207 protein-coding genes, 1 tRNA gene and 2 riboswitches (2 of these 210 running past the window's edge) are annotated in these 229956 nt (G+C 71.4%); of the genes, 113 read left to right on the top strand and 95 right to left on the bottom strand.

The genetic code is table 11. The features are described from left to right. The 5 genes from OG521_12990 to OG521_12970 all read right to left on the bottom strand — a co-directional run. Positions 1-1756, bottom strand: partial view of a ribonucleoside-diphosphate reductase subunit alpha gene (locus OG521_12990; GenBank protein ID WUW21651.1) — the 5' portion only. The gene continues 623 nt to the left of window position 1, outside the view; only the first 1756 of its 2379 coding nucleotides appear in the window; its start codon is at positions 1754-1756; its stop codon lies off the left edge, out of view. Positions 1757-1896: 140 nt separating this feature from the next. Then, a riboswitch (cobalamin riboswitch) is annotated at positions 1897-2034 on the bottom strand. A 52-nt stretch (positions 2035-2086) separates the two neighbouring features. Continuing rightward, entirely contained in the window at positions 2087-2599 is a 513-nt protein-coding gene (locus OG521_12985) for a GNAT family N-acetyltransferase (protein ID WUW21650.1), read from the bottom strand. 122 nt (positions 2600-2721) lie between these two features. Beyond that, positions 2722-4356 (bottom strand): sodium:solute symporter family protein, encoded by a 1635-nt coding sequence (locus OG521_12980; GenBank protein WUW21649.1) that lies wholly within the window; start codon positions 4354-4356, stop codon positions 2722-2724. Next, a complete protein-coding gene (locus OG521_12975; GenBank protein WUW21648.1) occupies positions 4353-4607 on the bottom strand; it encodes a DUF3311 domain-containing protein in 255 nt (84 codons plus the stop codon). The genes OG521_12980 and OG521_12975 overlap by 4 nt, the downstream gene beginning before the upstream one ends. Positions 4608-4864: 257 nt before the next feature. Continuing rightward, positions 4865-5635: a GntR family transcriptional regulator gene (locus tag OG521_12970; GenBank protein WUW26667.1), complete on the bottom strand. Its 771-nt coding sequence runs from the start codon at positions 5633-5635 to the stop codon at positions 4865-4867. Positions 5636-5916: 281 nt separating this feature from the next. On the opposite strand from OG521_12970, the gene OG521_12965 reads away from it, so the two are divergent. The 4 genes from OG521_12965 (at position 5917) to OG521_12950 (ending at position 10662) form a co-directional block, all read left to right on the top strand. Beyond that, positions 5917-7200 (top strand): extracellular solute-binding protein, encoded by a 1284-nt coding sequence (locus tag OG521_12965; protein ID WUW21647.1) that lies wholly within the window; start codon positions 5917-5919, stop codon positions 7198-7200. 98 nt (positions 7201-7298) lie between these two features. Further along, complete coding sequence (locus tag OG521_12960) at positions 7299-8291, top strand: sugar ABC transporter permease (GenBank protein ID WUW21646.1); 993 nt, start codon at positions 7299-7301, stop codon at positions 8289-8291. Further along, on the top strand, positions 8288-9118 hold the full coding sequence (locus tag OG521_12955; GenBank protein ID WUW21645.1) for a carbohydrate ABC transporter permease: 831 nt from the start codon (positions 8288-8290) through the stop codon (positions 9116-9118). The genes OG521_12960 and OG521_12955 overlap by 4 nt, the downstream gene beginning before the upstream one ends. A gap of 8 nt (positions 9119-9126) precedes the next feature. Continuing rightward, on the top strand, positions 9127-10662 hold the full coding sequence (locus OG521_12950; GenBank protein WUW21644.1) for a glycoside hydrolase family 3 protein: 1536 nt from the start codon (positions 9127-9129) through the stop codon (positions 10660-10662). Positions 10663-10883: 221 nt separating this feature from the next. Here OG521_12950 and nagB read toward each other — a convergent pair whose 3' ends face one another. Further along, positions 10884-11669: a glucosamine-6-phosphate deaminase gene (gene nagB, locus OG521_12945; GenBank protein ID WUW26666.1), complete on the bottom strand. Its 786-nt coding sequence runs from the start codon at positions 11667-11669 to the stop codon at positions 10884-10886. 225 nt (positions 11670-11894) lie between these two features. Between nagB and OG521_12940 the strand changes: the two genes are divergently transcribed. Then, on the top strand, positions 11895-12965 hold the full coding sequence (locus tag OG521_12940) for an SIS domain-containing protein (protein WUW21643.1): 1071 nt from the start codon (positions 11895-11897) through the stop codon (positions 12963-12965). 361 nt (positions 12966-13326) lie between these two features. Continuing rightward, complete coding sequence (locus OG521_12935; GenBank protein ID WUW26665.1) at positions 13327-14793, top strand: PAS domain-containing sensor histidine kinase; 1467 nt, start codon at positions 13327-13329, stop codon at positions 14791-14793. A 179-nt stretch (positions 14794-14972) separates the two neighbouring features. Here the strand turns inward: OG521_12935 and OG521_12930 are convergent, their stop codons facing one another. Then, complete coding sequence (locus tag OG521_12930; protein ID WUW21642.1) at positions 14973-15230, bottom strand: WhiB family transcriptional regulator; 258 nt, start codon at positions 15228-15230, stop codon at positions 14973-14975. 320 nt (positions 15231-15550) lie between these two features. After that, a complete protein-coding gene (locus tag OG521_12925) occupies positions 15551-16519 on the bottom strand; it encodes a diacylglycerol kinase family protein (GenBank protein WUW21641.1) in 969 nt (322 codons plus the stop codon). Between the two features lie 234 nt (positions 16520-16753). Here OG521_12925 and OG521_12920 point away from each other — a divergent pair, with 234 nt between their 5' ends. Beyond that, the gene (locus tag OG521_12920; GenBank protein ID WUW26664.1) at positions 16754-17146 is read left to right on the top strand and encodes a hypothetical protein; all 393 of its coding nucleotides are present in this window, start codon (positions 16754-16756) and stop codon (positions 17144-17146) included. Positions 17147-17182: 36 nt separating this feature from the next. Here the strand turns inward: OG521_12920 and OG521_12915 are convergent, their stop codons facing one another. The 3 genes from OG521_12915 to OG521_12905 all read right to left on the bottom strand — a co-directional run bounded on the left by OG521_12915 (position 17183) and on the right by OG521_12905 (position 19067). Beyond that, positions 17183-18136 (bottom strand): RNA polymerase sigma factor SigF, encoded by a 954-nt coding sequence (locus OG521_12915; protein WUW26663.1) that lies wholly within the window; start codon positions 18134-18136, stop codon positions 17183-17185. 23 nt (positions 18137-18159) lie between these two features. Next, positions 18160-18573, bottom strand: a complete 414-nt coding sequence (locus OG521_12910; protein ID WUW21640.1) for an anti-sigma regulatory factor — start codon at positions 18571-18573, stop codon at positions 18160-18162. Positions 18574-18806: 233 nt separating this feature from the next. Next, positions 18807-19067, bottom strand: a complete 261-nt coding sequence (locus tag OG521_12905) for a UBP-type zinc finger domain-containing protein (GenBank protein ID WUW21639.1) — start codon at positions 19065-19067, stop codon at positions 18807-18809. A 35-nt stretch (positions 19068-19102) separates the two neighbouring features. Between OG521_12905 and OG521_12900 the strand changes: the two genes are divergently transcribed. Then, positions 19103-20701 (top strand): Na+/H+ antiporter, encoded by a 1599-nt coding sequence (locus tag OG521_12900; protein WUW21638.1) that lies wholly within the window; start codon positions 19103-19105, stop codon positions 20699-20701. On the opposite strand, the gene OG521_12895 is transcribed toward OG521_12900, so the two are convergent. Then, a complete protein-coding gene (locus tag OG521_12895; protein ID WUW21637.1) occupies positions 20680-21606 on the bottom strand; it encodes a pyridoxal-phosphate dependent enzyme in 927 nt (308 codons plus the stop codon). The two genes, OG521_12900 and OG521_12895, sit on opposite strands and share 22 nt — an antisense overlap. Positions 21607-21648: 42 nt before the next feature. Next, a complete protein-coding gene (locus tag OG521_12890; GenBank protein ID WUW21636.1) occupies positions 21649-22239 on the bottom strand; it encodes an N-acetylmuramoyl-L-alanine amidase in 591 nt (196 codons plus the stop codon). Between the two features lie 406 nt (positions 22240-22645). Between OG521_12890 and OG521_12885 the strand changes: the two genes are divergently transcribed. The 5 genes from OG521_12885 to OG521_12865 all read left to right on the top strand — a co-directional run bounded on the left by OG521_12885 (position 22646) and on the right by OG521_12865 (position 27972). Continuing rightward, positions 22646-24052, top strand: coding sequence for a family 2B encapsulin nanocompartment shell protein (locus OG521_12885; protein WUW21635.1), 1407 nt, complete (start codon positions 22646-22648; stop codon positions 24050-24052). Between the two features lie 137 nt (positions 24053-24189). Then, positions 24190-25236, top strand: coding sequence for a family 2 encapsulin nanocompartment cargo protein polyprenyl transferase (locus OG521_12880; protein WUW21634.1), 1047 nt, complete (start codon positions 24190-24192; stop codon positions 25234-25236). A 497-nt stretch (positions 25237-25733) separates the two neighbouring features. Further along, positions 25734-26402 (top strand): DUF6304 family protein, encoded by a 669-nt coding sequence (locus tag OG521_12875; GenBank protein WUW21633.1) that lies wholly within the window; start codon positions 25734-25736, stop codon positions 26400-26402. 209 nt (positions 26403-26611) lie between these two features. Beyond that, positions 26612-27610, top strand: coding sequence for a DUF1648 domain-containing protein (locus OG521_12870; GenBank protein ID WUW21632.1), 999 nt, complete (start codon positions 26612-26614; stop codon positions 27608-27610). A gap of 2 nt (positions 27611-27612) precedes the next feature. Continuing rightward, the gene (locus OG521_12865) at positions 27613-27972 is read left to right on the top strand and encodes a GntR family transcriptional regulator (GenBank protein ID WUW21631.1); all 360 of its coding nucleotides are present in this window, start codon (positions 27613-27615) and stop codon (positions 27970-27972) included. A 79-nt stretch (positions 27973-28051) separates the two neighbouring features. Here OG521_12865 and snpA read toward each other — a convergent pair whose 3' ends face one another. Next, on the bottom strand, positions 28052-28726 hold the full coding sequence (snpA, locus tag OG521_12860) for a snapalysin (GenBank protein ID WUW21630.1): 675 nt from the start codon (positions 28724-28726) through the stop codon (positions 28052-28054). A 258-nt stretch (positions 28727-28984) separates the two neighbouring features. On the opposite strand from snpA, the gene OG521_12855 reads away from it, so the two are divergent. The 6 genes from OG521_12855 to OG521_12830 all read left to right on the top strand — a co-directional run bounded on the left by OG521_12855 (position 28985) and on the right by OG521_12830 (position 34403). Then, positions 28985-29935, top strand: coding sequence for a LysR family transcriptional regulator (locus tag OG521_12855; GenBank protein ID WUW21629.1), 951 nt, complete (start codon positions 28985-28987; stop codon positions 29933-29935). Positions 29936-30025: 90 nt separating this feature from the next. Continuing rightward, positions 30026-31039, top strand: coding sequence for an NAD-dependent epimerase/dehydratase family protein (locus OG521_12850; GenBank protein WUW21628.1), 1014 nt, complete (start codon positions 30026-30028; stop codon positions 31037-31039). A 128-nt stretch (positions 31040-31167) separates the two neighbouring features. Continuing rightward, positions 31168-32487, top strand: a complete 1320-nt coding sequence (locus OG521_12845; protein WUW21627.1) for a choice-of-anchor A family protein — start codon at positions 31168-31170, stop codon at positions 32485-32487. A 9-nt stretch (positions 32488-32496) separates the two neighbouring features. Beyond that, the gene (locus OG521_12840; protein WUW21626.1) at positions 32497-32853 is read left to right on the top strand and encodes a DUF952 domain-containing protein; all 357 of its coding nucleotides are present in this window, start codon (positions 32497-32499) and stop codon (positions 32851-32853) included. Next, on the top strand, positions 32850-33782 hold the full coding sequence (locus OG521_12835; GenBank protein WUW21625.1) for an SDR family oxidoreductase: 933 nt from the start codon (positions 32850-32852) through the stop codon (positions 33780-33782). Before OG521_12840 ends, OG521_12835 begins: the two co-directional genes overlap by 4 nt. Positions 33783-33824: 42 nt before the next feature. Then, on the top strand, positions 33825-34403 hold the full coding sequence (locus tag OG521_12830; GenBank protein WUW21624.1) for an amino acid transporter: 579 nt from the start codon (positions 33825-33827) through the stop codon (positions 34401-34403). Between the two features lie 58 nt (positions 34404-34461). Here the strand turns inward: OG521_12830 and OG521_12825 are convergent, their stop codons facing one another. Then, the gene (locus tag OG521_12825) at positions 34462-35082 is read right to left on the bottom strand and encodes a TetR/AcrR family transcriptional regulator (GenBank protein WUW21623.1); all 621 of its coding nucleotides are present in this window, start codon (positions 35080-35082) and stop codon (positions 34462-34464) included. 101 nt (positions 35083-35183) lie between these two features. On the opposite strand from OG521_12825, the gene OG521_12820 reads away from it, so the two are divergent. Then, positions 35184-36653, top strand: coding sequence for an MFS transporter (locus OG521_12820; protein WUW21622.1), 1470 nt, complete (start codon positions 35184-35186; stop codon positions 36651-36653). A 77-nt stretch (positions 36654-36730) separates the two neighbouring features. Here OG521_12820 and OG521_12815 read toward each other — a convergent pair whose 3' ends face one another. Further along, complete coding sequence (locus tag OG521_12815) at positions 36731-37906, bottom strand: beta-lactamase family protein (GenBank protein ID WUW21621.1); 1176 nt, start codon at positions 37904-37906, stop codon at positions 36731-36733. A 265-nt stretch (positions 37907-38171) separates the two neighbouring features. Between OG521_12815 and OG521_12810 the strand changes: the two genes are divergently transcribed. Further along, on the top strand, positions 38172-38978 hold the full coding sequence (locus tag OG521_12810; protein ID WUW21620.1) for an alpha/beta hydrolase: 807 nt from the start codon (positions 38172-38174) through the stop codon (positions 38976-38978). Between the two features lie 58 nt (positions 38979-39036). Here OG521_12810 and OG521_12805 read toward each other — a convergent pair whose 3' ends face one another. Next, positions 39037-39531, bottom strand: coding sequence for an NUDIX domain-containing protein (locus tag OG521_12805; protein WUW21619.1), 495 nt, complete (start codon positions 39529-39531; stop codon positions 39037-39039). A gap of 328 nt (positions 39532-39859) precedes the next feature. Further along, on the bottom strand, positions 39860-40255 hold the full coding sequence (gene sodN / locus OG521_12800) for a superoxide dismutase, Ni (protein ID WUW21618.1): 396 nt from the start codon (positions 40253-40255) through the stop codon (positions 39860-39862). Between the two features lie 181 nt (positions 40256-40436). On the opposite strand from sodN, the gene sodX reads away from it, so the two are divergent. Further along, on the top strand, positions 40437-40895 hold the full coding sequence (gene sodX, locus OG521_12795; GenBank protein WUW21617.1) for a nickel-type superoxide dismutase maturation protease: 459 nt from the start codon (positions 40437-40439) through the stop codon (positions 40893-40895). Here sodX and OG521_12790 read toward each other — a convergent pair. Then, positions 40799-41428, bottom strand: a complete 630-nt coding sequence (locus OG521_12790) for a CGNR zinc finger domain-containing protein (protein ID WUW21616.1) — start codon at positions 41426-41428, stop codon at positions 40799-40801. The two genes, sodX and OG521_12790, sit on opposite strands and share 97 nt — an antisense overlap. Before the next feature lie 209 nt (positions 41429-41637). Between OG521_12790 and OG521_12785 the strand changes: the two genes are divergently transcribed. From OG521_12785 to OG521_12775, 3 genes are all read left to right on the top strand, one after another. Beyond that, positions 41638-42327, top strand: coding sequence for a class I SAM-dependent methyltransferase (locus OG521_12785; GenBank protein WUW26662.1), 690 nt, complete (start codon positions 41638-41640; stop codon positions 42325-42327). Between the two features lie 147 nt (positions 42328-42474). Then, on the top strand, positions 42475-42963 hold the full coding sequence (locus OG521_12780; GenBank protein ID WUW21615.1) for a SigE family RNA polymerase sigma factor: 489 nt from the start codon (positions 42475-42477) through the stop codon (positions 42961-42963). Further along, positions 42960-43736: a hypothetical protein gene (locus tag OG521_12775; GenBank protein WUW21614.1), complete on the top strand. Its 777-nt coding sequence runs from the start codon at positions 42960-42962 to the stop codon at positions 43734-43736. The genes OG521_12780 and OG521_12775 overlap by 4 nt, the downstream gene beginning before the upstream one ends. Positions 43737-43803: 67 nt before the next feature. On the opposite strand, the gene OG521_12770 is transcribed toward OG521_12775, so the two are convergent. Genes OG521_12770 through OG521_12760 form a run of 3 tightly spaced genes read right to left on the bottom strand, consistent with a single transcriptional unit; the run spans position 43804 to position 46509 of the window. Continuing rightward, on the bottom strand, positions 43804-44556 hold the full coding sequence (locus tag OG521_12770) for an amino acid ABC transporter ATP-binding protein (GenBank protein ID WUW26661.1): 753 nt from the start codon (positions 44554-44556) through the stop codon (positions 43804-43806). Between the two features lie 5 nt (positions 44557-44561). Continuing rightward, the gene (locus OG521_12765) at positions 44562-45512 is read right to left on the bottom strand and encodes an amino acid ABC transporter permease (protein ID WUW21613.1); all 951 of its coding nucleotides are present in this window, start codon (positions 45510-45512) and stop codon (positions 44562-44564) included. A gap of 28 nt (positions 45513-45540) precedes the next feature. Then, the gene (locus tag OG521_12760) at positions 45541-46509 is read right to left on the bottom strand and encodes an ABC transporter substrate-binding protein (protein WUW21612.1); all 969 of its coding nucleotides are present in this window, start codon (positions 46507-46509) and stop codon (positions 45541-45543) included. 523 nt (positions 46510-47032) lie between these two features. Here OG521_12760 and OG521_12755 point away from each other — a divergent pair. The 4 genes from OG521_12755 to OG521_12740 all read left to right on the top strand — a co-directional run bounded on the left by OG521_12755 (position 47033) and on the right by OG521_12740 (position 50195). Further along, positions 47033-48244, top strand: coding sequence for an NADP-dependent malic enzyme (locus tag OG521_12755; GenBank protein ID WUW21611.1), 1212 nt, complete (start codon positions 47033-47035; stop codon positions 48242-48244). A gap of 159 nt (positions 48245-48403) precedes the next feature. Continuing rightward, complete coding sequence (locus OG521_12750; GenBank protein ID WUW21610.1) at positions 48404-49369, top strand: zinc-binding dehydrogenase; 966 nt, start codon at positions 48404-48406, stop codon at positions 49367-49369. Between the two features lie 38 nt (positions 49370-49407). Then, positions 49408-49617 (top strand): helix-turn-helix domain-containing protein, encoded by a 210-nt coding sequence (locus tag OG521_12745; GenBank protein WUW21609.1) that lies wholly within the window; start codon positions 49408-49410, stop codon positions 49615-49617. Next, complete coding sequence (locus tag OG521_12740; GenBank protein WUW21608.1) at positions 49617-50195, top strand: peptidase; 579 nt, start codon at positions 49617-49619, stop codon at positions 50193-50195. The genes OG521_12745 and OG521_12740 overlap by 1 nt, the downstream gene beginning before the upstream one ends. A gap of 66 nt (positions 50196-50261) precedes the next feature. Here OG521_12740 and OG521_12735 read toward each other — a convergent pair whose 3' ends face one another. After that, positions 50262-51269, bottom strand: coding sequence for a helix-turn-helix transcriptional regulator (locus OG521_12735; protein ID WUW21607.1), 1008 nt, complete (start codon positions 51267-51269; stop codon positions 50262-50264). Position 51270: 1 nt separating this feature from the next. After that, positions 51271-52128 (bottom strand): DUF4097 family beta strand repeat-containing protein, encoded by an 858-nt coding sequence (locus OG521_12730; GenBank protein ID WUW21606.1) that lies wholly within the window; start codon positions 52126-52128, stop codon positions 51271-51273. 164 nt (positions 52129-52292) lie between these two features. Between OG521_12730 and OG521_12725 the strand changes: the two genes are divergently transcribed. Further along, positions 52293-53141, top strand: coding sequence for a hypothetical protein (locus OG521_12725; GenBank protein ID WUW21605.1), 849 nt, complete (start codon positions 52293-52295; stop codon positions 53139-53141). A 34-nt stretch (positions 53142-53175) separates the two neighbouring features. Here OG521_12725 and OG521_12720 read toward each other — a convergent pair whose 3' ends face one another. The 12 genes from OG521_12720 to OG521_12665 all read right to left on the bottom strand — a co-directional run bounded on the left by OG521_12720 (position 53176) and on the right by OG521_12665 (position 66219). Beyond that, the gene (locus OG521_12720; GenBank protein WUW21604.1) at positions 53176-53361 is read right to left on the bottom strand and encodes a DUF6104 family protein; all 186 of its coding nucleotides are present in this window, start codon (positions 53359-53361) and stop codon (positions 53176-53178) included. Positions 53362-53480: 119 nt separating this feature from the next. Continuing rightward, on the bottom strand, positions 53481-57290 hold the full coding sequence (locus OG521_12715; protein WUW21603.1) for a multifunctional oxoglutarate decarboxylase/oxoglutarate dehydrogenase thiamine pyrophosphate-binding subunit/dihydrolipoyllysine-residue succinyltransferase subunit: 3810 nt from the start codon (positions 57288-57290) through the stop codon (positions 53481-53483). Between the two features lie 257 nt (positions 57291-57547). Further along, entirely contained in the window at positions 57548-58624 is a 1077-nt protein-coding gene (locus OG521_12710; GenBank protein ID WUW21602.1) for a HAMP domain-containing histidine kinase, read from the bottom strand. Next, a complete protein-coding gene (locus OG521_12705) occupies positions 58621-59358 on the bottom strand; it encodes a response regulator transcription factor (GenBank protein ID WUW21601.1) in 738 nt (245 codons plus the stop codon). The genes OG521_12710 and OG521_12705 overlap by 4 nt, the downstream gene beginning before the upstream one ends. A gap of 234 nt (positions 59359-59592) precedes the next feature. Then, positions 59593-60285, bottom strand: coding sequence for a spermidine synthase (locus OG521_12700; protein WUW21600.1), 693 nt, complete (start codon positions 60283-60285; stop codon positions 59593-59595). 102 nt (positions 60286-60387) lie between these two features. Then, positions 60388-61020 (bottom strand): hypothetical protein, encoded by a 633-nt coding sequence (locus tag OG521_12695; GenBank protein ID WUW21599.1) that lies wholly within the window; start codon positions 61018-61020, stop codon positions 60388-60390. Beyond that, complete coding sequence (locus tag OG521_12690; protein ID WUW21598.1) at positions 61017-62351, bottom strand: hypothetical protein; 1335 nt, start codon at positions 62349-62351, stop codon at positions 61017-61019. The genes OG521_12695 and OG521_12690 overlap by 4 nt, the downstream gene beginning before the upstream one ends. Next, complete coding sequence (locus tag OG521_12685; GenBank protein WUW21597.1) at positions 62348-63124, bottom strand: ATP-binding cassette domain-containing protein; 777 nt, start codon at positions 63122-63124, stop codon at positions 62348-62350. Before OG521_12685 ends, OG521_12690 begins: the two co-directional genes overlap by 4 nt. A 10-nt stretch (positions 63125-63134) precedes the next feature. Continuing rightward, positions 63135-64052, bottom strand: a complete 918-nt coding sequence (locus OG521_12680; protein ID WUW21596.1) for a hypothetical protein — start codon at positions 64050-64052, stop codon at positions 63135-63137. Then, on the bottom strand, positions 64049-64651 hold the full coding sequence (locus tag OG521_12675; GenBank protein ID WUW21595.1) for an RNA polymerase sigma factor: 603 nt from the start codon (positions 64649-64651) through the stop codon (positions 64049-64051). The genes OG521_12680 and OG521_12675 overlap by 4 nt, the downstream gene beginning before the upstream one ends. Before the next feature lie 77 nt (positions 64652-64728). Beyond that, positions 64729-65478: a GNAT family N-acetyltransferase gene (locus tag OG521_12670; protein WUW26660.1), complete on the bottom strand. Its 750-nt coding sequence runs from the start codon at positions 65476-65478 to the stop codon at positions 64729-64731. 156 nt (positions 65479-65634) lie between these two features. Then, positions 65635-66219 carry a cysteine hydrolase gene (locus tag OG521_12665; protein WUW21594.1) on the bottom strand — a complete coding sequence of 195 codons (585 nt, stop codon included), beginning with the start codon at positions 66217-66219 and terminating at the stop codon, positions 65635-65637. A gap of 201 nt (positions 66220-66420) precedes the next feature. On the opposite strand from OG521_12665, the gene lon reads away from it, so the two are divergent. Beyond that, positions 66421-68847, top strand: a complete 2427-nt coding sequence (lon, locus tag OG521_12660; protein ID WUW21593.1) for an endopeptidase La — start codon at positions 66421-66423, stop codon at positions 68845-68847. Positions 68848-68945: 98 nt separating this feature from the next. Here the strand turns inward: lon and OG521_12655 are convergent, their stop codons facing one another. Continuing rightward, on the bottom strand, positions 68946-69626 hold the full coding sequence (locus OG521_12655) for a polysaccharide deacetylase family protein (GenBank protein WUW26659.1): 681 nt from the start codon (positions 69624-69626) through the stop codon (positions 68946-68948). Between the two features lie 277 nt (positions 69627-69903). After that, the gene (locus OG521_12650; protein ID WUW21592.1) at positions 69904-70743 is read right to left on the bottom strand and encodes a lysozyme; all 840 of its coding nucleotides are present in this window, start codon (positions 70741-70743) and stop codon (positions 69904-69906) included. 239 nt (positions 70744-70982) lie between these two features. Here OG521_12650 and OG521_12645 point away from each other — a divergent pair, with 239 nt between their 5' ends. Then, positions 70983-71465, top strand: a complete 483-nt coding sequence (locus OG521_12645; protein ID WUW21591.1) for a MarR family transcriptional regulator — start codon at positions 70983-70985, stop codon at positions 71463-71465. Positions 71466-71526: 61 nt separating this feature from the next. Here OG521_12645 and OG521_12640 read toward each other — a convergent pair whose 3' ends face one another. Then, on the bottom strand, positions 71527-72312 hold the full coding sequence (locus OG521_12640) for a protein phosphatase 2C domain-containing protein (GenBank protein WUW21590.1): 786 nt from the start codon (positions 72310-72312) through the stop codon (positions 71527-71529). Positions 72313-72676: 364 nt separating this feature from the next. Between OG521_12640 and OG521_12635 the strand changes: the two genes are divergently transcribed. The 5 genes from OG521_12635 to OG521_12615 are packed head-to-tail and all read left to right on the top strand — an operon-like array spanning position 72677 to position 78436. Then, a complete protein-coding gene (locus OG521_12635) occupies positions 72677-75652 on the top strand; it encodes a nitrate- and nitrite sensing domain-containing protein (GenBank protein ID WUW26658.1) in 2976 nt (991 codons plus the stop codon). Then, positions 75649-76128 (top strand): roadblock/LC7 domain-containing protein, encoded by a 480-nt coding sequence (locus OG521_12630; GenBank protein ID WUW21589.1) that lies wholly within the window; start codon positions 75649-75651, stop codon positions 76126-76128. The genes OG521_12635 and OG521_12630 overlap by 4 nt, the downstream gene beginning before the upstream one ends. Then, positions 76125-76541, top strand: a complete 417-nt coding sequence (locus OG521_12625) for a DUF742 domain-containing protein (protein ID WUW21588.1) — start codon at positions 76125-76127, stop codon at positions 76539-76541. Before OG521_12630 ends, OG521_12625 begins: the two co-directional genes overlap by 4 nt. Next, positions 76522-77172 (top strand): ATP/GTP-binding protein, encoded by a 651-nt coding sequence (locus OG521_12620; protein ID WUW21587.1) that lies wholly within the window; start codon positions 76522-76524, stop codon positions 77170-77172. Before OG521_12625 ends, OG521_12620 begins: the two co-directional genes overlap by 20 nt. A 22-nt stretch (positions 77173-77194) precedes the next feature. Continuing rightward, positions 77195-78436 carry an FAD-binding oxidoreductase gene (locus OG521_12615; GenBank protein ID WUW21586.1) on the top strand — a complete coding sequence of 414 codons (1242 nt, stop codon included), beginning with the start codon at positions 77195-77197 and terminating at the stop codon, positions 78434-78436. Between the two features lie 92 nt (positions 78437-78528). Here OG521_12615 and OG521_12610 read toward each other — a convergent pair whose 3' ends face one another. The 5 genes from OG521_12610 to OG521_12590 all read right to left on the bottom strand — a co-directional run bounded on the left by OG521_12610 (position 78529) and on the right by OG521_12590 (position 84704). Next, entirely contained in the window at positions 78529-79713 is a 1185-nt protein-coding gene (locus tag OG521_12610) for an NlpC/P60 family protein (GenBank protein WUW21585.1), read from the bottom strand. Between the two features lie 177 nt (positions 79714-79890). Next, on the bottom strand, positions 79891-82575 hold the full coding sequence (locus OG521_12605; protein WUW21584.1) for a PQQ-binding-like beta-propeller repeat protein: 2685 nt from the start codon (positions 82573-82575) through the stop codon (positions 79891-79893). Positions 82576-82661: 86 nt separating this feature from the next. Next, entirely contained in the window at positions 82662-82928 is a 267-nt protein-coding gene (locus OG521_12600) for a hypothetical protein (GenBank protein ID WUW21583.1), read from the bottom strand. Between the two features lie 61 nt (positions 82929-82989). Beyond that, a complete protein-coding gene (locus OG521_12595) occupies positions 82990-83742 on the bottom strand; it encodes a TetR/AcrR family transcriptional regulator (protein ID WUW21582.1) in 753 nt (250 codons plus the stop codon). A gap of 26 nt (positions 83743-83768) precedes the next feature. Next, entirely contained in the window at positions 83769-84704 is a 936-nt protein-coding gene (locus tag OG521_12590) for a diiron oxygenase (protein ID WUW21581.1), read from the bottom strand. Between the two features lie 179 nt (positions 84705-84883). Between OG521_12590 and OG521_12585 the strand changes: the two genes are divergently transcribed. Beyond that, positions 84884-85993, top strand: coding sequence for a ferritin-like domain-containing protein (locus tag OG521_12585; protein WUW21580.1), 1110 nt, complete (start codon positions 84884-84886; stop codon positions 85991-85993). A gap of 25 nt (positions 85994-86018) precedes the next feature. Here the strand turns inward: OG521_12585 and OG521_12580 are convergent, their stop codons facing one another. From OG521_12580 to OG521_12570, 3 genes are read right to left on the bottom strand one after another with little or no spacing between them, the layout of a single operon-like run. Beyond that, positions 86019-86567, bottom strand: coding sequence for a DinB family protein (locus OG521_12580; protein ID WUW21579.1), 549 nt, complete (start codon positions 86565-86567; stop codon positions 86019-86021). After that, on the bottom strand, positions 86564-86728 hold the full coding sequence (locus OG521_12575) for a hypothetical protein (protein WUW21578.1): 165 nt from the start codon (positions 86726-86728) through the stop codon (positions 86564-86566). Before OG521_12575 ends, OG521_12580 begins: the two co-directional genes overlap by 4 nt. Before the next feature lie 12 nt (positions 86729-86740). Beyond that, positions 86741-87298 (bottom strand): GNAT family N-acetyltransferase, encoded by a 558-nt coding sequence (locus tag OG521_12570; GenBank protein WUW21577.1) that lies wholly within the window; start codon positions 87296-87298, stop codon positions 86741-86743. 107 nt (positions 87299-87405) lie between these two features. Here OG521_12570 and OG521_12565 point away from each other — a divergent pair, with 107 nt between their 5' ends. Together OG521_12565 and OG521_12560 are read left to right on the top strand one after the other, a co-directional pair. Beyond that, positions 87406-88296, top strand: a complete 891-nt coding sequence (locus OG521_12565) for an ADP-ribosylglycohydrolase family protein (GenBank protein ID WUW21576.1) — start codon at positions 87406-87408, stop codon at positions 88294-88296. Positions 88297-88362: 66 nt separating this feature from the next. Continuing rightward, positions 88363-89256 carry a hypothetical protein gene (locus OG521_12560; protein ID WUW21575.1) on the top strand — a complete coding sequence of 298 codons (894 nt, stop codon included), beginning with the start codon at positions 88363-88365 and terminating at the stop codon, positions 89254-89256. A gap of 27 nt (positions 89257-89283) precedes the next feature. On the opposite strand, the gene OG521_12555 is transcribed toward OG521_12560, so the two are convergent. The 8 genes from OG521_12555 to ligD form a co-directional block, all read right to left on the bottom strand. Next, a complete protein-coding gene (locus OG521_12555) occupies positions 89284-90351 on the bottom strand; it encodes an amidase family protein (GenBank protein WUW21574.1) in 1068 nt (355 codons plus the stop codon). A gap of 4 nt (positions 90352-90355) precedes the next feature. After that, positions 90356-91813, bottom strand: coding sequence for a penicillin-binding transpeptidase domain-containing protein (locus OG521_12550; protein WUW21573.1), 1458 nt, complete (start codon positions 91811-91813; stop codon positions 90356-90358). 34 nt (positions 91814-91847) lie between these two features. Further along, the gene (locus tag OG521_12545; GenBank protein WUW21572.1) at positions 91848-93227 is read right to left on the bottom strand and encodes an FtsW/RodA/SpoVE family cell cycle protein; all 1380 of its coding nucleotides are present in this window, start codon (positions 93225-93227) and stop codon (positions 91848-91850) included. Positions 93228-93328: 101 nt separating this feature from the next. After that, entirely contained in the window at positions 93329-94654 is a 1326-nt protein-coding gene (locus tag OG521_12540; protein ID WUW21571.1) for a HAMP domain-containing histidine kinase, read from the bottom strand. Then, positions 94651-95469: a hypothetical protein gene (locus tag OG521_12535; protein ID WUW21570.1), complete on the bottom strand. Its 819-nt coding sequence runs from the start codon at positions 95467-95469 to the stop codon at positions 94651-94653. Before OG521_12535 ends, OG521_12540 begins: the two co-directional genes overlap by 4 nt. 139 nt (positions 95470-95608) lie before the next feature. Beyond that, entirely contained in the window at positions 95609-95938 is a 330-nt protein-coding gene (locus OG521_12530) for a zinc ribbon domain-containing protein (GenBank protein WUW21569.1), read from the bottom strand. Next, the gene (locus OG521_12525; protein WUW21568.1) at positions 95935-98127 is read right to left on the bottom strand and encodes a PBS lyase; all 2193 of its coding nucleotides are present in this window, start codon (positions 98125-98127) and stop codon (positions 95935-95937) included. The genes OG521_12530 and OG521_12525 overlap by 4 nt, the downstream gene beginning before the upstream one ends. Positions 98128-98286: 159 nt before the next feature. Beyond that, complete coding sequence (gene ligD / locus OG521_12520) at positions 98287-99183, bottom strand: non-homologous end-joining DNA ligase (GenBank protein WUW21567.1); 897 nt, start codon at positions 99181-99183, stop codon at positions 98287-98289. Positions 99184-99243: 60 nt separating this feature from the next. On the opposite strand from ligD, the gene OG521_12515 reads away from it, so the two are divergent. The 3 genes from OG521_12515 (at position 99244) to OG521_12505 (ending at position 102940) form a co-directional block, all read left to right on the top strand. Continuing rightward, complete coding sequence (locus OG521_12515; protein WUW21566.1) at positions 99244-100404, top strand: Ku protein; 1161 nt, start codon at positions 99244-99246, stop codon at positions 100402-100404. Between the two features lie 123 nt (positions 100405-100527). Then, positions 100528-102270, top strand: coding sequence for an MFS transporter (locus OG521_12510; protein ID WUW21565.1), 1743 nt, complete (start codon positions 100528-100530; stop codon positions 102268-102270). Next, positions 102218-102940: a TetR/AcrR family transcriptional regulator C-terminal domain-containing protein gene (locus OG521_12505; protein WUW21564.1), complete on the top strand. Its 723-nt coding sequence runs from the start codon at positions 102218-102220 to the stop codon at positions 102938-102940. Before OG521_12510 ends, OG521_12505 begins: the two co-directional genes overlap by 53 nt. A gap of 131 nt (positions 102941-103071) precedes the next feature. Here OG521_12505 and OG521_12500 read toward each other — a convergent pair whose 3' ends face one another. Further along, positions 103072-104982, bottom strand: a complete 1911-nt coding sequence (locus OG521_12500) for a S53 family peptidase (GenBank protein ID WUW21563.1) — start codon at positions 104980-104982, stop codon at positions 103072-103074. 253 nt (positions 104983-105235) lie between these two features. Further along, complete coding sequence (locus OG521_12495; GenBank protein ID WUW21562.1) at positions 105236-106762, bottom strand: hypothetical protein; 1527 nt, start codon at positions 106760-106762, stop codon at positions 105236-105238. A 452-nt stretch (positions 106763-107214) separates the two neighbouring features. Then, positions 107215-107342: riboswitch (ZMP/ZTP riboswitch) on the top strand. Between the two features lie 138 nt (positions 107343-107480). Here OG521_12495 and OG521_12490 point away from each other — a divergent pair. Then, entirely contained in the window at positions 107481-108725 is a 1245-nt protein-coding gene (locus OG521_12490) for a serine hydroxymethyltransferase (protein ID WUW26657.1), read from the top strand. Positions 108726-109164: 439 nt separating this feature from the next. Then, positions 109165-110682, top strand: coding sequence for an HNH endonuclease (locus OG521_12485; GenBank protein WUW21561.1), 1518 nt, complete (start codon positions 109165-109167; stop codon positions 110680-110682). Between the two features lie 152 nt (positions 110683-110834). Here the strand turns inward: OG521_12485 and OG521_12480 are convergent. Next, positions 110835-110906 (bottom strand) — tRNA-Arg (locus OG521_12480). Positions 110907-111134: 228 nt separating this feature from the next. Between OG521_12480 and OG521_12475 the strand changes: the two genes are divergently transcribed. The 27 genes from OG521_12475 to OG521_12345 all read left to right on the top strand — a co-directional run bounded on the left by OG521_12475 (position 111135) and on the right by OG521_12345 (position 138201). Then, positions 111135-111548, top strand: coding sequence for a response regulator (locus OG521_12475; GenBank protein WUW21560.1), 414 nt, complete (start codon positions 111135-111137; stop codon positions 111546-111548). Between the two features lie 55 nt (positions 111549-111603). After that, entirely contained in the window at positions 111604-112704 is a 1101-nt protein-coding gene (locus OG521_12470; GenBank protein ID WUW21559.1) for a DALR anticodon-binding domain-containing protein, read from the top strand. A gap of 26 nt (positions 112705-112730) precedes the next feature. Then, complete coding sequence (gene lysA, locus OG521_12465; GenBank protein WUW21558.1) at positions 112731-114122, top strand: diaminopimelate decarboxylase; 1392 nt, start codon at positions 112731-112733, stop codon at positions 114120-114122. A gap of 125 nt (positions 114123-114247) precedes the next feature. Next, complete coding sequence (locus tag OG521_12460; GenBank protein ID WUW21557.1) at positions 114248-115549, top strand: homoserine dehydrogenase; 1302 nt, start codon at positions 114248-114250, stop codon at positions 115547-115549. A 6-nt stretch (positions 115550-115555) separates the two neighbouring features. Continuing rightward, positions 115556-116626, top strand: coding sequence for a threonine synthase (gene thrC / locus OG521_12455; GenBank protein ID WUW21556.1), 1071 nt, complete (start codon positions 115556-115558; stop codon positions 116624-116626). A gap of 426 nt (positions 116627-117052) precedes the next feature. Further along, the gene (gene thrB / locus OG521_12450) at positions 117053-117970 is read left to right on the top strand and encodes a homoserine kinase (protein WUW21555.1); all 918 of its coding nucleotides are present in this window, start codon (positions 117053-117055) and stop codon (positions 117968-117970) included. Positions 117971-118357: 387 nt separating this feature from the next. Beyond that, positions 118358-120415 (top strand): transcription termination factor Rho, encoded by a 2058-nt coding sequence (gene rho, locus OG521_12445; GenBank protein WUW21554.1) that lies wholly within the window; start codon positions 118358-118360, stop codon positions 120413-120415. Between the two features lie 335 nt (positions 120416-120750). Beyond that, positions 120751-121851, top strand: coding sequence for an LCP family protein (locus OG521_12440; protein WUW21553.1), 1101 nt, complete (start codon positions 120751-120753; stop codon positions 121849-121851). 166 nt (positions 121852-122017) lie between these two features. Continuing rightward, positions 122018-122242: a 50S ribosomal protein L31 gene (gene rpmE / locus OG521_12435; protein ID WUW21552.1), complete on the top strand. Its 225-nt coding sequence runs from the start codon at positions 122018-122020 to the stop codon at positions 122240-122242. A 149-nt stretch (positions 122243-122391) separates the two neighbouring features. Beyond that, the gene (gene prfA, locus OG521_12430) at positions 122392-123468 is read left to right on the top strand and encodes a peptide chain release factor 1 (GenBank protein WUW21551.1); all 1077 of its coding nucleotides are present in this window, start codon (positions 122392-122394) and stop codon (positions 123466-123468) included. A gap of 51 nt (positions 123469-123519) precedes the next feature. Then, complete coding sequence (prmC, locus tag OG521_12425; GenBank protein WUW21550.1) at positions 123520-124365, top strand: peptide chain release factor N(5)-glutamine methyltransferase; 846 nt, start codon at positions 123520-123522, stop codon at positions 124363-124365. A gap of 46 nt (positions 124366-124411) precedes the next feature. Further along, positions 124412-125059 (top strand): L-threonylcarbamoyladenylate synthase, encoded by a 648-nt coding sequence (locus OG521_12420; GenBank protein ID WUW21549.1) that lies wholly within the window; start codon positions 124412-124414, stop codon positions 125057-125059. After that, positions 125056-125697, top strand: coding sequence for a protein-tyrosine-phosphatase (locus OG521_12415; protein WUW21548.1), 642 nt, complete (start codon positions 125056-125058; stop codon positions 125695-125697). The genes OG521_12420 and OG521_12415 overlap by 4 nt, the downstream gene beginning before the upstream one ends. A gap of 119 nt (positions 125698-125816) precedes the next feature. After that, a complete protein-coding gene (locus tag OG521_12410; protein ID WUW21547.1) occupies positions 125817-127082 on the top strand; it encodes a serine hydroxymethyltransferase in 1266 nt (421 codons plus the stop codon). A gap of 123 nt (positions 127083-127205) precedes the next feature. After that, entirely contained in the window at positions 127206-127574 is a 369-nt protein-coding gene (locus tag OG521_12405; protein WUW21546.1) for a hypothetical protein, read from the top strand. A 198-nt stretch (positions 127575-127772) separates the two neighbouring features. Further along, a complete protein-coding gene (locus OG521_12400) occupies positions 127773-128018 on the top strand; it encodes a LuxR C-terminal-related transcriptional regulator (GenBank protein WUW21545.1) in 246 nt (81 codons plus the stop codon). A gap of 189 nt (positions 128019-128207) precedes the next feature. After that, the gene (locus OG521_12395; protein ID WUW21544.1) at positions 128208-129599 is read left to right on the top strand and encodes an undecaprenyl/decaprenyl-phosphate alpha-N-acetylglucosaminyl 1-phosphate transferase; all 1392 of its coding nucleotides are present in this window, start codon (positions 128208-128210) and stop codon (positions 129597-129599) included. Between the two features lie 259 nt (positions 129600-129858). Continuing rightward, positions 129859-130296: a hypothetical protein gene (locus OG521_12390; protein ID WUW21543.1), complete on the top strand. Its 438-nt coding sequence runs from the start codon at positions 129859-129861 to the stop codon at positions 130294-130296. A 226-nt stretch (positions 130297-130522) separates the two neighbouring features. Further along, on the top strand, positions 130523-131344 hold the full coding sequence (atpB, locus tag OG521_12385) for a F0F1 ATP synthase subunit A (protein ID WUW21542.1): 822 nt from the start codon (positions 130523-130525) through the stop codon (positions 131342-131344). A gap of 67 nt (positions 131345-131411) precedes the next feature. Further along, positions 131412-131663: an ATP synthase F0 subunit C gene (gene atpE, locus OG521_12380; protein WUW21541.1), complete on the top strand. Its 252-nt coding sequence runs from the start codon at positions 131412-131414 to the stop codon at positions 131661-131663. A 37-nt stretch (positions 131664-131700) separates the two neighbouring features. Continuing rightward, a complete protein-coding gene (locus tag OG521_12375) occupies positions 131701-132246 on the top strand; it encodes a F0F1 ATP synthase subunit B (protein ID WUW21540.1) in 546 nt (181 codons plus the stop codon). Then, a complete protein-coding gene (locus tag OG521_12370; GenBank protein WUW21539.1) occupies positions 132243-133058 on the top strand; it encodes a F0F1 ATP synthase subunit delta in 816 nt (271 codons plus the stop codon). The genes OG521_12375 and OG521_12370 overlap by 4 nt, the downstream gene beginning before the upstream one ends. Positions 133059-133198: 140 nt before the next feature. Further along, on the top strand, positions 133199-134770 hold the full coding sequence (gene atpA / locus OG521_12365) for a F0F1 ATP synthase subunit alpha (protein WUW21538.1): 1572 nt from the start codon (positions 133199-133201) through the stop codon (positions 134768-134770). 3 nt (positions 134771-134773) lie between these two features. After that, positions 134774-135688, top strand: coding sequence for a F0F1 ATP synthase subunit gamma (locus OG521_12360; protein WUW21537.1), 915 nt, complete (start codon positions 134774-134776; stop codon positions 135686-135688). Continuing rightward, positions 135688-137130, top strand: coding sequence for a F0F1 ATP synthase subunit beta (gene atpD / locus OG521_12355; GenBank protein ID WUW21536.1), 1443 nt, complete (start codon positions 135688-135690; stop codon positions 137128-137130). Before OG521_12360 ends, atpD begins: the two co-directional genes overlap by 1 nt. Positions 137131-137239: 109 nt before the next feature. Next, positions 137240-137614 (top strand): F0F1 ATP synthase subunit epsilon, encoded by a 375-nt coding sequence (locus tag OG521_12350; protein WUW21535.1) that lies wholly within the window; start codon positions 137240-137242, stop codon positions 137612-137614. Between the two features lie 140 nt (positions 137615-137754). Continuing rightward, positions 137755-138201, top strand: coding sequence for a DUF2550 domain-containing protein (locus OG521_12345; protein WUW26656.1), 447 nt, complete (start codon positions 137755-137757; stop codon positions 138199-138201). Positions 138202-138303: 102 nt separating this feature from the next. Here OG521_12345 and OG521_12340 read toward each other — a convergent pair whose 3' ends face one another. The 3 genes from OG521_12340 to OG521_12330 all read right to left on the bottom strand — a co-directional run bounded on the left by OG521_12340 (position 138304) and on the right by OG521_12330 (position 142198). Further along, positions 138304-140175 (bottom strand): glycoside hydrolase family 18 chitinase, encoded by a 1872-nt coding sequence (locus tag OG521_12340; GenBank protein WUW21534.1) that lies wholly within the window; start codon positions 140173-140175, stop codon positions 138304-138306. Between the two features lie 179 nt (positions 140176-140354). Beyond that, positions 140355-141005: a response regulator transcription factor gene (locus tag OG521_12335; protein WUW21533.1), complete on the bottom strand. Its 651-nt coding sequence runs from the start codon at positions 141003-141005 to the stop codon at positions 140355-140357. After that, positions 141002-142198 (bottom strand): histidine kinase, encoded by a 1197-nt coding sequence (locus OG521_12330; GenBank protein WUW26655.1) that lies wholly within the window; start codon positions 142196-142198, stop codon positions 141002-141004. Before OG521_12330 ends, OG521_12335 begins: the two co-directional genes overlap by 4 nt. Positions 142199-142350: 152 nt before the next feature. On the opposite strand from OG521_12330, the gene OG521_12325 reads away from it, so the two are divergent. Then, on the top strand, positions 142351-142920 hold the full coding sequence (locus OG521_12325) for a hypothetical protein (GenBank protein WUW21532.1): 570 nt from the start codon (positions 142351-142353) through the stop codon (positions 142918-142920). Between the two features lie 31 nt (positions 142921-142951). Here OG521_12325 and OG521_12320 read toward each other — a convergent pair whose 3' ends face one another. Genes OG521_12320 through OG521_12310 form a run of 3 tightly spaced genes read right to left on the bottom strand, consistent with a single transcriptional unit; the run spans position 142952 to position 145082 of the window. After that, positions 142952-143524, bottom strand: coding sequence for a cob(I)yrinic acid a,c-diamide adenosyltransferase (locus tag OG521_12320; protein ID WUW21531.1), 573 nt, complete (start codon positions 143522-143524; stop codon positions 142952-142954). 13 nt (positions 143525-143537) lie between these two features. Next, entirely contained in the window at positions 143538-144287 is a 750-nt protein-coding gene (locus OG521_12315; GenBank protein ID WUW21530.1) for an ABC transporter permease, read from the bottom strand. 12 nt (positions 144288-144299) lie between these two features. Continuing rightward, the gene (locus OG521_12310; GenBank protein WUW21529.1) at positions 144300-145082 is read right to left on the bottom strand and encodes an ATP-binding cassette domain-containing protein; all 783 of its coding nucleotides are present in this window, start codon (positions 145080-145082) and stop codon (positions 144300-144302) included. Positions 145083-145164: 82 nt separating this feature from the next. Between OG521_12310 and OG521_12305 the strand changes: the two genes are divergently transcribed. The 4 genes from OG521_12305 to OG521_12290 all read left to right on the top strand — a co-directional run bounded on the left by OG521_12305 (position 145165) and on the right by OG521_12290 (position 150063). Next, entirely contained in the window at positions 145165-145806 is a 642-nt protein-coding gene (locus OG521_12305) for a TetR/AcrR family transcriptional regulator (GenBank protein ID WUW21528.1), read from the top strand. 132 nt (positions 145807-145938) lie between these two features. Beyond that, positions 145939-146787, top strand: coding sequence for a 3-hydroxyacyl-CoA dehydrogenase family protein (locus tag OG521_12300; GenBank protein WUW21527.1), 849 nt, complete (start codon positions 145939-145941; stop codon positions 146785-146787). Positions 146788-147026: 239 nt separating this feature from the next. After that, positions 147027-147350 (top strand): STAS domain-containing protein, encoded by a 324-nt coding sequence (locus tag OG521_12295; protein WUW21526.1) that lies wholly within the window; start codon positions 147027-147029, stop codon positions 147348-147350. 250 nt (positions 147351-147600) lie between these two features. Continuing rightward, a complete protein-coding gene (locus OG521_12290; protein WUW21525.1) occupies positions 147601-150063 on the top strand; it encodes an ATP-binding protein in 2463 nt (820 codons plus the stop codon). A gap of 259 nt (positions 150064-150322) precedes the next feature. Here OG521_12290 and nucS read toward each other — a convergent pair whose 3' ends face one another. Further along, positions 150323-150994 (bottom strand): endonuclease NucS, encoded by a 672-nt coding sequence (gene nucS, locus OG521_12285; GenBank protein ID WUW21524.1) that lies wholly within the window; start codon positions 150992-150994, stop codon positions 150323-150325. 263 nt (positions 150995-151257) lie between these two features. Between nucS and OG521_12280 the strand changes: the two genes are divergently transcribed. Next, positions 151258-151650, top strand: coding sequence for an SCO5389 family protein (locus tag OG521_12280; GenBank protein WUW21523.1), 393 nt, complete (start codon positions 151258-151260; stop codon positions 151648-151650). A 106-nt stretch (positions 151651-151756) separates the two neighbouring features. Here OG521_12280 and OG521_12275 read toward each other — a convergent pair whose 3' ends face one another. Then, positions 151757-152800: an LLM class flavin-dependent oxidoreductase gene (locus tag OG521_12275; protein ID WUW21522.1), complete on the bottom strand. Its 1044-nt coding sequence runs from the start codon at positions 152798-152800 to the stop codon at positions 151757-151759. Positions 152801-153010: 210 nt separating this feature from the next. On the opposite strand from OG521_12275, the gene OG521_12270 reads away from it, so the two are divergent. Then, positions 153011-153340, top strand: a complete 330-nt coding sequence (locus OG521_12270) for an ATP/GTP-binding protein (GenBank protein WUW21521.1) — start codon at positions 153011-153013, stop codon at positions 153338-153340. A gap of 24 nt (positions 153341-153364) precedes the next feature. Here the strand turns inward: OG521_12270 and OG521_12265 are convergent, their stop codons facing one another. The 7 genes from OG521_12265 to mce form a co-directional block, all read right to left on the bottom strand. Beyond that, positions 153365-154261: an ABC transporter permease gene (locus OG521_12265; protein WUW21520.1), complete on the bottom strand. Its 897-nt coding sequence runs from the start codon at positions 154259-154261 to the stop codon at positions 153365-153367. After that, a complete protein-coding gene (locus OG521_12260) occupies positions 154258-155457 on the bottom strand; it encodes an ABC transporter ATP-binding protein (GenBank protein WUW21519.1) in 1200 nt (399 codons plus the stop codon). Before OG521_12260 ends, OG521_12265 begins: the two co-directional genes overlap by 4 nt. Before the next feature lie 173 nt (positions 155458-155630). Then, positions 155631-156410, bottom strand: a complete 780-nt coding sequence (locus tag OG521_12255) for an ABC transporter permease (protein WUW21518.1) — start codon at positions 156408-156410, stop codon at positions 155631-155633. 5 nt (positions 156411-156415) lie between these two features. After that, positions 156416-157438, bottom strand: a complete 1023-nt coding sequence (locus tag OG521_12250) for an ABC transporter ATP-binding protein (protein ID WUW21517.1) — start codon at positions 157436-157438, stop codon at positions 156416-156418. Positions 157439-157526: 88 nt separating this feature from the next. Further along, the gene (locus OG521_12245) at positions 157527-158465 is read right to left on the bottom strand and encodes a cellulose-binding protein (protein ID WUW21516.1); all 939 of its coding nucleotides are present in this window, start codon (positions 158463-158465) and stop codon (positions 157527-157529) included. 185 nt (positions 158466-158650) lie between these two features. Next, a complete protein-coding gene (locus tag OG521_12240) occupies positions 158651-162448 on the bottom strand; it encodes a hypothetical protein (protein WUW21515.1) in 3798 nt (1265 codons plus the stop codon). A gap of 244 nt (positions 162449-162692) precedes the next feature. Beyond that, the gene (gene mce / locus OG521_12235; protein WUW21514.1) at positions 162693-163121 is read right to left on the bottom strand and encodes a methylmalonyl-CoA epimerase; all 429 of its coding nucleotides are present in this window, start codon (positions 163119-163121) and stop codon (positions 162693-162695) included. A gap of 134 nt (positions 163122-163255) precedes the next feature. Between mce and OG521_12230 the strand changes: the two genes are divergently transcribed. Together OG521_12230 and meaB are read left to right on the top strand one after the other, a co-directional pair. Next, complete coding sequence (locus OG521_12230) at positions 163256-164458, top strand: acetyl-CoA C-acetyltransferase (GenBank protein WUW21513.1); 1203 nt, start codon at positions 163256-163258, stop codon at positions 164456-164458. Between the two features lie 41 nt (positions 164459-164499). Next, positions 164500-165459, top strand: coding sequence for a methylmalonyl Co-A mutase-associated GTPase MeaB (gene meaB / locus OG521_12225; GenBank protein WUW21512.1), 960 nt, complete (start codon positions 164500-164502; stop codon positions 165457-165459). Positions 165460-165544: 85 nt separating this feature from the next. Here meaB and OG521_12220 read toward each other — a convergent pair whose 3' ends face one another. After that, positions 165545-166144: a PepSY domain-containing protein gene (locus OG521_12220; GenBank protein ID WUW21511.1), complete on the bottom strand. Its 600-nt coding sequence runs from the start codon at positions 166142-166144 to the stop codon at positions 165545-165547. Between the two features lie 121 nt (positions 166145-166265). Here OG521_12220 and OG521_12215 point away from each other — a divergent pair, with 121 nt between their 5' ends. Next, positions 166266-166925 (top strand): response regulator transcription factor, encoded by a 660-nt coding sequence (locus OG521_12215; protein WUW21510.1) that lies wholly within the window; start codon positions 166266-166268, stop codon positions 166923-166925. Next, positions 166922-168391 (top strand): HAMP domain-containing histidine kinase, encoded by a 1470-nt coding sequence (locus OG521_12210; GenBank protein ID WUW21509.1) that lies wholly within the window; start codon positions 166922-166924, stop codon positions 168389-168391. Before OG521_12215 ends, OG521_12210 begins: the two co-directional genes overlap by 4 nt. 12 nt (positions 168392-168403) lie before the next feature. Here OG521_12210 and OG521_12205 read toward each other — a convergent pair whose 3' ends face one another. Next, the gene (locus OG521_12205) at positions 168404-168880 is read right to left on the bottom strand and encodes a MarR family transcriptional regulator (GenBank protein ID WUW21508.1); all 477 of its coding nucleotides are present in this window, start codon (positions 168878-168880) and stop codon (positions 168404-168406) included. A gap of 201 nt (positions 168881-169081) precedes the next feature. Next, positions 169082-169240: a type II toxin-antitoxin system HicB family antitoxin gene (locus OG521_12200; protein WUW21507.1), complete on the bottom strand. Its 159-nt coding sequence runs from the start codon at positions 169238-169240 to the stop codon at positions 169082-169084. 50 nt (positions 169241-169290) lie between these two features. Here OG521_12200 and OG521_12195 point away from each other — a divergent pair, with 50 nt between their 5' ends. Further along, positions 169291-170514, top strand: a complete 1224-nt coding sequence (locus OG521_12195; GenBank protein WUW21506.1) for a transposase — start codon at positions 169291-169293, stop codon at positions 170512-170514. 35 nt (positions 170515-170549) lie between these two features. Here the strand turns inward: OG521_12195 and OG521_12190 are convergent, their stop codons facing one another. The 3 genes from OG521_12190 to OG521_12180 are packed head-to-tail and all read right to left on the bottom strand — an operon-like array spanning position 170550 to position 172590. After that, positions 170550-171311, bottom strand: a complete 762-nt coding sequence (locus tag OG521_12190) for an AIM24 family protein (GenBank protein ID WUW21505.1) — start codon at positions 171309-171311, stop codon at positions 170550-170552. Continuing rightward, positions 171308-171958, bottom strand: coding sequence for an AIM24 family protein (locus tag OG521_12185; protein WUW21504.1), 651 nt, complete (start codon positions 171956-171958; stop codon positions 171308-171310). Before OG521_12185 ends, OG521_12190 begins: the two co-directional genes overlap by 4 nt. Beyond that, positions 171958-172590 carry an AIM24 family protein gene (locus OG521_12180; GenBank protein ID WUW26654.1) on the bottom strand — a complete coding sequence of 211 codons (633 nt, stop codon included), beginning with the start codon at positions 172588-172590 and terminating at the stop codon, positions 171958-171960. Before OG521_12180 ends, OG521_12185 begins: the two co-directional genes overlap by 1 nt. A 245-nt stretch (positions 172591-172835) precedes the next feature. On the opposite strand from OG521_12180, the gene OG521_12175 reads away from it, so the two are divergent. The 10 genes from OG521_12175 to OG521_12130 all read left to right on the top strand — a co-directional run bounded on the left by OG521_12175 (position 172836) and on the right by OG521_12130 (position 183177). Beyond that, positions 172836-173186, top strand: coding sequence for a DUF3817 domain-containing protein (locus OG521_12175; GenBank protein ID WUW21503.1), 351 nt, complete (start codon positions 172836-172838; stop codon positions 173184-173186). Further along, a complete protein-coding gene (locus OG521_12170) occupies positions 173183-173476 on the top strand; it encodes an MTH1187 family thiamine-binding protein (protein ID WUW21502.1) in 294 nt (97 codons plus the stop codon). The genes OG521_12175 and OG521_12170 overlap by 4 nt, the downstream gene beginning before the upstream one ends. 70 nt (positions 173477-173546) lie before the next feature. Beyond that, positions 173547-174404, top strand: a complete 858-nt coding sequence (locus OG521_12165) for an AraC family transcriptional regulator (protein WUW21501.1) — start codon at positions 173547-173549, stop codon at positions 174402-174404. Positions 174405-174555: 151 nt separating this feature from the next. Then, entirely contained in the window at positions 174556-175644 is a 1089-nt protein-coding gene (locus OG521_12160; protein ID WUW21500.1) for an iron-siderophore ABC transporter substrate-binding protein, read from the top strand. Positions 175645-175691: 47 nt separating this feature from the next. Beyond that, a complete protein-coding gene (locus tag OG521_12155; protein WUW21499.1) occupies positions 175692-176774 on the top strand; it encodes an iron chelate uptake ABC transporter family permease subunit in 1083 nt (360 codons plus the stop codon). 134 nt (positions 176775-176908) lie between these two features. Further along, positions 176909-177907 carry an iron chelate uptake ABC transporter family permease subunit gene (locus OG521_12150; protein WUW26653.1) on the top strand — a complete coding sequence of 333 codons (999 nt, stop codon included), beginning with the start codon at positions 176909-176911 and terminating at the stop codon, positions 177905-177907. A gap of 56 nt (positions 177908-177963) precedes the next feature. Then, positions 177964-178791: an ABC transporter ATP-binding protein gene (locus OG521_12145; GenBank protein ID WUW21498.1), complete on the top strand. Its 828-nt coding sequence runs from the start codon at positions 177964-177966 to the stop codon at positions 178789-178791. Next, positions 178788-180446: an ABC transporter ATP-binding protein/permease gene (locus OG521_12140; GenBank protein ID WUW21497.1), complete on the top strand. Its 1659-nt coding sequence runs from the start codon at positions 178788-178790 to the stop codon at positions 180444-180446. Before OG521_12145 ends, OG521_12140 begins: the two co-directional genes overlap by 4 nt. Continuing rightward, a complete protein-coding gene (locus OG521_12135; GenBank protein ID WUW21496.1) occupies positions 180443-182287 on the top strand; it encodes an ABC transporter ATP-binding protein/permease in 1845 nt (614 codons plus the stop codon). The genes OG521_12140 and OG521_12135 overlap by 4 nt, the downstream gene beginning before the upstream one ends. Continuing rightward, the gene (locus OG521_12130; protein WUW21495.1) at positions 182284-183177 is read left to right on the top strand and encodes a siderophore-interacting protein; all 894 of its coding nucleotides are present in this window, start codon (positions 182284-182286) and stop codon (positions 183175-183177) included. Before OG521_12135 ends, OG521_12130 begins: the two co-directional genes overlap by 4 nt. Before the next feature lie 10 nt (positions 183178-183187). Here the strand turns inward: OG521_12130 and OG521_12125 are convergent, their stop codons facing one another. Further along, on the bottom strand, positions 183188-184177 hold the full coding sequence (locus OG521_12125; protein WUW21494.1) for a winged helix-turn-helix domain-containing protein: 990 nt from the start codon (positions 184175-184177) through the stop codon (positions 183188-183190). 73 nt (positions 184178-184250) lie between these two features. Here OG521_12125 and OG521_12120 point away from each other — a divergent pair, with 73 nt between their 5' ends. From OG521_12120 to OG521_12100, 5 genes are all read left to right on the top strand, one after another. Continuing rightward, entirely contained in the window at positions 184251-185720 is a 1470-nt protein-coding gene (locus OG521_12120) for an MFS transporter (protein ID WUW21493.1), read from the top strand. Between the two features lie 10 nt (positions 185721-185730). Further along, a complete protein-coding gene (locus tag OG521_12115; protein WUW21492.1) occupies positions 185731-186240 on the top strand; it encodes a MarR family transcriptional regulator in 510 nt (169 codons plus the stop codon). Positions 186241-186306: 66 nt separating this feature from the next. Beyond that, on the top strand, positions 186307-186642 hold the full coding sequence (locus OG521_12110) for a DUF3817 domain-containing protein (GenBank protein WUW21491.1): 336 nt from the start codon (positions 186307-186309) through the stop codon (positions 186640-186642). A gap of 80 nt (positions 186643-186722) precedes the next feature. Next, entirely contained in the window at positions 186723-188423 is a 1701-nt protein-coding gene (locus OG521_12105; protein WUW21490.1) for a methylmalonyl-CoA mutase family protein, read from the top strand. Between the two features lie 84 nt (positions 188424-188507). Continuing rightward, a complete protein-coding gene (locus OG521_12100; GenBank protein ID WUW21489.1) occupies positions 188508-189581 on the top strand; it encodes an alpha/beta hydrolase in 1074 nt (357 codons plus the stop codon). A gap of 8 nt (positions 189582-189589) precedes the next feature. Here the strand turns inward: OG521_12100 and OG521_12095 are convergent, their stop codons facing one another. After that, on the bottom strand, positions 189590-190219 hold the full coding sequence (locus OG521_12095) for a TetR/AcrR family transcriptional regulator (GenBank protein WUW21488.1): 630 nt from the start codon (positions 190217-190219) through the stop codon (positions 189590-189592). Positions 190220-190535: 316 nt separating this feature from the next. Here OG521_12095 and OG521_12090 point away from each other — a divergent pair, with 316 nt between their 5' ends. From OG521_12090 to OG521_12075, 4 genes are all read left to right on the top strand, one after another. Further along, complete coding sequence (locus OG521_12090) at positions 190536-191510, top strand: tetratricopeptide repeat protein (protein ID WUW21487.1); 975 nt, start codon at positions 190536-190538, stop codon at positions 191508-191510. A gap of 599 nt (positions 191511-192109) precedes the next feature. Beyond that, on the top strand, positions 192110-192754 hold the full coding sequence (locus OG521_12085) for a DUF6230 family protein (protein WUW21486.1): 645 nt from the start codon (positions 192110-192112) through the stop codon (positions 192752-192754). 98 nt (positions 192755-192852) lie between these two features. Beyond that, a complete protein-coding gene (locus OG521_12080) occupies positions 192853-193470 on the top strand; it encodes a DUF6114 domain-containing protein (protein WUW21485.1) in 618 nt (205 codons plus the stop codon). After that, entirely contained in the window at positions 193460-194752 is a 1293-nt protein-coding gene (locus tag OG521_12075; GenBank protein ID WUW21484.1) for a hypothetical protein, read from the top strand. The genes OG521_12080 and OG521_12075 overlap by 11 nt, the downstream gene beginning before the upstream one ends. A gap of 102 nt (positions 194753-194854) precedes the next feature. Here the strand turns inward: OG521_12075 and OG521_12070 are convergent, their stop codons facing one another. The 4 genes from OG521_12070 to pta all read right to left on the bottom strand — a co-directional run bounded on the left by OG521_12070 (position 194855) and on the right by pta (position 200043). Next, on the bottom strand, positions 194855-195031 hold the full coding sequence (locus OG521_12070; protein WUW21483.1) for a hypothetical protein: 177 nt from the start codon (positions 195029-195031) through the stop codon (positions 194855-194857). A gap of 181 nt (positions 195032-195212) precedes the next feature. Next, positions 195213-196649, bottom strand: coding sequence for a pyruvate kinase (gene pyk / locus OG521_12065; protein ID WUW21482.1), 1437 nt, complete (start codon positions 196647-196649; stop codon positions 195213-195215). A gap of 74 nt (positions 196650-196723) precedes the next feature. Then, the gene (locus OG521_12060; GenBank protein ID WUW21481.1) at positions 196724-197962 is read right to left on the bottom strand and encodes an acetate kinase; all 1239 of its coding nucleotides are present in this window, start codon (positions 197960-197962) and stop codon (positions 196724-196726) included. Between the two features lie 8 nt (positions 197963-197970). Then, positions 197971-200043 carry a phosphate acetyltransferase gene (gene pta, locus OG521_12055; protein ID WUW21480.1) on the bottom strand — a complete coding sequence of 691 codons (2073 nt, stop codon included), beginning with the start codon at positions 200041-200043 and terminating at the stop codon, positions 197971-197973. 286 nt (positions 200044-200329) lie between these two features. On the opposite strand from pta, the gene OG521_12050 reads away from it, so the two are divergent. Beyond that, positions 200330-201355 carry a 6-phosphofructokinase gene (locus OG521_12050; protein ID WUW21479.1) on the top strand — a complete coding sequence of 342 codons (1026 nt, stop codon included), beginning with the start codon at positions 200330-200332 and terminating at the stop codon, positions 201353-201355. A 123-nt stretch (positions 201356-201478) separates the two neighbouring features. Here the strand turns inward: OG521_12050 and OG521_12045 are convergent, their stop codons facing one another. From OG521_12045 to OG521_12035, 3 genes are all read right to left on the bottom strand, one after another. Then, positions 201479-202102, bottom strand: a complete 624-nt coding sequence (locus tag OG521_12045) for a helix-turn-helix transcriptional regulator (GenBank protein WUW26652.1) — start codon at positions 202100-202102, stop codon at positions 201479-201481. 174 nt (positions 202103-202276) lie between these two features. Then, positions 202277-202951, bottom strand: coding sequence for a response regulator (locus OG521_12040; GenBank protein ID WUW21478.1), 675 nt, complete (start codon positions 202949-202951; stop codon positions 202277-202279). After that, positions 202948-204624 (bottom strand): ATP-binding protein, encoded by a 1677-nt coding sequence (locus OG521_12035; protein WUW21477.1) that lies wholly within the window; start codon positions 204622-204624, stop codon positions 202948-202950. Before OG521_12035 ends, OG521_12040 begins: the two co-directional genes overlap by 4 nt. Positions 204625-204754: 130 nt before the next feature. Here OG521_12035 and OG521_12030 point away from each other — a divergent pair, with 130 nt between their 5' ends. From OG521_12030 to trxA, 3 genes are all read left to right on the top strand, one after another. Further along, entirely contained in the window at positions 204755-206116 is a 1362-nt protein-coding gene (locus tag OG521_12030; GenBank protein ID WUW21476.1) for a cation:dicarboxylase symporter family transporter, read from the top strand. Positions 206117-206217: 101 nt separating this feature from the next. Next, a complete protein-coding gene (locus tag OG521_12025) occupies positions 206218-206634 on the top strand; it encodes a MerR family transcriptional regulator (GenBank protein ID WUW21475.1) in 417 nt (138 codons plus the stop codon). Next, positions 206631-206975 carry a thioredoxin gene (trxA, locus tag OG521_12020; GenBank protein WUW21474.1) on the top strand — a complete coding sequence of 115 codons (345 nt, stop codon included), beginning with the start codon at positions 206631-206633 and terminating at the stop codon, positions 206973-206975. Before OG521_12025 ends, trxA begins: the two co-directional genes overlap by 4 nt. Before the next feature lie 51 nt (positions 206976-207026). Here trxA and glgB read toward each other — a convergent pair whose 3' ends face one another. The 4 genes from glgB to OG521_12000 all read right to left on the bottom strand — a co-directional run bounded on the left by glgB (position 207027) and on the right by OG521_12000 (position 214943). After that, the gene (glgB, locus tag OG521_12015; protein ID WUW21473.1) at positions 207027-209480 is read right to left on the bottom strand and encodes a 1,4-alpha-glucan branching enzyme; all 2454 of its coding nucleotides are present in this window, start codon (positions 209478-209480) and stop codon (positions 207027-207029) included. Positions 209481-209565: 85 nt separating this feature from the next. After that, positions 209566-210963 carry a phosphotransferase gene (locus OG521_12010; protein ID WUW21472.1) on the bottom strand — a complete coding sequence of 466 codons (1398 nt, stop codon included), beginning with the start codon at positions 210961-210963 and terminating at the stop codon, positions 209566-209568. Between the two features lie 240 nt (positions 210964-211203). After that, positions 211204-212910 (bottom strand): maltose alpha-D-glucosyltransferase, encoded by a 1707-nt coding sequence (gene treS, locus OG521_12005; protein WUW21471.1) that lies wholly within the window; start codon positions 212908-212910, stop codon positions 211204-211206. Further along, entirely contained in the window at positions 212907-214943 is a 2037-nt protein-coding gene (locus tag OG521_12000) for an alpha-1,4-glucan--maltose-1-phosphate maltosyltransferase (GenBank protein ID WUW21470.1), read from the bottom strand. Before OG521_12000 ends, treS begins: the two co-directional genes overlap by 4 nt. A gap of 775 nt (positions 214944-215718) precedes the next feature. Here OG521_12000 and glgP point away from each other — a divergent pair. Continuing rightward, positions 215719-218322: an alpha-glucan family phosphorylase gene (gene glgP / locus OG521_11995; protein WUW21469.1), complete on the top strand. Its 2604-nt coding sequence runs from the start codon at positions 215719-215721 to the stop codon at positions 218320-218322. Positions 218323-218546: 224 nt separating this feature from the next. Continuing rightward, positions 218547-219770: an alginate lyase family protein gene (locus OG521_11990; GenBank protein WUW21468.1), complete on the top strand. Its 1224-nt coding sequence runs from the start codon at positions 218547-218549 to the stop codon at positions 219768-219770. A 95-nt stretch (positions 219771-219865) separates the two neighbouring features. Here the strand turns inward: OG521_11990 and OG521_11985 are convergent, their stop codons facing one another. From OG521_11985 to OG521_11975, 3 genes are all read right to left on the bottom strand, one after another. Then, positions 219866-221899: a M4 family metallopeptidase gene (locus OG521_11985; GenBank protein WUW21467.1), complete on the bottom strand. Its 2034-nt coding sequence runs from the start codon at positions 221897-221899 to the stop codon at positions 219866-219868. A gap of 404 nt (positions 221900-222303) precedes the next feature. After that, positions 222304-224211: an ABC transporter ATP-binding protein/permease gene (locus OG521_11980; GenBank protein WUW21466.1), complete on the bottom strand. Its 1908-nt coding sequence runs from the start codon at positions 224209-224211 to the stop codon at positions 222304-222306. Then, positions 224208-226079, bottom strand: a complete 1872-nt coding sequence (locus tag OG521_11975) for an ABC transporter ATP-binding protein/permease (GenBank protein WUW21465.1) — start codon at positions 226077-226079, stop codon at positions 224208-224210. The genes OG521_11980 and OG521_11975 overlap by 4 nt, the downstream gene beginning before the upstream one ends. Before the next feature lie 164 nt (positions 226080-226243). Here OG521_11975 and OG521_11970 point away from each other — a divergent pair, with 164 nt between their 5' ends. The 4 genes in view from OG521_11970 to OG521_11955 are tightly spaced (at most 55 nt apart) and all read left to right on the top strand, a layout consistent with a single transcriptional unit that may run on beyond the window. After that, entirely contained in the window at positions 226244-227182 is a 939-nt protein-coding gene (locus OG521_11970; protein WUW21464.1) for an ABC transporter ATP-binding protein, read from the top strand. Position 227183: 1 nt separating this feature from the next. Further along, positions 227184-227966 carry an ABC transporter permease gene (locus OG521_11965; protein ID WUW21463.1) on the top strand — a complete coding sequence of 261 codons (783 nt, stop codon included), beginning with the start codon at positions 227184-227186 and terminating at the stop codon, positions 227964-227966. Between the two features lie 55 nt (positions 227967-228021). Then, positions 228022-229272, top strand: a complete 1251-nt coding sequence (locus OG521_11960; protein ID WUW21462.1) for a sensor histidine kinase — start codon at positions 228022-228024, stop codon at positions 229270-229272. 39 nt (positions 229273-229311) lie between these two features. After that, on the top strand, positions 229312-229956 hold the 5' portion of the coding sequence (locus OG521_11955) for a response regulator transcription factor (protein WUW21461.1). The gene runs 6 nt beyond the window's last position; 645 of the gene's 651 nt are visible here — the first part of the coding sequence; its start codon is at positions 229312-229314; its stop codon lies beyond the right edge, outside the window.

Below are 229956 nucleotides of genomic sequence, written 5' to 3'. Positions count from 1 at the left end.
GCTCGGTGTCGTAGTGGTCCGGGTGCAGCACACCGCGGGCGGCACGCGTCTCGGACCAGGCGGGAAGGGGACCCGAGCGCTCGGCGAGCTCGCAGGACGCCTCGTACGCCGCGAGCATGATGCGCTCGGAGATCTTCGTCGACAGGGCGCGGGCCCCGGGGGAGTCGAACGGCAGCCGCAGCTGGAAGAAGACGTCCTGGAGCCCCATCGCGCCCAGGCCCACCGGCCGCCAGCGGGCGTTGGACCGGCCGGCCTGCTCGGTCGGGTAGAAGTTGATGTCGACGACCCGGTCGAGGAAGGTCACGGCGGTACGCACGGTGGCGTCCAGCCGCTCCCAGTCGATGGTGCCGTCGGCGACGAACGCGCCGAGGTTGACCGAACCCAGGTTGCAGACGGCCGTCTCGCCGTCGTCGGTGACTTCGAGGATCTCGGTGCACAGGTTCGAGGAGTGCACGACCCGGCCCGGCTCGGCCGTCTGGTTCGCGGTCCGGTTGGAGGCGTCCTTGAACGTCATCCAGCCCTGGCCGGTCTGCGCCAGCGTGCGCATCATGCGGCCGTACAGCTCACGGGCCGGCATGGTCTTGCGGGCCAGGCCCTTGGCCTCGGCCGCCCGGTACGCGGCGTCGAACGCGTCGCCCCACAGGTCGACCAGCTCGGGCACGTCGGCCGGGGAGAACAGCGACCAGGCGGAGTCCGCGTCGACCCGGCGCATGAACTCGTCCGGGATCCAGTGCGCCAGGTTGAGGTTGTGCGTGCGCCGCTGGTCCTCGCCCGTGTTGTCGCGCAGCTCCAGGAACTCCTCGATGTCCGCGTGCCAGGTCTCCAGGTAGACGGCGGCGGCGCCCTTGCGCCGGCCGCCCTGGTTGACCGCGGCGACGGAGGCGTCGAGCGTCTTAAGGAACGGCACGATGCCGTTGGAGTGCCCGTTGGTGCCGCGGATCAGCGAACCGCGGGCGCGGATGCGGGAGTACGAGAGGCCGATGCCGCCCGCGTGCTTCGAGAGGCGCGCCACCTGGTGGTAGCGGTCGTAGATCGAGTCCAGCTCGTCCAGCGGCGAGTCCAGCAGGTAGCAGGAGGACATCTGCGGGTGGCGGGTGCCGGAGTTGAAGAGCGTGGGGGAGGACGGCAGGTAGTCCAGCCGGCTCATCAGCCCGTACAGCGCGGCGACCTCGCCGAGCGCGCGCTCGGAGGTGTCCTCGGCGAGCCCGGCGGCCACGCGCAGCATGAAGTGCTGCGGGGTCTCGACGACCTGGCGGGTGATCGGGTGGCGCAGCAGGTAGCGGCTGTGCAGGGTGCGAAGGCCGAAGTAGCCGAAGCGGTCGTCGGCGCCGTCGGCGAGGGACTGCTCCACCAGTGCGTCGAGCGCGGCCGCGTGGAGCGTCACGAACTCGGCGGTGCGGTCCGCGATCAGGCCCTCGCGGTGCCCGACGGCGACCGACGCGGAGAACGACGTCGCGCCCTGCCCGGCCGCCTCGTCCGCGATGGTGCGGGTGAGGAGACGGGCGGCGAGCCGGGAGTAGGCGGGGTCCTCGGAGATCAGACCCGCGGCGGCCTCGGTGGCCAGCGAGCGCAGCTCCGCCTCGTCCGACCGGGCGTTGCGGCCGCGCAGCGCGGCGGCGGCGACACGGCCGGGGTCGGTGTCGGGCAGATCGGCGGTGAGGTCGGTCAGGGTCCGCAGCAGTGCGGTCCCGGGCCCGTCGCTCGTGGTTCCCGTTGATTCGGCCGCTGTCACCGGATGGGCTGGCGCGATGGTCACCTGGTGCTCTCCCTCGCTCGGCTCGGGGCCGGCGGAGGGGCGGGGGCAGCCGGGCGGAGGGGCGCCCGGGCAGGGCAGCTCTCCGTGCGGCGTCCACCGGCCCATCCACGAGGCCCGGACGTCTGGGCATCCGGTTCGGTCGAGCCGGATGCGCTGTCGGCAGGTCCTCGGACTTGGGGGTGCGCAAAAGCACACCGAACACACCGTTGCGGGACAGTTCCGGATTCGCACCGGATTTCCCTGCGGCGACAGCGAGCACGAGCATACATGTGGGGGCCGCCGCTTGCGGCAGCCCCCACATGTTGTGTCGCGCGAGATATCGGTACGCCCTTACGCCCCGGGCCGGAGCTCCAGACGGTACGTCAGCAGCCTGAGGTCGCCGATGGGATTCCAGTCCCGCTCGGGGGTCCGCACGAAGCCGAGGCGCCCGTAGATCCGGTGGGCCCCGTGCATGGCCGGCTGGGTCGACAGGACGATCCCCGTGACCCCCGCGGTGGCCCGTGCGCGCTCGATACAGGCCCGCACGAGCGCCTCGCCCGCCCCGGCCCCACGAGCCTGACGGGAGACCGCCAGCATCCGGAACTCGGCCTCGTCGGCCGCCGCTATGTCGGCCCACGGATTACCCGGGGGCGCGTAGGTGACCCCGCCCAGGACGTGGCCCCGGGCGTCCGTCGCCACCAGCACCTCGGCCTCGGCGGCCCGGCGGGGGACGTCGCGCAGCTGCACCAGATAGGGGTCGTCGGCGCCGAAGTCCAGCAGTCCGTCGCCGAGGTAGGCCTCGGCGGTGATCTCGCCGAGCGCGGCGTACTCGGCGGGCTCGGCCGGCCGGATCGTCATGTCCATACCCGGCAGTCTGCCGCACGCGCGGGCCGTGGCCGCAAGGGGTTTTCCGCCGGACGCACGGACGGGCCGCCGCACCCTCCGGGGAGGATGCGGCGGCCCGTGCCCGGTGCCCGTGTCTGCGGTCAGTGGCCGCCCGGCGCCCCGGCCGTGGCCGGCGGGAGCTCCGTCTTGACGCCCGGGTCGCCCGCGTCCGCGGTGTAGTCGCCCGGAGCGGTCTCGTCGATCCCGGCGGGGGCCTTCACGGCGTTCAGGACGAAGGTCAGGACGATCGTGACCACGACGTTCAGCACGAAGGCCGTCAGACCGATGTAGCCGATCTCGCCGAGGCCGGGGATCTCCTTGGAGGACCCGCCGAAGTGCTTCTGCGTCGGGCTCGCGACCCCGTACGCGGCGAGCGTCCCGTAGAGCATGCCGACCGCCCAGCCGGCCAGCAGTGCCCAGCGGTGGAACCACCGGGTGAACAGACCGCCGACCAGGGCCGGCATCGTCTGGAGGATCCAGATCCCGCCGAGCAGCTGGAAGTTGATCGCGACCGTCTTGTCCATGGTGAGGACGAAGGCGAGCGCGCCGACCTTCACCAGCAGCGACACCAGCTTGGAGACCTTGGTCTCCTGCGCGGGCGTCGCGTCGGGCTTGATGAAGTCCTTGTAGATGTTGCGGGTGAACAGGTTGGCCGCGGCGATCGACATGATCGCGGCGGGCACCAGGGCGCCGATGCCGATGGCGGCGAACGCCACGCCCGCGAACCAGTCGGGGAACATGTTCTCGAACAGCTGCGGGATCGCCAGCTGGCCGTTGTCCACCTTGACGCCGGCGGCGATCGCCATGAAGCCGAGCAGTGCGAGCAGGCCCAGCATCAGCGAGTACAGCGGCAGGATCGTCGTGTTGCGGCGGATCACGTTGCGGCTGCGGCTGGAGAGCGTCGCCGTGATCGAGTGCGGGTACATGAAGAGCGCCAGCGCCGAGCCCAGGGCCAGGGTGGCGTAACCCCACTGTCCCGCCTCGCCTGGCGCGAGTCCTGCCACCGGTTTGCCGGCTGCCTCGTTCTTCGCGGAGAACGCCTCGCCAGCCTTGGCGAAGATGTCGTCGAAGCCGCCGAGCTTGATCGGGATGTAGATGATCGCCACGGCGATGACCAGGTAGATCAGGCCGTCCTTGACGAACGCGATCAGCGCGGGGGCGCGCAGGCCGGAGGAGTACGTGTAGGCGGCGAGCACCGCGAACGCGATCAGCAGCGGCAGGTCCTTGATGAACCAGTGGGTGTTCTCGCCGCCGCCGACGCCCATCACGTCCAGCACCGCCTGGATGCCGACGAGTTGGAGCGCGATGTACGGCATGGTGGCGAGGATGCCGGTGACGGCGACCGCCAGCGACAGCCCCTTCGAGCCGAAGCGGCCGCGGACGAAGTCCGAGGTGGTGACGTAGCCGTGCTTGTGCGACACCGACCACAGCCGCGGCAGGAAGGTGAAGATCAGCGGGTACACCAGGATGGTGTAGGGCACCGCGAAGAAGCCGGCCGCGCCGGCCGCGTAGATCGCCGCGGGTACGGCGACGAAGGTGTACGCGGTGTAGAGGTCGCCGCCGAGCAGGAACCAGGTCACCCAGGTGCCGAACGACCGTCCGCCCAGGCCCCATTCGTCGAGGCTGGCCTCGTTCTCGGCCTTGCGCCAGCGGGCGGCCATGAAGCCGATGACCGTGACGGCCAGGAAGAAGAAGATGAAGACGCCGAGTGCGACGCCGTTCACGCCGTCCTTCATGCCGACGCACCCCCCTTGCGGGCGCGCTGGTCACGCTGCCACAGCTTGTACGCGATCATCGTGAGCGCGGTGGAGATCAGCACCCAGAGCATCTGGTACCAGTAGAAGAACGGGATTCCGATGAAGGTCGGGTCGACCTTGGCGTACGAACTCACCCAGAGCATCGCCACGAACGGCGCGATGAGGCAGAGAGCGATGACCACGCGCATCGGTGTGACGATGGGTGGTTTTCCTTCTGGTTCTTCCGGCATGGCGGCGACTCCGTCCCCTCACTGATCACCTGGTGTAATGCGCAGGAAATCTAGGCGAGGGTTCCGCCCACCGTCACCCCCTGTCCGCATTGCGGTCCGGCAACGGTCCTGCGGGGTCGTACGTCTGGCCGAAATGGCAGCAAACGTCGGGCGATTGGTCCAGGCCAATGCCGGATTCCGGGTGCTCGGGACAGCGGACAGCCCCCGTGGGAAGGCTCCCACGGGGGCTGTCCGGGCGTCCGGCCGGCGTGGCCGGATCAGTCCAGCGGCCGCTTCAGGCGGGCCACGAACTTGTAGCGGTCGCCGCGGTAGACCGAGCGCACCCATTCGACCGGCTCGCCCTGTCCGTCCAGCGAGTGCCGGGACAGCATCAGCATCGGCAGGCCCACGTCCGTACCGAGCAGTCCGGCCTCGCGCGGGGTGGCGAGGGAGGTCTCGATGGTCTCCTCGGCCTCGGCCAGCCGCACGTCGTACACCTCGGCCAGGGCCGTGTAGAGGGAGGTGTACTTCACCAGGGACCGCCGCAGCGCGGGAAAGCGCTTGGCCGACAGGTGCGTGGTCTCGATCGCCATCGGCTCGCCGCTCGCCAGCCGCAGCCGCTCGATCCGCAGCACCCGCCCGCCCGCGCTGATGTCGAGCAGTCCGGCGAGCGTGTCATCGGCCGTCACATAGCCGATGTCCAGGAGCTGGGACGTCGGTTCCAGTCCCTGGGCGCGCATGTCCTCGGTGTACGAGGTGAGCTGCAGGGCCTGCGAGACCTTCGGCTTGGCGACGAAGGTGCCCTTGCCCTGGATGCGCTCCAACCGGCCCTCGACGACCAGCTCCTGGAGCGCCTGGCGCACAGTGGTGCGCGAGGTGTCGAACTCGGCGGCCAGGGTCCGTTCCGGGGGGACGGGGGTGCCGGGCGGCATCGTGTCCGTCATGTCGAGGAGATGTCGCTTCAGCCGGTAGTACTTCGGGACGCGCGCGGTGCGCGTGCCCGCGCCCGCGCCCGTCTCGTTCTCCGCACTGCCCCCGTCGGCACCCATGGCCCGCCTTCCCGACTGCTGCGTTGCTGCCGTCACCGGCTCCTCCGTCTGTCGCGGCTCACATGGTGGCACGGTCCGGTCACGGCTCGTCGCCCTCCCTCAGGTGTCGGTCCTATAACGGACGCGAGTGCACTTCTTATACACCCTTGACACCCCTAAAGGTCTAGGCCAAGCTCCCGGTACTGGTCTAAACCATTAAAGACCAGGTTCCAGCCCCAGCAGTACTCGTCGACGTTCTTCGCGCGGTGGGCGGGGGTTGCAGCATCCCTGAGGAGGGTGGCGTGAAGCGCAAGCTCATCGCGGCGATCGGCGTCGCGGGCATGGTTTTCGGCATGGCGGCCTGTGGTTCTGACGACGACAGCGGCGACGGCAAGAAGGCCGGTGCGGAAGGATACGCGGGCCAGACCCTGACGGTCTGGACGATGTCCGGCTCGAACCCGCCCGGTTGGACCAAGACGGTCACCGAGGAGTTCGAGAAGAAGACCAAGGCCAAGCTGAAGATCGAAGTCCAGGAATGGAACGGCATTCAGCAGAAGGTCACCACTGCCCTCTCCGAGTCCAACCCGCCCGACGTGCTGGAGATCGGTAACACCCAGACTCCGGCGTACGCCAAGACCGGCGGCCTCGCCGAGCTCGCGGACGTGAAGAAGGAGATCGGCGGCGCCTGGCCCGACTCGGTCAACGCCCCCTCCGTCTTCGAGGGCAAGCAGTACGCCCTGCCGTGGTACTTCGGCAACCGCGTCGTCATGTACAACAAGAAGGTCTTCAAGGACGCCGGTATCACCGAGACGCCGAAGACCCGCGCGGACCTCTTCAAGGCCTTCGACGCCATCAAGAAGAAGGGCGACGCCGAGCCGATCTACCTGCCCGGCCAGAACTGGTACTTCTTCGACGGTCTGCTCGTCGGCAAGGGTGTCGAGCCGGTCAAGAAGGAAGGCGACAAGTACGTCTCCAACCTGGCCGACCCGAAGGTCGCCGAGGCCATGGACGTCTACAAGCAGTACCAGTCCTACTCCAAGGCCCCCAAGGACAAGGACGAGGCCACCCCGCAGCAGGCCGAGGTCTTCGCCAAGGGCAAGACCGGCGCGATCATCGCGATGGGTTACGAGGCCGGCACGGCCATCAAGGCCAACCCGAAGCTGGAGAAGGACATCGGCTTCTTCACCATCCCCGGTGAGACCGCCGACAAGCCCGAGGGCGTCTTCCTCGGTGGCTCCAACTTCGCGGTCGCCGCGGGCAGCAAGAAGCAGGACCTCGCCAAGGAGTTCCTGCGGATCGCCCTCAGCGAGGCGAACGACGGCGCTCTCGTCAAGGAGGCCGGCTGGACCCCGAAGTCTGACGCCATGCAGAAGTTCGCGGTGGGCCAGCCCGCCGCCGAGGCCGCCGGTCCCGCCGCCGCCAAGTCCGGTGGCACGACGCCGCTGATCCCGGAATGGGCGCCCGTCGAGAACCCCCCGAACCCGATCAAGACCTACATGACACTGGTCCTGCAGGGTAAGTCGTCCGCAGACGCCGCCAAGCAGGTCGAGGGCGAGCTCAACAAGCGCCTCAGCCAGCAGCAGTAGTAGCAGCAGCGCGACACACTCCGGGGCGGCGGGCATCCACCCGCCGCCCCGGCTGTACGCACCGTTCCTGTAGGGCTCTGTTGGAAGTGATGACGAGCATGGCAGTAGAGACCAATCCGTCGGACGTGGCTAAGACAGCCGCAGGCCGGGGGCACGGCGGGCAGCCACCCGCCGGACCGCGCGCGGGGCGCAAGCGGAAGCCGGGCGCGGGGGCCGTGGCCTATCTGCTGCTCCTCCCCGCTCTCGCCGTGACGGCGATCCTCCTCGGCTATCCCCTGGTGAAGAACGGCATGCTGTCGTTCCAGAACCTCAACATGGGACAGCTGATCCAGCACGTCACCGAATGGAACGGGTTCAAGAACTACCAGGAGATCCTCGGCGGTGAGGACTTCTGGCGCGTCACCGTCCGCACCATCGTCTTCACCTGCGTCAACGTCGCGCTGATCATGCTGCTCGGCACGCTGATCGGACTGCTGCTCGCCCGCCTCGGCAAGAGGATGCGGCTCACGCTGCTGCTCGGCCTCGTGCTCGCCTGGGCCATGCCCGTCGTCGCCGCGTCCACCGTCTACCAGTGGCTCTTCGCCTCCCGGTTCGGCGTCGTGAACTACGTGCTCGACAAAATCGGCTTCCACTCCATGGCCGAGTACAACTGGACCGGCTCGCAGCTCTCCACCTTCTTCGTGGTCACCCTGCTGATCGTCTGGCAGTCGATCCCCTTCGTGGCGATCAACCTCTACGCCGCCACCACGACGATCCCCAAGGAACTGTACGAAGCCGCCTCGCTCGACGGGGCCGGCGTCTGGAAGAGCTTCACCCAGGTGACGTTCCCGTTCATGCGGCCCTTCCTCTACGCCACGACCTTCCTCGAGGTCATCTGGGTGTTCAAGGCGTTCCCGCAGCTCTTCACGATCAACGAGGGCGGCCCCAACCGCCTCACCGAGACCCTGCCGATCTACGCCTTCGTCGAAGGGGTCGGAAACCAGCACTACGGCATGGGCGCCGCCATCTCGCTGCTCACCATCCTGATCATGCTGGGGCTGACCTCGTACTACCTCCGCATCGTTCTCAAGCAAGAGGAGGACGAGCTGTGAAGCGCTCACTGCTCGGCCGCATCTGGCCCAACGCAACGGCGATCTTCCTCTTCGCCGCCTTCGTCTTCCCCGTCTACTGGATGTTCAGCACGGCGTTCAAGCCGACCGGTGACATCATCACCGAGACGCCGGTCTGGTTCCCGACCGACGTCACGTTCGAACACTTCAAGACGGCGTACCACGCGCCCGACTTCCTCACGCTGGTCAGGAACTCGCTGACCGTCACGATCCTCGCGGTCGTCTTCTCGCTGATCATCGCGCTCTTCGCGTCGTTCGCCCTGGCGCGCATGCGGTTCAAGGGCCGCAAGAGCATGATCCTGGTCTTCATGATCGCGCAGATGGCCCCGTGGGAAGTCATGGTCATCGCGATCTACATGCTGGTCCGCGACGCGGACATGCTCAACAGCCTGGTCCCGCTGACCCTCTTCTACATGGTCATGGTGCTGCCCTTCACCATCCTGACGCTGCGCGGCTACGTCGCCGCCGTGCCCAAGGAGCTGGAGGAGTCCGCCATGGTCGACGGATGCAGCCGCCCGCAGGCGTTCATCAAGGTGATCCTGCCGCTGCTCGCCCCCGGTCTGATGGCGACCTCGCTCTTCGGCTTCATCACCGCGTGGAACGAGTTCCCGCTCGTCCTCATCCTCAACAAGGACCCCGAGTCCAAGACGCTGCCGCTGTGGCTCTCCCAGTTCCAGAGCCAGTTCGGCGACGACTGGGGCGCCACCATGGCGGCGGCCTCGATCTTCGCGATCCCGATCCTGATCCTCTTCGTCTTCCTGCAGCGTAAGGCCGTCAGCGGTCTCACCGACGGCGCCGTGAAGGGATAACGCACCTCATGACCACCCTCGTATCCACCACGGACACCGTCACCCGCGACGCCCTCGCCGTCCTGCAGCCGGGGTTCACCGGCACCACCGCACCGGACTGGCTGCTGCGCCGGATCGGCGAAGGCCTCTCCTCCGTCGGCCTGTTCGGCCGCAACATCCAGACGCCCGGACAGCTCGCCGCGCTCACCGCCCAGCTCCGGGCCGAACGCGACGACGTGCTCGTCGCGATCGACGAGGAGGGCGGTGACGTCACCCGGCTGGAGGTGCGCCACGGCTCCTCCTTCCCCGGCAACCTGGCGCTCGGCTCCGTCGACGACACCGAGCTGACCCGCGACGTCGCCCAGGAGCTGGGCCGCCGGCTTGCCGCCTGCGGCGTCAACCTCAACTGGGCGCCCTCCGCGGACGTCAACTCCAACCCCGGCAACCCGGTCATCGGCGTACGGTCCTTCGGCGCCGACCCCCACCTGGTCGCCCGGCACACCGCCGCGTACATCGAGGGCCTCCAGGCCGCCGGCGTCGCCGCCTGCACCAAGCACTTCCCGGGCCACGGCGACACCGCGGTCGACTCGCACCACGCGCTGCCGCGCATCGACGTGGACCTGGAGACCCTGCACGCCCGTGAACTGGTGCCTTTCCGGGCGGCCATCGCAGCGGGTTCCAAATCAGTGATGAGCGCGCATATCCTGCTGCCCGCGCTCGATCCGCACCGCCCGGCCACCCTGAGCCCGCAGATCCTGACCGGTCTGCTGCGCGAGGAACTGGGTTACGACGGCCTGATCGTCACCGACGCCGTGGAGATGCAGGCCATCGCCTCGACGTACGGGATCGAGCGCGGCTCGGTCCTCGCGATCGCGGCGGGCGCCGACGCGCTCTGCGTCGGCGGCGGTCTCGACGACGACAGCACGGTCCTGCGACTGCGCGACGCGCTGGTCGCGGCGGTCCGGTCCGGCGAACTGCCCGAGGAGCGGCTCGCCGACGCCGCCGCCCGGGTACGGTCCCTCGCGTCCTGGACGCGGCGGGCCAGGGGGGCTGTCTCGGAGCCGGGCGCGGCAGTGCAGGAGGGGACCGCGCCCGGCACCGGACACAGCCAGGGCATCGGTGCCGACATCGGCCTGGTCGCCGCCCGCCGCGCGGTGAAGGTGACCGGCACGGCCGCGCCGCTCACCGGGCCCGCCTACGTCGCCGCGTTCACCCCGGTCGCGAACATCGCGGTCGGCGACGAGACCCCGTGGGGTGTCGCCGCCGAGCTGACCCGGCTGCTGCCGGGCACTGAGACCGGCACGTACAGCGGCGAGACCGAGGCGCCCGGGGCCGGCGTGCTGCGGGCCGCGGGGGAGCGGCGCATCGTCGCGGTCGTCCGCGACGCGCACCGCCACCCGTGGATGACCGAGGCCCTGGACGCGGTCCTGGCGGAGCGCCCGGACACGATCGTGGTCGAGATGGGCGTCCCCCAGGCCGCCCCCCGGGGCGACTTCCACATCGCCACGCACGGCGCGGCAAGAGTCTGCGGCCTGGCAGCGGCAGAAGTAATCACAGCGAACTGACGCACCGGCGCCACCAAGCCAAGCCCACCGGGGCAAACTCAATCCCGCCCAGGCACACTCAAGCCCGTCCGGCGATTGAGGACGGACCTTGCACCGGTGGGCGGCGCCCGCAAAATCAAGCCCGTCCGGCGATTGAGGACAAGGCGTCCAGCGGGACGCACCGCGCGCAAGAGGGCCGGGACACCACACGGTGCCCCGGCCCTCCCGCGTACGGACAGCGACTAAATACCCTGCCACAGCGGCTTCGCCGCATACGTGGCGCGGAAGTACTCCGCCAGCTTCAGCTTCGACGCCGCCGCCTCGTCGACCACGATCGTCGCGTGCGGGTGCAGCTGGAGCGCCGACGCGGGCACGATCGAGGCGACCGGGCCCTCCACCGTCTGCGCCACGGCGTCCGCCTTGCCCTCGCCCGTCGCGAGCAGGATCGGGTGGCGCGACTCCAGGATCGTGCCGATGCCCTGGGTGATGACGTGGTGCGGCACCTGCTCGATGTCGTCGTCGAAGAAGCGCGCGTTGTCGACCCGGGTCTGCTCGGTGAGCGTCTTGATCCGGGTGCGGGAGGCGAGCGAGGAGCACGGCTCGTTGAAGCCGATGTGCCCGTCGGTGCCGATGCCGAGCAGCTGGAGGTCCACCCCGCCGGCCTCGGCGAGCGCCTTGTCGTACGCCTCGCATGCGGCCTGGACGTCCTCGGCGGAGCCGTCGGGGCCCATGAAGGACGCCTCGGAGAGGCCGAGCGGTTCGACGACCTCGCGCAGCACCACGGAGCGGTACGACTCCGGGTGGCCCACCGGCAGCCCCACGTACTCGTCGAGCTGGCAGATGCGGGCGCGCGACGCGTCCACCGCGCCGGAGCGGACCTTCTCCGCCAGCGCCTGGTAGATGGGCAGCGGGGTCGAGCCGGTGGCAACGCCGAGAAGGGCGTCGGGCTTACGGCTGAGCAGGGCGCCGATGGCCCCCGCGATCAGTTCGCCGCCTGCCTTGGCGTCCGGGACGATGACAACTTCCACGCGGGGCCTGCCGATCTGGAGTGAAGACATGTGGTATAGACCAATCAAAGTCCTAATCTAGCAGACCGCACGCCCCCGGACACGGCTCCCCCGGCGCTGTCGGGCGAACAGCGGGGGGCCTTCCGGTGCGCCGCCGCGGCGGGCCGTCCGCTGGCGGGCCCGCGGTGCCCCGTGTTCGACTTGACCGACGCATCGCGACACCCCCCCCCCCGGGAGGCACCAGACATGTCCGCCACGTACCCGGCCGACGAGGGCGAGCAGCCGGGCCGGATCATGTCCGGCGAGATGGCCGAGCAGCCCGGGATGCTCCGCCGCATCCTGGACCGCGGCGCGCCCGCCATCCGGGCGGTGGCCGCCGAGATCGCGGCCAGGAAGCCCCGCTTCGTCCTGCTCACCGCCCGCGGCACCTCGGACAACGCCGCGCTCTACGCGAAGTACCTGCTGGAGATCACGCTGGGCATGCCCTGCGGCCTGGCGTCGATGTCCACGACCACCGCGTACGGCGCGAAGCCTGACCTGAGGGACGTCCTGGTCATCACCGTGAGCCAGTCCGGCGGCTCCCCCGACCTGGTGGCGTCGACGAAGGCGGCCCGGGAGGCCGGCGCCGTCACGCTGGCGGTGACCAACAGCCCGGACTCGCCGCTGGCCGCGGTCTCCGAGTACCACATCGACATCCTGGCGGGCCCGGAGAAGGCCCTGCCGGCCACCAAGACGTACACCGCCTCCCTGCTGTCCCTGTACCTCTTCGTGGAGGGCCTGCGCGGCGGCGACGGTGCGGCGGCGGCGATCCTGCCGGAACTCGCCGAGGCGATCCTGGCCCGCAAGGACGAGGTGAAGGCCCTGGCCTCGCGCTACCGCTTCGCCGAGCGCATGGTCATCACCTCGCGCGGCTACGGCTATCCGACCGCCAAGGAGGCCGCCCTGAAGCTCATGGAGACCAGCTACATCCCGGCTCTGTCCTACTCCGGCGCGGATCTGCTGCACGGCCCGCTCGCCATGGTCGACAACATCTCCCCGGTGATCGCCGTGGTCACCGACGGCCGGGGCGGCGAGGCCCTCCAGCCCGTGCTCGACCGGCTGCGCGGCCGGGGCGCCGACCTCTTCGTGGTCGGCCCGAAGGCCCAGGTGGAAGCGGCCTCCGCGGGCTTCGTGCTGCCGATGGCGGGGGTCGCCGAGGAGGTGCAGCCGATCCTGGAGATCCTGCCGCTGCAGATGCTGGCCTACGAGGTGACGATCGCCCGCGGTCAGGACCCGGACGCGCCGCGCGCGCTCGCGAAGGTCACCGAGACCCGCTGACCCGCCGGAACCGGGCCCGGGAACACCCGCGGGCCGCGGCGCCGGGCCGGGACCCTCAGCCCGACCAGCACCGCAGCCCGGAGTAGGACCGCCCCCGAAGGGCGATCGGCTCGGCCGGCGGTGTGCGGTGCCCCCGGCCGGGGAGAGGCACCTGCGCAGTCAGGGCAGAGAGCGCGGGTACCTCGTCCGCTCTCCTGTGCGGGGAGAGCGGAGGTTCTTCTCCTGCATTGTGGACTAGACCATTCGCCCCTGTCCATCCGTGGGACGCGGCTATTTCCGGCCCCTCTTCCAGCACGTACGGACGGGCCTTCCGGTTCGGAACCTGTGCACCTCCACAGGTACGCTCGCACACGTGCCCTCCATGAACGACCTCGTCCGCCAGCACACCGCCCTGAGTGACACCGACCTCGAGTGGCTCCATCTGCTGGTCTCGGAGTGGCAGCTGCTCTCCGACCTCTCCTTCGCCGACCTCGTGCTCTGGGTCCCCACCCGGGACGGCACCCGCTATGTGTCCGTCGCCCAGATGCGGCCCAACACCGGCCCCACCTCCTACCAGGACGACATGGTCGGCCACCTGGTCCCGCGCGGCCGCCGGCCGCTGCTGGACGCGGCGCTGGACGAGGGCCGGATCGTGCGCGAGGGCGACCCGGAGTGGCGCGAGGAGGTGCCCGTACGGGTCGAGTCGATCCCCGTACGCAGGGAGGGCCGCGTGCTGGGGGTGATCGCCCGCAACACCAACCTCCTCACCGTCCGCACCCCGTCCCGGCTGGAGCTGACCTACCTCCAGTCGGCCTCCGACCTGGCCCAGATGATCGCCGCCGGGTCCTTCCCGTTCCCCGGCCAGCAGGTCGACATGGACGCCTCGCCCCGGGTCGGCGACGGGCTGGTCCGGCTCGACGCGGACGGCGTCGTCCAGTACGCCAGCCCCAACGGCCTCTCCGCGTACCACCGCCTCGGCCTCGCGTCCGACCTGGTCGGACAGCACCTCGGCGGGATCACCGCGGAACTGGCGCCCTCCCGCGGCCCGGTGGACGAGGCACTCGTCAAACTCGCCAGCGGCTACGCCCCCCGTGAGTTCGAGGTGGAGTGCGCGGGCGGGGTGATCCAGCTCCGGGCGATCCCGCTGAAGCCCAAGGGCGTCCGCATCGGCTCGCTGGTCCTGCTGCGTGACGTCACGGAACTGCGCCGCCGGGAGCGCGAGTTGATCACCAAGGACGCCACCATCCGGGAGATCCACCACCGGGTGAAGAACAACCTTCAGACGGTGGCAGCCCTGTTGCGCCTCCAGGCCCGCCGGATGGACTCCCCGCAGGGCCGCGAGGCGCTCAACGAGGCGGTGCGGCGCGTCGGTTCGATCGCCATCGTCCATGAGACGCTGTCCCAGAATCTGGACGAGCGGGTGGAGTTCGACGAGATCGCCGACCGGGTGATCGCGATGGTCGCCGAGATCTCACCGGGCAAGGTCACCTGCCGCCGGACGGGGCGCTTCGGCATCCTCGACGCCGAGGTGGCCACCCCGCTGGCGATGGTCCTCACCGAGGTCCTGCAGAACGCCCTGGAACACGCCTTCTCGGTCGCCGAGTCCGGCACGGTCGAGGTCTCCGCGGTGCGGGGCGGCTCGCCCACCGAGGGCCGGCTGCTGATCACCGTTCAGGACGACGGCTGCGGTCTGCCCGAGGGATTCGACCCGCAGCGCGCCGGCAATCTGGGGCTCCAGATCGTGCGGACGCTGGTGGAGGGCGAGTTGAGCGGGACGTTCGGCATGGTGCCCGCACCCGAGCGCGGTACGCAGGTCGTCCTCGACATCCCGGTCAGCGCCGACAAGTAGAACGAGGGCGCCGCCAAGTAGCACGTGCGCACAGCAGAGAGCCCGGACCGTGGGTGAACGGTCCGGGCTCTCTGGTCAAGCATGCGCTTCGGGGGTACTGCGCGCTGCGACTCGGGGGGCGGGGTGATGCGTACGCTCTGTACGCGCCGCCTGGCTGAGGTTCGTAGCGGTGGCGTCGGTCAGGCGCTGGCGTTACGCGCCCGGTTGCGAGCGGCGCGGCGCTTCATTGCGCGGCGCTCGTCCTCGCTGAGGCCACCCCAGACGCCGGAGTCCTGGCCGGACTCGAGCGCCCACTGCAGGCACTGCTCCATGACGGGGCAGCGACGGCAGACGGCCTTGGCTTCCTCGATCTGCAGCAGCGCAGGACCGGTGTTGCCGATGGGGAAGAACAGCTCCGGGTCTTCCTCACGACAAACGGCGTTGTGACGCCAGTCCATGGCTGCTACCTCTCCTTGGTATTACGTACCTGTTGCTTGTGAATGTGAACGCTTTCACGAATCCCCCCGTACGAGTCGGGCCGACGCCCAGATGAACTGGTTGTGGTCCTGTGCGGTGAGGAGGGGTTCTGGCTTTCAGTGGAGGCCGTTGTTGCGGGCCGTCCCGATCGCCATGTAGAGATTCGCAAACCTCGGCGACGGATACAACCCCTTCCGGAAAGTTTTTTTTGATTCCTCGGTGTCGGCTAGGTCACAGCCGTACTTCTAGAGGGTGGAAGCCAGTCCAAACGTTCGAGTTAAAGGACTTTGGTCCCTTCCGCTCACACAATCACACGCAGTGCACGGCGTACGCCTGTGAACGTCACACTCGTACGCAGCCCCAGGTGGTCACCGTCCATCTGGAAGGGCAGTGGAGCCTTTGAATGCAAGGTGAAGTCCGTGAGGTCATGCAGTGAAACCGCGTGCTTGCCGTGTGGACCCTTTTCCGGGCTCGAAGTGAGCAGCTGGGTGGCATACCGGGTGACGGCCGCGGTCGACAGTCGTTGCAGGCCGAGGACGTCCAGGGCGGTGTCGAACGACGCCTTCGGGGAGGCGTACATCGGACGGTTCCCCAGATAGGTCCAGGGGGCGGTGTTGCAGATTATGGACAGCGCGAGATCGGTGACCGGGTCCTGGCCTGGCACCTCCAGCGTGATCGTGCCGTGCCGCCGGTGCGGTTCCTCCAGGAACTGGCGGAGCACCTGGCGTACGTACAGGGCATGGGTCGACCGCTTGCCGCGCTCGCGCCGCTGTTCGACCCGGCCGATCACTCCGGCGTCGAATCCCAGTCCGGCACAGAAGGTGAACCAGCGCTCCGGGACGGATTCGTCCTCCGTGCCGGGGGTGCCGGCCGCCAGGCCGAGGCCCACGGTGCGCTCCGTGCGGTTGGCCAGCGCGTCCAGAATGGCGCCGGTCGCCTCCACCGCGTCATTGGGCAGGCCGAGGGCGCGCGCGAAGACGTTGGTGGAGCCGCCGGGCACCACGGCGAGTTTCGGCAGGTTGTCGATGTCGGGGCCGCGGTGGAGCAGCCCGTTCACGACCTCGTTGACCGTGCCGTCGCCGCCGAGCGCCACCACGAGATCGATGTCGTCGCTGTCGGCCGCCCGTCGTCCCAGGTCGCGGGCGTGTCCGCGGTACTCCGTGGTGACGGCCTCGATCTTCATCTCGCTGGCCAGTGCGTGAATGAGCACGTCACGGGTCCGCGCGCTGGTGGTGGTGGCAGCTGGATTGACCACAAGAAGTGCGCGCATGACCGCCAGACTACCTACCGCGAGGTATCGGCCTGAAGTCCTGCCCGGTGACCCTCACGGTGAGTGACGGGGCGGGCGCGATACGGCGCCCCGGCGGGGGCGGTCCGACGGTGTTCCGACCCCGGCTTCGCTTTCGGGTGCCGGGGATGCCAACCTGCAAGGGTGAGTACTCAGCAGAACGCGCCCTCGTCGATGCCCTCGGCCGAACCGCCGAAGCCGGCCAGGATCACGCTCGTGGCCGGACTCAACGCCCTCGAAGCTGCGGCCCTCGTCATCGGTGGTGTCTACATGCTGGTCATGGGGCTGCTCGGCCGCCCCGACAGCCCGACGCAGGCGGAGATGGGCGGTCTGACGGTGATCGCGCTCGGCCTGATCCCGCTGTTCGCCGCCCGCGGCCTGCTGCTGCGGCGCAGCTGGAGCCGCGGACCGGCGCTCATCACCCAGATCATCGCGCTGCCGGTCGCCTGGACGCTGCTGCGGTCCCACGGTGCGCTGATCCCGGCCGGGATCGTCCTCGCGGTGGTGTCCCTGACCGCGCTCTACCAGCTGGCCAGGCCGGCGACCATCGAGGCCCTCGGCATCCGCAGGCCGGGCACGACGTCGCCCGACGCGGACACCGAGGCCTGAGCCCGCCGGGTCCTCACTACTCCTCCTGGCGCCCGCTCACTCCTCGACGAGCAGCCGCTCGCGCAGCTGGGCCAGGGTGCGGGCCAGCAGCCGGGAGACGTGCATCTGCGAGATGCCGACCTCCTGCGCGATCTGCGACTGGGTCATGTTCCCGAAGAACCGCAGCAGCAGGATCCGCTTCTCCCGCGGCGGCAGGTCCTCCAGCAGCGGCTTGAGCGACTCGCGGTACTCGACGCCCTCCAGCGCCTCGTCCTCCGAGCCGAGCGTGTCCGCGACCGCCGGGGACTCGTCGTCCGTGTCCGGCACGTCCAGCGAGAGCGTGCTGTACGCATTGGCCGATTCCAGGCCCTCAAGGACCTCTTCCTCGGAGATGCCGAGCCGCTCCGCCAGCTCGTGCACCGTGGGCGAGCGGCCGTGCTGCTGGGACAGCTCCGCGGTCGCCGTGGTCAGCGAGAGGCGCAGCTCCTGGAGCCGGCGCGGCACCCGCACCGCCCAGCCCTTGTCGCGGAAGTGCCGCTTGATCTCACCGACGACCGTGGGTGTCGCGTACGTCGAGAACTCGACGCCGCGCTCGGGGTCGAACCGGTCCACCGACTTGATCAGACCGATCGTGGCGACCTGGGTCAGATCGTCGAGCGGCTCTCCGCGGTTGCGGAAGCGCCGCGCCAGGTGCTCCACCAGCGGCAGGTGCATCCGCACCAGCCGGTTGCGCAGCTCCGCCTTCTCGGGCGAGCCGTCCGGGAGCTTGCCCAGCTCGATGAACAACGCCCGCGCCCCGCTGCGGTCGTGTGGATCGTGGTGCCCGTGCTCGCTCATCTGGCCTGCCCGCTCCGCCTGCGACTGCTCCACCGCGACCGTAATGCCGGCGGGCCCGTCCGTCCCGTCCACCGCACGGGGCTGGTCCGCCCCGTCCACCGGATGAGGCAGGGCCTGCTGTTCCGGGATGCCTGCTGTGCGCACCACCCCTGGTCGGATCGTCTCGTCCCGCACAGGACCGTCCCCGTTCCCGTTGCTCACGCCGGCCCGGGTCCCGCGCCGCGCTGTTTGTACAGGCTGATGCTGACCGTACGGTCATCGGCGACCGAGGAGTCGACCTTTCCGGCCAGTGCGGAGAGCACCGTCCAGGCGAAGGTGTCGCGCTCCGGCGCCCGGCCGTCCGTCGTCGGGGCCGAGACCGTCACCTCGAGAGAATCGTCGACGAGACGGAACACGCAGCTGAGGACGGAGCCGGGCACGGCCTGCTGAAGCAGGATCGCGCAGGCCTCGTCGACCGCGATGCGAAGATCCTCGATCTCGTCGAGAGTGAAGTCCAAACGCGCTGCGAGACCGGCCGTGGCCGTACGCAGCACCGACAGGTAGGCACCCGCAGCGGGCAGCCGGACCTCTACGAAGTCCTGATTCCCGGGCTCGCCTGCGATCTGGGACACCCTCACCTCCAAGGTGGCACAAACTCATTCGAGGATCCGGGGACGGATGCCCCGGAGCCGTGCGGTACGTCTTCGGTTCTTGGTCCGGCGACGCTATCGCGATCCATGATGCCGTGTCGCCGGGACCCCATCCCATGACTGTCACTCATGGTAAGCCCATGAGTACACACAGTGGCTAGAGGTCTGCGGCGGTCAATTACGAACAACAGGCGCCGGTTTGACGTACCCAGACGTCAGACGATCGAACCGTCCTCGAAGCACCAGCGCCAGCTCTCGCCGGCCTCGAAACTCCGCATCAACGGATGACCCGTCTCCTTGAAGTGTCCGGTGGCGTGCTGGTGCGGCGACGAATCGCAGCAGCCGACATGGCCGCAGATCAGGCACAGTCGCAGTTGCACGGGGTGGGTACCCGCTGCCCGGCATTCGAGACAGGTCTCGGAGAGGGGTGCGGGCTCGGGGCGCGGCAGGTCCAGTACATGCGGGCACTCACTCATGATGGCCAGGTTACGACGGATGCGAGGACCGTGAGATGGACGCATTGCCACTGGTGGCACTGGTAGCGGCCAGTGCGGCGATGGCGGGGCTCGCCCGCCGCACGCCGGTGCCGGCCCCCCTCCTGCTGGTGGCCCTCGGGCTGATCGGCTCGTACGTGCCCGGGGTGCCGACGTACACCCTGGACGCGCACATCGTGCTGCCGCTCCTGCTGCCGCCGCTGCTCTACACGGCCGCGGTGGACAGTTCGTACCTGGACCTGCGGGCCAATCTCCGTCCCGTCGCCCTGCTGTCCGTCGGCTACGTGCTGTTCGCGACCGTCGCGGTGGGCTGGCTGGCGTACCGGCTGGTGCCCGATCTGCCGCTGACCGCCGCCCTGGTGCTCGGCGCCGTGATCGCCCCGCCGGACGCCGTCACCGCCGCCGCGATCGCGCGCCGGGTCGGGCTGCCCGCCCGGGTCACCACGATCCTGCAGGGCGAGTCCCTGGTGAACGACGCCACGGCCATCACCGCCTACAAGGTGGCGCTCGCCGCCGCAGTGGGCGAGGGGATGAGCTGGGGCGCCGGGATCGGCGAGTTCCTGCTGGCCTCGGTCGGAGGTGTCGGCGTCGGCCTGGTGCTCATGGTCCCGCTGCACTGGCTCCGCACGCACCTGAAGGAGCCCCTGCTCCAGAACACCCTGTCGCTCCTGATCCCCTTCGTGGCCTACGCCGCCGCCGAACGCGTGCACGCCTCCGGGGTGCTCGCCGTGGTCGTCGTCGCGCTCTATCTGGGCCACCGCTCCTGGCAGGTCGACTTCGCCACCCGGCTCCAGGAGGCCGCGGTCTGGAAGATGGTCGCGTTCATCCTGGAGTCCGCCGTCTTCGCGCTGATCGGCCTCCAGCTGCCGTTCGTGCTGAAGGGGCTCGGCACGTACGCCGTCGCCGACGCCCTCTGGTACGCGGTGGCGGTGTTCCTGGCGGTCGTCGTCGTCCGCTTCATCTGGGTCTATCCGGCGACCTATCTGCCGCGCCTGCTGTCGAAACGCATCAGACGACGCGAACCCGAGACCAACTGGACCTCGCCGCTGATCGTCGGCTGGGCCGGGATGCGCGGGGTCGTCTCGCTCGCCATCGCGTTCTCCATCCCGATGCTCACCTCGGACGGGGAGGACTTCCCTGCCCGCAACCTGGTGCTCTTCCTGACGTTCACCACGGTCATCGGCACCCTCGTCATCCAGGGGCTCACGCTGCCGCTCCTGGTCCGGGTCCTGAGGCTCCCGGGCCGCGACCAGCAGGCCGAGACCCTCGCCGAGGCGCAGGCCCAGAGCGAGGCGTCCACGGCCGCCGAGACGCGGCTGGAGGACCTGCTCACCGACGAGCGCAACAGCCTGCCCCAGCCGCTCACCGACCGGCTGCGCACGGTCCTGGAGCGCCGCCGCAACGCCGTCTGGGAGCGGCTCGGTGCGGCCAATCCGGTGACGGGGGAGTCGGCCGACGACACCTACCGGCGTCTCGCCGGCGAGATGATCGAGGCCGAGCGCGAGGTCTTCGTCCGGCTGCGGGACGAGCGCCGCATCGACGACGAGATGATGCGGACCCTGCTCAGGCGCCTCGACCTGGAGGAGGCCGCCGCCTACCGGGAGGACGCGGACTGATCGTCCGGACGTCCGGTGATCACGGCCGCGACCGTGCTGCCCGCGGGGAAGGCGCCCTCCGCGGCCAGTGCCGTGAGCGCGTACAGGACCTTGGCCACATAGAGGCGCTCGACCGGCAGCCCGTGGCGGTCCTCGAAGTCGTCCGCGAAGGCGTGCAGTTCGGGGGTGGTACGGGCGTAGCCGCCGAAGTGGAAGCGGTCGTCGAGCGACCAGGTGCCGGCCGGACCGCCGAACGCCTCCCGCTGGAGGTCCCGCACCGCGTCCGCCAGGAAGCCGCCGCGCAGGACCGGGATGCCGAGGGCGCGCTGCCCCGGCGCGAGTCCGGCCGCGAGTCCGGCGAGGGTGCCGCCGGTGCCGCAGGCGACCGCCGCCACGTCGGCCGCCCCGCGCAGCTCGCGGCCGAGCTCTGTGCAGCCCTGTGCGGCCAGGGCGTTGCTGCCGCCCTCCGGGATGACCTCGCACTCCCCGTGGGCCCGCAGCAGCCCCGCCAGGACCTGCGGATCGGTCTTCTCGCGGTAGGTCCGGCGGTCCACGAAGTGAAGTTGCATGCCGTCGGCCGCGCACCGGGCCAGCGAGGGGTTCAGCGGGCGGTGGGCGAGCTCGTCGCCCCGGACGACGCCGACGGTGCGGAACCCCAGCAGCCGGCCCGCCGCGGCCGTGGCGCGCAGATGGCTGGAGTACGCCCCGCCGAACGTGAGCACGGGGCGGCCGGCGGCGGCGAGGAGGTTGGGGGCCAGCTTGCGCCACTTGTTGCCCGGCAGGTCCGGATGGATCAGATCGTCGCGCTTGAGGAGCAGCGTCACGCCGTGCCGGGCGAAGCGCTCGTCCTCGGCCGGCCGCAGGGGTGACGGGAGCACCGGCTGCAGCCGGGAGAGGCCTGGCGGGCCGGCGGGCGTGGAGGGCATGCCTCCATTGTGGCCGGGCCCCGGCCGCGACGGGCGTCCGGCCTACTTCAGCCGGTCGTGGATCCGGGCCCGCATGCCGGTCATCGAGAAGCCGCGCGGGTCGACCTTCCCGGGCTGCCACTCCCGGTGACCGATGACCGACCGGGAGGTCCAGTCGTGGTGGCGGCAGACCGCGGCGGCGGCCTTCTCGATGGCTTCGAGCTGGACGGCGGGCCAGGGGTCCTTGCCGTCGCCGAGGTTCTCGCACTCGAAACCGTAGAAGTGCCGGTTCCCGTCGGTGTTGGCCTCGTTGTCCGCCGGCAGGCCCTTCTCGGCGATGACGGCGCGCAGGACGTCGTCGTCGCCGAGCCCGGCGTGGTTGGCCCGTCCGTAGCCGACCAGGTGGACCCGGCCGTCCTTGGCGATGACGCCGTGGCACAGCGGCCCCGGCAGCGCGGCGTAGCCGTCGCGGCAGATCCGGACGGTGGCGTCGGTGCCCTTGGTGACGGTGTGATGGATCATCACGCCGTTGACCGGGCCCCAGGCGCCCTTGTGGTTGCGGTTGTGGGTGCGCCAGTCACCGACCTGGACGACGGTGAGGCCTTCGTTCTTGAGGGCTGCGAGAAAGGTGCTCGCGGACATGGGAGAAGACATGACCGACTCCTTCGTGCGTGGGGGAGTGCGTCCGTACAGGGCTTGTACCCGATGTACCCGACTGACGCGGTCCCGGACCAGTTACGGGGAGATTGCGGGGCCCTGTTCGGGCGTTGTGCGAGCCGATCCGGTCAATTCCGGGCGCGCCGCAGGGTGGTTCAGCCCTGGGCGAGCCACGGCGCGGGGCCGGACACCGCGTGGTGGATGCCGGGCACCGGGACCCCCTGGGGAGCAACTGGGTCCGCACGGCCCGCATGAAGGGCAGCGGGCCGCAGAGGCGGGCATCGCGCAGCGTTGTGCCCAGCCCAAAGCCCGATTAGTCACACTCTTTTGTGTAATGGCGTGCCGAGTCTCCATGCTGAAAGGCTTCTTCTGCAGGTCAGCCGATGAATCGAGAGGACGACAGATGTCCGTTGGTGAAGAGGTTCAGAACGCGCAGGTGCCGCCGCAGCAGAGTCTGGGCACGGCAGCCGCGCGGAACCTCGCGACGACCACCAAGTCCGCTCCGCAGATGCAGGAGATCACCTCACGGTGGCTGCTGAAGATGCTGCCGTGGGTCCAGGTGCAGGGCGGCACATACCGGGTGAACCGCAGGCTGAGCTACTCGGTCGGGGACGGCCGGGTGACCTTCGTACAGACGGGGGACCGGGTCTCGGTCATCCCCGCCGAGCTCGGTGAGCTTCCGGCCTTGAGGGACTTCGGGGACGAGGAGGCCCTCGCCGAACTCGCCAGGCGGTGCGAGCAGCGCGACATCTCCGCCGGACAGCTCCTGGCCACGGCCGGGGAGGCGGCGGACCGGGTCTTCCTGCTGGCGCACGGCAAGGTCGAGAAGATCGGCACCGGGCAGTACGGGGACGAGACGGTGCTCGGCGTCCATGCGGACGGGGCCTACTTCGGCGACCACTCCCTCATCGAGGGCGACGCCGTCTGGGAGTACACGGCCCGCGCCGTCACGGCGTGCACGGTCCTCACCCTGCGGCGGGCCGACGTGCTCAACCTCGCCGAGCGGTCCGAGCCGTTGCGCACGCACCTCGCGGGGCTGCTCACCATCCCGCACCAGCGCACCAACAACTACGGCGAGGCGGAGATCGACCTCTCCGCGGGCCACGTCGGCGAGGCCGTCGTCCCGCACACGTACGTGGACTACGAGTCGGCGCCCCGCGAGTACGAACTGAGCGTCGCGCAGACCGTTCTGAAGGTCCACAGCAGGGTCGCCGACCTCTACAACCAGCCGATGAACCAGACCGAGCAGCAGTTGCGGCTCACGGTCGAGGCGCTGCGCGAGCGCCAGGAGCACGAGCTCATCAACAACCGGGAGTTCGGCCTGCTCAACAACTGCGACTACGGGCAGCGGCTCCAGCCGCACGACGGGGCCCCCAGCCCCGACGACATGGACGAACTGCTCTCGCGCCGCCGCGGATCCAAGCTGTTCCTCGCCCACCCGAGGGCCATCGCCGCCTTCGGCCGCGAGTGCAACAAGCGCGGCCTGGTGCCGGAGAGCGTGGACGTCGGCGGCCAGCACGTGCCGGCCTGGCGCGGGGTCCCGATCTTCCCGTCCAACAAGATCCCGGTCACGGACGCCCGCACCACGTCGATCATCTGTATGAGGACCGGCGAGGCCGAACAGGGCGTCATCGGGCTCCAGCAGACGGGCATCCCGGACGAGATCGAACCCAGCCTCTCGGTCCGCTTCATGGGGATCGACGAGCAGGCGATCATCTCCTACCTCGTGACGGCCTACTACTCGGCGGCCGTTCTGGTCCCGGACGCCCTCGGCGTCCTGGAGAACGTCGAGGTCAGCCGCTGGCGGTGAGTCCACGGGGCCCGGACCTGCCGGGTCCGGGCCCCGTCGGCCGCAGCCGGCGCACCACAGTGACCACCCACGTCCCCGGCCCCGGGGCGACAGCCACCGGGGCCGGGGACGGCAACGACCGGGGTGACCGATTGACCATGACCCGTACCGACGCCGCCGCCACCGAGGGCAACGATGCCGCGGCGCTCCTGGAGTACACCCGGACCCTCGTCGATCCGCACCTGCGGGCCGCGGTCGCCTCACTGCCGGGCTCGATCCGGCGCGTCGCGATGTACCACTTCGGCTGGGAGCACGCCGACGGCAGCCCGGCCGCGGGCGGCGCCGGCAAGGCGATCAGACCCGCGCTCGTCCTGGCCGCCACCCGGGCGCTCGGCGGTGACCCGCGAGAAGCCGTGCGGGCGGCCGTCGCGGTCGAACTGGCCCACAACTTCACCCTGCTGCACGACGACGTCATCGACGAGGACCGCACCCGCCGCCACCGGGCCACGGCCTGGACGGTCTTCGGCATCCCGGACGCCGTCATCGCGGGCGACGCCATGCTCGCCCTGGCCCAGCGGCTCCTCGCCGAGGACGCCCGGTCCGTGTCGGCCCGCGCCTCGGCCCGCCTCTCCACCTGCGTCATCGAGCTCTGCGCCGGCCAGCAGGCCGACTGCGCCTTCGAGGAGCGCGGACCTGACGAGGTCTCGCTGGACGAGTGCCTCACCATGGCCACGGCCAAGACGGGAGCCCTGCTCGGCTGTGCGTGCGCGCTGGGCGCGCTCTACGCGGGCGTGGAGGAACGTGCCGTCGGCGCGATGGACGGCTTCGGCCGGGAGGCCGGACTGGCGTTCCAGCTCATCGACGACCTGATCGGCATCTGGGGCGACCCCTCCCAGACCGGGAAGCCGGTCGGGGCGGACCTCTCCGCCCACAAGAAGTCGCTGCCCGTGGTGGCCGCGCTGACCTCGGGCACCCCGGCGGCGGCGGAGCTCGCCGCGCTCTACCGGGGCCCGATGAACACGGCCGCCGAGGTGAGCCGCGCATCCGACGCCGTGGACCGGGCGGGCGGCCGTGACTGGGCGCAGATCTGCGCCGCGGACCGGATGGCCCGCGCGGTGCACCACCTGTCCCGGGCCGTCCCCGACCTTTCGGCGGCGGGCGATCTGCTGGCCCTGGCGGAGTTCGTCACCCGCCGGACGCACTGACCGGCGTACGGAGGGGAGGCGGCGGACACACCGGCTGCCCGGCCGTACACGCATGCGGTCGCGGCGAGACGAAGGGAGGGGCGAGGGAGAGCTGAGCTGACGGCCGACGCGACGGCTGCCCCGGCGCGGGGGCGCCGAGGAGGGAGCGAGCGGCCCCTGCGGAACCCGTACGCCCTCAACACCACCAGGAAGTACGCCGGTTGAGGGCGGACGGCGGACGCGGGGGCCCCGCGGATGCCCCGCGGACGCCCTGCGGGCGGACCGGGGTGGGCGCAAGGAACGGGGGAGCGGATGAGGGAAAGGGGTTGGGAAGGGAGCAAGGAGAGCAGGACGAGAGCCGGACGAATGCGGGACGAGAACGGGGCGTGCGGGCGTCGAGGATCAAGGGAAGGGAGCGGGGCGAGGTGCCGTGAGGATCAACCGAGGTCACAGGGGCCGGGCGAGGAAGCGGAGGGCGGCACGGGGAGTGTCCGCGGCACGGGCTACAGTCCCTGCCCATGACAGATGAGTCGTGGGCAGGGTGGTACCGGGACCGACAGGGCTCCGATGCCGTCATCCTCACCACCGACGGACAGCAACTCCGCCTCCGCGTCCGGGGAGTCGATTTCGAGGGCGAGAGCTTCGGCGCCCTGTGCCCGGTGGCGGGCATGCCGCCGGAGAGCGGGATGTTCGCCCTCGCGGACGGTGTGCTGAACGACTGCGTCCTGGAATGGGACCTGCCGTTCCCGGTCACCGCGGACGGTGAGGTCCACCAGGCCACGCTGAGCTGCCTGTTGTCGCTGCGCAGGCCCGATCCGTATCTCTATCTGGAGCTGCGGTACGGCGGAGCGGCCTTCCGGTCGCACCGGGCCGAGAGCGACTTCGGGGCCGCGCTCGCCACCATCCAGCGGGCGCTGCCGCCCGGGATCCGGCTCCGGACCTGTATCGCGTGCGCCTTCTCGGACTACTTCCCGGCGCCCGGCCGCGGGCTGTCCGGCGGTCTCGCCTGCTTCCGGGGCGCGAAGGAGGCCTACCGCGGGGCGGACGGTGAGGACGACGTCCTCGACCTGTGGGACCGGCGCAGCGGATTCGTCCAGGAGGTCTGGAGCTGCCGGGAGTTCGAGCCGCGCCCGGTCGCGGGCGCGGGCACCGGCCACCGGGGCGCGTTCCCGCTCGAAACGGCCTGACCCCCCCCTTCCGCCCTTCCGGCTTTCCCCACCTCTTACGCACCCCTTCCTCCCCACCTCTTCCGCTCTCCTCGCTTCTCCGGACCGGCCCGACGGCATGACACCGTCGGGCCGGTCCGTCGTTTCCGCGCGGATAACCGAGCAGCCGTATCCACACAGCCATTGCACTCTCTCATTGTTCTACTAGTATGCGAACAATGGAGGTTAAGATGAACCGGAAGAACGCAGGCCGCGCCGCCCTCGCAGCGTTGCCGTTCCTGCTCGCCCTCGCCGTCGACCTGATCCTCTTCGCGACCCGTCGAGACCGGCTGCCCGCGCAGCTGGCCAGCCATTTCGTGGGCAACGGCAGGGCTGACGACCATGCCGGCCGGACCGAGTACGTGGTCGTCACCACGGTGCTGCTCATCAGCATGGGGGCGCTGTGGACGCTGATGGCCGCCGGCGGGAAGTTCCGGGGGCGGGCCCACCGCGGGGTGATCGCCTCCGGCTGGGCGGTTGCCGGATTCCTGGGCTACGTGATGGCGGTGGTCCTGCTGATCAACGTGGACGCCGCCGTGGATGCGCGGGGCCGCGCCCAGGACGTCTCGTTCCCCCTGTGGCACCTGGCCGCGGCGCTGGGAGCCGGCGCGCTCGCCTTCGGTCTCGGGCTGCTGCTCGCCGCCCTCCTTCCCGTACCGGAAGAGCCGGCCGGAGAGGTTCCGGACGGGGACGGCGGGGCCGGGGGCGGGGAGCGGATCACGCTGGCGACCGGGGAGGTGGCGGGGTGGGCGCGCAGTGCCGGGGCCTGGTGGCTGACGCCCGTCGCGTTCGTGACGTGCGCCGCAGGCGTCGCCCTGCTCTTCACCGCGGGCTGGACCGCCGCGATTCCGGCCCTGCTCTTCGGGCTGCTCCTGGCGGCCTTCGCCCGCCCGTACGTGACCGTGGACCGGCGGGGGATCACCGTTTCCGGGATGCTGCCGTGGCCACGCGTCCGGGTACCGCTCGACCGGATAGAGACGGCGGTCAGCCGGGACATCAACCCGCTGGCCGAGTACGGCGGCTGGGGGTACCGGATCCGGCCGGGACGCACCGGCGTCATGATCCGCTCCGGTGAGGGGATCGTGGCACGCCTGGCCGGCGGCCGGGACTTCGCGGTGACCGTCGACGACTCGGCCACCGGTGCTGCTCTCCTCAACACCCTGATCGACCAGCGCCGAACGGACCACTGACCATGCTCTTCCGGGTCGACCCCACCTCCACCGTGCCGCTCGGCGACCAGATCGCGGCCTGTGTGCGCCGTGCCGTCGCCGACGGGGCGGTGGCTCCCGGCGAGCGGCTGCCCGCCGCCCGGGTCCTCGCCGAATCGCTCGGCGTGAATGTGCACACCGTCCTGCGCGGCTACCAGCGGCTGCGCGAGGAAGGGCTGATCGAACTGCGGCGGGGTCGCGGCGCCGTCGTCGCCCAGAACGCCTCCCCGCACCGCGCCAGACTCCTGGACCGGGTGCGCGAGATGGTCGGCGAGGCCCGCGAGCTCGGCATGACGGAGGACGAACTGCTGGCCCTCGTCCGTACCGAGCTCGCCGCCGGATGACCCCCGGCGCGGCCGGCGCCCCGTCACGCGAAGGGGGCCACCCCGTCCTGCGAGGTGGCCCCGTCGGCGCGGTCGGGAATCAGGAACCGGCGCGGGCGAGAGCGGCCGCGAAGCCGTTCTGCCAGAGGTAGTTCACCTGGCTGCGCTCATTGGAGTCCGGATACGGGTTGGTGCAGGACGGGCCGGGGCCCCCGCCCGACATCAGCTCGCTGCACGGGCCCGAGTAGTGGTCCGGCAGGCCGAGGACGTGCCCGGTCTCGTGGGTCGTGACCCGGGTCGAGTCGTACTGCTGGTTCTGCGCGTAGTCGAGGAAGATGTAGCCGTTGCCGTGACCGTCGGTGCTCGCGTACGAGCCGCTCGGGTCATTGCCCTCGTAGTACGTGAAGTCGGCGTTGGAGCCTTCCTGCAGCCGGACGTTGGAGACCGAGCTGTTCCAGATCTGCGCGCTGTTGGCTATCTGCGTGCGGAAGCTGGGCGCGTTGGCGGTGCTGTAGACGATGGTGACGGCCTGGACGCCCGGCTGGGCGGCCCGCTTCTCGGCCACCGACTTCGCCACCGCTTCGAAGAACGCCTTGTTGGCGGCGGCGCTCTCGTGCGATCCGGCGGTGGACGTGTACGCGGACTGGACGGTGGAGGTGGGGGGAGCGGCGGGAGCCGGGGAGGCGGAGGCGATCGCGGGGGCGGTGCCCAGCGCGGCGGCGAGGCCGAAGCCGAGGCCGAGCACGGCCGACATGACGGTCCTGGGGTGTCTCATGGGGGGTGTCTCCTACCAGTTACCTGTCAGAGGAACCCGTCCGGTCATCGGACATGGACGGGGGCGGTACGCAGCGAGTGTCAGGGAGCCGGAGCCCGTGCGGATGATGCCAACCGGTGATAACGCCGCCCTATCGCCCGCCCGGACCCCGCAGTCGCACACCCGGTGTCGGACACACCAACAGTCGCGGAATTAACGGGATTTGATGGGGTTGCGGCGTCTGGTGCGGCACGGCCGCGCCGCCCTACCCTCGGCAGCATGGAGCTTGAGGTGAGGCACCTCAGGGCGCTGTGCGCCATCGCCGACACCGGGAGCCTGCACCGGGCGGCCCGCAGACTGGGCGTCAGCCAGCCCTCGCTCACCACTCAGCTGCGCCGGATCGAGAACGCGCTGGGCGCCGAACTGTTCAGCCGCGGACGCACCGGCTGCCGGCCCACCCTGCTGGGCCGCGCCGTCCTCAGCCGGGCCCGTCCCCTCGTCGACGGCATGAGCGCACTGGTCACCGACGCACGGGCGGAGGCGGACGCCGCCCGGGCCGGCGGACCGCGGCTGCGGATCGGCTGCACCGCGAGCAGGGTGATCGGCGACTGGCTGCGCGGACTGCGGCTCCGGCTGCCCGGCACGGACATCTCGCTGCGGGTCGACGTCTCCGCCCACGCGCTGCTGCGCGCGGTCGGGGAGGGCCGGCTCGACGTGGCCTTCGTCCACGAGGTGGAGGGCTGCCCGCTGTCCGTTCCGGACGGCCTGGATCAGCGGGTGCTGGTGGACCGCGAACCGCAGTTCATCTCCATGGCCCGCGACCACCCGGCGGCCTCGCTGTCCGTCGTCGACCTCGCCGACCTGGCCGCCGACCGGTGGATGGTCGACCCCACGGTGGACGGCGAATGGGACGGCCTGCGACGGGTGTTCGGTGCGGCCGGCGTCGCGCCGACCGTGCTGCACGGCGACTACCTCACCGCCGCCTCGCTCGTCGTCCTCGGTGAGGCGGTGGCGCCGTGCCAGCCCACCTCGGGCCCGCGCGACGACATGGCGATCCGCCCGCTGCGCGACGACCCGCTCGCCGTGCGCCTGCTGCTGGTCTCCCGGCCGGGCGCCGACATGACGGCGGTGTACGGCGAACTGGAGACCGCCTACCGGAAAGCGGCCCGGCGGGCGGCCGGGTATCACCAGTGGCTGCTGCGCAACCGCAGCCCGCTCGCCCTCTCCTGAGCGTTCCGGCACCTCATGGGCCCCGGCGGGTGATTCAGCCGAGAGCGAGGTCCGGTCCGGAGCGGGCCGCGGCCGGGCAGGGTCGGGGACATGAGGCTTCTGATACTGGGTGGTACGGAGTTCGTCGGCAGAGCCGTTACCGAGTCCGCGCTCGCACGCGGCTGGGAGGTCACGGTGTTCCACCGCGGCCGCCACGCACCCCCGCCGGGCGTGGCCGAACTGCTCGGCGACCGTACCGAGGAGGGCGGTCTGGCCGCGCTCGCCGCCGTCGCACCGCCCGGGGACGGCACGCACACGTGGGACGTGGTCGTCGACACCTGGAGCGGTGCGCCCTCGGCCGTACGGGACGCGGCGCGGCTGCTGTCGGGCCGGGCCGCACGTTATGTGTACGTCTCCAGCCGGTCCGTGTACGACTACCCGGCACCGGCCGGCCTGGACGAGGACGGCCCGCTGGTGGAGGGCGCCTCGCCGGACGCCGGTGACGACGTCCCGTACGCCCTGGCCAAGCGCGGCGGCGAACTGGCCGTGCTGGACGCCTTCGGCGACCGGGCCGTCCTGGCCCGCGCGGGGCTGGTCATCGGCCCCTGGGAGAACGTCGGCAGGCTGCCGTGGTGGCTGACACGGATCGCCCGCGGCGGCCCCGTGCTCGCGCCCGGGAGGCCGGATGCCGCCCTGCAGTACATCGACGCGCGCGACCTCGCCGCATGGATGCTGGACGCCGCGGAAGCGGGACTGCACGGCCCGTACAACCTGGTCAGCCGCCCCGGGCACACCACGATGGGCGAGCTGCTGAACGCGTGCGTGCGCGCCACCGGTTCCGATGCCGAGCTGCGCTGGACCGACAGCGGCCGGATCCTGGCGGCGGGCGTCGAGCCCTGGACCGACCTGCCGGTCTGGCTGCCGCCGGGGGAGCTGTACGACACCCTCCACCAGGGCGATGTCGGCCGTGCCCATGCCGCGGGGCTGCGCTGCCGGCCGGTCGAGGAGACGGTCGCGGACACCTGGGCGTGGCTGTGCGACATCGGCGGTACGGCACCGCAGCGCGCCGACCGTCCGCCGACCGGCCTCGACCCGGCGACCGAGGCGAAGCTGCTGGCGGGCTGACGGCACTCGGCGTACGTGGGCCGCCGCCCGGCGTGGCATGCCCGATGAATCCGCAGTAAAGCTTCATATTGCGCTGTATGGGAACAAAAAAGCGCAGAAGCGGCAGAAACCACCGCGTGGCGGTGACGGTGGCAGCAGCGGCAGTCATGGTGGGGGCGTTCGCTCCCACCGCTGCCGCCGACCCGCTGCCCGGCGGACTCGGTCCCTGCCTGGGGGACGACTGCCCTCCCGTCTGGCCGGATCCGAACAGTGACCCCGTCGTGTACCACGACAGCAACATCAACATCTTCGTCGGCGGCGACTTCCTGGTCAGGGAAGCCGCGGCGGAGGCCGAGGGCAAGGTCGTCGGCCTCGGCCGGTTCGACATGAACAAGCGGGCAGGGGTCTCGCAGATCTACAACGTCGGTGTCGCCGGCGGGGGATCCCGGGTGCCGCCGCCCAACGACTCGGACTACCTGACGGTGGGCGGCGACCTGACCGTCGTCAGCGGGCAGCGCCTCCTCGCGGAGGAGGGGCCGAACCACGGCGTGGTGCGCTACGCCCAGGGACTCAGCGGCACGGTGAGCCCCACCACCGTCCACGACCCCGACGCCACCGATCCGTACAGCGCGCTGCGCGACGAGCTGACGGCGGCCAGCCACTGCTACGCGTACGACGACAACGAGGACCACAGGCGCCCGGCGAACGGCACGGTGCGGACGGACGGTTCGGAGACCTCCTTCACCGGCGACGGCACCTCCGCCCTCCAGGTCTTCGCGGTCGACGCCGATCTGACCACGGCGGCGGGCGGCCAGGGGGGCATCACCTTCAGTGACATCCCGGACGGCGCGACCGTGCTGGTCAACGTCTACGGCACCACCCGCAACATCAGCACCTACATGGGCTCGCTCCCGCAGTCGGGGCTCCGCGAGCACCTGCTGTGGAACTTCCCGGACGCGACCGCGATCGGGCTGAAGGGCACCGGACAGTTCCAGGGCAGCGTGCTGATCGGCCAGCAGTCCAGTCTGGCGACCGTCGCGATCAGCGGCACCAACGGCCGCTTCTACAGCGCCGGTTCGCTGACCCACACGTCGGAGGGGGAGTCGGGCGGCCAGGAGCTGCACGCCTACCCGTTCGAGGGTGATCTGCCGGACTGCGGAGAGGATCCGTCGCCGTCACCGACCCCGACCGACTCCCCGACGCCCACACCGACCCCGACCCCGACGGACTCGCCCACACCCACGCCCACTCCGACCGACACCCCGGGACCGTCCCCCTCGGAGTCGACGCCGGGTCCGCAGCCGACCCCGACGCACAGCTGGTCCCACCGGCCGCCCCACCCCGGGGGAGAACTCCCGGACACCGGTGCGCGCGGCGGTGAATGGGTGATCGGCGGAATCGCCGCGGCCCTGCTGGTCGCCGGATCGGCGGCCACGCTGGTGGCCCGGAGGTCGCGCCGGCGCGGCTAGTTTTGGCCCATGGCCGAACTGCTGCACCTCACCGAAGGCCCTCTGTGGGAGGCGGCCCGCGGGATCGGGACGTACGAGATGTCCACCCGCGGCCGCACCCTGCACGAAGAGGGCTTCATCCACTGCTCGCTGCCGCACCAGCTCGCCGCTGTGGCCGAGATGCTGTACGGCGCCGGAAGCCGGGCCGGAGCCGGTGACCAGGACCTCGTGGTCCTCGTCATCGACACCGAACGGCTGCCGGCGCCCGTGCGGTACGAGCCGGCCGCACCCGGCGGCGAGGAGTTCCCGCACATCTACGGACCGCTGCCGGTCGAGGCGGTCGTGGAGGTGCGCCCCTGGCCACGCAAGGAAGGCAACCCGGCATGAACCCCACTGACCGCACACAGGATTCCGGCGCTGTCACGCACGGTCCCCTCACCGCCGTCACCGGCGCGAGCGGAGCGCTCGGCGGCCGGGTCGCGCAGCGGCTGACCCGGGCCGGCGTCCCCGTACGGCTCCTCGGCCGCGACCCGTCCCGGCTGCCCGAACTGCCCGGCGCCGACACCGCGCCACCCGCGCCCTACGGGGACGGGGAGGCCATGCGCCGGGCCCTGGCCGGGGCGCACACGCTGTTCCTGGTGTCGGCGCACGAGAGCCCGGACCGGGTGCGCGAGCACATGACGGCGGTGGACGCGGCCGTCGCGGCGGGTGTCGAACGGATCGTGTACGTCTCCTTTCTGGGCGCCGCGCCCGACGCGACGTTCACCTTCGCCCGGGACCACTGGGACACCGAGGCGCACATCCGCGCCTCCGGTGTCCGGCACACCTTCCTGCGCGACAGCTGGTACCTGGCCGGCCTCCCGGCGATGACCGGCACCGACGGCGTGCTGCGCGGACCGGGCGGCGAGGGCAGGGTCGCGGCGGTCTCCCACGAGGACATCGCCGACTCCGCGACCGCGGTCCTGCTGGCCGGCACCGACCCCGCCGGCCCGTCCCACGACGGGGAGACGTACGACCTGACAGGTCCCGAGGCGTTCACCCTCGCCGAGGCGGCCGATGAGCTGAGCCGGGTCACCGGACGGGCCGTCACCTATGTCCCGGAGACCCGTGAGGAGGCCTACGCCTCGCGGTCCCGCTACGGAGCTCCGGACTGGGAGCTGGCCGGCTGGGTGACGTCGTACGAGGCCATCGCGGCCGGGGAGATGGCCACGGTCTCGGACGCCGTGCCGAGGCTCACCGGCAGGCCCGCGACGAGCCTGGCCACGTACCTGCGGGAACACCCGAACAGCTACCGCCACCTCCTCACCCCGGGCTGACGGCCGGTGCGCACGGAAACCCCCTGGGGGCCCTGGGACCCGATGCCGCTCACGGACGCCGTACGGCTGCTCGCCCCGCTGCGCACCCCGTGGTGGATCGCGGGCGGGTACGCGGTCGAACTGGCCGTGGGCCGCGCCTACCGGGACCACGGCGACGTCGACGTACTCCTGCTGCGCCGCGACCAGTCGGCCGTCCAGCGCGTCCTGCCGGACTGGCAGTGGTGGGCCGCCGACCCGCCGGGCACGCTGCGGCCCTGGCTCCCGGGCGAGACGCTGCCGCCGCAGGTCCACGACATCTGGTGCCGGCCGGGTCCGGACGAGCCGTGGCGGGTGCAGTTCATGCTCGACGACACGGAGGACGGCGACTGGGTGTTCCGCCGCGACCCGCGGATCCGGCTCCCGCTGGACCGGCTCGGCAGGGTGTCGGACGACGGTGTCCCCTACCTCGCGCCCGAGGTCCAGCTCCTCTACAAGTCGCGGTCCCGGCGGCCCAAGGACGAGCAGGACTTCGAGGCCGTACTGCCCGTACTCGGCGACGACCGGCGCGCCTGGCTGACCGAGACGATCACGCTGGCCGAGGGCGCCGGCCACCCGTGGGCGGCCCGGCTGCGGGCGGTCTGACCGCGGGCGGCATGGCCGCGGATCGCGTACGCGCGGCGGTCCGAAGACTTCGCCCGGGTCACCTCACGTACGTACCGGCCTTCGCCGCCACGACCGCCGCCTCGGCCGCGCGGTCGGCGGCCGCCTCGTCGAGCGGGTCGCCGCTGGCCAGCAGGCGGTAGTAGAGGGGGGCCGAGACGGCGCGGATCACCTCGTCCGGATCGGTGCCCGCGGGGAGTTCGCCGCGTTCGACGGCCTCGGTGACACAGCCCGACCACTCCTCGATGCGGACCGCGTAGAACCGGTGCAGGGCCTGTGCCGTGCGCGGGTCGCAGGTGGCCGCCGCGATCACGGACCGGAACAGGGCGCCCTGGCGGGGATCGGTCAGCGTGCGGAGCACGAGCCGGGCGTTGGCCCTGAGGTCCTCGGCCAGAGAGCCGGTCCGGGTGCGCGGCGAGGACTGCTCGGCCATGTCGTCGAGCAGGTCCGCGATCAGACCGGTGGTGGTGGACCAGCGCCGGTAGACGGTCGTCTTGCCGACCTCCGCGCGGCGCGCGACATCGGCGAGGTCGAGCCGGTCGAAGCCCTGCTCGGCCAGCGCGTCACCGGCCGCGCGCAGGACGGACTCGCGGACCCGGGCGGTGCGCCCGCCGGGCCGGACCGTGCCGGGTTCCATGATCTCCGAGCTCTCCGACGTCATAACGGGTCTCCAGTTCCATTAATGGCAGTTCCTCTGCTACGGTCATCCCATCTTAACGGAACCGCAGAACCGTTAAAACTCCCGTCCGAGGAAGGGCGACCATGTCCGCACCCAGCCAGACCCCGTCACGCACCACCACAGCCAAGGCCGCGGCCCCGCCGGCCGCCCCCCGGATGACCGGACGGCAGAAGCTCGTCCTCGCCCTCCTCCTCGGCGCCCAGTTCATGATCGCCGTGGACTTCTCGATCCTGAACGTCGCTCTGCCGGTCGTCGGCGAAGGCCTCGGCTTCTCCCTCCCGAACCTCCAGTGGATCGCCACCTCCTTCGCCCTGGCCGCCGCCGGCTTCACGCTCCTGTTCGGCCGCATCGCCGACCTCGTCGGCCGCAAGCGCCTCTTCGTGGGCGGCATGGTCGTCCTCGGCCTCTCCTCGGCGCTCGGCGGCCTCGCGACCTCCCCCGAGGTCCTGCTCACCGCACGGGTCCTCCAGGGTCTCGCCACCGCGGCCGTCACCCCGGCCGGACTCGCCCTGCTGACCACGGCGTTCAAGGAGGGCCCGCTGCGCGAACGCGCCCTCGGCCTCAACGGGGCCCTGATGTCCGCCGGCTTCACCGCGGGCGCCATCCTCGGCGGCCTCCTCACCGATCTGCTCTCCTGGCGCTGGGCCTTCTTCGTCAACGTCCCCGTCGCCGCCCTCGTCGTAGCCCTCGCCCCGTCCGTCATCACCGACTCGCGCCCCGCCGCCCGCCCCCGCCTCGACGTCCCCGGCGCCGCGACCGTCACCGGCGGCCTGCTGCTCCTCGTCTACGGACTGACGCAGGCCGGTGCGACCGGCTGGACCACCCCCACCACCCTGGTCGCGCTGCTCGCCGGCGTCGCGCTGCTCATCGCCTTCTGGTTCGTCGAGAAGAAGGCGGCCGCCCCGCTCGTCCCCGTACGCATCCTCAAGCGCCGCAGCGTCATCTGGGGCAACGCCACCGGTCTGATCGCCTTCGTCACCGAGACCTCGCTGGTCTTCCTGCTGACGCTCTACCTCCAGGAGGTCCTCGGCTACTCGCCGCTGGCCACCGGTCTCGCGTTCGGTGTCCTGGGCATCGGCACCGTGATCGGCGGCACGCTCGGCGGCCGGGCCGTGGGCCGCTTCGGCAACCGGACGACCATCGTCGCCGGCGGCGTCGTCCAGGCGGTCGCCACGCTCTCGCTGGTGGCGCTCGGCACCTCCGGAGCCTGGATCTGGCTCCTGCTGGCGGCCACGTTCGTCGGGGGCGTCGGCAACATGCTGATGATCGTCGGCTTCATGGTCACCGCGACGTCCGGCCTCCCCGACGACGAACAGGGCCTGGCCACCGGCCTCGCCACGATGACCCAGCAGGTCGGCATCACCCTCGGCATCCCGGTCATGAGCGCGATCGCCACGGCCCGGATGTCCGCGCTCGGCGACCCGGGACCCGAGGGCGTCCTCTCCGGGGTCTCGGTCGCGATCCTGGCCAACTCCGCGCTGGTCCTGGCCGGCGCGCTGCTCGCCGGAGCGTTCCTGGCCCCGCGGCGCGCGAGGAGCGGCGCCCGGGTGTGACGGGGTGGAGCGAAGCCCGGCCGCGAGGAGCGGCCGGGCTTCGCTGCGTTTCGGCGGGACCGGCGGCTCTCCTGTGGCTAGCGGGAGTGCGCGGACGGCTTCGCGCAGAGCGCCGTACGGATGGCCCGCTGCATGTCGTCGCTCTGCGCGTCCGAACCACCCGGGTCGAGATTCACCATGACCGTCGCCTGCCTGCCGTCGACCGTGGCGCCGCTCGCCGTCTCGAATCCGAAGACGTCGCCGGTGTGTCCCCAGGCGAGGCCGCCGCAGGGCAGCCGCCTGCTCTCCAGGCCGAGGCCGTACGCCCGGCCCGGGTCGCCGGTCCGCCGGGTCGTCATCATCTCCCTGAGCTGTGCCGGGCGCAGCAGCCTGCCGCCCAGGAGCGCGTCCAGGAACGTGTTCACGTCGTCGCCGCTGGAGATCATCCCGCCCGCCGCACCCGCGACCGACGGGTTGAACGCGGTGAGGTCCACCAACGGGGCGTCCTCGCCCGGCCGGACGTAGCCGCGCGGATGCGGACCGGGGATCGCGGGGGAGTCACCCGGCGCGGAGGTCGCGGCCAGCCCGAGGGGGGCGATGATGCGCCGGTGGATCTCCTCGCCGTACGTACGGCCGGTCACTTTCTCGATGATCATCCCGGCCAGTAGGTAGTTCGTGTTGGAGTAGCGCCACTCCTTGCCCGGATCGAACTCGGAGGGGTGGGCGAGCGCGCCGTCGACCAGCTCGCGGGTGTCGCGGTGGGCCAGCGGATCCTCCAAAATCTCCTGCGGGTTGAGGTGTTCGAGGTAGTCGGGCAGCCCGCTGGTGTGCTGGAGCAGCTGACGGACGGTGATCACCCTCCCGTCGCTGCCGCCCTCCACGGCGTCCCCGTGGCCGCGGACGAGACCGGGCAGGTAGCGCTCGACCGGCGCGTCGAGGTCGACGCGGTGCTTTCCGGCCAGTTGGAGCATGACGGTCGCCACGAACGGCTTGGTCATGCTGCCGATCCTGAATCTGCTCCGGGGGTCGACCGGAGCCCGGCTCACGATGTCCGAGACACCGCTGGTCAGTACGGTGCTGCCGCGCCGGTTCCGTACGTCGACGAGCGCTCCGGGTCCGCCGTCGACCGTCGTCAACCGGTCCATGACCGTACGCAGTCGAGCGTCGTCGTGCGCGCCGGCGGCGACCGCGGAGGTGGCCGGCCCGGCCGCCGCGACAACGGCCGCCATCGTCAGGGTGAGTGCGCCGGCCAGTACGCGGGTGCGCTTGATCATGTGTGCCTCCTGGATCGTGAGGGGCGTGTGCGGCGGGAATCGCACCGGGCGGCCATCGCGGAAGCGGTGAACGCCTGTGCACGCAGCCCAGGATGTCGGTGAGGCGTGACCCCGTGCGATGGGGCGGTCATCCGGAAGAACACGGGGGATACCCCGACCCTCGCCCCTCCGCCCGTCTTCCCTTCATCGGCGTTCTGTCGGCGCCGTGTCGGGGGGCTGCCGGAGAGGTCGGCGCGGTGTCGGAGGGCCGGGGCAGGCTCGCACCATGACTGAACTTCTCGCAGTATCCGGTGACGGTCACCCCGTCACCGCCCTGGACGAGGGCACCGGGCCCACCCTGCTGGTGGTCCACCCGGGCGGCAGCGACGCCACGACATGGGCCGCCGTCGCGGGCCGCCTGACCGACGACTTCCGCGTCGTCAGGATCCACCGGCGGATCTACGCCCCCGGGGCGGACGTCGTGCTGCCCCATTCGATGGCCCTCGACGCGGCCGACATCGTCGCCGTACGGGAGCTCCTCGACTCCCCGGTGCTGCTCGTCGGACACTCCTCGGGCGCCGTAGCGGCGCTGGAGGCCGCACTGATCGCTCCGGACGCCTTCGCCGGCCTCCTCCTCTACGAACCCCCGATGCCCACCCGCGAGTTGCTCGCGGGGGAGGCCGGGGCACGCGCCCGGGCCGCCCTGGACGCGGGCGACCCCGTCGAGGCGATGCGGATCCACATGCGCGACATCGTCCGGATGCCCGCGAGCACGGTGGACGAGATGTTCGCCGATGTACGCGTGCAGGCGGCGTTCGCGGCCTACGCGCCGGCGCAGATCGCCGAGGACGAGGCACTCGACGCGCTCGGCGTCGGCATCGACCGGTTCGCGGCCCTCGGTACACCGACGACCCTGATCGAGGGCGACCTCAGCCCGGCCCACCTGCGCGAACGCGTCTCCGACCTGGCGGCGACCCTGCCCGACGCACACGTCGTCACACTCCCGGGCCAGGGACACATCGCCCACCTCACGGCTCCGGGCGCCCTGGCCGACGTCGTCAGGGAGACGGCGGAACGCGTGCTGCGCGGCTGAACCGGGCAAACCGCACCCGGGCACGTACACCTTTCCGACGAGTAGCGGCGAGCCTCTGTCACCAGCCGTGGAGGGAGACGTCCGGGCCGCCCCCGAGGTATCGGTGCAGGGCGTTTGAGGTGGCGTCCACGAAGTCCCCGGGGATGGAGTCGACGTTGATCCAGCGGACCTGGGAGTGCTTGTGAGGTTCGCGGTTCTCGGGTTCGCCGGTCCATTCGTGGGTGGCGAAGACGACCGTGAGGAAGCCATTGGGGGACTCAACGCCCCAGGCTCCGTGGATGATGTGGGCGAATGTGAGGGACCCGGGGTCCACCGTGAGGCCGGTCTCTTCATAGAGCTCGCGGACGGCCGTCTCGGTGATGGGCTCGCCCGGTTCGCTCTTGCCGACGGGGAGGTCCCACCTCCCCCGGGCGAACTTGGCGTTCTCGCCGCGCTGGAGGAGGACGACGCGGTTGGTGGTCTTGTCGTGGACGATGACGGCCGCGACCAGCAGCGTCATCGAGTCGAGTGCCGGCTTGAGGGCCGGGGTGCGGTCGTCGGTCTGCTGAGCCACGAGTTTCCCTTCGTCGGGCAGGCAGAGGCACGGTGGGGAGGAGCAGGGCGATGGCGAGCCATCGGCTCGCTGGAGGCGTGGATGAGTTCCCTGACAGCCTTGCGCAGTGCGGTGCCGACTCGGTGGCCGACGAGGTGACGGAGCGGCGTCTCACCCGGGGAAGGCCGCTCGTGGTGGTGGCGATGCTGCACATACGCGCACCTGTGGCCGGACGAAAAAGACCGCACCCGGTCCGCGATGGACGCCGTTCTCGGCGTCCGGCAGACCGGGTGCGGACAGGTAGCCGACATGACCAGCGCAAACGCAGGTCAGACGGCCCAACCGTGGATCAGGCCTTCTTGGTCTCCCAGAAGATCTTGTCGATCTCGGCGATCAGGTCGAGCGCCTTCTGGCCCGTGGCCGGGTCCGTGGAGCCCTTCGCGGCCGACAGCGCCTTGAGGGCGTCGTTGACCAGCTGGTGCAGCTCCGGGTACTTCTCGAAGTGCGGGGGCTTGAAGTAGTCGCTCCACAGCACCGAGACGTGGTGCTTGGCGAGCTCGGCGCGCTGCTCCTTGATGACCACCGCGCGAGCCCGGAAGTGCGGGTCCTCGTTGGCCTGGTACTTCTCCTGGACGGCCTTGACGGACTCCGCCTCGATGCGGGCCTGGGCCGGGTCGTACACGCCGCAGGGGAGGTCGCAGTGGGCGCTGACCTTCACCTTGGGGGCAAACAGGCGGGAAAGCATGGGGCTGTCCTTCCTCGTGATCGTCTTCTCAGGTGGGACATTACTCCGTGAGAAGCCCTAATTTGCGGGTGCCCCCATGGGCTTAGGCCAAAAGTCCAGGGTGACTATGGGACCAGTGGCCGAATGTACGGAACCCTGTTGGGGGACGGTGTACTGGACGGACCGGGGAGGTGCCGGAGAGATGCGGGAGGTGCCGGAGGTGCCGGAGCTGACCGATGAGCAGGCCGGACGGGGGCCGGCGGCGCGGCTGCCGTTCCAGGTGGTGGAGGTGACGGGTCCTTCCATGGTGCCCACGCTCCACCACGGGGACTGGCTGCTCGTGCAGTACGGGGCGCCGGTGCGCCCCGGTGACGTGGTGATCCTGCGGCATCCGTTCCAGCAGGACCTGCTGGTGGTCAAGCGGGCGGTGGAGCGGCGGGCCGGCGGCTGGTGGGTGCTGGGTGACAACAGCTTCGCGGGCGGGGACAGCACGGACTACGGGACCGTGCCCGAGGAGCTCGTGCTGGCCAGGGTCCGGGCCCGCTACCGGCCGCTGACGAAGGATCAGCGCTCGGTGCGCGGCGTCGTGGGCTGGGCGGTGTCCGCGCTGCGGCCGGTGTCGGCGGCGCGCTCCGTCTCCAGGCGCTTCCGGGCCCGGTAGGCGGCGACGTTGGCGCGGGTCGCGCAGCGGTCCGAGCAGTAGCGGCGGGAGCGGTTGGTCGAGGTGTCGAGGTAGGCGTTGCGGCACGGCGCCGCCTCGCACAGCCCGAGCCGGTCCACGCCGTACGACGTCAGGTGGAAGGCGAGGCCCATCGCGGCGATCGCGGTGTAGCCCGCCGTGGCGTTGGACGGGTGGTCGGCGAGATGCATGTGCCAGTCCGGCTTCCCGTCCGCGTCCCGGAAGTCGTGGCCGGAGATCTGCGGGCTGACCGGGAACTCCAGCAGCAGTGAGTTGAGCAGGTCGACCGCGAGCGTCTCGTCGCCGCCGTCGGCCGCCTCGAAGACCGCGCGCAGCCGGGCCCGTACGGAACGGAAGCGGGTCACGTCCGCGTCGGTGGCCCGCCGCGCGGCCTGTCCGTTGTCGCCGAAGAGCTCGCGCACCGCGTCGACCGAGGTGAGGGCGTCCTTGTTGCGGGCCGGCTCCTCGGTGTTGACCAGGCGCAGGGCGTAGTCCGAGTAATAGGCCAGTTCCACTTGTAGTCCTTACGGCGTCGGTCTAGAGTCGGTGCGACGGTGATGTAATGGGCTGTTGTGGCCCCAGGGTATTACATGTGTGGCGTGGAGGGTTTCGGGTGACGGAGACGGCGAAGGCGGCGCGAACGGTGGAGACAGGGGCGGGTGCGGGTACGGGTGCCGACTGGCAGGCCTGGCAGGAGAGCTGGGACCGGCAGCAGGAGTGGTACATGCCCGACCGCGAGGAACGCTTCCGGGTGATGCTCGACATGGTCGAGGCCCTCACGGGCCCCGAACCGCGGGTGCTCGACCTCGCGTGCGGTACGGGAAGTATTACGGACAGGCTGCTGCGGCGGTTCCCGAACGCCACCAGCACCGGCGTCGACCTCGACCCCGCGCTGCTCGCCATCGCCCGCGGCTCCTTCGCGGGCGACGAGCGCGTCACCTTCGTGACCGCGGACCTCAAGGACCCGCGGTGGACGGACCGACTGCCCCACGACTCGTACGACGCCGTCCTCACCGCCACCGCGCTGCACTGGCTGCACAGCGGACCGCTCACCACGCTCTACGAGCAGCTCGGCGGCCTCGTCCGCGACGGCGGGGTGTTCATGAACGCCGACCACATGATCGATACGGACACCCCCCGGATCAACGCCGCCGAGCGCGCCCACCGTCACGCCGCCATGGACCGGGCCAGGGCCGCCGGAGCCCTGGACTGGGCGGACTGGTGGGCCCTGGCCGCGAAGGACCCGGTGCTCGCCGGGCCCACCGCCGAGCGGTTCGCGATCTACGGCGAGCACGCCGACGGCGACATGCCGTCCCCCGCGTGGCACGCCGCCACCCTGCGCGCCGCCGGGTTCGCCGAGGCCCGCGCCGTCTGGTCCTCGCCGTCCGACAGCCTGGTGCTCGCGGTGAAGTGACGCCAGCATGCCTCCAGGGGCGGCCCGGACGACGGTCCGGGCCGCCCCTTCACGTTTGTCCGCCCTTCGCCGCAACCCGCCGCGGGTCCCACCGCACTGGAAGGGTGAGACGGTCCGCGCCCGCGGACCCGGAGAGGGGCGCTGACGATGCGGAGCGATGACGACGCCGCGCTGCACGCCTTCGTCGAGAGCAGACGCACCGCACTCTTCCGCAGCGCGTACCTGCTCTGCGGCGACCGGCACGAGGCCGAGGACCTGGTCCAGGCGACGTTGGTCAAGGTGGTGCTCGGCGGACGGCGGCACGGGCGGCTCGACAACATCGAGGCGTACGCGCGCAAGACCCTGGTCAACACCTTCATCGCGGCCCGCCGGCGCTTCTGGCGGCGCGAGCAGTCGTACGGCGAACTGCCCGAACGGGCGGCCCACGCACCCGACACGGACACCGGCCTCGCGGTCCGGGCGGCGCTCGCCCGGCTCACGCCCAGGCAGCGGGCCGTCCTGGTGCTGCGCTACTGGGAGGACCTGAGCGTCGAGGCCACGGCCGGACTGCTCGGGATGCGGGAGAACACGGTCAAGAGCCACGCGGCTCGGGGGTTGGCGGCGCTGCGCGCCGAGATGGCGGAGGAATTGGTATGAACGACGTGCGTGAGCTGCTGGGGCGGGCCGCGGAGGACGCGGGGCCGCCGGTCATCAGCACGGAGGCGGTCTACGCCAGGGCGGCCCGGGTGCGGTGGCGCCGCCGGGCCGCGGTGTCGGCGACGGCGGTGTGCGCGGTGGCGGCCGGTGCGTTCGTGGTGCCGGGGCTCTCCGGGGGACAGGAACAGAGCCCGCGGACCTCGTCGGTGGCGGCCCCGGCCAAGCCCGGCGCCACCGGCGAGCGGGCCCGCCAACTGACCGAGCTGCTGCCCCGGGGCGTCGGCTCGGTGGAGCAGGTGTCGCTGGCCGTCATCATCAAGCACGCGACACCGGAACAGGCCGCGGAGCATCCGTACGGGCCGCTGGACGGGCAGTACGCGGTCCGCCGCGACGGCGGGGTCGGCTATCTGACCGTCGATGTCCGCAACGCCGCGGCGCTGGCGAAGAAGTCCGGGGACCGCCCCCGGGAAACCGACCTCTGCAAGGTGGGGGCGGGGGAGCCGGCCCGTACCGACTGCGTCCGTGAGGTACTCCCCGACGGGCGGGTGCTCACCATGTGGAGCGACGCCATGGACTACGGGGACGGCACGCCCCAGTGGGGTCCGGAGCTGGTGGGCCGGCTGACGCTGAAGGGCGGCGGGCAGCTGGCCGTACGCGACAGCACCGGCTTCGAGGCGGGCACCGCGCTCGGGCCGCTGCTGAAGACGCCGCCGCTGACGCGGGCGCAGCTGCGGACGCTGATGCTCAGTCCGGAGCTGCTGCCGGAGAAGTAGGGCCCACGCACGCGAGGGCGGTACGGACCGGCATGGTCCGTACCGCCCTCGCGGCGTGGTGCGGCAGCTACAGGACCTTGGACAGGAACGACTTCGTCCGGTCGTGCTGCGGGTTGGTCAGGACGTCGCGCGGGTGGCCCGACTCGACCACCACGCCGTCGTCCATGAAGACCAGCGCGTCGCCGACCTCACGGGCGAAGCCCATCTCATGGGTGACGACGATCATCGTCATGCCGTCCTCGGCGAGACCGCGCATGACGTCGAGGACGTCGCCGACCAGCTCCGGGTCGAGCGCCGACGTGGGCTCGTCGAAGAGCATCAGCTTCGGCTCCATGGCCAGCGCCCGGGCGATGGCCACCCGCTGCTGCTGTCCGCCGGAGAGCTGCGAGGGGTAGTTCTTCGCCTTGTCGGACAGGCCGACACGGTCCAGGAGACGTTCCGCGCGGGCCCGGGCGACCGCCTTGGACTCGCCCTTGACCTGGACCGGCGCCTCCATGACGTTCTCGATGGCCGTCATGTGCGGGAACAGGTTGAAGCGCTGGAAGACCATGCCGATGTCCCGGCGCTTCAGCGCGACCTCGCTGTCCTTGAGCTCGTAGAGCTTGTCGCCCTTCTGGCGGTAGCCCACCAGCTCTCCGTCGACGGACAGCCGCCCGGCGCTGATCTGCTCCAGGTGGTTGATGCACCGCAGGAACGTCGACTTGCCGGAGCCGGACGGGCCGATCAGACAGAAGACCTCGCGCGGGGCGACCTCCAGGTCGATGCCCTTGAGGATGTGTGCGGCGCCGAAGGACTTGTGGACGCCCTCGGCCTTCACCATGGCGGTCATGCCATGCCTCCCTTCGGGCGGCCCAGCGACAGCATGTTGGCCTTGATCTTCTGCATCGGGGTGGCCGGCAGACTCCGGCTGGAGCCGCGGGCGTAGTACCGCTCCAGGTAGTACTGCCCGACGCTCAGCACCGAGGTCATGATCAGGTACCAGGCCGCGGCGAGGAAGTACATCTCCACCGGGGCCCCGGATGTCTGCCCGATGTCCTGGGCGTATTTGAAGAGTTCGTAGAACTGCACGGCCGCCACCAGCGACGTGGTCTTCAGCATGTTGATGACCTCGTTGCCCGTGGGGGGCACGATCACCCGCATCGCCTGGGGGATGACGACGCGGCGCAGCGTCTTGCTGTGGCTCATGCCGAGCGCGTGCGAGGCCTCCGTCTGGCCCTCGTCGACCGAGAGCAGACCGGCGCGGCAGATCTCCGCCATGTACGCGGCCTCGTTGAGGCCGAGGCCCAGCAGCGCCGTCAGGAGCGGCGTCATGAAGCTCGACCAGTAGTCCTTGTAGATCGGCCCGAGGTTGATGTACTCGAAGACCAGACCCAGGTTGAACCAGACGAAGAGCTGCACCAGGACCGGCGTGCCGCGGAAGAACCAGATGTAGGACCACGCGATCGACGAGGTCACCGGGTTCTTCGACAGGCGCATCACGGCCAGCAGGATGCCGCCGACCACGCCGATCACCATCGACAGGACGGTCAGCAGCAGGGTCTGGCCGACCCCCTTGATGATGCGGTCGTCGAAGAAGTAGTCCGGGACCGCGCCCCAGTTGATCTTGCCCTGGCTGAAGGCGTAGATGATCGCGACGAGCGCGGCGATGGCGATGACCGCCGAGACGTACCGGCCGTAGTGCCGGACCGGGATGGCCTTGATCGCCTCCGGTCCCGCGGACGGTGTGGGGGGTGCGGGCAGCCGGTCGGCCTGGCCCGTCTTCTCGATGTCAGTCACGGCTGATGCCTTTCAGCGCCGGATCCGGTCAGGATCCGCCGTTCAGCTTGGCCTCGGTGACCGCGCCGGCCTCCACGCCCCACTTGGCGATGATCTTCTCGTACTCGCCGTTCTTGATGATCGCCTCCAGCGCCGCCTGGACGGCCTTGGTGAGCTGGTCGTTGCCCTTGGCGATGGCGATGCCGTACGGCGCCGCCTCGACCTGGTCGCCGACGATCTGGAAGTCCTTGCCGCCGCCCGAGGTCTTCACCGCGTACGCGGCGACCGGGAAGTCCGAGGAGCCGGCGTCGGCCCCGCCGGAGCGCAGCCGGGTCTGGGCCTGCAGGTCGTTGTCGTACGGCTCGATGGCGATCTTCTTGCCGCCGGTGCACTTCTTGGACTCGGCCTTGGCCAGGTCGTGCGAGACGGTGTTCCGCTGGACGGCGATCTTCTTGCCGCAGAGGTCGGCCCAGGTCTTGATCCCCTGGTCGTCGCCCTTCTTGGTGTAGATCGAGACACCGGCGGTGAAGTAGTCGACGAAGTCGACGCCCTCGCCGACCTTCTTCTTCGTCTCGGGGTCGATGCCCTCCTGGCGGTCCTTGGTGTCGGTCATCGCCGACATCGCCAGGTCGTAGCGCTTGGCGCGCAGACCGGTGACCAGGGTGTCGAAGGTGCCGTTCTCGAACTGGAACTCCACACCCAGTTCCTTGCCCAGCGCGTCCGCGAGGTCGGGGTCGATGCCGACCGTCTTGCCGGACTTGTCCTTGAACTCGACCGGCGGGTACGCGATGTCCGAACCGACCTTGATGACGCCCTTGGACTTGATGTCCGCGGGGAGCAGGTCGGCGGGGGAGGAGGCGGAAGCGCCGTCGCTCGCCTTCGCCGAGGCGGAGTCTCCGGAGTCGTTCTTCGTCTGGTCGCCACAGGCGGTCAGCAGCATGGTGCCGGCGACCGCGATGGCGCCGACCGCGGCAATCCGGGACTTCGCGGTCGTACGACGAGTGGTGCGTGCGGTCATGATCGGGTTCCTCCGGCAGGTGAGGGTGGTGTCGCCAGGCGGTATGGCACACGGCGTCGGGTGTCGCCGCCTTGTGTGATTACGGCATCTTGCCATTCGGACTAGCCCAATCAGGGGGCACCGCATGTCAAAATCGGGTAACGGGACACCCCCGAACCCAGCGGGCCGGCACATCAAGGCCGGACCTATCACTGGAATCGCTTCTTCCTGCCGGAAGATCGCCTGCCCCGGACCTGCTCTGGGCGGGTTTCGTGTCGGCTGGCCGACTTGTCTGTATGCCCCACTATGAGTCACGTCACCGTGGGCATATCGACTCGTCCGCGATGCCGCCTGTCCGGTAAGAAGGACGTTTACACCCCTCATCCGGGGCTCAGGGCGCGTGTGCGGCGCGCCCGCGCGTATGTACCTCCCCCTGCCGGGGCGGGCCAATCGCCCAGCGCAGGGAACGTACGCGGTGCCCGCCCACCCCTCCTCAACCAGGAGTGGCCACCCTCAAACGATGAATACCTAAGGGGTCAACACCATGGCAGCGGAGATCGTCAATCCTCGCAGCGACAGCAACACGGGCAGCGCGACCGACGAGCCGTTCGATCCGGCCTTCGCGCTTCACCGGGGCGGGAAGATGGCCGTGCGGGCCACCGTCCCGATCCGGGACAAGGACGACCTGTCCCTCGCGTACACCCCCGGCGTCGCGAAGGTGTGCAGCGCCATCGCGGAGAATCCCGAGCTGGTCCACGACTACACGTGGAAGTCACAGGTGGTCGCCGTCGTGACGGACGGCACCTCGGTGCTCGGGCTCGGCGACATCGGACCGGAGGCCTCCCTTCCAGTGATGGAGGGCAAGGCGATCCTGTTCAAGCAGTTCGGCGGCGTCGACGCGGTGCCGATCGCGCTCGCGACCACCGACACGGACGAGATCATCGAGACCGTCGTCCGGCTCGCCCCGTCCTTCGGCGGTGTGAACCTGGAGGACATCTCGGCACCGCGGTGCTTCGAGATCGAGCGCAGGCTCCAGGAGCGGCTCGACATCCCGGTCTTCCACGACGACCAGCACGGCACCGCCGTGGTCACGCTCGCCGCTCTGCGCAACGCCGCGAAGCTGTCCGGGCGGGGCCTCGGCGAGCTGCGCGCCGTCATCTCGGGCGCGGGTGCGGCCGGGGTGGCCATCGCGAAGTTCCTGCTGGAGGCAGGGCTCGGTGACGTCGCCGTCACCGACCGCAAGGGCATCGTCAGCCGGGACCGCGAGGACCTCACGGACGTCAAGCGGGAGCTGGCCGAGCTGACGAACAAGGCCGGCCTCACCGGAACCCTGGAGTCCGCGCTGGCCGGTGCGGACGTCTACATCGGCGTCTCCGGCGGTACGGTCCCCGAGCCGGCGGTCGCCTCGATGGCGCCCGGCGCGTTCGTCTTCGCCATGGCGAACCCGACGCCCGAGGTGCACCCCGACATCGCGCACAAGTACGCGGCCGTCGTGGCGACCGGGCGGTCGGACTTCCCGAACCAGATCAACAACGTGCTGGCGTTCCCCGGCATCTTCGCGGGTGCGCTGCAGGTGCGGGCCTCGCGGATCACCGAGGGCATGAAGATCGCCGCGGCGAACGCGCTGGCGGACGTGGTGGGCGACGAGCTGGCCGCCGACTACGTGATCCCGTCGCCGTTCGACGAGCGCGTCGCCCCGGCCGTCACGGCCGCGGTGGCCGCGGCCGCGCGGGCCGAGGGCGTGGCCCGGCGCTGAGGCTCTGAAGCGGGGGTCCGGGGCCGGCGCCTTTCCGGGGGCGCCGCCCCGGACCCCCGCTGCTCGATCGCCGGAGGTGCTTGAGCAGCCGTCACGCGCGGTGCGTGTCACACCCGCAGCCGGTTACGCCGGCCCGGCGGCCCGCCTATCGTCGGCCCCATGTTCGCCGCCTACGCATCCCGCCTCGACCGCGACCACCCCCTCAACGGCCTTGAGCTGGGCGAACGCCCCGCTCCCGAGGCGCGTCCCGGGTGGACCACCGTCAACGTCCGGGCCGCCTCCCTCAACCACCACGACCTCTGGTCCCTGCGCGGCGTCGGCCTCGCCGAGGACAGGCTGCCGATGATCCTCGGCTGTGACGCCGCGGGCGTCGACCAGGACGGCAACGAGGTCGTCCTGCACTCCGTCATCGGCCAGACCGGGCACGGTGTCGGTCCGGACGAGCCCCGCTCCATCCTCACCGAGCGCTACCAGGGCACGTTCGCCGAGCAGGTCACCGTCCCCAGCTGGAACGTGCTGCCCAAGCCGAAGGGGCTCACCTTCGCGCAGGCCGCCTGCCTGCCCACGGCCTGGCTGACCGCTTACCGCATGCTCTTCACCAACGCCGGGGTGCGGCCCGGCGACTCCGTGCTCGTCCAGGGCGCCGGCGGCGGTGTCGCGACCGCCGCGATCATGCTCGGCCGGGCGGCCGGGCTGCGGATCTACGCCACCAGCCGGGACGAGGCCAAGCGCAGGCGGGCCGTGGAACTCGGCGCGGCCGAGGCGTTCGAGCCGGGCGCGCGGCTGCCCCACCGGGTCGACGCCGTCATCGAGACCGTCGGCGCCGCCACCTGGTCGCACTCCGTCAAGTCCCTGCGTCCCGGCGGCTCGCTGGTCATCTCCGGCGCCACCAGCGGCGACCGACCCGCGCACGCCGAGCTGACCCGGATCTTCTTCCTGGAACTGAAGGTGGTCGGCTCGACCATGGGCTCCAGGGACGAGCTGGAGGACCTGCTGGCGTTCTGCGAGAACACCGGGGTGCGGCCGGTGATCGACCAGGAACTGCCGCTGGACCGGGCCCGCGAGGGCTTCGAGCGGCTCGCGGCGGGCGACCAGTTCGGGAAGATCGCGCTGACTGTCAACTAAGGTTGACGCGCGTCATGGTGTCAATGTAGGTTGACACCATGACCGAAGCAACGGATCTCGCCGAGCGTGCCGGCGACCGCGACCCCCGGGTGGGGCTGCGGTCGGTCGCCGCGCTGCGGCGGCTGCTGGAGCAGCTCGAAGCCGTACAAGTCAGAAGCGCCCGGGTGCAGGGCTGGTCGTGGCAGGAGATCGCGGCCGAACTGGGTGTCAGCCGGCAGGCCGTGCACAAGAAGTACGGGAGGCATTGATGTTCGAGCGATTCACCAAGGGAGCCCGCGCCACGGTGACCGGCGCCGTGGCTCATGCCGAGCGGGCCGACGCCGGTTCGATCACCGGGGAACATCTGCTGCTCGCCCTGCTGGACCAGGACGGCGGCCGGGCCTCGTTCGCCGTCGCCGCACTGGGCCTCACGGACCGCAGGGCGTTGGTGGAGGCGGCACTCGCCGACGCGCGCAGGCGCGGCGGAATGACGAAGGCCGACGCGGACGCCCTCGCGGGCATCGGCATCGATCTCACCGCGATCGTCTCCCGCATCGAGGAGGCGCACGGCGAGGGGGTCCTGGCGGGCGGCGGCAGGACCCGCCGCCGGCGCACCGGGCGTCGCCCGTTCGCCCAGGAGGGCAAGAAGATCCTGGAGAAGTCGCTGCGGATCGCACTCGGCCGCGGCGACCGCTTCATCGGCGAGGAGCACCTGCTGCTGGCCCTCACCGCATCCCCGGGAGTCGTCGCCGACGTGCTCGCCGACCACGGAGCCACGTACGGGACGGTCAGCCGCGCGCTGTACGGGGAGGGCGGCGAGGAGCAGGACAGCCGCAAGGCGAGCTGATGGCGGCGGGCGGCCCGGGGACCACTCCCCGGGCCGCCCGCCGCCTTCGGTGCTGCCGCCGCTACCTCACTTCGTGCCGCCGTCGGTGTTCCCCCGCAGCAGCGCCCCGATGTGGGCCGCCGCCGTCGACAGGTGGCGGCGGGCCTCGGTGAGCTGGTCCTCCGTCACCCCCCGGTCCCTGGCCGCGTCGCGGATGTCGTCACGGAACCGGTCGAGCAGGCGGTCCAGATCGCGGGCCGGGTCCCCGGTGCCGCCCGCGTCCTTGCCCCAGTCGGGGTCGGCGTCGGCGGGTTCCGGCTTGACGTACGGAGGCCAGGTCCCGGTGCGGGCGAAGCCGCCCAGGGTGCCGGTGAGTTCCGCCAGCCCCTCCCGTACGCCCGCCGGCCAGTCGCCCCGGGCGAAGTGCTCCTGGACCTGGCGGGCGGCGTTCTGCATCTGCTCGCGCGCCCTGTCCTGGGCCTCCTTGGCCTGGCGGCGGGCCTGCTGGGCCTCCTCGCGGGCGCGGCGGGACTCGTCCTTCGCCCGGCGGGCCTGCTCCTTCCACTCCTGCTTGGCCTTGCGCAGTTCTTCCTTCGCGGTGCGCCAGGCCTCGTTGTCACCGAGGTCGCCGAAGTCACCGAAGCCTCTGAACGGGGGCTCCTTGCCGGTGCCCGCCCTGCCGCCGCCCGGCCGGGCGGAGCCGGTGTGCCGGGATTCGTCGGCGGCGGCCCGCATCTCGCTGCGCAGCTTGCCCGCCGCGCCCCGGACGTCGTCGCGCATCTCGGCGGCCAGTTCGGAGACCGACTCCCTGATCTCCAGCTCCAGGTCCGCGAGCTCACCGGTGCGGCCCGCCAGTTCGGCCCGGCCGGCGTCGGTGATCGAGTAGACCTTGCGTCCGCCCTCGGTGGCATGCGTGACCAGGCCCTCGGCCTCCAGCTTGGCCAGCCGCGGGTAGACCGTGCCGGCCGAGGGCGCGTACAGGCCCTGGAAGCGCTCCTCCAGGAGGCGGATCACCTCGTAGCCGTGCCGGGGGGCCTCGTCGAGCAGCTTCAGCAGGTAGAGGCGCAGGCGGCCGTGGGCGAATACGGGGGGCATGTCAGAGCACCTTTCCGGTCGGCTCGGCGTCGTGCGCGTCGTCATCGGCCGGTGGGCGGCGCAGCAGCGCGATCGATCCCGAGATCGTCGACGCCTTGAGTGTCCCGGCTCCGGAGCCCAGCGTGCCGGTGATCTTCTTCGCCCCCCACTGGCCGCTGACCCGCAGGTCCTCGAAACCGTTGGAGACGGAGCCGCTGGCGGTGTTCGCCTCGACGGTCGCGTCGGCCGGGTGCGGCAGGCGGATGGCGATCTCGCCGGAGACCGTGGCCAGCCGGACGTCGGTGGGCTGCCCGGTCGGGTCCAGGTCGAGCACCATGTCGCCGCTGACCGAATCGGCCTTCACGGAGGTGCCGGCGCCCTCGATGATCGTCAGATCGCCGGAGACCGAGTGGAAGCGCAGCCCGCCGGTGACGGCCTGTGCCTCCACGTTGCCGGAGACGGTCTCCGCGCCGACCGGGCCGGCGAGCCCGACGAGCGTGGTGTCGCCGGTGACGCCGCGTACGTCCGTACGGCCGCGGACCCCGGAGACGAAGGCGCCCGCACCGACCACGCCGACCTCCACGGCCGAGCCGGCCGGGACCGCGAGGGAGACCACCGCGCGGCGGTGCCAGCCCTTGCGGTCGAGCCACTTGAGCAGGCCCTGCCAGGCCAGGTCCTCGTACGCGACGGTCAGGACGCCGTCCTGCTGCGTGACGATCAGCGGGGGTCCCTCGATGTCGGAGACCTCCAGGCGGGCGGTCGGCTCGTCGGTGCCGACGACGTTGACCGTGCCGTTGACGATGCGCACGTTCAGCGCGGTGACGGGCTCGTCGAAGGTGAGCTTGCGAGGCTCGTCAATGGCCCACGTCGACACAGGCATGGATCTGACCTCCTGGGGAGCGCGGACGACGCAACATATCGCGTCTCTTGGTGAACACGATATATCGCGGGTACGGGAAGTCAAGGCGCGCAAGGAGAGGAGGCGAGATGGCCATTGGGGGCAAAAAGGATCAAAAGGGTGCAATGTGTCCTACGGTGTGGGGCATGGACGCGACATCACCTGTGGGGGCACTCCTGCTGTGCCGGGCCGAGCCCGAGACCGTGCGGCCGGTCGCCCAACTGCTGCGCGAGCCGATGCTGCTCGCGCCCGCCGGGGACGGCTGGAGCGTCCTCGTACCCGGGGGAGAGCCCTGGCGGGGCGGGCGCGACGGGCATGACGGGGAGCCGGCCGAGCCCGTCGACCGGGTGCTCGGCGGCTGGGCCACCGCACTCGCGGTCGGCTCCACCTGGCCGGTCCTGGCCCTGTGGTGGGACGGCGACCGGGCCGGATACACGCTCGCCGCGGGATTCCGCCGCCCGGTCGGCTACGTCTGGCTCGCGGACGGGACCCCGGCCGGTGAGGACGAGGCGACGCGTACGTTCGCCGAACGGCTCGGCCTCGACCCCGTCCTGGACGTCCAGGCCCTCGAAGCCCTGACCCGGCCCGATCCGGGGACGGACGCCCGGACCCGGCTGCGCGGGCTGCTCGCCGTGCTCACCCGCACCGGGCTCGCACTCCCGCCCGGCCTCGACCCCGGCGAGCCCTCCGGCCGGCTGGCCGAGGGGGCTGCCGCCTGGCCGGAGAGCGAACGGATCGAGTGGACCGGCTGGCGCGACGCGGTGAAGGTGGAACTCGAAGCGGTCGAGAACAGCCGCCTGGGTCCCTGGATGCGCGGGCCCCGGGCCCGCGCCCTGGCCGGCGCCCAGCTGGCGGCCGGACTCCCGCTCGCCCTCTGGGGAGCCGGGCGGCGCAGCGGCGGATGGATCTTCGCCGGGGCGCTGCTGATGGTCCACGGCGCGCTGGGTCTCGCCTACGACCGGATCAGGGACGGCGACGCGCCGGACGGTCCCTGAGCGGTCCCGTCGAACAGCCCCGCGTTCCGGCCGGTCAGTCCTCGTCGTCGTCCTCGTCGTCCAGCCGGGCCAGCCAGGTGGCGAGGCGCTCGACGGGCACCTCGAAGTCGGGGTTCAGATCGACGAAGGTGCGCAGCTGCTCGGCGAGCCACTCGAACGTGACCTCTTCCTCGCCTCGCCGCTTCTCCAGCTCCTCGATACCGCGGTCCGTGAAGTACATGCCGCAATTCTAGTGAAGGACGAAAGGCGCACATCAGTGGCCTGGTCGAGGCGCCCACGCCGAGGGGCCCGGTCCGCGATCGACTCGCGGGCCGGGCCCCTCGTTGCGTACGCGACCGGTCAGGCCTCGAAGACCTCCGCGACCAGCTGTGCCTGCTCGGCCTGGTGGCGCTTGGCCGAGCCGACCGCCGGGGACGAGCCGTGCGCGCGCGAGATGCGGCGCAGGCGCTCACCGTGCGGCACGTCGGCGCCGACGGCCAGGTCCAGGTGGTCGATCAGGTTCAGGGCGATGAACGGCCAGGCACCCTGGTTGGCCGGCTCCTCCTGGGCCCACAGGTACTTCGCCGCGTTCGGGTACTTGGCGATCTCGGCCTGGATCTCCGCACCCGGCAGCGGGTACAGGCGCTCCAGCCGGATGATCGCCGTCTCCGTGTCGCCACGCTTCTGACGCTCGGCGTCCAGGTCGTAGTAGACCTTGCCGGTGCAGAACACGACCTTGCGGACCGCGCTCGCCTCGACCGAGTCGTCGCCGATCACCGGACGGAAGCCGCCGGTGGTGAACTCCTCCGCCTTCGACGCCGCCGCCTTGAGGCGGAGCATCGACTTCGGGGTGAAGACGATCAGCGGCTTGTGGTGCGGGTTGTGCACCTGCCACCGCAGAAGGTGGAAGTAGTTCGACGGCAGGGTCGGCATCGCGACCGTCATGTTGTCCTGCGCGCACATCTGGAGGAAGCGCTCCGGGCGGGCGGACGAGTGGTCCGGGCCCTGGCCCTCGTAGCCGTGCGGCAGCAGCAGCGTGACGCCGGAGGTCTGGCCCCACTTCTGCTCGGCCGAGGAGATGAACTCGTCGACGACGGTCTGCGCGCCGTTGACGAAGTCACCGAACTGGGCCTCCCAGATGACCAGCGACTCCGGGCGGGCCAGCGAGTAGCCGTACTCGAAGCCCATCGCCGCGTACTCGCTGAGCAGCGAGTCGTAGACGTTGTAACGGGCCTGCTCGTCGGAGAGGTAGAGCAGCGGGGTGTAGTCCTCGCCGGTCTCCTGGTCGACGAGGACCGCGTGGCGCTGGCCGAACGTGCCGCGGCGGGTGTCCTGGCCGGCGAGCCGGACCGGGGTGCCCTCCATCAGCAGCGAACCGATGGCCAGGGTCTCGCCCATGCCCCAGTCGATCGTGCCGTCCTCCACGGAGGCCGCACGACGCTGCATCTGCGGCATCAGGCGCGGGTGGACGGTGATGTGGTCGGGGATGTTGACCTGCGACTCGGCGATCCGCTTCACGACCTCCTGGGAGACCGCGGTGGTCACCGCCACCGGGAACTCGGCCCGGGGTTCGGACACATGCGGCTGCGCCGGGTGCGAGGTGGCCTCGCGGACCTCCGCGAACACCTTCTCCAGCTGGCCCTGGAAGTCCTGGAGCGCCTGCTCCGCCTCTTCCAGCGTGATGTCGCCGCGACCGATGAGGGACTCGGTGTAGAGCTTGCGCACCGAGCGCTTCTTGTCGATCAGGGTGTACATCTGCGGGTTGGTGAACTGCGGGTTGTCGCCCTCGTTGTGACCGCGGCGGCGGTAGCAGATGAGGTCGATCACGACGTCCTTGTTGAACGCCTGACGGAACTCGAAGGCGAGCCGCGCGACGCGGACGACGGCCTCGGGGTCGTCACCGTTGACGTGGATGATCGGCGCCTCGATCATGCGCGCCACGTCGGTGGCGTACATCGAGGAGCGCGAGGACTCCGGGGCGGCGGTGAAGCCGACCTGGTTGTTGATCACCACGTGCACGGTGCCGCCGGTGCGGTAGCCGCGCAGCTGCGACATGTTCAGCGTCTCGGCGACGACGCCCTGGCCCGCGAAGGCCGCGTCGCCGTGGAGCGCGACGGGCAGGACGGTGAAGTCCGTGCCGCCCTTGTTGATGATGTCCTGCTTGGCGCGGGCGATGCCCTCCAGGACCGGGTCGACCGCCTCCAGGTGCGAGGGGTTGGCGGCCAGCGAGACCTTGATCTGCTCGCCGTCCAGACCGGTGAAGGTGCCCTCGGCGCCCAGGTGGTACTTGACGTCGCCGGAGCCGTGCATCGACTTCGGGTCGAGGTTGCCCTCGAACTCCCGGAAGATCTGCGCGTACGACTTGCCGACGATGTTCGCCAGCACGTTCAGCCGGCCGCGGTGGGCCATGCCGATGACGACCTCGTCGAGGCGGGCCTCGGCGGCGGAGTCGATGACCGCGTCGAGCAGCGGGATGACGGACTCGCCGCCCTCCAGCGAGAACCGCTTCTGGCCGACGTACTTCGTCTGCAGGAAGGTCTCGAACGCCTCCGCGGCGTTCAGCCGGCGCAGGATGCGCAGCTGCTCCTCGCGCTCGGGCTTGGGGCGCGGACGCTCCACCCGGTCCTGGAGCCACTTGCGCTGCTTCGGGTCCTGGATGTGCATGAACTCGATGCCGGTGGTGCGGCAGTACGACTCACGCAGCACACCGAGGATGTCGCGGAGCTTCATCATCGTCTTGCCGGCGAAACCGCCGACCGCGAAGTCCCGCTCCAGGTCCCACAGGGTGAGGCCGTGCTCGGTGATGTCCAGGTCGGGGTGCTTGCGCTGGTGGTACTCCAGCGGGTCGGTGTCGGCCATGACGTGGCCGCGGACCCGGTAGGAGTGGATCAGCTCGAAGACCCGTGCGGCCTTGGTGACGTCGTCGTCGTGCGAGGCGTCGATGTCCTTGAGCCAGCGGACCGGCTCGTAGGGGATGCGGAGCGCCTTGAAGATCTCGTCGTAGAACTCGTTCTCGCCGAGCAGCAGCTGGGAGAGGATCCGCAGGAACTCGCCGGAGGCGGCGCCCTGGATGACCCGGTGGTCGTACGTCGAGGTCAGCGTCATGACCTTCGAGATGCCCAGCTTGTTCAGGGTGTCCTGGGACGTGCCCTGGAACTCCGCCGGGTAGTCCATCGCGCCGACGCCCATGATGAGGCCCTGTCCGGGCATCAGGCGGGGCACCGAGTGGACGGTGCCGATGCCGCCGGGGTTGGTCAGCGAGGCGGTGACTCCGGAGAAGTCGTCCATGCCGAGCTTGCCGTTGCGGGCCCGGCGGACGATGTCCTCGTAGGCCTGCCAGAACTCGAAGAAGTTGAGCGTCTCGGCCTTCTTGATGGCCGCGACGACCAGTTGGCGGTCGCCGTTCGGCTTCACCAGGTCGATGGCGAGGCCGAGGTTGACGTGCTCCGGCTTCACCAGGGTCGGCTTGCCGTCCTTCTGCGCGAAGGAGTAGTTCATCGCCGGCATGGCCTTGAGGGCCTGCACCATCGCGTACCCGATGAGGTGCGTGAAGGAGATCTTCCCGCCGCGGGCGCGCTTGAGGTGGTTGTTGATGACGATGCGGTTGTCGAAGAGCAGCTTCACCGGGACGGCTCGGACGGACGTGGCCGTCGGCAGCTCCAGCGAGGCGTTCATGTTCTTCGCGACCGCGGCCGACGGGCCGCGCAGCGTCACGTACTCGGGGCCGGCCGGGGCCTCGGTGGCCGGGGCGGCGGGGGCCTTCGCGGCCGGAGCCGGTGCGGGCTTCGCCGGGGCGGCCTTCACCGGAGCCGCCGGGGCGGCAGGTGCGGGCGCCGGGGCAGCGGGTGCGGCCGGAGCCTGAGCCGCGGGCTGCGCGGGTGCGGCAGGCGCGGTGGTGGGGGCCGGTGCGGTGGCGGCAGGTGCCGCGGGCACCGCAGCCCCCGCGGCTGCGGCGCCGGGAACGGGCTTGTCCGCCGTGCCGGACGTACCCGGCTTGTAGTCGGCGAAGAAGTCCCACCAGGCGCGATCGACCGAATTGGGATCCTGGAGGTACTGCTGGTAGATCTCGTCGACGAGCCACTCATTGGGGCCGAAAGCAGCAGCCGGGTTCGTACCCGGGCTGGCTTGGTCGGTCGAGATGCTCGAGTTACTGGGGGACTGAGACGACACGGCGGCAACCGCCCTCTTCCGCTTCACAAGGTGATGGACAGCGGAAATCAAGGCTACGCCTCCCCGGCCGTTCTCTGCAGGCCGGGCCGGCCTTCGTCGTGCAAGTCACATCGAAAGTCGGGTTTCGGGGCAGGAAATGGCGGGAAACAAGCTTGGTTCCGCTTCGCTCCGGGTACGCGAGACCGCCGTAACGGCCCCTTGGACCGTACCCCTTGTTCAGAACACGTAGAACGTGCCCTTCCGGTTCGAACCCTATGTCAACCGCGCGGCTGATGAGTCCCCGGAAGGGTGACGCGGATGCGGCAGCCGCGAGCCGATTCGGCCACACCGATCCGGCCGCCGTGCAGATCCACCGCCCAGCGGGCGATCGCCAGCCCCAGACCCGTACCGCCGTCGCTGCCCGGACCGTGCGGGGACGGCACCTCGCCCCGGTTGAAACGCTCGAAGACCCGGTGCCGCTCGGACTCCGGGATACCGGGGCCCTCGTCCCGGACCTCCAGGTGCAGTGACTCCGGCTGCGCCCCGCGCCGGGCGCGCACCGTGACCCGGCCGTGCGGCGGGCTGTGCTTCACCGCGTTGTCGATGAGGTTGGCCACCACCTGGTGCAGCCGCTCCGCGTCGGCGTGCGCCGTCAGCTCCGGCGGGGACACGTCCAGGTGCAGATGGACGTCGTTGCGGGCGTGGTTGCCGGAGCCCGAGGAGAGCCGGCGGTGCGCGGCGGCGAGGTTCGCCTCCTTCAGCACCCCCGACAGATAGGGCCACACCTCGAAGCGCCTGGCCTTCAGCGTGACCACGCCGTTGTCCAGCCGGGACAGGTCCAGCAGCGTCTCGACCAGCCGGCCGAGCCGCTCCGTCTGTTTGAGGGCCGTGCGCATCGTCTCGGGATCGGCCGAGGACACCCCGTCCACGACGTTCTCCAGCACGGCTCTCAGCGCCGCGATGGGCGTGCGCAGCTCATGTGAGACATTCGCCACCAGCTCCTTGCGGTGCCGGTCCACGGCGGCCAGGTCGTCCGCCATCAGGTTGATCGTCTGCGCCAGGTCGCCGAGCTCGTCGCGCCGGTCGGCGCCGCTCACCCGTCTGGTGTAGTCGCCGTGCGAGATCGACCGGGCCACCGCCCGCATCTCGTCCAGCGGCGCGGTCAGACCGTGGGCCACGAACTGGGTGATCAGCAGGGTCGCGATCACCGAGAAGACCGTGATGAACCTCAGCTCGGTGCGCGTCCGCAGGGCCACCATGAGCAGCCCGGTCGTGATGAACACCGAGACGACCACGAGCGTGCCCAGCTTGGCCTTGATGGAGAACGGCCGCAGCCCCCGCACGGGACCGGTCATGGCGCGGGGGTCTCCAGGGCGTAGCCGACGCCGTGCACGGTACGGATCCGCTCCGCGCCGATCTTGCGGCGCAGGGCCTTGATGTGGCTGTCGACGGTACGGGTGCCCGAGGCGTCCGCCCAGTCCCAGACCTCCGCCAGCAGCTGCTCACGGGAGAGCACCGCGCGCGGCGTGTTGGCCAGGCAGACCAGCAGGTCGAACTCGGTCGGCGTCAGATGGACGTCGTCCGCACGGACCCGCACCCGGCGCTGCGCGTGATCGATCTCCAGCTCACCGAGGCGCAGTATGCCGCTGCGGGGCGTCACCGCGGCCAGCGCGGCCCGCTCCACCCGGCGCAGCAGGACATGGACCCGGGCCGCCAGCTCACGCATCGAGAACGGCTTGGTCATGTAGTCGTCGGCGCCGACGCCGAGTCCGACCAGCATGTCCGTCTCGTCGTCCCGGGCGGTCAGCATCAGCACCGGCACCGGGCGCTGGGCCTGCACACGCCGGCAGACCTCCAGGCCGTCGAAGCCGGGAAGCATGATGTCGAGCACCATCAGATCCGGCTGCCAGGCCTCGGCCGCGTCCACGGCCGCGGGGCCGTCGAGCGCGGTCTGCACCAGGAAGCCCTCGGCCCGCAAGCGGGCGGAAATGGCATCGACGATCGTGGCATCGTCCTCGACCACCAGCACGCGGCGCTGCGCGCCCGGGGTGGCCGCGACACCTGTGTGGGTGGTGTGTGTCTGTTCCATCGCCCCGCCCCTGCCCGTTCTCACGGAGGACATTCCCCCGGACGTACGGTTTTCGCTCGTGAATTTCGTGGGTGATCCCGCTATCGGTCAGCAGCGTAAAGGCAGCGGACGGCTTCCGGCTACGCAGGGTGCAAGGGTGCGGGGGCGGGACGGGCGAACGGAAGTGGCGGAGTGTCGCTCTTGTGGCACTTGGCCCCCGGGCGTCCCGGGGCTCGCATACCCGGCGGGGGAATCTCAGTCCGCTCGAATTGCGAGATGGACCACGTCCGGCACACCTCGGGCAACACCTACTTCTTCGGTCCGAACCCCCCGGAATCCGGCATTCCGCAGAGCTTGTTCGAACTCGGCGGACGGCTGTGCGGACCACACCGCGAGCACTCCGCCCGGCGTCAGCCGGGCCCGGCAGTCGGCGAGACCGGCGGGGGAGTACAGATTCCCGTTGTCCTCGGTGACGGTCCAGTCCGGTCCGTTGTCGATGTCCAGACACAGTGCGTCGTAACGGTCCGTAGTCGAACCGAGGTACGCGACGAGGTCCGTCGTCAGGACCGCGGTCCGCGGATCGGCGAGCGCCGCCGCCGAGAGCCCGGCCAGCGGCCCGCCCCGGTGCCAGTCGACGATGGCCTGCTCCCGCTCGGCGACCACGATCCGCCCCCAGCGCGGTTCGGCGGCGGCCCGGACGAGCGAGAACCCGACACCGAGCCCGCCGATCAGCACCGCGGGCTCCCGCCGGCCGGCGGGCAGTGCGGCGAGCGCGGCATCGATCAGCAGCCGCTCGGAGCGCCCGTCCGACGTGTCCATCAGGAAGCACCCGTTGGCGATGATCTCGAAGTCGTCACCACGCCTGCGCAGGACGACCTCCCCGTACGGTCCCTCACGGCGGTCCAGGGTGACGGGGGCGAGGGCGTCGGGGCCGAAGGTGTGGGACATGGCGCTGGTCTCCGGTGCAGGTGGGTCGGTGTCACCGTCATCCTGGCCCGCCGGTGGCGGCCGGGCCAGCGGTTTGGCCGATCCGCCCCTGATCGGACGGGGTCAGCCGCGTTCGGGACGCGGACCGCGTACGGCGAACAGCACGGCCCCCGCCGCGTACGCCGCCGACGCCACCAGCCACGCCCCGGTCTGCGGCCCCGGCTGCATCGGCCAGGCCCAGACGGAGGCCGCGCCGCCGGGGGTGCGCGGCGCGGCCAGGTACACGGCGCCGCCGTAGACCGTCATCGGCAGCCAGCTCAGCCGGGCGCCGATCAGCGCGGCGGAGGCGGCCGCCACCCCGGTCGCGCCGAGCACGTTGCGGATCATGCCCGGGGCGCCGAAAGCCTCGGGATGTCCGGGGACGGCCAGGGCGAGCGCCGCCGCGGCCGGCCCGGTGAGGGCGAGCAGATGCAGCAGCCGCCGAGGCCACCAGCGGCGCACCGCGGTCCGGTCGAGCTCGTCGGCAGCGGCGTACAGGCTGGTGCCGATCGCGGCCGACACCAGCAGCGGGGCCAGCACGAGGACCGGGACGCGTCCCGTGTGGCCGAAACGGTCCTCCAGCCGGGCCGCGGCCCAGGCGGCGAGGAGCACGACGCCGGCCAGGGCGGCGGCGGTGCGGGGGAGGCCGCGGGACCGGACATAGAGGACCGGCAGCCCGGGCCGGAGCGCGGAACGCGGCGTGGCGGCGGGGCTCACAGGACGGGCACCTCCGACGGGGTGCAGCTCGTGCGCGTGGCCAGAAAGCGGCCGAGCCAGACGCGGCGCTCGGAGGCGGGCATGGCTTCGAGCCGGCGGAGCTGAGGGGTCCGCTCGGTGCCGAAGTACCGGGCGGCGTCGGGACCGGCGAGCCAGCCCCTGACGGCTTCGTCGGTCGCCATGACGCGGTCGGTGTGGAGGGCGTCGGGGCACTCCCGGTTCACCACCCCGTAGGTCACCTGCCAGACGAAGTCCTCCGGGTGCTGAAGCCGCCCGCGCAGGAGGTACCCGCCGACGTACGGCGTCGGCACCCGGACCTCGGTGGAACCGTCCAGGGGTTCCTGGTCCACATAGCGGGCCGGAGCGCCCGGCACCCCGTCCAGCCGCCCGAACAGTCCGGACAGCGCCCGTGAGACCTGCGGCAGCAGCGACTCGTCGTACTCGGTCAGGCAGAGCCGCGGGGTGCCGTCCGCGCAGACGGGCCGGGAGGCGGCCGGGTCCTCCCGCAGCAGGTCGGTGCCGGCGTGCGTGATCAGCGGGGCGACCGCGGCCGCCACGGCGAGCGGCACGACGGCGAGGAACCTGCGCCTGGCCGCATGGGCGATCAGCGCGGCCAGGGCGAGGCCGCAGGTCCACGCCGCCATCGCCGGGGCGAACCACCACACCGGCAGAGTCCTCTCCAGCGCGTACTGCATGGCCGGATCGAGGTACTGCGCCGAGGAGTCGTAGTAGTCAGGCACACCGAGGACGAGGTACAGCACGACGGCGAGGGCGGGCGCGGCCAGCCGCCACCGGCACCGCTGGCCGACGACGAAACCCACCGGCCCGACGGCCAGCAGGAAGGCGCAGTCCGCGACGGCCACGGAGGGAAAGGGGCTGCCGCCCCCGGCGTACGGCCAGGTGGCCACCAGCGAGCCGGCGAACACGACCAGATACCCGGCGACCGCCCACAGCGCGATCGGCAGCGCGGCCACCACGACCCGCGTCGACCGGGCGCGCGGGGTGGTGCTCCAGAGTCCGGCCGTCGAGCGCCGGTGGTCGCGGGCGCCCTGCCGGCAGGAGGCGGCCGCCACCAGCGGACCGGTGAGCAGGGTGGCGGCGGAGTGCAGGTAGCCCTGGGCCTCGCCCCAGCCGCCCTGCCAGGTATCGGCCTTGGCCGCCATGGTGACGCCGAGCATGAGTACCACGCAGCCACCGGTCCACGGCGCGATGCCGCGGCGCAGTTCGGTCCGCAGCGCGAGGAGCGTCGGGCGGTACGCGGCGGGCGGGCGGGTGCGGCGGGGACCGGGGGAGTTCTCCTGTTCGGCGGCCAGGGTGCCGGTCGTCGTCATCGGGCGGCCGCCGTCGCCCGGTGGCTGTGCAGAGCTGCGGTGTAGCCCCGCTCGGCGGGGCTGCCGTCGAGCCGGTCCCCCTCGCCCCCGAGGGCCGCCAGCTCGGCCGTCGTCCCCCGGTACGCGATGCGGCCCGCCTCGACGAGCGTCACGTCCGCGCAGGCCGTGACCACGTCCTCGACGAGGTGCGTGGAGAGGATGACCGTGGCGCGCTCGCCGAGTTCCCGCATCAGCGCACGGAACTCCACCCGCTGCTCCGGGTCCAGACCCGCGGTCGGCTCGTCGAGCAGCAGCAGCTCCGGTTCGTTGACGATCGCCTGCGCGATGCCCACGCGCCGCACCATGCCGCCGGACAGGGTCTTCATCCGGACGTCGATCCGGTCCGTCAGACCCACCCGGTCCACCGCACGCTCCACCGCGCCCGCGATCACGGAGCCGTCCATCTCCTTCAGCCACGCCACATAGGCGACGAACTCGCGGACGGTGAAGCCCGGGTAGTAGCCGAACTCCTGCGGCAGATAGCCCAGCCTGCGCCGGACCGCCGCACGACGGCGGTGATCCGCCGACGCTCCCACCTCGTCGCCCAGCAGCTCGATCCGGCCGGAGGTGGGAGCGGTGGCCGTGGACACCACCCTGATCAGCGACGTCTTGCCCGCCCCGTTCGGCCCGAGCAGCCCGTGCACCCCGGGGCCGAAGCCGAGATCGATCCCGTCCAGGGCGGTCGTACGGCGATGCCGGACCGTCAGCCCCGAGACCCTGACGGTGCTGTTCATACGCTCACGCTCACGACGTCGTCTCCAGGTGGTCGAAGGATCGGCGGCGCAGGGCCAGCAGCCCGGCGCAGCACACGGCCGCCAACGCCCAGCCGCCCTGTGCGGCGGGCCCCGCGAAGTACCGGGCGGCCAGCCGCGCCGTCTCGGCGGCCGGCGCGGGCGACATCCCGAAGGCCGGTACGGCGACGGCGGCGGCCCAGCACGCGGCGACGGAGGAGGCCCCGGTGCGGCAGCCGACGTACGAGCCGAGCGCCAGCGCGCCCAGCGTCATGGCCAGCCCGGGCAGCAGCCACGCCACGGCCCCCGGCCCCCCGGCCGATGCGGGCAGTACGGCCCAGGCGAGCGTCAGCACCGGGACGGTCACCGCGAGCACCGCGGCCGTCCTGATCAGCAGCAGCCGCAGCCCGCCGCCCGGAGTCGTCGCGGTGATCTCGTGCATCGGGTCGGCGGAGCGGCCGTAAGAGAGACCGACCCCGGCGAGCGGCAGCACCGGGGCGACGACGAGGAGCAGCGGCCGCACCGAGCCGCCGAGCCCGCCCCCGTACGCGAGGGCGACGGCACCGAGCGCCACCAGCACCAGTGCCGCCGCCCACGCCCCCCGCAGGGCGGGCCCGGCGGCCCACAGCACCCGCCCGATCCGGGTGGCGGCCCCCCGCCCCCGCGCACGCCCCCACGTGCGCAGGGCCCCCCACCCCGGCGCGCGCCCCCGCGAGCGCACCGGTTCCGCGGCCGCGGCGGCGAGCACCGCCGCCCTGACCCCCTCCAGCAGCGGCAGCGCGTCCCCCCGGCCGCACACCGCCCCCGACACCCGGTCCGCGCAGCGTGCACAGGACTCGACGTGCTTCTCCAGGGACCAGGCCTCGGTCTCGGCGGCGGTGCCCGCCGCGTACCGCAGGGCCAGTTCGTCTGCCACGTGCCAGGCCGTCATGCGATGCCTCCCAGCGGTCCGCTCTCCACGACCAGCCGGTCCAGCGCGGCCCGCAGTTCGCGCCGGGCCCGCAGGGCACGGGTCTTGACCGTGCCCTCCGGTATGCCGAGCAGCCCGGCGGCCTCCCGGGTCGTCAGCCCGTCGATGACCGTCGCCCGCAGGACCTCCCGGAGTTCCGGCGAGATCCGGTCGAGCGCGGCACCCACGTCGCCGTACTCCAGGCCCGCCAGCACCCGGTCCTCGGCGGACGGCACGTCGGCCGCCCACTCCGCCCCGCCCGCGTGCTCGGCCTGCGCCACCCGCTCCGTCCTGGCCCGGCTCCGCCGCGCGTCGACCAGCCGGCGCGCGGCGATCACCCAGAGCCAGCCGCCGGCCTCGGCACCCCGGTGCGCACCGGCGGAGCGCCAGGCCGTGACGAAGGTGTCCTGGAGCACCTCCCGTACGGTCTCGGCGTCCGCACAGCGGCGGTTCAGCCGGGCCAGCAGCCAGCCGGCATGCCGGTCGTACAGGGCGGCCAGGGCCGTCGTGTCCCCCTGGGCGACGGCACGCAGCAGCGCCTCGTCGTTCCGGTCGTCCCCCGAGGGGCGCAAGTGGCTCACACCCTCTCTATCGGAGGCCGGACGCCACTCGGTTCACGCACGGCGCGAGAAGGCGCCGCCCGGGCGGCCCCGGCCGTTCAGGACTGCGGCGGGGTCCAGACGTACGGCGTCGTCGTGGTCACGGCGTGGAAGCCGAGCCGGCGCAGGATCGGGGCGCTGTCGTCGGAGGCGTCGACCTGGAGGTAGCGGCTTCCGCGGGCGACGGCCAGCCTCGCGCGGGTGGCGACCAGGGCGCGGTAGATCCCGCGGCCCCGCCACGCGGCCAGGGTCGAGCCGCCCCACAGTCCGGCGAACTCCGTACCCGTACGGAAGACCAGCCAGGCCGCGGAGACGACCTCGTCGCCGGCCTCGGCGACGAAGACGGCGATCTCGTCGGGGGCGGTGGCGACCCGGGCCATCAGGTCGTCGCCCAGCCAGCTCCAGTCCTCGCCCCAGATCTCCGACTCCACGACGGCGATGCGCCGCAGATCGGCTTCGGCGGTGACCTGCCGGATCGTCACACCGTCCGGCAGCACCGGGTCGGCGGCCATCTCCTCCGCGCGGCCGATGAGGACCGCCTCCCGCTCCTCGGGGACGAAGCCCGCGGCGCGCAGACGGTCGGTCAGGTCGGCCGGCAGGTCGTGGCCGCGGGTCTTCCACTCCACGGCCTCGCCGCGTGCGGCGAAGTGGTCGCGCTGCCGGGCGATCAGCTCGTCGAGCTCGGCCCCGCGCACCCCCACGTCCCGGGGCGTGGTCACGAAGCCGCGGAACTGGCCCACGACGCGCAGCAGTTCGCCGTCCCACTCGTAGTGGACGCCCTCGGGCGGATTCGGGGGCGCACCGCGCATGTTCTCGTCGTAGGCCTGGAGCAGGCCGGCGGGGCCGGACGAGGATGCATCGGTCGACGAGGCTTCGGACAACGGGGTTTCGGTCGCTTTGGTCACAGCAGAGAGCGTACGAGGCGGCGCAAGCGCTTTCCGGGCTCCGGGCGGCTCGTGACGGTCTCAGCGCGCCCCGGTCCGCGGCGCCGCGAACCTCACGTCCGCCGCCGGGACGGTGACCTCGGCGTCCCCGCTGATGGCCCAGGCGGCGACCCGTGACACCACCGCGGCCGGGACCGCCGCACTGATCCCCGGCGCGGCCGGGATGTCCTGCGTCGCATGGGCGTCGTGGGGCAGGACGACCCGGTAGCCGAGGGCCAGGGCCGTGCGGGCCGTCGCCTGGACGCACATCTCCGACATCACGCCGCACACAGTGACCGCCTCGACGCCGGCCCCGCTCAGCAGGGAGCCCAGCGACGTCTGCGCGAAGCCGTCGTCCCTGGTCTTGCGGATCACGAACTCCGTCGGGCCGGCCTCGACGGGGAGGTGGAGCGCCCAGCCCGGGGTGTGCGGCTCGTCGTCCGAGCCGGGCGCACCGTCGTTCTGGAGGTGCACGACCAGGGCGCCGGCCCGGCGCGCCCGCGCGATCAGGTCAGCCGTCCGGTCGAGCAGCCCGGCCGCGCCGGGAACCGCCCGGCCGCCGGTCACCCCGGCCTTCTGGACGTCCACGACGAGCAGGGCGTGCGAAGGGGGCGCGGCATCGGTCATGGGGTCATCCTCTCCGGCCCCGCCGCCGTCCTCCACGGAATTTCGGCGGGACTATGCCAGCCGTCGCCGGCGTTGCACGGGGCACACGGCGACAGCCTCGCCCGTACCGCGATCGCTCACAGCGAACGCACCCCGGGGAACATTGAGCGGCTCACGAGCATTGAGTCTTCATAGCTCAACTTGAGTGCTGAAGGGGAGATCATGGCTACTGAGTCCAACGTCGTCACACCGCTGACCCTGCCTGTGCTGCCGCTCGATGACGAGGTCGTGCTGCCCGGAATGGTGGTTCCGCTCGATCTGTCCGACGCCGAGGTCCGTGCCGCCGTCGAGGCCGCCCAGGCCGCGGCGGGCGAGGGCGGTGGCAAGCCCGAGGTGCTGCTCGTTCCGCGCGTCGACGGCTCGTACACCGGGATCGGTGTCATCGGCACGGTCGAGCAGGTCGGCCGGCTGTCCGACGGCGATCCCGGCGCCCTCATCCGCGGCCGCGGACGGGTGCGGATCGGGGCCGGGACCAGTGGTCCCGGTGCCGCGCTCTGGGTGGAAGGGACCCGGGTCGACGTCTCCGTCCCCGAGCCCCTCCCCGGAGCCGTCGCCGAGCTAGTCAAGGAGTACAAGGCGCTCGCCACCAGCTGGCTGAAGAAGCGCGGCGCCTGGCAGGTCGTGGACCGGGTCCAGCAGATCGAGGACGTCTCCGCGCTCGCCGACAACTCCGGATACTCCCCCTTCCTCAGCATCGCCCAGAAGGTGCAGCTGCTGGAGACCGCGGAACCGGTCGCCCGGCTGAAGCTCGCCGTCCAGTGGCTCGGCGAGCACCTCGCCGAACAGGACGTCGCCGAGTCGATCGCCAAGGACGTCCAGGAGGGCGTCGACAAGCAGCAGCGCGAGTTCCTGCTGCGGCGCCAGCTCGACGCCGTGCGCAAGGAGCTCTCCGAGCTCAACGGTGAACCCGGTGCCGGCGACGAGTCCGACGACTACCGGGCGCGCGTCGAGGCCGCCGACCTCCCCGAGCACGTCCGCGAGGCCGCGCTCAAGGAGGTCGACAAGCTGGAACGGTCCTCCGACCAGAGCCCCGAGGGCTCCTGGATCAGGACCTGGCTGGACACCGTCCTCGAACTCCCGTGGACCGAGCGGACCGAGGACGCCTACGACATCAGGGGCGCCCAGGAGATCCTCGACGCCGAACACGCCGGCCTGCAGGACGTGAAGGAGCGCATCACCGAGTACCTCGCGGTGCGCAAGCGGCGTGCCGACCGCGGACTGGGAGTGGTCGGCGGGCGTCGCGGGGGAGCCGTGCTGGCCCTCGTCGGCCCGCCCGGGGTCGGCAAGACCTCGCTCGGTGAATCCGTGGCGCACGCCATGGGGCGCAAGTTCGTCCGCGTCGCGCTCGGCGGTGTCCGGGACGAGGCGGAGATCCGCGGCCACCGGCGCACGTACGTCGGCGCGCTCCCCGGACGCATCGTCCGCGCCATCAAGGAGGCCGGTTCGATGAACCCGGTCGTCCTCCTCGACGAGATCGACAAGGTCGGCTCCGACTTCCGGGGCGACCCGGCGGCGGCGCTGCTCGAAGTGCTCGACCCGGCGCAGAACCACACCTTCCGCGACCACTACCTGGAGGTCGAACTCGACCTCAGCGACGTCGTCTTCCTGGCCACCGCGAATGTGCTCGAAGCCATCCCGGAGGCGCTGCTCGACCGGATGGAACTGGTCAGGCTCGACGGCTACACCGAGGACGAGAAGGTCGTCATCGCCCGCGACCACCTGCTCCCGCGCCAGCTGGAGCGGGCCGGCCTGGAGAAGGACGAGGTCGCTCTCGACGAGTCGGCGCTGCGGAAGCTGGCCGGCGAGTACACGAGGGAGGCCGGGGTCCGGAACCTGGAGCGGGCCGTCGCCCGGCTGCTGCGCAAGGTCGCGGCCCAGCACGAGCTCGGTGACCGGGAACTGCCGTTCACGGTGACCGACGAGGACCTGCGCGGGCTCATCGGCCGGCCGCACCACGTCCCCGAGTCCGCCCAGGACCCGGCCGAGCGCCGCACCGCGGTGCCGGGCGTGGCCACCGGGCTCGCGGTCACCGGGGCGGGCGGTGACGTCCTCTTCGTGGAGGCGTCGCTCGCCGATCCGGAGACCGGGGCGTCCGGACTGACCCTCACCGGTCAGCTCGGCGACGTCATGAAGGAGTCCGCGCAGATCGCGCTGAGCTTCCTGCGCTCGCACGGCGCGGAGCTCGAACTGCCGGTCGCCGACCTCAAGGACCGGGGCGTGCACATCCACTTCCCGGCGGGCGCGGTCCCCAAGGACGGCCCGAGCGCGGGCATCACCCTGACGACCGCGCTGGCCTCGCTGCTCTCCGGGCGGCTGGTCCGCACGGATGTGGCGATGACCGGCGAGGTGTCGCTGACCGGCCGGGTGCTGCCGATCGGCGGCCTGAAGCAGAAGCTGCTGGCCGCGCACCGCGCGGGCATCACCACCGTGGTGATCCCCCAGCGCAACGAGGCCGATCTGGACGACGTCCCCGCCGAGGTGCTGGACACGCTGGAGGTCCACCCGGTCACGGACGTCCGCCAGGTGCTGGAGATCGCCCTGGCGCCGGCCTCGGCACCGGCGGAGCGAAGGATCCCGGCCGCGGCGTAGCTGTCACGGCGTGACGGACGCGGCACTGCGGACACGGCCGGTACGGACGGCCCGTCCCCCCTCGCGGGGAGGCGGGCCGTTCCGCGTGTCCGGCGGGCTCAGGGGCGGTAGATGGTCCCGGGGACCGGCTCGGCGGGGGCCATCAGCTGGGGCACGGTCACGAAGGTGTAGCCGCGCTTCTTCAGCTCGTGGATGATGCCCGGCACGGCGGGGACCGAGCCCTTGTAGATGTCGTGCAGCAGGATGATGCCGTCCCTGCTCGCCTGGTCGAGTATCCGCTTCTTGATCAGCGCGGAGTCGGTCGTCGAGTAGTCCTTGGCGGTGGCGCTCCACAGGATCTGCGACAGGCCGAGGTCCTTGCTGATCCCGGAGACGGTGTCGTCGGTCCGGCCCTGCGGCGGGCGCATCAGCCGCGGCTTCTTGCCGGTGATCGCCTCGATCGCGTCCTGCGTCTTCTCCAGCTCGGCGCGTATCTCGGCGGGCTTCTTGTCCGTCAGGATCTCGTGCGACCAGGTGTGGTTGGCCACCTCGTGCCCTTCGGCCTCGATGCGGCGGACGGTCTCGGGGTGCTTCTTCACATGGTTCTTGCCCAGCAGGAAGAAGGTCGCGTGGACCTTCTCCTTCTTGAGGATGTCCAGCAGATGGGGGGTGTCCTCGGCCGGGCCCGCGTCGAAGGTCAGGGCGATGCACTTGGCCTCGCGGCAGTCCACCGGGCCGAACGAGCCCTTGGCGTCGGAGCCGGCGTCGCCGCGGGCGGATCCGGGGGCCGTGGTCTCCATCGAGCAGCCGCTCAGCGTCAGCGTGAGCGCCGTCACAAGAGCGACGGCCAACCCCGTACCGATCGACTTCGTCCTACTGGGCACGGCAGGTCACTCCCTCATGGCTTACACCGCACTTATGTGCGAACTGCAAGGACTATACATAGTGCGTATACACGCGATGTATAGGGGGGTGTCCGTGCTGGTGGGGCGTACGGGACAGAGCCCGGCGACTGGGTGCGTCACCGGGCTCTGCGGGGAAGGACGGAAGGGCCGGGCGGCTGCCGGCGGGGGGCGGTCAGCCGTTGGCCAGCGCCTGTACGCGGTCGAGGGCGCCGTTGAAGTGGTTGTGGTCGCCGACCGTGGGGCCGGTCGAGGTGTACTGCCAGATCGTGTAGAAGCCCCAGCCGGCCGGGAGCGTGCCGACCGTGGTGTTGTAACGGGCCACCCAGAGCGGGTTGGTGGTGCCGAAGCTCGCGCTGTTGCCCGTGCAGGACTGCCACCAGCTGGTCGCGGTGTAGATGACCGCGTCGCGTCCGGTGCGCGCCTTGTAGGTGTTCACGAAGTCGCGGATCCAGGAGACCATCCCGGCCGCGGTCTTGCCGTAGCACTGCGCCCCGTACGGATTCCACTCGATGTCGAGGACGCCCGGCAGCGTCCTGCCGTCCTTGGACCAGCCGCCGCCGTGGTCCACGAAGTAGTTGGCCTGGACGGCGCCGCTCGTGGTGTCCGGGGTGGCGAAGTGGTACGAGCCGCGGATCATCCCGACGTTGTACGAGCCGTTGTACTGCTGGGTGAAGTCCTCGTTCGTGTAGTACGTGCCCTCCGAGGCCTTGACGTAGGCCCACTTGACGCCGCTGCTCCAGAGCGCCGACCAGTTCACGGCGTTCTGGTGACCGCTGACGTCCACGCCCTCGGTCTGGACCGCACGGCTGGTGGGCAGTCCGCCCTGGCCGTCGTGGGCGATGACGCCCATGCCCATCGTGGCCGTGCCCCGGGCGGGGTGCGTGGGGTCTCCGGTGGCCGCGCCCGCGGCGCCGGGCAGGGCGACGAGGAGGGAGAGAGCTGCGAGCAGAGTTCCCGCTGCGGCGAAGCGCGAGCGGCGAGCTGTCTTGGAGCCGGATCTGTGCACGGGCATTGCGTGCCTCCGAGGCCTCGGTGGGGGGACCTGCTGACCCAGGGGGCGCCGGGCGCACCCCTGGCGGCATGCCATGGTGTGAACATGCCATGCATGACGCTACGCACGTAGACCCGGGTCGCGGAAGAGGGCCAGGACGGTGCCGTTGGTCTACTCCTGCGAAATACTGGCGGAGCTGCGGCGATGACCAGCGGTGAAAGAAACTTTCAGCGGCGGGAAAGCTCATGAGGGGTGTTGACGTGCACGGGAGCGAAAGCGGGAGTGAACCCGGCGCAAGCGGAGGAAGTGGTGTGGACCACGAATTTCTGGCCCTGGAGCTGGAGTTGGCGGTTTTCCTGCGCCGTGCCCGGGCGAACTCCGGCGAGATGGCGCGCGAGGTCCACCCCGAACTGGAGGCCGCGGCCTACGGGCTGTTCGTGCGGCTCGAATCGGCCGGCCGGCAGCGGGCCACCGACCTCGCCTCCTACTTCGGTGTCGGCAAGGCCACCATGAGCCGTCAACTGCGTGCTCTGGAAACGCTCGGACTGGTGGCGCGCGAGCCCGACCCGGCCGACGGCCGGGCCTTCCTCGTCCACCTCACCGACGAGGGCCTCGCCCGCTTCCGCAGCGTCCGCGACGCCCGCCGCGACCGCTACGTGCGCAAGCTCGCAGACTGGGACCGCGCCGAAGTGGCGGATCTGGCCCGGCTGCTGCACCAGCTGAACGCCCGCGCCGAGGACTGATCACGGGCGGGGGAGGCGGGGGCGGCCGGCCCGCGGGGCGGCAGGGCGCCCGCCCGGCGGCTCACAGCTGGGCGAAGACCGCCGTCGCGTCGTCATGGGTCTTGCTCCGCCGCAGGTGCCTACGCTCCGTGTCCGCGTCCTCCAGGGCCCGGACCCGGTCGATCAGCCCCTGCGGCCCCTCCTTGTGGAGCACCCGGAAGCAGGCCGTCCAGTCGCCCTCGCCGAACATCTCCGTCCAGCGGCTCGCCCCGTCCGTCAGCGCGGCCACCGCACGCACCTCGGCGCGCGGCGTCCGCCCCGTGACCGCGCGGTCCGCCACGGCCGGGTCGGCGGCGGCGGTGAAGAAGCCGCCCTCCTTGTTCCGCACCCGCGCGTCGGCGATCGCCTCGGAGGCCAGGGAGCCCGGCGGCAGCCGGTCGAGCCGGTCGTCCAGCAGGGCGCCGACCGTGCCGACGGGCGACTCGAACAGCAGGACCGAGTCGGACAGCACCAGGTACTCGATCTCCTCCTCGTCCCAACGCACCACGACGGCAGTTGCCTGTGGCGTACGCACGTGAGAAAGGTCACACAGGGAACGATGCGTGTCGGCGGTGCGCCGGATGGACTCCGCGAGGACCTCCCGCAGGGTCAGATCCCGCCGCGAACCCGACAGTTCGACCAGGGCGCCGCCCAGCCGGGCGGTGAACCACGGGACCGAGTGCACACAACCGTCGTCCCCCTGTGGCGGGGTCACGCCGTCGAGCAGTACGAGCCCCCCACCCTGGCCGGAGGCGGGCAGGACGGTGGCGGCCCAGTCCTCGTTCGGTCGCCCGGGAGTGCCGGGGGCGGTGGCGAGTTCGATGCGCATGCGGTCAGTCTGCACGACGCCTTCACGGAGCCTGCACGGACCGGGGATTGGCCCGTACCAGCAGGTCAGGCGGGCGGCTGGAGCGGAAGGAATCACTCCGGGGAGTGTGCGGGCGGGCATCCTGCCAAAGCCTGCCCCGAAGTTCCAGCCGGGCGCCCGGGTGTGCCGTCCGGGGCCCGGGGGGAGACTTGTTCGCCAACTCCGGAGTGATGTTCACTCGTTCGAGTGGCGGAGCGGTTGATGCGCGCCCCCCTCTCAAAAGCACTGGAATGGTCAGAAGCCGTACCAGGGGTCGGGGCGCTCGTTCACGTGACCGTGCGTCACCTCTGCTTCAAGGGCGGACGAGTCAAGATTGCGAGCACCGGTGCAGAAGAAGCGGCCTCGGAGCAAGGGCAGCAAGCAGAACGGTTCCGGGGTGGCGCCTTCGGCGCCGGCTGAGAGCGGGCGCACCGTGCGCGTCCGCAGCCGGCTCGTCGCGGGCGTCGCGGTCGTCGGGATCACCGTCATAGCCGCAGGGGCGCCCGCGGCTCTGAGCGCCTCGTCCGACCTGACCGAGTCGCAGCGGCTGGTCACCCTCGCGGAGCTGAACCAGCAGGCCATCGCGCTCGCGCACTCCCTCGCCGACGAGCGCGACGAGGTCACCGCGTTCATCGCCGCCGGCCGGGAGGGCAAGCCCGGCGGGACGAGTTCCGCCGCGGGGAGCCGCAGCGCCCGCGTCGACCAGCAGGTGGACGAGATCCGGGACACGGCCCCCGCCGACCTGCGCCGCGACCTCTCCACCATCCCCTCGCTGCGGCGGGACGCCGTGGGCGGCAAGGGCACGGCCCTGGAGGCCCACCAGGCGTACACCGAGGTCATCTCCAAGCTCCACGACCTCGCCAACGAACTCGCGGACAAGACCCCGCCGCGCGCCGCCGAGGCGGCCCGCACCCCGCTCGCGCTCGGCCGGGCCACCGAACAGGCCTCCGCCACCCGCGGGCTGCTGCTCGCCGCCCTCGCCGTCCCCCGCAAGGAGCCGGCCGCCCCGCAGACCGACCCGTTCACCGGCCTGCCCGTCCAGCCCCAGGACGAGGGCGAGACCAAGGAGGACCGCACCCGTGACGCGCTGAGCGGCGCCGCCCAGCAGGCCCGGGTCGGCGAACTCTCCGCACTGGCCTCCTTCGACCAGTCCGCCGGCGCCACCGCCCGCGACAAGCTGGCCACCACCGTCACCGGACCCGAGGTCAACAGCGCCGAGAAGTACCTCGCCGGGCTCACCGACCGCCCCGAGCTCTCCGAGTCCGACCAGAAGACCAGCAGCAAGAAGCTCCAGGCGGCGCTCTCCGCCCGGATCGACCGGATGCGCGGCGTCGAGTCCGCCCTCGGCACCGCCCAGGTGCAGCGCCTCGGCCAGCTGCGCGACGACGACGTCACGGCGCTCGAACTGCGGATCGCCCTCCTCGGCGGCTGCCTGCTCATCGCCGTCGGCGTCTCCACCGCCGTGGCCCGCACCCTCACCCAGCCGCTCGCCGTCCTGCGCATCGGCGCCGGCCGCCTCGCCGCGGAACCCGAGACCGCCGAACCGGTCCGCTACACCGGCCGCAACGACGAGTTCGCCCAGGTCGTCCGCTCCATCAACGCCCTGCACGGCCGGCTCCACGGACTGCTCCACGAGTTCGGCGGACGGTTCGAGAAGCTGGAGAGCGAGCGCGGCGAACTGATCGCCGGCCGCGAGGCCCTCACCCTCCAGCGTGCGGAACTCCAGGTCCACACCGCCGATCTCGCGGCCCAGCTGGAGAAGCTGAAGAACACCGTCCACCACACCTTCGTCAACCTCTCGCTGCGCACCCTCGGTCTCGTCGAGCGCCAGCTCGGCGTCATCGAGTCGCTGGAGGAGCGCGAGCAGGACCCGGAGCGGCTCGGCACGCTGTTCAAGCTCGACCACATGGCCACCGTCATGCGCCGCCACAGCGAGAACATGCTGGTCCTCGCGGGCGCCGAGCACGGCCACGGGCACCCCGGACCGATCCCGCTGGTCGACGTCCTGCGCGCCGCGGTCAGCGAGATCGAGCGGTACGAGCGGGTCACCATCCAGTCCCTGCCGCCGCACGCCCAGGTCGCCGGGTTCGCCGCCGACGACCTCAGCCACCTCGTCGCCGAACTCCTGGAGAACGCCACCTCGTTCTCCCCGCCGGACTCCCATGTCCAGCTCTCCGGCTGGCTGCTGGAGACCGGTGAGGTGATGCTCTCCGTGCAGGACGAGGGCATCGGCATGTCGTCCGTGCGGATGGGCGAGCTCAACACCCGGCTCGGTGACCCGTCGCTCTTCGAGGCGGGCGAGCAGAGCGCGGACGGGGCCGGTCTCGGCCTCCAGGTGACCTCGCTGCTGGCCGCGCGCCACGGCGTCCGGGTCCAGCTGCGCGAGCAGAAGGGCAGCGGCGTGACCGCCGTCGTCGTGCTGCCGCAGGCCCTGCTGCCGAAGGCGCCCCCGGCCGCCACCCCGCCGCCGGTCACGGCCCCCGGCGACGCGCCGACGCTGAACCTCCCCGGTTCGGTCGCCGAGGCCAACTCCAACGCCCTGCCGCGCCGCACCCTCGCGCTGCCCGGCGACCCGCTGATCGCGGCGGCCGAGCAGACCATCGCCGAGGCCGGCCCGGCAACCGTCCCCGCGGCCGCTGCCGAGGTCCGCACCCCGGCCGTCCCGGTGCCCGACCACGCGCCCCCGGTCGCGCCGGAGCCGGAGCCGGAGACACGGTCCGCGCAGGCGTCCGCGCCGGACCCCGCGTCCTTCGTGCCCGCCGAGAGCGAGGCCGAGACCACGATGCAGGTCCGGCTCCCGCGTGTGCCCGAGTTCGACGACGTACCCGAGTTCACGCACGCCCCCGCCTTCGGGGACGGCCCGGAGCCCGCCACCGCCGACGGGCCGTACGCCATCGGTCCCGACCGCCACGAGCGCACCGCGGACGAGGGCACCGGCCGGCCCGCCGCCCCGGCCCCCGTGCCCGCCCCGGAGCCGGCCGCCCCCGCGAGCCCCGTGGCCGACGCCCTGCCCGGGCCGCGCCACGCCGAGCCCGAGCGGACCACCGACAAGGGACTGCCCAAGCGCACCCCCCGGGTCGTCAAGCCCGCGGCCGCCCCCACGGCCGAACGCAAGGGCAGCGTGGACAAGGAGGCCCTGCGCCGCCGGCTCGGCGGCTTCCACCAGGGCGCGAAGAACGGCCGCAGGGACGTCGAGGCGGAGATCGCCGAGGCCACCGCCCCGGCCACCGGCACCACACGTACCGAGCACACTGAGCCGGCCGGCCGTACCGATGGCCGTACCGGGGAGACGGGGGACACAGTCGAGGAGGCACGCAGTTGACTGCGCCCAGCACATTCGGGCTGAGTACCGAGGCCCGGAACCTTCACTGGTTGCTGAGCAATCTGGTGGAGGAGGTGCCAGGGGTCCACTCGGTCACCGTCGTCTCGTCCGACGGGCTCATGCTGCTCTCCTCCGACCCCGGCCACCAGAGCGCCCCGGTGACCGGCAGGCAGGACGGCCCCCGTGGCTCCAGCGCCGACCTGGCGACCATCGTCTCCGGCATCGGCAGCCTCACCGTCGGCGCCGCGAAGCTGATGGACGGCGGCGGCGTCAAGCAGACCATGGTCGCCATGGACGAGGGCAGCGTCTTCGTCATGTCGATCAGCGACGGCTCGCTGCTCGGGGTGCACGCCACCCCCGACTGCGACATGAGCGTCATCGCCTACCACATGGCGCTCTTCGTCGGCCGTGCCGGACACGTACTCACCCCCGAACTCCGCAGTGAGCTGCGCAAATCGATGGAGAGCGCCCAGTGACCCACGCCGCCGCCGAACCCGCCCGCAGGCTCCCCGTGCGCGGCGCCGACAAACGGCCCGCACGCGTCCGCCCGTACTCGCTCACCGGCGGCCGCACCCGCTTCGGGCACGTGCTGCTCGTCGAGACGTTCGTGGCCGCGCTCGAAGCCCCGGACGAGCGACGCGAACTGACCAACGGAAACCTGGCCTCGCGTGTGATGCCGGAGCTCCAGGCCATCGTCGAGCTCTGCCGGCGGATGCGTACCGTCGCGGAGATCTCCGCACTCCTGAAGATGCCGCTCGGCGTGGTCAGGGTGCTGCTCAGCGACTTGGCCGACCAGGGAAAGATCCGCGTGTACGGAACCGGTCACGGCACCGGCCAGCCCGACCGCGCGCTGCTCGAAAGGGTGCTCAATGGACTCCGTCGTCTCTGAGTCGGCGCTGTTCGCCCCTCGCCAGCCGGGCCCCAAGGACCAGGCCGACGAAGCGCTGCAGGCCTGGCAGCTCGACCACACCCGGGCGCCGATCGCCACGAAGATAGTCGTCGCGGGCGGCTTCGGCGTGGGCAAGACCACCTTCGTGGGCTCGGTCTCCGAGATCACCCCGCTGAAGACCGAAGCGATGATGACCCAGGCGAGCGAGGAGACCGACGACCTCACCGCGACGCCCGACAAGGTCACCACGACCGTAGCCATGGACTTCGGCCGGCTGACCCTCGACGACGACCTGGTGCTGTACGTCTTCGGCACACCCGGCCAGCAGCGCTTCTGGTTCATGTGGGACGACCTGGTGCGCGGCGCGATCGGCGCGGTCGTGATGGCCGACACCCGCCGGCTCGCCGACTGCTTCCCCGCCCTCGACTACTTCGAGAGCTGCGGCCTGCCGTACATCGTGGCCGTCAACCACTTCGAGGGAACGCCCGGGTTCGAGGCCGATGACGTCCGGGAGGCCCTGACGGTCCCTCCGCACGTGCCTGTTGTGATCATGGACGCGCGTAACAGGATCACCGTCGTCGAGTCGCTGCTGGCCCTGGTGGGCCATGCACTCGACGCCACCCCGGCATAGCCACACACAACGGAGAACCGCGATGCGGAAGATACTCATAGTCGGAGCCGGCCAGTCCGGTCTCCAGCTCGCCCTCGGACTGCAGTCCAGAGGCTACGAAGTCACCCTCATGTCCAACCGCACGGCGGACGAGATCCGCTCCGGCCGGGTCATGTCCACGCAGTGCATGTTCCACACGGCGCTCCAGCACGAGCGGGACTACCAGCTCAACTTCTGGGAGTCCCAGGCCCCGCGCATCGAGGGCCTCGGCGTCTCGGTCGCCGCGCCCGACTCCTCGCGCGCCATCGACTGGGTCGGCAAGCTGGACGGCTTCGCCCAGTCCGTGGACCAGCGCGTCAAGATGGCCGGCTGGATGGAGACGTTCGCCCAGCGCGGCGGACAGCTCGTCATCCACGGCGCGGCCGTGTCCGACCTGGACTACTTCTCCCGCACCTACGACCTGGTGATGGTCTCGGCCGGCAAGGGCGAGCTCGTCTCCATGTTCGGCCGGGACGCCTCCCGTTCGCCGTACGACGCCCCGCAGCGCGCGCTGGCCGTGGCGTACGTCCACGGCATGGGCCCGCGTCCGGAGCACCCCGAGTTCGACGCGGTCCGCTGCAACCTGGTCCCGGGCGTCGGCGAGCTCTTCGTGATGCCGACCCTGACCACCTCGGGCCGCGCCGACATCCTGTTCTGGGAGGGCGTCCCGGGCGGACCGCTCGACGCCTTCCAGGGCATCAAGGACCCGTCGGAGCACCTCGCCAAGACGCTGGAGCTCATGGAGCGGTTCACCCCGTGGGAGTACGCGCGCGCCACCAAGGTCGAGCTGACCGACGCCAACGGCACCCTGGCGGGCCGTTACGCCCCGACCGTCCGCAAGCCGATCGGCCGGCTGCCCGGCGGCGGCCTGGTGCTCGGCGTGGCGGACGTGGTCGTCGCCAACGACCCGATCACCGGCCAGGGCTCCAACTCGGCCTCCAAGTGTGCGAACGCCTACCTGGACTCGATCATCGAGCACGGCGACCGCGCCTTCGACGAGACGTGGATGCAGTCCACGTTCGACCGCTACTGGGACACCGCCCAGCACGTCACGAAGTGGACGAACGCGATGCTCGGCGCCCCGCCGGAGCACGTGCTGAACCTGATCGGCGCCGCCGGCCAGCTCCAGCCCGTCGCCGACCGCTTCGCGAACGGGTTCAACAACCCGGCGGACTTCGAGAACTTCTTCTACGAGCCGGAGAAGACGAACGCGTACCTCGCCTCGGTCGCGGGCCCGGCTTCCTGAGCCACCCGCACCCAGAGACGCACCGGCCGGGCCGGGGCCCGTCGGACCATCCGGCGGCGCCCGGCCCGGCCGGTGCGTTTCGGTCCGTGGACCTACGCGTCGGGCACGGAGGACTCCCCGTACCCCTCGTCCGCGCCCTCGGATGCCCCCTCGGGGAGTTCCGGTGGCGTGTACGTGGTCAGCGGAGTGCTCTCCGGATCCGGCCGCACCGCGCCCAGCAGCGGATTCGCCGCCAGCGGTGAGACCTTCACCCGCGCCCCGGGCCGCGGGGCCTGCACCACCAGGCCGTTGCCGATGTAGAGCGCCACATGGGTCGCCTTCGGGAAGTAGATCACCAGGTCTCCCGGGCGAAGCGCGCTCAGCTCCACCTTCCGCAGCTGCCGCCACTGCTCCTGCGAGGTCCGGGGGATGGTGCGCCCGGCGCTCGCCCAGGCCTGCGAGGTGAGCCCCGAGCAGTCGAACGAGTCGGGGCCCTCCGCGCCCCACACGTACGGCTTGCCGATCTGTTCGATCGCGTACCGGACGGCCTCGCCGCCCTCCGCCGTCGCCGGCCGGGCCGAGGACAGCGCACCGGAGGCGACCAAAGCCTTCTGGGCCTGGTCCGTGCCCTCCTGTTCGAGGCGGGAGACCTCGGCGAGCCGGTCGGCGGAGAGCGTGGCGAGCAGGGTCTCGACGTCCCTCAGCTTCGTCCGGACGGCGTCGCGTTCCTTCTTCTGCCGGGCGGCCAGCACCTGTTGCCTGTCGAGCACCTTGCGGGATTCCTTCGCCAGCTCGTCGGCCCGCTTCTCGGCGCCGGTGAGCCGCTTCACCGTCGCGGCCCGCCCGGCGGCCAGCCGCTGGATGACCTGCCCCTGGTCCAGGGCGTGCTCGGGGTCGCGGATCAGCAGCAGCTGGAGGTACGCGGAGAAGTCGGACCGGCCCTGGTACTGCTCACGGGCCAGCCGGCCGGCGGCGTCGTGGCTGCGGGCCAGCGAGAGTCGGGCGGCGACGAGCGAGGCGTCCAGCTTCTTCGCCTGGGCGGTCCGCTTCTTCAGCTCGGCCGCCGTCCCGTTGTACGTCTCGGTGGCCTCCTCGGCCTGCTGGTAGAGCCCCTGGAGCCGGGTCAGCAGCCCGGCGACGGTACCGGGCGCGGCCTCGGGAGCCGCCTCGGGTCCGGCCGCCGGGGCGGCGGGGTCCGAGGGGCCCGGCGAGGGGGCCGCGACGGCGGCGGCCGGTGAGGCCACGACGACGGCGGCGAGCGCCGCCGTGCCGAAGGAGCGCAGGAGCCTGCCCGCCACGACACCACCTCCGGGAACGGGGCGAATCGTGTGACTACCCCATGAGTGAGCGCAATCCGTCCATACGCTCACCCGTCGCGGGGCGATGCAAGAACCTGCGGGCGTGGCGGCGGTCCGATTCCCCCGGAAGGCGGCGGAACGGGCCCGCGGAGGGGGTCCCCGCGGGCGGCGCTCCGGTCAGGCCACCGGGAACGCGTAGACCACGCGCCCGCGCCGGACGATCGCGGTCTTCCCGTAGGCCAGTACCTGGTACGAGGCGGTGACCGTCGCCCCCTTCGGGTCCTGCGCCCCGATGTCCTGGAACTTCCACAGCCGCCGCCCGTCGGCCGCCGCGAAGGCGGTGACCTGCGCCGGGCCCGCCGCGAGCAGCGTGCCGCCCGAGCCGCTGAGCGTGACCCGCGGGGCGGAGCCGTTGGCAGCGGCCTCCGTCGACCGCCGCCAGACGAGCCGTCCGGTCGCCCGGTCGACGGCGCCCACCTCCTGGTTGCGGTTGCTGGTGTGCAGGATGTCGTCGGCCTCGACGGAGGGCCCGAAGACCGAGCCCGGGGTGCCGTTCAGCGTCCACTTCGGCTTGCCGCCGGGCGACTCGAAGGCCCGGAGGTCGTCGCCGACCGCCGCGTACAGCACGCCTTCGGCGTCCCCCGAGGCCGCCCCGTCCGGCGTGACCGTGCCGAACGCCTTGATCCACTGCTGCTTCCCGGTCGTCCGGTCGAAGCTGCGGAAGAGGGCCTTGCCCTTGGCGGCCTTCACGTCGGCGGGGGTGAGCGTCAGCGGTTCCTGCCGCACGACGAAGGCGTCCTGCCGGATCGCCACCAGCCGGTACACGGGCGCGATCGGGCCCCGGCCGCTGGGCACGGGCGTGCGCCACAGCTCCTTGCGCTGCTCGATGTCGTACCCGAACAGGTACGACTTGACGACCTGCCGGTCCTTGCCGGGCTTCTTGCCCTTCTTCGGCTTGGGTGCCTTCACGGTGACCTGGTGCGATCCGGTGAACCAGATGTGCGCACCGGATGATCCGACGAGGGTGCGCAACGTCAGGTGCGGAGCGCCTTCGAACCCGTCGGCGTACGCGACCCGGTGGGCCACCCGCCCGTCCTTCGCCGACAGCCACAGGAACTCGGACGGGCCGGCGACGAAGCAGAACTCCTTGCCGGCCGGCAGGGCGGCCTGCCCCTTGGCGGCGTCCGGGCTCTCCCAGAGCCTGCGCCCGGTGTTCAGGTCGACGGCGGACGCCTGGGTCTCGCCGGTCAGCACCAGCAGCCGTTCGTTCCACAGGGCGGCGGTGAGCGGGGCCGGTTCGGTGTCGGGCTGGGTGTAGATCCAGCGCGGCTGCGGAGGGAGCCCGGCGACCGTCGGCCGGCTGGGCTCCGGCGCGGGCTTGGGGTCCTCCACGGGCGCGTCGTCGCCACCTAGCGCGGCCACCCCGCCGCCCCCGACCAGCAGCCCGGCGACACCGGCGGCGGCCCCGATCAGGAGCGCCCGGCGGTCCACCCGGGCGGTCCTCGCGGCCGCCGGGGGAGGGGGAGTGGCGGACGGCAGGGGTGCCGCGGGCCCGGCGGACGGCAGTGCGTGCGGGGTCTGGGGTGCGGCGGGGATGCCCGGACCGGAGCCCGGCAGCTGCTGCGGCATGGCGAGCTGGGCCGTCACGCGGTCGGGCCGGGGCGCGTGCGGATCGACGATCCCCAGCTGCGCGGTCCGGGTGTCGCGGGCGGGAGCGGCGGGAGCGGGAGGAGCCGGCGCCTCGTCGGGACCGTGCGTCGCCGACGGCTCGGGCGCGTTGTCGCTGAACGCGTCCGCCGGGGGCGCCTTCACCAGGGAGGCCGCGGGAGCGTCGACGGCGGCCGGCGGGGTGTCCTGGATGTCCTGACTGTCCTGGGTGCCATCGGATTCCGTCACGGCGACGGGCGGGGCGGCGTCCTGGACGTCGGCCGGCTCCGCCAGGTCGGCGGGCGGGGCGGAGGCCAGCATCCGGGCCCGGGCGTCCTGCTGGGCCACGGCGGACGCCAGCGGCGCCGGCAGCCAGCCGCCCTTGGCCAGCCCGGCCGCGCCTTCGAGGGCCAGCTCCGCCGCCACCGCACCCGCGGCGGGCCGCTCGGCCGGGTCCTTCGCCAGGCAGCGGGCGACCAGCTCGCGCAACGCCTCCGGGACGTCGTCGAGCCGGGGGTCGGTGTGTGCGATCCGTTCGGCCGCCTCGTCCGCCGGGCCGTCCGCCAGCGGGGTGCTTCCCGTCGCCGCGTACGCGAGCAGCAGGCCCAGCACGAAGAGGTCCGACGCCGGTCCTGCCTCCTTGCCCGCCACCTGCTCCGGGGTCAGGTAGCCGAGCCGCACGGAGAGCTGTCCGCCCGGCCGTGCCTCGGCGTCGGCCGCCGCACCCAGCGGCCCGAAGGCGGTGAGCCGGGGCCCGTCCTCGGCCACCAGCACGGTCCTGGGGGCCAGTCCCTGGAGCACGGCTCCCGTCGCGTGGACCCGGGAGAGCGTTTCGGCGATGCCCGCGCCCAGTATCCGTACGGCACGCTCGGGCAGCGGCCCCGCGATGTCGACGGCCTCGGCGAGCGTCAGCGACGGTACGTACGCCGAGGCCGTCCACAGCGGGTCGTCGTCGCCGGAGCCGTCCGTACGGGAGTCGAGCCGGGCCGCCACCCAGCCGCCGGCCAGCCGGTCGGCGGTGCGGGCCTCGGACTGGAAGCGGCGCCGGAACGCGGGCACAGCGGCCAGCGCCGGCCGGGCCGCGGTGACCACGACGAGATCGTCCGGATCCGCGCCGCGGGCGAGGTACTGGACCGCGGCGGCCGTCTCACGGAACCGCACCAGCACGGTGTACGGGCCGAAGCGGCGTGGATCGTCCTGACGCAGCGCCTCCATGGCGCACCCCCTTGTGACCGTCCTTCGGACCAGACCGTCGATCTTAGACCGAGGTGCCGCGCCCACCCCCATTCCGGCCGGGGACATCAGCCGGGCTTCGACCAGGGCCACTTGGGGCGGTGGCGTTCGCGGCCCTCCGGGGCGTACTCGTACACCCAGCCGCGCTGGATCCCCAGCCGCTTGGAGTACCCGGCCGGGACCCTCCGGTACGCGTGCACGGTGGCCGGGCCGCCGTCGGCGTCCGGGACCGGGACCTCGTACCACTTGGGTGGGTGGCCGGTCGCGCCGACGAGGACGGGCAGGACCCGTCCGTCCAGCGGCCCGCCTGTGAAGGGGGTGTTCTCGCTTCTCACCGTCCCAGTCTGACCGATCGGTCCGGGCGGCTCGGTCTGCCGGTCCTGCCGGTCCTGCCGGTCAGTCCGCCGGCAGCAGATGCGCCGCCGCGCCGATCAGGGGCACCAGCCGGTCCGCCAGCCGGCCGGCCGGGCCCGCCGCGGTCTCCAGCGGCAGCAGTTCGGTCACCGCGGCCGCGGTCTCCGGGTCGGTGGCCGCGGTGACGGCGAGCAGGCCGATGAACTGGTCGACGAGCCAGTCCCGCAGCTCGGAGGCGGCCGGCTGCTTCCCCTCGTCCAGCCAGATCAGCGAGGCCGCCTCGACCGCGGCGATCCAGGTCCGCACCATCATCCGCAGCCGCGGCGCGGGTTCGCTGCCCGCGCCCCGGCCCAGATGCAGCAGGATCTGCTCGGCCGCCGCCCGCCGGACCTCGTCGACGATCGTGCTCGTCCGGGACGTCTCGGCGACACTGCCGCCGCGCAGCAGGGCGCTGAAACCTGCGTCGTGCTGGTCGACGAAGGCGAGGTAGCGGTCCAGGACCCGTGTCACCCGTTCCGTGGGCGGGCCCACGGCCGGTTCGGCGAAGCAGAGTTTCAGCTCCTCGGCGGCAGACCTCAGCGCGGCCTCGTACAACTGCTGCCGCCCGCCGGGGAAGTAGCGGTAGACCAGGGGGCGGGACACCCCGGCGACCGTCGCGACCTCGTCGAGCGAGACCTCGTCGGGGGCCCGGTGCGCGAAGAGGGTGAGCGCCGCGCCCAGGAGCTGGGTGCGGCGTTCCTCGACGCTGAGCCTTCGGTACGCACGGCTGGGCGGCGCGGCTGCGGCAGGGGTCATACCGGCCAGCCTAATCGCCGGCGCCGTCAGGCCAGCAGGCCCGAGCTCTTCCACAGCCTGCGTCCCGGCCCGTTGAGGACCCCGATGTCGTCGAAGAAGTCCGTCAGCCGCTTGGCCCCGGACTGCATGACCTCCGCCCGGTGGCCGCTGGCCTTCACCTGGGCCACGGCCTCCCGGCGGTCCAGGCCGACGTTCTCGTACACCTGCGGATTGACGAAGCAGACGGAGAAGACGCGCGCCGCCTCCCCGCAGCTCACCCGGGTGAGCTCGCGCTCCCAGCGCGGGGCGGTCACCATCTGGCGGCGCAACTCCTCGCGGGCGTAACGGACATGCCGCGCCTCCTCGACGACATGGATGCGGGTCACGCCGCGCACCAGGGTCTGGACGCGCTCGTCGGGGAAGGTCAGCCGCTGCATCCAGTCGAGGATCTCCTCGCCGAGCAGCGTCGCCGCGAACGAACCGGGCGTCGTGGACACGGTCTTCAGGACGCGCGCCAGATTGTGGTAGCGGCGCGGCACCGGGTAGCAGGGCGCGCCGCCCCAGGTGATCATGCGGCCGAACATCATCGAGTGCCGGCACTCGTCGGCGATCTCGGTGAGCGCGTAGCGGACGTGGTTGCTGACCACCGGCTTGTCGTAGATGTGCCGGACCAGCAGCTGCATCAGGATGATCTCGAACCAGATGCCGAGCGAGGCCAGCGAGGCGGCCTCGTGGCGGGCCAGCTCCTGCCGCTGCTCCTGCGACATCCGCTTCCACATCGGGGTGTCGTAGAGGGAGAGCAGCTCGGGCGGCCAGAACCACTTGCCGTCCTCGGCCGCCGCGTCCCAGTCGAGCTCCTTGTCCGGGTCGAAGGAGTGCTTGGCCGAGGCCTCCAGCAGCCGTTCGGCGATCTGCTCGCGGTCGCGGAGCGGGCCGAGTGCGTCGCGGAGCAACTGCACATCGCGTTCGGTCACGGTCGTCATGGCTGGACGTACCTCTCCCAAGGGTTACCGACGGTCACCCACTATGAGACTGCCTGTCAGCAAGGCCGTCAATCCCTTGTGCGCGACTTGTTGACCCGGCGTCTACCAGCGTGTGAACCTGCCAACTGAGAAAGGTCCTGGGGGACTTACCGCAAGACCGCGAGGCGAAGGAGCCGTCCGTGTCGACACACGACCTCTACACCACCGCCCCCGAGCAGCCGCTGTGGACGGTGCCCGCCTCGGGTGCCGCCCGGTTCAGCTGGGACTACGACGACGGCCGTGAGCGGCTCCTCGCCCTGTACCAGAAGGGCAAGGACAAGCAGTGGGACGGCAACAAGCGCATCGACTGGAGCCTGGAGGTCGACCCCACCGACCCGCTCGGCACCCCCGACGAGGCCCTCACCCTGTACGGCACCCCGCACTGGGCGAAGATGACCGAGAAGGACCGGGGAGAGCTGCGCAAGCACTACACCTCCTGGCAGTTCAGCCAGTTCCTCCACGGTGAACAGGGCGCCATGGTCTGCGCGGCCCGCATCGTCGAGTCCGTCCCCGACCTGGACGCCAAGTTCTACTCCGCGACCCAGACCATGGACGAGGCGCGGCACGCGGAGATCTACGGCCGGTTCCTGCACGAGAAGATCGGGATGCTCTACCCGGTCAACGACAACCTCCAGGGGCTGCTCGGCGACACCCTCCGCGACTCGCGCTGGGACATGCCCTACCTCGGCATGCAGGTCCTCATCGAGGGCCTGGCCCTGGCCGCATTCGGCATGATCCGCGACACCACCACCAAGCCGCTGCCGAAGCAGATCCTCGCGTACGTCATGCAGGACGAGGCCCGCCATGTCGCCTTCGGCCGGATGGCGCTGCGCGACTACTACAAGCAGCTGAGCGACGCCGAACTGCGCGAGCGCGAGGAGTTCGTCATCGAGGGCTGCTACCTCATGCGCGACCGGCTCAGCGGTGTGGAGGTGCTGGAGAACTTCGGCATCGGCAAGCAGGAGGCGAAGGAGCTCTCCGAGCACTCGGAGTTCCTCCAGCTCTTCCGCAAGCTGCTGTTCAGCCGCATCGTCCCGTGCGTGAAGGACATCGGCCTGTGGGGCGAACGGCTCCAGAAGGCGTACGTCGACATGGGCGTCCTGGAGCTGGGCGACTCCAGCCTGGACCTCCTCATGGCGCAGGACGAGGAGATAGCCGAACAGCTGGACCGGGAGCGGTTCGCGGTGGAGGAGCAGGAGCGGGTGGCGGAGGTCGCCGAGGCCATCGCGGACGGCGGGGAGGGCCGGTAGGCCCGGAGCGGTCCGAACGGCGGCCCTACGTCAGGACCAGCCAGCGCCGGCCGTCGAGGAGTTCGCGTGCCGCGTCGAGATGACCGGCGTGGCACGCGGTCTCGGTGATGACGTGCAGCAGGACGTCCCGCAGGGTGTGCAGGTGCGGTGCGCCGAACTGGTCGTGGGGCCACCAGGCCAGGGGCGCACCGGCCGCCGCCGCGGTGACGACGGCGTCCGCGAGAGCGATCTCCGCGCGGTACCGGTCGAGGACCTCGGCGACCGTGACGCCGGGGTCCACCTGCCAGGCGTCGTCGATCTCGTCCAGGGCGGCGATCACGGTCGTGTCGCCCGTGAACACGGCACGGAACCAGAACCGTTCGACATCGAGCGCCAGATGCTGGACGAGGCCGAGACAGGTCCACCCGGACGGCAGCACGGGCAGCCGCAGCGCCTCCTCGTCGAGCCCTTCGAGGATGCCGAGGACGTGGCGGCGCTGGCCGTCCAGGGACGACAGGAGCGCGCGGATCTCGGCGTCCGTGGGACCGGGTGCGACGGTCGCGGCCGCTGTCGCGGGTCCGGGTGCGGCGGTCATCGCGCGATCTCCCGGACGTGGCCGCCCGGATCCCGGAAACCCGCGGTCCGGCTGCCCCGCGTCCGGTCCGCCGGGCTGTTCGGCAGGGTCGCTCCGCGGCCGGCCGGCACCTCGCGGCTGATGCTGCCGGGCCGGTCCGTCGTGCCGTTGGTCTCTGTCACGGTTGCAACGATCTACGAACGTTCCTGTCCTGTACAGGGGGCGGCGGCGTCCGCGGCGGTGCGGCGGAGGTCCGCCGGCCGCTCCATGCAGATCAGGTCCGGACGCTCGTCCCACGGCGGGACGACGGTGAAGCCCAACCGCTCGTACAGGGCGAGGGCACCGGTGCGCCACTGCCACACCGACAGCCGCACGGTGCGCACCCCCTCCCGCGCCGCGTGCGCGAGCGCGGCGTCCAGCAGCGCGGAGGCGACGCCCCGGCCGCGGTGCGCGGGGTCCGTCCACAGCCGCTTGATCTCCACCCGGCCGTCCACGGATGCGGTGACCACGACACAGCCGGTGGCGGTCTCCCCGTCCCGCGCGACGAACACGGTGGCGTCGGCGAACGCCCTGTCGGGGTCCTCGGCCTCCGCCCGGTAGCGCTCGGGCAGCGCGGCCGCGTCCGCGACGGGCCGGCCCTTCTCCGCCTCCGTCTGCAGGAGGTAGCCGGTGAGCATCGCGGACAGCCCGTCCACGGTGGAGAGGGCGCCGGCCGGAGCCCGGACGACGGCGGGACCACGTCGATCGTTCATGGCACCAGGATCACATGGGGCCGCGGCGGGCCGGGGCCGCGCGGTGGGCAGGCGGCATGGCCGAAATCCCGTGTACGGTCCGGGGCCGGCGGCGGGAGGATGGCCCCATGACCTCCACCACTGTCGCCCCGGACCTCGCCGCAGCCCGCCGCAGTCTCGAAGGGCTCGCGCTCGGGGACGCGTTCGGGGAGCGGTGGTTCCCCCTCTTCCGGGAGCCCAGGCAGGCGTACAACGAGATCAGGGCACGCCGCACCCCGCCCGAGCCGGTCTGGAACTGGACCGACGACACCGCGCTGGCCCGCGCCCTCCAGCGCGTGCTCGACGAGCACGGGCAGGTCGAACAGGACCGTCTCGCGCTGCTCTTCGCCCTCGCCTTCGAGGTCGATCCGGGCCGTGGTTACGGCCACGGCATGCACCTCCTGCTGCCCGCACTGCTGACCTCCCCTGCGGACTGGCGGACGCTGGCCCCCGAACTCTTCGAGGGCGGCAGCCTCGGCAACGGCGCCGCGATGCGGGTCGCCCCGCTCGGCGCGCGCTTCCACCGCGACGTCGGCTTCGCGGCCGCGCAGGCCGCCTTGCAGGCGGAGGTCACCCACGCCCACCCCGAGGGGATCGCCGGGGCGGTGGCGGTCGCGGTGGCCGCGGCGCTGGCGGTGCGCGGCGAGTTCACGCTCGCCCGAGTCGCCGGCCGGACCCCGGCGGGGGCGGTGCGGGAGGGACTGCTGCGGGCCGTGGACGTCCCCTTCGGCACCGAGCCGTGGAAGGCCGCCGACCTGCTCGGCAACGGGCAGCGCATCCGCTCCGACGACACCGTGCCGTTCGCGCTGTGGACCGCGGCCCGGCACCCGGACGATCTGGAGGCGGCGCTGTGGGCCACGGCCGAGGGGCTGGGGGACGTCGACACGACGTGTGCCATCACCGGCGGGGTCGTCGGTGCGGTCACGGGGGTCGAGGGGGTGCCGGCCGAGTGGCTGCGCCGCCGCGAGGCGCTGAGTTGAGGCGGGCGCGCGGCCCGCACCTGGGGCTCGAAAGGGCGTTCGCCCGCATGACGTAACTTGGGCGCCATGACCACGCCGCCGCCCCAGCCGCCGCAGGGCCCGTACGACCCGCAGCAGGGTCCGTACGGCCCTCCGCGACAAGGCCCGTACGTCCCGCCGCAGCAGCCCCCGCAGAACCCGTACGGCGGGCAGCCGGTGCCGGGGCAGCCGCCCTACGGCTATCCGCAGGCGCCGCCGCCCCAGCCCTGGGGCGGGCCCGCGTTCGGCGGTCCGGGGTTCCCCGGCATGCCGCCGCCGAAGCGGAGCCGGGCCGGACTGATCGCCGGGATCGTCGTCGGCGCCCTGGTGGTGGCCGGCGGCATCGCGTTCGGCGTCGCCCGGCTGGTGGACGCGGCGGACGACGGCGGACTCCCGGTGGCCGGGGGCTTCCCGGCGGCCGAGTACCGGCTGACCGTGCCCAGGACGCTGCTCGACGACGAGTACACGCTGGCGAAGGACCTCTCGTCGACCGAGGGACGGGAGATCGAGAAGACCTACGACCCGAGCATCCGTGACGCGAAGGCCGTCGTCACCCAGTACACCTCCGACAGCGGCGGCACCCTGGTCATCTCCGGCCTGTGGGGCCGCATCAAGGGACCGGAGTTCACCCGCGACAAGATCCTGGAGGGCGCGGCCGAGAACGACGGCATGACCATCGCCGTCCCCGCCCGGGAGTTCACCCCCGACGGGTACGGGATCACCGTGTCCTGCCAGGTCGTGCGGTCGAAGGAGGGGGCCGTCAGCAGCACCCTCCCGATGTGCGCCTGGGGCGACGGCAACACCGCGTCCTTCGTCGCCGTCGTCACCGCCGAGACCGCGCTCCAGGACCCGGAGGAGGTCGACCTGGAGAAGGCCGCGCTGGACACTGCCAAGGTCAGGGCCGAGTCGCGCAAGCCGATAGCCGCGACCGAGGCCGGCTGACCGGGCGCCGCCCGCCGGGACCGCCCGTCACGGTCGTAGGGGGCCCAGCGCGTCCTCCACCGCACGGGCCATGGCGAGCAGCGCGGCGTCCGCGCCGCGGCGCGCCACCAGTTGGAGCCCGACCGGGCAGCCGTCCGGGGTGAATCCGGCGGGCACGCTCGCCGCCGGATGACCGCTCAGGTTGAACGCCCAGGTCAGCGCGGTGGAGTAGAGCCCGCCCGGACCGTCGTGGCCGTGCGGGCGGTTGGGGGTGACGGGCGTGAGGAGCAGCGGCGTGTCCGCGAAGAAGGCGTCGAGTCGGCGGTCGTTCTCGCGCCGGAGCTCCGCCAGGGACCGCGGCACCTCTCCGCTCCGTACGGCCTGCCAGGCCGCCCCCGGGTCCAGCAGCTCGCAGCCGCCGTCCACGAGCCGGACCACCCCCGCCGCGGTCAGCCGCCGTACCGCGCCCCGCACCACCGCCGCGACCTCCGGGTCGACGTCCGCGTACCCGAGGCCGGGGCTGTGGGCGGCGCGCAGGGGCAGCCCGGCCGGGGCCGGGGCGTAGCCGTCCAGGACGCAGCGCAGATACGTCTCCGCCTCCGCGGCCGACCGGGCGAGGACCCCGGCGGACGCGAGCCCCGAACGGTCGGGGGAGGGCAGCAGCCCGTTGGTCGTCTTCAGCCCGAACACCCCGCACCACGCGGCCGGGATCCGCACCGAACCCGCCCCGTCGCTGCCGGTCGCCAGCCCCACCAGATCCGCCGCGACCGCCACCGCGGAGCCCGCCGACGAACCGCCCGGCGTCCGGTCGGGACGCCACGGGTTGACCGTGCGGCCGTGGGCGCCGAGACCCCAGGTCTTCCAGTGCGTGCCGGGGCCGGGCACGGAGGTCGCGCCGACCGGTACGCCGCCGGCCGCGATCAGCCGGCGGGCGGCGTACGAGCGGATCCCGGCCGGTCCCTTCACCGCGAACGGCAGCCCCGCCAGGGGGAGCCGGGCCGCCCCGGGCACCCGGGCGAGCGCCTCGTCGCGCCACACATCGATGAAGGCACGGAGCCGCGGGTCCTCCCGCTCCACCGCGTCCAGCGCCTCCGCGACACTCCTGGGATCCGTCACCGGATCAGTCTTCCAGCGCCTCCTCCATCACGGAACGGGCGATCGGGGCCGCGCTGCCGCCGCCGCTGATGTCGGCCCGGTCGGCGGCGGCGTCCTCGACGACCACGGCGACCGCGACGGCCGGCCTCGCGGAGCCCTCGGCCTGCGCCCATGAGATGAACCAGGCATACGGCATGCCGGAGTTGTCGATCCCGTGCTGCGCCGTGCCGGTCTTGCCGCCGACCGTCGCCCCGTCGATCGCCGCATTGGTGCCGGTGCCGTCCTGCACCACGTCGATCATCATCCGGCGCAGTTGCATCGCCGTCATCGGGTTCATCGCCCGGTGGTACGAACGCGAGCCGGTGGTGCGGACGGTGGAGCCGCTGTGGGTGGTCGTCCGGTCCACCAGGTGCGGGTACATGAGGTCGCCGCCGTTGGCCACGGCCGCGGCCACCATCGCCATCTGGAGCGGCGTCGCCGTCGTGTCGAACTGGCCGATCGCGGACTGGGCGAGCTGGTCGTCGCTCATCTCCGTGTCGAAGTTGCTCTTGGCCACCCCGGACGGGATCTTGAGCCCGGTGTCGTTGAAACCGAACTTCTCGACAGCGTCCACCATGCCGTCCAGACCGACCTCCACCCCGAGGTGCGCCATCACGGTGTTGCAGGAGACCCGGATCGCCTCGGCCAGGGAGGCCTTCTCGCAGCCGCTCGCCTCGTTGGGCAGCGTGGTCGTGGTGCCCGGCAGGACGTAGGGGGAGGGGGTGTCGGTCGCGTCGTCCGGATCGGTGACGACCTCGGCGTCCAGCGCCGCCGCGGCCGTCACGATCTTGAACGTGGAGCCGGGCGGATACGTCTGCCGGATCGCCCGGTTGAGCATCGGCTGCCTCGTGGACGCGTTGAGCTCGCGCCAGGCGTCGGTGACGGACGAACCGGTTCCGGACAGCCGCCCGGGGTCGTACGAGGGTGTCGAGACCAGGGCCAGGATCTTGCCGGTCGTCGGCTCGATGGCCGCGACCGCGCCCTTCCGTCCGCCGAGCCCCTCGTAGGCGGCCCGTTGCATCGAGTCCTTGATGGTGGTGACGACATCGCCGCCCGGCTGCCGGCTGCGGGTGATCTCGTTCCAGAAGGGGAGCGGGGCGAGCATGGAGTCGGTGCCGGAGAGGATCCCGTCCTCGGCGTTCTCGATCAGGGTGGTGCCGTACGTCTGCGAGGCGTACCCCGTCACCGGCGCGTACAGCGGGCCGTTGCGGTAGGTGCGTTCGTACGCGAGCTGCTCGCCGGTGTCCTTCGAGCCGGTGACGGACCGGCCGCCGACCAGGATGCTGCCGCGCGGCCGGTCGTAACGGTCGATCGTGGAGCGGCGGTTGGCGGAGTTGTCGTCGAGCTCGTCGGCGTCGAAGACCTGGACGCGGGCGGCGTTCACCAGCAGGGCCACGAGGAGCAGCAGACAGAACGCGGCGGCGCGCCGGATGTAGCGGATCACGGCCGGGCCTCCTGCGCGGTCGACGGGTACGGGTTCACTGCTCGTCCTCCAGGGCCGGTGCGACGACGCCGGTCTCCACCTCGTCGGGGTGGGGTCTGCGGGCCACGTCGCTGACCCGGATCAGCAGCGCCACGATGATCCAGTTGGTGACCACGGATGAGCCGCCCTGCGCGAGGAACGGCATCGCCATGCCCGTCAGGGGGATCAGCCCCATCACCCCGCCCGCGATCACGAACACCTGGAGCGCCAGGATCGAGGCGAGCCCGATCGACAGCAGCCGTCCGAACGCGTCGCGCAGGGCGAGCCCGGCCCGGTATCCCCGGGCCACCAGCAGGGCGTACAGCAGGAAGACGGCGGTCAGCCCGGTCAGGCCGAGCTCCTCGCCGGCCGTCGCCAGGATGAAGTCGGACTTGGCGGCGAAGCCGATGAGGATGGAGTGGCCGAGCCCCAGCCCGGTGCCGAGCATCCCGCCCGCGGCGAAGGCGAACAGCGACTGGGCGAGCTGCCCGGGGCCCCGGCCGGCGTCGATGGACGCGAACGGGTCGAGCCAGTCCTGCACCCGGCTGTGCACATGCGGTTCGAAGGAGCCGACGACGAACGCGCCGACAGCGGCCAGCAGCAGGCCGACGGCGATCCAGCCGGTCCTGCCGGTCGCCACGTACAGCAGGATCACGAAGAGGCCGAAGAACAGCAGCGAGGTCCCCAGGTCACGTTCCAGGACCAGGACACCGACGCTGAACAGCCAGATCGCGACGATCGGCCCGAGCACCCGCCCGGTGGGGAGCTGGAGCTTCCAGATCCTGCGGCCGGTGTACGCCAGGGCGTTGTGGTTCGCCGCGAGGTAGGCGGCGAAGAACACGGCGAGCAGGATCTTGGCGAACTCGCCGGGCTGGAAGGAGAATCCGCCGACCCGGATCCAGATCTTGGCGCCGTTCACCGCGGGGAAGAAGATCGGCACGATCATCAGGACGAGGGCGGCGGCGACGGACAGATACGCATAGCGCTGGAGCACCCGGTGGTCGCGCAGGAACACCACCACGGCGATGAAGAACGCGACGCCGAGCGTGGACCAGATCAGCTGGGTGGGGGCCGCCTGGTCCTTCGGGGTCTCCAGGTCGAGCCGGTAGATCAGCACCAGGCCCAGGCCGTTGAGCAGGACGGCGATGGGCAGCAGCAGCGGATCGGCGTACGGGGCGCGGAAGCGGACGGCGAGATGGGCGAGCAGGGCGAGCAGCCCGAGGCCGCCGCCGTATCCGGCGACATCGGGCGGGACCGCGTCGTCGTGGGCCAGGCCGACAGCGGCGTAGCCGTAGACGGAGATCAGGACGGCCCCGATGAGGAGCGAGAGTTCTACGCCGCGCCGCTTGGGCAGGCGCAGCTCGGGCGGGGGTGCGTCCGCCGTCGTTGCGGTCATGCCACGCAACGTAGCAAGACGTGGGGGTTATTTCCCTTATGTCATAGTGCGGAGGTTCGCGGGGTTCCGGGTGCCGTCCTGCGGTCGGATGCCCGTGGGTCCTATGCGGGTGGCTCGTCGTCATGGTCCAGGCGTACGTACTCCGGCAGCGTCAGCCGGGCCACCGCCCCGCCGTCCGGCGCGTTCTCGAAGACCAGCCCGGCGCCCATCACACCGGCCTGCCCGGTGGCGATGGTCAGCCCGAGGCCGTGCCCCTTGCCGCCGCCCTCCGTGCGGAAACGCTGCGGACCGCCCGCGGTCAGATACTCCGGGAAGCCGTCGCCGTGGTCGCGTACGGTCACCACCGGCCCGTCGACCGTCACCACCACCGGCGGGCGGCCGTGCCGGTGCGCGTTGCCGATCAGATTGCCGAGCACCCGCTCCAGCCGACGCCTGTCCGTCTCGACACGCACGGGCGGCCCGTCCGCCGCGTACCTGACCTCGGTGCCGGGCCCGAAGGTCCGCGCCACCCGCTCGGTGAGCGGCGCCAGTTCGTGCACGGCGAGATCGACCCGCTCGGTACGGGCGTCGAGCCGGGAGACCTCCAGCAGGTCCTCCGTCAGCGCGCGCATCGCCCGGACCCGGTCCTGCACCAGCTCCGACGGGCGGCCCGGCGGCAGCAGTTCGGCGGCGGCCGACAGACCGGTCAGCGGGGTGCGCAGCTCGTGCGCCACATCCGCGGTGAAGCGCTGCTCGGACACGAGTTTGCGCTGGAGCGTCGAGGCCATCGTGTCCAGTGCCCCCGCGACGATCGCCACCTCATCCTGCCGGCGCGCGGGGTCGGCCGTGCGGGGGTCGTTGACGCGGGCGTCCAGATCGCCCGCCCCGATCCGGCGGGCCACCCGCGCGGTCTGGTGCAGCCGCCGGGTGACCCGGGTGACGGAGAACGCGCCGACGAGCAGCGTGGCGCCGATCGCCAGCAGCGAGGAGCCGACGATCGCCCCGTCCAGGCCGTTGATCGTGCGGGCGCTCTGGCTGTAGTCGATCTGCGTCGCCAGCGCGTGCCCGTCGGCCGGGGCGGCGGCCCACATCGTGGGGCGGCCGAGGTGGTCGGCCACCATCGTGCCCCGCTTCCCGCCCACCGCCAGGGCGCGCAGCGACGCGGGCAGCCCCGGCGGATCGAGCCCGGAACGCGGCGGCAGCGCCTCGCCCGCCTCGTAGGCGGCGGTCACGTCCGTCAGCCTGAACAGTGCCTTCTCGCGGGCGTGACCGACGGTCTGCCGGGTGACGGCGGTGTGCACCAGGACGCCCAGCAGGGCGGCGAGCACGCAGCACATGACGGTGATGAAGACCGCGGACCTCCAGGTGAGCGTCGCGGTCCAGGCGGGCAGCCGCAGCCGCCGCCGGGAGGCGCGGACCGGGGGCTCGTCCGCCCGGCGGCGGCTCACCGGCGCTCCGCCGACACGGCCGCCGAGGGCGCCTCGGTGGGCAGGGCCGACGGGGTGGCGGCCGGCGGCGTGGATGCCGTCGCCGCGGGGCTCGGCCGCTCGGTCGCGGCGGGCCGCCGGCCGGGCTCGGCGCGCGGGGCCGTCCGCAGGATCTCGTCCTGCGTGGGCAGCATGGCGCGCTGCTGGTCGTCCCAGGACCAGGCCGTGCGGTACTGGTAGCCCGTGATGGCCGAGGGTGCCCGCATGATCAGGTCCCGGCCCGCCAGCTCCACGCTGATCACGGCGTCGGACGTGGACATGATCCGGGTGAGCCCGCTCGGCTCCGGCATGTAGACGCGTACGGAGAGCTGGCGGTCGGCCAGCTGGATGGCCAGGACCATCTCGTCCCGGCCGTCGCCCGTCAGATCGCGGAAGTACGGCGGCAGTACCGGGCAGGACTTCGGCGCGGTCCGGCAGGCGCGGATCCGCCGGACGGCCTCGGCCGGCAGCTCGGCCGTGCCGCTGGAGCGGTCCGCACGGGCGTTGAGCCCTGCCTGCACCACCGCCACGGGGTCCAGCCGGTGCACATCGCCGCCCGGCACCGTGATGCCGGGGATATGGGCGGTCTCGCCCTCGCCGTAGTCGTACGGGGCGGCGGAGGCGGGCGGCAGCTCCGGCCAGAGGCGGGCCGGACCGATCGCCGTAGGGACCTGCCCGGCGCTCCGCAGTTCGCCCCCGGTGCCGCAGCCGGCCAGCAGTGCGGCGCCGGCGACGGCCGCGAGGGCCACCGCCGTGCGGCGCTCCGCCCGGTGCCCGCTCCGGTGCTGCGGACGCATGTCTTCCTCCCTCTCCGACGGCCCGGGCGGTGCGTGCGCGCACGGCCCCGGCTCCGTAGACCTTATTCGGAGGGAAGTCTCTTATGTGTATTTAGTTCCGGCAGGGAGTCGGTGCGGATGCCGGTTCAGTGATGCCGGTTCAGTGCTGGTACGGGTTCTGGCCCTGCCCCTGCGCGCCCGGTGCGTGCCCCGGCTGCTGCTGGCCCTGGCCGAACGGATTCCCGTCACCGGCCGCCACGTGCTGGGCGAGCAGCTGATCGGCCTGCTCCTTGGGGATCTTCTGCTCACCGCCGCAGAAGGTGCACTGGGTGGCGTACTTCGTCGAGAAGGGGAACAGCGGCACGAAGAACAGCGTGAACTTCGTCACCCGCTTGCGCAGGGTGTGCGCGGCCGGATTCCCGCACCAGCCGCAGACCAGCGTCAGGACGGCCAGTTGGTAGAGATAGCCTCGCGTACCGAAAATGATCATGTCGTGGGTCCCTTCCCCGTATTCCCCAGGAGCGCCCGGCGGCAGAGCGCCAGCAGCTTTTCGTCCTCGTGTGTGTCGTGGCTGCCGTATCCGCCGTCCATCGCGTTGTGACGGCGTACGGAGGCGAGTTCGGCGTGCAGCACGTGTACCGCGTCCGACCCTGCCCCAGCAGCCCCCGTCCGCGCCAGGCATTCGGCCACCCGAACCCTGACATGACGGTTCTTCTCCCAGGCCGCGAGGAGTACCGGAACGGACTCCTCGGCCCGACCGGAAACCTCCCACAGTGCGATCGCCGCGTCCACCCGCAGCCACAGCTCCTCGTGGAGCAGCAGCGCCCGCAGCCGGGGCGCGGTCACCGCCGCGAGCGGGCCGAGCCGGCCCAGCGCGCTCGCCGCCGACCGCCGCTCGCGCGCGTGCTCCGCCTGGAGCCCCTCGATCAGGACCGGCAGCACGGCCCCGGCGTCCCCGTCGACGGCCCACAGCGCCTCGGCCGCCTCCGTGGCCGCCGCCGTGCCGGGGCGGCGGATCATCGCCCGCAGCTCGGGGACCGCGCAGTGCGCCGCGGGCCCGAACGAGCCGAGCGCCCGCAGCGCCGCCGTACGCAGCCACTCGCCCCGGTACTCCGGAGCCCCGCGCAGCACCCGCAGCACCTCGGGCGCCGCCTCGCCCGCCCGGAGCGCGGTCAGCCCGGCGAGCAGCGGGCTGGCCCGGTCGTACGCCCCCTCGTCGAGCCCGACCTCGCTCAGCCTGCGGCGCAGCAGTCCGGCCAGCGGCTCGGCGGCCGCGCCCAGATAACCGATGGCGAACCCCACGTCGTGCGGCACCTCGGGCCGCTCCAGGGCCGCCTCCAGCGCGGGCAGCGCGCGGGCGTCGCCGAGCCGGGCCAGGGCCTTCACCGCACTGCCCAGCCCCGGCGGCCCGCTGGCCCACTCCTTCACCCAGGCGCCCGGATCCGCCGAGACCCGGGCCGCCAGCGCGTCAGCGGCGGGTGCGGCCAGGCAGAAGAGCTCCTCCAGGACGTGCGAGGCGGCATCGGCGAGCTTCGGCTCGTGCGAGGCGAGCTGCTCGCCCACGAGCCGGACGAGCTCCCCGTAGGAACCGCGCCAGGCCCGGATCAGCCCGCTGCTCATCCGGACGGCGTCGATGCGCTGTCCGGAGTCGGGGCTGCGGAGCTGATCGGTCAGCAGCGCCGTGCGCTCGGCGACGCGGTCGTCCAGGCCGACGTGCAGGGTGCGCAGCAGGTCGGCGGCCCAGGGCGCCGTCCGCCCGGTCCGCTCCTCGGCTGCCGGCGCCCGCACCTGCCCCACCAGGGTCACCGGCGCGGCATCGGCAGCGGCGGGCTCGGGCTCGCCGTGCGCCGCGGCCGCGGTGCACGACGAGGTCTCGGAGGTCTCGCAGTCATCGGGGTCGGCGAGGCCGTCAGGGTCCTCGCGGACCTCGGGCACTTCGCCGGCTCCGGGCTCTCCCGGTGCGGAGCGCAGCTGCCGCAGCAGGCCCGACACCACCGTCACCACATCGCCCGGAAGCGACCGGGGCGCGCACCTGGCCAGCTGGGCCAGGGCCGCCAGCCGCAGCCCCGGCGGGTTCGCCTCCGCGGCCAGCCGGCTCAGCCAGTCGGCGATGGGGCCGGTCAGCGAACGGTGGCGCAGCCCGAGCCGCCCCGCCGCCTCGACCAGGGCGAGGCGCACCTCCTCGTCCCGTTCCACCGCCAGCCGCTCGCACAGCAGGGTCAGGACCCGCGCCGGATCGCCGTGCAGCGTGGCCAGGGCCAGCGGGGCGGAGACCCGCACCCCCGGGTCGTCGTCGGCCATCAGCGCGAAGAAGACGCCGGCGCCCGCGCTCACGGCAGCCGCCGCCATCGCGTAGTTCGCCGCGCCCTCGGCCTCGTCCTCGTCGATCTCGTCCTCGTCGAGGTCGATGCCGCCGATGCTGGTCAGCAGCTCGACGACGCTGCCGCGGTCCGGGACGGCCGGATCGACGACCAGCTCGAAGAGGAAGGGGATGCAGGCGAGCGTGCAGGCGTAGACGTCCCCCTGGTGGTGCACGGCCCCGTACATACCGTCCAGCGCGCCCTCGCGCTCCGCCGGATCGGCGGACGCGAGGCCCTGAAGCAGGCCCGGCACATCATCGGCAGGCCCGTAGGCATGCTCCATCGAGGCCCAGTCGACCTCGTCGATCCCCGCGAACACGCCATCGCCTCCCCACGGCTTTCACGATGCAGCGTCTGCGCAGAGTGTGCACCACCGCTCGGACAATCCACCTGCCGCACAGCGTCTTTTGCCCTTGAACATGACAACGCCTGCGGTGGTGCGGTATGCCCGCACCGGGAGCGCCAGGGGGGCAGCCCCCTACGGTGTGTCCGGAACCGGCCGTCCCCGCTCCGGCTCGGTGAGCGGTGCCAGCAGGTCGCCGTACCGCTCCAGCCGTTCCGCCATGTCGCCCGCCAGGAAGGTCAGCTCCGCTGGCCCGCGGCATGTCTCGATCTCCGCCCAGGTGACCGGCGCGGAGACGGACGGCTCGGTCCGCGCGCGCAGGGTGTAGGGGGTGGCGGTCGTCTTCGCGGCGGCGTTCTGGCTGAAATCGACGAACACCTTGCCGGGCCGCAGCGCCCGTCTCATCCGGTGCACCACAAGATCCGGAAGCTCGCCCTCCGCCTCGACGGCGAGCGTCTTCGCGTACGCCGACACCCGCTCGGACGCGGTGGGCTCCAGCGGGACGAGCAGATGCAGCCCCTTCGACCCGGAGGTCTTGCCGTACGCCTCCAGCCCGTCGGCCGCCAGCCGCTCGCGCAGCCAGAGCGCGACCCGGCAGCACTCCACGACCGTCGCGGGCGCCCCGGGGTCCAGGTCGAACACCAGCCGGTCGGCCAGCCCGGGCGCCCCGGCCCGCCACTGCGGGGTATGGAACTCCACCACCAGATTGGCCGCCCACATCAGTGAGGCGAGGTCCTGGACGACGACCTGTCGCGCCTGTTCGTTGTCGTGATGCGGCACCGGGGCGGTGTGTACCCAGGACGGCGTACCGGGCGGCGGGTTCTTGGTGAAGAACAGCTGCCCGTCAGGCCCGTCCGGATAGCGCAGGAAGGACAGCGGCCGGTCCCGCAGGTGCGCCAGCAGAGGCGCGGCCGCCGTGGCCGCGTAATAGTGCAGCACCTCGCCCTTGGTGGTGCCGGTGGCCGGATACAGCACCTTGTCCAGGTTGCTGAGCGACAGCCGCCGCCCCTCCACCACTGTGATCGGCGTCATACGATAAGAATCACACGAAAACTGGATCTATACGGGCGTAACGCATTTAAGGGGTGACCGGTGAGGTCCATATGGAACGGCGCCATCTCCTTCGGGCTGGTCAGCATCCCGATCAAGCTGGTCAACGCCACCGAGAACCACTCGATCTCCTTCCGCCAGATCCACGTCGCCGACGGTGGCCGGGTCCGCTACCGGAAGGTGTGCGAGCTGGACGGCGAGGAGGTGACCGCCGCCGACATCGGCAAGGCGTACGAGGACGCCGACGGCTCGATGATCCCGATCACCGACGAGGACCTCGGCTCGCTGCCGCTGCCCACCGCCAAGACGATCGAGATCGTCGCCTTCGTGCCCGCCGACTCCATCGACCCGCTCCAGATGGACGCGGCGTACTACCTCTCCGCCAACGGGGTACCGGCCGCCAAGCCGTACACCCTGCTGCGCGAGGCGCTGAAGCGGAGCCAGAAGGTCGCCCTCGCCAAGTACGCGCTGCGCGGCCGTGAACGGCTGGGCATGCTGCGGGTCGTCGACGACGTGATCGCGATGCACGGTCTGCTCTGGCCGGACGAGATCCGGGCTCCGGAAGGCGTCGCCCCGGAGAGTGACGTGACGGTCCGCGACGCCGAGCTCGACCTCGCGGACGCCCTGATGGACACGCTCGGCGAGGTCGACATGGACTCGCTGCACGACGACTACCGCGAGGCGGTCGAGGAACTCATCGCCGCCAAGGCCTCCGGCGAGACCCTGGAGCCGGCCGCGGCCGACGAGTCCGGCGGAAAGGTCATCGACCTCATCGCCGCGCTGGAGGGCAGCGTGCGGGCGGCCAAGGAGGCCCGCGGGGAGGAGTCCGGGGCGCGGGGGAAGGGGGCGGACGACGACGAGACCCCGGTCGCGAAGGTCACCTCGCTCTCGGACCGCGCGTCCTCGGGCGGCAAGGCGTCGGCCGGCAAGGCATCGACCTCCAAGGCCTCGGGCGGTACGCGCAGGACCCCGACGGGCAAGTCGGTGTCGCGCGCGTCGGCCGGTTCCGGCTCCGGTTCCGGCAAGTCCTCCGGGGCGAAGAAGTCCACGGCGGGGGCGCGGAAGCCGGCGGCCAAGAAGAGCGCGTCGAGCGGCGGGACCGGTGCGAAGAAGACCGCCGCCAAGGGGGCCGCCTCCAAGAAGACGGCGGCCAAGAAGCAGACGGCCGCGCAGCACACCCCGCGCAAGCGCGCCTCGGCCTGACCCCTCGGGTCAGCATTCCGCCTTCGCGCGGCCCCTCGAAGGCTTGCGCGGAGCCGTCGGCGTCCCTAAATTGAACACTGACCAATTGGTCAGTGTTCAATTCCGTGTCCAGGGGTGGGTTCGATGGCAGCCGACGGTGTGGTGGGGGCGGTACGGGCAGTGCCCGAAGCGGCGCGGAGCGGGCCCGGCCGCCGGGTGATCTGGGCGCTGGTCGGAGTGCTGCTGACTTCCTTCCTCAGCGCGCTCGACCAGACGATCGTGTCCGTCTCGGCCTTCCCGATCGCCACGGCCCTCGACCCGGCCGACGGGGTCCGGCTCATGCCCTGGCTGATCACCGCCTACATGCTGGGCTCGACCGCCACCCAGCCGCTCTACGGCAAGATCTCCGACCTGTACGGGGCGAAGAAGGTGTTCCTCGTCGCCGCCGGGATCTTCCTCGCCGCGTCCGCGCTGTGCGGCCTCGCCGGTTCGGTGGGGCAGCTCATCGCGTTCCGGGCGGTCCAGGGCATCGGGGCCGGCGGTCTCTACAGCGTCTCGCTGATCCTCCTGGCCCGGGCCGTACCGGCCCGCGACCGGGCGAAGTTCCAGGGCGTCGCCGGTCTGGTGATCGCGCTGGCGACCGTCGGCGGGCCGCTCGCCGGCGGATTCCTCACCGGCGACCACGCGCTGTTCGGCATCCACACCTCCTGGCGCTGGGTCTTCTACGTCAACCTGCCGATCGGGCTCGTCGGCATCGCCATGGTCGCGACCCTGCTGAAGCTGCCACCGGCCACCGGGCGGGGCGGCCACCGGATCGACTTCGCCGGTGCGCTGCTCGTCGTCGCCGCCACCTGCTCGCTGCTCCTGATGACCACCTGGGGCGGCGTGACGTACGCCTGGTCCGACCCGGCCGTCCTCGGTCTCGCCGCTGCCGGTGCGATCCTGCTCGGCCTGTTCGCCCGGTGGCAGACGAGGGCGGCCGAACCCCTGATGCCCCCGCCGATCTTCCGCGAGCGCACCGTGGCCGTGGCCGCCCCGATGCTCTTCGTCACCGGCTTCGCCCTGATGGGCGCGATCACCTACGCCGCGCTCTACCTCCAACTGGTCAAGGGCATGACCCCCACCGCGACCGGCCTCCGGCTCATGCCGATGATCGTCGGCATTCTGGTCGCCTCCATCGGCTCGGGCATCGTCATCTCCGCCCGCGACGGCCGGTACAAGATCTTCCCGGTGATCGGTACGGCGGTCGCCGCCGGCGGGCTCGGCGTGCTGGGCACGCTGCGTGCGGACAGCTCGTACGGGGTGCTCGCGACCGGACTGCTGCTGCTCGGCCTCGGTCTCGGCCTGCTGATGCAGGTGCTCGTCCAGGCGGTCCAGAACGCGGTGCCCGATCGCGATCTCGGTGCGGCCACGACCACCGCGACGTTCTTCCGGACGATGGGCCAGTCCTTCGGGGCAGCGGTCTTCGGGGCCGTGCTCACCAATCAGTTCGCCGCCCGTGTGGCCGAGAGCAGGGCGCCCGGACTGGCCGGCAGGGACATCACCCCCGAGACGCTGGCCGGCCTGCCGGAGCCCGCACGCGCGGCGGGGCTCGACGCCTTCACCGCCGCCCTCGGCGTGGTCTTCGTCAGCGCTGCGGCGATCATGCTGGTGGCCTTCCTCGTCTCCTTCCTCCTCAAGGAGATGAGACTGCGGGAGATCGACGACATCGACGCCGTCGCCAGTGAGATCGGCGACCGGGGGCTGTCGGACGGTGCCGCGGCGGGAGCCGATGATGGTGGGGCGCAGGGCTCGGGAGCAGCTGGGGTCCGTGATGAAGGAACGGAGGGGCGCGATGCCCCTGCAGCGGTCGGAAGTGGTGGACGCGGCGCTGACACTGCTCGATGACATCGGGCTCGACGCCCTGTCCACCCGCAGGCTCGCCACGGAACTCGGCGTGAGGCCCGGAGCCCTGTACTGGCACGTCAAGAACAAGCAGGACCTGCTGGACGCCCTCGCGGAGAAGATCCTCGGCGAACTCTCACCACCGGCCGACGGGGGCGACTGGCGGGAGACGGTCCGCGCCATGGCCGTGAACCTGCGTCAGGTGCTGCTCGCCCACCGGGACGCCGCCCGGCTCGTGGCCGGGTCCGCCTGGCTCGGCCCGAACCGGCTCGGCTTCGCCGACGGACTGATGGGCGTACTGCGCGGAACGGGCGCGCCCATCGCGGCGGTCGCCTACGGCTGCGACACGGTGCTGAGCTATGTGACGGGCTTCGCACTCCAGGAACAGGGCGAGTCGGACACCCCCACCGGTGAGGAATCCGTCCGCCGGAAACCGGCCCGCGGCGAGTCCGCCGGTCAGGAACCCGCCCCCTCGGAGCCCGCTTCCCCCGCCGGTGTCGCCACCGTCGCGTCCGGACCCGCTTCGCAGGCGCCCGACTTCGGACCGTTCCCGCACCTGGGCGCCTGGGTGGCGGAGTGGAACTCCGGTGTGCGGCAGGACACCTTCACCGCCGGTCTGGAGATCCTGATCGGCGGGCTGGACCGCTACCTCACCGCACGGACCGGCCACTGAGGCGGCCGCGACGCCCTCGTCCCCGCCACCGCCGTACCACGGACGGACCGAACGGCCGCCACGGGGCCCGATGCAGACCCCGCGACGGCCGTTCGGTCCGTCCTCGTGACGATGCGCCCCTGGCGCGCGGCTCAGCGCCGGCGGTAGGAGCTCACGTAGCCGGACGCCGGCGTGCCGACACCCGTCACGTCGTCGTACCCACGCACCGCCGACAGCGAGGCGTCCTTGCCCAGGCTCCGCACCGAGGTCCGCAGGCCGTCGGCCGCGTCGAACCCGTTGACGAAGTCCACCCGGGCGACGGCCAGGTCACGCCGGGACCCCAGCGGGTGGTCCGTCACGTCGTGGTACGCCCCGGAGCGGTAGCGGGCGTAGATCGCCGGGTTGGCGAAGCCGATCGGCCGGCCGCGCTGCGCCTGCTGTGCCAGGGCCTGGACACCGGCGATGACCGGGGCCGCCAGGGACGTGCCGCCGATGCGGTACTCGTCGTAGCCCAGCGAACCGTCGGGCAGCGTCTGCGTCTGGCCCACCAGGAAGCCGGTGTTGGGGTCCGCGACGGCCGCGATGTCCGGAGCGGTGCGCATCCGGGTCTTCCCGTTCGCCTTCGCCAGCGAGTCCGGCACGATGCCGCGCTGGTAGAACGGCTGCTTCACGGTGGAACTGGTGCCGCCGCCCGCGCCCGAGGTGTACGCCCCGGGGAAGTCGGTCCAGCTCCGGCCGTCCTCCGACAGGAGCGCGTTCGTCGTTCCCCAGCCGGTCTCCCACTGGTAGGTGTCGTGCTTGCCGACGGCCAGTGACGTGCCGCCGACCGAGGTCACCCACGCGGAGTTGGACGGGACGTCGATCTGCTTGGTGCCGGTGGACGCGACATTGTCGCCGTCGTCGCCCGAGGAGAAGTAGAAGCCGATTCCCTCGACCGCACCCATCTTGAACACCTGGTCGTAGGCGAGCGCCAGGTCAGGGGTCTGGTTGGCCTCGATGTCGCCCCAGGAGTTGGAGACGATGTCCGCGAGGCGGGAGTCGACGACCTTGTTCAGCGAGTCCAGCAGGTCGTTGTCGTAGCAGGACGCGCCGCCCACGTAGACGATGTCGGCAGCGGGCGCGACCGCGTGCACGGCCTCGACGTCGAGCGTCTCCTCGCCGTACCAGCCGGAGGCCCCGCACTCCTCGGTCTTCGTGTAGTCGTCCGGCAGCACCTGGCTGAGCTGCCCGCGCCGGTACGGTGCGTCGCCGTTGCGCCCGGCGTACTCGGCGGCGTCCTTCGCGATGGTGGGGGAGGCGTACGCGTCGGTGATCGCGACGGTCACCCCCTTGCCGGTGTAGCCTCCGGCCCCGTACGCGGCACGCAGCTGCTTTCCGGTGTACCCCTTGACCGCGTACGGCACCTTGGACCCGTACGCGCTCGGCAGGGTGGAGGCGGTCTTCGACCCGAAGTACGAGGAGAACGGCCCCGCGTTGCGGAACACGGCGTCCGGCGGCGGCAGCACCTCGTCATGGCTCGACTTGTGCGGTGCGTTGTCCAGACCGGAGACGGCGAGCACGGCATCGCTCAGCGCGGCGGGCACGGAGGCGGTGCCGGCCGGGGCCCGGAAGGTCCGGCCGCCCTTGCGGTAGTTGCGCAGCTGGGTGCCGAACGCCTTCTCGGCGGCGGCCACGTCACCGGTGGCGGAGACGTAGTGCAGGCTGCTGCCGGTGACCGTCAGTCCACTGGACTTCAGCCACTGGCTCACCCGGGCGACCTGCTCCTGCGTGGCCCCGAACCGCTCCTGTGCCTGCGCGGCGCTCAGATACTTCCCGTACGACGGCGACCGCGGGTCGGAAACGGCGGCGGCATACGCGGCCAGCCCCTTCGCGTCACGCCCGGCCAGATGGACCCGGACCGCGACCTTTCCGCTGTCGGCCGTGGCCCCCTGGTCGGCCGTGGCGGTCGCCCAGGCCGGCTTGGTGCCCTGCAGCGCGTCCCGGCCGCCCGGCGCGGAGTCCGCGCTGGCGTTGGGTATCCCGAGGGCGAGCGCACCGGCGAGCAGTGGCAGTGTCACTGCCATGCTCAGCCCGGCGCGTCGTCCGGCGCGGCTGATTCTCAACGTAACCCCCTGCGATGTGGGTCTCGCGTGTGGAGCATGTGCCGGATGATGTGCACATGTAATGCGCCACTCTGGCGAGGATCACCTCATGCATGGGGCATGCATTCGCCAAGAATCGGCCAAGGGCAGCCGCGTCGGCGTCAGTTGTCACCGAACCGCCGAAGATCCGCCTCCTTGCCCGCTACCTCCTCTATCTCCGTATGCGTCTGGCCGGTCACCTGAAGGAGACCGTGTCCGTCAGGCCGCCGCCGAAGGACGTCGACGTGGTCACGTAGGTGCAGCCGGTGTACCGGTAGCCGGGCTGGATCCTCGATCCGTCCGCGTAGCTGCTGACGAGGGCACCGGAACCTCCCGCGTCCACCCGGTGCTTGTACAGGAAGTGGTACTCGCCCGCGGGAAGCCGGAGCGTCGCGTGCGGGTAGTTCTTCCCCGTGTCCTTGCAGGCCCTCAGCGCACCGGACGACCATGTGTACGGCGTGCAGCTTCCGCAGCCTCCGATGGTCACCCGGCCCGTGACCGGCCCGGTGTACAGCACCTCCACCCCGTCCGGGGCGTCATTGGAGAGGACGAGCTCCATCCGGGCGCCGCCGGGCGTGCCCGTCGGAGGGAGCCGGCTGCCGGCCGCCGCCCGGGTGTCGGCTATCTCCGCGGCGATGGCGATGTCCCGCGCCCGCGCACGGCGTCCGTCCTTTCCGTAGGTGTCGGCGAACCCGGTCAGCGTCTTGCGGGCCTCCCCGAACCGCTTCTCCTTGAACTCGTCGAGCCCGCAGGCGTAGACACCGTCCCTGATCCCGCCGTCGGCCTGCGCGGCCAGCTTCGCGACCGCCTTGTCCGGCAATGACGCCGTCGCCGCGCGGAGCCCTCGCAGCTTCTCCGTGGCCGCGCAGGGACTGCCGCTGTCGCCCACCGCCGTCTTCTGCGCCGCTATCTCCTTCGAGACAGCGGGCCCGACCCGTCCGGCCTGCGGGGAGCCCGGGAACGTCCGCAGCAGATCGCCGAGCGCTCCGCCGTTCACCCCCGCCGCTCCGTCGTGCAACTGCGTGACCCCGCACGCGTACATCGATTCGGCCAGCGGCTCGTCGGGATACCGGACCAGGGCGCCGAGCAGCGCGGGATCGATCGCCTCGGGCACCGTCCGCAGATAGGTCAGCGGCTCGATGGCCTCGCAGTGCTTCTTCTGCCGGTACGGAGCCGCTATGGCCTTGTAGTACGCGTCCAGCCGCGCGGGCACGAGCTTTCCGGCCCGGGACCCGGCATGGTCCTCACCCAGCTCGCGGTAGACGGCGAGCGCCGAACGGTAGTCCTCCCGGGCCGCACCGAAGGCCTTGCCCGATGCGGCCTCGACCGTCCGGCCGCCCTCCTCCAGCCGGTCGAGGAGCATCCGCTCGACCGCCTCGTCCTGCGCGGAGCCGTACCAGACAGCACTGCCGGCGGGGACGGCCAGCAGCGCCAGGCCCGCAACCGCAGCCACCACCGGCCGCCACGACCCGCCCACCGCCGTGCGCCTCGCCGTCCACGCCCCGTCGGCCGCGGCGAGGGCCAGGACGAGGAGATAGCCGGTGACCAGGCCCCCGGACACTCCGCCGGGATCGGCGGGCAGCGCCGCGAACAGCAGCCAGCCCGTGGCGACCCAGCACAGAAGGGCCCGGAACCACCGCCCCAGCAGGACATAACCGAGCCCGAGACCACTGAGGTTGAGCAGGGCGGCAGCCACCGCACGCAGCGCCGCACCCGGCAGCACCTGCCCCGGTCCCCGCGCGGACCCCGGACCGCCCGGCGGCAACGGCGGACCCGGCGGTGGCGGTGGCTGTCCGGGTGGTGGCGGTGCCTGTCCGGCTGGTGGTGACGGTGGTTGGACCGGCCTGGCCGGCAACCCGTCCGGCCACACCGACGGTCCCTCGCGCCCCTGCGAATCCCCCCGCTGCTGATCCGGCGGCAGCCGATCCCACGGCTGCTGGTCCGGTGACTGCTGATTCCGCGGCCGCTGATTCCACGACCGCTGACCCTGATCCCCCGACTCCACACGGTCCCCCAACCGTCGAGCCACATTTCTGTCCCGGTGAATCTGCCCGTATCCCACCCCGCCCACTCGCCCGTGAAGGGGGATCAATCAGGACGGATGTTGACGCCCCAGCCACTTTGCCTGTCGGAGAGGGATGTCTACGGCCGCTGGGCACCGCCGCCCGGTAGGCTGCGGACTGCCGCGACTGGCGCGCGTCCCCCGCAGGGGGTGCTCAGTGGAATCGACCACGAGGGAGCGGCACACCCCGGGCCTGCCCGGGGGCATCATCGCCGGAGAGCCGTCCGCCTGGGCATCCGGGTCCACGCCGCAGCAATGCGACCGACCCGGGAGGATCCCCGTGACCACATCCGTACCTTCGCCTTCTTCCGTACCTTCACCCTCCGCGTCCCCCGCGTCCCCCGCGTCCCCCGCGTCCTCGCGCCCCCGCCACCCCGCGCTGGCGGCCGCCGATCCGGAACTCGCCGCGCTGGTGGCCGCCGAGGAGCAGCTCCAGGCCGACACCCTCCGCCTGATCCCCAGCGAGAACTACGTCTCCGCCGCCGTGCTCCAGGCATCCGGCACCGTCCTCCAGAACAAGTACTCCGAGGGCTACCCGGGCAAGCGGTACTACGAGGGCCAGCAGATCATCGACCAGGTCGAGACGCTCACCGTCGAACGGGCCAAGGCGCTCTTCGGCATGGAGCACGCCAATGTGCAGCCCTACTCGGGCTCCCCGGCCAACCTCGCCGTCTACCTGGCCTTCCTCAAGCCCGGCGACACCGTGCTGGGCATGTCGCTCCCCATGGGCGGCCACCTCACCCACGGGTGGGGTGTCTCCGCCACCGGGACCTGGTTCAACGGGGTCCAGTACGGGGTGCGGCGCGACACCGGACGCGTCGACCTGGACGAGGTGCGGGACCTGGCCCTCGCCGAGCGGCCCAAGCTGATCTTCTGCGGCGGCACGGCCGTCCCCCGCGAGATCGACTTCGCGGGGTTCGCCGAGATCGCCCGCGAGGTGGGCGCGGTCCTCGTCGCGGACATCGCCCACATCGCGGGCCTGATCGCCGGCGGCGCCCACCCCTCGCCCGCCCCGCACGTGGACGTCGTCTCCACCACCACCCACAAGACACTCCGCGGCCCGCGCGGCGCGATGCTGCTCAGCCGGGCCGAACACGCCCGCGCCCTCGACCGCGCCGTCTTCCCCGGCCTCCAGGGCGGCCCGCACAACCAGACCACCGCGGCCATCGGCGTGGCGCTGAACGAAGCCGCCACACCGGAGTTCCGCGGCTACGCACACGACGTGGTGACCAACGCCCGCACCCTGGGCGAGGAGCTGGCGGCCCGCGGCTTCGACCTCGTCTCCGGCGGCACCGACAACCACCTGCTGCTCATCGACCTCACCGGCAAGGACGTCCCCGGCAAGACGGCGGCCAAGGCGCTGGACCGGGCCGGCATCGTCGTGAACTACAACACCGTTCCGTACGACCCCCGCAAGCCGTTCGACCCCTCGGGCATCCGGATCGGGACCCCCGCCCTGACGTCACGGGGCATCCCCGCATCGGAGATGGCCGCGGTCGCGGGGTGGATCGACCGCGTGGTCGGGGCGGCCCGCACCGGCGACGAAGCCGTGGTGACCGCGGTCCGCGCCGAGGTGAAGGACCTGATGGACGGCTATCCGGCACCGGGGCTGCCGGTCGCCTGATGGTGAAGACCGTCCGCACGGCCTGGACTTGCGCCCCCAAGGGGCCGTCAGGACGGGCGCATTCCGCGGACGTGACCGGAGTTCGCGGTGAATGTGAAGTTCGACCAGGCACGCCACGGATCGTTGTCCGGAAGCTCCGAGCGGATGGCTTCGAGGCCACGACGCTCATGCGGGAACTCGGAATCCGTGACCGTTTCCCAGCGGCCTTCCTTCATGCGACGTCCCCGCCGTGCTTCATTCCCATGTGCCCGATTTGGCCAGTCTCTGTGCAGTCAACATAACGGCTGGCACCAGCGTGCCAGTCTGCGTGGACATAGCGGCTGCGATGGTGACGCGTGTCCTCCGAACGCCGAAGGTCGGGTGCCGCCGCCGGTGCGGAAGTCCTGGCACGCATGCGGCTGTAGACGTCTTGTCAGTGGCTTTAGTTAACCTGTCAATCATGAAGATGGAGAGCGGGGGGCAGACCCCCTACACGGGGGCTGAAGAGGCAGAGGGCGGGCGCGTCATGGAGGCTCCGGCAGGGGTTCAGTGGGTGCTCCAGCCGAGGGGCACGGCGCGCGTCCGGGGGCCGCAGCACTTCAGGCACTCCGTGCGCGAGGGCGTCCGCCTCGCACAGTACGAGCACGTTCTCGGCGCGGATGCCCAAGCGTTGCGGAATCTCTTCCCGACGGGTGTGGCACGGCTCTGGGGATCGACGCCCCCCGTGCGTGAAAAGTCCGAGAAAGTGACCGCGCTGGAGGGACGCCGGGCCGGCGACGAGGTGCTCTTCTACGCAGCCAAGAAATTCGTCGCCAAAGCGAGGATCCTCGGACTCTTCCACAACCAGCCGCTCGCCAAGGCCGTCTGGGGTGTGGACGACAAGGAGAAGACTTGGGAACACATCATGGCTCTGGGCGACATCGTGGAGCTCGATGTGCCGGCGGAACCCATTCTCAGAGGGCTTGACGTGCCCGTGCCGTTGCGCTCGCTGACGCTGGTGGGTGCTGAAGGACGGCGACGATTCCTGGGCATGGTCGACGCCTCGGCCCCCTCAGGAGGCGGCTTCCCGAGGCCTGGCATCGCCTTTCCGCGTCAAGGGGCGAAGCTGGGAAGGGATGACGTTTTCCGGGCGCTCTCCGGCTTGAGGACCCACATGAGGGGGCACCGCCCCTCGCGTCACAAACCCATCACCCTCCTGTGGGCCATCGGCCGTCTGGCTGCGGAACGGGACCGCATGGTGGGGTGGGAGACCTTCAGGGATGAGGTCGGACCCCTGCTGAAGGACTTCGGTCTCCCGGATTCAAACGTCACGCCCGAGTACCCCTTCTGCCGCCTGCGCAGCAGCGGCCTGTGGGACGTCGAGGGGATCGAGGGCCCGGACGCCACGCCGTCCCAGCTGACAGCGGTGCGCGCGGCCGCTGGATTCAACAGCGACGCGGCAAAGGTGCTTCGCCGCTCACTGGCCCGTGCCGACGCCATCGGCCTACTCTGTTCCACGTATCTCGGCGACGTCGACCGCGAGGAACTCCTGGAACGGGTGGGCCTTGCCGGGTATGCGACGGCCAGTGGGAAGCTCCCCGACAGCGGGGGCGGTAATGACCCAGTGCCCCGCCGTTCGGTCACCTCGTCACGACCCGACCGGGATCAGCAGCTCGTCGAAGACATCAAGGTGATGTACGGGCACGAATGCCAGGTGTGCGGGGCTCGCGTGGAGACGAGGTATAGCCACTACAGCGAGGCTGCGCACATCAGAGGCATCGGTGGGCCCCATAACGGTCCCGACGAGCTGTCCAACTTGTTGTGCCTCTGCCCCAACCACCACGTCGAATTCGACAGGCTCGCCATCTACATCGACGAGGACTGGGCGGTGAGACGGAACTCGACCGGTGACTTCGCCTACCAGCTCAAGAGGCAGGCCGACCATGAGATCAAGCCGGAACACCTCCGCTACCACCGCGGACTGTGCGGTCGGATCTGACGCAGAACCTGCTGAGTGTGGAAGCCGGAGAGAGCGCACCTCGCCGGCCTGTCACACGGGGCAGCGTTTGTGGCGGAGTGCGGCCACAAACGCCAAGACCCCGCTTCAGCATTTACGCTGATCGCGGGGTCTGTCAGGCACTTCCTGCGAAGTGCCCCCGGCAGGATTCGAACCTGCGCACCCGGCTCCGGAGGCCGATGCTCTATCCCCTGAGCTACGGGGGCGTATCGCTGTGTTGCTCTGCGACGGGTGAAACACTACCAGCTTCCGCCCGGTGCCCGTGAACAGGTATTTCCGCGCCGCCCGCCGGGGCGGCGGCGACGCCGTCCAGCTGCTCGTACACACATCCGGCCACGCGTCGCGCCATCCGTCCGGGGGCGGAAGTGGGCAAAACCCGGACGCAGCCCCTCCGCCCCGCCTACTCTCGAAGGGTGTCAGGGGCGTGCGGCCGCGTGCTTGTTGTCGACGACAACAAGGTCATCCGGCAGTTGATCAGGGTCAATCTCGAGCTTGAGGGCTTCGAGGTCGTGACCGCGGCCGATGGTGTCGAGTGTCTGGATCTGGTGCATCGGGTCCGTCCCGACGTGATCACACTCGATGTCGTCATGCCCCGGCTGGACGGGCTGCAGACGGCCACCCGGCTGCGCTCCGATCCACGGACCAAGCATCTGCCCCTGGCGGTCATCAGCGCCTGCACGCCGTACGAGGTGGACAACGGCGTGGCGGCCGGCGTCGACGCGTTCCTGGCGAAGCCCTTCGAGCCCAGCGAGCTGGTGCGGCTCGTCCGGCAGTTGATGGAGTGCGGGCGGCCGTCGGTGCTCGACGGGCGGCAGGGGGCCGGGCGGGCGGAGAGTGCCGCCGGCTGACCGGATGGCGAAACGCGTTCGCGAAAGGCCCCCCTCCCTCGCCTACGCTTGTCCCGTGACCCCCGCCGATCTCTCCGCGACCGTGCTGCACGCCGTGCGCCGCGCCGTGGACGAGCACGTCCTGCGCGCGCCCGTGCCCGCGCGCGTGCGAGTGGAGAGGACCCGGCCCGGCGGCCGCGGCGACTACGCCAGCGCCGTCGCCCTTCAGCTGGCCGGACCCGCCGCACTGACCGCGCGGGAAGTGGCCGAGATCCTCCGGGACCGGGTGGCCGGTGAGCCCGGGATCGGGCGGGTCGAGATCACCGGCCCCGGATTCCTGAACTTCACCCTCGACGCCACCGCCGACGTGCACGGCGCGCTGGTGGCCCGGGTGCGCGCACAGGGCCTGCGGTACGGGCACGGCGACGCCCGCGCCGGGGAACCGGTGCGATTGCGCCACGCCCGTGAGGTCCGGGCCGCCGTCACCGCTCATGCGGTGGGGGCGCTCGTACGGTCACAGGGTGCGCTCGTGCACGTCGCCTGTGACGAGGCGCCCGATCCGGACTGGGTGCGGCTGGGCATCAGCTACGAGGCCGGGGCACCGTCCGCCAAGGAGATCGCCGAGGCCGCCGGGATACGGCCCGTCCCCGCCGGCGCCACCGCCGGTGAGCTGCTCGGCCGGTTCGGTCCCGACGCGACGCGCTGGGGGCTGCTCCGCCCCGCCGGCCACGACCGCGCCCCCCTCGGGGACGGCCTCCTCGTCCAGGGCGAGGACAACCCGCTGTTCCTTGTCCGCTACGCACACGCCCGTACCCACGCGCTCACCCGCGGCGCGGCGCTCCTCGGCTTCACGAGCGCGCCCGGCGAGGAGACCGCCGAAACCAGCGCTGCCGAAACCCCCGGCGCCGAGGCGCTCGCGCTTCTCGCTCTCCTCGCCGACCACCCCGCCGTGCTCGCCGCCGCCGCACACCACCGTGCCCCCGACCGGCTGGCCCGGCACCTCGAAGCGGTCGCGCAGGCGTTCTTCGACTTCCACGACGCCGCGTCCCCGCTCCCCGTCGGGGACGAGAAACCCTCGGCCGCCCACCGCACCCGGCTCGCCCTTGCCGAAGCGACCGGGACGGTGCTGGCAGGCGGCCTGTCCCTGCTCGGCATCGACGCGCCCCCATACCTCTGAGAGACCCGAGAGAGCAGAGCAACACGATGAGCCGATCCGCACACCCCGCCGGGCCCCGTCACGCCGACGTCATGTCGGAGGGCCACTACTCCGCCCCCGCCGAGGACCTCAACGTCCTCGACGAGAAGGTCTGGTCCCGCACCGTCACCCGCGACGAGCACGGCGCCCTGACCGTCGGCGGTATCGAAGTGGCCCGGCTGGCCGAGGAGTTCGGCACCCCGGCCTACTTCCTCGACGAGGCCGACTTCCGGGCCCGCTGCCGCGCCTGGGCCGACGCGTTCGGCCCCGGTGCCGACGTCTTCTACGCGGGCAAGGCCTTCCTCTCCCGCGCGGTCGTGCGCTGGCTCCAGGAGGAGGGGCTCAACCTCGACGTCTGCTCCGGCGGTGAGCTGACCACCGCCCTGGACGCCGGGATGCCCGCCGAGCGCATCGCCTTCCACGGCAACAACAAGACGGTCGACGAGATCGAGCGGGCCATCACCGCCGGTGTCGGCCGGATCGTCCTCGACTCCTTCCAGGAGATCGTCCGCGTCGCCCACATCGCGCAGCGGCTCGGCCGGCGCCAGCCCGTGCAGATCCGGGTGACCGTCGGCGTCGAGGCCCACACCCACGAGTTCATCGCCACCGCGCACGAGGACCAGAAGTTCGGCATCGCGCTGGCCGGCGGACAGGCCGCCGAAGCCGTTCGCCGGGCGCTCACCCTCGACGGGCTCGAGCTCATCGGCATCCACTCGCACATCGGCTCGCAGATCTTCGACATGGCCGGCTTCGAGGTCTCCGCCCGGCGCGTGGTGCAGCTGCTGGCCGAGGTGCGCGACGAGCACGGCATCGAGCTGCCCGAGATCGACCTCGGCGGCGGCCTCGGCATCGCGTACACCTCCGACGACGACCCGCGCGAGCCGTACGAGATCGCCAAGGCGCTCGGCGACATCGTGACCCGCGAGTGCGAGGGCGCCGGACTGGCCACCCCGCGGATCTCCGTCGAGCCGGGCCGCGCCATCGTCGGACCGACCGCCTTCACGCTGTACGAGGTCGGCACCATCAAGCCCCTGGAGGGGCTGCGCACCTACGTCAGCGTCGACGGCGGCATGTCGGACAACATCCGCACCGCGCTGTACGACGCCGAGTACAGCGTCGCGCTCGTCTCGCGCACCTCGGACGCCGAACCGATGCTCGTCCGGGTCGTCGGCAAGCACTGCGAGAGCGGCGACATCGTGGTCAAGGACGCGTTCCTGCCGTCCGACCTGGCCCCCGGCGACCTGATCGCCGTCCCCGCCACCGGCGCGTACTGCCGCTCCATGGCGAGCAACTACAACCACGCCCTGCGACCGCCCGTCGTCGCCGTGCGTGACGGCCGGGCGAAGGTCATCGTCCGGCGCGAGACGGAGGAAGATCTCCTGCGTCTCGACGTCGGCTGATGACTTATTTCCGGGGGGACACCCCCGGACTCCCGTAAACATCTCAGGATCCGGACGGGTGACAGAATCGCCCGTCCGGTGAGTGAGACTGGTTCACACATCAGATGTAAAGGAAACGAGGTCGGATGATGCGTACGCGTCCGCTGAAGGTGGCGCTGCTGGGCTGTGGAGTGGTCGGCTCAGAGGTGGCCCGCATCATGACGACGCACGCCGACGACCTCGCCGCGCGCATCGGCGCACCGGTGGAGCTCGCCGGAGTCGCCGTGCGCCGGCCCTCCAAAGTGCGTGAGGGCATCGACCCCGCACTGGTCACCACCGATGCGACCGCCCTGGTCAAACGGGGCGACATCGACGTCGTCATCGAGGTCATCGGCGGCATCGAGCCCGCCCGCACCCTGATCACCACCGCCTTCGAGCACGGCGCGAGCGTCGTCTCCGCCAACAAGGCGCTGCTCGCCGAGGACGGCGCGGCCCTGCACGCCGCCGCCGAGCAGCACGGCCGGGACCTCTACTACGAGGCCGCCGTCGCCGGCGCCATCCCGCTCGTCCGGCCGCTGCGCGAGTCCCTCGCGGGCGACAAGGTCAACCGGGTCCTCGGCATCGTCAACGGCACCACGAACTTCATCCTCGACAAGATGGACACGAGCGGCGCCGGTTACTCCGAGGCGCTCGACGAGGCCACCGCCCTCGGCTACGCGGAGGCCGACCCGACCGCCGACGTCGAGGGCTTCGACGCCGCCGCCAAGGCCGCCATCCTCGCCGGAATCGCCTTCCACACCCGGGTGAGGATCGGCGACGTGCACCGCGAGGGCATCACCGAGGTCACCGCCGCCGACATCGCCTCCGCCCGCCGCATGGGCTGCACCGTCAAGCTCCTCGCCATCTGCGAGCGCGCCGCCGACGGGCAGTCGGTCACGGCCCGCGTGCACCCCGCGATGATCCCGCTCAGCCACCCGCTGGCCTCCGTCCGCGAGGCGTACAACGCGGTGTTCGTCGAGGCCGAGGCCGCCGGGCAGCTGATGTTCTACGGCCCCGGCGCCGGTGGCGCACCGACCGCTTCCGCGGTCCTCGGCGACCTCGTCGCGGTCTGCCGCAACAAACTCAACGAGGCCCCCGGCCCCGGTGAGTCCGCGTACACGCGTCTGCCGGTGAGCCCCATGGGCGACGTCGTCACGCGGTACCACATCAGCCTCGACGTGGCCGACAAGCCTGGCGTACTCGCCCAGGTCGCGACGGTCTTCGCCGAACAGGGCGTATCGATCGATACGGTCCGCCAGCAAGGCCGACAGGACGCACGCGGCGAGGCTTCGCTCGTCGTCGTCACCCACCGCGCGCCCGACGCAGCCCTTTCCGGGACCGTCGAGGCGCTGCGCAAGCTCGACACCGTGCGCGGTGTCGCCAGCATCATGCGTGTTGAAGGGGAGTAAGGACCCATGACCACCAAGGGCACCCACCAGTGGCGCGGCATCATCGAGGAGTACCGGGACCGTCTGCCGGTCACGAGCACAACGCCTGTCGTCACGCTCCGTGAGGGCGGTACGCCGCTCGTACCCGCTCAGGTCCTCTCCGAGCGCACGGGCTGCGAGGTGCACCTCAAGGTCGAGGGCGCCAACCCCACCGGGTCCTTCAAGGACCGCGGCATGACGATGGCCATCACCCGGGCCAAGGAGGAGGGCGCGCAGGCCGTCATCTGCGCCTCCACCGGCAACACCTCCGCCTCCGCCGCCGCGTACGCGGTGCGGGCCGGAATGGTCTGTGCCGTGCTCGTGCCGCAGGGCAAGATCGCGCTCGGCAAGATGGGCCAGGCGCTCGTCCACGGCGCCAAGATCCTCCAGGTCGACGGCAACTTCGACGACTGTCTGACGCTGGCCCGCTCGCTCTCGGACAACTACCCGGTGGCGCTGGTCAATTCGGTCAACCCGGTCCGCATCGAGGGCCAGAAGACCGCCGCCTTCGAGATCGTCGACGCGCTCGGCGACGCCCCGGACATCCACGTCCTCCCGGTCGGCAACGCGGGCAACATCACCGCGTACTGGAAGGGGTACACGGAGTACGCGGTCGACGGCCTGTCCACGCACAAGCCGCGGATGTGGGGCTTCCAGGCCTCCGGCTCCGCCCCCATCGTGCGCGGCGAGATCGTCAAGGACCCCTCGACGATCGCCACCGCCATCCGGATCGGCAACCCGGCCTCCTGGCAGTTCGCGCTCAACGCGCGCGACGAGTCGGGCGGCTTCATCGACGAGGTGACGGACCGGCAGATCCTGTCCGCCTACCGCCTGTTGGCCTCCCAGGAGGGCGTCTTCGTGGAGCCCGCGTCGGCCGCGTCCGTCGCCGGTCTGCTCAAGGCCGCCGAAGAGGGCAAGGTCGACCGCGGCCAGCGGATCGTCTGCACGGTCACGGGCAACGGCCTCAAGGACCCGGACTGGGCCGTCGCCGGCGCCCCCCAGCCGGTCACCGTCCCGGTCGACGCGGTCGCCGCCGCGGAGAAGCTGGGCCTCGCGTAGCGACACCCGCCGCAGCGCGGCCGCGCCCCCGGACCGGACCACCGTCCCCGGGCGCGGCCGCGGACGGTTCGTCGGAAAGAGCTCAAACGCCCCTTTTCGGGGCGGAGAGCGCATCGGAGGCGTGCGACACGCATCGTGCGCCTCCTGTGCGCCCTATGTCGGAGGAGAACCTTCCTTCGATAAGCTGTACCCAACCCGCCCCGCCTCATATGCCGGGGTGTCAGGGTCGTTGCGGCCGTCGGCTCATTCCCGGGGTCAGGCAATACCCGCCGCCGCAATCACCCCGAAGAATCCCCAAGAATCCCCAAACGACCGCAGACCCCCGGAAACCGCAGTCCCAGCAGAACCCGAAGAGCCGCACAGAGCCCCGAATACCTCGCAGCTCCTCGAATTCCCCGCCGCCTCACAAGGAGAGTCGTCAGAGCGATGGCCGGTCCCGCCTTCCGAGCCGCCGCCGTCCGGGTGCGCGTCCCCGCAACCAGTGCCAACCTGGGCCCGGGTTTCGACGCCCTCGGCCTGTCGCTGGGCCTGTACGACGACGTCGTCGTCCGCGTCGCCGACTCCGGACTGCACATCGACATCGCCGGCGAGGGCGCGGACACGCTGCCCCGCGACGAGAGCCACCTGCTCGTACGCTCCCTGCGCACGGCCTTCGACCTGCTCGGCGGACAGCCCCGCGGCCTGGAGATCGTCTGCGCCAACCGCATCCCGCACGGGCGCGGCCTCGGCTCCTCCTCCGCCGCCATCTGCGCCGGCATCGTCGCCGCCCGCGCCGTGACGACCGGCGGTGACGCCCGCCTCGACGACGCGGCCCTGCTGGAACTCGCCACCGAGATCGAGGGGCACCCGGACAATGTCGCGGCCTGTCTCCTCGGCGGATTCACACTCGCCTGGATGGACGGCGGATCTGCCCGCGCCATCAGGATGGATCCCTCGGATTCCATCGTTCCGGTGGTTTTCGTCCCCGGCAAGCCGGTACTCACCGAAACGGCGCGCGGACTGCTGCCGCGCAGCGTCCCGCACGTCGACGCGGCCTTCAACGCCGGCCGCGCCGCGCTGCTCGTCGAGGCCCTGACCAGGCGCCCCGAACTGCTGCTCACGGCCACCGAGGACCGGCTCCACCAGGAATACCGCGCCCCGGCGATGCCGCAGAGCGTGGAACTCGTGAACCGGCTGCGCGCCGACGGCGTCCCCGCGGTCATCTCCGGTGCCGGTCCGACCGTGCTGGCACTGGCCGAGGCGGGTGCGGCCGACAAGGTCGCACGCCTGGCGGGCGAGGGCTGGGCGGCCAACCGGCTCACTCTCGACGCCCAGGGCGCGAGTGTGCTGCCGCTCGCCCCTTAGGCGAGAAGTGATTGCCGGTGAATGAGAGGGGGAATGTTTGTTGGAGCCGGTAGTGTTAACCTCAAGTCTGCAACCGACGTCTATGTGGCGCGTTGCTTCGTGTCCCTTTCCGGGACCACCATTTCTTCCGGGAGCCTCCCCAACTGCCTGAGCAGCCTGCCTGAGCAGTTGCGAGCACGCTCCGGAACCGGCACGACACCCCTCGCTTGTCCAGGAGTGGGCCGAGCAGGGGGATGCTCGCGCCGGGCCCATGCACACGTTCATCTCTCCGCCGTACCTACCCGGCGGACCACCGCCCCGGCACGGTCCGCACCGAAGACCGCAGTCGGACAGCACAACCGGTCGCCGAGCCAGAAGGCCGACGTCCGCTCCAGGGAAGGACCCTTCGTGAGCGACACCACCGATCTGATGGGCGTGACTGCCGACAAGAGCGTCGACAGCGCCGCGCCCGCCGAAGGTGCTGCCACTGGCACCACCGCACGGCGCCGCCGCTCCGGCACCGGCCTTGACGGCATGGTCCTGGCCGAGCTGCAGCAGGTCGCGTCCGGCCTCGGCATCAAGGGCACTGCGCGGATGCGCAAGAGCCAGCTGATCGAGGTCATCAAGGAGGCCCAGGCCGGCTCCTCCGCCCCCAAGGCCAAGGCCGCCGCGGCCCCCGCCGAAGAGGCGGAGACCAAGCCGAAGCGCCGGGCCACCTCCAAGGCGCGCACCGGCGCCGGGGACGACACCCCGGCCGCCGCTCCCGCCGAGAAGGCCGCGGCCCAGCAGCAGATCGACATCCCCGGTCAGCCGGCCAGCGACGAGCCGCCCACGGGCGAGCGCCGTCGCCGCCGTGCGACCGCGCAGGCGGGCAGCCCGGACACCAAGGCGGACACCAAGGCGCAGGCCAAGGACCGCTCGCAGGACGAGCCGAAGCACGAGGCCGCTGCCGAGGACCGTTCCGAGTCCAAGGCCGAAGCCGCCGCGGACAACGCCGAGGGCCGTCGTGGCGACCGTCAGGACCGCGGACAGCGGGGCGAGCGCGGTGACCGCCGCGAGCGTCAGCGCGACCGCCGCGGCAAGGGCGACGAGCAGGGCGGTGGCCAGGGCGGCCAGCGCCAGCGCCAGGGCGGTCAGGGCGGTGGCCAGGGTGGCCAGAACCAGGGCAACCAGGGCAACCAGGGGCAGCAGGGCGGCGGCGGACCGCAGGACGACGGCTTCGACGACGAGGGCGGTCGCCGTGGCCGCCGCGGCCGCTACCGCGACCGCCGTGGCCGTCGCGGGCGTGACGACTTCGCGAGCGACGCACCGCCGGTCACCGACGACGACGTCCTGATCCCCGTCGCGGGCATCCTGGACATCCTCGACAACTACGCGTTCATCCGGACCTCCGGCTACCTGCCGGGCCCGAACGACGTGTACGTCTCGCTCGCCCAGGTCCGCAAGAACGGCCTGCGCAAGGGTGACCACGTCACCGGCGCGGTGCGCCAGCCCAAGGACGGCGAGCGCCGCGAGAAGTTCAACGCGCTGGTCCGCCTCGACTCGGTCAACGGCATGGCGCCCGAAACCGGCCGCGGCCGCCCGGAGTTCCAGAAGCTGACGCCGCTCTACCCGCAGGACCGGCTCCGCCTGGAGACCGACTCCAACGTCCTGACGACGCGGATCATCGACCTGGTCGCCCCCATCGGCAAGGGCCAGCGAGGCCTGATCGTGGCCCCGCCGAAGACCGGTAAGACCATGATCCTGCAGGCGATCGCCAACGCGATCACGGTCAACAGCCCCGAGTGCCACCTGATGGTCGTCCTGGTCGACGAGCGTCCGGAAGAGGTCACCGACATGCAGCGGTCGGTGAAGGGCGAGGTCATCTCCTCGACCTTCGACCGTCCCGCCGAGGACCACACCACCGTCGCCGAGCTGGCCATCGAGCGCGCCAAGCGTCTCGTCGAGCTGGGTCACGACGTGGTCGTCCTGCTGGACTCGATCACCCGTCTGGGACGCGCGTACAACCTCGCCGCCCCGGCCTCCGGCCGCATCCTGTCCGGTGGTGTCGACTCGACCGCGCTCTACCCGCCGAAGCGCTTCTTCGGTGCGGCGCGCAACATCGAGGACGGCGGCTCGCTGACCATCCTGGCCACCGCGCTCGTCGAGACCGGCTCGCGCATGGACGAGGTGATCTTCGAGGAGTTCAAGGGCACCGGCAACATGGAGCTCAAGCTCGACCGCAAGCTCTCCGACAAGCGCATCTTCCCCGCGGTGGACGTCGACGCGTCCAGCACCCGTAAGGAAGAAATCCTGCTCGGCAGCGACGAGTTGGCGATTACCTGGAAGCTGCGCCGGGTGCTCCACGCACTCGACCAGCAGCAGGCGATCGAGCTCCTCCTGGACCGGATGAAGAAGACCCAGTCCAACGCGGAGTTCCTGCTCCAGATCCAGAAGACGACACCGGCCCCGGGCAACAACGACTAGTCGAAGCCCCCGCAGCCGTACCCAGGGCCGCCCCCGCCACTTCGGTGCCGGGGGCGGCCCTGTGCCGTTGCCGGTCCGAGACCTTCGCCACACGGGCGGCGGGCCGTGCGACGCCGGCCGGTTGCCTGTATCCGGCAAGAAACCGCAGGTGAGCGCCGGATCACCGGCTGTTCCCGCACCCCGCGCACCGGCCCGCCGCTTACCCGGAGGCCACGGGTCCCTGTGCAACCCTTCTTGTCGCCGCCGCGTCGTAACCCAAGAGCGACACAGCGGCACTCAGACCCGCACACCACAGCAGGGGGTAGCCGGGAGCAGCCGAGGAACGAGGGAGACGGATGACCGAGCAGAGCGGGAGCGCCAGCCGAATACGGGCCACCGGCAAGCGCCGGAGGAAGCCGTCCGGTCGCCGCAGGGCGACCGTCATAGCCGCCTGGAGCCTGGCCGGCGTGGTCGTCGTGGGCGGAGCGGGGCTCGGCTACGCGTACGTCCACCTCAACGGCAATCTCAAGGCCGTCGACATCAACAACGCGCTGGGCAAGGACCGCCCCGACAACGTCGACAACGGCTCCGAGGACATCCTCGTCCTCGGCTCCGACTCCCGTTCCGGTGCCAACTCCCAGTACGGCGAGGACCAGGGCGGCGCGCGCTCCGACACCGCGATGGTCGTGCACGTCAACAAGGGCCACAAGACGGCGAGCGTCGTCTCCATCCCGCGCGACACCCTCGTCACCCGGCCCGAGTGCACGGGCGACGAGAGCGGACAGCCCGTCGCCGGGGAGCAGCGCGCGATGTTCAACACCGCGTACGAGGTCGGCGGACCGGCCTGCGCGGTCAAGACCGTCGAGTCGATGTCGGGGATCCGGATGGACCACTACATCGAGGTCGACTTCACCGGGTTCAAGAAGCTGGTCGACAAGCTCGGCGGTGTCGAGATCACCACCAAGCAGGCGATCAACGACCCCAAGAGCCATCTGAACCTCGAACCCGGCACCCACACACTGAACGGCGAGCAGTCGCTCGGCCTGGTCCGTACCCGCAAGAGCGTCGGCGACGGCAGCGACCTCGGCCGCATCCAGCTCCAGCAGGCCTTCATCAAGGCGCTGATGGAACAGGCCAAGAGCGTGGGCATCCTGAACGGCACCAAGCTCTACGGCATCGCGGACACCGCGACCAAGGCCATCACCACCGACTCCGACCTCGGCTCGGTCAAGGAGCTCGCGTCCTTCGCGAGCGGGCTCAAGGGGCTCGGCTCGAACGACGTCCACATGGTGACCCTGCCCGTCGAGTACGACCCGGCCGACCCGAACCGTGTCATTCCGCAGGAGAAGGCCGGCAAGCAGGTGTGGACGGCGCTCCTGAACGACCGGCCGATCCCCGCCTCCGCCACCGAGAAGTCGGCGGGCGACAAGGGCGACGCGGGCCAGATCGTCCAGTGATCCCGGACCGGACCGCACGGTGATCCCGGACGCCCGGGAATACTGGGCGGCCGACCCCCGTTTTGGGAGATACGGCCAGTCCTGGCAGACTGGTACGTCGGCCCCGGTTCACGGACGCGCAATCCGCGCGTACGACCCGGCGCCCTCCCGAACCTAGGAGAAACCCTTGAAGCGCGAGATCCACCCCCAGTACGTCGAGACCCAGGTCAGCTGCACCTGTGGCGCGTCGTTCACCACCCGGTCCACCCTGGACAGCGGCGCCATCCGTGCGGACGTCTGCTCCGAGTGCCACCCGTTCTACACGGGCAAGCAGAAGATCCTCGACACCGGTGGCCGTGTGGCCCGCTTCGAGGCCCGCTTCGGCAAGGCCGCCGGCTCCGCCAGCAAGTAGCGAGCCACTGCGCCGGTCCTTGGCGCCCTCTTTCCGGGGGCGCCGAGGCCGGCGTTTTTTCCGGCCGGGGTACGGACACCCCGTATCCCGCCCGGTCAGGCATCCGCCTGCCGGCAGGCACGACGAGCGAAGAAACCAGGAGCCCGAAGATGTTCGAGGCGGTCGAGGAACTGATCGGCGAACAGTCCGATCTCGAGAAGAAGCTCGCGGACCCCGCGGTCCACGCCGACCAGGCGAACGCGCGCAAGCTCAACAAGCGCTACGCCGAGCTGACTCCGATCGTCGCGACCTACCGCTCCTGGAAGCAGACCGGCGACGACATCGAGACCGCCCGCGAGTTCGCCGCCGACGACCCCGACTTCGCGGCCGAGGTCAAGGAACTGGAGAAGGAGCGCGAGGAGCTCACCGAGAAGCTCCGCCTCCTGCTCGTTCCCCGCGACCCCAGCGACGACAAGGACGTGCTCCTGGAGATCAAGGCGGGCGCGGGCGGCGACGAGTCCGCCCTGTTCGCCGGCGATCTGCTGCGCATGTACCTGCGCTACGCCGAGCGCGTCGGCTGGAAGACCGAGATCATCGACTCCACCGAGTCCGAGCTCGGCGGCTACAAGGACGTCCAGGTCGCCGTCAAGACCAAGGGCGGCAACGGGGCCACCGAGCCCGGCCAGGGCGTCTGGGCCCGGATGAAGTACGAGGGCGGCGTGCACCGCGTGCAGCGCGTGCCCTCCACCGAGTCCCAGGGCCGCATCCACACCTCGGCCGCCGGTGTGCTGGTCACGCCCGAGGCCGAGGAGGTCGACGTGGAGATCCACGCCAACGACCTGCGGATCGACGTCTACCGCTCGTCCGGCCCCGGCGGCCAGTCCGTCAACACCACCGACTCCGCGGTCCGCATCACGCACCTGCCCACCGGTGTCGTCGCCTCCTGCCAGAACGAGAAGAGCCAGCTCCAGAACAAGGAGCAGGCCATGCGTATCCTGCGGTCGAGGCTTCTCGCCGCGGCCCAGGAAGCCGCCGAGCAGGAAGCGTCCGACGTACGCCGCAGCCAGGTGCGAACGGTCGACCGGTCCGAGAAGATCCGTACGTACAACTTCCCGGAAAACCGGATCTCGGACCACCGCGTCGGCTTCAAGGCGTACAACTTGGACCAGGTGCTCGACGGGGATCTGGACGCGGTCATCCAGGCCTGTGTCGACGCCGACTCCGCAGCCAAGCTCGCCGCCGCATAAGCCTGAGCCCCACAGCCCCGCACCGCTCGTGAACCCGTACGGAGAACCGCGATGAACCTGCTGCTCGCCGAGGTGGCCCAGGCCACCCAGCGGCTGGCCGACGCCGGTGTCCCTTCGCCGCGATTCGACGCGGAGGAACTCGCCGCGTTCGTGCACGGCGTCAAGCGGGGCGAACTCCACAACGTGCCGGACACCGACTTCGACGCCCGCTACTGGGAGACCATCGCCCGGCGCGAGGCCCGCGAACCGCTCCAGCACATCACCGGACGCGCCTTCTTCCGCTATCTGGAGCTCCAGGTCGGACCCGGTGTCTTCGTGCCCAGGCCGGAGACCGAGTCGGTCGTCGGCTGGGCGATAGACGCCGTCCGCGCGATGGACGTCGTCGAGCCGCTGATCGTCGATCTCTGCACCGGATCGGGCGCCATCGCCCTCGCCATGGCCCAGGAGGTGCCGCGCTCGCGCGTGCACGCCGTGGAGCTGTCCGAGGACGCCCTCAAATGGACCAGGAAGAACGCCGAGGACTCCAGGGTCACCGTGCACCGCGGCGACGCCCTGACGGCCCTTCCCGAGCTCGACGGCCAGGTCGACCTGGTCATCTCCAACCCGCCGTACATCCCGCTCACCGAGTGGGAGTACGTGGCACCCGAGGCCCGTGACCACGACCCGGAGATGGCCCTCTTCTCCGGCGAGGACGGCCTCGACACCATCCGTGGCATCGAGCGCACCGCCCACCGTCTGCTGCGCCCCGGCGGCCTCGTCGTCATCGAGCACGCCGACACGCAGGGCGGCCAGGTTCCGTGGATCTTCACCGAGGAGCGTGGCTGGGCCGACGCGGCCGACCACCCCGACCTCAACAGGCGTCCCCGGTTCGCCACGGCCCGCAAGGCCATGCCGTGACCGGTGCAGACCACCCCTACCCGTACATGCTTGAGGAGGCCGGCTGATGGCACGGCGATACGACTGCAACGACGCCACGGACCGTACGACGGGTCTGCGCGAGGCCGCGTCCGCCGTCCGCCGCGGCGAACTGGTCGTGCTGCCCACCGACACCGTGTACGGGATCGGTGCGGACGCCTTCAGTTCCGAGGGCGTCGTCGACCTCCTGGCCGCCAAGGGCCGCGGCCGCAACATGCCCACGCCCGTCCTCATCGGCTCGCCGAACACCCTGCACGGCCTGGTCACCGACTTCTCGGAGCAGGCGTGGGAGCTGGTGGACGCCTTCTGGCCGGGCGCGCTGACGCTCGTGGCCAAGCACCAGCCGTCGCTCCAGTGGGACCTCGGTGACACCCGCGGCACCGTCGCGATCCGGATGCCGCTGCACCCGGTCGCCATCGAACTGCTCACGGAGGTCGGCCCGATGGCCGTCTCCAGCGCCAACCTCACCGGACACCCGTCTCCCGAGGACTGCGACGCTGCCCAGGAGATGCTCGGGGACTCCGTCTCCGTCTACCTCGACGGCGGCCCGACGCCGGGCATCGTCCCGTCCTCGATCGTCGACGTCACCGGCAAGGTGCCGGTCCTGCTGCGCGCCGGCGCGCTCTCCGCGGAGGAGCTGCGCAAGGTGGTACCCGACCTCGAGGTGGCCAATTGACCGCCCCTGAGGGGCGTGGCATAGCGGGGCAGACCGACACCTTCCGCATCCTCCACGTCAGCACCGGCAACGTCTGCCGCTCGCCCATCACCGAGCGGCTGACCCGCCATGCCCTCGTGGACCGCCTCGGCGACCCGCTGCAGGGCGGACTGATCGTGGAGAGCGCGGGCACCTGGGGGCACGAGGGCGCCCCGATGGAGGCCAACGCCGAGGTGGTGCTCGCCGACTTCGGCGCCGACGCCACCGGGTTCGTCGGCCGGGAGCTGCTGGACGAGCACGTGATCCGTGCCGACCTGGTGCTCACCGCCACCCGCGACCACCGGGCCCAGGTGATCTCGATGGGCCACTCCGCGGGACTGCGGACCTTCACGCTCAAGGAGTTCACCCGGCTGGTCCGGGCGATAGACCCCGCGACGCTGCCCGACGCGCGCGACGAGGGCGTCGTCGAACGCGCCCGCGCGCTGGTCCGCGCCGCCGCCGCGCTGCGCGGCTGGCTGCTGGCCCCGACCGCCGAGGCCGACGAGGTCTACGACCCGTACGGCGCGCCCATCACGTTCTTCCGGTCCGTCGGCGACGAGATCAACCAGGCGCTGGACCCGGTCGTCACCGCACTGACGGGCGTTTCGGCGCCGCGCTGAGGACCTGGCCGCCCCCGCCGCCCCGTACGGGCGCACGACGGCCCGCGACAGCGGGCAGCGGACCCCTCGCGGGCCTACATTGGAGCTGACGCCACCCCTCCCCAGGCCCGGAGCCCCCGATGCCGGTCACCACCGCTGCCGCACCCTCCGCCGTCGCCGCGCTGCCGCAGGACTTCGGCGCCCTGCTCCGGGAGGATCCGGAGATCGCCGACGTGCTGGCGGGGGAGTTGCGCCGGCAGTCCGAGACCCTTCAGCTGACCGCGGCGGAGAACTTCACCTCGCCCGCGGTACTGGCCGCCCTCGGCTCACCGCTCGCCAACAAGTACGCCGAGGGCTACCCCGGCGCCCGCCACCACGGCGGCTGCGAGCAGGCGGACGCCGCCGAACGCATCGCGATCCGCCGCGCCACCTCGCTCTTCGGCGCCGAGCACGCCAACGTCCAGCCCCACTCCGGATCGTCGGCCGTCCTCGCGGCGTACGCGGCGCTGCTGCGGCCCGGTGACACGGTCCTCGCGATGGGGCTCCCGTACGGCGGCCATCTCACCCATGGCTCGCCCGCCAACTTCTCCGGCCGCTGGTTCGAGTTCATCGGTTATGGGGTCGACTCCGAGAGCGGTCTGATCGACTACGACCAGGTCCGCACGCTGGCCCGCACGCACCGCCCCAAGGCGATCGTCAGCGGCTCGATCTCCTACCCGCGCCACCCCGACCACCAGCTGTTCCGGGAGATCTGCGACGAGGTGGGCGCCTACCTCATCGCCGACTCCGCGCACCCGATGGGGCTGATCGCCGGGGGAGCGGCGCCGAGCCCCGTGCCGTACGCGGACGTGGTCTGCGCGACCACGCACAAGGTGCTGCGCGGGCCGCGCGGCGGCATGATCCTGTGCGGCGCGGAACTGGCGGAGCGGATCGACCGCGCGGTCTTCCCCTTCACCCAGGGCGGCGCGCAGATGCACACGGTGGCCGCGAAGGCCGTCGCGTTCGGCGAGGCCGCGGCGCCGGCCTTCGCGGGGTACGCCCATCGGGTGGTGGCCCACGCCCGGGTGCTGGCGGCCGGTCTGGAGGCCGAGGGCTTCGACGTGACCACCGGTGGCACCGACACCCATCTGATCGTCGCCGACCCGGCCCCCCTCGGCGTCGACGGCCCCACCGCCCGGGCCCGGCTCGCCGCCGCGGGCCTGGTGCTGGACACCTGCGCCCTGCCGTACGGCGACGCCCGGGGCATCCGGCTCGGGACCGCGGCCGTCACCACCCAGGGCATGGACGACGCCGACATGGCCCGGCTCGCGGTGCTGTTCGGGGCCGCGGTGCGCGAGGAGGGCGACGTCCGTGCGGAGGTACGGGAGCTGGCGGCGGCGCACCCGCCGTACGCGGAGTCCTCCTGAAGTCGTAGCCGCATCGGGCATCGCCTGAAGTGGCAATTGTCGTTCCTGCGCCTCTCACAGAGGATGTTTTCGAACTGTTCGAAAACGACATGTGCCCATGGCATGGGCACAACAGGGGGAACGATGAGTCGCTGGAAGAACCTGTCCGCGGTGGCGATTTCCACCACCATGTTCTCCGTGCTGCTGGCGAGCGGCGCGCAGGCCGTGCCCCAGGACGCCGGGGCGAGCACCCAGGCGGTCAAGAGGGCGAGCATCAAGTGCACCAAGCCCGCAGGAAAGGTCACCAACTACTCCTGGGGCGACGGGAGCTACGACTCGGTCACGGTCTACTTCAACAACCACTGCAGCCACAAGGTCGGAGCCAAGCTCCACTTCGAGGCCGGCGGCGGCCAGAAGACCACCCGCTGTCTGACGACGAACGGTGGCACCAAGGGCAAGAAGAAGTTCAGCGTCACCCGCTACCACCTGAAGAAGATCACCAAGGGCTGCTGACACCCGCCCCGCACGAGGAGCGCCGACGGAGGCAATCCGTCGGCGCTCCTTTGCGGTTCGGATAATGCAACAGCGCAATGTCGGACCCCTCACGTAGGCTGACGGCCGGAAATCAGCTACACGGACCACTGACCCGGTCTCTGACCAAGCCGGGTCCTTTGCCGAGGGGGATTGTTGAGGAACTCCGATATACCTGTTATGCCGGAAAAGTCGGTCACGGGATTACCGGAACGTGACCTCGATCTGTCACGGCTGACCGAGCGGGAGGCCGAGGTGTGGCTCCTGCTGGCCGACGGACAGCCGAACCGGATCCTGGCCCGCAGACTGGGTATCGCCGAACGGACTTTGCGAGCGCACATCACCAGTCTGACCAGAAAACTGGGCATCGGATCCCGTATCGAGGCCGCCCTGCTGGCCCTGCGTCACCGCGAGGGCGTGTCCTGAGCCCGGCCGGAGCGGCCCGGGCGGGGTGAGCCCGCACACAGCGGACGCATCCCGGCGGGCCCCTCCGGAGCAGGCCGGACCGCTCCGGAGGGACCGGCGCACGGTGAGGATGCGGTGCCCGTGGCCACCGTCCCGTCCTCGGCCCCTCCCGATGCGAATAGAGTGTCCGGGACCGACCGGCAACTTCCTGTGGGGCAGCCCGTGCGTGATTACCTGCTGACGCTCTGTGTCACGGCCGCGGTGACCTACCTGCTCACCGGCCCGGTGCGTAAGTTCGCCATCGCGGTCGGGGCGATGCCCGCGATCCGTGCGCGGGACGTCCACCGCGAACCGACACCGAGGCTCGGCGGCATCGCCATGTTCGGCGGGCTGTGCGCGGGACTGATCGTCGCCAATCACCTGGCCAACCTGGACGGGGTCTTCGAGCTCTCCAGCGAGCCGCGGGCGCTGCTCTCCGGAGCGGCGCTGATCTGGCTGATCGGCGTCCTGGACGACAAGTTCGAGATCGACGCCCTGATCAAACTGGGCGGGCAGATGATCGCCGCGGCGGTCATGGTCCTCCAGGGCCTCACGATCCTGTGGCTGCCGATCCCCGGCGTCGGCACCGTCGCGCTCACCCCCTGGCAGGGCACGCTGCTCACGGTCGCGCTGGTCGTCATCACGATCAACGCGGTCAACTTCGTCGACGGACTGGACGGTCTGGCGGCGGGCATGGTCCTCATCGCGTCGGCCGCCTTCTTCCTCTACACGTACCGGCTCTGGTACGGGCACATGATCGAGGCGGCGGCCCCCGCGACGCTGTTCACGGCGATCCTGATGGGCATGTGCCTCGGCTTCCTGCCGCACAACATGCACCCGGCCCGGATCTTCATGGGGGACTCCGGCTCGATGCTGATCGGCCTCGTCCTGGCGGCGGGCGCGATCTCGGTGACCGGCCAGGTGGACCCGGACACGATGAAGATCTTCGAGGGCAGTGAGCGCCAGGCGACCCACGCGATGCTGCCCGTCTTCATCCCGCTGCTGCTGCCGCTGACCATCATCGCGATCCCGGCGGCCGACCTGGTGCTGGCGATCGTGCGGCGTACCTGGAACGGGCAGTCGCCGTTCGCGGCGGACCGCGGCCATCTGCACCACCGGCTGCTGGAGATCGGCCATTCGCACAGCCGGTCGGTGCTGATCATGTACTTCTGGTCGGCCCTGATCGCGTTCGGCGCGGTCGGATACTCGGTGCACTCGGCGTCCATGTGGATCGTCCTGGTGATCGTGGGGCTGAGCGCGCTGGGGCTGATCCTGCTCCTGATGCCCCGCTTCACGCCGCGCGCCCCGCGCTGGGCGGAACGCTTCGTGCCGCCCCGCTACCGCCGCCGGCGCCGCCGTGGGGCCGAGCCCTCCGGGGCGGAGCAGATCACCGGCGAGGAGAGCCAACAGGGGGCCCTGGATGCCCAGATGGGGCAGGAGGGGCCGGAACCGGCGCCGCAGGCCCCGATCGCGGCGGGGGTGTCCGGCGTCAACGGCGCGACCGCGATCGGCCCTCGTTCGCGTTTCGCGGACCGGCGGAAGGCCGGTTCGACGCGTCGATGATTCGGGCACCAAGGGGCATTACCAGACAAGTCGTTGAGTTGTCTTGCTCACACGCGCGGATTAGCTCTCACGTGTGACAGCAAGCACACTTTCTAGGTAAAGACCTCATCAAATAGTTTGTGATACCGTTCACGAACCCGGTGGCAGAGCCGAAGGACCTGAGTAGCACGGTCCCTTGGGCCCGAGGCATCGACTCGCACCGGGCCTACGCTCGTCCATGACGACACACTGCCCACCCCCAGCAAGCGGAGCTGCCGCCATGCCGTCCAACGACGTCCGGACTCTCCTCCAGACCGCCGTACCCACCGCTGTCGCCGGCGCAGTCGCCGCCGCGATCAGCGGAGGCGTCGCCGGTGGCAAGGGAGCCCTGGGCGCGATCGTTGCGACGATCGTGGTCATCCTCTTCATGGGGATCGGACTGGTGGTCCTGCAACGGACCGCCCGGTCCATGCCTCACCTCTTCCAGGCGATGGGGCTCGCGCTCTACACGGCGCAGCTCCTGCTCCTGTTCATCTTCGTCGCCGTATTCAAGAACACCTCGCTGTTCAACCCGAAGGCCTTCGCGATCACTCTGGTCGTGACGACACTCGTGTGGATCGGCGCACAGGCGCGTGCGCACATGAAGGCCAAGATCCTTTACGTGGAACCCGAGTCGGACAAGGGCGAAAAGCCCAAGAAGCCGGGGTCCGCAGCGTGAAGGGTAGGGGCGGAATAAGTGCAGGTTCACGACCCTGCTATCGTCCGGTTCCAACTGCGGCACTGCGGGCGCGGGCATGTGAGCTGACGCCTGCACGATCGCGAGGCTCAAATGCCTGACTGCCGCTCACACATCCGAAACACCAGTCCAGTGCCGAACCGCGGCTGCGCGCCGCGCCGACACAACGAGGTTGCCGTACCTATGCGCCACGCTGAAGGAGCCCGCGGTGAGTGCTGACCCGACACAGGTGCTCGCCTTCGAGACCGATTGCCACCTCTTCTCCGGATGTGGCTTCGACGCACCCGGCTTGCATTCGTTCCTGTTCGAACCCCTCTGGGGCGATGCGGACAGCAACTTGTACTTCAACAAGACGATGCTGCTGGCCCTGCTCGGCTCGGTCATCATCGTTGGCTTCTTCTGGGCCGCTTTCCGTAAGCCGAAGCTGGTTCCCGGCAAGCTCCAGATGATCGCCGAGGCCGGATACGACTTCGTCCGCCGCGGCATCGTCTACGAGACGATCGGCAAGAAGGACGGCGAGAAGTACGTCCCGCTGATGGTCTCGCTGTTCTTCGTCATCTGGATGATGAACCTCTGGTCCATCATTCCGGTTGCCCAGTTCCCCGTGACGGCGATCATCTCGTACCCGGCGGCCCTCGCCGCGATCGTCTACGTCCTGTGGGTCGTCCTGACCTTCAAGAAGCACGGCTTCGTCGGCGCCTTCAAGAACTTCACGGGCTACGACAAGAGCCTCGGCGGGGTTCTGCCGCTCTCGATGACCATCGAGTTCTTCTCGAACCTCCTGGTCCGGCCGTTCACGCACGCGGTGCGACTGTTCGCGAACATGTTCGCGGGCCACACGCTCCTGCTGCTGTTCACGCTGGCCAGCTGGTACATGCTCAGCGGCATCGGGATCGCCTACGCAGGTGTCTCGTTCGTGATGGTCATCGTGATGACCGCCTTCGAGCTCTTCATCCAGGCTGTCCAGGCCTATGTGTTCGTGCTGCTGGCCTGCAGCTACATCCAGGGCGCTCTCGCCAAGGGCCACTGAGCACCCACCTCCTGAAGCACCCGGTGGCCAACCCCCACCGGACCAAGAAAGAGAAGGAAGAACCGGCATGTCTGCTCTCCAGACCCTCGCCGCCACCAGCGTCGAACTCAAGGGCAACCTCGGCTCGATCGGTTACGGCCTCGCTGCGATCGGCCCCGGCGTCGGCATCGGCATCATCTTCGGTAACGGCACCCAGGCGCTGGCCCGTCAGCCCGAGGCCGCCGGCCTCATCCGCGCCAACCAGATCCTCGGCTTCGCCTTCTGTGAGGCGCTCGCCCTGATCGGTCTGGTCATGCCGTTCGTCTACCCGACCTCCTGACCGGTCGCGAACAGCCCATTCGACGGAAGGCACTGACGTGAACCCCCTGGTTCAGCTCGCGGCGGAGGAAGCGGAAAACCCGCTCATTCCGCCGATCCCTGAGCTCGTCATTGGCCTCATCGCTTTCGTCATCGTCTTCGGCTTCCTCGCCAAGAAGCTCCTCCCGAACATCAACAAGGTTCTGGACGAGCGTCACGAGGCCATCCAAGGCGGGATCGACGAAGCCGATGCGGCCCGGACCGAGGCCCAGAGCGTTCTTGAGCAGTACAAGGCTCAGCTCGCCGAGGCCCGCCACGAAGCCGCTCGTATGCGCCAGGAGGCGCAGGAGCAGGGCGCCGTGATCCTGCAGGAAATGCGGGCCGAAGGCCAGCGCCAGCGCGACGAGATCGTCGCCGCCGGCCACGCGCAGATCGAGACCGACCGCAAGGCCGCGGCGTCCGCGCTGCGCCAGGACGTGGGCAAGCTCGCCACCGACCTGGCCGGCAAGCTCGTCGGCGAGTCCCTCGAGGACCACGCCCGGCAGAGCGGCACCGTCGACCGCTTCCTCGACGACCTCGAGGCGAAGGCCGAGGCCGTCCGATGAACAGCGCGAGCCGCGAGGCACTGGCTGCCGCACGCGAGCGCCTCGACGCACTGACCGACTCCACGTCGGTCGACGCGGCGAAGCTCGCCGAGGACCTGGCCGGCGTCACGGCGCTGCTGCACCGCGAGGTGTCGCTGCGCCGGGTCCTGACCGACCCGGCGCAGGCCGGCGAGGCCAGGGCCGAGCTGGCCGGACGGCTGCTGAGCGGTCAGGTGGGCGGCGAAGCCGTCGACCTGGTCTCCGGCATGGTCCGCTCGCGCTGGTCGCAGTCGCGTGACCTGGTCGACTCGGTCGAGGAGCTGGCGAACACCGCCGACCTCACCGCCGCGCAGCGCAGCGGAGACCTCGACGACGTCGAGGACGAGCTGTTCCGGTTCGGCCGGATCGTGGCATCGGACACCGGTCTGCGCGCCGCGCTCACCAGCCGGACCGCGACCCCCGCCGCCAAGGGCGAGCTGCTGCGCAGCCTGCTCGGCGGAAAGGCGCGGCCGACCACTGAGCGCGTCATCGTGCGGCTTGTCACCCAGCCCCGGGGACGTAGCCTGGAAGCGGGACTCGATGCCCTCTCCAAGCTCGCCGCGGAGCGTCGTGACCGTACGGTCGCCATCGTCACCTCGGCGGTGCCGCTCAGCGACCGGCAGAAGCAGCGCCTCGGCGCCGCCCTGGCGAAGATCTACGGCCGGCAGATGCACCTGAACCTGGACGTGGACCCCGAGGTCCTCGGCGGGATCGCGGTGCGGGTCGGCGACGAGGTCATCAACGGCACCATCGCGGAGCGCCTCGACGAGGCGACCCGTCGCATGGCCGGCTGACAGCCGCGCGGCGCAGAAACAGAACATAGCAAGACCAGCGGCCCGGTTGGGCCGTGCAGAAATTGCAGAAGATTCCTGGGGGTCGGCCCCCAGACCCCCTTAAGAAACTTCGGGCCCAACAAGGAGAGCAGGGAACCCAGATGGCGGAGCTCACGATCCGGCCGGAGGAGATCCGGGACGCGCTGGAGAACTTTGTCCAGTCGTACAAGCCGGACGCGGCCTCGCGCGAGGAGGTCGGTACGGTCAGCGTTGCCGGCGACGGCATCGCAAAGGTGGAGGGCCTGCCCTCCGCCATGGCGAACGAGCTGCTGAAGTTCGAGGACGGCACCCTCGGTCTCGCCCTCAACCTCGAGGAGCGCGAGATCGGTGCGATCGTCCTCGGCGAGTTCAGCGGTATCGAGGAGGGCCAGCCGGTGCAGCGCACCGGTGAGGTGCTCTCCGTCGGCGTCGGCGAGGGTTACCTCGGCCGCGTCGTCGACCCGCTCGGCAACCCGATCGACGGTCTCGGCGAGATCGCGACCGACGGCCGCCGCGCCCTCGAGCTGCAGGCCCCTGGCGTCATGGTCCGCAAGTCGGTGCACGAGCCGATGCAGACCGGCTACAAGGCCGTCGACGCCATGGTGCCGATCGGCCGCGGCCAGCGTCAGCTGATCATCGGTGACCGTCAGACGGGCAAGACCGCTCTGGCCGTCGACACGATCATCAACCAGCGCGACAACTGGCGCTCGGGCGACGTGAACAAGCAGGTGCGCTGCATCTACGTCGCCATCGGTCAGAAGGGCTCCACCATCGCCTCCGTGCGTGGTGCGCTCGAAGAGGCCGGTGCGCTGGAGTACACGACCATCGTCGCCGCCCCGGCGTCCGACCCGGCCGGCTTCAAGTACCTCGCGCCGTACACCGGTTCGGCCATCGGCCAGCACTGGATGTACGCGGGCAAGCACGTCCTCATCATCTTCGACGACCTCTCGAAGCAGGCCGACGCCTACCGCGCCGTGTCGCTTCTGCTGCGCCGTCCGCCGGGCCGTGAGGCCTACCCGGGCGACGTCTTCTACCTCCACTCGCGTCTGCTGGAGCGCTGCGCCAAGCTCTCCGACGACATGGGTGCCGGTTCGATGACGGGCCTCCCGATCGTCGAGACCAAGGCGAACGACGTGTCGGCGTTCATCCCGACCAACGTCATCTCCATCACCGACGGTCAGTGCTTCCTGGAGTCCGACCTGTTCAACGCCGGTCAGCGTCCGGCCCTGAACGTCGGTATCTCGGTCTCCCGCGTCGGTGGCTCCGCCCAGCACAAGGCCATGAAGCAGGTTTCCGGCCGGCTCCGCGTGGACCTCGCCCAGTACCGCGAGCTGGAGGCGTTCGCCGCCTTCGGTTCCGACCTGGACGCGGCCTCCAAGGCGTCGCTGGAGCGCGGCAAGCGCATGGTCGAGCTGCTGAAGCAGCCCCAGTACCAGCCGATCCCCGTCGAGGAGCAGGTCGTCTCCGTCTGGGCCGGCACCACCGGCAAGATGGACGACGTCCCGGTCGAGGACATCCGTCGCTTCGAGAGCGAGCTGCTGGAGTACATGCGCCGCGAGCGCAAGGACCTCCTGACCAGCATCGTCGAGGGCGGCAAGATGTCCGACGACACGCTGCAGTCGATCGCCGACGCGATCGCCGCGTTCAAGCAGCAGTTCGAGACCTCGGACGGCAAGCTTCTGGGCGAGGGCTGATCGATGGGCGCTCAGCTTCGCGTTTACAAGCGCCGCATCCGCTCCGTCACCGCCACGAAGAAGATCACCAAGGCGATGGAGATGATCGCCGCCTCGCGCATCGTCAAGGCGCAGCGCAAGGTGGCGGCCTCGATGCCGTACGCCACCGAGCTGAACCGTGCGGTCACCGCGGTGGCGACCGGCTCCACCACCAAGCACCCGCTGACCACCGAGGCCGAGTCCCCGGCCCGGGCCGCGATCCTGCTCGTCACGAGCGACCGCGGTCTGGCCGGCGGTTACTCCGCGAACGCCATCAAGGCCGCGGAGAAGCTGACCGAGCGGCTGCGCGGTGAGGGCAAGGAGGTCGTCACGTATGTGATCGGCCGCAAGGGTGTCGCCTACTACAACTTCCGCGAGCGCAAGGTCGCGGAGTCGTGGACCGGCTTCACCGACAGCCCGACGTACGCGGATGCGAAGCGGGCCGCCGCCCCGCTGATCGAGGCGGTCACTCTGGAGACCGCCGAGGGCGGCGTGGACGAGCTGCACATCGTCTTCACCGAGTTCGTCTCGATGATGACGCAGAACCCGGTGGACAACCGGATGCTGCCGCTCAGTCTCGACCTCACGAAGGACGAGGACGGCAAGGGAGAGATCCTGCCGCTGTTCGACTTCGAGCCGTCGGCGGAGGACGTCCTCGACGCCCTGCTTCCGCGGTACGTCGAGAGCCGGATCTACAACGCGCTGCTGCAGGCCGCTGCTTCCGAGCACGCTGCCCGCCGCCGCGCGATGAAGTCGGCCACCGACAACGCCGGGGAGCTCGTCAAGAGCCTCTCCCGGCTTGCCAACGCGGCCCGCCAGGCCGAAATCACCCAGGAAATCAGCGAGATCGTCGGTGGTGCCAGTGCGCTGGCCGACGCGACCGCGGGGAGTGACAAGTAATGACGACCACAGTTGAGACGGCCGTTGCCACGGGCCGCGTCGCCCGGGTCATCGGCCCGGTCGTCGACGTGGAGTTCCCCGTCGACGCGATGCCGGAGATCTACAACGCGCTGACCGTCCAGGTGGCCGACCCGGCCGAGGACGGCAAGCTCAAGAAGCTGACGCTCGAGGTCGCCCAGCACCTCGGCGACGGCGTGATCCGCGCGATCTCGATGCAGCCCACCGACGGTCTGGTCCGCCAGGCCCCGGTGACGGACACGGGCAACGGCATCACGGTGCCAGTCGGCGAGATGACCAAGGGCAAGGTGTTCAACACCCTTGGTGAGATCCTGAACAAGCCCGAGGCCGAGGCCGAGGTCACCGAGCGCTGGCCGATCCACCGCAAGGCGCCCAGCTTCGACCAGCTCGAGTCCAAGACCGAGATGTTCGAGACCGGCGTCAAGGTCATCGACCTTCTCACCCCGTACGTCAAGGGTGGAAAGATCGGTCTGTTCGGTGGTGCCGGTGTCGGCAAGACCGTGCTGATCCAGGAAATGATCTACCGCGTCGCCAACAACCACGACGGTGTGTCGGTGTTCGCGGGCGTCGGTGAGCGTACCCGTGAGGGCAACGACCTCATCGAGGAGATGGCCGAGTCCGGCGTCATCGACAAGACGGCGCTTGTCTTCGGTCAGATGGACGAGCCCCCGGGCACCCGTCTGCGGGTCGCGCTTGCCGGTCTGACCATGGCGGAGTACTTCCGCGATGTGCAGAAGCAGGACGTGCTCTTCTTCATCGACAACATCTTCCGGTACACCCAGGCCGGCTCCGAGGTGTCCACCCTGCTCGGCCGTATGCCGTCCGCGGTGGGTTACCAGCCGAACCTGGCCGACGAGATGGGTCTGCTGCAGGAGCGCATCACGTCGACCCGTGGTCACTCGATCACCTCGATGCAGGCGATCTACGTCCCCGCGGACGACCTGACCGACCCGGCTCCGGCCACCACCTTCGCCCACCTCGACGCGACGACGGTTCTCTCCCGTCCGATCTCCGAGAAGGGCATCTACCCGGCCGTGGACCCGCTGGACTCCACGTCCCGGATCCTGGACCCGCGCTACATCGCGCAGGACCACTACGACACCGCCATGCGTGTCAAGGGAATCCTGCAGAAGTACAAGGACCTCCAGGACATCATCGCCATTCTCGGTATGGACGAGCTCGGCGAGGAGGACAAGCTCACCGTCTTCCGCGCCCGTCGCATCGAGCGGTTCCTGTCGCAGAACACCCACGTCGCCAAGCAGTTCACCGGCGTGGACGGTTCGGACGTGCCGCTCGAGGAGTCGATCACCGCGTTCAACGCGATCGCCGACGGCGAGTACGACCACTTCCCCGAGCAGGCGTTCTTCATGTGCGGTGGCATCGAGGACCTCAAGGCCAACGCCAAGGAGCTCGGCGTCTCCTGAGCCTCCGGCTCACCGAGGGGGGCGGGTGCGTCCCGTCCCCCTCACCACGCCCCGTAGAATTGACCCAACACCCGGCATGACCGCCGGGTGGTGACCCGAGGAGCCACCCTTGGCTGCTGAGCTGCACGTCGAGCTGGTCGCCGCGGACCGCAGTGTCTGGTCCGGCGAGGCCACCCTGGTCGTCGCGCGCACCACGTCCGGCGACATCGGCGTCATGCCCGGTCACCAGCCGCTTCTGGGTGTGCTGGAATCGGGCCCGGTGACGATCCGTACGAGCGACGGTGCGACCGTCGTAGCCGCTGTGCACGGCGGTTTCATCTCGTTCGCCGACGACAAGCTCTCGCTGCTGGCGGAGATTGCCGAGCTGGCGGACGAGATCGATGTCGAGCGCGCAGAGCGTGCGCTCGAGCGTGCGAAGTCGGACACGGACGGCGCCGCCGAGCGTCGCGCCGATGTGCGACTGCGTGCGGTGGCGGTGCACTAGCCACCCCGCGCGATGTCTTTACCCTCAGCCGCGGCCCGTGCTGGAGACCCCTCCAGACCGTGTCGCGGCTGAGGCGATGCAGGTGCAGATGCGTGTGTGGCGGTATCCGTTTACTCGACGATGCGAGGAGGTCGGTGGAGATGTTCCTCGCGCTGTGGGTGGGCGGGCTGGTCGTCGCACTGGTCGCGGTGGGTCTCTTCGTCTTCGGTCTTCGCCGGCGGCTGATTCAGCGCTCCGGCGGGACCTTCGACTGCAGCCTGCGATGGAATGTGCCCGTGGAGCCCGATCTGTCGGGCAAGGGCTGGGTGTACGGCGTCGCCCGGTACAGCGGCGACAAGGTGAACTGGTTCCGGGTCTTCAGCTACTCCCCGCGTCCGCGCCGGGTGCTGGAGCGCTCCGCGATCGAGGTCGTCACCCGCCGGCTGCCCGAGGGCGAGGAGGAGCTCGCGCTCCTGTCCGACGCCATCGTGCTCGGCTGTCTCCACCGGGAGACCCGCCTGGAGCTGGCGATGAGCGAGGACGCCCTCACCGGATTCCTCGCCTGGCTGGAGGCGGCGCCTCCCGGCCAGCGGGTCAACGTGGCCTGAGGCCCGGGCCCCTTACAGACGAAAACCGGGGAGACAGGGGGCGGACCTGTCTCCCCGGTGCTTTTCGGGGTTACGCGATGCTTGCCGAAGCGGTGGGGACCGCTACTTCAGACCGTTGTTCATCGCGCTCACGAGTTCACCGTTGCTGGTGTCCCCGCTGAACTCCCAGAAGAACGCGCCTCCCAGACCCTGGTTCTTCGCCCAGGTCATCTTCGACGCGATGGTGGCGGGGGTGTCGTAGCTCCACCAGTTGGTGCCGCAGTGCGCGTACGCCGTGCCGGCGACCGTTCCGGTGGCGGGGCAGCTGTTCTTGAGGACCTTGTAGTCCTCGATGCCCGCCTCGTACGTGCCAGGGGCCGCGCCGGTGGCGGTGCCGCCGGGAGCGTCCTGGGTGACGCCGGTCCAGCCGCGGCCGTAGAAGCCGATGCCGAGCAGCAGCTTGGACGCCGGGACGCCCTGGGTCTTCAGCTTGGCGATGGCCTCGGAGGCGCTGAAGCCTGCCTTCGGGATGCCGGTGTACGGGTTGAGCGGGGAGTGCGGGGCCGTCGGGCCCTTCGCGTCCCAGGCGCCGAAGAAGTCGTACGTCATCACGTTGTACCAGTTCAGCGACTGCGCGGCGCCCGCGTAGTCGGCGGCGTCGATCTTGCCGCCCTGGGAGCCGTCGGCCGTGATGGCGGCGGTCACCAGGTTGTTGCTGCCGAACTTGGTGCGCAGCGCGGACGTGAGGGACTTCAGTGCGGCCGGGCCGCTGGTGTCACAGGTCAGACCGCAGGCGTTCGGGTACTCCCAGTCGATGTCGATGCCGTCGAAGACATCGGCCCAGCGCGGGTCCTCCACCAGGTCGTAGCAGGACTGGGCGAAGGCGGCCGGGTTCTGCGCGGCCTGGCCGAAGCCGCCGGACCAGGTCCAGCCGCCGAAGGACCACAGGACCTTGATGTGCGGGTACTTGGCCTTGAGCTTGCGCAGCTGGTTGAAGCTGCCGCGCAGCGGCTGGTCCCAGGTGTCGGCGACGCCGTCGACGGACTGGTCGGCGGTGTACGCCTTGTCGTAGTCGGCGTAGGAGTCACCGATCGTGCACTTGCCGCCGGTCACGTTGCCGAAGGCGTAGTTGATGTGCGTGATCTTCGCGGCGGAACCGGAGGTGTCCAGGTTCTTGACGTGGTAGTTGCGTCCGTAGACGCCCCACTCGGCGAAGTAGCCCAGGTTGACCTTGGAGCCGGTGCCGGGGTCGGTGCCTCCGCCGCCGGTGGTGTGCACCTTGACCGCGCCGCTGACCGGACCGGTCTGGTCGGCGGTGTCCCGGGCCTGCACGGTGTACGAGTAGGGGGTACCCGCGGTGAGGCCGGTGTTCGTGTACGTGGTGCCGGTGACCGTGGCGACGACCGCGCCGTCCCGCAGGACGTCGTAGTTCTTGATGCCCTTGTCGTCGGTGGCGGCGCTCCAGCTGATCTTCGCCGAGGTGTCGGTGACGGCGCTCGCGGTGGGGGTGCCCGGCGCGGAGGGGGCGTTGTCACCGGGGACACTGCCGCCGTCGCAGGAGGCGCCGTTCAGCTTGCAGCCGGAGGGGGCGCCGGCGCCGGTGCCGTTGAAGCCGAAGGAGACGCTGGCGCCCGGTGCGACCGAGCCGTTCCAGCCGAGGTTCTTGGCGGTCCAGTGGGTCCCGGAGCTGGTGACGGTGGCGTCCCAGGCGGAGCCCACGGCGGTGCCGGAGGGGAAGTCCCACTCGATGGTCCAGGAGCTGAGGGCGGTGGTACCGGTGTTCTTCACCGTCCACTGGCCCTCGAAGCCGCTGCCCCAGTCGGACTTCTTGACGTACGTGGCGGTCGCGGAGGTGGCGGCTTCGGCGGGGGAGGCCATGCCGACCATCGCGGCGAGCGGAAGGAGCAGTGCGGTGAGGCCCGCGACGGCTCTGGATCTGGTGGCTTTTCCGGCCCCGAATCTGAATCGGGTCCGGCGGGGGGTCTCAGTGCTCAACGGTGCTCCTCGGGTGAGGTCCGGACAAACGGGGGTGGTCCGTGGACTGCTGACCCTGCGCCGCCCTGAGCGTGCCCCGTCAGGGCACCCTCACCGCAGTGTGTCCGGTGAGATTAGGAAGGTCTGGACCAATCGTCAAGAGGTCCAGACCAAAGATCGGAGTGGGGCGCGCTTAAACCTCAGACGCCCAACTCCTGTGCCAGCACGGCCGCCTGAACCCTGCTGCGCAGTTCCAGCTTCCCCAGCAACCGGCTGACGTGCGTCTTCACCGTCGCCTCGGCCATCGACAGCCGCTCCGCGATCTCCGCGTTCGACAGCCCTTCGCCCAGGCAGCCGAGCACCTCCCGCTCGCGCCGGGTGAGGGCGTCGAGGACCGCCCGGTCGGCTCCTCCCGCCTGCCGGCCGGGCGCGCTGCCGGCGAACTCCGCGATCAGCCGGCGCGTCACCGACGGGGCGATCAGCCCCTCGCCGCGCGCCACCGTCCGCACCGCGTCCAGCAGTTGGCGCGCCTCGGTGTCCTTCAGCAGGAAGCCCGAGGCCCCGGCCCGCAGCGCGCCGAAGACGTACGCGTCCAGGTCGAAGGTCGTCAGCACCAGCACGTCCGCCAGCCGCTCCGCGACCACCTGCTTCGTCGCCGACACCCCGTCCAGCCGCGGCATCTGGATGTCCATCAGCACCAGATCCGGGCGCAGTTCACGGGCCAGCCGCACGGCCTCCTCGCCGTCGCCCGCCTCCCCGACGACCTCGATGTCCGGGGCGCTGCCCAGGATGAGCACGAGCCCCGCCCGTACGGCCGACTGGTCCTCGGCGACCAGAACCCGGATCGTCATGACCTCACCTTGCCTTCCCCGACGGGCAGTTCCGCCCGTACGCGCCAGAACTTCGTCCCGTCCCCGCTCTCCACCGCGCCCGCAGTGAACTCCCCGCCGAGCAGCGCCACCCGCTCCCGCATGCCCACCAGGCCGGCCCCCGACCCCGGCGCCCGCGGCCCCGGCCGCTCCCCGAGCACGCTGCTCACCTCCACCGTCAGCCGCCCGTCGGCCTGCCGCAGCCGCACCACGACCGGGCCCGGCGAGGCGTGTTTGAGCGCGTTGGTGAGGGACTCCTGGACGATGCGGTACGCGGCGAGCTCGACCGGCGCGGGCAGCCGGCCCCGCTCGGTGCGGGCGTCGTCCAGCGTGCAGGTCAGCCCGCTGGAGGCGGCGTTCGTCCGGTGCTGCTCGATGAGGGCGTCCAGCGAGCCGAGCGTGGGCGAGCTGCTCGGCTCCAGGTCCGCCGCCCCGGTGCGCAGAAGACCGATCAGGCGGCGCATTTCGGCCAGACCGTCGACGCTGTTCTCCCGGATCACCCCGAGGGCGTCGCGGGAGGTCGCCGGGTCGTCGATGGAGAGCGCGGCGGTGGAGTGGATGGCGATCGCGGAGAGGTGGTTGGCGACCATGTCGTGCAGTTCGCGGGCCATCCGGGCGCGTTCGGCGGTTACCGCCTGGGCGCGGTCCATCTCGGCCAGCAGCGCCGTCTGGTCGGCGCGCAGCCGGGCGGTCTCGGCGGCGTCCCGGTGGTTGCGCACGCTCACCCCGGTGATGGCGGGCACGAACGAGATCAGTCCGGTGACGATGCCGATGAGGAGCGCCTCGGCGTCCCGGAACCAGGCCAGGAAACCGATCGTGACCGTGACCGTGATCAGGAGCGTGGTCACCGGGATCCGCCGGGCGGCGGCCGGGGTGCCGTACAGCACGGCCGCGTACATCAGGTCGGTGAACATCAGGACCGTCGCCAGGTTCCCGGGCGTGAACTGGTCCGCGATCAGCGCGAGCGTGCCGATGACCAGGGCCGTCTGCGGCGCGCTCCGGCGCATCAGCTCCAGCGCCGACATCACGGCGAGCGGCAGGAGCGCGGTCCAGGGGGCGTCGAGGAGCCGGCCGTTCTGCATGTGCAGACCGAGCAGGGACAGGACCGCTCCGCCGAGCAGTCCGATGACGGCGATGAGGACGTCGTCGCGGTGGGGGCGGGCCGGGGAGAACACCCACCCATCCAACACGTCCGGCCCGCTCCGGTACGTCCGTACCGGGAGCGATCCGTCAGTACATCGAAGGATGCAGTGGTCTTTCGTCACCGGGGGCGATGAACCGGGGCGGAGCGGCGGCGAGGCTGGAGGGGAGCGAAAGGAAACGGACCGTGATCGTCACACTGATCGTTCTCTGCGAGATCGCCTTCTGGGTGCTGCTGGCCGCCGGGCTCGCTCTCCGCTACGTGGCGGGGAAGCCGCGTCTGGGCGCCGCCGTGCTGCTGTGCGAGCCGCTGCTGGAACTCGTCCTGCTGGTGGTGACGGCCGTCGACCTGAAGAACGGCGCCGCCCCGGACTGGAAGCACGGGCTCGCCGCGGTGTACGTCGGCTTCACGGTCGGACTCGGGCACTCCACGATCCGGTGGGTCGACGCCCGGGTCGCGCACCGCTTCGCGGGCGGCCCGCCGCCGGTGAAGCCGCCGAAGTACGGGACGGCGCGGGCCGTCCACGAGTGGCGGGTCGCCGGGCGGTGGACGGTGGCCGCGGCGACGGCGCTGGCACTGCTCCAGGCGGCCGTCTGGTACGTCGGGGGAGACGGGGACGTGGCCTCGCTGCGGTCCTGGCAGCGGACGATGCTCTTCGTGATCGGCATCAACCTGGTGATCGCGGCGAGCTACACGCTGTTCCCGAAGCGGGACCCGCACGGCGGGGCGAAGCGGGTGCCGGGCCCGCCCGGGTGAGGCCTTGTCCCCGCTCCCGGGCGGGCCGCTCTCAGCGCTCGCCGCCCGGCACCCACAGCACGTCGCCTACCTCCTTGTTCGCCACCCGGGCCAGGATGAACAGCAGGTCGGAGAGCCGGTTGAGGTAGGTCGCCGTCAGCGGGTTCATCACCTCGCCGTGCACCTCGAACGCCGCCCAGGTCGACCGCTCCGCGCGCCGCACCACCGTGCACGCCTGGTGCAGCAGCGCGGCGCCCGGGGTGCCGCCCGGCAGGATGAAGCTGCGGAGCTTCTCCACCTGCTCCAGGAAGTGGTCGCAGTCCGCCTCCAGCTTGTCGACGTAGAACTGCTCGACGCGCAGCGGCGGGTACTCCGGTGCCTCGACGACGGGCGTCGACAGGTCCGCGCCCACGTCGAACAGGTCGTTCTGCACGCGGACGAGGACCTTCACCACGTCCTCGTCCAGCTGCCCGAGCGCGATGGCCGTACCGATGACGGCGTTGGCCTCGTTGGTGTCGGCGTACGCGGAGATCCGCAGATCGGTCTTGGCGGTCCGGCTCATGTCCCCCAGGGCGGTGGTGCCCTGGTCGCCGGTGCGGGTGTAGATGCGCGTCAGATTGACCATGCGGTCAGCCTAGTTACGCACCCGCCCTCCTGAAGACGCGTGTGCCCACTGTCACGGCGAGTGCCGAGAACCCGAGGGCGACCAGGACGCCGTACAGCATGTGCGCGGTGGCGTACGAGCCGGTGTACGCGTCCCGTACCGCGTCCACCAGATAGCGCAGCGGCGTGAGGTGCGACAGCACGTCCAGCCAGCCGGGCCCCAGCGTCATCGGCAGCATCAGCCCGGACAGCAGCATGGCCGGCACGGTCAGCGAGTTGATCACCGGCCCGAACTCCTGCGGGGTGGTGACCTTCATGGCCAGGGCGTACGAGAGCGAGGCCAGCGAGATGGTCAGCAGGCCGACGAAGGCGAAGCCGATCAGCACCCCGGGCAGTGGCGCGCGCAGTCCCATGAGCACGGCGGTGAGGACCAGCAGCACCGCCTGGAACATGAACAGCAGCGTGTCGCGCAGGACCCGGCCCAGCAGCAGGGCCATCCGGCTGACCGGGGTGACCCGCATCCGCTCCAGGACCCCGGTCGACTTGTCGATGATGAGGGCGAACCCGGCGAACGAGGCGCCGAACAGGCCCAGCTGGAGCAGCAGGCCGGGGACCAGCACCTGCCAGGAGTCGCCGGCCGGTCCGAGCGGCAGCCCGGTGAGCAGCGGGCCGAAGAAGAGCAGGTAGAGCAGCGGCATGAGGATGCCGAAGAGGATCTGGAACCGGGAGCGCAGGGTCTGGCGGGCATACCGCCCGAAGACGAGCGCGGTGTCGTGGAGAAGCATCGGATTCGATTCCTAGACGGCGACGGGGGCGGTGTCGGCGGGGGCGGGGGAGCGTCCGGTGATCGCCAGGAAGGCTTCCTGGAGCGAGGCGGAGGCCGAGCCCGCGTACCGCTCCTTGAGTGCGGCCGGTGTGCCCTCGGCGACCACCAGGCCGCCGTCGACCACGACGAGGCGGTCCGCGAGCGCGTCGGCCTCGTCGAGGTAGTGGGTGGTGAGCACGACGGTGGTGCCGTACGTGTCGCGCAGCCCGCGCACCAGCTCCCACAGATCGGTGCGGCTGCCCGGGTCCAGTCCGGTGGTCGGCTCGTCGAGGAAGAGCACCGCCGGGCGGTGGGTGAGGCCCATCGCGATGTCGAGCCGGCGCCGCTGGCCCCCGGAGAGCGTGGCCGTCCGGCGGTCGAGCAGTTCGGAGAGGCCCAGTTCGGCGGCGAGCTCCGCGGCCCGGGCGACGGCCGCGGCCTTGCCGAGGCGGTAGAGCCGGCCCTGGGTGACCAGCTCCTCCCGGACGGTGATGTGCGGGTCGACGCCGCCCGACTGGGCGACGTAGCCGCACTTCTCCCGGACGCCCGCCGGGTCCGCGAGCAGATCGCAGCCGGCCACGGTCGCCGCGCCGCCGGTGGGGGCGAGCAGCGTGGTGAGCATGCGCAGGGTGGTGGTCTTCCCGGCGCCGTTGGGGCCGAGGAGGCCGACGATCTCACCCGGCGCGACCGTCATGTCGATGGAACGGACGGCCTCCACCGGGCCGGTCCGGGAGTCGAAGGTCCGGGCGAGCCCGGCCGTACTGATGATTGGCATAGCGACCACAAAAACAGAGTCACTGAAAAATTGCAATGACACCAAATATTCAGGAACCCCAGAGGCGCCCTACGATGGGGCCATGGCTGAGGGACTCAGGGAGCGCAAGAAGCGCCGGACCAGGCAGCACCTCTCGGACGTGGCCACCGGTCTCTTCCTGGAACGCGGCTTCGACGACGTCACGATCGCGGAGATCGCCCGCGCCGCCGACGTCTCGGTCAACACGGTCTACAACTACTTCCCCACCAAGGAGGAGCTCTTCCTCGACCGCAGCCGCGGCATCGTCGACCGTCTCTCGCGGTACGTCAGGGGCCGCGACAAGGGGGAGTCCGCGGCCGACGCCGTCCTGCGCGAACTGCGCATCCAGGTGGAGGGCGTGTCGCCGACCGTCGGCCTGATGGAGGGTTACGAGAGCTTCATGCGCGTCATCGAGGGCGCCGACAGCCTCAAGGCCCGCCTCTGGCACGTACAGCAGGAAGCCCTCCAGCACCTGGAGGCGACACTCCAGGAGGAGTGCGGGACCGGGCCCGGCGACCGGGCCCCGGTCCTGGTGGCCGGCCAGCTCTCCTGGGTGCACAGCACGCTCATGGCGTACATCGGGCGCGAGATGGTCGCCGGCCGCAGACCCGCCGAGGTGTCCCGGGACGCCCTCGTCCTGCTCGACGACATCGAGGACCTGCTGGGCGAAGCGGTGCTCAACTACGCCCGGCGCGCCACCGAATGAGGCATCCCGGTGTGATGTCCGTCATTTGAGACGTGACGCGCATCTCTTCACGGCCCCAGCGCCCCTCACGGGTACTAACCTCCGCCGGAGAGCATGGAGCAACAACCGCTGAGAGAGCATAGGGGTGCCAACGTGGCCAGGAAGCTTGCCGTCATCGGCGCCGGACTCATGGGGTCCGGTATCGCGCAGGTCTCCGCCCAGGCGGGCTGGGACGTCGTGCTGCGTGATGTCACCGACGCGGCCCTGACACGTGGCCGTGACGGCATCAAGGCCTCCTACGACAAGTTCGTCTCGAAGGGCAGGCTCGCGGCCTCCGACGCCGAGGCGGCGCTCGCCCGCATCACCACGACCACCGATCTCGACGCGGTCTCCGACGCTGACATCGTCGTCGAGGCCGTCTTCGAGAAGCTGGAGGTGAAGCACGAGATCTTCCGGACCCTCGACAAGATCGTCCGGGACGACACCGTGCTCGCCTCCAACACCTCCGCCATCCCGATCACCAAGATCGCGGCCGTGACGGAGCGCCCGGAGCGCGTCGTCGGTGTGCACTTCTTCTCGCCGGTCCCGATGATGCAGCTCTGCGAACTCGTCCGCGGCTACAAGACCAGCGACGAAACCCTCGCCGCCGCGCGGGAGTTCGCCGAGTCGGTCGGCAAGACCTGCATCGTCGTCAACCGTGACGTGGCCGGCTTCGTCACCACCCGGCTGATCTCGGCGCTCGTCGTCGAGGCCGCCAAGCTGTACGAGTCGGGCGTCGCGTCGGCCGAGGACATCGACATCGCCTGCAAGCTCGGATTCGGCCACGCCATGGGGCCCCTCGCCACCGCGGACCTGACCGGCGTCGACATCCTGCTGCACGCCACCGGCAACATCTACACCGAGTCGCAGGACGAGAAGTTCGCCGCCCCGGAGCTGATGCGCCGGATGGTCGATGCAGGTGACATCGGCCGCAAGAGCGGGCAGGGCTTCTACACCTACTGATCGTTTTCGGTCCCCGGTCGCCTGATCTGCCGTCAGTCAGGACCGGGGCTCCGGGGGCCGTCCTCCGGAACCAGTGGATCCACAGGGGGATCCGCGGCGGGCCCCAGTCACTCCACGGAGTGAATTCGGTATCGGTTCGCTTACAGACGGCAACTTCCCTGTCGTTGCCGCAGTCAGTTGGGGCAAGAGACAGTTTCAGACAGACCGACCGTGCCACGGAGCATTCCAGGGGAGCGCATATGCACATCAGGGGCGACCACGCCGAGCTGGTCGTCGGGGGCCGCCTCGATGTCCGAAGCGCGGCGGACGCCCGTACGGTCCTGCACTCGGCCCTCGACGACGGAGTCGGCGATCTGGTGCTCGACCTGACCGAGCTGGATTCGTGGGACGCCACCGGACTCGGCGTCATCATGGGCGCACACCGCCGGGCCGGCCGCGCCGGACGGCGGCTGGTGCTGCGCGGCGTACCGCCGCAGATGCAACGCCTGCTGGTGGCCACCCGACTCCACCGCATCCTGGCCATCGAGGGCGGAATCGCCGCCGAATCCCTGCCGCGCGTCTGAGGACGCCCGGCGGCGGGTGCCCGTAAGGGCGTCCGTCCGGGCCGCCGCCCGAAGCCGCACAATCCTCACGAGACCGTGATCTGTGGGGCGGCGCGGCACCCCGGATGTTCGTAGATACTGTGCGAAGGTTTAGGGTTCGGCCGTCTGCCGATTGACGGACCCACCTGGCGGACACCGGACCGGAAGCGACAGCTGGGCGTGTGAGGCCGGGAGGGGCAACCGTTCTCGACGCGTCTTGGGGGCTTTGGCGATGGACCCGACACACCGGGGGCCGGAAGAGTACGGCCACGACAGCAACGGCTTCGCCGAGGAAGCCGGCCGGCGCCGTCCTTCCCGGGATCCGCTGACTCCTGATTTCGGTCAGCAAACACCGCAACAGGTGCGCATCGTCCCGCTGATATCCGGCGACCTCCTGCTCACCGTCAACCCGGTCGACGGCAGCGAGGTCGAACCCTGCCCGCCCGGGGAGCAGCCCGCCGCACCGGTCCGGCGCACCCCCGCCGAGCGGGCCGACCGGGAGCGGGCCACCGCACCCCCCGTGCCGCCCGGCCCGCCCGTCCTCCGGCTCCCCCTGCTGCAGCGCGAGGAGATACGCGAGCAGCTCGTGCGCCTGCTGGCCCGCGGCCGCTCCGTACGGCTCACCGGACCGGCCGGTTCCGGCCGAAGCGCGCTGCTGAACGCCGTCGCCGCGGACTGTGCGGAACTCGCCCCCGACGGAGTCGTCCGGCTCAACGGCCACAAGCGGAACGTCACCGATCTCCTGTACGGACTCTTCGAGGCCGTCCACGACGCACCGCTGCACCGCCCGGACCGGGAGCTGCTGCTGGAGAAGCTGCGGTCCACCGGTGCCGTCGTCGTCCTCGACGACCTGGAGTTCGGCGGTGCCGCCCTGGACGAGCTCCTCGACGCGACGCCCGAATGCGCCTTCCTGCTCGCCACGACGCCCGACGTCGCCGCCCCCGGCCCGGACTCCCACCTCGAAGAGGTCCTCCTCGCCGGACTGGACCGGGCCGCCTCGATCGACCTGCTGGAGCGGGTGGTCGAGCGGAAGCTCACCGAGGAGGAGGCCAACTGGGCCGGAGACCTCTGGTTCGAGTCCGAGGGGCTGCCGCTGCGCTTCGTCCAGGCGGGCTCGCTGCTGCGCCAGCGCGACATGCTGCGCACCGACCCGACCGCGTACGACGAGTACGGCTATCTGGAGAACCGGCCCGCCGACGAGCCGCCGGCGGTGGAGGGCCCCGCCGACGCGGAGGCCACCGACGTCCCGCTGCCCAGCCTCGGCGAGGGCGCCGCGCCCGCCGCCCTGCTCGCATCGCGGCTGAGCGGCGCCGCCCGCGACACCCTGCGCTTCGCTGTCGGGCTCGCCGGCGAGGTGCCGCACCAGGCGCATCTGCCGGCGCTCGTGGGGGACACCCACGCCGACGCCGCGCTCGGCGAACTGGCCGGCTGCGGGCTGCTGTCCCCGGCCGGCTCCCGCTACCGGCTGGCCGCCGGGGTGCTCGCCCAGCTGGAGGCCGCCGGATACGGCGAGGACGCCACGGACCGGGCCCGCACGGTCGCCCAGCACTACGCCTGGTGGTCCGGACACCCGTCGGTCACCCCCGCGCGGGTGGTGGCGGAGTCCGACGCGATCGTCGCGGCGATGGCCCAGCTGGTGCCGGGGGACGGGGCCGGACAGACCAGCGTCGCCGTCCTGCTGGCCCGCAGCGCCTCGCCCGCCTTCGCGGCCGGGCTGCACTGGAGCGCCTGGGAGCGGTCCCTGCGGATCGGCCAGGAGGCCGGCCGGATCGCCGGCGAGGTCGCCGAAGAGGCTTACTTCCACCACGAGTTGGGCGTCCTCGCCCTCTGTACCGGCAATCTCGACCGGGCCAGGGCCGAGCTGGAGACCTCCATCAGCATGCGCGGCGCGCTCGCCGACAAGTCCGGCGCGGTCGCCGGGCGGCGGGCACTCGCCCTGGTCGACGACCGCTCCGGCGGACCGGCGGGCGGTGCTCCGGCGGCCGACCTGATACCGGCGAACCCGTTCGAGCTGTCGCCGCCGCGCGGACTGCCGACCGTCATCCCCGTCTCGATGCCGCGGACGTTCCCGGACGAGCCCGCCGTCGTGTCCCGGCAGACCGCGCCGCTCGCCGCCGACACTGCGGGCGGCCGCTTCTCGGTCCTGGGCGGGGCCCGGCGCAATCTGGTCGCGGCCGGTGCGGGGGTGCTGCTGGCCGGTGTGCTCGGCACCGTGGTGACGCTCGGGCTCACCTCGAACAGTGACCCGCAGGGTGATCCCGGCGCCTCCACCGAGCAGTCGGTCACCGACGGCGGTGACACCGAGGAGGAGCTGCCGGCCGAGGAGCCGGCGGACGACGCGACGCCGTCCGCCAAGCCGTCGGGCTCGGCGTCCCCGTCCGCCCCCGGCCCCTCGGGCAGCGAGTCCGCGCCGGCGGGCGGAAGCGGGGCGTCGTCCCCGGGCACGACGGCTTCGGAGTCCTCTCCGTCGTCGCCGGGGGGCTCGTCCTCCGGTAAGCCGTCGCCCACGCGTACAACGACGAAGCCGACGCCGACGAAGTCGGAATCACCGCCGCCCAGCCCGTCGACGACGCCGCCGGATCCGAGTGATACGCCGTCGCCCACGGATCCGGAGACGACGGATCCGGCCGAGCCCGACTCGTCGGACTCGGCGAGCGGGCCCTCCGGGGCGAGCGCGAGTCCGTCGCTGACCTGAGCGGGGGCGCCCCCGGTGGGCGCCTCGTCCTCAATCGCCGGACGGGCTTGATGTGCGTGCGTGCCCGTCCGGCGGGGCCCGGTCTCCGGGGAGAGGGTTCCGTCCTCAAACGCCGGACGGGCTTGAGGAGACGTCCGTCCGGCCTTGAAGAGGCGCAGGACTTGAAGAGACGTCCGTCCCCGGCCTTGAAGACTCCCAGGACTTGAAGAGACGTCCGGACGGCCTCGACGAGCCGGCCGTCCAGCGTGAACCGAGTGGGTCAGAACAGTCGGAGTTTGTCGTCCTCGATGCCGCGCATCGCGTCGTAGTCGAGGACCACACAGCCGATGCCCCGGTCCGTCGCCAGCACGCGGGCCTGCGGCTTGATCTCCTGGGCGGCGAAGATGCCCTTCACGGGGGCGAGATGGGGGTCGCGGTTGAGCAGTTCCAGATAGCGGGTCAGCTGCTCCACACCGTCGATGTCGCCGCGCCTCTTGAGCTCGACGGCCACGGTCTGTCCGTCGGCGTCACGGCACAGGATGTCGACGGGGCCGATCGCGGTGAAGTACTCGCGGCGGATGAGGGTGTAGCCCTCGCCCAGTGTCTCGATCCGGTCGGCGAGCAGTTCCTGGAGGTGCGCCTCCACGCCGTCCTTGATCAGGCCCGGGTCGACACCCAGCTCGTGGGACGAGTCATGGAGGATTTCCTCCATGGTGATGATCAGTTTTTCGCCCGCCTTGTTCACCACGGTCCAGACACCTTCGGTGTCACCGGTGCCCTCCTTCAGGGTGCAGGGCGGCGACATCCAGTTGAGCGGTTTGTACGCCCTGTCGTCGGCGTGAATCGACACGCTCCCGTCCGCCTTCACCAGGATCAGACGGGGAGCGGAGGGCAGGTGGGCCGTGAGCCGGCCCGCGTAGTCCACGGAGCAGCGGGCGATGACGAGACGCATGGTCGGCAACGCTACTCGACGACGGGTGCTCGACGCGATTCACCCACCCGTCACTCCATCCCCGCCCCTGAGTGTCGCTTTCTGGCTTGCCCCTCTTTGAACCCCTTCGTTATTGGCCGGTTGTGTTCCCATTCTCCTGGTGCGGCCCGGACTGCGCCCTTAACGTGGATGCAGGAGGTCGCCGTGTGTGCACGCTGCGTCGCCGTCCTCCTTCCCTGCCCGTAAGGCCCCGGCTGTCCGTCGGGGTCGCGAGAGGAGAACCCATGTCGCTCGACGTCTCACCGGCGCTGTTGGAACAGGCCGAGCGAGGCGAGGTCGACGAAGCCGACTTCGTCGACTGCGTCCGGACCTCCCTGCCCTACGCATGGGAGATGATCAGCTCGTTGGTCGCTCAGCTGAAGGTCGACGGCGGGGAGTTCGCCGACAACCAGACGCCGCCGCCCACCGAGCAGGCACGTGGTCAGCTGCTGCGCGCGCTCGCGAGTGATGCGATACGCGGCGCGCTCCAGCGGCACTTCGGGGTGCGCCTGGCATTCCAGAACTGCCACCGCGTCGCGGTGTTCCCGCTGGACGCCTCGGTCGACGACCGACTGGCCAAGTTCACCTCGGTGAGGGGCCAGTTGCTCAACCAGTCGCCCGAACTACGGGACTGCTGAACGCTTCTGCTGCCGCTCCGGGCCGCGGGAGGTGCAACTGGTCCGGGGCGGCAGCTCCCGCGCGTACACCGTGAGACGCGTACACCGTGAAACCGGTTCGCGTGGTTCATTCCAGGAGCGGCAGTACCTCGGTGCCGAGCCGCGCTACGTTCTCCTCCGTGGCGACGAGATCTCCGGAACCCTCCACCAGGAGCGCGAAGCGGGTGATGCCCGTGCGCTCCGCCGTTGCCGCGAGACGGTCGGCCGCGAGCCGGGGCGGGCCCACCGGGTGAAGGTCGCACAGCAGCTCCGTATAGCCGACCGGGTCGCGCATCACCCGGTGCCGGCCGTCGACCGTCACATGGGCGTCGAGTCCCTGCCGCAGCCAGCCGGGCATCGCCTTCACGAGCGTCTCCCGGGCGTCCTCGGTGCGGTCCGCGATCTGGGCGACCCCGGCGGAGACGTGCCCGGCCTGCCGGACACTCTCCGGCGAACGGCCCGCGGCGAGCGCGCAGGAGCGCCAGAGAGCGATCATCTCGGCCTTCTCCTCGTCCCCGCAGTGCATTCCGAGCAGCATCGGCAAGCCGTTCTCGGCGGCGAGTTTCACGCTCTTCGGCGAGGTGCACGCGACGATCACCTCGGGGCCGCCGGGAGTCTCGCCGCTCTCCCCGCCGAGCAGTTCGTCGGCCCGGGGGACCACCGCCACCTCGCGGAAGCCGTAGCGCTCCCCGGTGCCCGCCACCCTGGCCTCGCGCAGCCAGTCGAGGAGCAGCCCCAGGGACTCGGGGAAGCCCTTCTCGTACGCCTCCAGGCCGCCGCCGAACACCTCCAGGTCGATCCACGGGCCGCCCCGGCCGACGCCCAGGGTGAACCGGCCGCCGCTGGTGAGGTGGAGCAGCGCGGCCTGCTCGCCGAGGGCGACCGGATGCTGCGTCGGCAGCACGCTCACCGCCGTGCCGACACGGATCCTGCGCGTGCGGCCGAGCAGCAGCGCGGCCAGCGTCACGGCGGACGGGCACACCCCGTACGGCACGAAATGATGTTCGGCCAGCCAGACCGAGTCGAGGCCCGACTCCTCCGCGACCTCGGCGGACCGGATCGCGCGGTGCAGCGCTTCCCCCGGCCCCTGGCCCGGAAACTGGGCTGCCAGTACGAACGTTCCCACACGCATCGCCAATTACCTCCTTGCGGCCGACGCGGCTCTCCCCTACTGGCAACAACGTCTGACACGTGCCAAAGGCACGGTCCGACGGGAAGTTGTTGCGATTTTCCGCTAACCCGTCCCGTCCCGGGGCCCGCGACGGGCGGTGCGGGACGTGTACCCCGGCCGGATGGCCCTACGCTGGACGGGAACTGCCCAGCCTGCCCCGTGAGGTGTCACGTGTCCCCGCGCCGCAACCGCCCCCGAGGCGGCGAGAGTCCCACCGACAGCGCGAGCGTGGAGGGGGACCGGTACGGCGGCGGCGGGCGCGCGGAGGAGTGGCAGGGCGAGGAGTGGTCGGTCCGCCCCGTCAGCGGCGCGAGCGCGGCGGGCAAGCGCTACCGGTGCCCCGGCTGCGACCAGGAGATCCCCTCCGGCGTCCCGCATCTGGTGGCCTGGTCCGAGTACGGCGGGATCGACGACCGCCGGCACTGGCACAAGGCGTGCTGGAACGCGAAGGACCGCCGCACCACACGGGTGCAGCGGTCCAGGAACGCGCCTCGGTACTGAACGGCCCCGGGCAGGCCGCCGGGGTCAGACGTCGCGGTGGTTCATCACCAGGTAGGCGCCGCCCATCGCCACGGCGGTGAGACCGAGCATGATCCACAACGGGTCCCAGCCGGACGGGCCGCCGGACGAGCTGACCGAGTTGTCGTAGAAGATGCTGAGCTGGTTGGGGATCGAGTACTGCAGCAGCCAGTCCTGGAGCCACGACAGCGAGCTGGCGAACATGAAGATGGCCAGCACGAGCGGCAGCAGCACCACGCCGATCATGATCGTGATCGCCCCGGCCGAGTGCCGGATCAGCGCGCCGACCGCCAGCGAGAGCAGCCCCAGCGTCGCGATGTAGAGGCCGACGCCTACGGTGCCCTTCAGCCACTCCGCCCCGGTGGGCGCCTCGCCGTCCAGGATGGACGTCTGGATCAGGGCGACGACCGTGGTCATCACCGTGGTCAGGACGAAGGTCAGCAGGAAGAAGACGATGGCCTTCGCGCCGAACACCCGCGCCCGGCTCGGGCAGGCGGTCAGCGTCGTACGGATCATGCCGGTGCCGTACTCCGACGCGATGGTCATCACGCCGAGCGTGATCACGCAGATCGAGCCCAGGAGCACGCCGAAGAAGCCGAGGCTGAGCACCGGGGTGCCGCTCATGTCGGAGTCCGACGCGCTGACGGCGACCGCCGAGAGCACCCCGATGACGAGCAGCAGCACGATCATGACGCCGAGCGTCCACATCGTGGAGCGCACGGAGCGGATCTTGGTCCACTCCGAGGCGATGGCATCGCCGAGGGTGGCGGGGCGCACCGGGATCGGCGAGGTGTAGTAGCCGGTCAGCGGGCCCGGCCCGTGACCCTGGGGAGCGGGGGGCTGCTGGTACGCCTGCTGCTGGTACGGCGCCTGCGGCGTCGGCGGCGTGGGCGGCGTCGTCATCGGGGGTCCTCGCTGGTGTCGCGCTTGGTCAGGTCTGCCGGGGCCGCGGCGGGCGCCGCCGGGGCGGGAGCGGCGGCGGGGGCCGGGGGAGCGGCCGGGGCCACTGCCGGGGCCGCGGGTGCCGGGGTGCCCGCGTACGGGTTCTGTCCGGGCGGCGGCGGGGCGTACCAGCCCTGCTGCGGCACCTCCGGGGCACTCTGCTGCGGCGGGGCGTACCCCGCGGGCTGCAGCCCGTAGCCGCCGGGCGGCGGCGGGGCCTGCAGATGGGCCACCTGGTCCGCCGTCGAGCGGTAGTCCACGGCGCCCTGCGTCATCCGCATGTACGCCTCCTCCAGCGAGGCCTGGTGCGGCGAGAGCTCCCAGAGCCGGACGTCCGCCTCGTGGGCCAGATCGCTGATCCGGGGCAGCCGCAGCCCGGTGACCCGCAGGGCCCCGTCCGGCTCCGACATGACCTGGCCGCCCGCCTCGGTGAGCGTGGCGGTGAGCTTCTCGCGCTGCTCGGGCCCGTCGTCCGGGACCCGGATCCGGGCGAAGTCGGCCGAGTTGGCCGAGATGAAGTCGGTGATGCTCATGTCGGCCATCAGCTGGCCGCGGCCGATCACGATCAGATGGTCGGCGGTGAGGGCCATCTCGCTCATCAGATGGCTGGAGACGAAGACCGTGCGTCCCTCGGACGCCAGCATCTTCATCAGGTTGCGGACCCAGAGGATGCCCTCCGGGTCGAGGCCGTTGACCGGCTCGTCGAAGAGCAGCACCTGCGGGTCGCCCAGCAGGGCGGCCGCGATCCCCAGGCGCTGCCCCATGCCCAGCGAGAAGCCCCTGGACCGCTTCCGCGCGACGTCCTGGAGGCCGACGACCCCGAGCACCTCGTCGACCCTCGCGGCCGGGATGCCGGCGAGCTGGGCCAGTGAGAGCAGGTGGTTGCGGGCGCTGCGCCCGCCGTGCACGGCCTTGGCGTCGAGCAGCGCGCCCACCTGGCGCGGTGCGTTCGGCAGGCTGCGGAAATCGTGGCCGCCGACGGTCACCCGGCCGGCCGTCGGCCGGTCCAGGCCGAGGATCATCCGCATCGTGGTCGACTTGCCCGACCCGTTGGGACCGAGGAACCCGGTGACGGCGCCGGGCCGCACCTGGAAGGAAAGGTTGTACACGGCTGTCTTCGCGCCATAGCGCTTGGTCAGGCCGACTGCCTCGATCATGCTCCAGCCCCATCGACTTATCTGTCGTCGGGGCACAGGCCGTCGGGCCGTACGCCCCCCGTATGAGTGAGGAGGATATCCAGGCCTTGACGGTTCCGGCCAAGTCGTGACCCGGGCGAGTCCTGCCGGCGCGGTGGACGGGTGCCGTGGACCGGGCGGTCCACGGCACCCGGTCAGGCGTCGCGCTTCTTGAGGAGGAGGAAGCCGCCGATCACCGAGGCCGCCACCCAGGCGACCATGATCAGCAGCCCGGCCCACGGGCCGTAAGGAGCCGGATCGCTGTCCATCGCGTCGGGCACCACCTGCATGATCTTGGAACCGGCCTGGTCGGGGAAGTACTGGGCGACGCTCTTGGCGCCCGGCACGGCCGACAGGATCTGCGACACCAGGAAGAAGAACGGCATCAGGATGCCGAGCGACAGCATGGAGCTGCGGAGCATCGCCGCCACCCCCATGGAGAAGACCGCGATCAGCCCCATGTAGAGACCGGCGCCGACGACGGCCCGCAGCACGTTGTCCTCGCCGATGCCGATGCTGTGGTCGCCCAGCAGGGCCTGGCCGAGGAAGAACGAGACGAAGCTGGTGATCAGACCGACCACCAGCGCCAGCACACCGGCGACCAGCATCTTGCTGAAGAGGAAGGTGGCGCGCTGCGGCACCGCCGCGAGCGAGGTGCGGATCATGCCGGAGCTGTACTCCGTACCGACCACCAGGACACCGAAGACCACCATCGCCAGCTGGCCGAGGATCATTCCGGAGAAGCTGATGAACGTCGGGTCGAAGGTCGCCCGCTCCGCGTCGGAGAGGTCGTCGAACTGGGCGTTCATCACCGCGCAGAGCGCGGCGCTCATCGCGACGGTGACGGCGAACGCGCAGATCAGCGTCCACGTCGTGGAGGAGACCGTACGGATCTTGGTCCATTCGGAGGTCAGGACCGCGGGTACCGAAGCCATCGTCGTCACACCCCCTGTCCGGTGCCGGAACCGCCGGAAGCCCCGGGACCGGGGGAGCCGCCCGGCGGCTGGTTCCACTGGTCGCCCCAGTGCGGCCCGACCGGCGGCGGTTCCGCCCCCCGCTCGGAGTGCGCGTGGTACTCCACCGAGTCCGCCGTCATCTGCATGAACGCCTCCTCCAGCGAGGCCCGCTGGGAGCTCAGCTCGTGCAGCACGATCGTGTGCCGGGCGGCGAGCTCGCCCAGGTCCTCGGTGGTGGCGCCGTCGATCTCCAGCGTGCCGTTGCCCGACTCGACCGCGACGATGCCCTCGGCGTGCAGCACGTCGCGCAGCCGCTCCTGCTGCGGGGAGCGCAGCCGTACGTAACTGCGGGAGTTCTGGTGGATGAAGTCGGCCATCGAGGTGTCGGCGAGCAGCCGGCCCTGTCCGATCACGATCAGATGGTCCGCGGTCAGCGCCATCTCACTCATCAGGTGCGAGGAGACGAAGATCGTCCGGCCTTCCGCGGCGAGCGCCTTCATCAGGTTGCGGATCCAGTGGATTCCCTCGGGGTCCAGTCCGTTGACGGGTTCGTCGAACATCAGGATCTCGGGGTCACCGAGCAGCGCCGACGCGATGCCCAGGCGCTGACCCATGCCGAGGGAGAACCCCTTGGACTTCTTCTTCGCCACCGCGGTCAGACCGACGGTGTCGAGCACCTCGGCCACCCGGCTCTCCGGGATCCGGTTGCTCTGGGCGAGACAGAGGAGGTTGTTGTACGCGCTGCGGCCGCCGTGCATCGACTTCGCGTCCAGCAGCGCACCGATGTACTTCAGGGGTTCCGACAGTTCGCGGTAGTGCTTGCCGTCGATGCGCACCGTTCCGCTGGTGGGGTTGTCGAGATCGAGCATCATCCGCATCGTGGTGGACTTGCCCGCCCCGTTGGGTCCCAGAAAACCCGTCACCATCCCCGGCCGGATCCGGCACGACAACTGGTCGACGGCAGTCTTGTTGCCGAAGCGCTTGGTGAGGCCATCAAGCTCGATCATGCGCTCACGCTAGAACGACCGCGCGCCCGGCGCCACCACAAAGGCGGAACCGGGCGCGCAGGGATGACGACGGTGTCGTTCCCGGGCTTCAGCGGGTCTGCTGGGCCGGGACGCCGCGGGAGACGGGCTCCTCGTCGGCGGGGGTGCCGGCCGCGGCCACCGCGGCGCCGGTCAGCGTCGCCAGCATCTCGCGGACGTTGGTCAGCTGGGCGTTGATCGAGTCGCGGCGGTTGGTGAGCGCCGCCAGCTCGCGCTCCGACTCGCTGCGGATCCGGTCGGCCTTCGCGTTGGCGTCGGCCACGATGTCCTCGGCCTGGCGCTGAGCGGTCTCGACCGTCTGACGGGCGCGGCGCTCGGCGTCCGTGCGGAGCTTCTCGGCCTCCAGGCGGAGCTGCTCGGCGCGGTGCTCGATCTCGGCCAGACGCTTCTCGGCCTTGGCCTGACGGGACGCGAGGTCGCGCTCCGACTGGTCGCGGCGCTTGGCCAGGTTGGTCTCGAAGTCCGCGGCGGCCTGGGCGGCCTTGGCGCGGGTCTCCTCGAAGAGGGCGTCGGCCTCCTCGCGCTTCTGGGCGGCGTCCTTCTGCGCGTCCGAGCGCAGCGTGGTGGCCTCACCCTGGGCCTTCTCGACGATGCGGACACCGTCGTCCTCCGCCTTGGCCTTGCGCTCGGCGGCGAAGGTCTCGGCGTCGTTGCGCACCTGCTGGGCGGCGGACTCGGCGAGCTCGCGGTGCTGCTCGGCGGCGCGACGGGCCTCCTCGCGCAGGTCCTTGGCCTCCTCCTCGGCAAGGCGGAGGATCTTCTCCACGCGCGCGCCGAGACCCGCGTACGACGGCTCCGCGTCGTTCACCTGGGCCTGGGCGTTCTGCGTTTCGAGGTGGAGTTCCTCGATGCGCTTTTCCAGAGACGTGATGCGGGCGAGAGCACTATCACGGTCGGCGACGAGCTTGGTAATGCGGTCATCCACCTGACCGCGGTCGTAACCACGCCGCACGAGCTCGAAGCCGAAGGGGGAGGAAGGGTCACTCATGGGGTTCCTGTCGAAGTGAGACCGGTGAGGTGATAGGGGGAATCCTAGGGGCCAGAACGGCGTGTCATCGAGCAGATGCAGGTTTGATCTGGAGAATGACACCCCTTTTGAGTGGCTAACCCCCGTAACCCTTGCCACTCGGAGGGCTGAACGTCCTTGCCGAACCACGGGAGACCGCCGGATGACTACCCATCCGACGGCTTGCCACTCGAACGAGTGCCCGCAGCCGCAGTGGCCTTGACGTTGCCGGGCGGACCGGCACCCGCTCCCTTACCGCCGGCTCCGGGGGTCTCGAAAGACTCCAACGCCTCCAGGACGTCCTGGACACGGGAGATCTCCGTGTTGATGTCCTCGCGGCGGCGCACCAGGACATCGAGCTCGCGCCGGCCGTCGGCCACCGTCTGCTTCGCCTCGGCCTCCGCGTCGGCCCGGAGCTTCTCGGCCTCGCGCACCAGGGTGGCCTTCTTCTGCTCGGCCTCCTTCAGCAGCGACTCGGCCCGCTTCACGGCGGCGATCCGGACCTTGCTCGCCTCCGAGTTGGCGTCCGCCAGCAGGTCCTTGGCCTTCGCCGCGGCCTCCTCGCGCTGTTCGGTCGCCGCCTTCATCAGGTTGTCCACGCGCTCGCCGACCGTCTTGACCTGCTCGGCGGTCTCGCGCCGGGCCCGGTCGTGCAGCTCCTGGACCTCGGCCTCCGCCCGGGTCCTGAGCTCCTCGGCCCGCTCCCGGATCTGGGTGGCGTCCCGGCGCGCGCCGACCAGCAGCTCGTCCGCGTCCGTCCGGGCCCGCTCCACCAGGGAGTTGCCCTCGACCGTCGCCTCGGAGGTGATCCGCACGGCCTCCTTGCGGGCCGCCCCGACCATGGTGTCGGCCTGCTCCTCGGCCTCGGTGGCGGCGCGCAGCGCCTCCTCCTGGGCCTTGTTGATCAGCTGGTCCGCCTGCTCGGCCGCATCGGCCCGGCGCTTCGACGCCGACTCGCGCGCCTCGTCCACCAGCCGGTCCGACTCCTCGCGCGCCTCGGCCCGCATCTGCTCGGCCGCCGCCTCGGCGTCGGCGCGCAGCCGCTCCGACTCCTCGCGGGTACGCGCCGCGTGCTCCTGCGCGGAACCGACGGTCGCCGCCGCCTCGGCCCGCAGCCGCTCCGCCTCGCCCGCCGCCTCGTCACCGAGCCGGGCCGCCTGCTGCGCCGCCTCCGTACCGATGCGCTCGGCCTCGCCGGTCGCCTCGGACACCAGCCGGTCCGCCTGGGACGCCGCGTCGACACGCATCCGGTTGGCGTCCTCCCGGGCCTCCGCCCGGCTGCGCGACGCGTCCTGCTCGGCCGACGCCAGGGCGTCGGACGCCTCGGTACGCATCCGCTGGCTGTACTCCGCGGTGTCGGCGCGCAGCCGCTCCGACTCCGTGATCGCGTCGGAGACGGTCCGCTCGGCCATCGCCTTCGCGGCCTCGGTCTCCTCCTTCGCCTCCCGGCGGACCCGGGCGGCGTCCTCGCCGGCCCGCTCCCGCTCCGCATAGGCGTCGGCGCGGACCCGGTCCGCCTCCTCCTGAGCCTCGGACCTCGTCCGCTCCGCGACATGCTCGGCGGTGGAGCGCATCCCGGCGATCTCCGCCTCGGCCTGCTCCTGCAGTCCGCTGACCGAATCCCGCACCTGCTGGGCGGTCTGCTCGGCCGCAGCGACCATCTCGGTCGCCCGGGCGTCCGCCTCCTCGACCAGGCGCTGGGCCTCGGCCTGCGCCTCCTCGACCCGCTTGCGGGCGGAGGCGAGGAGCTCCTCGCTCTGCTCGCGGGCCCGCTCGCGCTCCTGGTTCGCCTCGGTACGCGCCGCGTCGAGGGTCTCCTCCGCCTCGCGGCGGCGCCGGTTCGCCTCCTCCTGGGCGGCGGCCAGCGCCTCGGCGGCCTCCGCGCCCACGCGTTCGGCGGCGGCGGCCGCCTCCGACCGCACCCGGTCGGCACTCTCCTGCGCCTCGGACTTCAGCCGCTCGGCCTCGGCCGCCGCCTCACCGCGCAGCCGCACGGCGACGGACTCGCCCTCCGCACGGGACCGCGAGGCATCGGCCGCGGCCTCGTCGCGCAGCCGCTGGGCCTCGGCCTCGGACTGCTCCTGGAGCGTCCGCAGCCGCTCGGCGGCCTCGGCGCGCAGCCGCTCGGACTCCTCGTTCGTCTCGCGCCGGACGCGCTCCGCGTCGGAGCGGGCCTCGCCCAGCGTCTGCTCGGCGGTGGCCACCCGGGTCTCGGCCTCGGTGTGCAGCCGGGTCAGCTCGTCGGCCGCCTCCGTCCGCCGGGCCGCGACCGCGCGCTCGGTCTCCTCGCGCAGCTCCGTCGCGGCCTGCTCGGCGGCGGACGTCGTCGACCCCGCCAGCTCCTCGGCCTCGGTGCGCAGCTGCTCGGCCTCGGCGCGGGCCCGCTCCAGGGCCTCCTCCGCCTGCTTCTTCAGCGCCGCGGCGCGCTCGGCCGCCTCGCTGCGGACCCGCTCGCTGTCGGTGCCCGCGGCGCCGCGCAGCTCCTCCGCGTCCGCCTTGGCCTTGGCCAGCAGCTCCTCGGCGGTCTTCGCGCCCTCCTCGATCTGCTGGAGGGCCTCCCGGCGGGCCTCGCCGCGGATCCGCTCGCCCTCGGCGACCGCCTCGGAACGCAGCTGCTCGGCCTCGCCGCGCAGCCTGCGCGCCTCCTCCTGCAGCTCGACCGTCTTGGCCCGGTACTCCTTGGTGTCGTCCTTGGCCGCGCCCTTGAGCTGGTCGGCCTGCTCGGCGGCCTCGCCGCGCAGCCGGTCCGCCTCGGCCTCCGCCTCGCGGCGGATCCGGTCGGCCTCCTCGCCCGCGGCCCGGGTGGTCGACTTCGCGTCGTCGGACGCCTTGGTCAGCACCTCCTCGGCGGCCCGGGCCGCCTTGGCGAGCTGGGCCGCGGCGTCCTCGGCCGCGGCGGTGCGCGCGGTGTCGGCCGCCTCGGAACGGAGCCGGTCGGCCTCGGCGCGGGCGTCGGCGAGCGCCTGCTCGGCCTCCGCCTTCAGCGACTCGGCGTCCTTGGTGGCCTCGCCGACCAGCCGGGCGATCTCCGACTTGGCCGTACGGGTGCGCTGCTCGTTCTGCGACTCGGCGCCGGCCAGCCGCTTGACCGCGGCCTCCTTGGCCTCCGAGAGGACCTTCTCCGCCTCCAAGCGGGCCTCGCGCAGCTGCGTCTCGGCCTCCTGCATGCGCTGCTCGGCGGTCCGGTTCAGCTCGGCGGTCTGCTGCCGGGTCTGCTCGGTCTCGGCCGTCGTCGACGTCCGCAGCTGCTCGGCGTGGGTGGTGGCCTCCTGCGCCTGGCTGGACGCGGCGTTCAGCAGCCGCTCGGCGTCCTTGCGGGCACGCAGCAGGATCGACTCGGCCTCGGAACGGGCCGACTCGGCCTCGGACCCCAGGCGCTGGCGCGTCTCGTCGGCCAGCCGGGCGGCCTCGGCACGGGCGGCGCCCAGCGCCTGCTCGGCCTCGGTGCGGGACTCCTCCAGCAGCCGGCGGGCCTGGGACTCGGTCCTGGCCCGCAGCTGCTCGGCCCACGCCACGTTCTCGTTGACATGGGACTCGACGGTCTGGCGTCGCTCGGCCAGCTCCTGGTCGAGCCGCTGGCGCCGCTGCACCGCCTCGTTGTGCAGCTCGGCCTGCAGCCGCGCCTGGTGCTCGGCGTGCTCCTGAAGGATCCGCTGCGTCTGCGCACGGGCGTCGCGCAGCTCGCGCTCGGCGTCGTTGCGCAGCTGGTCGGCCTGGACCTGGGCATTGCGGAGCAGCTGCTCCGCCTGGTAGCCGATGTCCGCGCTGTCGTAGGCGGGACGGGTCGCCAGACTGCGCCGGGCCTCGTGCAGCTTGGCGCGCAAGACCTCGACCTGGTAACCGAGGTCCTCGGCGTGCTGGACGGCCTTCTCCCGGTCGGTCTTCAGCCGGTCCATCTCGGCTTCGAACCGCGAGAGATGGTCGTCTTCAGCTCGGTGGCTCTCCTGGCGTTCGTAGCCCCGCACTGCGCGGTCCCATCCTTCCCCGAGCTCTCAACTTCTTCCCCAGGCTCTCGACTTCGTTCGAGCCGGGGATGCCCCACTGAGCAGGGGAGACCCCAACCCTGATCGTGAACTCCGAACGAGGTCCGTTCGCCGGCGAACGGTCCCCCCGGGGAATGGTGACAGATCAACGGCTGAGGACGCGTCGCGGCCCCGACCCGGCTCCGGCCCGGAACAGCCCACTCTACCGGGCCGGGTCTGCCTCGGGTCAGTGCTCCGTCCGGGACGTGACCAGTTCGGTGAGCACACCGTGGCAGTCCTTGGGGTGAAGGAAGGTGATCCGCGACCCCATGGAACCCGTCCTGGGCTCGTCGTACAACACCCTGACGCCCTTTTCGCGGATGTCCGCGGCGTCGGCGTCGACGTCCGCCGTACCGAAGGCGATGTGGTGCACGCCCTCGCCATTCTTGGCCAGCCATTTGCCCACGGCCGAGTCCTCACGGGTCGGCTCCAGCAGCTGGAGGTACGAGGCGCCGCCGTCGGACGTCTCGTTGATCTTGAGCATGGCCTCCCGTACGCCCTGCTCCTCGTTGATCTCGGAGTGGAACACCTCGAACCCGTAGGTCGAGCGGTAGAACTCGACGGTCTTGTCGAGGTCGAAACAGGCGATCCCGATGTGGTCGATTCGCGTCAGCATGGGAACAGTGCAGCGCCCGGCGGATGGTTACGCAACGTGCGCGCCGTCACACCCGCTGCCGGATGACGGGCGCGGTACTGCTCAGTACATTCAGGTAAACCCTCGTTCACTCCTATTCCAAGGGGCTGTGCCTCATGTCAGGAACGACCGGTACCACTTCGGTGATCGTCGCGGGCGCCCGTACGCCCATGGGCCGCCTCCTCGGCTCCCTGAAGAGCTTCTCCGGAGCCGACCTCGGAGGCTTCGCCATCAAGGCGGCGCTGGACCGGGCCGGCATCGGCGGCGACCAGGTCGAGTACGTGATCATGGGCCAGGTGCTCCAGGCCGGGGCAGGGCAGATCCCGGCACGGCAGGCCGCGGTCAAGGCCGGCATCCCGCTGAGCGTCCCGGCACTCACCGTCAACAAGGTGTGTCTCTCCGGGCTCGACGCCATCGCCCTGGCCGACCAGTTGATCCGCGCGGGTGAGTTCGACATCGTCGTGGCCGGCGGCCAGGAGTCCATGACGAACGCCCCGCACCTGCTCCCGAAGTCCCGCGAGGGCCACAAGTACGGCGCCATCGAGATGCTCGACTCGATGGCGTACGACGGTCTGACCGATGCCTACGAGAACATCCCGATGGGCGAGTCCACCGAGAAGCACAACACCCGCCTCGGCCTGGCACGTGCGGACCAGGACGAGATCGGCGCCCTGTCCCACCAGCGCGCCGCGGCCGCCCAGAAGAACGGCATCTTCGAGGCCGAGATCACCCCGGTCGAGATCCCGCAGCGCAAGGGCGACCCGGTCCTCTTCTCCAAGGACGAGGGCATCCGCGCCGACACGACCGCGGAGTCGCTCGGCAAGCTGCGCCCGGCCTTCGCCAAGGACGGCACGATCACCGCCGGCACCGCCTCGCAGATCTCCGACGGCGCCGCCGCGGTCGTCGTCATGAGCAAGGCCAAGGCCGAGGCGCTGGGCCTGGACTGGATCGCCGAGATCGGCGCGCACGGCAATGTGGCGGGCCCGGACAACTCCCTCCAGTCGCAGCCGTCCAACGCCATCCGCCACGCCCTCAAGAAGGAGGGCATCGGGGTCGAGGACCTCGACCTCATCGAGATCAACGAGGCGTTCGCGGCCGTCGCCCTGCAGTCCATGAAGGACCTCGGCGTCACCTCGGAGAAGGTCAACGTCAACGGCGGCGCCATCGCGCTGGGCCACCCGATCGGGATGTCCGGCGCCCGTGTGGTGCTGCACCTGGCGCTGGAGCTCAAGCGGCGCGGCGGCGGCACCGGGGCGGCGGCGCTGTGCGGCGGCGGCGGTCAGGGCGATGCGCTGATCATCCGCGTTCCGGGCAAGTAGTACAGAACCACGCAGCGCGTGAGCGAGGAGGCGGAGCGGTGATGGTGGACGTCCCCACCCTGGTGGAGCAGGCCCGTGAGGGCAGGCCGCGGGCCGTGGCCCGGCTGATCTCCCTGGTGGAGGGGGCGTCGCCGCAGCTGCGCGAGGTGATGGCGGCCCTCGCGCCACTGGCGGGCAACGCCTATGTCGTCGGCCTGACCGGCTCGCCCGGTGTCGGCAAGTCGACATCGACGTCGGCACTGGTCACGGCGTACCGGCGGCAGGGCAAGCGCGTCGCCGTGCTCGCCGTCGACCCGTCGTCGCCGTTCTCCGGCGGCGCGCTCCTCGGGGACCGGGTCCGGATGTCGGACCACGCCTCCGACCCGGGCGTCTACATCCGCTCCATGGCCACGCGCGGTCATCTGGGCGGTCTCGCCTGGTCGGCCCCGCAGGCCATCCGGGTGCTGGACGCGGCGGGCTGCGACGTGATCCTGGTGGAGACGGTGGGCGTCGGCCAGTCGGAGGTGGAGATCGCCTCCCAGGCCGACACCTCCGTCGTCCTCCTCGCCCCGGGCATGGGCGACGGCATCCAGGCGGCGAAGGCCGGAATCCTGGAGATCGGCGATGTGTACGTCGTGAACAAGGCCGACCGGGACGGCGCGGACGCCACCGCCCGCGAGCTCAACCACATGCTGGGCCTCGGGGAGTCCCGTGGACCCGGCGACTGGCGGCCGCCGATCGTCAAGACGGTCGCCGCCCGGGGCGAGGGCATCGACGAGGTCGTCGAGGCGCTGGAGAAGCACCGGGCGTGGATGGAGGAGCACGGCGTCCTGGCCGAGCGGCGCGCGTCCCGCGCCGCCCGCGAGGTCGAGACGATCGCCGTCACCCGGCTCCGCGAACGGATCGGTGACCTGCACGGCGACCGCCGCCTGGACGCCCTGGCCGAACGCATCGTGGCGGGCCGCCTCGATCCGTACGCGGCGGCCGACGAACTGGTGGCGGGGCTCACCGGGGAGGCCTGACCGTCCTGTTCCCCGGTTCCGGTGCGGCGTGCGGGCCGCACCGGAACCGGGGAACGGCGGAACGCCGGACACCCGCGGCACGGAGTCAGTCGTCGTCGCCCCGGTCGTCCGCGCGGTCGTCGTGCCCGTGACCGTCGTCCGGCCGGTCCGCCGTGACGGCGGCCGACTTCGCGTCCACGTCCAGCTCGTGCCGGGTGCCGTCCTTGCCCCGTACGTCGACCTCCCAGTGCACCGCCGTACCGCCGCGGCCCTCCAGCTCGACCGAGGTCACCGTCCCCGGCGAGGCCTCCAGCGCGGCGGAGACCGCCGCGTCGAGCGTGACGGGGGCCGTGCGCGGGGCGTTCCGGCCGCGGTCGTCGTCGTTCGAAAGGTGCTTTCCGAGCACCTTGCCGTTGCCCGCGTCCACCGTCACGTCGTGCCACCCCTTGTCGGAGCCGTACACATCGAGCTCCCAGACCAGTCCGCCGTCCTCGTCGTCGAGCTCCGCCTCCGTCACCGTGCCCGGCACGGACCGGACGGCGGCCGCGGCCGCTTCGCCGGCGGTGACGCGGGCGGTGGCGCTGCTCGCCGTGCTGCTGCGGGCGGTGTCGTGACCGTCGTCGTCGGCGAAGGCCACGGCCGTCGCGGCCCCGCCGCCGACGAGCACGGCCGCGGTGACGGCGGCGATGGCGATCTTTCGCTTCATGAGGGTTCCTCCCCGGGTCGGATGATTCCGTTGCGATGACGACCACACTGCCGGGGCGATGCTGAACGCAGCCTGAAGCCACCTGAAGCCTTCTTCAGCTCCGGTTTGCGACGCTGTGCACATGCGCCTGTTGATCGTGGAGGACGAGAAGCGGCTGGCGGTCTCCCTGGCCCGGGGGCTCACCGCCGAGGGGTTCGCCGTGGACGTCGTCCACGACGGCCTCGAAGGGCTGCACCGGGCCTCCGAAGGGGCGTACGACCTCGTCGTCCTCGACATCATGCTGCCGGGGATGAACGGCTACCGGGTCTGCGCCGCCCTGCGCGCCGCGGGCCACGAGGTGCCCATCCTGATGCTGACCGCGAAGGACGGGGAGTACGACGAGGCGGAGGGGCTCGACACCGGCGCCGACGACTACCTCACCAAACCGTTCAGCTATGTGGTGCTGGTCGCCAGGATCAGGGCGCTGCTGCGCCGCCGGGGCGGCTCCGGCTCGCCGGTGGTCACCGTCGGCTCCCTGCGCATGGACACCGCCGCCCGCCGCGTCCACCTCGGCGACGACGAGATCGCGCTCACCGCCAAGGAGTTCGCCGTGCTGGAACAGCTCGCGCTGCGGGCCGGGCAGGTGGTGAGCAAGGCGGACATCCTGGAGCACGTCTGGGACTTCGCCTACGACGGCGACCCGAACATCGTCGAGGTGTACGTCAGCGCCCTGCGCCGCAAGCTCGGCGCGGCCGCGATCCGCACGGTGCGCGGCGCCGGCTACCGGCTGGAGGCGCTGTGAGATCAGTACGGGCCAGGGCGGCGCTCGGCGCCACCGTCGTGGTCGCGCTCGCGCTGGCCGTCGCCGGACTCGCCGTCCTGCTCGTCCTGCGCACCAACCTCACCGACCAGGCGGGACTCCAGGCCGAGGTGGCGGCCCGGGAGGTCGCCGGGCAGCTGGCCCTCGGCACGCCGTACGACGAGCTGAAGACGGGCGACGAGGACGACCATCCGGTCCAGGTGACCGACGAGGACGGCCGGGTGGTGGCCGTCTCCAAGGACCTGGACGCGATCTCGGGGACCGGCACGGACCGGGTCACCCCCGTCCCGCAGCCCTCGCCCGCCCCCTCGGTCCCGGGCGACACCGACCGGCACGGCGGCGGGGACCGCGACGACGACGAGGACGACGACGGGGCGGCGGGCGCCGGCACCGGCCGCCAGGAGGTGTCCACCGACGACCCGGACTTCAGCAGCGGCACCGCCACGGTCGACGGCGAGCGCGCGGACTACCGGTTCGCGTCCGTCGAGGTCACCGACTCGGCCGGACAGACCCTGACCGTGCACGCGGGCGCCCCGCTCGCCGCGGAGCAGCGGGCCGTCGGCAGCGTGCGCGGCGCGATGCTCACCGGGCTGCCCGTCGTGCTGCTCGTCGTCGCCGGCGTGACCTGGCTGGTGACCCGGCGGGCGCTGCGGCCGGTCGAGGGCATCCGGCGCGAGATGGCCGCGATCACCGCGTCCGAGGATCTGAGCAGAAGGGTGCCGGAGCCCGGTTCGCGCGACGAGATCGCCCGCCTGGCCCGGACGACGAACGAGACGCTCACCGCACTGGAGACCTCCGTCGAGCGGCAGCGGCGCTTCGTCGCCGACGCCTCGCACGAACTGCGCAGCCCGATCGCGTCGCTCCGCACCCAGCTGGAGGTGGGCGCCGCGCACCCGGAGCTGCTGGACGTGCCGGGCGCGGTCGCCGACACCGTACGGCTCCAGGCACTGGCCGCCGATCTGCTGCTGCTGGCCCGGCTCGACGCGGGGGAGCGGCCCGCCGCCGCGCGGCTGGACCTCGGCGCACTGGTCCACGAGGAGGTCTCGCAGCGCACCGGTGACCGGATTCCGGTGGCGGTTTCGGTGCCGGAGGGCGGCGGCTTCGAGGTGACCGGTTCGCGCGGGCAGCTGGCCCGGGTGATCGGCAATCTGCTGGACAACGCCGAGCGGCACGCGCGCGACTCGGTCGCGGTCGCGGTGCGCCGGGAGGGCGGCGGTGTGGCCGTCCGGGTCGCCGACGACGGGGACGGGGTGCCGGAGGCGGAGCGTGAGCGGATCTTCGAACGCTTCGTACGCCTAGACGACGCCCGCACCCGTGACGAGGGCGGGGCCGGTCTGGGCCTGGCCCTGGCCCGCGACGTGGCGGAGCGGCACGGCGGCCGGCTGGCCGTGGTGGACGCGGGGGAGCGTGGCGCCCGGTTCGAGCTGTGGCTGCCGGACGCCCGCTGAGACCCCGGTGGGTCAGAGCTTGCCGCGCCGTCCGCGCAGGTGGTCGGCGACCGGGGTCAGGGCCGCGTGCAGCTGCTCCAGCGCCTCCGGCGTCAGCAGGTCCATGAAGTGCTTGCGGACCGACGCCACGTGGTGGGGCGCGACCTTGCGCATCGTCTCGGCGCCGGTCTCGGTGAGGACCGCGTACAGCCCCCGGCGGTCGGACTCGCAGTTCTCGCGGCGGACCAGGCCCGCGCTCTCCATGCGGGTGATCTGGTGCGAGAGTCTGCTCTTGGACTGGAGCGTGGCGCCGGCGAGATCGCTCATGCGCATGCGCTGGTCGTCCGACTCCGAGAGATTGACGAGGATCTCGTAGTCGTTCATGGTCAGGCCGAACGGCTGGAGGTCCTTCTCCAGCTGGTGCGTCAGCAGTCTGCCGACGTCCAGGTGGGTGCGCCAGGCGCACTGCTCCGCATCGCTCAGCCAGCGGGTGGCCGTCTCGGTCTCCATATATGGATTCTACCTAAGAAGTTGAAAGCCGGACGAAGTGGGGGCGTGTGACGCCCGGCACGCGCTCGCAGGCTGGGCGCAGACGTTCGACGTCACACTCCGCAGACTACCGTTCACCGGATGCCTCCAAGGATGCCCCGGCCTTCAGGCCGGGGAGGAATCGGACTCCTGCGGAGCGTGGCAGGAAGAGCCGAATCGCCGTCAGGGTGATTCGGTGTCCGCCACGACGGCGTCGCGCTCGACCTCCAGGCGGTGGACGATCTCGGAGTTGAGGGACCGGCGGGCGGACTTGGCCTGAGCGGCTAGCCACGCGTGCAGGTCGGCGGGCAGGCGGAGCGTGATGCGCTTGTCTTCATCCATGACTTCAGAATAGTGGCTTGACGACGTCTCCCAACCGGTAGAATGACACCATGACGACACGACAGGAAGTGGGTGAGGGGTCCGGGCACGCCCGGTACACCTACCGGCTTCGCGTGTCGTCGACCGCGCTCGTCGGACTTGACGCCGAGTGGGCGCGCTGCCGGTGGATCTGGAACGAATGCGTGGCCATGTCCCGCAAGGTCCACGGCCTGAACAAAGACGTCACCGAGAAAACGGCGTGCGGTCCCGCGCAGCTCGACAAGATGCTGACCGAGGCCCGCGCCACCATGGGATGGCTGCGTGCAGGCTCCTCGGTGCCGCAGCAGCAGACCATCCGCGACTTCGGCAGGTCCCGCGCCAAAGCCCTGAAGGACATCAAGACGGGGCTGCCGATGCGTCAGCGCGCCGGGATGCCCCGCATCAAGCGCAAGCGCGACGCGCTGCCCTCGATGAACTACACCCGGCGCGGCTTCCGCCTCAAGGACGGACGCCTGCACCTCGCGGGCGGCATCGCCCTGACCGTGGTGTGGTCTCGTGACCTGCCCGCCGACCCCACGTCGGTCCGGGTGTACCGGGACAGCCTCGGCCACTGGTACGCCTCGTTCGTCGTGGAGACAGCCGCAGAGCCGCTGCCGGAGACGGGCCGGGCGATCGGTATCGACTGGGGCGTCAAGGAGACCGCGACCACCACCTCGGACGCGCACGACCTCCCCCACCCCCAGCACGGCAAGAGCGCCGCCGTGAAGCTGGCCCGGCACCAGAAGCAGATGGCCAGACGGAAGCCCGGACGTGGGAAGACCGCGTCGAAGGGCTACCGGACCGCGTCCCACGCGGCGGCCAAGGTCCACAAAAAGGTTGCCCGTCAGCGCCAGGACACCGGCCGCAAGTGGGCCAAGACGGTCGTGCGCGACTTCGACCAGCTCGCCGTCGAGGACTTCAAGCCGAAATTCCTTGCGAAGTCGACGATGGCCCGCAAGGCCGCCGACGCGGCGATCGGCGCGACCAGGACCGCGCTGATCGAGTTGGCCCGCAAGCACGGCCGCCTCGTGCACCTGGTGCACCCGGCCCACACCACGATGGACTGCGCACAGTGCGGTGCGAGAACCAAGCACGCACTTCCCCTCTCTGAACGAACGTACGCGTGCACCGCGTGCGGAGCCGTGTCCCCCCGGGACAAGAACTCCGCCCATGTGATGCTCGTCCGGGCAGGTCTCAACCCGGCTGGTGCTGACGGCGGAAGCCCTCCGGGAGCGCTGCTCCTGGAGGCGGCCTGAGCCAGGAATCCCCCTGCTTCAGCTGGAGGAGGATGTCAAAACCCGAAGCGACGCTGGAGGTCCCCCAGCTGGCCGGGCATGCGGGGTGCGGACCCAGGTTGACCACCGCCGGGGACGCCCGCCTGCTGCGGCACGGCCCCCGTCGGCTGTTCGGCCATCAGTACCTCGGTCGACTGGAGCAGCACCGTGCCCGCGCCGACGAACTCGAACTGGTGCTCCTCGCCGGACGCGCCCCCGATCCCGGTGAACGCCCGCAGCCCGCCCATCACGCCCGTCATGTAGCCGTGGTCGTAGTGGTGGCACGGCGAGGGGCAGTCCGCCCAGCCGACCAGTGCCTGCGGGTCGACGCGCAGCGGCGGCTCCATGAAGACCACCGGCCCGTTGGACGCGGCGACGAACTTCCCGGTGCCGATCAGCGTCAGGAACCCCGGCACGATCGACTGCTTCAGCGCCAGCGTCGGCTGGTAGGCCAGCAGGTTGCCGGAGCGGATCGTCAGATTGCCGTTGTCCAGGTCGTAGGAGTTCACATCGAAGGCCCGGTCGGCGAGCAGCATCTTGCCGCTGCCCTCGGCCACCACCCAGTCGCTCGCGTGCAGCGGCGAGTGGAAGCTCGTACGGATCAGCCGCTCGAAGCGGCCGTGGCCGATCCCGTTGAACTCGATCCGCCCGTAGTAGGCGATCATCTTGCCCTTCTGCAGGAACCACTGGCTCCCCTTGAGCTCCACGCAGAAGGTGTACGCGTTGACGTTGTCGTCCGACGGCAGCGTCATGGGGTCGAAGACCACGGGCGTGCTCACAGCTTCTCCTCCGACGCCTGGACGTACACCGCACCACTGCCGCTGAGCTCCAGCTGGAACGCCTCGCCGGAACCCCGTCCCACCATGTCGCGCCAGCCCAGCGCGGTGGAGAGCTTGTTGCGCACCTCGCCGTGGTGCGCGACGTACGCCTGCGGGTCCACATGTACGTCGCGACCTGGCGTGATCGGCAGTTCGATCACCCCGCCGTGCGCCATCACCGCCACCGCGCCATGGCCCTTGAGGGTCGTGGTGAACAGGCCCTGCCCGGTCACCTGGCCGCGCACCATGCCCATCACGCCGCCCTGCGAGCCCATGAACATCGTGCCCTGCTGGAGCGTCCCGTCGAAGGCGAGCAGCCGGTCGGCCTCCACATAGAGGGTGTCCCCGGTCAGGGTGATCACCTGGATGTGATGGCCGCCGTGGCCGAACATCACCGTGCCGCTGCCCTCGACCGTCATCAGCGGGGTCGCCTCGTTCGCCATGCGGCGGCCGATCATCGACATCACCCCGCCCTGGCCGCCCTGGATGTTCGGCGTGAACGACACCTCGCCGCGGTAGGCCAGCATCGCCCCGCGCTGGCTGTACATCTTCTGGCCGGGGATCACCGTCGCCTCGACCATCTTCGAGTTGATCTCGCGGAACGGCATCAGACATCGCCCCCGATCGTGTTCCGCTCGCTGGGTTGGACGTAGACGAGTCCCTCGCCCTCGAACCGGATCTGGAAGGACTCGCCCGATCCCTCGCCCATCAGCGTCCGGAAGTTCACCCCGGACTGGAAGTGCTGCTGGAGGTTGCCCTGGTGGGCGATGTACGCGCCCGGGTCGACGAAGAGCGGGTACTGGGCGGAGACCCGCAGGACCACGGCCGAACCGTCCGACATGATCGCCGCCTGGCCCGTCCCCTCGACCGTGGTGGTGAACAGGCCGTTGCCCGTCGCGCCGCCGCGCAGCCCGGTGAACGTGGTGCCGGTGCGCAGCCCGGCGTCGGTGCAGAGCAGGTTGCTCGCCTCGACGAACAGCTTCTCGCCGCGCAGGGAGACCAGGTTGATCTCGCTCGCGCGGTCGGCGAAGAAGCAGGTGCCCTGCCCGGTCACCTCCATCACGGTCATCTGCTCACCGGTCAGCCGGCGGGTCACCATGCCGCGCAGACCCTCACCGCCGCCGGTCATCTTCTTGAACGTCATCCGGCCGTCGTAGGCGACCATCGAGCCGTTCTTCGCCTTGACGGCATCGCCGGTCAGGTCGACGGCGAGCGTCTTGCTGCCTTGGAGTCGGAACATTGCCACCCGGCGACGGTAGCGGCAGGGACCGCCGGCGGGACAGGGTCCGCGGCACGATCGGGCCCCTGAACCGCCCCTGATACGCATCCGGTACCGGACCCGGACGCAATCGGGACGTATCTCTTGCGGAGCGAGCGGCGCGGGCCCGCCCCCGCCGCCGGGCGCCGCGGGCGGCGATGCCACAATGGGTGGCGCTTGTGCCTGCGTTCACAAGCCGTCACCGTCCTCCCACCGAAGGTGCCCCCGTGGACATCAAGACCGCTACCGCCCTGCACCGGCTGCGCCTCATCTCGATTCCCGAGGCGCTCTCCTTCCCCGCGCTGATCCTCTTCGGCTCGGTGCTGAGCCGGGTCTCCGACATCGACTTCCTGATGATGCCGCTCGGCATGCTGCACGGCGTGCTCTTCGTGATCTACGTCGTCCTGCTGCTGGACGTCTGGAACAAGACCAAGTGGCCGCTCAAGCGGGTCGCGTTCTTCTTCCTGCTCTGCGTGCTGCCGTTCGGCGGTCTGTACGGCGACAAGGTGCTCAAGCGCTACGAGGCCGACGGCGTCATCGCCGCCCGGGCCCGCCGGGAAGGCACGGTCAGCGCATGATCGTCGCCTTCTCCGTCAGTCCGCTGGGTGTCGGCGAGGACGTCGGCGAGTACGTCGCCGACGCCGTCCGGGTCGTCCGCGAGTCCGGGCTGCCCAACCGCACCGACGCCATGTTCACCTCCATCGAGGGGGAGTGGGACGAGGTCATGGACGTCGTCAAGCGCGCCGTTCAGGCCGTCGAGGCGCGCGCCGGCCGGGTCTCCCTCGTGCTCAAGGCCGACATCCGTCCGGGTGTCACCGACGGTCTGACCTCCAAGGTCGAGACGGTCGAACGCTACCTCGCGGACTGACGCCGCGTCCCGCCCGTCCTCGCGCTCCGGCGGACCGCCGGGCGAGGGCGGGTTAGGGTAACCTAAGTTCATGCTGGCTACAGTCCCGGTCCGCGAGCGCGGCGAAACGCGTCCGGCGGTCGCGCTCCGATGGGCCGAGCCGTCGGCGGGCGGCGCCGAGGTGACCGCCCCCTATCTGCTCGCCACCGCCGTCTTCGACGGATCCCCGCCGGCCGTGCCCGTCGTCCCCGGCGTGCACACCCACTCCGACGGGCTCCTGGTCTGGCCGCACCACGGCTCGCTGACGCTGCACACCCGCGACACCGTGCGCCGGCTCGTGCCCGGCCAGGGGATCTGGCTGCCGCCCGGCACCCCGCACGACTCCTGGTCCGATCCGGGCAGCGTGAGCTGCTACACGTACGTGACCAGCGCGGCGATCCCGCCGCACTGGACCGCCCAGCGCCCGCTGAGGGTGCGGCGCGCCCTCCAGGAGATGCTGCTCCACCTCGACGCCACCCCGATGCCCGACGATCTCCGGCTGCGGACCCAGCGCGTCGTCATCGAGCTTCTGGAGGAGGACCCGTGTCCCGCCATCGACGTCCCCGTCCCGGCGGACGCGCGGATCCGCGCCCTGGCCGACGACGTCATGCGTGACCCGGAGAGCGAACTCTCGCTGGAGGCCTGGGCGGCGCGGCACGCGCTGAGCGTACGCACCGTCAACCGGGCGTTCGGCCGCGATGTCGGCATGTCCTTCGCGCGGTGGCGTTCGCTGGTCCGGATGTCCGAGGCGACGACGCTGCTGGCGCAGGGCCGCCCCGTCAACCTGGTCGCGCACCGCTGCGGCTACTCCACGACGAGCGCGTTCTCGGCCGCCTTCCGCCGGGTGACCGGCGTCAGTCCGACCGGGTATCTGCGCGAGCAGACGGTGCCGGCGCAGTCCGGCCACTGAGCACGTCCCCGGGGCAGGGTCCCGTCAATCCTGTACGTGGCCGAATCTCGACACATCATGGCCGGTCCGCGTCCCCTCCGGGCGGCCCGGTTCTTTAGTTTTCAGTTAGGTGAGGGTTACCTAACCGAACGCTGAAGAACCGAGGAGAAGCATGTCCCCTTCCATCCCGGCAGGACGCAGACCGGGCGCCGTGGCGCGCCTCGTGACGCTGACGATCGCCGCCGTCGTGGTGCTGGCGGGCTGCGGCAGCGGCGGGTCCGAACCGGACACGGCCAAGGTGCGGGCCGGTGCCGCCTCGGCCGCCTTCCCGGTGAGCATCAAGCACGGCCACGGGACCACGACGATCAAGGCGAAGCCGAAGCGCGTCGTCGCGGTCAGCTGGATGTCGCTCGACGTGGTCGCGGCACTGGGCACCGTCCCCGTCGGCGTCGACGAGCAGTGGGGCGGCGACAAGCAGGGCTACACCCCCTGGTTCCGCAGCACGGTCGAGAAGCTCGGCGGGCCGCTGCCCGAGACGCTGAACTACGGCGACGCGGGCGAGATCGACTTCGAGCAGATCCTCTCGCTGAAGCCGGACCTCATCGTCGGCCTGTACTCCGGCATCTCCGACGTCGACTACAAGCGCCTCTCCGAGATCGCCCCCACCGTCCCGTACCTGAACAAGCCCTGGGACGGCGGGACCTGGCAGGAGATGACCCGCACCATCGGCAAGGCCATGGGCGAGACGAAGAAGGCCGAGGGCCTCGTCACCGACGTCCAGGGCCGGCTGACCGCGGTGACCCGGGAGCACCCCGAGTTCAAGGGCAGGACGTTCACGTACGGACTCGCCCTCACCCCCGGCTCGACGGAGCTCGGTCTCTACCTCAACTACGACGCCCGCGTCCGGCTGCTGACCGAGATGGGCTTCGAGAACACCCCGTCGATGAAGGCCATCGCGTCCACCGCGAAGGGCACCAACTGGTACGGCGGAGTCAGCCTGGAGAAGCTCGACACGATCGAGGCCGACGTCTTCGTCGGCTGGGCCAACGGCGCCGACGAGGTCCCGTACACGCTCAAGGACCCGCTGTTCTCGCGCTGGAAGCCGATCGCCGCGAAGAACTACGCGTTCGTGCAGGACCCGACCCTGGGCATGGCCACCAGCGGCCCGTCCGTGCTCTCCATCCCCTGGGCCCTGGAGCGCTACGTCCCGATGCTCGCCGACGCCGTCGCGGGCAAGGGCAGCACCGGCGCGGACTCCTGACCGCCGTCCGCCGCCTCCCCGGGTGACGCCCACTTCCAAGGACAACCATGACGACCGCCCCACCCACGGGTGACCCCACCACCGGTACGGCGCACGATGCGCCGGGCCCGCGCCGCGGCGCGGGCCCGGCACCGCGCACCCGGACCCGCCTGCTGATCCTGCTGACCGCGCTCGTGCTGCTGCTCGCCGTCGCCGTCCTCAGCGTGATGGTCGGCGCCCGGTCCATCGCCCCCGGCACCGTGTGGGACGCGCTGTTCCACTTCGACGACTCCGACGAACACGTGATGGTGCGCGAACTGCGCGTGCCGCGCACGGTGATCGGGCTGGTCGTCGGCGCGGCCCTCGGCCTCAGCGGCGCACTGATCCAGGCGTTCACCCGTAACCCCCTGGCCGATCCGGGCATCCTCGGGGTGAACGCGGGCGCGAGCCTCGCGGTGACCTTCGCCGTCGCCGTGCTTGGGTACACCGGCGCCGGCCAGTTCATCTGGTTCGCGCTGGCGGGGGCCTTCGGGCTGACCGTGCTCGTCTACACGCTCGGCTCGATCGGCGCCGACCGGGGCAGCCCGGTCAAACTCACCCTCGCGGGCGTCGCGTTCACCGCCGTGTGCGGCGGCTTCACCTCCGCCACGGCGCTCAAGAACACGACCACCTTCGACGTGATGCGGTTCTGGGGTGTCGGCTCCATCGGCGGCCGGTCCCTCGACATCCTCCCCATCGCCCTGCCGCTGATCGGCGCCGGGCTCGTCCTCGGACTGTGCAGCGCCGGCTCGCTCAACGCGCTGGCGCTCGGCGACGACCTCGCCCGGTCCCTGGGCACCCGGCTCGCGCTGACCCGGGTGGTCCTGGTCATCGCCGTCACCCTGCTCGCCGGGACCTCCGTCGCCGTCGCCGGCCCGATCTCGTTCGTCGGGCTGATGGTGCCCCACGTCGTGCGCTGGTTCACCGGACCCGACCAGCGGTGGATCCTGCCCGTCACGATCGTCGCCGCGCCCGCCTTCCTGCTGGCCGCCGACATCATCGGGCGCGTGGTCCTGCCCTCCGGCGAGATGCGGGTCGGCCTCGTCACCGCGCTCGTCGGCGCCCCCGTCCTCGTCGCCCTCGTCCGGCGCCGGAAGGTGAGCACCCTGTGACCACCGGAACAACGAACCCGCCCGCGACCGACGGGACCACCGCCCCGGCCGCGGCCACCGGAACGACGGACGAGCCGGCCGCACCGGACCGGGTCGACTTCGGCCGGCGGGTCTGGACCTGGCGGCGGACCGGCCTGGCCCTGCGGGTCGAGCGGCGCTCCGTCCTCGTCTGCGCCGCCCTGGCCGTCACCGTGGCCGCCCTCGGCGTCCTCACCCTCGCCACGGGATCCATCCGGCTCACCCCGGTCCAGGTGTTGTCCGCCCTGTTCGACCCGGACGCCGACCCCCGGGACCGGCTGGTGGTCGTGGACTGGCGGCTGCCCCGGTTGCTGTTCGCGATCGTCTGCGGCGCGGCACTCGCCATCAGCGGCGCGCTCTTCCAGTCGCTCACCAAGAACCCGCTGGGCTCGCCCGACGTGATCGGCTTCGCCTCCGGTTCGTACGCCGGCGCGAGCGTGGTGCTGCTGCTGCTGGGCACCGCCGACTACCTGGCCGTCGCCTCGGGTTCGCTGATCGGCGGGGCGCTCACCGCACTACTGGTGTATCTGCTGGCCTACCGGGGCGGGCTGGCCCCCTTCCGGCTCATCATCGTCGGGATCGCCGTCGGCGCGTTCCTCTCGTCCCTCACCTCGATGCTCCTCCTGTCCGTCAACCCGCAGCAGGCCATGCTGGCGGCGACCTGGGGAGCGGGGTCCCTCAGCGGCCTCGGCTTCGAGCAACTGCGGGTGACGGCGGGCGTCTTCGTCGTCCTGCTGATCTGTTCGGCGGCGGTGGCGCGGCCCCTGGTCCACCTGGAACTGGGCGACGACGCGGCCGTGGCCCTCGGCGTCAGGGCGCAGCGCGCCCGGCTCGCGGCCACGCTCGTCGGAGTGGCGCTCACCGCGCTCGTGACCGCCGCCGTCGGCCCGATCTCGTTCATCGCGCTCGCGGCCCCGCAGATCGCCCAGCGGCTGACCCGCGGCTCCACCACGGTGCGGATCGTCCCGGCGGCGCTGACCGGCGCCGCGGTCCTGGCCGGCGCCGACTTCATCGCCCAGCGCGTCGACCTGCCGGTGGGCGTCGTCACGGTGTGCGTCGGCGGCGCCTATCTGGCCTGGCTGCTCGCCCGCCAGTACGCGGGACGGCGCGGATGACCGCAGCCGCCCCACCGTCCCGCCGCCCCGAGCCCGCCCATCCGCGAGGAGTACCCGTGACCATCACGACACAGCGCACCGGGACCCCGGTCCCGGCCCGTCTGGAGGTGCTCGACGCGTCCCTCGGCTACGGCCGGCGGCCCGTGTCGGAGCATCTGGACATCGCGATCCCGGACCGTTCGTTCACCGTGATCATCGGCCCCAACGCCTGCGGCAAGTCGACCCTGTTGCGTGCCGTGTCCCGGCTGCTGAAGCCCACCGCGGGAAAGGTCGTCCTCGACGGCCGGTCCATCGCGGAGTACGGCTCCAGGGAAGTGGCGCGCACCCTCGGGCTGCTCCCGCAGACCTCGCTCGCGCCCGACGGGATCACCGTCGCCGACCTCGTCTCCCGCGGACGCCACCCGCACCAGAAGCTGATGCGCCAGTGGACCCGGCAGGACGAGCAGGCCGTACGGGACGCCATGGCGGCCACCTCCGTCACGGAGCTGTCCGGCAGGCCGGTCGACGAACTCTCCGGAGGCCAGCGCCAACGCGTCTGGGTGGCGATGGTCCTCGCCCAGCAGACCCCGGTCCTGCTGCTGGACGAACCGACCACGTTCCTCGACATCGCCCACCAGATCGACCTGCTGGAGCTGTTCACCGATCTGCACCGCGCCGGGCACACCCTCGTCGCCGTCCTCCACGACCTGAACCACGCGGCCCGCTACGCGAGCCATCTCATCGCCATGCGCGACGGCCGGGTCGTCGCCGAGGGCACCCCGCGGGAGGTCGTGACCGCCGCCCTGGTGGAGGACGTGTTCGACCTGCCCTGCCAGGTCGTCCCCGACCCGGTCACCGGCACCCCCATGGTCATCCCGCTGGGCCGGCAGCGGGACACCCGGTGAGGGCGACCCGGGAGACCCGTCCCGCAGGGCTCGGGCCGAACTCCGTCACGGCGCTGTTCCGGGTGGCGCTCCTGCGCGACGGGCGCGGCCGCCGGCTCACCCTCGTCACCCTCGCGTTCATGGTCCACCAGCTGTGCGAGGCACTGGTCCCGGTGCTCATCGGCGTCGTCATCGACCGGGCCCTGGTGCCGTCGGACCGCGCCGCGCTGCTGGGGTGGCTCGGCGTGCTCGGCGTGGTCTTCGTCGTCCTGTCCCTGTCGTACCAGCGGGCGTCCACCGCCATGGTGGACGTCTACGGATACGGCGAACACGCGCTGCGGCAACGGGTGATGACCCGGTTGCTCGACCCGCGCTCGCTGCGCCGCCGGCCGGGGCCGGGCGAGGCGCTCTCCCTGGTCTCGTCCGACACCTACCGGGTCGCCGGGGTCTCCTGGAGCGTCGCCCAGCAGGCCGCGACCGTCACCGCGATCCTCACGGCGTCGACGGCGCTACTCGTGATCTCCGTACCCCTGGGCCTCGGCGTCATCGCCGGCACGGTCCTGGTGCTCGTCGTGATGCGCAGGGTCTCGATGCCGCTGGAGGCACGGGGCATGACCGAACAGGGCGCGGCGGCCCGGGCCGGCGAGGTGGCGACCGACATGATCACCGGACTCCGGGTGGTCATCGGCATGAACGCCCGTGCGGAGGCCGCCCGCCGCTACCGCGTCGCGAGCGGCGCGTCGCGGCGCGGCGCCGTGGCCGCCTCCCGCTCGGTCCTGGCCTACGGGAGCCTCAGCCTGCTCCTGTCGGGGGTGTTCCTCGCCGCGCTTGCGACGGCTTCGGGGTATCTCGCCCTCGACGGCAGCATCACCGTCGGCCAGTTGGTCACCGTCCTCGGACTCGCCCAGTTCCTCCAGGGCTCACTGGCCCATGTCGGCACGTTCGCCTCCAACTGGATCCACAAGCGGGCCTCCGCCCGGCGGCTGGGCGACCTGCTGGACGAACCCCCGCTGATCCCGCCCGTCGCGGCCCTCACGGAGACCGCCGCCACCGCCGTGCCCGCGCTGCGCTGGCACCCGCCCGAGCACGGCACACCCCTCGACCTGCGGCCCGGCGAACTCCTCGGCGTCGTCCCCCGTCACCCCGGGCACGCCAGGGAACTCAGCGACCGGCTCGGCTACCGCGTCCCGCTCGGCCGCGGTGAACTCCTGCTGGACGGCGTCGACGCCGTCGACCTCGGCCCGGATCCGGTGCGCGCCCGGATCACGGCCCCGCCCCACCACGGCGCGGTGTTCTCCGGGACCCTGCGCGCAAACCTCACCCCGGCGGGCGAAGAGAGCGACCCGGCGGTGCTCGGGGCCGCCATGCTCGACGACGTACTCGAACGGATCGGGGGCGACCGGGCCGAGGTCGGCGAGCACGGCCGCAGGCTCTCCGGCGGCCAGCGCCAGCGCCTGCTGCTCGCCCGCGCGCTGCACAGCGGCGCCGACCTCGTCGTCCTCGACGAACCCACCACCGCGGTCGACCCGGTGACCGAACAGCGCATCGCCGCAGGGCTGCGCGGCCTGCCCGCCACGACACTCCTGATCACCAGCAGCCACATCCTGCTCTCCGCCTGCGACCGGGTCGTCGACCTCGGCGGCGCCGCACCCGAACCGAACGGAACCGCCAGGTGACCCCCGCGCACGGCACCCTGCCCATCGCCGGCCCCCGCCGCACCCGGCGGGAACTCGTCCGCCGGCTCGGCGCGCACCGCGGCCGGCTCGCCCTCGCCCTGCTCACCCTGCTCGGCGGCTCGGCCGTCACCCTCGCCACGCCCCCGCTCCTCGGCGGCCTCGTGGACACCGTCGCGGACGACGGCGGCCGGGGCCGCGTCACCGTGCTCGGCGTCGCGCTCGTGCTCGTCGCCGCCGCCGGGGCGGCGCTCGCGTACGCCGGCGGCCGGATGCTCGTCGTCCTCGTCCAGGGCGTGCTCGCCGCCCTGCGCGAGGACGTGTTCGAGACCGCGGTCCACCTTCCGGCGCGCACGCTGGAGTCCTCGGACAGTTCCGACGTCGTCTCCCGCGTGACCCGCGATGTCGAGGCGGTCTCCGAAGCGGCCTCCGAGGTCCTTCCCGACATCACCGCCGCGACCTTCACCATCGGCCTGAGCCTGGTGGGCCTCGCGGTCCTCGACGTACGGCTGGCCCTGGCCGGCCTCGTCTGCCTGCCCGTCCACATCCTCGCCACCCGGAGCTTCCTCGCCCGCTCGCACCCGGTCTACGCGGACATCCGCCGGCTGGAGTCCGCCCGCGGCCAGTCCGTCATCGAGGCGGTGCACGGGGCCGAGACGATCCGCACGTACCGGACCCAGGACCGGCACCTCGCCGCACTGGCCGCACACAGCGAACAGGCCATCGCCCGCCAGCGCGACGGTGTCCGGCTGCGCAACCGGTTCACGGGGCTGCTCAACGCCGCGGAGTTCCTCGGACTCGCCGCCGTGCTCGGCACGGGCTTCGTGCTCCTCCGCTCCGGGGCCGTCTCGGTCGGCGCCGCCACGGCCGCCGCGCTGTACTTCCACCGCCTCTTCGGCCCGGTCGGGGCGCTCCTGGGAAGCCTGGACGACATCCAGCGGGCGACTGCCGGACTGTCCCGGCTCGTCGGCGTCACCGACCTGGGCCGGGACACCGGCACCGCGGCCGGCGGCCGGACCGGGGGAGCGGACCGGCCGCCGCGCAGCCCGGGCATCGACGTGAAGGGCGTCTCGTTCTCGTACGACGGCACCCGTCACGCCCTGCGCGACGTCTCCCTCCACGTGCCCCCGGGGACGAGCCTCGCGCTCGTCGGCGCCAGCGGATCCGGGAAGAGCACCCTGGCCCATCTGATCGCGGGCCTGGCCGTACCCGACCGCGGGGAGATCGACACCGGCGGACCGCGGGACGGCCGGACCCCGTCCCGTTATCTGGTCACCCAGGAGACCCATCTGTTCGGCGGCACCCTGGCGGACAACCTCCGGATCGCCCGGCCCGCCGCCACCGACGACGAACTCCGCCTCGCCCTGCACGAGACCGGGGCCGGCTGGGCGCTGGAGGCGGAGCCGGGGCTCGGCACCGTCCTCGGCGCCAGCGGCGTCGCCCTCGACGACGGGGCGCTCCAGCACCTCGCGCTGGCCCGCGCGCTCCTCGCCGACCCGGACATCGTCGTCCTGGACGAGGCCACCGCCCAGTCGGGCCCGCAGACCCGCACCCAGCTGCGGACGGCACTCGCACGCGTCACACGGGACCGCACCAGCGTGATCGTGGCGCACCGCCTGGAGCAGGCGCGCGACGCGGACCGCATCCTGCTGCTCCGCCGCGGCGAGGTCGCCGAGCAGGGCACGCACGACGAACTGCTCGCCGCCGCCGGTGAGTACGCCGCGCTCTGGCAGGCGTACACCGGCAACCGCGCCGCCACCGTGCCCCGTCCCGGCCCGGTTCCGGGCCCGGCCACGCACCCGATCCCGACCCCGACCCCGCACCTGAAGGAGCAGCACTCATGACCATTCACCGCGCCGTGGTGGCCCGCGTCCGGCCGCTCACCACGACCATGGTCCGCATCACGTTCCACGGCGAGGGCCTCGCCGCGTTCACCTCCACCGGCGTCGGCGACGAGTACGTCCGGCTGTTCCTCCCGCACGGCCCCGACCGCACCGACGTCTCCCTGCCCGACGCGACGGAGAACGGCGGCTGGCAGACCCCCGAAGGGCGGCCCGAGGCCCCGGTGCGCACCTACACCGTCCGTGCGGCCCGCCCGGAGACCGGCGAGATCGACATCGACTTCGTGCTGCACGGCCACGGGACGGCGTCCACCTGGGCCGCCGCCGCCCGCCCCGGGGACGTGATCGGCCTCAACTCCCCGACCGGCCTCTACAGTCCGCCCGACGACCTCTCCTGGCAGGTCCTCGTCTCCGACCTGAGCGGTCTGCCCGCCGTCGGGCGCCTCGTCGAGAACAGCCGGGGCCACATCACGACCCGGGCGGTCCTGGAGGTCCCCGACGCGTCCTGCGTGCAGCCGCTCCCGGACCGGCCAGGTGTCCGGGCGACCTGGACCTACGGCGGCAACGGCCACGGCCCCAGCCGGCTGGCCGAACTGGTCGCCGCCGCGGTCCCGCCCGGCACGGACCTGACCGGCGGCTACGTGTGGGTCGCCGGCCAGACGGACGCGCTGCGTGCCGTACGCCGCTATCTGCGCAGGGAACTCGGGCTGCCGGCGGGGCGCTTCAAGGTCGTCGGCTACTGGATGCCGGACGGCGACTCGTGGAGCCGGCGCTACGAGGCACTGCCCGCCGCCGTCCGGGCCGAGCTGGACGGCATGTGGGACCAGCCGGCCGACGAGCCCGAGGACCTCGCCATCCGCTACGAGGACCGCCTCAGCACGCTGGGCCTGTGACCTGCCGTGGCTACGGGTGCTGCGGCACGGCCAGCGCGATGCCGAGCGGCGTCCGTTCGTACAGCACCTGGTGGCCGTAGCGGCGCGACGTCAGCAGCCCGGACGCCCGCAGCACCGACAGGTGCTCCGACACGGAGGACGGGGCGAGGCCGAGGCGGTGGGCGAGCGCCGTGGTGCCCGCCGGCTCGTCCAGCGCGCACAGGACGTCGGCGCGCGCCCGCCCCAGCAGCCGGGCGAGCGTGTCCGGGGTGCTGTCGGCGGGCTCCGTCCACAGTCCGCCGATGCCGCGCGCCGGGTAGATCACCGCGGGCAGCCAGGGCGGCTCGAAGCCGCCGACCACGTTCGGCCAGGCGAAGACGGACGGCATCAGCACCAGCCCCTGCCCGCCGAGCACCCGGGTGTGCCGGCCCGACGTGCGGGCGATGGTGAGCGTCGAGTCCGCCCAGCTCAGCTGCGGACTCAGCTCACCCAGCAGCCGTTCGAAGCCGACCGCCGCCAGCCGCCGCGAGTGGTAGGCCACATCGGCCTCCAGCAGGGCGCGCAGCCGGGGCCAGTGCGGCTCGATCAGCGCCCGCCAGGCCCGCTCCAGCAGATCGGCCAGCTCCCGCACGGTCCGCGCGGGATCGGCCAGCAGCGCACGCCCGGCGGGGGAGTCCAGCGCGCCCGGCCGGCCGGCGAGCGCCAGCACCATGTCCTCCCGCGCCAGCGCCGGATCGACGGCCCGCACCCCCGCGATCTCCTCCTCGAAGGTGGTGAGGGGCCCCTGCGGCGGCGGGCAGAAGAAGTCCGGGCTGTGACCGCGCTCGTTCATCAGCAGCCACAGCGGGCCGAGATCGAGCCCGCCGGCCGCGTCCCTGATCCTGCGCAGCCAGGGCAGGTGGTAGCCCTGCCGCTCCGGCGATGCCAGCACCCGCACGGCGGCCTGGGTCTCCCCGAGCGGGGAGAGCGCGAACCGGCAGCGCAGCAGATCGCTCTCGTCGAAATGCAGATGGAAGGGCATACGGGCCTCGGCGAAGATTCGGATGAGACCGAAAGTCTACGGAACGGGTGCCCGTCTCCCGCAGGCTGCGTCCATGCCGAGAGACACCGAGCCCGTGACGGGCGGCCCCGAAGCGACGGACACCCCAGGCGGCCGGCGGACCCCGCCGCCCGCCCCGCGCGCCACGGCTCCCGCCCCCGCCGGACCGGCCGCTCTCCCGGCCCCGCACCCGGAGCGCACAGGTCCCCCCGACCCGAGCGGACCGCCCGCGCTCCGGGCGCCGGCCGAGGACGCACCCGCATCCCGCGGCTACCGTGCCGTCTTCGCCGTACGCGAGTTCCGGGCCGTCTTCGCCGCGCATCTGCTCTCGCTGCTCGGCGTGGTCGTCAGCGAACTCGCCCTCACCGTCCTCGTGTACGACCTCACCGCCTCGCCCCTGCTCAGCGCCCTCACCTTCGCGCTCGGGATGCTGCCCTACCTCGTCGGCGGCACGCTCTTCGCCGGGATCGCCGACCGCTACCCGGCCCGCCGGGTCCTGGTCACCTGCGATCTGATCTGCGCCGGCTGCGTCGCCGTGATGGTGCTGCCGGGCACCCCGGTCGCCGGACTCCTCGTGCTGCGCTGCCTCGTCGCCGCCGTCTCGCCCGTCTTCACCGGGACCAGGATGGCCGCGCTCACCGACATCCTGGGCGAGGGCGACCTGTTCGTCCTCGGCCGCTCGCTGCTGCGGATCATCTCCCAGAGCGCCCTGCTCGCCGGCTTCGGCGTGGGCGGGCTGCTGCTCGCCGTGGTCACCCCGCGCGGCGCGATCACGATCACCGTCGTCACCTTCCTCTGCTCGGCCGCCCTGCTCCGCCTCGGCACCCGCGCCCGGCCCGCCCGCACCGCCGGGAAGGGCGGCGGCACCCTGCTGGGGGAGTCGCTCTCCGGCGCCCGGCTGGTGCTCGGCGACCGCCGGGTCCGGGCGCTGATGCTGCTCTTCTGGCTGCCCCCGATGTTCGTCGTGGCACCGGAGGCGCTGGCCGCCCCGTACGCCGACGAGATCGGGGTGGGCAGCGCCGCGCTCGGGCTGCTGATGTGCGCGATGCCGGTCGGCTCCATCGCCGCCGAGCTGTACGTGGGCGCCGCGCTCGGACCCCGTACCCGCTCCCGGATCGTCCTGCCGCTCGCCGCCGCCGGGCTGCTGCCCCTCGTGCTCTACGGCTTCCGGCCGGGCGTCGCCCTCGCGGCCGTCGCGCTGGCGCTGGCCGGTGCGGGATCGGCGTACGTGATCGGGCTCGACCAGTGGTTCGTCGGGGCCGTTCCCGACGAGCTGCGCGGCCGGGCCATGACCCTGCTCACGGCCGGACTGATGACGATCCAGGGCGTCGGCATGGCCCTGGCCGGTCTGGCCGCCGAGTTCTTCCCCGTGCACGGGGTGGTCGCCGGAGCCGGGGTCCTGGGCACCCTGTGCCTGCTGCTGCTCGTCGCCGAGGTCCGCCGGACGGCGCCCGCGTCCGCACCCGCGATCCGGATCCGGACCGAAGTTCGAGACGGTGAGGACCGGCAAGTTCCCCATGGGTAAGGTCGTGGCCGTGCCGAAGCCGCTCAGTCTCCCCTTCGATCCCATCGCCCGCGCCGACGAACTCTGGCAGCAGCGCTGGGGCCCGGTGCCCTCCATGGGGGCGATCACCTCGATCATGCGGGCGCAGCAGATCCTGCTCGCCGAGGTCGACGCGGTCGTCAAACCGTACGGACTGACCTTCGCGCGCTACGAGGCGCTGGTGCTGCTCACCTTCTCCAAGGCCGGTGAGCTGCCGATGTCCAAGATCGGTGAGCGGCTCATGGTCCACCCGACCTCCGTGACGAACACCGTGGACCGGCTGGTGCGCTCCGGCCTCGTCGACAAGCGGCCCAACCCGAACGACGGCCGCGGCACGCTCGCCTCCATCACCGACAAGGGCCGCGAGGTCGTCGAGTCGGCCACCCAGGACCTGGTCGCCATGGAGTTCGGACTCGGGGTGTACGACGCCGAGGAATGCGCCGAGATCTTCGCGCTGCTGCGCCCCCTGCGCATCGCCGCCCAGGACTTCGAGGAGATCTGAGAAGGCCCGTTCCGGGGGCCGGGGCCGCTGCAAGATCGCCCCGGGTGTCCGGTTACGCTCGATGGCATGAAACGCAGTGTGCTGACCCGCTATCGGGTGATGGCTTACGTCACCGCCGTCATGTTGCTGATCCTCTGCGTCTGCATGATCTTCAAATACGGCTTCGACAAGGGTGAGGGACTGACGCTCGTCGTCTCCCAGATCCACGGCGTGCTGTACATCATCTACCTGATCTTCGCCTTCGACCTGGGCTCCAAGGCGAAGTGGCCGATGGGCAAGCTGGCCTGGGTGCTGCTCTCCGGCACCATCCCGACGGCCGCGTTCTTCGTCGAGCGCAAGGTCGTCCGCGAGGTCGAGCCGCTGCTCGCGGACCCGGCCCCCGCCGCCACCGCGAAGGCCTGACCCGCACCCGAACCGCCCCGTGCCGAGCACCGGGCGGTTTGTCATCGACATTTACTAGGACGTCCTAGTAAATTGGTGGCATGGACGCAGACGCGATCGAGGAAGGCCGCCAGCGCTGGCAGGCCCGTTACGACAAGGCCCGCAAGCGCGACGCGGACTTCACCACGCTCTCCGGGGACCCGGTCGAGCCCGTCTACGGGCCCCGGCCCGGGGACGCCTACGAGGGCTTCGAGCGGATCGGCTGGCCCGGCGAGTACCCCTTCACCCGTGGCCTGCACCCCACGGGCTACCGCGGCCGCACCTGGACCATCCGCCAGTTCGCCGGCTTCGGCAACGCCGAGCAGACCAACGAGCGCTACAAGATGATCCTCGCCGCGGGCGGCGGCGGGCTGAGCGTCGCCTTCGACATGCCGACGCTGATGGGCCGGGACTCCGACGACCCCCGCGCGCTCGGCGAGGTCGGCCACTGCGGAGTGGCCATCGACTCCGCCGCCGACATGGAGGTCCTCTTCAAGGACATCCCGCTCGGCGACGTCACCACCTCGATGACGATCAGCGGCCCGGCCGTGCCCGTCTTCTGCATGTACCTGGTCGCCGCCGAGCGCCAGGGCGTCGACCCGGCCGTGCTCAACGGCACGCTGCAGACGGACATCTTCAAGGAGTACATCGCGCAGAAGGAGTGGCTCTTCCAGCCCGAGCCCCATCTGCGCCTCATCGGCGACCTGATGGAGCACTGCGCCCGCGACATCCCCGCCTACAAGCCGCTCTCCGTCTCCGGCTACCACATCCGCGAGGCCGGAGCCACGGCCGCGCAGGAGCTCGCCTACACCCTCGCCGACGGCTTCGGCTACGTGGAGCTCGGCCTCTCCCGCGGCCTCGACGTCGACACCTTCGCCCCCGGCCTCTCCTTCTTCTTCGACGCGCACCTCGACTTCTTCGAGGAGATCGCCAAGTTCCGCGCCGCCCGCCGGATCTGGGCCCGCTGGATGAAGGAGACGTACGGCGCGAAGACCGACAAGGCGCAGTGGCTCCGCTTCCACACCCAGACCGCCGGGGTCTCGCTGACCGCCCAGCAGCCGTACAACAACGTCGTACGCACCGCGGTCGAGGCGCTCTCCGCCGTCCTCGGCGGCACCAACTCCCTGCACACCAACGCCCTCGACGAGACCCTCGCGCTCCCCTCCGAGCAGGCCGCCGAGATCGCGCTGCGCACCCAGCAGGTGCTGATGGAGGAGACCGGGGTCGCCAACGTGGCCGACCCGCTGGGCGGTTCCTGGTTCGTGGAGCAGCTCACCGACCGGATCGAGGCGGAGGCCGAGAAGATCTTCGACCAGATCCGGGAGCGCGGCACCCGCGCCCACCCGGACGGGCGGCACCCCGTCGGCCCGATGACCTCCGGCATCCTGCGCGGCATCGAGGACGGCTGGTTCACCGGCGAGATCGCCGAGTCGGCCTTCCGCTACCAGCAGTCCCTGGAGAAGGGCGACAAGCGCGTCGTCGGCGTCAACGTGGCCCACGGCTCGGTCACCGGCGACCTGGAGATCCTCCGGGTCAGCCACGAGGTCGAGCGCGAGCAGGTCCGGGAGCTCGCCGGCCGCAAGGAGGGCCGCGACGACGCCAGGGTGTCCGCCGCGCTGGACGCGATGCTGGCCGCCGCCCGCGACGGCTCCAACATGATCGCGCCGATGCTCGACGCCGTCCGCGCCGAGGCGACCCTCGGCGAGATCTGCGGGGTGCTGCGCGAGGAGTGGGGCACCTACACGGAGCCGCCCGGCTTCTGACAGGTAGTTGGTAGTTACAGGTGTCACCTCCGGGGGTCCGGGTAGGCGCAGCCGCGATACCCGCACCACCCCTGGAGGAACACCGTGAGACTGTCCGGGAGAATCACCGCCGCGGCCGGCGCCGCACTCGCCGTACTCGGAACGCTGCTGGTCAGCGGCTCCACGGCGGTCAGCGCCGCACCGGCACCGAAGCCGGGGGTGCAGGACACCTTCGACTCGCTGGGGCCGGACGTGAAGGCGGCGGAGCTCTCCACCGGCCGGACCGCGCACTACATCGACGAGGGCCGCCGGGGCGGCACCCCGGTCCTCTTTATCGGCGGCACCGGCACGAGCGCCCGGGCGGCGCACATGACGGACTTCTTCCGCACCACCCGCGAGAACCTCGGCCTGCGCCTGATCTCCGTGGAACGCAACGGCTTCGGCGACACGGAGTACGACAAGTCCCTGGGCAAGGCCGACTTCGCGAAGGACGCCCTGGAGGTCCTGGACCGGATCGGCGTCGGCAAGGTCTCCGTCGTCGCGATCTCCGGCGGCGGCCCCTACGCCGCCGAGCTCGCCGCACGCGCCCCCGGCCGCATCAAGGCCCTCCACCTCGCCGCCGCGCTCCCGCCGTACGGCGAGAAGCCCGCGTACTGCGGCCTGAGCGACGACGCGCTGGCCGACGCGGTCAAGGACTCGATCGCCGACCCGCGCTCCTGGTGGGCCTTCCCCGACGACAGCGCCGTCAAGTCCATCCCGGGCTTCGCCGACACCGCGTACGAGGAAGGGGCCCGCACGTACAACCAGCGCGGCCAGAAGTCCGATCCGGCCCCGCAGGTGCACGAACAGCGGCTCTACTGCGAGCGCCCCGGCCCCGACCTGTCGAAACTGAAGGCTCCGGTGTACCTCTACGGCGGCGAGAAGGACACCACCGTCCCGCCGGCCACCCTCGCCACCTGGCGCGAGGCGCTGCCGGTCACCCCGGTGGTGCGGACGTACGCGGACTCCGGCCATGACGTCCAGTACCGCCACTGGGACCAGATCCTGGTGGACCTCGCCGGGCACGGGGACCGCACGGTCGTCTGCCACGGCGACCACACGAAGCTGATGGCACCGAAGCAGGCGGACCGCCTCGTCGCCTCCGGCCGGGCCACGCTGGGCAGTTGCGCCTGGCAGTGACGTAGCCCCTAGCCCGCGGCGGCCGCGCCCAGGCCCGCGAGGAGCAGCAGCGTGAAGCGCCGGGCCCAGTCCGCGTCGACGGGCTCGGCGCTCACCAGGGCCCGGTGCACCACCGCGCCGGCGATCACGTCGAAGATCAGGTCGGCCGTCAGGGCCGCCGTGGCCTCGTCCTGCTCGACGGGCAGTTCGCCGCGCTCCTGCGCCCGTTGCCGTCCCTGGAGGACGAGACGTTTCTGCCGGTCCACGATCGAGTCGCGGATGCGGGTGCGCAGCGCCTCGTCGCGGGTCGACTCCGCGACCACCGCCATCAGCGCGGTCTGGGTCTCCGGCCGCTCCAGCAGCGCGGCGAACTGCAGCACCACCGCCTGCACATCAGCGGACAGGCTGCCCAGGTCCGGCAGTTCCAGCTCGTCGAAGAGCACCGCGACCGCGTCCACGACCAGTTCGTTCTTGCCCGCCCAGCGCCGGTACAGCGTCGTCTTCGCGACCCCCGCACGCGTCGCCACATCACCCATCGTCAGCTTCGACCAGCCGAGGTCGACCAGCGAGGCTCTGGTGGCTTCGAGGATCGCCTCGTCGGCCGCGGCACTGCGCGGACGTCCCGTTCGTGGGGCTTTGGGGTGGCTGCGGCTCAGCATCCCGTGACCATACCCGCCAGTAGCCAGAACCGGCCGACCCCGTTCGCCGTGAGACAGATCACCGAACACTCTTGTGCACCGGGGGCGGGTGCCAGTTACGCTACGGGTCGTAGCGTAAGGACGACGGCCGGGCCGTCGCCGCGCGACGAACGAGTGACAGCCACAGGCACCGGGTGGGGACCGGGTGCCGAACCGGGTCTTCAGGGGCCCTCGGACCGTGTCTGTCCGTGCACCTCGCACACCGGCGGGGGCTGCGGACGGACGCGGTTCCCGTATCGCTTTCCGGATCAGTGCGCCGAGGGGGGAGGATGTACGCATGCAGCCTAGGAACATGTCCATGAGCGGCGTCGTCGACCTCGCCGCGGTGAAGGCGGCCGGTGAGGCCAAGGTGAAGGCGGAGCAGGCCCGTGCCGAGACCGCCCGGCAGGGTGGCCCCGCAGCCGTACCCCCGTCCTCCCTCGTGATCGATGTCGATGAGGCGGGATTCGAGAGCGATGTCCTGCAGCGCTCCGCCGAGGTCCCGGTCGTCATCGACTTCTGGGCCGAGTGGTGCGAGCCGTGCAAGCAGCTGGGCCCGCTCCTGGAGCGCCTGGCCCGTGAGTACAACGGCCGTTTCGTCCTGGCCAAGGTCGACGTCGACGCCAACCAGATGCTGATGCAGCAGTTCGGGATCCAGGGCATCCCGGCGGTCTTCGCCGTGGTCGCCGGACAGGCGCTGCCCCTCTTCCAGGGCGCCGCCCCCGAGTCGCAGATCCGCGAGACGCTGGACCAGCTGATCCAGGTGGGCGAGGAGCGGTTCGGCCTCACCGGCATCGCGGTCGACCAGGACGAGGCGGGCCCCGAGGCGGCGCAGGCTCCCGAGGTGCCCGCGGGACCGTACGACGCACTGCTGGAGGCGGCCGCGCAGGCGCTGGACGCCAATGACTTCGCCGGCGCCGTCCAGGCGTACAAGAACGTCCTCTCGGACGAACCGGCCAACAGCGAGGCCAAGCTGGGCCTCGCCCAGGCGGAACTCCTGGCCCGGGTCCAGCAGATGGACCCGCAGCAGGTCCGCAAGGACGCCGCCGGGGATCCGGGTGACGTGGACGCGCAGATCGCGGCGGCCGACCTCGATCTGGTCGGCGGTCATGTCGAGGACGCGTTCGGCCGGCTCGTCGAGACGGTCCGCCGCAATTTCGGTGACGACCGGGACCGTGTACGGGTCCGTCTCCTGGAGCTCTTCGAGGTGATCGGCCCCGAGGACCCGCGTGTCGGCGCCGCGCGGACCGCACTCGCGCGCGTCTTGTTCTGATCTGACAACACGGCCGTGGCCCCCGGCGGGGGTCACGGCCGTTTTCGCGTTCCGGCGCTAAGAGATGGCTTCGCTTTACCAAATCTTGATAAAAGCATGCCCTGTTACTCGCAGTAAATCGATCATCGGGATCTGTCCGATTTCGATCGCCAATGACGCCATTCGTCTGCCCGGTCGGGGCAACCCTGTGTGGCCGGTCGGTGCCGCCCGGTCGTGGGTCGGTTATCGGGCCGTTACTAGCGAGTAACGAACCCCCTTGTGTCACGGCCGCGAATGGACCACGATCGGCCACGCTCGGTCCAATAACGCCAGTCCGGCTGCCAGTCGGTGCGGCGGCTCCGTTGGGTCCCCACCGAGTGGATCGGCGGCAGTGGCGCCGGTTCCGGACAGGGGGGTTCCTGCTCACCGGCAGGGCCTGTCCGAACAGGTTGCGCGAACGCGTGGCCAGTGGTTGTCGCTCGGGGGTGATCGCCAGTGATTCGGACGCGGTTCACGTCTCCGTTTGCGGGCGCTCTCCTTTCCGAGGACGTAGCACTTCTCCCATCCCAGGTCGGGCAGGATGCCAGGCCGGAGATGTACGTCCGAGAAGGAGGAAAAGTATGAGTTCCCAGGTTCGCGGTGGCACGAGATGGAAGCGTTTCGCTGTCGTCATGGTGCCGAGCGTCATAGCCACCGCCGCGGTGGGTGTGGGTCTGGCACAGGGCGCGCTCGCCGCGTCGTTCAGCGTGTCCGGCCAGGAGTTCAAGGTCAGCGCGGATGAGCTGGTCGGCCATGACTTCGTGCAGTACGGCAGTGTGGCGACGGGCAAGGACCTCAAGGGCAAGGACCAGGCGGCCCCGGTCGCCGTGTCCGGGTTCAGCAGCGCCACCATCACCAACATGTGCCAGTCGGTCGTCACTCCCGACCTGCCGTTCGGTCTCGGCAACGTGACGCTCCAGCTCACCGCCGGTGACCCGGACAAGACCGGTGGCCGCAAGGTCGAGGCCAAGGACCTGTACCTCGACGTCTCGCAGCTCGACGCGGACGCGAAGTTCGAGGACCTCGACATCGGCGTCGCCGCCGGTTCGCTGAAGGGCCCGGGCATCCAGCCCGGCACGCAGGCCAACCCGTACGGCTTCTCGCAGCGGGCCAAGGTGGCCACGCTGAAGAAGGTCGAGCAGCGGGCATGGGCCACGACGGCCGGCACGTTCGAGCTGCCCGGTCTGTCGCTGAAGCTCCACAAGGGCGTCAAGGAGTGCTACTAAGCACTCGCCCGGGTGGCCGGGGTACGCCGTAGCGCGGACCCCCGGCCGCCCACCCTTCTCTTTCTCACAGCAGTACCGGTTCCAGGGAGCTGTTTTCCATGAGCCCCGAATCCCAAGGGCAGAACGAGCACTACCTCAGCGTCGTCCGGCGGCGCTTCCGCACCTGGCGGGGTAACCGGCCGTTCTGGGCGGGTCTGTTCACCATGCTGGGCGGTGTACCCATCGCGTACTTCCCGTACGCGAACATGCACCTCGGCAACATGACGCTGGCCATGTCCACCACCGCGGGCGCCGGATCGCTCATCATCGGGGTCCTGCTCGTCACGCTGGGCCTGACGATGTGGTTCCACCACATAGTCCGGGTGTTCGCGGGTGTCGCGGCGATCCTGCTGGCGCTGATCTCCATACCCGTCGCCAACATCGGCGGCTTCCTGATCGGCTTCCTGTTCGCCCTGATCGGTGGCGCGCTCTCCGTGTCCTGGGTCCCGGGCAAGCCGCAGCCGGACGAGGCCGCACCGGACCAAGGCCTGCTCGGCGAGGCCGACGAGCCGGTCCTCCTCGGCGATGAGGCGCCCGGCGCCCCCTCGTACGCGCAGGAGGAGCACGCCGCGGCGTACCCCGGGGGCGCGCTCCACGGGATGGGTGTCCCCGAGCAGCAGCCGGCGAAGTACGACACGACAGTTGAGGTCGACGGCGGGAGGCATCGTGCGGGGTGACGACAGTCAGGTGAACGCCTTGGGCGAGGGCGGGCTCCAGGAGCGAAGAGGGCCGCGCCACGCCGCCCCCAGGAAGTCGCTCCTGACGAAGCTGCACATGCCCGCCGGCAAGAAGGCGTTCGCACTGGCCGCGATGCCGACGGCCGTCTTCGTCGGGATGGGGCTCACGCCCAAGCTCGCGATGGCCGACGACAGCACGGACATCCCCTTCGCACCCGGCCCCTGCGTGACCCGCTCCGACGAGCCGAGCGAGTCGGCGGACCCGTCGCCCTCGGCGTCGAAGACGCCGTCCCCGTCTGCCACCGAGAGCGGCAAGCCCGCGCCGGACAAGAGCGACGAGGCGACCGAGAAGCCCACGGCCACCCCGTCGGCGAGCGCCACGGACGAGGCGAAGACCGAATCGGCCGAGAAGAGCGCCGACGCCCCGGCCGCGAGTGCGACACCCAGCCCCACGAAGTCGAAGAACCCGCTCGACCCGCTGGGCCTCGGCGACGCGCTCAAGGACCTCTTCGACGGACCGGACAAGGAGACGGCGAGCCCGTCCCCCAGCGCCACCACGGCGACCCCGGAGCCTTCGAAGTCCGCCACCGCGGAGCCCACGGACAAGGCCGCCGACAAGCCCGTCGAGAAGGCCACGGACGCGGCGAAGGACACGGTCGACAAGACCACCGACGCCATCCGCGACGCGGCTGACAAGGCCGGCAAGCCGGTCAAGGAGCTCGGCGAGGACGTCAAGGGACTCGACCCGAAGGCGGACGAGGACATCCCGGACGGCGCCAAGCCCTCCTTCCCGTGCCCGACCGCCGACCCGAAGGCCCTGGCCGCAGCCGATCTGGAGCAGGGCATCCCCCGCCTCCCGAACGACCCGTGGATCCTGGAGAGTTCGCTGCTCACCCTGAGCGGGCTCGACTACAAGGGCATCGTCGAGGTGGAGAAGGGCGACGGGACCACGAAGAAGGTCCTGAAGTTCACCTCCAAGTCCGTCGACATCAAGGACCTCCACCAGATGACGGTCGGCCCGCAGTCGGGCGTCACCGGCCATGTGAAGGCGCGGAAGGGTTCCACCTCCACCATCCGCGACGGTGAGGTGACGATGTACACGGAGGAGCTGAAGGGCAACCTCTTCGGCCTCATCCCGATCACCTTCAGCCCGGAGACCCCGCCGCCGCTGAACGTGCCGTTCGCCTTCTTCACGAACGTGAAGGTGACGCAGGCAGGCCAGTTCGGCGGGACGCTGACGGTGCCGGGTCTGCAGAACTACTTCACCAAGGGCACCGGCTGAGACCCGCACCGACCCGTCCGGGAGCCGCACAACGGCTGTGGGCCGTACCCCCTCGGGGGTACGGCCCACAGTCTGTTACCCGGTGGCACGTGCCTCCGCGGGTCAGGTCGTGACTTCCTCGCCGCCCATGTTCCATGCCCGGGTGAATCCCGGCGAGCCGGCCGGCTCGGAGAGGGTCACGGCACCGGGAGAGTGGTGTACGTGACCGCCCACCCGGCCCTCGGGAACCGGAGGGAAGCTCGCGTCCATGTACTCACCTTCGGTGAGTTCGTACTCCATCCCCGAAGGCTCGAACCGGACCGTGAGGGGTCCGTCGAACGCCGTGATCCTGATACGCAACTCCTGCCAGCCTTTCAGAGGTGTCTCAGGGCCCAGTAGCCCCAACGCCCGAGGGCGGTGCCCCGGTTCCGCTGGAACCGGGGCACCGCCCTCGCGTAGCGCGTACGGAACCGCTGCGCGGTCAGTCGCGGTCGCGCTCCTGGCCGCCCACGTGGTGCACGCGCACCATGTTGGTCGTGCCGGGGACGCCGGGGGGCGAGCCGGCCGTGATGACCATCGTGTCGCCGTTGCTGTAGCGGTCCAGCTTCAGCAGCTCCGCGTCGACCAGGTCCACCATCGCGTCCGTGGTGTCCACGTGCGGGACCACGTGGGCCTCGACGCCCCAGCTGAGGGCCAGCTGGTTGCGGGTGGACTCGTCCGTGGTGAAGGCCAGGATGGGCTGGGCCGCGCGGTAGCGGGAGAGGCGGCGGGCGGTGTCGCCGGACTGGGTGAAGGCGACCAGGGCCTCACCGTTCAGGAAGTCCGCGATCTCGCAGGCCGCGCGGGCCACCGAACCACCCTGGGTGCGGGGCTTCTTGCCCGGCACCAGCGGCTGGAGGCCCTTGGAGAGCAGTTCCTCCTCGGCGGCGACGACGATCTTCGACATCGTCTTGACCGTCTCGATCGGGTACGCGCCGACCGAGGACTCGGCGGAGAGCATGACCGCGTCCGCGCCGTCCAGGATCGCGTTGGCGACGTCGGACGCCTCGGCGCGGGTCGGACGGGAGTTGGTGATCATCGACTCCATCATCTGGGTCGCCACGATCACCGGCTTGGCGTTGCGCCGGCAGAGCTCCACGAGGCGCTTCTGCACCATCGGGACCTTCTCCAGCGGGTACTCGACGGCGAGGTCGCCACGGGCGACCATCACACCGTCGAACGCCATGACGACGCCCTCCATGTTCTCGACGGCCTGCGGCTTCTCCACCTTGGCGATGACGGGGACCCGGCGGCCCTCCTCGTCCATGACCTTGTGGACGTCCTTGACGTCACCGGCGTCCCGCACGAAGGAGAGGGCGACCAGGTCGCAGCCCATCCTCAGGGCGAAGCGCAGGTCGTCGATGTCCTTCTCGGACAGGGCCGGGACGTTGACCGCCGCACCCGGCAGGTTGATCCCCTTGTGGTCGGAGATCACCCCGCCCTCGATGACGATGGTGTGGACCCGGGGGCCCTCGACGGAGACGACCTTCAGTTCGACGTTGCCGTCGTTGATCAGGATCGGGTCGCCCTTGGCGACGTCGCCGGGCAGACCCTTGTAGGTCGTGCCGCAGATCGACTTGTCGCCGGGGACGTCCTCGGCGGTGATGACGAACTCGTCCCCGCGGACCAGCTCGACGGGACCCTCGGCGAACTTCGCGAGGCGGATCTTCGGGCCCTGGAGGTCGGCGAGTACGCCGACCGCCCGGCCGGTCTCGGCGGCGGCCTTGCGGACCCGGTCGTAACGACCCTGGTGCTCCGCGTGGGAACCGTGACTGAAGTTGAATCGGGCCACGCTCATGCCGGCCTCGATCAGAGCGACGAGCTGCTCATGGGAGTCGACGGCGGGACCGAGGGTGCAGACGATTTTGGAACGGCGCATGAGGCGGATCCTATCGGTTTGTTTCGCTGCGGAATATTCCGTCTGGTGGAAGATACAAAGGGGCGCGGGGGCGCTCAGTTGTCGACCAGGGCGAAGGTCTGGTTCGCGATCTCCAGCTCCTCGTCCGTCGGCACCACGGCGACCGCGACCCGTGCGTAATCCGGCGAGATCAGCCGCGGTGCGCCGGACCGTACGGCGTTGAGATCCGCGTCCACCACCAGGCCGAGCTCCTCCAGACCGGCGATCGCAGCCTCCCGTACGGGAGCCGAGTTCTCACCGACCCCCGCCGTGAAGACCACGGCGTCCACCCGCCCGAGGACCGCCGAATAGGCGCCGATGTACTTCTTCAGCCGGTGCACGTAGATGTCGAAGGCGAGCGCCGCCCGCTCGTCGCCCTCGTCGATCCGGCGCCGGATCTCCCGCATGTCGTTGTCGCCGCAGAGGCCCACCAGACCGCTCTTCTTGTTGAGCAGGACGTCGATCTCGTCCGCCGACATGCCCGCCACCCGCTTGAGGTGGAAGGTGACGGCCGGATCGATGTCTCCGGAGCGCGTACCCATGACCAGCCCCTCCAAGGGGGTCAGTCCCATCGAGGTCTCCACGCACCGGCCGCCCGCCACCGCGGAGGCCGAGGCGCCGTTGCCCAGGTGCAGCACGATGACGTTGACGTCCTCGGGGGCGCGGCCCAGCAGCTCGGCCGTCTTGCGCGAGACGTACGCGTGCGAGGTGCCGTGGAATCCGTAGCGCCGGATCCGGTGCGCGTCGGCCGTCTCCACGTCGATCGCGTACCGGGAGGCGTACTCCGGCATCGTCGTGTGGAACGCCGTGTCGAACACCGCCACCTGCGGCAGGTCCGGGCGCAGCGCCTGGGCGGTGCGGATGCCGGTGATGTTCGCCGGGTTGTGCAGCGGCGCCACCGGCACCAGGCGCTCGATCTCCGTCAGCACCTCGTCCGTGATCACGGTCGGCTCGCTGAACCGGAGCCCGCCGTGCACCACCCGGTGGCCGATCGCGGCCAGTTCGGGGGAGTCGAGGCCGAGCCCGTCGGCCGCCAGTTCCTCGGCCGCCGCCTTGAGCGCCGCCTCGTGGTCGGGGATCCGGCCGGCGCGCTCCCGGCTCTCGCCGCCGCCACCGGTGAGCGGGGTGTGCACGAGCCGGGAGGTCTCCTCGCCGATCCGCTCGACCAGCCCGGCCGCCAGCCGGGAGTGGTCGCGCATGTCGAGGAGCTGGTACTTCACGGAGGAGGAGCCGGAGTTGAGGACGAGCACCCGGCTCGCTCCCTTGCCTGCTGCGGCACCTTCGGTGGTGGTCATGTCGCGGGTCACTCCTCGCCCTGTGCCTGGATCGCCGTGATGGCCACGGTGTTGACGATGTCCTGGACGAGTGCGCCCCGGGACAGGTCGTTGACGGGCTTGCGCAGTCCCTGGAGGACCGGGCCGACCGCCACCGCGCCGGCCGAGCGCTGCACGGCCTTGTAGGTGTTGTTGCCGGTGTTCAGGTCCGGGAAGATCAGCACCGTCGCCTGGCCCGCCACCTCGGAACCGGGCAGCTTCGTCGCCGCGACGCTCGGCTCCACCGCGGCGTCGTACTGGATCGGACCCTCGATCATCAGATCCGGGCGGCTCTCGCGCACCCGGTCCGTCGCCTCACGGACCTTGTCGACGTCGGCGCCGGTGCCCGAGGTCCCGGTCGAGTAGGAGAGCATCGCGATCCTCGGCTCCACACCGAAGCGGGCCGCGGTGACGGCCGACTGCACGGCGATGTCCGCGAGCTGCTCCGCGTTCGGGTCCGGGTTGACCGCGCAGTCGCCGTACACCAGGACCTTGTCGGCGAGGCACATGAAGAAGACCGAGGAGACGATCGAGGCGTCCGGCTTCGTCTTGATGATCTCGAACGCCGGCCGGATCGTCGCCGCCGTGGAGTGCACGGCCCCGGAGACCATGCCGTCCGCGAGCCCCTCCTGCACCATCAGGGTGCCGAAGTAGTTGACGTCCGAGACGACGTCGTACGCGAGCTCGACCGTCACCCCGCGGTGCGCGCGCAGCTGCGCGTACCGCTCGGCGAAGGCCTTGCGCAGCTCGGAGGTCTGCGGGTCGATCAGCTGGGTGCCCGCCAGGTCGATGCCCAGGTCCGCGGCCTTCTTGCGGATGACGTCGGGGTCGCCCAGCAGGGTGAGGTCGCAGACGTCGCGCCGCAGCAGTACGTCGGCGGCGCGCAGCACCCGTTCCTCGGTGCCCTCCGGCAGCACCACCCGGCGCCGGTCCGCGCGTGCCTGCTCCAGCAGTTCGTGCTCGAACATCATCGGCGTGACCCGGCCGCTGCGGGCGACCGAGATCCGGTCGAGGAGTGCGGCCGTGTCGACATGTCGCTCGAAGAGCCCCAGCGCCGTCTCGGCCTTGCGCGGCGTCGCCGCGTTCAGCTTGCCCTCCAGGGCGAAGAGTTCCCCGGCGGTGGGGAACGAGCCGCCGGCCACCGAGACCACCGGGGTGCCGGGTGCGAGCCGCGCGGCCAGTTTGAGCACCTCCTCGCCCGGCCGCTCGTTCAGCGTCAGCAGCACGCCCGCGATGGGCGGCGTGCCGGCACTGTGCGCGGCGAGCGAGCCGACCACCAGGTCCGACCGGTCCCCGGGCGTCACCACCATGCACCCCGGCGTCAGCGCCTTCAGCAGGTTCGGCAGCATCGCGCCGCCGAAGACGAAGTCCAGCGCGTCCCTGGCCAGGCCCGCGTCGTCGCCGAGCAGCACCGTGCCGTCCAGTGCCGCGGTGATCTGCGCGACCGTCGGCGCCGAGAGCGCCGGGTCGTCCGGCAGCACCGAACACGGCACCGGCAGCGTCGCCGAGAGCCGCTCCGTGATCACGTCGCGGTCCGCCGAGGCCACCCGGTTCACGATCATCGCGAGGACGTCGCAGCCCAGACCGGCGTACGCGCGGTACGCGTTGCGGGTCTCGGCCTTCACCGACTCCGCGTCCTGGTCCTGGCCGCCGACCACCGCGATCACCGAGGCGCCGAACTCGTTGGCGAGACGGGCGTTCAGCGCCAGCTCGTCGGGGAGCTGGGTGGCGGCGTAGTCGGTGCCGAGGACGAGGACCACCTCGTAGTCCGCGGCCACCCGGTGGAAGCGCTCGACGAGCCGGGAGACCAGTTCGTCGGTACCCTGCTCCGCCTGGATCGCCGAGGCCTCGTGGTAGTCGAGTCCGTAGACGGTGCCCGGGTCCTGCGAGAGCCGGTAGCGGGCCCGCAGCAGCTCGAACAGCCGGTCCGGGTCGTCGTGGACCAGGGGGCGGAACACCCCGACCCGGTCCACCTGACGCGTCAGGAGCTCCATGACTCCCAGGTCGACCACCTGACGGCCGTCTCCCCGGTCGATCCCGGTCACGTACACGCTGCGCGTCACGCGTGCTCTCCCGTCGTCTCTTGTCCGGTATGTTGTCCGGTTCGGGTGGTATCGCCTGTTTGACGATACCTGCGGGGGCCGAGAGGCCGCCCGCCGGACGAAAGCCCCTGGTCGCGGTCGCCGGAGCCACCCTCGCGGCCGGTCCGGCCGCCCATGGAGCAGCCGAAAGCGCGAGGTACGGACCTGACGTGGGACAATCGTCTCGGCTTACGGTACGGGGGATCGCGCCGTTACCCCCGGCCTGCACGGCACAGGACAGGCTCTAGCGAGCAGGAGATACAGCAGGATGCGCATCGGAGTTCTCACCGCAGGCGGCGACTGCCCAGGCCTGAACGCAGTGATCCGCTCGGTCGTGCACCGTGCCGTGGTGGGTCACGGCGACGAGGTCATCGGGTTCGAGGACGGCTTCAAGGGCCTCCTCGACGGCCACTTCCGCCCCCTCGACCTCAACGCGGTCAGCGGCATCCTCGCCCGCGGCGGCACCATCCTCGGCTCCGCCCGCCTGGAGCGCGACCGGCTGCGCGAAGCGGCGGAGAACTGCGCCGAGCTGAGCCGCCGTTACGGCATGGACGCACTCATCCCGATCGGCGGCGAGGGCACCCTCACGGCCGCCCGGATGCTGTCGGACGCGGGCATGCCCGTCGTCGGCGTCCCCAAGACCATCGACAACGACATCTCGGCCACCGACCGCACCTTCGGCTTCGACACCGCCGTGGGCGTCGCCACCGAGGCCATAGACCGGCTGAAGACCACCGCCGAGTCCCACCAGCGCGTCATGGTCGTCGAGGTGATGGGCCGCCACGCGGGCTGGATCGCTCTGGAGTCCGGCATGGCCGGCGGCGCGCACGGAATCTGTCTGCCCGAGCGGCAGTTCCAGGTCGAGGACCTGGTCAAGATGGTCGAGGAACGCTTCGCGCGCGGCAAGAAGTTCGCCGTCATCTGCGTCGCCGAGGGCGCGCACCCGGCCGAGGGCTCCATGCCGTACGCCAAGGGCGCGATCGACCAGTTCGGCCACGAGCGCTTCCAGGGCATCGGCAACCGCCTGGCCGTCGAACTGGAGACCCGGCTCGGCAAGGAGGCCCGCCCGGTCATCCTCGGTCACGTCCAGCGCGGCGGCACACCGACCGCCTACGACCGGGTGCTCGCCACCCGCTTCGGCTGGCACGCGGTGGAGGCGGCCCACCGGGGCGACTTCGGGCGGATGACCGCGCTGCGCGGCAACGACATCGAGATGGTGCCGCTGGCCGACGCGGTCACCCAGCTCAAGACCGTTCCCGTGGCCCGGATGCACGAGGCCGAATCGGTGTTCTGAGCCGGCACCGGCTCTCATGGGGTGACCAGCGGGCCCCGGCGGTCCCGGGCGGGGCGGCCGGGGCCCGCCGCGCACTCCGGGCGCCGGCCCGTCCGGATGCTCCACCGCCCGCCCCCGGGACGACTACAGCTGCGTCGTCTCCCAGAATCGCTCCACGATCCCCGCCAGGAACGCCCGCCCGGAGTCCCCGGTGGCTCCGGCCCGCTCCGTGCCCGTACTGCTCCAGCTCAGCGTGGACACCATCAGCGCCTGGTAGTCGGAGTGCAGCCGCTCCAGCGCGCCCTGGATCAGCGCCCGGTCCAGGGGCGCGAGCTTCGCCACCGGGCGGACGTACGCCTGCCAGCGGGTCGTCATCGCGCTGCGCAGGAGCTCGGCCAGTTCCTCGTCCCGCCCGGAGACCGTCACGAACGCTGCGGGGCTCAGGCCGAGAGCCTCGCTGAGCGCGGCGGACTGGCGCTCGTTGCCGCGCCACCGGCCCGCCTCCTCCATCCGCAGATACGCCGACGCGGACATCCCGAGCCGGCCCGCCAGCTCGTCCGCGGTCAGCTCCCGGGCCACCCGGTGCTCACGCAGGGTGCGGGCGGCGGTGAGGAGTTCGCCCGGGGCGCACCACAACACCCCGGCCAGCGCGGTGAGTTCGTACTCGGTCGGCAGGGCGAGACCGCGCTCCCAGGCGGCTACTGTCTCCGCGCTGATCCGGAGTCCGTACTGGGCGCCGAGACCGTAGGCGACATGGCCGGGAGCCATCCCCAGGGCCTCGCGCAGTCTGCGCGCGGCGGGGGCGTTGAAAGGCGGGGTGGGGTGCACGGCCCCACCGTAGGAGGCCGGAGGCGGTCTGACTACGGTGTGTTCGCACCGGACCACGGCTCGTAGGAACGTCCAGACGTGCGAGCGACCCCCTCCGGGCCGCTTCGTGCCTGGTCAGCGGCTTTCCGCCTGCCAGCGGTAGTGCAGTTCCGGGCGCCCGATCTGTCCGTACTGTGGACTGCGCACCGCCCGTCCCGCCGTCACCAGGTGTTCCAGATAGCGGCGGGCGGTGATCCGGGAGATGCCGAGCTCCACGCCGGCCGCCGCCGCGGTCACACCGTCCGGGGCGGCCCGCAGTACCCGGGTCACCGCCTCCAGGGTCGGACTGCTCAGGCCCTTGGGCAGGCGGGCGGGCTGCGGGGCGCGCAGCGTGGCGAGCGCGCGGTCCACCTCGTCCTGGCCGCTCGCCTCCCCGGCCGCCGCGCGGAACTCGGCGTAGCGGACCAGCCGGTCGCGCAGGGTGGCGAAGGTGAACGGCTTCAGCACGTACTGGACCACACCGAGCGAGACGCCCTCGCGGACCACGGCCAGATCGCGGGCCGAGGTCACCGCGATCACGTCGGCGGTGTGCCCGGCCGCGCGCAGCGAACGCAGCAGGTGCAGCCCGTGCCCGTCGGGCAGGTACAGATCGAGGAGCAGCAGATCGACCGGGGTGCGGTCCAGCGCCCGCACCGCCTCGGCGCGGGAGTGCGCGACGGCCGCCACCGCGAACCCCGGGACGCGGTCCACGTACAGCTGATGGGCGTCCGCGGCGACGGGGTCGTCCTCGACGACGAGTACCTGGATCACGGTGTCCTCTCCCTCTCGGCTCCGCTGTGCCGCGCCAGCGGCAGCCGCACCGTGAACTCCGCGCCGCCGTCCGGCCCCTGCTCCAGCGCCACCGACCCGCCGTTGCGGTGCGCGGCCTGCCGGACGAGCGCCAGGCCGAGGCCCCGGCCCGCGCCGTGCGTCGACCAGCCGCGCCGGAACACCTCGGCGGCGTCGGCCGGTTCGACCCCGGTGCCGTTGTCGGCGACCCGCAGCAGGAGTTCGCATTCGCCCGCGAGCGCGGTGACGGTGACCCGGGCCCTGGCCGGTCGCGGGCCCGTCCGCTGGACCGGGATGCCGTCCGGGGCACCGGCGGGCGCGCCCGTCACCGCCTCCGACGCCGCGTCCACCGCGTTGTCGATCAGATTGCCGAGGATGGTCACCAGATCGCGCTGCGGCAGCGTCCCGGGCAGGGCCCCGTCGTCGATCAGGCTGTCGTCCGCCAGCACCAGCTCCACCCCCCGCTCGTTCGCCTGTGCCGCCTTGCCCAGCAGCAGTGCGGCCAGGACGGGTTCGGCGACCGCGCCCACGACGCGGTCCGTCAGTGCCTGGGCCAGTTCCAGCTCCGCCGTGGCGAAGCCGACCGCCTCCTGCTCCCGGCCCAGTTCGATCAGCGAGACCACCGTGTGCAGCCGGTTCGCCGCCTCGTGCGCCTGGGAGCGCAGCGCCTGCGTGAAGCCGCGCTCCGAGTCCAGTTCGCCGGAGAGCGCCTGGAGTTCGGTGTGATCGCGCAGGGTGACGACGGTGCCGCGCCGCTCCCCGCCCACCACCGGACGGGTGTTGACCACGATCACCCGGTCCGCCGTCAGGTGCACCTCGTCGACCCGCTCCTCGGAGGCGAGCAGCGCCCCGGTCAGCGGGGCCGGCAGATCGAGTTCGGCGACCCGGCGCCCGACCGTACCCGGTGCCAGGCCCAGCAGTTCCCGGCCCGCGTCGTTGATCAGCGCGATCCTGCGCTGCCCGTCCAGCATCAGCAGCCCCTCGCGCACCGCGTGCAGGGTGGCCTCGTGGTAGTCGTGCATCCGGCTCAGCTCGCCGGCGTTCATCCCGTGGGTGTGCCGCCGCAGCCGGGCGTTGATCACGTACGTGCCGAGGCCGCCCAGCGCCAGCGCCGCGCCCGCCGCCAGCCCCAGCGCACCGAGTTGGGCCCGTACCTGCGAGGAGACCCGCTCGACCGTGATGCCCGCACTGACGAGTCCGACGATCCTGCCGCCGTCCCGGATCGGCGTGACGACGCGTATCGAGGGGCCGAGCGTGCCGGTGTACGTCTCCGAGAACGTCTCGCCGCGCAGCGCCCTGGCCGTGTGCCCGAGGAAGGTCGCGCCGATCTGATCGGTGTCCGGGTGCGTCCAGCGGACCCGGTGCGGATCCATGATGGTGACGAAGGCGATCCCGGTGTCCCTGCGGACCTGTTCCGCGTACGGCTGAAGCACGGCCGACGGGTCCGGGGTGCGGATCGCCTCCCGTACCGACGGCGAACCGGCGATCGCCAGCGCGGCGGCCCGCACCTGCCGGGTCGCGGTCTCCTTGGCCTGGCCGCTGCCGGAGACGTACGCGAAGAAGGCGCACCCCGCCACCACGGCCGCGACCAGCACCACCTGCATGGCGAAGAGCTGGCCCGCCAGGCTGCGCGGGCGGGTACGGGGGAAGCGCATCTCCACAGTCTGCCTGGCCGAAAACCTATGAACGAAATGCACACAAGGGTGACCGGCGTCACAGGGGGCGGGATAGTCACCGGGGCCCCCAGGGACGGGGGAGGGACAAGGACGAGCCGAGGAGAACCCCGTGGTAGTGGCCGCCGCCAAGCGGGACCGTACGAAGTATCTGTATCTCGCCGTGATCGCGGCGGTGGGGCTCGGCATTCTGGTCGGCCTCGTCGCTCCGGACACCGCCGTCGAGCTCAAGCCGATCGGAACCGGCTTCGTCAACCTCATCAAGATGATGATCTCGCCGATCATCTTCTGCACGATCGTGCTGGGCGTCGGCTCGGTCCGCAAGGCCGCCAAGGTCGGCGCGGTCGGCGGTCTCGCCCTCGGCTACTTCCTGGTGATGTCGACCGTCGCCCTGGCCATCGGCCTGGTCGTCGGCAACATCCTGGAGCCCGGCTCCAGCCTCCACCTCACCGAGGCCGCCCGTGCCGCGGGCGAGGCGCAGGCGGGGGACAGCGAGTCCACCGCGGACTTCCTGCTCGGCATCATCCCCACCACCATGGTGTCCGCCTTCACCGAGGGCGAGGTCCTCCAGACCCTGCTCATCGCCCTGCTCGCGGGCTTCGCGCTCCAGGCCCTGGGCGCGGCCGGCGAGCCGGTGCTGCGCGGCATCGGGCACATCCAGCGCCTCGTCTTCCGCATCCTCGCCATGATCATGTGGATGGCCCCGGTCGGCGCGTTCGGCGCGATGGCGGCGGTGGTCGGCGAGACCGGCGTGGACGCGCTGAAATCCCTCGCGGTCATCATGATCGGCTTCTACATCACCTGCGCGCTCTTCGTCTTCCTGATCCTGGGCACGATCCTGCGCCTGGTGGCCGGAGTCAGCATCTTCGCCCTGCTGAAGTACCTGGGCCGGGAGTTCCTGCTCATCCTCTCCACCTCCTCGTCCGAGTCGGCCCTGCCGCGGCTCATCGCGAAGATGGAGCACATGGGCGTCAGCAAGCCCGTCGTCGGCATCACCGTGCCGACCGGCTACTCCTTCAACCTCGACGGCACCGCGATCTACCTCACGATGGCCTCGCTCTTCATCGCCAACGCGACCGGCGACCCGCTGAGCATCGGCGAGCAGATCTCGCTGCTCGTCTTCATGGTGATCGCCTCGAAGGGCGCCGCGGGCGTCACCGGCGCCGGTCTGGCCACCCTCGCGGGCGGCCTCCAGTCGCACCGCCCCGAGCTGGTGGACGGCGTCGGCCTGATCGTCGGCATCGACCGCTTCATGAGCGAGGCCCGCGCGCTGACGAACTTCGCGGGCAACGCGGTGGCCACGGTGCTCGTCGGCACCTGGACCAAGGAGATCGACAAGGAGCGGGTGGACCGGGTGCTGTCCGGATCGCTCCCGTTCGACGAGAAGATGATCACGGACGAGGGCCCCGCCGAGCCGCACGTCCCCGAGGCCAGGGACGGCGACGGGGAGCAGCCCTCGCTCACGAAGGTGTGAGACCCGGCGGACGCGGCCGGCACGGGACTCCCGTGCCGGCCGCGTCCGCGTGCGGGCGCCGCCCTTGCCTTGACGCCCACGTCAAGGATTACCGTCGGAGCATGCGAATCGGGGAGCTGGCCGAACGGGCCGGGACGACGACGCGGACTCTGCGCTACTACGAGTCGCGCGGGCTGCTGCCGGCGCGGCGTGCGGAGAACGGCTACCGCACCTACGACGAGGGCGACCTGCGGCTGATCCAGCAGATCCGGACCCTTCAGGACTTCGGGTTCGACCTGGAGGAGACCCGGCCCTTCGTCGACTGCCTGCGCGCCGGCCATCCGGCGGGCGACGCCTGCCCGGCCTCGCTCGCCGTCTACCGGCGCAAGCTCGGCGAGCTGGACTCGCTGATCGGGCAGTTGCGGACCGTCCGCGCGGAGGTGGGCGCCCAGCTGGCCCGCGCCGAGCTGGAGGCGTCCGCCGAACTGCCGGGCGGCCCCGAGCCACGATGTGAACTGAACTGGGAGGACGAAGGATGATCCACGCAGAAGGTGTCGCCGAGGTCACGGACACGACGTTCGACGCCGAGGTCCTGGCCGCCGGCCTGCCGGTCCTGGTCGAGTTCACCGCCGACTGGTGCGGCCCCTGCCGCCAGCTGGCCCCGGTGCTCGGCGCGATCGCCGAGGAGGAGTCCGGCCGGCTCAAGGTGGTGCAGATCGATGTGGACCACAACCCTGAGATCACCAGCCGGTACGCCGTGCTGTCGATGCCGACCCTGATGGTCTTCCGGGACGGTGAGCCGGTGAAGTCCATGGTCGGCGCCCGGCCCAAGCGGCGGCTGCTCCAGGAGCTGGAGGACGTGCTGCCGGCGGCGGTCTGAGGACTGCGGGGCCCGGCGGACGACGGTCCGCCGGGCCCCGCGTCCGTGCGCTCAGGCAGGCCTGAACCACACCGTCGCCAGCGGCGGCAGCGTCAGCGTGACGCTGGTGTCCCTGCCGTGCGCCCCCACCGCCTCGGGCTTCAGCGGCTCCTCGTTGCCGACGCCGCTGCCCCCGTAGCGCATCGCGTCCGTGTTCAGGACCTCCACCCAGGCCTCCGGCCCGTCCGGCACCCCGATGCGGTAGTCGTGCCGGACCACCGGGGAGAAGTGGGAGACGGCGATCAGCGGTGACCCGTCCGCGTCGTAGCGCACGAACGCGAAGACGTTGTCCTCCGCGGCGCCGCCGTCGATCCAGCCGAAGCCCTCCGGCACGGTGTCCCGCTGCCAGAGCGCGGGCGTCGCCCCGTACACCGTGTTCAGATCGCTCACCAGGGTCCGCACGCCCCGGTGGTCGCTCTCCGCCGCGTACGACGGATCCAGCAGCCACCAGTCCGGGCCGTGCCCCTCCGACCACTCCGCGCCCTGGGCGAACTCCTGCCCCATGAAGAGGAGTTGCTTGCCCGGGTGGGCCCACATGAAGCCCAGGTAGGCGCGGTGGTTGGCGCGCTGCTGCCACCAGTCGCCGGGCATCTTGCTGACCAGTGAACGCTTGCCGTGCACCACCTCGTCGTGCGAGATCGGCAGCACGTAGTTCTCGCTGTACGCGTACACCATCGAGAAGGTCATCTCGTCGTGGTGGTACTTGCGGTGCACCGGCTCCTTCGACACGTACTCCAGTGAGTCGTGCATCCAGCCCATGTTCCACTTCAGCCCGAAGCCCAGACCGCCGAATCCGCCGGGGCCCACATGGTGGGTGGCACGGGTGACGCCGTCCCAGGCGGTGGACTCCTCTGCGATCGTCACGACACCCGGATTGCGCCGGTAGACCGTGGCGTTCATCTCCTGGAGGAACGCCACGGCGTCCAGGTTCTCCCGGCCTCCGTGCTCGTTCGGGGACCACTCCCCGTCCTCGCGCGAGTAGTCCAGGTAGAGCATCGAGGCGACCGCGTCGACCCGCAGCCCGTCGATGTGGAACTCCTCGCACCAGTAGGTGGCGTTGGCGACCAGGAAGTTGCGCACCTCGGTCCGGCCGAAGTCGAATTCGAGCGTGCCCCAGTCCGGGTGCGCGGCCCGCTGCGGGTCCGAGTGCTCGTACAGCGGCCGGCCGTCGAACTCGGCGAGTGCCCACTCGTCGCGCGGGAAGTGCGCGGGCACCCAGTCCACGATGACGCCGATCCCGGCCCGGTGCAGCGCGTCGACGAGGAAGCGGAAGTCGTCCGGCGATCCCATCCGGGACGTCGGGGCGTAGAAGCCGGTGACCTGGTAGCCCCAGGAGCCGCCGAAGGGATGCTCCGAGACCGGCATCAGTTCGACGTGCGTGAACCCCAGATCACGTACGTACGCGGGGAGTTGCTCGGCGAGCTGCCGGTAGGTGAGGCCGGGGCGCCAGGACGCCAGGTGCAGCTCGTAGACCGAGAGCGGCGCCTCGTGCACGGGGACGTCGCCGCGGTGGGCCATCCACTCCTGGTCCTGCCAGACGTGGTGCGCGGCCGCCACGACCGAGGCGTTGGACGGCGGGACCTCGGCATGGCGGGCCATCGGGTCGGCCCGCAGCGTGTGCGAGCCGTCCGGGCGGCAGACGTCGAACTTGTACAGCGCGCCCTCGCCTACCGCGGGCAGGAACAGCTCCCACACCCCGGTGGAGCCGAGCGAACGCATCGGGAAGCCCGTGCCGTCCCAGTAGTTGAAGTCCCCGGCGATCCTGACCCCGCGGGCGTTGGGCGCCCAGAGCGTGAACCGGGTGCCGGTGACGCCCTGGTGCACCATCGGCTGGGCACCCAGCGCGGTCCACAGCTCCTCGTGCCGGCCCTCGCCGATCAGATGCAGATCGAGATCGCCGAGCGCGGGCAGGAAGCGGTACGGGTCCTGGATCTCGATCTCGTTGTCCTCGTACGCCACCAGGAGCTGGTACTCGGGGACCGCGGGCATCGGCAGGAGCCCGGAGAAGAAGCCGTCGCCGTCGTCGTGCAACTGCGCCCGCAGCCCCTTGGCGAGCACGGTGACCGAGCGGGCGTACGGGCGCAGCGTCCGGAAGGTGACCCCGCCGCGGGCCTGGTGCGCGCCGAGCAGATCGTGCGGTGCGTGGTGCTCGCCTGCCAGTAGCCGGTGCCGGTCCCCGTCGTCGAGCGCGCGGGCCGGACGGACGCCCTGCCCGCCCCCGGCACGGCGGGGACGCGGCGGCGCCGCCGCCCGCTTGGCCCGCTTGGCGGGAGCGGGAGCGGGAGCGGCAGCGGGCTCGGGTGCGGCGACGGACTCGGCGGGCGGTGCCTCCGCCGCCACCGGTGCGAGGGTCCCGGTGGCCGGTCCGGCGGCGTCGGTGTGCTCGGCGGGGGCCGCGGAGAGGGGTGCTTCGGTGGTGGGCGGAGCGGGATCGGGCGCGTTGCGGGACGGCTTGCGGGCGGTCACAGGGACAGCCTCCTCGGAGGGTGTGGGTGGAGCACGGTGGGAGGGGAGGGGCGGGGCGGAAGCGGGTCCGGGAGGGCCTGCCGCGTCAGTCGGCGTCGGCCGCCAGACGGTGGATCGCGGCCATCGGGACGGGGAGCCAGTCGGGGCGGTGCCGTGCCTCGTACAGCACCTCGTAGACCGCCTTGTCGGTCTCGTGGGCGCGCAGCAGCTCCGGTTCGCTGCGGGGGTCGGTGCCCGCGGCATGCGCGTAGCCGTCGCAGTAGGCGGCCCGGCAGCGCGCCGCCCACTCGGCGTTCCAGGGCCGGTGCGAGCGGGCCGCGTAGTCGAAGGAGCGGAGCATGCCGGCGACGTCGCGCACCGGTGGCTGCGGGCTGCGGCGCTCGGCGAGCGGACGGGCCGGCTCGCCCTCGAAGTCGATCAGTGACCAGAAACCGTCGGTCCCGCGCAGCGTCTGGCCGAGGTGGAGGTCGCCGTGCACCCGCTGGGCGGGCCTGCTGTCTCCCCGGTGGCCCAGCGCGCTCACGGCGTCGAAGGCGGTGCGCAGCCCGGGGACGTACGGCACCAGGGCCGGGACCGCGTGGGCCGCCGCCTCCAGCCGCTGCACCATCGCGGCGGCCAGCTCGTCGGTCTCGGCGCGGCGCAGGGCCGGTGCGGGCAGGGCGGCGGCGAGAGCGGTGTGCACCTCGGCGGTGGCCCGGCCCAGGGCATGGGCCTCACCGGCGAAGTCCTGGCCCGTCGCGAGCGCGCGCAGAGCGAGCTGCCAGCCGTCCTGCGCGCCGCGCAGGAAGGGCTGGAGCACACCGAGCGTGAGGCGTTCCGGTGCGGTGGCCTCGAACCACGCGACCGGCGCGGGTACGCGTCCGCAGCCCTCGCGGGAGAGCGCGAGCGGCAGCTCCAGATCGGGGTTGGTGCCCGGGAACACCCGGCGGAAGATCTTGAGGATGTACGCGTTGCCGTACACGAGCGAGGAGTTGGACTGCTCGGTGTCCAGCACCCGGGGGGTCAGGCCGTCCGGGACCGCGTCCGCGCCCCGGTCGAAGCGGAGCGCGCCGAGCCGGCCGGGTGTGCGCAGCCGCTCCAGCAGCAGCGCGGCCAGGCGCGGGTCGTGCAGACCGTCGTAGACGGTACGGCCGGCCAGCGGACCGTCCGGCACGTGGCCGATGAGGGCGGGCGCCAGCCGCGGCGGCAGCGCGGACCGGACGCCGAGCAGCAGTTGGTAGCAGTCGGCGGGCGGCTGGGCGGGCATCGTGGGCTGATGGGCGCGCACCAGCAGATGGAGGAGTCCCGGGCCGGCCTCGGCCGTACCGACGGGGTCCACCGGCAGTATCTCGGTCGCCGAGACGAGCGAGAAGGCGGTGATGGGCCGCCCCTTGCCGGCGAACCACCGCTGCCGGGGCAGCCATTCGTGCAGCAGCGGTCCGAGAGACGGGAGCAGGGCTGTGCTGTTCGCCAGGGTGACCTGAGCGGATGCAGCCTCCGACATGGCATCGCGTCCTTTCCCCGGGCACACCACAGGATGCGAAGAGTGTCCCGGATTGCGGCATTGGCTGTCCGGCTGTGCGGGACGTGTCGGGTCAGGATGGTCCGTACGGACTCGACTCGGTGTGATCGAAACGCCAGGAGGATCCTGGAAGGGTCCTGAAGCGTTCGGTATGGGGGGAAGAGTGCCCCGTGCGGCGCGGCGGAAACCGTGCCACACGGGGTGCCGGGAACCGGACCCGGCTCAGCTCGGCGGCGCGTCCTTGCGCAGCCGGAACCAGTAGAAGCCGTGTCCGGCGAGAGTCAGCAGGTAGGGCCACTGACCGATGGCGGGGAACCGCACCCCGCCGATCAGCTCCACCGGATGACGGCCGCTGAAGGACCTCAGGTCGAGTTCCGTCGGCTGCGCGAACCGCGAGAAGTTGTGCACGCACAGCACGAGGTCGTCCCCGTGCTCACGGGTGAAGGCGAGCACGGCCGGGTTGGACGACGGCAGTTCGCTGTAGGAGCCGAGGCCGAACGCCGGGTTCTGCTTGCGGATCTCGATCATCCGCCGCGTCCAGTGCAGCAGCGAGGACGGCGAGGCCATCGACGCCTCGACGTTGGTGACCTGGTAGCCGTAGACCGGATCCATGATCGTGGGGAGGAAGAGCCGCCCCGGATCGCTGGAGGAGAAACCGGCGTTCCGGTCGGGCGTCCACTGCATCGGGGTGCGCACGGCGTCCCGGTCGCCCAGCCAGATGTTGTCGCCCATCCCGATCTCGTCCCCGTAGTAGAGGATCGGGGACCCGGGCAGGGACAGCAGCAGGGCGGTGAACAGCTCGATCTGGTTGCGGTCGTTGTCCAGGAGCGGCGCGAGGCGCCGCCGGATGCCGATGTTGGCCCGCATCCGCGGATCCTTGGCGTACTCCGCGTACATGTAGTCGCGCTCTTCGTCCGTGACCATCTCGAGCGTCAGCTCGTCGTGGTTGCGCAGGAAGATGCCCCACTGGCAGCCCGCGGGGATCGCCGGCGTCTTGGCCAGGATTTCCGAGACCGGGTAGCGGCTCTCGCGCCGTACGGCCATGAAGATCCGCGGCATGACGGGGAAGTGGAACGCCATGTGGCACTCGTCGCCGCCGGCCTGGTAGTCGCCGAAGTAGTCGACGACGTCCTCCGGCCACTGGTTGGCCTCGGCGAGCAGCACGGTGTCCGGGTAGTTGGCGTCGATCTCCTTGCGGACCCGCTTGAGGAAGCCGTGGGTCTCCGGGAGGTTCTCGCAGTTGGTGCCCTCGCGCTGGTAGAGGTAGGGCACGGCGTCGACCCGGAAGCCGTCGATGCCGAGGTCCAGCCAGAAGCGCAGCGCGGAGATGATCTCCTCCTGCACCGCCGGGTTCTCGTAGTTGAGGTCGGGCTGGTGCGAGAAGAACCGGTGCCAGTAGTACTGCTTGCGGACCGGGTCGAAGGTCCAGTTGGACGTCTCGGTGTCGACGAAGATGATCCGGGCGTCCTGGAACTGCTTGTCGTCGTCGGCCCAGACGTAGTAGTCGCCGTACGGACCGTCGGGGTCGGTACGGGACTGCTGGAACCAGTCGTGCTGGTCGCTGGTGTGATTCATGACGAAGTCGATGATCACGCGCATGCCGCGCTGGTGCGCGGCGTCGACGAACTCGACGAAGTCGGCGAGGTCGCCGAACTCCGGCAGCACGGCGGTGTAGTCGGATACGTCGTAACCGCCGTCGCGCAGAGGCGACTTGAAGAACGGCGGCAGCCAGAGGCAGTCGACGCCCAGCCACTGGAGGTAGTCCAGTTTGGCGGTGATCCCCTTCAGATCTCCGATGCCGTCGCCGTTGGAGTCCTGGAAGGACCTGACGAGGACCTCGTAGAAGACTGCGCGCTTGAACCAGTCGGGATCGCGGTCCTTGGCCGGGGTGTCCTCGAACGTGTCGTGGACGGGCTCATTGACGATCATGGTGTGGGTGACCCTCCGGTCGGCGGGGACGGTCGCAGGACGGCGATGTGCGCGGGCGTGACGCCCGGCTCCAGACGCACATAGAAGGTCCTGCCCCAGTGATAGGAAGTGCCGGTGAGCTCGTCGCGCACCGGCACGCTCTCGTGCCGGTCGAGGCCGAGGTGCGGCATGTCCAACGAGACGGTCGCCTCCTGGGTGTGGTGCGGGTCGAGGTTGACGACCGTCAGAACGATGTTCGAACCGGAGCGCTTGCTGTACACGAGCAGGGCGTCGTTGTCGGCCGAGTGGAAGTGCACGTCACGCAGCTGCTGGAGCGCCGGGTGGCGGCGCCTGATCCGGTTGAGTGTGGTGAGCAGCGGGGCCAGCGACCGGCCCTCGCGCTCGGCGGCTTCCCAGTCCCTGGGCCGGATCTCGTACTTCTCCGAGTCGAGGTACTCCTCACTGCCGCTGCGGACCGGGGTGTTCTCGCACAGCTCGTACCCCGCGTACACCCCCCAGGACGGGGAGAGGGTCGCCGCGAGCACCGCCCGTGCCTCGAAGGCCGGCCTGCCGCCCTCCTGGAGATATCCGGGAAGGATGTCGGGGGTGTTCACGAAGAAATTGGGCCTCATGAAGGAGGCCGATTCACCGGACAGCTCGGTCACGTACTCGGTGATTTCCTGCCGGGTGTTGCGCCAGGTGAAGTACGTGTACGACTGCTGGAATCCGATGGCGCCGAGGGTCCGCATCATCGCGGGCCGGGTGAATGCCTCGGCCAGGAAGATCACATCGGGATCGGTGCGGTTGATGTCGGCGATCACCTTCTCCCAGAAGATCACCGGCTTGGTGTGCGGATTGTCGACGCGGAAGATGCGCACGCCGTGGTCCATCCAGAAGCGCAGGATGCGCACGGTCTCCGTGACGAGGCCCCGGAGGTCCTTGTCGAAGGCGATCGGATAGATGTCCTGGTATTTCTTGGGCGGATTCTCCGCGTACGCGATCGTGCCGTCGGCGCGGTGGTGGAACCATTCCGGATGCTGCTCAACCCACGGATGGTCGGGCGAGCACTGGAGCGCGAAGTCCAGCGCGATCTCCATGCGCAGGGTGCGGGCCGTCTCGACGAAGTGGTCGAAGTCGTCGAGCGTGCCGAGATCCGGGTGGACCGCGTCGTGGCCGCCTTCGGCGGAGCCGATCGCCCACGGCACACCCACGTCGTGCGCGGCGGGGGAGAGGGAGTTGTTGGGGCCCTTGCGGTGAGTGGTGCCGATGGGGTGGATGGGCGGCAGATAGACCACGTCGAACCCCATGGCGGCGACCGCGGGCAGCCGTTCGGCCGCGGTGCGGAAGGTGCCGCTGATGATCCGGGGCGGCTTCGGGGCCGGGGTCTTGCCCGTACGGCTCTTGCGCGGCGCCTTCGCCGGCTCGGTCCTGGCCCCTTCGGAGCGGGGGAACAGCTCGTACCAGGAGCCGTACAGCGCGCGCCGGCGCTCGACGAGGAGCGGGTGCGGGCGCGAGGCCGTGACCAGTTCGCGCAGGGGGTGGCGGGCCAGCGCGTCGTCCGCCTCCGGGGTCAGCGCGGCGGCCAGCCGGGCGGCGGCGGGCCTGGACGTGTCGCGCAGGGCGTCGACCGCGGCCAGCACCGCCTCGCGCCCGTCCTTCTTCGGCACCCCCTCCGCCGCCCGCTCGAAGAGCTCGGCGCCCTCCGCCAGGACCAGCGCGGTGTCGATCCCCGCCGGGATCTTGATCTGCGCCGCGTGCCGCCAGGTCGCCACCGGATCGCTCCAGGCCTCGACCGTGTACGTCCAGCGGCCCTCGGCGTCCGGCGTCACCTCGGCGCCCCAGCGGTCGGTGCCCGGGGCGAGTTCGCGCATCGGCGTCCAGGGGCCCCGGCGCCCGCTCGGGTCCCGCAGGACGGCGTTGGCCGCGACCGCGTCATGGCCCTCGCGGAAGACGGTCGCCGAAACCTGGAAGGTTTCACCGGCGACGGCCTTGGCGGGCCTTCTGCCGCAGTCGACGAGCGGACGGACGTCGAGGACGGGAATGCGACCGATCATGGAATCACCTGGGGACTGGAGCTCGGACTCGGCAGGGCGCGAGACGGGCGCGGAGGGCTGAACGCGCGCGCCGCGATGATGGGGTTCCGTCCTTTCTAGCTGCTCCGTGGATGACTGGTGGGGTGTGGGCATGGCCGCTCCTGTCCGCGTTCACTCGAATGGCACTCGAATGGATGGGGCGCGGGTGTGGTGCACGGGTGTGGACCGAATGCGTACATGACCCGTACCGATTGCATACGAACCATGAGCGGATCGCCGATGGACAGCGGGTTAACCGTGCGAGGGCCGGAGTGGGACGGCCTTCGGCTGTCGTCCGAATGCATTCGTTCCGGGTACCGGAGAAGCCTTCCCACGGATCTCGGTGGGCCAATCCGGTGGTTTGTTAACTACTCGGGCGTATCTGTGACGGTCTGAATGCGCCGGGCTCCGCCGCGCGTGCGCGGGATTGCGCGGAACCGGTGCACGCCGGTCGGTACGGGCGCCACAGGGCAGCTTTCCCTGTGGCGCGAAGGCCCACAAGGCCGCATGAGGGGAGGGAATCGGCCATAACGCCTGTGACGGATGTGTCTGGATCTGCGGACGGTGCTGACGGGATGCCAGTGATCCGGGCGTACGGGGCGGGCGGGGCGGACGGGATGTCAGGGGTCGCACACCGTGCACCGCCCGCGCGCCGTGGTTGCCGGGTGCCGCACCCCGCTACCGTCGAGGGTGACGGAGCGGCGCACACCGTGGTGCGTCCCCTCGGATTCGTACGTCCCCTGTAAAGGTGGAATACGTGAAGGCCATTCGTCGATTCACCGTGCGTCCCGTCCTCCCCGACCCCCTACAACCGCTCAGCGACCTCGCGCGCAATCTGCGCTGGTCCTGGCACACCGAGACCCGTGAGCTCTTCCAGGCCGTCGACCCGGTGGCCGGCCGGACGGCGGAGTGCGACCCCGTGCGCATGCTCGGCGCCGTGTCCGCCGGGCGGCTGGCCGAGCTGGCCAGGGACGAGCCGTTCCTGAGCCGGCTCAACGAGGTGTCCGCCGACCTCCGGGCCTACCTGGAGGGCCCCAGGTGGTACCAGGAACAACGCGCCCACGGCGACGGGCTCCCCGCCGCCATCGCCTACTTCTCGCCCGAGTTCGGCGTCACGGCGGCCCTGCCGCAGTACTCCGGCGGACTCGGCATCCTCGCCGGAGACCATCTGAAGGCCGCCAGCGACCTGGGCGTCCCCCTCGTCGGCGTCGGCCTGCTCTACCGCCACGGCTACTTCCGCCAGAGCCTCTCGCGGGACGGCTGGCAGCAGGAGCACTATCCCGTCCTCGACCCGAACGAACTCCCGCTCACCCTCGTCCGCGAGGCCGACGGCACCCCCAGCCAGGTCGTCCTGGCCCTCCCCGGCGGCCGCTCCCTGCACGCCCAGATCTGGCAGGCCCAGGTGGGCCGGGTGCCGCTGCTCATGCTCGACTCCGACGTCGAGGACAACGCCCCGGGCGAACGCGAGGTCACCGACCGGCTGTACGGCGGCGGCAGCGAACACCGGCTGCTCCAGGAGATGCTGCTGGGCATCGGCGGGGTCCGCGCGGTGCGGACCTACTGCCGGCTCACCGGCCACCCGGAACCCGAGGTCTTCCACACCAACGAGGGCCACGCCGGCTTCCTCGGCCTCGAACGCATCCGGGAGCTCTCCGGCACCGGTCTCGACTTCGACTCCGCGGTGGAGTCCGTCCGGGCCGGCACCGTCTTCACCACCCACACCCCGGTCCCGGCCGGCATCGACCGTTTCGACCGCGACCTGGTCGCCCGCCACTTCGGCGACGACGGCGAACTGCCCGGCGTCGCGGCCGACCGCATCCTGCGGCTGGGCACCGAGACGTACCCGGGCGGCGACCCGGGCGTCTTCAACATGGCGGTGATGGGACTCCGGCTCGCCCAGCGCGCCAACGGGGTCTCCACCCTGCACGGCGCGGTCAGCCGGGAGATGTTCGCCGGTCTCTGGCCGGGCTTCGACCCGCCGGAGGTGCCGATCACCTCCGTGACCAACGGCGTCCACGCACCCACCTGGGTCGCGCCCGAGGTCTACCGGCTGCGCGCCGAGTCCGGGGGCACCCCCGGCCGGTGGGACGCCGCCGCGCAGATCCCCGACCGGCAGCTCTGGGACCTGCGCCGGACCCTGCGCGAACAGCTGGTGACCGAGGTGCGGCAGCGGCTGCACGCCTCCTGGCGCACCCGGGGCGCCGAGTCCGCCGAACTGGGCTGGATCGACGGGGTGCTGGACCCCGACGTGCTGACGATCGGCTTCGCCCGCCGGGTGCCCTCGTACAAGCGGCTGACGCTGATGCTGCGCGACCGGGACCGGCTGCGGGGGCTGCTCCTGCACCCCGAGCGCCCGATCCAGATCGTCGTGGCGGGCAAGGCCCACCCGGCCGACGACAGCGGGAAACGGCTGGTCCAGGAGCTGGTCCGGTTCGCCGACGATCCGCGGGTCCGCCACCGCATCGTCTTCCTGCCCGACTACGGGATGGCGATGGCCCAGAAGCTCTACCCGGGCTGCGATGTCTGGCTGAACAACCCGCTGCGCCCGCTGGAGGCGTGCGGTACGAGCGGGATGAAGGCGGCGCTCAACGGCTGCCTCAACCTCTCGGTCCTGGACGGCTGGTGGGACGAGTGGTTCGAGCCGGACTTCGGCTGGGCCATCCCGACGGCCGACGGCTCCGCGCTGGACGAGGACCGGCGCGACGACCTGGAGGCGAACGCCCTCTACGAGCTGATCGAGGACCGGGTCGCGCCGCGCTTCTACGACAGCGGCGCGGAGGGGCTGCCCGGGCGCTGGATCGAGATGGTCCGCCGCACCCTGGGCACACTGGGGCCCAAGGTGCTCGCCGACCGGATGGTCCGCGAGTACGTGGAGCGGCTGTACGCCCCCGCGGCGCAGGCCAGGCGCGCCCTGGACGGTGACGCGGCCCGGGAGCTGGCCGGCTGGAAGGCCAGGGTGCGGGCGGCCTGGCCGCGGGTGGCCGTCGACCATGTGGAGGCGGTGACGCCCACCGCGGCCGGCGGTTCGGCCGAGCTGGGCGCCACCCTGGCGCTGCGGGTCCGGATCACCCTCGGGGTGCTGGACCCGGACGACGTGGAGGTGCAGGCGGTGGCCGGCCGCGTCGACTCCGCCGACACGATCTCGGACGCCCAGGTCTTCCCGCTGAAACCGGCGGGCGGCCAGGACCTGGAGGGCCGCTGGCTGTACGACGGCCCGCTCGCGCTGGACCGCACCGGTCCGTACGGCTACACCGTGCGGGTGCTCCCGGCCCACCGGCTGCTGGCCACCGGCGCCGAACTCGGCCTGGTCGCACAGCCGACGGAGGCCACGGGCGAGGGCGCGGGACTGCTGATGCGCTGACGGTCCGTGTCACGAGGGCCCGGCACCCCTGGGGCGCCGGGCCCTTCGGCTGCCCGGGTGCGGGTCCTTCGCTTTCTGAACACAAGACCTTGACGTCTCCATGGGATGGCTTTAGGTTCCACACTCATTGCAGAGTTCACAACCCGACCCAATGTTCACGGACATGAACTAGCCGTGTTTCGGGCCGCGTTGTGGACCTCCTCCGCACCGGAAGGCACCCCCACATGCGCACCGGAACCATCGGACGCGGCCTCGGCCTCGCCACCGCCCTCGCGGCCCTGCTCACCGGCATCTCCATGGCCCCGGCATCGGCCGTCCGGGCCGCCCCCGACGCCGCCCCGCCGGCCGCCCGGGCCGCCGCCCCCGCGGCCTTCTCCCACCCCGGCGTATTCGTCAGCCGCCCCCAGCTCGACTTCGTACGCGCCAAGGTGCAGGCCGGGGCGCAGCCCTGGAAGGGCGCGTTCGACCAGATGATGGCGAGCAAGTACGCCTCGCTCGGCCGCACGGCCAAACCCCGCGCCGTGGTGGAGTGCGGCTCGTACTCCAACCCCAACTACGGCTGCACCGACGAGCGCGAGGACGCGATAGCCGCCTACACCCTCTCGCTGGCCTGGTACATCACCCAGGACAGCCGCTACGCCGCCAAGGCCGTCGAGATCATGGACGCCTGGTCGGCCGTGATCAGGGACCACACCAACAGCAACGCCCCGCTCCAGACCGGCTGGGCGGGCTCGTCCTGGCCGCGGGCCGCCGAGATCATCAAGTACACGTACAGCAGCTGGCCTAACTCCGGCCGCTTCGCCACCATGCTGCGCGACGTCTACCTGCCGAAGGTCATCAACGGCTCCAACAGCAACGGCAACTGGGAACTCAGCATGACCGAGGCCGCGATCGGCATCTCGGTCTTCCTGGAGGACCGCACCTCGTACGACAAGGCCGTCACCAAGTTCCGCGGACGTGTCCCCGCGTACATCTACGTGACCGCGGACGGCTCCCTGCCGAAGGCCGCACCGGGCAGCGGGCTGGACACCCGCGACAAGATCATCAACTACTGGCAGGGGCAGTCCACGTTCATGGACGGTCTCTCTCAGGAGACCTGCCGCGACCTGACCCACACCGGATACGGTCTCTCCGCGATCTCGCACATCGCCGAGACCAGCCGGATCCAGGGGCAGGACCTCTACCCGGAGATCGCCGACCGGCTGCGCCACGCGCTCGGTCTGCACGCCAAGTACCAGCTGGGGGCCGCCGTGCCGTCGTCGCTGTGCGGGGGATCGCTCAAGGACAGCCTCGGGCCGGTCACCGAGGTCGGCTACAACGCGCTGCACAACCGGATGGGCATCGCGATGACCAACACCCAGACCCTGACCGAGCGGCAGCGGCCGGCCGGGTCCAACAACCTGTTCGTCGCCTGGGAGACGCTGACCCACGCGGACAACCCGAACTGACCGCACACAGCCGCCCGGGAGGAGTGGTCTCCTCCCGGGCGGGGCGGTGGCCGATCAGTGGATCAGTGGATCAGTGGATCAGGGGGATCAGCCGATCAGAAGGTCAGCTTGAAGCTGTTGATCTTCCCGGTGTCGCTCGCGTAGACGTCCTGGACCTTCAGCTTCCAGGTGCCGTTCGCGGCCTCCGACGAGGCGTTCACGGTGTACGTCGTCTTGACGTTGTCCGCCGAGTCGCTCGACGAGGAGTTCTTCAGGCGGTAGGCGCTGCCGTCCGGGGCGATGAGGTCGAGCACCAGGTCACCGCGGTAGGTGTGGGTGATGTCCACCCCGACCTTGAGGGTGCTGGGCGCGTTCCCGGTGCGGCCGGTGACGTTGACGGAGCTGGTGACGGCCGAGCCGGCGTCCGGGATGGAGACGACGGTGGTGTTCTCGAAGACCGTGCCGCCGGGGTCGGTGCCGCCACCGGGGCGGGTACCGACGTTGATGCCGGCCCACGCGTCGGCGACGGACTTGTACTCGGCGCTGGTCGTGCCGTACAGCTCACCGGCCACGGCCAGGGTGCCCGTGCGGGCGGCCGCGTAGTTGGTGGTGGAGGTGAACTTCGTGGAGAGCGCCTTGAACCAGATCTGCTCCGCCTTGGCGCGGCCGATGCCAGTCACCGGCAGGCCGTCGGAGGTCGGCGAGTTGTAGGAGACGCCGTTGATGGTCTTGGCGCCGCTGCCCTCCGAGAGGAGGTAGAAGAAGTGGTTCGCCGGGCCCGAGGAGTAGTGGACGTCGACGTTGCCGATGCCCGAGTACCAGGCGTCCTTGGACGCCCCGTCCCGGCTCGGCTTGTCCTGGTAGCGCAGCGGGGTGCCGTCGCCGTTGATGTCGATCTTCTCGCCGATGAGGTAGTCGCCGACGTCGGTGGAGTTGTTCGCGTAGAACTCGACGGCGGTGGCGAAGATGTCGCTGGTCGCCTCGTTGAGGCCGCCGGACTCACCGCTGTAGATCAGGCCGGCGGTGTTGGAGGTGACACCGTGGCTCATCTCGTGGGCCGCGACGTCCAGCGAGGTGAGCGGCGAGGCGTTGCCGCTGCCGTCGCCGTACGTCATGCAGAAGCAGCTGTCGTCCCAGAAGGCGTTGACGTAGCTGTTGCCGTAGTGGACGCGGGAGTACGCGCCGACGCCGTTGCCCTTGATGCCGGTCCGGCCGTGGACGTTCTTGTAGTAGTCCCAGGTCTCGGCCGCACCGTAGTGGGCGTCCGCCGCGGCGGTCTCGGCGTTCGAGGCGAGTCCGTTGCCCCAGACGTCGTCGGTGCCGGAGAAGAGGGTGCCGGTCCCCGACGTGCCGTGGTTCAGGTTGTACGTCTTGTGGTTGCCGCGCGTGGTGTCCGTCAGGTTGTACGACCCCGAGGTGTTCAGGGTGACCTGACCGCTGTACTCCGTGTTGCCGACGCCGTTCTCGATCGCCTGCCACTCGTAGAGCTTGGCGCCGGAGGTGGCGTCGGTGACGACGTGCAGCGCGTTCGGGGTGCCGTCCTCCTGGAGGCCGCCGACCACGGTCTCGTAGGCGAGCTGCGGTGTGCCCGAGGCCATCCAGACGACCTTGCGGGGCGCCTTGTCGGCCGCGGCCCTGGACGAGCCGTCCGCCTTGGCCAGGCCGAGCGCCTGCTTCTCGGCGGCCGCCGGGGCGATGTCCGCGGTCGTGTCGACGGCCTTGAGCTGCGCCGAGGTCGTCCTGGACGCCTTGGTGACGCTCTTGGTCGCGCCGGCCTTGGACTCCTGGACGACCAGGTCGCCGCCGAGGACGGGCAGTCCGCCGAAGGTGCGCTCGTAACGCGTGTGCGTGGTGCCGTCGTTGTCCTGGATGACGTCCCGGACGACGAGCTTCTCCTGCGAGCCGAGCCCCAGCTGCTTCGCGGTGGCCGCCCTGCTCGCGGTGGCCTCACGGATCAGCTCGGCGCGCTGCGAGGGGGAGAGCTGCCTGGGCAGCGCGCCCGGGTTGGCGCCGGAGGCGACGGGGGTGGCCTCGGCGGTACCGCCCGGTGTGGCGGTGGCTGTTCCGGTCTGGACTCCTACGGCGAGGAGTGCTGCTGCGGCTATCAGAGCGCCGGTCGCGGTGGTACGACGGCTGAGCGTGGATCTCACGCGGACTCCTTCTGCGAGGGGGGTACCGGCGGCTGGGTGAGCCGTCCGGGCAGAGCAAGCAGTGCGCAGAACGGGGTGAACAGTGTCAGCAGCAATGGCTCTCTGTCAGGACCGCGTCAACAAGTTGGCCGGAATTCGTCCGTTGCTGGATTGGTCATGTTCGTTAAGCGGACGTTTCGCCGATCATTGCCGCGATGTTGCCGAGGGCTCCGGAAGCCCGAAGGTGAAGAGTGCGTTGAGGTCGGAGCCGAAGGTGTCGTGTTCGAAACGCATGTGAAGAAGTGGCGGGGTCCCACCTGGCGAGACGGCTCCGCACTGTGGCTCGATCCGCGCCATCGCACCTTCGGCGGGTAGCCCGCCCGGCCATGTGGCGGCGCCCCGGTGCGGCGCCGCCACGGTTCCCCTCAGGCCAGGCTCTCCCGCCACGCACGGTGCAGGCCGGCGAACCGGCCCGTGCCGCCGATCAGCTCCGCCGGGGCGCCGTCCTCCACGATCCGGCCGTGCTCCATCACCAGCACCCGGTCCGCGATCTCCACGGTCGACAGACGGTGGGCGATGACCACCGCGGTGCGGCCGTGCAGCACGGTGTCCATCGCCCGCTGCACCGCACGCTCACCGGGGATGTCCAGCGAGCTGGTCGCCTCGTCGAGGATCAGCACCGCCGGGTCGGCGAGCAGGGCGCGGGCGAAGGCGACCAACTGGCGCTGACCTGCCGAGATCCGGCCGCCCCGCTTGCGTACGTCCGTGTCGTACCCGTCGGGCAGACCGGCGATGAAGTCATGGGCGCCGATCGCCTTGGCGGCCTGCTCGATCTCCTCGCGCGTCGCGTCCGGGCTGCCGATCGCGATGTTCTCCGCGACCGTGCCGGAGAACAGGAAGGCCTCCTGGGTCACCATCACCACCCCGCGCCGCAGTTCGGGCGTGGCCAGGTCCCGCAGGTCGGCGCCGTCCAGCAGCACCCGGCCCTCGGTCGGGTCGTAGAACCGGGCCAGCAGCTTGGCCAGCGTCGACTTGCCCGCTCCCGTCGAACCGACCACGGCCACCGTCTGACCCGCGGGAACGGTCAGATCGAAGCGGGGCAGCACCTCACCGCCCGTGCGGTAGGCGAAGCGCACCCCGTCGAACACCACCGCGCGGCCCGGGTGCCCGCCCGTCAGCGGCGGCAGCTCCCGCGGCTCCACGGCCTCGGGGACGGTGGGCGTCTGGGCCAGCAGCCCGGCGATCTTCTCCAGCGAAGCGGCCGCCGACTGGTAGGAGTTGAGGAACATGGAGAGCCGGTCGATGGGGTCGTACAGCCGGCGCAGATACAGCACCACCGCGGCCAGCACCCCGAGGGCGAGACTCCCGGACGCGACCCGGTAGGCACCCCAGAGAACGATTCCGGCCACCGCGGTGTTGGCGACCAGCCGGGACCCGACGACGTAGCGCGCGTTCTCCAGCATCGCGTCGCCGTTCGTCCGCCGGTGCGCGTGGTTCAGCTTCCGGAACACCCCGTCGTTGACGGGCTCGCGGCGGAAGGCCTGGACGGGACGGATGCCGTTCATCGTCTCCGCGAACTTCACGATGACCGCGGCGATCGCCGTCGACCGCGCGGCGAAGACCACGGCGGCCCGGCGCTGGTAGAGCCGCACCAGCAGATACAGCGGCACGAAGGAGAGCACCGCGACGGCGCCGGTGCCGAAGTCCAGCCAGAGCAGCATCACGGAGATGGAGACGAAGGAGAGGACGACACCGATCAGCTCCTGCAGCCCCTCGCTGAGCAGCTCCCGCAGCGACTCCACATCGGTGGTGGACCGGGAGATCAGCCGCCCCGAGGTGTACCGCTCGTGGAAGTCCACGCTCAGCGCCTGCGCATGGCGGAAGATCCGGCCGCGCAGATCGAGCAGCACCTTCTGGTTGACCTGGGCGGAGGCCAGGATGAAGGCGTACTGCATGGCGCCCGCGGCCGCCGAGCAGAGCGCGTAGCCGAGCGCCACGGCGATCAGCGGCCCGTAGTCCTCGTCCCGGAACGCGGGCACCCCGCTGTCGATGGCGTACGCCACCAGCAACGGACCCGCCTGCACCGCGGCCTGCTGGACCAGCAGGAACAGCGCGGCCACCACCACCCGGCCCCGCATCGGCCGCAGCAGCGAGACGAGCAGGGCGCGGGTGGCGCCGCGCGGGGTGGGCAGGTCGTCGCGGTCGAAGGGGTCACCCGGCCGCCGGCCGGACGCACCGACCGCTGCCTCAGGGGCCTGGGCGGGCGTGGTCCCCGCGCCCGCGTCGTCGCTGTCGCCCGGCTCGGTGGGGCGTCCGGTGGTGGTGCTGGTCATCGGGTGCTGCTCTCCTCGGCAGGGGCGTGCACGCCCGGAAGGTCATCGGCCGACGCGCCCGGAAGGGGCACGCCGGTGGGCTCACCGCCGTCGGTGATGCCCGCGCCCGACATCAGCCAGGCGTACTCGGCGTTGCCGCGCAGCAGTTCCTGGTGGGTGCCGACCGCGACGATCCGGCCCTCCGAGAGCAGCGCCACCCGGTCCGCGAGCATCACGGTGGACGGCCGGTGCGCGACCACCACCGCCGTGGTCTCCTCCAGCACCCGCCGCAGCGCGGCCTCGACCAGCGTCTCCGTGTGCACGTCCAGCGCGGAGAGCGGGTCGTCGAGCACCAGGAAGCGGGGCCGGCCCACGACGGCCCTGGCCAGGGCGAGGCGCTGGCGCTGGCCGCCCGAGAGGCTCAGGCCCTGCTCGCCGACCTGGGTGTCCACGCCCTGCGGCAGACCGTGGACGAAGTCGGCCTGCGCGACCGACAGGGCCCGCAGCAACTCCTCCTCGCCCGCGCCGTCCGAGCCCATCAGCACGTTCTCCCCGACACTCGCCGAGAAGAGCGTCGGCTCCTCGAACGCCACCGAGACCAGCTCCCGCAGCCGTTCGCGCGGCATGGCGGTGATGTCCTCGCCGTCCAGCGTGATCCGCCCGGACGTGGCGTCGTGCAGCCGGGGCACGAGGGCGGTGAGCGTGGTCTTCCCGGACCCGGTGGCCCCGACCAGGGCCATCGTCTCGCCGGGCCTGATCCGCAGGTCGATCCGGGCCAGGACGGGCACGGAACCGTCCTCCGCGTCGGGATAGCGGAACTCGACGCCCTCGAAGACCATGCCGCCCGCCCCGGGGAGTCCGGTGGCCGCGCCGTCGCCGGACACCGAGGTGTCCGCCTCCTCGGCCACGTCCATCACCTCGAAGAACCGCTCGGTCGCCGTCGCCGACTCCTGGCTCATCGCCAGCAGGAAGCCGATCGACTCGACCGGCCACCGCAGCGCCAGCGCCGTCGAGAGGAAGGCGACCAGCGTGCCCGCCGACAGACCGCCGTCCGCGACCTCGATCGTGCCGAGCACCAGCGCGGCGCCGATCGCGAGTTCGGGAATGGTCGTGATGAGGGCCCAGATGCCCGCGAGCAGCCGCGCCTTGGTGAGCTCCGTGGTCCGCAGCCGCTGGGAGAGCGCCCGGAAGGCGAGCGCCTGGCTGCGGTGCCGGCCGAAGCCCTTGATGATGCGGATGCCGAGGACGCTCTCCTCGACCACCGTCGTCAGATCGCCCACCTGGTCCTGGGCCGTGCGCGCCACCACCGCGTACTTCGTCTCGAAGACCGAGCAGATGATCACCAGCGGCACGACGGGGGCGAGCAGCACCAGGCCGAGCGTCCACTCCTGGAGCAGCAGGATCACGAATCCGATCAGGATCGTGGTGGCGTTGACCAGCAGGAACGTCAGCGGGAAGGCGAGGAACATCCGCACCAGCATCAGGTCCGTGGTCCCGCGCGACAGCAACTGGCCCGAGGGCCAGCGGTCGTGGAAGGCCACCGGCAGCCGTTGCAGGTGCCGGTAGAGATCGGCCCGCATCGCCGCCTCGACCCCGGCCAGCGGACGCGCCACCATCCATCGGCGCACCCCGAACAGCACCGCCTCGGCGATCCCGAGCAGCAGCAGGAACAGCGCCCCGAGCCAGACCCCGTCCGGGTCCCGCCCCGCGACCGGACCGTCGACGATCCACTTCAGTACGAGCGGGATCACCAGGCCCAGACAGGAGGCGGCCACCGCGATCAGGGCGGCGCCGAACAGGCGGGTGCGTACCGGCTTCACATACGGCCACAGCCGCAGCAGGGAACGCGCGGCGGACCGGTCCTTGGGCTCTGCATGTTCTTCGGGCATCAGGGGCGAGCCTACGTTTCACCACTGACATCGTTCATGTGGTTTTCGCCTCCTCGGTGCCCGCTGCGGGCAGGGTCGTAGCCCGGCATCAACCGATCGGCCGATGCCGGTCCGAGCGCGATGGCGGATGCCGCCGGAAGCCCTCGGCGCGGATGCTCACAGGCATGGCAATCATCGAAGTGAACGGGGTGCGCAAGACCTACGCCGGCCGCCCCGTGGTCGACGGGGTGAGCCTCTCCGTCGAGGAGGGGGAGATCTTCGGGATCCTCGGCCCCAACGGTGCGGGCAAGACCACCACCGTCGAATGCGTCGAGGGGCTGCGGATCCCCGACGAGGGGACGGTCCGGGTCGCCGGGCTCGACCCCGTCGCCGACCACGACCGGGTGACGCTCCTGCTGGGCGCGCAGCTCCAGGAGAGCGAACTGCAGCCGAAGATGACGGTGCGCGAGGCGCTGGAGCTGTACAGCGCCTTCTACCCGAACCCGGCCGACTGGCGGCCGCTCGCCGAACGGCTCGGCCTGCACACCAGGCTGACCACCCGGTTCGCCCGGCTCTCCGGCGGCCAGAAGCAACGCCTGTCCATCGCCCTCGCCCTCGTCGGCAGTCCCCGCGTCGTCGTCCTCGACGAGCTGACCACCGGGCTGGACCCACGGGCCCGGCGCGACACCTGGCAGCTGATCGAGGAGGTGCGGGACAGCGGCGTCACGGTCGTGCTGGTCACCCACTTCATGGAGGAGGCCCAGCGCCTCTGCGACCGGGTCGCGGTGATCGACCGGGGCCGGGTCGCCGCCCTCGACACCCCGTCCGGGCTGATCGCGCGTGCGGGCAGCTCCACCGCCATCACCTTCACCCCCTCCGAACCGCTGCCCGACGCCGAACTGGCCCGGCTGCCCGGTGTCGCCTCGTGCGAGAACAGGAACGGGCGCCTCGTCATCAACGGCACCGACGAGACCGTCAACGCCGTCATCTCCGTGCTGGCCAGGCTCCGCATCACCGCGCACCGGCTCCGTGTCGCCGAGGCCACCCTCGACGACGCCTTCCTCGACCTCACCGAGCACCCCGGCCCTGCGGAAGAGCGCGGCCTGACAGAACGGGCAGCCTGAGATGGCCACAGCGAACACCGCCCCCGCGCCCCGCACCGCATCCGCGGGACCGAAGCTCGCGGTCCTGAGGTCCGAGGCCCGGCTCTTCCTCCGCGAACCCGGCAGCCTGTTCTGGATCCTCGTCTTCCCGGCCGCGCTCCTGACGGTCCTCGGACTGATCCCGTCCTTCCGCCACCCCGACGACGGACTCGGCGGCCGCCGAGTCATCGATCTGTACGTACCCGTGGCGGTGCTCCTCGCCATGATCATGGCCGGTCTCCAGGCGATGCCGCCCGTACTGACCGGCTACCGCGAACGCGGCATCCTGCGCCGCATGTCGACCACCCCGGTACGGCCCTCCGCCCTGCTCGGCGCGCAGATCGCACTGCACGGCGGGGCGGCGCTCGGCTCCACCGTCCTGGTCACGGCCGTCGGCCGGATCGCCTTCGGAGTGCGGCTCCCCGGGCAGCCGTTCGGCTACCTCCTGGCGCTGCTGCTCGCCGTCGCCTGTGTGCTGGCCCTGGGCGCGCTGGTCTGCTCGGTCTCCCGCACCACCAGGATCTCGGCCGCGATCGGCTCCGTCGTCTACTTCGTGATGATGTTCACCGCGGGCGTCTGGGTGCCCGTGCAGACCATGCCCGGCACACTGCGCCGCATCGTCCAGGCCACCCCGTTCGGCGCGGCCTCCCAGGCACTGGACCGGGCCTCCTCCGGCGCCTGGCCGAACTGGGCGTACCTCGGGGTGATGGCGCTGTGGACCGTACTCGCGGCGGCGGCCGCGATCCGTACCTTCCGCTGGGAGTAGACGTCAGGGCGAGGCGGGGGAGACTTCTCCCATGGACACGGGGGAGGGGGAATCCATGACCGGTGTGACGACGGCCGAGGAGTGGTGGGAGCGGTTCTTCCGGCACGGACCGTACGGACTGCTCGCCCTGGGCGCCGTGGTCTCGGCGGTGACCAGCGGGTTCATCATGTCCCGCGCGGACGTGTACGCCGCGGCCACGCTCGTGCCGGCGGCGCTCGGCCTCCAGCTCTGGTGGAGCCGCACCTCGGTCCGGCCCGGATCGCGGGCGGCGCAGGCCTACTTCGCCGTCCGCACACTGCTGGCCCTCGGACTCACCTGGTGCAACCCGTTCTTCTCGATCTACACCGTGCTCGGCTACTTCGACGCCGGCCGGGTGCTCCCCCGAGGCGGCATGCGGGCCGGGCTGCTGGTCACCGCGGTCATCATGGCCGGAGCGCAGTCGGGCAGCGGACTGCCGCCCACCACCCTCATGAACTGGGTCGTCTTCGCCATCCTGCTGGCCGTCCACGGCTCCCTCACCATGATCTTCGCCCAGATCGGCAACCGGGAGGCCGAGCAGACCCGTACCCAGACCGACACCATCACCGCCCTGGAGTCGGCCAACGCCCGTCTCGAACAGGCCCTGGCGGAGAACGCCGGACTGCACGCCCAACTCCTGGTGCAGGCCCGCGAGGCGGGCGTCGCCGACGAGCGGAGCCGGCTGGCCGCGGAGATCCACGACACCATCGCCCAGGGCCTGACCGGCATCATCGCCCAGCTCCAGGCCGTCACCTCCACGGCGGAGAAGGACCCCGCGCTCGCCCGGGACCACCTCGTGCGCGCCGCCGCCCTCGCCCGGCACAGCCTCGGCGAGGCGCGCCGCTCGGTGCACAACCTCGTGCCCACCGCGCTGGAACACGACGACCTGCCCGGCGCCCTGGAGAAAACGGTCACCAGCTGGTCGCAACGGACAGGCGTGCGCGCCGAGTTCACCGTGACCGGCACCGCCGAACCGCTGCACGACGAGGTCGGCGCCACCCTGCTGCGCATCGCCGAGGAGGCCCTCGCCAACGCGGACCGGCACGCCGCCGCGTCCCGGGCCGGCGTCACCCTCTCCTACATGGGCGACGAGATCTCGCTCGACGTACGGGACGACGGCCGCGGCTTCGACCCGGCCGGGCTGCCGCCCTACCGGGGCGCGGGCGGCTTCGGCCTCGGCGGCATGCGGGCCCGGGCCGAACGCATCGCGGGCACCGTCGAGGTGGAGACCGGCCCCGGTCTCGGCACCGCGGTCTGCGCCCGGGTCCCGATGGTCCGTCACGACTGAGACACCGCACGGCAGCGCGGCACAGTACGGTGGACCGCCATGGACCGGGAACCCGCGCGCGTCATCACACTGATCGTCGTCGACGACCACCCCGTCGTACGGGACGGACTGCGCGGCATGTTCGAGTCGGCCGGCGAGTTCCGGGTGCTCGGCGAAGCGGCCGACGGGGTCGAGGGCGTCGACATGGCCGTCCGGCTCGACCCGGATGTCGTCCTCATGGACCTGCGGATGCCCGGCGGCGGCGGTGTCGCGGCGATCACCGAACTGGCCCGGCGCGGCGCCCGCTCCAAGGTCCTGGTCCTCACCACGTACGACACCGACTCCGACACGCTGCCCGCGATCGAGGCGGGCGCCACCGGCTACCTGCTCAAGGACGCGCCCCGCGACGAGCTGTTCACCGCCGTACGCGCCGCCGCCGACGGCCGCACGGTCCTGTCACCGGCGGTCGCCTCCCGGCTGATCTCCCGCGTACGCACCCCGGCCGCGCCCGGCAACGAACAGCTGTCCGCCCGCGAGCGCGAGGTGCTCGGGCTCGTCGCCCGGGGGACGCCGAACCGCGAGATCGCCGCCGAGCTGTTCATCAGCGAGGCGACCGTGAAGACCCACCTCACCCATGTCTTCGCCAAGCTGGGCGCCAAGGACCGCGCGGCGGCCGTCGCGGTGGCCTACGAACGCGGCATCCTC

The organism is Streptomyces sp. NBC_01463, from assembly GCA_036227345.1.
In the GTDB taxonomy this organism is placed as follows: Bacteria; Actinomycetota; Actinomycetes; order Streptomycetales; family Streptomycetaceae; genus Streptomyces.
The sequence above is the reverse complement of the archived record's forward strand: the minus strand, read 5'-3'. Positions and strand labels throughout refer to the sequence as shown.

What these genes read in the sequence shown, in the direction of transcription:
- OG521_12985 (WUW21650.1), bottom strand. Translation starts at nt 2,599, where the DNA reads ATGGACATGACGATCCGGCCGGCCGAGCCCGCCGAGTACGCCGCGCTC.
- OG521_12980 (WUW21649.1), bottom strand. Translation starts at nt 4,356, where the DNA reads ATGAAGGACGGCGTGAACGGCGTCGCACTCGGCGTCTTCATCTTCTTC.
- OG521_12975 (WUW21648.1), bottom strand. Translation starts at nt 4,607, where the DNA reads ATGCCGGAAGAACCAGAAGGAAAACCACCCATCGTCACACCGATGCGC.
- OG521_12970 (WUW26667.1), bottom strand. Translation starts at nt 5,635, where the DNA reads ATGGGTGCCGACGGGGGCAGTGCGGAGAACGAGACGGGCGCGGGCGCG.
- OG521_12960 (WUW21646.1), top strand. Translation starts at nt 7,299, where the DNA reads ATGGCAGTAGAGACCAATCCGTCGGACGTGGCTAAGACAGCCGCAGGC.
- OG521_12950 (WUW21644.1), top strand. Translation starts at nt 9,127, where the DNA reads ATGACCACCCTCGTATCCACCACGGACACCGTCACCCGCGACGCCCTC.
- OG521_12940 (WUW21643.1), top strand. Translation starts at nt 11,895, where the DNA reads ATGTCCGCCACGTACCCGGCCGACGAGGGCGAGCAGCCGGGCCGGATC.
- OG521_12935 (WUW26665.1), top strand. Translation starts at nt 13,327, where the DNA reads ATGAACGACCTCGTCCGCCAGCACACCGCCCTGAGTGACACCGACCTC.
- OG521_12930 (WUW21642.1), bottom strand. Translation starts at nt 15,230, where the DNA reads ATGGACTGGCGTCACAACGCCGTTTGTCGTGAGGAAGACCCGGAGCTG.
- OG521_12925 (WUW21641.1), bottom strand. Translation starts at nt 16,519, where the DNA reads ATGCGCGCACTTCTTGTGGTCAATCCAGCTGCCACCACCACCAGCGCG.
- OG521_12905 (WUW21639.1), bottom strand. Translation starts at nt 19,067, where the DNA reads ATGAGTGAGTGCCCGCATGTACTGGACCTGCCGCGCCCCGAGCCCGCA.
- OG521_12900 (WUW21638.1), top strand. Translation starts at nt 19,103, where the DNA reads ATGGACGCATTGCCACTGGTGGCACTGGTAGCGGCCAGTGCGGCGATG.
- OG521_12895 (WUW21637.1), bottom strand. Translation starts at nt 21,606, where the DNA reads ATGCCCTCCACGCCCGCCGGCCCGCCAGGCCTCTCCCGGCTGCAGCCG.
- OG521_12890 (WUW21636.1), bottom strand. Translation starts at nt 22,239, where the DNA reads ATGTCTTCTCCCATGTCCGCGAGCACCTTTCTCGCAGCCCTCAAGAAC.
- OG521_12885 (WUW21635.1), top strand. Translation starts at nt 22,646, where the DNA reads ATGTCCGTTGGTGAAGAGGTTCAGAACGCGCAGGTGCCGCCGCAGCAG.
- OG521_12880 (WUW21634.1), top strand. Translation starts at nt 24,190, where the DNA reads ATGACCCGTACCGACGCCGCCGCCACCGAGGGCAACGATGCCGCGGCG.
- OG521_12875 (WUW21633.1), top strand. Translation starts at nt 25,734, where the DNA reads ATGACAGATGAGTCGTGGGCAGGGTGGTACCGGGACCGACAGGGCTCC.
- OG521_12870 (WUW21632.1), top strand. Translation starts at nt 26,612, where the DNA reads ATGAACCGGAAGAACGCAGGCCGCGCCGCCCTCGCAGCGTTGCCGTTC.
- OG521_12865 (WUW21631.1), top strand. Translation starts at nt 27,613, where the DNA reads ATGCTCTTCCGGGTCGACCCCACCTCCACCGTGCCGCTCGGCGACCAG.
- snpA (WUW21630.1), bottom strand. Translation starts at nt 28,726, where the DNA reads ATGAGACACCCCAGGACCGTCATGTCGGCCGTGCTCGGCCTCGGCTTC.
- OG521_12855 (WUW21629.1), top strand. Translation starts at nt 28,985, where the DNA reads ATGGAGCTTGAGGTGAGGCACCTCAGGGCGCTGTGCGCCATCGCCGAC.
- OG521_12850 (WUW21628.1), top strand. Translation starts at nt 30,026, where the DNA reads ATGAGGCTTCTGATACTGGGTGGTACGGAGTTCGTCGGCAGAGCCGTT.
- OG521_12840 (WUW21626.1), top strand. Translation starts at nt 32,497, where the DNA reads ATGGCCGAACTGCTGCACCTCACCGAAGGCCCTCTGTGGGAGGCGGCC.
- OG521_12835 (WUW21625.1), top strand. Translation starts at nt 32,850, where the DNA reads ATGAACCCCACTGACCGCACACAGGATTCCGGCGCTGTCACGCACGGT.
- OG521_12830 (WUW21624.1), top strand. Translation starts at nt 33,825, where the DNA reads ATGCCGCTCACGGACGCCGTACGGCTGCTCGCCCCGCTGCGCACCCCG.
- OG521_12825 (WUW21623.1), bottom strand. Translation starts at nt 35,082, where the DNA reads ATGACGTCGGAGAGCTCGGAGATCATGGAACCCGGCACGGTCCGGCCC.
- OG521_12820 (WUW21622.1), top strand. Translation starts at nt 35,184, where the DNA reads ATGTCCGCACCCAGCCAGACCCCGTCACGCACCACCACAGCCAAGGCC.
- OG521_12815 (WUW21621.1), bottom strand. Translation starts at nt 37,906, where the DNA reads ATGATCAAGCGCACCCGCGTACTGGCCGGCGCACTCACCCTGACGATG.
- OG521_12810 (WUW21620.1), top strand. Translation starts at nt 38,172, where the DNA reads ATGACTGAACTTCTCGCAGTATCCGGTGACGGTCACCCCGTCACCGCC.
- sodN (WUW21618.1), bottom strand. Translation starts at nt 40,255, where the DNA reads ATGCTTTCCCGCCTGTTTGCCCCCAAGGTGAAGGTCAGCGCCCACTGC.
- sodX (WUW21617.1), top strand. Translation starts at nt 40,437, where the DNA reads ATGCGGGAGGTGCCGGAGGTGCCGGAGCTGACCGATGAGCAGGCCGGA.
- OG521_12785 (WUW26662.1), top strand. Translation starts at nt 41,638, where the DNA reads ATGCCCGACCGCGAGGAACGCTTCCGGGTGATGCTCGACATGGTCGAG.
- OG521_12780 (WUW21615.1), top strand. Translation starts at nt 42,475, where the DNA reads ATGCGGAGCGATGACGACGCCGCGCTGCACGCCTTCGTCGAGAGCAGA.
- OG521_12775 (WUW21614.1), top strand. Translation starts at nt 42,960, where the DNA reads ATGAACGACGTGCGTGAGCTGCTGGGGCGGGCCGCGGAGGACGCGGGG.
- OG521_12770 (WUW26661.1), bottom strand. Translation starts at nt 44,556, where the DNA reads ATGGTGAAGGCCGAGGGCGTCCACAAGTCCTTCGGCGCCGCACACATC.
- OG521_12760 (WUW21612.1), bottom strand. Translation starts at nt 46,509, where the DNA reads ATGACCGCACGCACCACTCGTCGTACGACCGCGAAGTCCCGGATTGCC.
- OG521_12755 (WUW21611.1), top strand. Translation starts at nt 47,033, where the DNA reads ATGGCAGCGGAGATCGTCAATCCTCGCAGCGACAGCAACACGGGCAGC.
- OG521_12750 (WUW21610.1), top strand. Translation starts at nt 48,404, where the DNA reads ATGTTCGCCGCCTACGCATCCCGCCTCGACCGCGACCACCCCCTCAAC.
- OG521_12745 (WUW21609.1), top strand. Translation starts at nt 49,408, where the DNA reads ATGACCGAAGCAACGGATCTCGCCGAGCGTGCCGGCGACCGCGACCCC.
- OG521_12740 (WUW21608.1), top strand. Translation starts at nt 49,617, where the DNA reads ATGTTCGAGCGATTCACCAAGGGAGCCCGCGCCACGGTGACCGGCGCC.
- OG521_12735 (WUW21607.1), bottom strand. Translation starts at nt 51,269, where the DNA reads ATGCCCCCCGTATTCGCCCACGGCCGCCTGCGCCTCTACCTGCTGAAG.
- OG521_12730 (WUW21606.1), bottom strand. Translation starts at nt 52,128, where the DNA reads ATGCCTGTGTCGACGTGGGCCATTGACGAGCCTCGCAAGCTCACCTTC.
- OG521_12725 (WUW21605.1), top strand. Translation starts at nt 52,293, where the DNA reads ATGGACGCGACATCACCTGTGGGGGCACTCCTGCTGTGCCGGGCCGAG.
- OG521_12720 (WUW21604.1), bottom strand. Translation starts at nt 53,361, where the DNA reads ATGTACTTCACGGACCGCGGTATCGAGGAGCTGGAGAAGCGGCGAGGC.
- OG521_12710 (WUW21602.1), bottom strand. Translation starts at nt 58,624, where the DNA reads ATGACCGGTCCCGTGCGGGGGCTGCGGCCGTTCTCCATCAAGGCCAAG.
- OG521_12705 (WUW21601.1), bottom strand. Translation starts at nt 59,358, where the DNA reads ATGGAACAGACACACACCACCCACACAGGTGTCGCGGCCACCCCGGGC.
- OG521_12700 (WUW21600.1), bottom strand. Translation starts at nt 60,285, where the DNA reads ATGTCCCACACCTTCGGCCCCGACGCCCTCGCCCCCGTCACCCTGGAC.
- OG521_12690 (WUW21598.1), bottom strand. Translation starts at nt 62,351, where the DNA reads ATGACGACGACCGGCACCCTGGCCGCCGAACAGGAGAACTCCCCCGGT.
- OG521_12685 (WUW21597.1), bottom strand. Translation starts at nt 63,124, where the DNA reads ATGAACAGCACCGTCAGGGTCTCGGGGCTGACGGTCCGGCATCGCCGT.
- OG521_12680 (WUW21596.1), bottom strand. Translation starts at nt 64,052, where the DNA reads ATGACGGCCTGGCACGTGGCAGACGAACTGGCCCTGCGGTACGCGGCG.
- OG521_12670 (WUW26660.1), bottom strand. Translation starts at nt 65,478, where the DNA reads ATGCGCGGTGCGCCCCCGAATCCGCCCGAGGGCGTCCACTACGAGTGG.
- OG521_12665 (WUW21594.1), bottom strand. Translation starts at nt 66,219, where the DNA reads ATGACCGATGCCGCGCCCCCTTCGCACGCCCTGCTCGTCGTGGACGTC.
- lon (WUW21593.1), top strand. Translation starts at nt 66,421, where the DNA reads ATGGCTACTGAGTCCAACGTCGTCACACCGCTGACCCTGCCTGTGCTG.
- OG521_12655 (WUW26659.1), bottom strand. Translation starts at nt 69,626, where the DNA reads ATGGAGACCACGGCCCCCGGATCCGCCCGCGGCGACGCCGGCTCCGAC.
- OG521_12650 (WUW21592.1), bottom strand. Translation starts at nt 70,743, where the DNA reads ATGCCCGTGCACAGATCCGGCTCCAAGACAGCTCGCCGCTCGCGCTTC.
- OG521_12640 (WUW21590.1), bottom strand. Translation starts at nt 72,312, where the DNA reads ATGCGCATCGAACTCGCCACCGCCCCCGGCACTCCCGGGCGACCGAAC.
- OG521_12620 (WUW21587.1), top strand. Translation starts at nt 76,522, where the DNA reads ATGGACTCCGTCGTCTCTGAGTCGGCGCTGTTCGCCCCTCGCCAGCCG.
- OG521_12615 (WUW21586.1), top strand. Translation starts at nt 77,195, where the DNA reads ATGCGGAAGATACTCATAGTCGGAGCCGGCCAGTCCGGTCTCCAGCTC.
- OG521_12605 (WUW21584.1), bottom strand. Translation starts at nt 82,575, where the DNA reads ATGGAGGCGCTGCGTCAGGACGATCCACGCCGCTTCGGCCCGTACACC.
- OG521_12595 (WUW21582.1), bottom strand. Translation starts at nt 83,742, where the DNA reads ATGACCCCTGCCGCAGCCGCGCCGCCCAGCCGTGCGTACCGAAGGCTC.
- OG521_12590 (WUW21581.1), bottom strand. Translation starts at nt 84,704, where the DNA reads ATGACGACCGTGACCGAACGCGATGTGCAGTTGCTCCGCGACGCACTC.
- OG521_12580 (WUW21579.1), bottom strand. Translation starts at nt 86,567, where the DNA reads ATGACCGCCGCACCCGGACCCGCGACAGCGGCCGCGACCGTCGCACCC.
- OG521_12570 (WUW21577.1), bottom strand. Translation starts at nt 87,298, where the DNA reads ATGAACGATCGACGTGGTCCCGCCGTCGTCCGGGCTCCGGCCGGCGCC.
- OG521_12565 (WUW21576.1), top strand. Translation starts at nt 87,406, where the DNA reads ATGACCTCCACCACTGTCGCCCCGGACCTCGCCGCAGCCCGCCGCAGT.
- OG521_12560 (WUW21575.1), top strand. Translation starts at nt 88,363, where the DNA reads ATGACCACGCCGCCGCCCCAGCCGCCGCAGGGCCCGTACGACCCGCAG.
- OG521_12545 (WUW21572.1), bottom strand. Translation starts at nt 93,227, where the DNA reads ATGACCGCAACGACGGCGGACGCACCCCCGCCCGAGCTGCGCCTGCCC.
- OG521_12535 (WUW21570.1), bottom strand. Translation starts at nt 95,469, where the DNA reads ATGCGTCCGCAGCACCGGAGCGGGCACCGGGCGGAGCGCCGCACGGCG.
- OG521_12530 (WUW21569.1), bottom strand. Translation starts at nt 95,938, where the DNA reads ATGATCATTTTCGGTACGCGAGGCTATCTCTACCAACTGGCCGTCCTG.
- ligD (WUW21567.1), bottom strand. Translation starts at nt 99,183, where the DNA reads ATGACGCCGATCACAGTGGTGGAGGGGCGGCGGCTGTCGCTCAGCAAC.
- OG521_12510 (WUW21565.1), top strand. Translation starts at nt 100,528, where the DNA reads ATGGCAGCCGACGGTGTGGTGGGGGCGGTACGGGCAGTGCCCGAAGCG.
- OG521_12505 (WUW21564.1), top strand. Translation starts at nt 102,218, where the DNA reads ATGCCCCTGCAGCGGTCGGAAGTGGTGGACGCGGCGCTGACACTGCTC.
- OG521_12500 (WUW21563.1), bottom strand. Translation starts at nt 104,982, where the DNA reads ATGGCAGTGACACTGCCACTGCTCGCCGGTGCGCTCGCCCTCGGGATA.
- OG521_12485 (WUW21561.1), top strand. Translation starts at nt 109,165, where the DNA reads ATGAAGATGGAGAGCGGGGGGCAGACCCCCTACACGGGGGCTGAAGAG.
- lysA (WUW21558.1), top strand. Translation starts at nt 112,731, where the DNA reads ATGAGCCGATCCGCACACCCCGCCGGGCCCCGTCACGCCGACGTCATG.
- OG521_12460 (WUW21557.1), top strand. Translation starts at nt 114,248, where the DNA reads ATGATGCGTACGCGTCCGCTGAAGGTGGCGCTGCTGGGCTGTGGAGTG.
- thrC (WUW21556.1), top strand. Translation starts at nt 115,556, where the DNA reads ATGACCACCAAGGGCACCCACCAGTGGCGCGGCATCATCGAGGAGTAC.
- thrB (WUW21555.1), top strand. Translation starts at nt 117,053, where the DNA reads ATGGCCGGTCCCGCCTTCCGAGCCGCCGCCGTCCGGGTGCGCGTCCCC.
- OG521_12440 (WUW21553.1), top strand. Translation starts at nt 120,751, where the DNA reads ATGACCGAGCAGAGCGGGAGCGCCAGCCGAATACGGGCCACCGGCAAG.
- prfA (WUW21551.1), top strand. Translation starts at nt 122,392, where the DNA reads ATGTTCGAGGCGGTCGAGGAACTGATCGGCGAACAGTCCGATCTCGAG.
- prmC (WUW21550.1), top strand. Translation starts at nt 123,520, where the DNA reads ATGAACCTGCTGCTCGCCGAGGTGGCCCAGGCCACCCAGCGGCTGGCC.
- OG521_12420 (WUW21549.1), top strand. Translation starts at nt 124,412, where the DNA reads ATGGCACGGCGATACGACTGCAACGACGCCACGGACCGTACGACGGGT.
- OG521_12410 (WUW21547.1), top strand. Translation starts at nt 125,817, where the DNA reads ATGCCGGTCACCACCGCTGCCGCACCCTCCGCCGTCGCCGCGCTGCCG.
- OG521_12405 (WUW21546.1), top strand. Translation starts at nt 127,206, where the DNA reads ATGAGTCGCTGGAAGAACCTGTCCGCGGTGGCGATTTCCACCACCATG.
- OG521_12400 (WUW21545.1), top strand. Translation starts at nt 127,773, where the DNA reads ATGCCGGAAAAGTCGGTCACGGGATTACCGGAACGTGACCTCGATCTG.
- OG521_12390 (WUW21543.1), top strand. Translation starts at nt 129,859, where the DNA reads ATGCCGTCCAACGACGTCCGGACTCTCCTCCAGACCGCCGTACCCACC.
- atpE (WUW21541.1), top strand. Translation starts at nt 131,412, where the DNA reads ATGTCTGCTCTCCAGACCCTCGCCGCCACCAGCGTCGAACTCAAGGGC.
- OG521_12370 (WUW21539.1), top strand. Translation starts at nt 132,243, where the DNA reads ATGAACAGCGCGAGCCGCGAGGCACTGGCTGCCGCACGCGAGCGCCTC.
- atpA (WUW21538.1), top strand. Translation starts at nt 133,199, where the DNA reads ATGGCGGAGCTCACGATCCGGCCGGAGGAGATCCGGGACGCGCTGGAG.
- OG521_12360 (WUW21537.1), top strand. Translation starts at nt 134,774, where the DNA reads ATGGGCGCTCAGCTTCGCGTTTACAAGCGCCGCATCCGCTCCGTCACC.
- atpD (WUW21536.1), top strand. Translation starts at nt 135,688, where the DNA reads ATGACGACCACAGTTGAGACGGCCGTTGCCACGGGCCGCGTCGCCCGG.
- OG521_12345 (WUW26656.1), top strand. Translation starts at nt 137,755, where the DNA reads ATGTTCCTCGCGCTGTGGGTGGGCGGGCTGGTCGTCGCACTGGTCGCG.
- OG521_12335 (WUW21533.1), bottom strand. Translation starts at nt 141,005, where the DNA reads ATGACGATCCGGGTTCTGGTCGCCGAGGACCAGTCGGCCGTACGGGCG.
- OG521_12320 (WUW21531.1), bottom strand. Translation starts at nt 143,524, where the DNA reads ATGGTCAATCTGACGCGCATCTACACCCGCACCGGCGACCAGGGCACC.
- OG521_12315 (WUW21530.1), bottom strand. Translation starts at nt 144,287, where the DNA reads ATGCTTCTCCACGACACCGCGCTCGTCTTCGGGCGGTATGCCCGCCAG.
- OG521_12310 (WUW21529.1), bottom strand. Translation starts at nt 145,082, where the DNA reads ATGCCAATCATCAGTACGGCCGGGCTCGCCCGGACCTTCGACTCCCGG.
- OG521_12305 (WUW21528.1), top strand. Translation starts at nt 145,165, where the DNA reads ATGGCTGAGGGACTCAGGGAGCGCAAGAAGCGCCGGACCAGGCAGCAC.
- OG521_12295 (WUW21526.1), top strand. Translation starts at nt 147,027, where the DNA reads ATGCACATCAGGGGCGACCACGCCGAGCTGGTCGTCGGGGGCCGCCTC.
- OG521_12290 (WUW21525.1), top strand. Translation starts at nt 147,601, where the DNA reads ATGGACCCGACACACCGGGGGCCGGAAGAGTACGGCCACGACAGCAAC.
- nucS (WUW21524.1), bottom strand. Translation starts at nt 150,994, where the DNA reads ATGCGTCTCGTCATCGCCCGCTGCTCCGTGGACTACGCGGGCCGGCTC.
- OG521_12280 (WUW21523.1), top strand. Translation starts at nt 151,258, where the DNA reads ATGTCGCTCGACGTCTCACCGGCGCTGTTGGAACAGGCCGAGCGAGGC.
- OG521_12275 (WUW21522.1), bottom strand. Translation starts at nt 152,800, where the DNA reads ATGCGTGTGGGAACGTTCGTACTGGCAGCCCAGTTTCCGGGCCAGGGG.
- OG521_12265 (WUW21520.1), bottom strand. Translation starts at nt 154,261, where the DNA reads ATGACGACGCCGCCCACGCCGCCGACGCCGCAGGCGCCGTACCAGCAG.
- OG521_12260 (WUW21519.1), bottom strand. Translation starts at nt 155,457, where the DNA reads ATGATCGAGGCAGTCGGCCTGACCAAGCGCTATGGCGCGAAGACAGCC.
- OG521_12255 (WUW21518.1), bottom strand. Translation starts at nt 156,410, where the DNA reads ATGGCTTCGGTACCCGCGGTCCTGACCTCCGAATGGACCAAGATCCGT.
- OG521_12250 (WUW21517.1), bottom strand. Translation starts at nt 157,438, where the DNA reads ATGATCGAGCTTGATGGCCTCACCAAGCGCTTCGGCAACAAGACTGCC.
- OG521_12245 (WUW21516.1), bottom strand. Translation starts at nt 158,465, where the DNA reads ATGAGTGACCCTTCCTCCCCCTTCGGCTTCGAGCTCGTGCGGCGTGGT.
- mce (WUW21514.1), bottom strand. Translation starts at nt 163,121, where the DNA reads ATGCTGACGCGAATCGACCACATCGGGATCGCCTGTTTCGACCTCGAC.
- OG521_12230 (WUW21513.1), top strand. Translation starts at nt 163,256, where the DNA reads ATGTCAGGAACGACCGGTACCACTTCGGTGATCGTCGCGGGCGCCCGT.
- meaB (WUW21512.1), top strand. Translation starts at nt 164,500, where the DNA reads ATGGTGGACGTCCCCACCCTGGTGGAGCAGGCCCGTGAGGGCAGGCCG.
- OG521_12220 (WUW21511.1), bottom strand. Translation starts at nt 166,144, where the DNA reads ATGAAGCGAAAGATCGCCATCGCCGCCGTCACCGCGGCCGTGCTCGTC.
- OG521_12215 (WUW21510.1), top strand. Translation starts at nt 166,266, where the DNA reads ATGCGCCTGTTGATCGTGGAGGACGAGAAGCGGCTGGCGGTCTCCCTG.
- OG521_12205 (WUW21508.1), bottom strand. Translation starts at nt 168,880, where the DNA reads ATGGAGACCGAGACGGCCACCCGCTGGCTGAGCGATGCGGAGCAGTGC.
- OG521_12200 (WUW21507.1), bottom strand. Translation starts at nt 169,240, where the DNA reads ATGGATGAAGACAAGCGCATCACGCTCCGCCTGCCCGCCGACCTGCAC.
- OG521_12195 (WUW21506.1), top strand. Translation starts at nt 169,291, where the DNA reads ATGACGACACGACAGGAAGTGGGTGAGGGGTCCGGGCACGCCCGGTAC.
- OG521_12185 (WUW21504.1), bottom strand. Translation starts at nt 171,958, where the DNA reads ATGCCGTTCCGCGAGATCAACTCGAAGATGGTCGAGGCGACGGTGATC.
- OG521_12180 (WUW26654.1), bottom strand. Translation starts at nt 172,590, where the DNA reads ATGTTCCGACTCCAAGGCAGCAAGACGCTCGCCGTCGACCTGACCGGC.
- OG521_12170 (WUW21502.1), top strand. Translation starts at nt 173,183, where the DNA reads ATGATCGTCGCCTTCTCCGTCAGTCCGCTGGGTGTCGGCGAGGACGTC.
- OG521_12165 (WUW21501.1), top strand. Translation starts at nt 173,547, where the DNA reads ATGCTGGCTACAGTCCCGGTCCGCGAGCGCGGCGAAACGCGTCCGGCG.
- OG521_12160 (WUW21500.1), top strand. Translation starts at nt 174,556, where the DNA reads ATGTCCCCTTCCATCCCGGCAGGACGCAGACCGGGCGCCGTGGCGCGC.
- OG521_12155 (WUW21499.1), top strand. Translation starts at nt 175,692, where the DNA reads ATGACGACCGCCCCACCCACGGGTGACCCCACCACCGGTACGGCGCAC.
- OG521_12130 (WUW21495.1), top strand. Translation starts at nt 182,284, where the DNA reads ATGACCATTCACCGCGCCGTGGTGGCCCGCGTCCGGCCGCTCACCACG.
- OG521_12125 (WUW21494.1), bottom strand. Translation starts at nt 184,177, where the DNA reads ATGCCCTTCCATCTGCATTTCGACGAGAGCGATCTGCTGCGCTGCCGG.
- OG521_12120 (WUW21493.1), top strand. Translation starts at nt 184,251, where the DNA reads ATGCCGAGAGACACCGAGCCCGTGACGGGCGGCCCCGAAGCGACGGAC.
- OG521_12110 (WUW21491.1), top strand. Translation starts at nt 186,307, where the DNA reads ATGAAACGCAGTGTGCTGACCCGCTATCGGGTGATGGCTTACGTCACC.
- OG521_12105 (WUW21490.1), top strand. Translation starts at nt 186,723, where the DNA reads ATGGACGCAGACGCGATCGAGGAAGGCCGCCAGCGCTGGCAGGCCCGT.
- OG521_12095 (WUW21488.1), bottom strand. Translation starts at nt 190,219, where the DNA reads ATGCTGAGCCGCAGCCACCCCAAAGCCCCACGAACGGGACGTCCGCGC.
- OG521_12090 (WUW21487.1), top strand. Translation starts at nt 190,536, where the DNA reads ATGCAGCCTAGGAACATGTCCATGAGCGGCGTCGTCGACCTCGCCGCG.
- OG521_12085 (WUW21486.1), top strand. Translation starts at nt 192,110, where the DNA reads ATGAGTTCCCAGGTTCGCGGTGGCACGAGATGGAAGCGTTTCGCTGTC.
- OG521_12080 (WUW21485.1), top strand. Translation starts at nt 192,853, where the DNA reads ATGAGCCCCGAATCCCAAGGGCAGAACGAGCACTACCTCAGCGTCGTC.
- OG521_12070 (WUW21483.1), bottom strand. Translation starts at nt 195,031, where the DNA reads ATGGAGTACGAACTCACCGAAGGTGAGTACATGGACGCGAGCTTCCCT.
- pyk (WUW21482.1), bottom strand. Translation starts at nt 196,649, where the DNA reads ATGCGCCGTTCCAAAATCGTCTGCACCCTCGGTCCCGCCGTCGACTCC.
- OG521_12060 (WUW21481.1), bottom strand. Translation starts at nt 197,962, where the DNA reads ATGACCACCACCGAAGGTGCCGCAGCAGGCAAGGGAGCGAGCCGGGTG.
- OG521_12050 (WUW21479.1), top strand. Translation starts at nt 200,330, where the DNA reads ATGCGCATCGGAGTTCTCACCGCAGGCGGCGACTGCCCAGGCCTGAAC.
- OG521_12045 (WUW26652.1), bottom strand. Translation starts at nt 202,102, where the DNA reads ATGGCTCCCGGCCATGTCGCCTACGGTCTCGGCGCCCAGTACGGACTC.
- OG521_12035 (WUW21477.1), bottom strand. Translation starts at nt 204,624, where the DNA reads ATGCGCTTCCCCCGTACCCGCCCGCGCAGCCTGGCGGGCCAGCTCTTC.
- OG521_12025 (WUW21475.1), top strand. Translation starts at nt 206,218, where the DNA reads ATGCGAATCGGGGAGCTGGCCGAACGGGCCGGGACGACGACGCGGACT.
- trxA (WUW21474.1), top strand. Translation starts at nt 206,631, where the DNA reads ATGATCCACGCAGAAGGTGTCGCCGAGGTCACGGACACGACGTTCGAC.
- OG521_12010 (WUW21472.1), bottom strand. Translation starts at nt 210,963, where the DNA reads ATGTCGGAGGCTGCATCCGCTCAGGTCACCCTGGCGAACAGCACAGCC.
- treS (WUW21471.1), bottom strand. Translation starts at nt 212,910, where the DNA reads ATGATCGTCAATGAGCCCGTCCACGACACGTTCGAGGACACCCCGGCC.
- OG521_12000 (WUW21470.1), bottom strand. Translation starts at nt 214,943, where the DNA reads ATGATCGGTCGCATTCCCGTCCTCGACGTCCGTCCGCTCGTCGACTGC.
- OG521_11990 (WUW21468.1), top strand. Translation starts at nt 218,547, where the DNA reads ATGCGCACCGGAACCATCGGACGCGGCCTCGGCCTCGCCACCGCCCTC.
- OG521_11980 (WUW21466.1), bottom strand. Translation starts at nt 224,211, where the DNA reads ATGACCAGCACCACCACCGGACGCCCCACCGAGCCGGGCGACAGCGAC.
- OG521_11975 (WUW21465.1), bottom strand. Translation starts at nt 226,079, where the DNA reads ATGCCCGAAGAACATGCAGAGCCCAAGGACCGGTCCGCCGCGCGTTCC.
- OG521_11970 (WUW21464.1), top strand. Translation starts at nt 226,244, where the DNA reads ATGGCAATCATCGAAGTGAACGGGGTGCGCAAGACCTACGCCGGCCGC.
- OG521_11965 (WUW21463.1), top strand. Translation starts at nt 227,184, where the DNA reads ATGGCCACAGCGAACACCGCCCCCGCGCCCCGCACCGCATCCGCGGGA.
- OG521_11960 (WUW21462.1), top strand. Translation starts at nt 228,022, where the DNA reads ATGACCGGTGTGACGACGGCCGAGGAGTGGTGGGAGCGGTTCTTCCGG.